Here is a 188,553-nt window from a genome sequence, read left to right as displayed (position 1 = left end):
ATGTGGCCGGTCACCCTCTCAGGTCGGCTACTGATCGTCGCCTTGGTGAGCCTCTACCTCACCAACTAGCTAATCAGACGCGGGTCCATCTCATACCACCTCAGTTTTTACCTCTGCACCATGCGGTGCTGTGGTCTTATGCGGTATTAGCAGTCATTTCTAACTGTTATCCCCCTGTATGAGGCAGGTTACCCACGCGTTACTCACCCGTCCGCCGCTCAGTCACTTCACTTTCCTTCCGAAGAATTCCACCAAAGCGCTTCGCTCGACTTGCATGTGTTAGGCACGCCGCCAGCGTTCATCCTGAGCCAGGATCAAACTCTCGTATAAAAAGGTTGGACTTGGTTCTTTCAAGTCTTACCGTTTATACGCTCCGCACGTTCTTAACGAGGTTTCCCTCGAGTTTAGAACTGTTGGAGCTTCTTTGTTCGTCCGGACCAGAATTAACTACTAGCTAATTCTTATCCTTTTACTGTTCTTGGTTCGTTTTCCAAACCGTTCTTTGAATTTTCTCTTAAGAATTTTCAAGGATCGTTGTCTATTGTTCAGTTATCAAGGTGCTTTGTTTCGCTCTTGAGCGACAACTTCTTTATCTTACCAAACTCATTGCCTGTTGTCAAGAACTTTTTTATTTTTCTTTGCCGCTGCTCAGGTTTTTCTTTTTCTTCACCTTTGCGACTATGCGCCGCTTTCTTCTCGCTTTCTAGCGTTCTCTCGCGACAGCTTGTATAGACTATCACATCTCATCGTACCTGTCAACCCTATTTTTACTTTTTTTACTACTTTTTATGTAATGTTCTCCTTTTTATACTGTTTGACACATTGCTTCATAATTCTCTAACAAGCATCGCCGCCCCTACAATCCCTGGTTCTTCCAAAAGTGCTTCTTTAAATACAACTTTCTGCATCCCTTCATGTATCATACTTCGGTAATATCTCTCCATTTTTTCAAAAAATACATCCTTCCCTTTCATCACACCTCCGCCGACTACAAACACGTGCGGATCGATCACGTGCCCTACCGCGCAGAACATCATTGCCAAATCATAGGCCATCTCATCCACAAGCTTTATCGCTCTCTCATTGCCTGCACGAGCTAATTCAAATACATCTCCGGCATCAAAAATCGTATCTGAAAAAAGTTCACGCCCTTTCCGGGTCAACGCGGTGCCGCTTGCCTCATTCTCCACCGCTCCCACATTTAAGATATTATACTTTTTACGGTTTCGGTCAATGCATATATTGCCGATTTCTCCCGCATGTCCGTTCTGACCGCTTACCACTTTCCTGTCGATCACAAGCGCTCCGCCGATCCCTGTAGAAATCGTCACATAATATACAATAGGGTATCCCTTCCCCGATCCTAAAACCGCCTCTCCTAACGCCGCTGCTTTCACGTCATTATCTATGCGAACAGGTTTGCGGAAATAGTCCTTCATATAGTCTACAATTGGAAACCCAATCAGTTTCGGCAGATTCGTAGACACGATGATTTTTCCATGAACTGTATCAATAGGACCGGGAATCCCCATTCCAATCCCCTTGCAATTTTCATATCCATCCAGACCTTTAATTAAAGAAATCATTGTTTTCATCACCGCCTCGGCGCCCTTTTCAGGATGACTTTCATCCTTGTTCATACACAAGATCGTACCATCTTCCTTTACGACAGCCGCCCTTACATTTGTTCCGCCCAAATCCACACCAATGAATGTTTTCATGATCATACCTCATTTCTTTTACATTTTTTCTTGATTTCTTTTTCCACTTTTTTATGGACAGTTTTTTCAATAACCGATTTCTCCATTGCTTTTCATCTCTGCTTGTATTATGTTGGATATATAATACGAGATACTTTTGTCCCATGCTTTAGTACATCATAAGGCAATAAGAGGATACAAAATACATATAGCAAGGAGGAAACAAAATGAAACAGCCTAATATTCTTTTCATTATGACCGATCAGCTTAGAGGCGACTGCCTGGGATATGCCGGACATCCTGATGTAAAGACCCCCTACCTCGATACCCTCGCTGCAAAAGGCATTGTCTTTGATCACGCATACAGTGCATGCCCAAGCTGCATTGCCGCTAGAGCCGCGCTTCATACTGGAATGGAACAAAGTCATCACGGACGTGTCGGTTACGAAGACAATATAACGTGGCAATATACACACTCTCTTGCCGGAGAACTCTCTACAGCTGGATATTACACCCAATGTGTTGGCAAAATGCATGTCCATCCTCTCCGCAACTATCTTGGTTTCCACAATGTAGAGCTGCATGATGGATATCTCCATTCTGCACGTTATGCAAACGTCTCCTACCAGGAATCACAATTTATAGCAGATGACTATTTCTACTGGCTGAAACAAAATCTTGGCGTATCCGCAGATGTTACAGAAACCGGTCTGGATTGTAACAGTTACCTTTCCCGTCCGTGGCTGCGTGAGGAAATATATCATCCTACCAACTGGGTCACTGATCGCAGTATTGATTTTCTGAGAAGGCGTGACCCCAACAAACCATTCTTCCTGATGGCTTCTTATCTGCGTCCTCACCCGCCGTTTGATGCACCCGCCCACTACTTTCATCTATATGAAAACAAATCGCTTCGCCCTCCATTTATCGGTACATGGGAAAGTACAGAAGAATTAGAGAAAACTGGCAGAATATTCGATTCAAAAACCGGACCGCTAGATCCAGAATTGATACGGCAGGCGCAAATCGGATATTATGCATGCATCACCCATTTAGATCACCAGATAGGGCGTTTGATCCTTGCTCTCATCGAGCATGAACTCTATGATGACACGCTTATTCTTTTTACCTCCGATCATGGCGAAGAGTTATGTGATCACCATATGTTCCGTAAATCTCGTCCCTATGAAGGAAGCTGCCATATCCCCCTATTTCTTTCTGCCGGGAAAAATGTGGATCTGGGCATTAAGCAGTCTTGTGTATGCCGCAGCATACTCGAACTGCGGGATGTCATGCCTACTCTCCTAGAAATCGCAAAAACAGACATTCCAGACAGCGTAGATGGAAAAAGTTTCCTTGCACTTGCCCAATCCCCAAAAGAAGCACCCCCTTTGCGCACATGGCTCCACGGAGAACATTCCTATGGGGAACATTCCAACCAATGGATTGTAACCGAAACCGATAAATACATCTGGTATACGCAGTCCGGTACAGAGCAATATTTCCATCTTAAAGAAGATCCCCATGAACTATGCAATGAAATCCACAACCCCGTATACCAGGACAGGATCCAATACTTAAGAACCCTTTTGATCAACTGCCTAAAAGAACGCCCAGAAGGATTCGTCGAAAACGGACGTCTGATTCCAGGAAAAGAATATCTGCCGACTTTAGCTTCCGCACTGTCCCCGGCATAAACATATCAGAATATCAGCCTTTTACGCCTCCGCCTGTAACGCCAGATATAATCTTCTCTGATAATAGGATGTATAAAATAAAAGTAGGCAAAAATACGATCACCACTGCAGCAAACAGGCCTCCATAATTTCCCGTATACTTCATAGAATTTACAATCTGCAGAAGCCCTACTCCAACAGATTTCATCTTGTCTGTACTTGCGAAGATCAAAGCAATAAAGAACTCGTTCCATACAGACAGGAAATTAAAAATCGTCACCGTGATGATCGCCGGCTGGACCAACGGGAGCATAATTACCCAGAAGGTTTTCACCGGAGCGCATCCGTCAATCGCCGCCGCTTCCTCATATGTTTTTGACAGCGTGGCAAAGAAATTCAATAGATAGGTCGTCGTAAACGGCACGTTCAAGAAAATATACAGCAACATCAGCAAGAGCCGCCCTTTTATCTGCCACTGTGTAGCCAAAGCAAAAAGCGGCATAATGATCATAATAACCGGTATACTCATTGCTATGATCAACCCTGATTTAATCATTTTGTTTCCCACAAATTCGTATCTGGACAATACATATGCCGCCGGAGCCGATATCAATATAACGAACACACAGGCAACTGCAGCGTACAGTAACGAGTTCAAAAAAAATACTGATACGTTCTGCGTTTCCCATGCGCTTTTATAGTTCTCCCAGTGAAATCCTGTCTCGAACTTAAAAATGGAACCGGTAAATATTTCCGCAGAAGTCGATAAACTTGCTCCCAATATCCAAATCAAAAATGCCGCTGTAAATACGATCCACACAGTTACGATCAGGTATCCCGGCAAAAGAGACAATTCTCTTTTCCAGTTTATTTTCTGTTTATATTTATTCTTTTTACTCATAATTCCCTCCATCGGTATAAAAACAATTTTCCCTGATTGTATGCTGTCCCTTAAAATTCCAAGTCATCCTCTTTTATCAATTTGTTCATAATAAAATAAATGATAAGAACTAAAACAGCAAGAACTACACCGACCGCCGCACCTGCTCCTGCGTCTCTTACCGCAGTATTCTTACCGCCGAACGCTGTATCATACAGATAAACAACAGGAACAATTGTCGTCGCTTCCGTATCGATCGGAGAAAACATTTTCGACCAAACGAAAAATGTGATCGTATGCACCGTCCAAAATGTGATATTCGTCTTGATAATACCACGCAGAAGAGGTATTGTAATTTTACTGAACTGCTGTATTTTATTTGCGCCGTCTATTGTCGCCGCCTCAAAAAGATCCTGCGGAATCCGTTCAATACCGCTTATAAAAATCAACATATAATAACCGATAGCGCCAAATATAAACGCAAACAAAAGCGCCCAGAACTTCATGTTCGTACCGAGCCATTTCACACCGTCAAAACCCAAAGAATTTAAAAGCCTGTTCAGCATACCATAATCCTGATTATAAATGTATTGGATCCACATGGTTGCCATTGCGACTGCACTAATAACGTTCGGAAGATAAATCGCAGCCCGAAAAAATTTCTTGTATCGAATTCCGCTTGTGAGAATCACTGCAAATAAAAGGGCGATCGACAGCGTCAGGATTCCGCCGAACAGCCATATCCTCCCCATATTCAACATAGATACACGCCAGGTTGAACTTCCGAAAATCTTCAGATAGTTCTCGATTCCGTAAAAACTCCATGTAGACACCTCGTCCGCTATATCTTCTATTTTAAAAAAACTCATTACAAGCGTTCTAATCGTAGGATATAGAAACATAGCCAGGACGCTTACCACACATGGCAGCATAAAACCAAATATCATCCGCCTGTTTTTCTTCAACTTTCCAAACCCTCCTTAAAAAAGAGGCGACCTACACAACGATATGCCGCCTCTTTTGTTATCTGACCTATATTTTAATAGAGAGCATCCATAGCCTCTGCAAACTCCTGACCTGTAGCAAATTTCCCTTCATACAGTTTAATGATCGTATCTTTAAAATTTGCTTTTAAATCAGAGTTATCATTCATTCCCATATTCCAGTCTAACGGAGCAGTTGTCTCTTTTAGAGTCTCAATAGAACCGCTTAATGTATCCGGCTCTGTATTAGACGGATCTGCTGGAATCTGTGAAGCTGTGTCAGCCATCTTCTGGTCCCATTTCCCAGATGTCAATAACATAATAAAGTCAAATGCTGCCTGTTCGTTTTCGCTGTAAGAAGAAATCGCGATAGAATTCGCCCCGGCAAATGCGTTTACCGGATCCACTCCACCTTCTACTTCTGGATAGTTAAACATTCCCCATTTTAATTCGGCGCCTGTATTTGTCGCCACCTCTGAAGTAACATAATTCGCGCACACTACCATTGCAATATCCTGTTCTGTTCCCATCTTGTTCTGACTTGCCGGATATTCGTCAGGTGCTCCTTTTGCCAGATATCCCTTCTTTACAAAGTCAATAATATCATCCGCTGCCTGTGCAACACCTTCTTGCTTACTCCATCCGCCGTTAATCGCCATATCTTTAATCACATCTTGTCCGATGATACGATCCAAATGGTAACCATAGGTAAAATCTGCATATGCACTATCTAATGCCAATGGCTGATACCCGTTATCAACTAATATCTGGCACACCTCCAGAAATTCATCCCATGTTGCCGGAGTCTCGCTTATTCCGCAGTCTTCAAAGATATCTTTGTTATACCATACACCACCAACCTGCGGCTGTTCTGTAATAGCGCACAGGAACCCTGCCCATTCAATCACCTTATCATTGAAACACGCAAAACTCTGTTCCGCATATCCTGCCTCCTTAGCCATATCGGTCAGATCATAGGAATAATCCGCATAATTCTTTGCAATATTCATGTAGCTGTCTTCAAAAATGTCGATCTCCTCTTCGGAAGACAGCGCCGTGGAAAGTAATGTATTGATATCTCTTCCCTTCCACTCAATATTGATCGTTGCTCCCGTCTCTTCTGCAAAAGCGTCTGCCGCCTCCTGAATCACCTTTCCCTGCGGCTCCGAAGAATTCCACATAGACCAATAATTCAAAGTAACTCCGCTATATTTCCCATCGCTGTCGTTTCCGCCGCCTTCTTTTGATGCACATCCTAGGACTGACGCAGCCAGCAGCGTCGTTATAAGAGACAAACTTACTATTTTCTTTTTCATAACAATTTTCCTCCTTTTACTTAGATTTGTTATTTTGGGTTTTGTTATATTAATCTTACCTTCTTCACTGTAATCTTTCTATTCGAATATTTCCTCTATTTTTATAAATATTGACTTTTTACAGTCTAATCCGTCTTATAACGCTCAAAAAACCTTTAATTATAGTGTAATTCCTTGTATTTTCGCTCTTTTATTTTTAGATTTCTTGATTTTTTTTCCTTGTTAAGGCTATAATAAAGCCATCTTCAGAGGTTTTTCATATAAATAGTCAGGAGGCCTGGTTATGAGTTATCAATATCACTCCATAAAGAATACAACTATACAAATACCACAAATCTGTCTCCGCTCTGTTTCTTTCTCTAAGGACGACTCTGATTGGGGCAGTATACTTCATACGCATGGCTTTACAGAGCTTTTTTTAGTCGTAAACGGAAAAGGAAATTTCTTATTTAAGGACAGTATCTATCCCATCAAGTCCGGTGATCTGATTATTATTCCGCCTTATGTGGGACACAGCGAACAGTCGCTCAAGGATACTCCCCTGGAGTATTATGTTCTGGGGATCGACGGTATTATTTTCACTAAGAAGGGCGAGCAGACGGCAGAACAGATTTTTTTTCATCTTAAAAACAAAGCCGTATTCACTGATCTCTTTTCTCAAATACTGCGTGAAGCACGCCGAAATGAATACGGGGCAGACGCTATCTGCCAGCATTTATTGAAAATACTCATTGTCAAGATCACCCGTCTGCAAAATTTAGTTCCTCTTCCGGTCCAAAATACACATATCGCAAAAGAATGCGCCTACATAAAACAGTACCTAGACTCCCACTATTCTGATCGCATTACATTAAATACGCTGGCGAGACTTACGCATATGAATAAATACTATATAGCGCGTTCTTTCACAAAATATGTAGGAATCCCTCCCATACAGTATCTAAATTTAAGACGTTTAGACGCCGCCTGCATGCTGTTAAAAGATACAGACCATTCTCTTTCTAATATTGCTTCTATCGCCGGTTTTTCTTCACAGACATATTTTTCACAGGCATTTCGCAATCAGTACGGAATCGCGCCTCTTAGATACAGGTATCTACACTCTTGGACTGCTCCTACTTCTGACAGATAATATATGAAAAACGTATTGCAAAGAGTTCTTACTCCTGAGCAATACGTTTTTTCTGCCGCCTATTTTTTTCTGGTTCAGATTTCATACCAGTAAATTCCCGTCGCCTCTAGATCCAATTTAAAACTACTTCCATCTCCTTTATATACGATAGTACTCTGTGGCTCATATGCATTGTTGACAACACAGTATTTTCCATTTTTCACATAGGCATGCACTTCTACATTATAATTAGAACTGAACCATTTGTGCAATTCCTTTTCTCCATGCGCAGACCATAGAACCGCTCGGTACAAAAGGCGGCTGTTCTCAGAACTATAGGGCAGTCCGCTGATATAGACACAGCGCCCGCTTCCAAATTCATTGACAGCAAGCTGCACTTCCTTTTCTCTCTGTACGAGGATCTTCGTACCATCCAACGCATATATATTCTTCTTACCCTCTCCAAAATCTATCTCGCCTTTATAGTCTTCTATAATAAAATGAGGATATTCTTTCCAATTATATTTATCTACATTAAGGGTAAAACCTGTCTCTTTTTCCACTCCCATCATCGTAGCAAGCTGAAAAAAGTGTCCTTCATACTGATGAGCCGCCGGCTCTCCCACTCCGATAAAACCTCCGCCATTGTAGACGAATCGCTTCACCGCAGATAGGATCTTCTCATCTGTCCAATTTTCTCCGCCCGTATACGCCGTGTCCGCGTCTCCCACATTGAGGAGCACATCCATCTCATCCAGAATGCCCGGCTTTTTTCTGATATCATCAAAACTTATAAAACTTATATCGAAAGGCGCTCCGCTGAGTGCCTCGATAATTCCCGCATAAGAATAATTCTGCTTGTGGTAAATAGCATGATGTACCATGTGGTTACCCCAGGCGCGCATTTTCCCCCAACAATTCAAAACTGCTACTTTCTTGACACAATACGGCTCCGCTCCTTTAATATTTTCATAAAGAGTGCGAAACTCCCGGCACACACTCTCTACATAACTGATAAACTCTGGAAATTTCACCGCCAGCTTTAAATATCCCCCATAGCCTATCCGGTCAATTGGTTTTCTCAAAATCGCACGTCTGGCCGTCACCCAATTCGTCTTCGCCTCCTTGACTGGATCTGCGCCTTCATAGAAGGTATCCGGAAAGAAATAAGGGAGAAGTCGGCCTTCCACATAGTTTACCCCTTCTATGTCACTGATAAGACGTAGCGTAGAGCCGTTCCCCACACTCCCTACGACAGCATCCAGACCAATCTGTTTAAATTCCTCCATAAAAGGCTCTGTTCCAATCCAGTGATCGCCTAAAAACATCATGGCTTCTTTGCCATATTCATGGGTGATATCTACCATCTCTTTTACCAGTTTCGCCACTTCTCTTCTCTGGAAACCCTGGAAATCCAAGAATTCCTTCGAGGGGATCCTGTACGGATTATTCATATATCCCTGATCAATAATAAATTCCGGACGAAACTTATATCCAGCCTCCCGCTCAAACTGTTCTAAAATATACGGGCTTACAGAAGCCGAATATCCGTACCAGTCCACATACTTCTCCCGCGCCAGTTCATCAAAAATCAATGTGAACTGATGGAAAAACGTTGTAAAACGAATGACATCCACATGAGCATTATCTTTCAAATATCTGCGCAATCGTTTCATAGAATAGGCATGCGTCTTCGGCTGACGTACATCAAAGGTAATCTGCTTTTCAAAGTTGCTCCAGCCATTTGTCACTGCATTGTACATATGTACCGGATCCCACATAATGTATGCCAAAAAACTTACTGTATACTCATGAAATTCTTTTGTATTATGGATGGTTACATCTCCGCTTTCTGCATCATAACTCCATTGAGACGCTGGAACTGTCACTCCTTCTGTACGATCGATTATCTCCCACCATCTCGTTATATCGTCTCTGTCATTTACCTTTAGCATATCCGGATACAGATGGTCCATTAGATGAACGGACAGCTTACTTCCCACAGCAGTATAGAACGGAGTCATTATATACATCTGCTGTATCTCGTCTAGATTCTTCTTTGCCCACTCATTATCCTTGCGTGTCGTGTAGTAAGTCGAATATACTTTGGCCTCCACATGTTTTAAGGCCTCCGGGTAATCTGTTCCATCGCAGTCCCTGATCGCATCCGCTCCCCATTTTTCAATTAATTCCAGTGTCTCTTCCACCACGTCCACATCTGTCGGAATAGTTACTCTTCCTTTTGTATATTCTTCCACGTTTTCCCCTTTCTTTATTTTTACATATTTTTTGTTTTCCACATAGTCGATATATATCCTATCTATTTTTATATTTATAATACGTAAAAATCAAGGTGTGAATCAAGACACTCGTTGCCTATATTTTTATAATTCTTGCGCATTTTGCAGCCATTTCGTACCTTTCAAACGATATTCGCTTGTAAAAATTTTCAATAGCTGATCTAATTTCAATATTCTGCATAACATATTCGTAAATTTTCTCTTTCGCACATTTGAAAAGGACACCTCATTGGGTATCCTTTAACACGAATTAATTACTTGTTTTCTTGCTATACATTTTTATTTCTTTTACGCTTTTTAGCAAATAGAACAGCTAATGCACCACTTGATCCAACAAACATAAAAGCAAATAAACTTATATTGGACATATCACCTGTTTTTGGATTTTTAGTCTGTTTATTAGGCTTTGTTGGTTTGTTTGGTTTCTGTGGCTGTTGTGGTTTGTTAGTAGTTTTTTCTTTTACTGTAACAGTAATTGTCTTTTCAGCAGAAGCTCCGTTTTTGTCAGTCACCTTATATGTCACATGATAAATACCTGCTTTAGAAGTATCTACATCATTCGCAATGATATTATCCTTTGTCAGCGTAATACCGCCATCTTCTTTGTCCGTTGCACTAACGCCTGATAATGGGTCAAAAGTATCTCCTACATTCAATGTAACATCATTTGCTGAAATCGTAGGCACATTATTGATAACACTCATATTTGGGGAAAACTTCCATTCACCAACTACCAACATATTGTCATTAACTACTATTTCTGTTCCGTCTTTCCAGCCTGTGAATACCCACTTTCCATCTTCTACCTTGATTTCAGAATCAGCAAAAATAGGTAAAGTTACTTTATCGCCTTTTTTAATGCCACTTATTGGGTCTGGAAGTAAATCCAATATATCACTTGGCAAATCTCTGTCTGCAGTTGTACTTTTAAATTCAAAAAGAATTTGATACTTTTCAGTTGGATCGACCTTATTCCCGTTGATATAGTTAATATCATAGTTTGTCAAAAGGGAATCCACAGGAAAAATATTTTTACCTGTCACAGATGTTTTTGAAAATTTAAGATTCGTAAACTCATCTGCATTTTCAGGCGGAGTGTAAAGTCCATATGAAGCGGAGTTGTTTTCGAAGCTCACATCACCTGCAAGTTTAACAGTCTGATATTTGGTTGTATCCGCCGGATTGCCATAATCAGAATTTCCGGTATAAATTGCACCGCCCTGTATTGCAAAATTATCGGCAAATGTACTGTTACTTACATTTATTCCAGCATTCTTGTGTAGGTATATTCCTCCACCATATTTAGCTTGATTTCCTGTAAATGTGGCATTTTCTATCTTAGTTTCTGCCGTACTTTCCTGAATGAAAACACCGCCGCCATGCGCTCCGTTATTTCCCTCAATCGTTCCCCCTGTTATAGAAAGTCTGCCGGTATCAGATACAGCGATACCGCCTCCGCTGGCAGTCGTCTTATTATTAGAAATTGTACCACCAGTCATGTTCATTGTGCCATGTAACATAATCGCGCCACCATTACTGTGACGGGTACTCCCCCCAACTGTAACTTCAGTGCCAATCGCTTCACAACCTTCAATAACACCACCTTCTACGTTAAGCTGTGTACCTACATCTATATAGGCCGCTCCGCCATCATAGCCTTCTGAGCTTTTGCAGTTTTCGATTCTGGCGCCTTCCTTAATCGTCGTTACGACGCCTTTGCCGTTGCCTAAGGTAACGACTGCTCCGCCTGACCACGGCGTATACGGATCACTTCCTCTCCCAAGACAGTTTCTTATAACGGTTCCCTTATCCAAGATAATCGTGGTAGCCCTTGTATGCACTCCAACACCTCCATCCGAATAAATACCTCCCATGGCATTGTTCCCATCCAGGATGATATTCTTCAGAATCAGAGACGCATCACCGCCAAGACTGAAATGCTTTGATGACCACGCCCTACCCGGGTCTGCGCGCGTAATCACAAATTGATTCCCCGGAGATGAGGTAACAGTGACCGTCGCATTCATAGGAATGACCGGAGCCCTGTCATCTTCTGTATAATCACGGGTTACCATAACGGTATATGCATTCCACTTATCTTTATTATCACCGTTAATAGCTCCCAGTGTCTCCTGAAGCGTGTCATATCGACCAATTTCAGAGCCGTCCGTGTCTTTGGTAACGATAAATGTTTTTTCCGGTGTTTCTGCTGGCGGAACTTCCAATATTATATTTTCTATTTTAAAGGATTTTGAATACATCGCAAATGATACGGTTGTATCATCTGTTTTGGTATAGTAAGAATCTGTAACATTATCATCCGTCACGACAGATACATTCATATCATTCACTTTAACAGCAGGGACATTATCGGGAAATGCTTTTCCATCTGTTACCTTAAGATTCTGGATGTCAAATCTTAAGCGATATTCTTTTCCAGCCTCGAACTGTACTGTTTCCGATGTGGGTTTTGCGTAATCCCACGTTCCGTCAGCCTGTTTTACCCTCCAGCTTAGAAATACTTCACTATCATCTGTAAGGCTGTTCCCATCATTTGGCTGAACATTAAAACTATCTGGTACTGTATCTCCAAGAACCGGCTTTTTTACCTCGTCCGTATCAAACGATAAACTTAAAACTTCCTGTAGAGCTTCTTCGGCATGTACAGACATTGTGCCTGAGAACATTGTTCCAAAAGTTAACATCAGCGCTAAAAGCATTGAGAATTTCTTTTTTAACTTTCTTTGTATCATAACTTCTTTTTACTCCTTTCTTGTGTTTGATTATCTTTTATCTAACCATTTAATTCAGATTTTTCATCTATAAGAATCACTCCCCCTGCAATCAAAACAGGTCTGATTTTCTATACCACAATATTTGTATCCCTGAATTGCTGTGGTGTCACACCTGTATATTTTTTAAAAGTGCGGTAATAATGAGACAGATCATAGAAACTCAAACACCTTGCAATTTCTCCTATCGGAACCCCTGACCGAATCATCATCTTTGATTCCTCAATCTTTCTCTGGTTGACATACTCATTGATGGATACGCCTATTTCTTCTTTAAATCTGCTACGAAGTGCACTTTCTGATAAATAGAACTGTTTTGCAAGTTCTGCAACTTTGATACTGTCATAAATTTTCAAATTAATATATTGTAAGACACATCGAATCAGGGGTGTTCTGGCCTGATTCGATTCCCCGTGAAGCTCTTTTGTAAAATGGATGATCGCACTGTCTCGCGTTGCTAAAACCCCTATAAACTCTGTTTGTTCCTCTAGCTTTCTAATATAATAACTTCTCAGTTTGATTACTGATAGAATATCCTTCCCGACCTGAATTGCCAGTGATGCCAGTTTTTCCAGAATAATAATCGTATAATTCTTTTCTGTTTTCAAAGAACTGCTAGTCAAAATTGGCAAAACACTTGTTCCCAATTCTACAAGACCACTTTTTAATAATTCAATATCGCCCTGACTTACAAGATTCATGATTTTATTTTCATAATCAAATGTGTATTGCTCCACACGGAAGGAATCATACACTGTGTCTCCAGATGGTTTCCTTACCAACTCCAACTGGTTTTGCGCCACTTGCTCATACAGTTCTTTCGAATAAACATCCTCCAAATCCATATCAAACAAAAATCCCAGAAGAATCAAACAATCTCTGATATCTCCCAGAGGATATACGGGAAGCGATACATAATATTCCCAACACTCGTTTTCTTTTAAAACTTTTTTGCTTTCTTTTGTTAGATTATTATAAACATGAGAAAAATCCGCCCTTGTAACATTGTTAACCCTAAAAGCTCCAATCACAATTTTTACATCCTTATACCACAGACATAAAAAAAGTTCATTTAACATCCCGCTATAAAATTGTACAACTTCTTCTGAGATAGTCCTTTCTTTAAATTCATAAGAAATAGGATGCTTATAAACTGATTTATAGCTTTCTAAAACTTTATTTGTTTCTTTTTCCAATATCCATACCGGCATTTTCAACATGACATGTAAGGATTTGACTTTTTTCAAATCCTGCTCATTTAAATTCATATAAAAAGTCCTCTCTCTTTGATATGTAAACACTCGCTTTCTGCCTTCCATTCTTTGCCCTTCTCATAGTGCTTAGTAGTGTCAAAGATCACCTGTTTTTACCCGAAAAAATGATTTTAATCATTTTCTACTATACAATAACTACGAAAAAAAGTTAATTGTATAAATTATGAAAAACGTGTAAATTTCATTTTATTTTAGTGATTTTCATTAAAAGAAGGATAGAAAGAATAAGTAAGTATAAAAGAACTCTCAAATTGGATATTATGAAACATCCAATTCTTTTTACCCAGACAATACGTACGAATCGTACGTTCGCCTGCTGATTTATGAATCGGAACATTGCCATTTTCGAGAAATATTCTTAAAATGGATGAAAGTTGCATTGGAAGAACCCATTAGCAAGGAATCCAGCCGGCATTCTCTAAAAACAAACTTCGACCTTACCATAACGACTACTGTTGCCTCTCAAGCAAAACAAATGCTGAATTCGTAACATGCATGGAAGATATATCTTACATCAGTTTGAAGGTTTACACAAAGTTCGGAACCTGTTAACAAACTCTCTTTTTCAGTGTTTATTTCTATATATTTTTTGAATGCCATTGCCGATAAGAAGCATTCTTCTATTGCTTTTTGAAGACCTCTTTTCTGAATTATTATCTTCTACTTAACCAAATAATTAATGATTATTTTTTTACTTCCAATGAGGTGTCTTTTAACCGACAGTAATTACCGCCTTCTTTCTGATAGGTTTCAAACACACCTTGCACCACCACATTCGTGTTGTCCTGTGGGTATTCATCCGGATATACATGACTTCCGTCATCCCAGACAAATTCTAAGCCCTGGGCACAACATGCCATAGCATCTTGAATAATACAGTAATGACAATGCCGGTCTGTCCGTTTATCATATCCGGCATAATAAAGTCCATCCATACGAATTGTTTTTCCTATATAGGCATCCGGCTCTATCATCATCTGATAAACAGTAGCATATACCATATCGCTATTCATAGTAGTAAGATCATAGTCCACGCCATCCGCACTCTGCGGAGCTACTTCTTCCAATGGTTCTGTTTGGCTGCCCATACTTGGATTTTCTTCTGTATCAATACTTCCCGTGTCTGATGTCTCTGTATCTGCGCTCTCGCTTGCATCATCAGCATCGTTGATTTGCTCTTTGATTACCTTATCAACAGAATTGCTATTATTTACAGGATTACGACTTCTGTCATTGTTGCTGCATCCCATTATCAAAAGGAACATCAGAAACAGAACAGGCAATTTTTTCACTTTATTCATATCTCTACCTCCCTACCCCCTGCCAATCACATAAGTAATTCCAAATGCCATTATATCAATCACTACAATTGTAGAACCTACCGGTGTTCCCGCAAGAATAGAAATCAAGATGCCTGCCAAAGCGCATATCACAGACAATATGGACGAACAAATCGTAACGCTCAAAAAACTCTTAAATATCCGCATGGCAGACAACGCAGGAAAGATTACCAGCGCAGAAATCAACAGGGAACCAACTAAGTTCATAGCCAGCACAATGATTAACGCAACAATAACGGCAATCAACAGATTGAATAAATCTGCCCTTGTTCCCGTTGCTTTTGCAAAATTTTCATCAAAGGTCACAGCAAAAATCTTATTGTAAAATAGCAGGAACAAGATCACCACGATAATCGACAGTACTGCGCACAACCAGACCTCGCTTTCTGTCAATGTCAAAATAGAGGTGGATCCAAACAAGGTGCTGCATACATCTCCCGAAAGATTTGGTCCAGTGGAAAAAATATTCATCAGCAGATAACCAACCGCCAACGCACCCACCGAGATCATGGCAATCGCAGCGTCTCCTTTGATTTTTGTATTTTGCCCGGTACGGAGCAGCAAAATGGCGCAAATTACAGTAACGGGCAGGATAAAAATCATATCATTTGTAAAGTTCAAGATTGTCGCCACCGCCATAGCGCCAAAGGCAACATGGGAAAGCCCGTCTCCAATAAAGGAAAATCGTTTCAATACCAGTGTTACGCCAAGCAGGGATGAACAAAGAGCAATCAAAATCCCGACAACCAGTGCATACCACACAAAGGGATATTGAAAATAAAATGCCAACTTCTCAATCATTCTACTTACCTCCTGCTGTTCCGGCAAAGCTCTTTCCAATACCGCTTTGCAGGTATTCCTGTTTCGATCCAATAAAGACACTCTGACCAATGTGTAAAATGTGACTGGCATAATGAACCGCCGCCGCAATATCATGGGAAATCATGATAATAGTCATTCCGTCTCTTTTGTTTAATTCTTCAATGAAACGATACATTTCTACCGTCACTTTTGGGTCAAGTCCTGACACTGACTCATCTAAGAGCAGCACCTTGCGGGCGGCACACAAAGCCCTTGCTAAAAGGACGCGCTGCTGCTGTCCGCCGGATAACTCCCGATAACAGTTTCTGGCAAGATGACTGATCTGCATTTTTTCCATAGCTGCAGCGGCAAGCATTTTCTCTTCTCTGCTGTAAAATGGGCGAAAACTGCAACGATTCTGGCATCCAGAGAGAACGATTTCTCTCACGGATGCCGGAAAATCCCGCTGTACCAATGTCTGCTGTGGAAGATAACCGATTTCATTCGGTTTCAGCCCGTCACCTATCAAAATACTACCGCTAACAGGAGGCTACAAAAGAAGCAATGTTTTCATCAAGGTGGATTTACCAGAACCATTCTCTCCCACAATGCAAAAGTAATCCCCAGAGTGAATAGAAAAGTTCAAATTTTGTAGGATAGCCTTACCGTCATATCCCAGCGATAAATTTTGACAAATGATTTGAGCCATGATACCCCTCCTTATTTCAACGCTTCCTTTAAAATCTCAAGATTATTTTCCATAATAGAAAGATAAGTGGCACCGTTAGAAACATTCTCGGAAGTGGTAGACTGCATAGAATCCATCGTCAAAATTTTCTGATTTTTCTCCTTCGTATTTTGGATGATTGTCTGTGCAATTTTCTGATCGGATTTTTCAATTGTCAAAGCGTTGTGCAAACCAAGTTCATCTACTTTCCCTGCAAGAAATGTAATCGTTTCAAAACTGGCCTCCGTTTCTGCGGAACAGCCTGCAAAAGCGGCATAGTAGCTTAATCCATAGTCATCCACCAGATAGCGGAACGGAAAACGATCACCGAACAAAAGTGTATTCCGTTCAGAAGTATCTACTGTCTGCTGATATTCCATATCCAAATTGGATAGTTTTTCTACATATACGTCAAGATTTTTCTTATATAATTCCGCATTATCAGGATTAAGTTCAGACAGCTCATCGGCGATTGCAGTGCAAAGGACCTTCGCATTTTTCAAGGATAGCCAAACATGTTTTGGTACGACAAACTTTTCCTTATCCTGCCTAAACAGATTTTTCAATGTCTTAATCATACGATACCTCCTTGCTCTTTTGAGATTTCTTTCTCTGTCTGCTCTTTTGCTTTCTGCGGATACGGATACCCAGAGCTTCTTTTTCGTGGATGTAAATCGTTTCTTTTAAGGCTTCATAATAGAGATTATCTGGGGAAAACAACAGCTTTTTTGGCATGATAAACTCTGATTTTATCCGTGCCCAGACGAACTGCTCCGCTGTCATCCCGTTGTACTTGATAAAACCCAAAGCTGCAAAAGGCGAAGCTCCTAAAATACACATCCAGCTTAATGTTTCCGTGCCAAAGTACGGACGGAGCACAAAATACAAAGCCATCGCCACGCCACAGGCAAAGACAGAAAAAATGAACTGCTGCATCGACAGTCCAAAAAACATACTTTCCGTATAATTACGGATCTCCTTATTTATCTTGACCTCCATATTAGCACCATCCCTTCCTAACCTCTCCTGTCGCTATAAAAAGGATGCTGCGTTTTGGGACATAAAGCAATCCAGAAACAGCATCTCCTATTTCAAATATTTTGTTGTCGTCTGCCTTTTGGAATTTTCCCACCAGTCCTTTTTCAACAGGCAGGTCGTATTCTTCTGACGCTTCAATCACTTCTCCATTCAGTAAATGAATACGATAAATCTGGTAATATTTTTCTTTTTTCTTCATTTCTATCATCCTTTCTTGTTGATACTTTCAGGCACAAAAAAATCGCCACCCAACTATAAGTGACGATTTCTGAAAGTTGTTTTGTTGTTATCGAATGAGCCAACTGTAATCCTGCCTACAATCTACCACATAATCGGCGTAGACTATATCGTCTACTATCTGGAATATGATCATATAGCGTTTCTCAAACAGGATAAAACGATAAGCATTTCTTGGGATATATTCCCCTGTGAGCCACGGACATCTCTGCGGCATCAGTTCTAATGAATTTGCAGCCTTTTCAAATTCAGCTGTCAGCCGTTCCGCCGCTTCTGGACTGACCTGTGCCAGAAAAGCAGCGTGGGAAACAAGCATCTGCGTTGCCCGTTCCGATACAATCACATGGTATTTATTCTGCTGTTCCATGACCTGCCGCCTCCTTGATTGCACTACGCATCATCGCAGCGACTTCATCAACAGAGTAGCCTTTGCTTCCACGCATCCTATCTTCCTCTACGGCAAGCAGTTCCTCACGCAGCTTCAGCATTTTTTCCCTGCGGTTATAAGTTTCAATATCCATAACGACTAAATCTCCCTCGCCGTTCTTGGTAAGGAAAATCGGCTCTGCGGTCTTTCTGCACATATCGGCAATCTCGTTGTAATTCTGGCGGATTGCTGCGGATGGACGAATATTCATAACAAAACCTCCTTCTCGTATATTAGATAGTATTATTCTACCCATATTATACTCATTTCATACAACCAAGTCAATACGCACAGAAAAATTTTGCATTACAATCCCATCATCTCACGCACTACTCGGTCTGCCATTTTGACCGCACCAACTAAGATGAGTATATTAAAGATCAGCTCGCCTACATAACTCTACACCATTGTAACTGCCGCCGCATCAGAATTGACAACAGGCGGTGCTGCGGCAAAGAGCGAAAAGATAATACAGGCAAGCACAATGATCGCTCCTCAAAGCAGACCGCCATCTACATACAGGGCGGTCAAGAGGGCAAACCACACGATGGAAAGAATACCGCAGAAAGCAAGGAATGACAATATTTTTATCATAAGCGTCCAATGCCAGATGGTAGCGTTCTTCTCTCATCGTCAGCACCTCCGTTCTTAACTTCATTATATAGAAGAACTGTCATGGTACTCAAATGTGCAATAGGGGTAAAAAATAGGCATAAGGTTTTAATTCCTATATAATTAAGTCACCACAACAAAAAATATAGAAAGGATGAAAACCTATGCCTGAATCTTATTTTATCTCAAAAATCTTCGAATTGGAAGACATTATCTTAAATGATGTAAAAACAACAAACACCGAAATGCATGTTTTCTTCTCGTTAAAACGAAAAACACATGCTTGTCCTAATTGTGGTACTCTCACGAATCGCATCCATGATTACAGAACCTCTATCATTAAAGATATTCCTTTTATGGGAAAACTTTCTTTTCTTCATTGCCACAAAAGGAGATATCATTGTCCTCATTGCCAAAAACATTTTTATGAGAAGTTTGCTTTACTGCACAAATATTGTCGTATTACTACTAGACTTGCTTTTTATGCTATTCAACTTCTCAGCAACAGACAAAGCGTTCGTTCTGTTGCTGCTTTAACCGGCGTTTCGGATTCTTTTATCTTCCGACGTATGCAGGATGTTCCATATCCGAAACCTTCTCATCTTCCTGAAGTGCTATCTATCGATGAATTTCGAGGCAATGCTGGTGGACAAAAGTTTCAGGCTATCCTTACCGATGCCAAAAATCATAAACTTTTTGATATTCTTCCGACTCATTCTCAAACAGAATTGATGCTATATTTTCAAATGTTTCCTAATAAAAAACAAGTGAAATATTTTGTTACAGACATGAATACCGTCTACAAAGATTTGGCTAGACAATACTTTCCAAATGCCACCATAGTAATTGACAGGTTCCACGTCGTTCGATATGTTACCTGGGCATTGGAAAACGTACGTAAACGCATCCAAAAAGAACTTCACCCATCGAAGAGAAAGTATTTTAAAAGAAGTCGAAAGTTATTACTTACACACCAAAACAAACTAAGCAAAGAAAGCATGGATGCATTAGAGATCATGCTTCTACAATCCTCTGATCTAGCAACCGCTTACTACTTAAAGGAATTGTTCTATGAATTTATGGCTTCCTCCACTCGAACAGAAGCCACAAGAAAACTCAAATTTTTTATACTAGCTGCTCAAACAAGTGCACTAAAAGAATTCAAAGCATGCCTCACAATGCTCGGAAACTGGTCAAAATATATCCTTAATTCCTTTGAATGCCAATATACAAATGGATATACAGAAGGAACAAACAACGCAATCAAGGTAATCAAGCGAAATGCCTTTGGCTATCGCAACTTTAATAATTTTAGAAATCGAATTTTCTTATCCTTAACGTAAACAGAGACAGGAAATCATCTCCTGTCTCTGTAATAAATCTTTTACCCCAACTCTTGACAAAGAGCCTTTTTAATTAAGGTCTATGAGAACCCGTACAATGGTATGTCTCCATTGATCTTTCCTTATATACTGTCCGTTAGCCTTTCGATAGGCTGCTGCCTGCTCGAAACTAAGCGGTAATTCAAAGGAAAGAGAACTCCTACCTTTGTGCGATAGCTGCCTGTGCTGCTGCCAGTCTTGCGATCGGCACACGGAATGGTGAGCAGGATACATAATCCAGACCCAGCTTATTGCAGAATTCTACAGAACTTGGATCTCCGCCGTGCTCTCCGCAGATACCTACGTGCAAGTTCGGATTTACCGGTTTTCCTAATGTAATAGCCATATCCATCAGCTTGCCGACACCATTCTGGTCAAGTTTAGCAAATGGGTCATTCTCGAAGATCTTAGCATCATAGTAGGCCTCTAAGAACTTACCTGCATCATCACGAGAGAAACCAAATGCCATCTGTGTCAGGTCATTTGTACCAAAGCAGAAGAAATCAGCTTCTTTTGCGATCTCGTCAGCCGTAAGAGCTGCTCTTGGGATCTCGATCATTGTACCAACTTCATATTTCAGATTGCTGTTTGCTGCCGCAATCTCAGCATCTGCTGTCTCAACAACGAATTTCTTCACATATTTCAGTTCTTTGATATCTCCTACAAGCGGGATCATGATCTCCGGTTTTACTGTCCAGTCCGGATGCGCTTTCTGTACGTTGATCGCTGCACGGATGACAGCTCTTGTCTGCATCTTAGCAATTTCCGGATACGTAACTGCAAGACGGCATCCACGGTGTCCCATCATTGGGTTAAACTCATGCAGACTGTCGATGATTGTCTTAATCTGCTCAACTGTCTTACCCTGTGCGTCAGCCAGTTTCTTGATATCTTCTTCCTCTGTCGGAACAAATTCATGAAGCGGTGGATCAAGGAAACGAATCGTAACTGGGTTGCCTTCCAGAGCCTCATACAGAGCCTCGAAGTCTCCCTGCTGCTCCGGAAGAATCTTCTCAAGCGCAGCTTCTCTTTCCTCTACTGTCTCAGAACATATCATCTCGCGGAATGCATCGATTCTGTCGCCTTCAAAGAACATATGCTCTGTACGGCAAAGTCCGATACCTTCTGCTCCCAGTTCACGTGCTTTCTTAGCGTCTGCCGGTGTATCCGCGTTTGTACGAACTTTCATAGTTCTATATTTATCAGCCCAGCCCATGATCCGTCCGAACTCACCAGCGATCGTAGCATCTACTGTCGGGATGATTCCGTCATAAATAGCACCTGTAGATCCATCAAGTGAGATGCTGTCTCCCTCGTGGAACTCTTTTCCTGCTAATGTAAATTTCTTATTTGCTTCGTCCATAGCGATTTCGCCACATCCAGATACACAGCATGTACCCATACCACGAGCAACTACAGCTGCGTGAGATGTCATACCACCACGAACTGTCAGGATACCCTGAGCAGATTTCATACCTGTGATATCTTCTGGTGATGTTTCCAGACGAACAAGGATAACTTTCTCTCCTCTTGCAGCCCATTCAACAGCATCGTCAGCTGTGAATACAACTTTACCACAAGCAGCTCCTGGAGATGCCCCAAGCGCTTTCGCCATTGGTGTTGCAGCTTTCAATGCAGCAGCATCAAACTGTGGGTGAAGCAGTGTATCCAAGTTACGTGGATCGATCATTGCAACTGCTTCTTCTTCTGTTCTCATTCCCTCATCAACAAGGTCACAAGCAATCTTCAGAGCAGCCTGCGCTGTTCTCTTACCATTACGTGTCTGCAGCATGTACAGTTTGCCATGTTCTACTGTAAACTCCATATCCTGCATATCTCTGTAGTGAGTTTCCAGAGTTTTGCAAACTTCTTTGAACTGAGCAAATGCTTCTGGGAATTTCTGTTCCATTTCTGAAATATGCATTGGTGTACGAACACCGGCAACTACGTCTTCTCCCTGCGCGTTTGTCAAGAATTCTCCAAACAGACCATTCTCTCCTGTAGCTGGGTCACGTGTAAATGCAACACCTGTTCCACAGTCATCTCCCATGTTACCAAATGCCATCATTTGTACGTTGACAGCTGTTCCCCAAGAATATGGAATATCATTGTCACGGCGATATACATTGGCACGCGGGTTGTCCCATGAACGAAATACTGCCTTAACAGCTCCCATCAGCTGCTCTTTTGCATCAGCTGGGAAGTCTTCACCGATTTTTTCTTTATATTCAGCCTTGAACTGTCCAGCCAGAGTCTTTAAATCTTCTGCTGTCAGTTCTACATCCTGTTTTACACCTTTTTCTTCTTTCATCTTGTCGATAAGTTCTTCAAAATATTTCTTACCAACTTCCATTACTACATCAGAATACATCTGGATAAATCTTCTGTAGCAGTCCCATGCCCAACGAGCATTCCCGGATGCTTCTGCCAATGTCTCAACAACTTCCTCATTCAGACCCAGATTCAGGATTGTATCCATCATACCAGGCATGGAAGCTCTTGCTCCGGAACGAACAGAAACAAGAAGTGGATTTGTCTTATCGCCAAATTTCTTTCCTGTAATCTTTTCCAATTTTTCGATAGCTTCCATGATCTGTGCCATGATCTCATCATTGATCTTTCTGCCATCTTCATAGTACTGTGTACAAGCCTCTGTAGTTACAGTAAACCCCTGTGGTACCGGGAGTCCCAGATTTGTCATCTCTGCGAGGTTTGCACCTTTTCCGCCAAGAAGGTTTCTCATTGTAGCGTCACCTTCTGTGAACATATAAACCCATTTTGCCATGTTCTAATGACCTCCTAAATAAAATTTTACAAATAAATTTGCATTAAGTCGCATATAATATTCTAATTGTTTTACCCCTTTCAGTCAAGCGTTTTATTGGTAAATATACACAATATTTATTCCCTGTTTTGTATATGTCAATATTACAAAATAGGAAATTCTGCATAAATATACCTTGTCGGGCGAAGCCGGCCTGTAAGGTCTGTATGACGGGATACACAGATAGGTATGCTTTTATATCTTCTTTCTGCTACTTCATTTGCAAAAATGCTCGATATCCTTTCACTGCCTCGTATACATCTGCCTTGCTCGTCACTTCATAAGGCGCATGCATATTCAAAACTGCCACGCCGCTGTCTATGACTTCCATACCATAATTTGCCATGATATAAGCGATCGTTCCGCCTCCGCCTAAGTCTACCTTTCCCAATTCAGCAAACTGATACGCCACCTTTGCTTCATCCATCACCTGTCTTAATCTTCCAAGATATTCCGCATTTGCGTCGTTGGAACCTGACTTTCCTCTGCTGCCGGTAAATTTATTGAACGTAAGCCCATTTGCAAAAAACGCGGAACTGCGCTTCTCGAATGCCTCTGCAAACATCGGATCATACGCCGCGCTTACATCTGAGGAAAGCATTTTAGACCTGGAAAGCGCTCGGCGGACTTTCAATTCAGATTCTCCTTCTGTAAGCGCCACCAATTCTGCCACTGTATTTTCAAAAAATTTAGAATGCATCCCTGTTGCGCCTACACTTCCGATTTCTTCTTTATCTACAAGCAGACAGCATCCTGTCCTCACCGGCTGTTTTACGTCCAGCATGGCAAATAAAGAGGTAAACGCACATACCCTGTCATCCTGTCCGTAAGACAGTATCATACTTCTGTCAAAGCCACAATCTCTCGCTTTTCCCGCAGGCACGATCTCCAACTCTGCGGAATAAAAGTCTTCTTCTTCCATTCCGTATTTTTCTTTGAGTATGCGCATCACATTCTTTTTTACAGCATCTTTCTCTGCTTGATCGAGATTTTCTGTCTGCTCGATCGGGCGGTTTCCGATCAGAAGATCCAGCTTTTCTCCTTCGATCACTTTAGACGCCTTCTTCTCCAACTGTTCCTGCGCCAGATGGACTAAAAGATCTGTGATCACAAATACCGGATCTGCTTCCTCCTCCCCTACATTCACCTTGACGACAGTCCCATCCTTTTTCACAATAACGCCGTGCAGCGCAAGCGGCTGCGCCACCCACTGGTATTTCTTGATCCCGCCGTAGTAATGCGTATCCAGATACGCCAGCCCCTCGTTTTCATAGAGAGGATTCTGCTTTACGTCAATACGCGGAGAGTCGATATGCGCCCCCAGGATGTTCATTCCTTCTGAAATCGGCTTTTCCCCAATGCAAAAAAGTGCCGCCATTTTAGACATACATACAGCATATACTTTATCCCCGGCACTTAGCTTCTTTCCTTGCGCAAGTATCTTTTCTATGTTCTGATATCCTGCCTGCTCTGCCATATCTACTGTCAGCGCGACACATTCACGTTCTGTCTTTCCTTGATCCAGGCAGGATTTATAACGCTCATTCAATTCATTCAATTCCTGCATCTGCTTTTCATTATACGTTGTCCATATATTTCTTGCTTCCATTTTCTCTGCCATCCTTTCCTTATCTCAGTATTCTTCTTCACTTCTTTTCCCCACAGACAGCCTGCGCTTCTGCTTAAAAAGAGAGGAGATACCCTTATATTAAGAATATCCCCCATCGCATTACTTCATTCTACCACTCGAACTTTTTCTCAAAGTATTCTTTCAAGTCTTCTATTTTTACTCTTTCCTGTTTCATCGTGTCACGGTCACGTACGGTAACTGCTCCATCCTGTTCGGAATCAAAATCATATGTCACACAAAACGGGGTGCCAATCTCATCCTGGCGACGATAGCGCTTTCCGATATTTCCCCTGTCATCAAATTCACAGTTATATGTCTTAGAAAGAATCTCATACACTTTCAGCGCACCTTCATTGAGTTTCTTAGAAAGAGGAAGCACACCCACCTTCACAGGGGCAAGCGCAGGATGGAAATGCAGGACTGTACGTACATCTCCTCCTTCTAATTCTTCCTCGTCATATGCGCTGCAAAGGAATGCCAGTACCATACGGTCTGCTCCCAATGACGGCTCAATAACATATGGAACATATTTTTCCTTTTTCTCATCATCAAAATAGGTAAGATCTTGTTTGGAAACTTCCATATGACGGGACAGATCGTAATCCGTACGGTCTGCGATCCCCCATAATTCGCCCCAGCCAAACGGGAACAAAAACTCTACATCTGTCGTTGCTTTACTATAGAAAGACAACTCTTCTTTCTCATGGTCACGATACCGTACTTCTTCACTTTTGAGTCCCAATGCGCTCAGCCAGTTCAAACAGAAGTTCTTCCAATAGTCAAACCATTCCAGATCTGTATCCGGTTCACAGAAAAATTCCAGTTCCATCTGTTCAAATTCTCTGGTACGGAATGTGAAGTTTCCGGGTGTTATCTCATTACGGAAAGATTTTCCTATCTGCGCGATACCAAAAGGTATTTTTTTTCTGGATGTTCTCTGGACATTTTTAAAATTCACAAAAATTCCCTGTGCTGTCTCCGGCCGCAGATATACGATATTCTTCGCATCCTCTGTAACCCCCTGGAAAGTTTTGAACATCAGGTTAAATTCCCGGATATCCGTAAAATTATGTTTTCCACAAGAAGGGCACTTAATATCATGTTCTTCTATATAGGCTGTCATCTTCTCTTTGGACCACGCATCTACACTTCCGTCAAGTTCCACTCCGTTTTCTGCCGCATAGTCTTCGATCAGCTTATCCGCGCGGAATCTTTCTTTACATTCTTTGCAGTCCATCAGTGGATCGCTGAAACCGCCAAGATGACCGGAAGCCACCCATGTCTGAGGATTCATCAGGATCGCACAGTCTACGCCCACATTATAGGGACTTTCCTGTACGAACTTTTTCCACCATGCTTTCTTTACATTATTTTTCAGCTCCACGCCCAGATTGCCGTAATCCCATGTATTAGCAAGTCCTCCATAGATCTCGGAACCCGGATATACAAAACCTCTTGATTTTGCCAGCGCTACGATCTTATCCATTGTCTTTTCTACCATTGTACTGTTCCTCACATTCTCCTTTTTCGACTGATATTTATTATAACGGGTCACTTTCCTTTTGTAAAGCATAAGCAGCTCTTTACAGCAGCGTCTCCAGTATTTCCAGAGACTTAAATTGTTTGTCTATGTATACGTCACAGTAGCGTTCCATGATCTTGCGCAACTGATCCAAGACTTTTTCCGACACTGTAAATGTATACAATGCCTCAATTCTACTGCCTTCTATATATTGCATGCTATATAATGTAGACTTGTCCAGAAGTATGTCATCAATGACGTCGCCTGCGCAGCTGTCACACACCAGACCGCCCTTTTTCACGCTGAACCGATATCCGGGCGTCTCACATCCACATACCACACATTGGAAGACCTGCGGTCCTTCCCCATTGATACAGACTGCTTTCAGTTCGAATATAACACGCACTAGTGGATTCGGGATATGCGGATTCAACAACGCTTTTAATGTCTGATACAGAAGCTTCAGCATTTCTCTCTCATCATTTTGTTCTCTTGTATAATAATTTGCAAATTCCAAAAAATAAAAGCCATAATAAGCTCCCGTAATATCTGCTCTTAATTCAGCAAAATAGTTGCGTATATGGGCAGACTGTATCGTATAAGAAGTTCTGCCTTCGTATACGACAAACTCACCGAAACTAAACGGATTGACTGCACCGATAAGAGGGCTGTTGGGTCGCCGTGCCCCCTTAGCAAATGCGGAGATTTTTCCGCGTTCTTTCGTCAGTATCACGATTCTTTTGTCATATTCCCCTATCGGTGCTGCGGACAGCACCATCCCTGTCAATACAATTTGATTCACATTCTATGCCCCATTTATCACTGCTTTTCTCTTGGGATCTTTTGCTCTTTTCCCATCTGTACTGCAGATAGTCTTCCACGCTTCCTGTCAGCATAAACTGACTCCAGTATATTTCTTCCATCAGCTCACCTCTTCATATGTGTTATGATTAGGTTCCCCGATCCAAAAGTACTCTATACCACGTAAAAACTACCAGCTTTTTTTACACGAAACACCTTGACAAAAATATTTCTACATTTCATCTTGTCTGTAGCCGAAATTCTTCATTAGGAAATCGCTATCGCGCCAATTTTTCTGCACTTTTACCCAGAGCTGCAAATGTACTTTGCAGTCTAACATCTTTTCGATCTCATAGCGTGCCGTACTTCCGATCTTTTTTAGCATACTTCCCTGTTTTCCTATGATGATCCCCTTATGCGAATCCCGCTCGCAGATGATCGTTGCGTCAATGTGCATGATCTTCTTCTGCATTTTCATCCGGTCGATCGCCACAGCAATCCCATGCGGTATTTCCTCCTGCAGACAATGCAGCGCCTTCTCTCGGATAAGCTCTGCCACAATCTGTCTCTCCGGCTGATCTGTCACTGTATCCTCATCATAAAACTGTGGTCCATAGGGAAGATATTTCATGATCACCTTTACCAACTCGTCTGTATTATCCCCATTTCTGGCAGAAACGGGAACGATCTCTGCAAACGCAAACGCCTGTCGATATGTATCAATAGCCTTCAGTATCTCTTCCGGCTTCACCATATCCGTCTTATTGATGACAAGGATCACCGGCGTTGTTCCCCTCTTAAGCTGTTCTATGATATGCTGTTCGCCTGCTCCAATAAAAGTAGACGGCTCTACTAGCCAAAGCACGACATCTACTTCTTTTAGTGTATGCTCTGCTACGTTCACCATATATTCTCCCAGTTTATTTTTCGCTTTATGTATACCGGGAGTATCTACAAAGACGATCTGTCCTTCCTCTGTAGTCAGTACGGTCTGTATTCTGTTCCTGGTCGTCTGCGGCTTATTGGATGTGATCGCGATTTTCTGTCCGATCAGATGATTCATCAAGGTAGACTTGCCTACATTTGGCCTGCCAATCAGCGTCACAAAGCCGGATTTGAAATTTTCCTTCATTTTTTCTCCTTTTCCTTCTGCATACAGATTCCGTCTGCCGGATTTTTCCCCAACAGACGGAATCCCGATCCCTCTCATTAAAATAATGTTTTTACTTCCATAAACATATCTTTCGCCGCTTCTATCTTATCTTCTCCGCCTATCACACAGAGCATATCCGCCCGCAGAAGCGCTTCCACTACAGAGGCAAGAGCACGTATGTCTGCCTGAGATGCCGTAAGAATCTCCATACGTTCTTTTTGTATCATTTCCGCAGATACATGGTTCATATAAAGATTCATAGAACGGTCTCCTTTTGCCGCCGGCGTCATTGGACGGTCGATATTGCTGATCGTTCCGATGATATACTTATTCATATCTCTTTCACTGACAGTAAAATTCTTCAGATACTCCACTACACCTTCATAAATCTGCATTGTCTCTTTCAGATTCGGATCACGGTAAGAAACAAGATACCCTTCCCCGATCCGGTTAAAATTACTCATACATCCGTATGCGCCGCCCTTTACTCGGATATTCTGCCACAGATAATCGTAACTTAAAATCACTTTCAGGATCTGCAATGTTCCGCTGTACTTTGCGCCCTCATCGATGAAATTGCCGACTCTTGCCACGTACTGTACTTTTGAAGAAGTTTTAAAACCTTCGTTTCTCTTTTTCACATGCAGGACGCATCTATTTTCCTTTTTCTGTTCTGCCTGATACAATGTATGCTCTATCTTCCGGAATGCTTCTATCGCGGGCAATACTCCGTCTTTTCCAGAAGTGTAACTGATCATCAGATTATCTGCCCGGAAAACAGACGCTGCAATACTTTGCAGTTTCTCTATCAGTTCTTCTTTTCTTTCCTCAAAATGCTCTTCTATATCTCTGACTACTTCATAGAAACCAATGCCATCCGTATCGTCCTTAAATTTTGCCATGGGAGAACCGTAAGACAATGCGCGCAGCGCCGCCGTCGTATGTCCGGACGACTGGAAAGACATCGTCAGTCTGGATTTCAGCATAGCAAGGATTTCTTTGAGCCGCTTTTCATCATGTAGTTTTGATTCCATCAGGATTTCTCTCATCATGGAAAACAAAATATCCATCTGTGCGAAAAGCGCTTTTCCTTTCATCTCAAAGGTCGCCTTAAATGCTTTTTCTTTTACATGTACCGCATCCGCATATAACTCCAAGGACGTTCCGATCCCACCCGTGTGCACATTGATCTCATTAAACAATTCTCCGTATTCATACTGGTTTGTATCAATGATCCCCAGTACACTCTGCAGTATGCCTACATAAGGCAAAAGTTCTTCCTCTATTTCTGAAAGGTCAAACATAAGCGTCACATAGCCGATCCCGTTTGTTTCTACCTCATGATATACCATAGGAACATTCCCGGCTTTTCTTTCTTCATTATAGATCGGTGCGATCTCTCTGGATATATCTTCTCTTTTGAGCACCGGAATCTTAGCCAGATCTTCCGGTCTGGATTCTTCTTCCTGGTATTTGACAAGACCAGCCGTATCTGCTGCCAGTTTTTCTATTTCTTCTGCTGTAAGTCCTTCTTTATACTTTTGCAGCTTTTCTTCTAATTCCTTATCCATCCTTGCGGTACGCCCTCTTTCCGGCTTAACCGTTACGATAGAACCATGTGTGTTTTTCAGCAGATATGTCTCGATCAGCTGTTCAAAATACCCTGTTCCTACTTGTTCTTTCAGGTACATGAACGTAGGGATTGCCTGCATATGGATAAACGGTTTTGTCTCATCATACAGCCAGCTGTCAAATAACTGAAGTCCGTACATCAGACCCTTTGGATAGTTTCCAAAGTCTGCCTCCCGGAAACGGAATTCGTGATAGTTGAGCCCTGCTTCCAAAGCCTTCCTGTCCATCCCCTTTTTCACAATCTCTTTCAAGGTATCCTCAATAACTTGGATGAAGGCATCCTTCTGTTCCAAATTAGCGTTTTTCGCAATAATGGAAAAAATCGGCTGATAGATCCCATTATCGTAAGAGCCCATGATATCCTTGCCGATTCCGGCATCTAACAGAGCCTTCTTCAAAGGAGCGCCAGGCGCTGATAAGAGTGCATAATCTAATATCTGAAAAGCGAGATACAGCTTTGCATCCAGTGAGGTCCCGATCACCTTGTTGTAGGAAAGATAGGTATTATCCACCAGTGGTTCCTCGCTGGAAACGGAATATTCCATCTCTACTTCTTTGATCTTCTCAAAAGGCTCCTGATAACGGATCCTAGAATCCACCTCATGTACAGTAAAAGCAGACAGGTACTTTTCATCCAGCCATCTAAGTTTTTCTTCCATATCCATATTTCCATAAAGATATATATAACTATTAGAAGGATGATAATACTTTCTATGGAAATTTAAAAATTGCTCATACGTCAATTCCGGAATCACATCCGGATCTCCGCCTGATTCATTTGCATAGGAAGTATCCGGGAAAAGTGAATTTAAGATCATACGATCCAGCACTCCCTCCGGAGAAGAAAATGCACCCTTCATCTCATTATACACAACGCCGTTATAAGATACCTTTCCATCCGCTTCATCCAGCTTATAACTCCATCCCTCCTGACGGAAGATTTCTTCATGCTCATAAATGTTTGGATAAAAAACGGCGTCCATATACACATGCATCAGATTCTGAAAGTCTTTTTCATTACAGCTGGCTATCGGATATACCGTCTTATCCGGATATGTCATGGCATTGAGAAATGTATTCAGAGAACCTTTCACCAATTCTACAAAAGGATCCTTCACAGGAAACTCTCTTGAACCGCACAATACCGAATGTTCCATGATATGCGGCACTCCCGTGCTGTCTGAAGGAGGCGTACGGAAACCTATGGCAAACACTTTATTTTCGTCTGCATTTTCCATCAGAAGTATCCTTGCTCCGCTCTTTTTGTGTCTTAGAAGCACACCCTTGGATTGTATATCTGCTAAGTCTTCTTCCTGCATTACTTCGTATGCTGTCAACTCATATATACTCATCTGTTTTTTTCTCTCCTTGTCATGTTTTCTATTAACAGAATATCCAGAAACCTGTCCTTTGAAACAGTCTGGCTTTTAAAACTACTCCGCTTTTTAAAGCTAACTGCTATTATAGCATTTTGTCACTAACATGAAAAGATACTGCGGAAATATCTTTTGCTGCTATCATATCCACTCCGGTACCGGCAATATTTTTCACTACGACATCCCCTATTTTCACGGGAGCTGCAGCCTCTGTTTTTTTCAGTGCAGCCATGCATTCCATGATCTTCTCCTTGGGAATCTCCTGTTTTGTTCTGACCGGCACCCGTTTATCCGCTCCGCCTTTCACTCGTATGGTTGTCGTCAGGCTTCTCATCGGATGCAGCATCTCATGGGCAGCATATTCCTTCCCTCTCTTACACCGATTGCCTTGGATTTCCATGTCTTCACCATCGCTTAAGACCGTAAGTCTGCACCCTACCGGACAGCAAATACAGATCAGTTCTCTTTTTTTTCTCTGCTCTGTCCTGCTTTCTTCTGCCATCCTTTACTCCTCCTTTATCCGGATCTGTAAAACTGCTATATCCGGGTATTTTATCAGTTCCTCTCTTTTTATTACTGCTTCTCCCATTTCGCCCGGTGTCAGTATCCGTACCTTTTTTCGCTTTATAAGCGCACCGTCTGCCAGCACTTCCACATATCTGTTTTCCAACACCTCTGCTACACGGAAGCGTATGGCGATCTTTTCTTCCATCTTCTGTACATCTAAAAAGGAGGGCACTGTATAGCGTATCTTCTCGCCTGCGCCTATCAACGTACAGTTCTCCCAGGATTTTCTTTCTGTCTTTTGCTTTTCCCGCCTTTCGTTTACATATTCCGCAGCATGTTTTCCTGCCAGAGAGGCTTCCTCCGAGACAAAATCTACTAAGTCATGCACGTGCAGTACATTCCCGCAGGCAAAGATTCCTTCTGTACTTGTCTGAAAACTTTCATCTGTGATCGGTCCGCCTGTCACAGGATTTAATTTTACTCTCGCCTGTCTGGACAGTTCATTTTCCGGAATCAGGCCCACAGAAAGGAGTAGTGTGTCACAGACATATTCTTCCTCCGTTCCCGCAATGGGGTTTCCTCTCTCATCTACCTGCGATAACACCACTGCCTCCACCCGTTCTTTCCCTTTTATCTGCGTCACCGTATGACGCAGTTTCAATGGAATCCCATAATCATCCAAACATTGTACGATATTTCTCTTGAGTCCTCCGCTATAAGGCATTAACTCTGCAACGACCTGGACATGGGCTCCCTCCAGTGTCATCCTTCTCGCCATGATCAATCCGATATCCCCGGAACCCAGAATAACCACCTCTTTGCCGGGCATGCAGCCTTCTATATTGACCAGCCTTTGTGCCGTTCCTGCCGTATAGATCCCCGCCGGTCTAAAACCCGGTATGTTCAGCGCCCCTCTGGGACGCTCTCTGCATCCCATGGCGAGAATCACCGCTTTTGCTTTCAGGACTGTCACACCTCGCTTAGCGCTGACTGCCGTCACTTCCTTTTCTGGGGAGATATCCGTCACCATGGTATTTAACCAGTACTCGATCTGTAATCTTTCTACTTTCTGTATATAGCGTGCCGCATATTCCGGTCCGGTCAGTTCCTCCTGAAACGTGTGAAGTCCAAAGCCATTGTGGATGCACTGATTTAAGATCCCACCCAGTTCATGCTCTCTCTCCAGGATCAGGATCTTCTCCATACCTTCTGCTTTTGCCGCCGCTGCTGCCGCAAGCCCTGCCGGGCCGCCTCCTACAATAATCACATCATAGCTTTCCATCATTCTCTCCCAACACCATTCTAGAATTGCCGCCTTTTTTCGTTACTTCCTCGAAGGAACAGGATAACTCCCGCATCAGGATCTCCATCACCTTCGGCGTACAAAATCCTGCCTGACATCTTCCCATCCCTGCGCGTGTCCGTCTTTTTATCCCGTCTAAAGACTTTGCGCCTAAAGGCCGGTGTATCGCATCCAATATTTCGCCTTCTGCTATTCCTTCACAGCGGCAGATGATATTGCCATACGCCGGGTTTTCCCGGATCAGCGCATTTCTTTCTTCCAAAGACATGTTATCCATTAATCGCACACCTTTTCTTGTCTTTTGAAACTTTATATTTTCTTTTAAACCTAATTTATTTCTCAATATTTCTGCAATCATCTCCCCGATCGCCGGCGCACTTGTCAGCCCGGGAGACTCGATTCCTGCACAGTCAATAAACCCCGGTGCGTCTTTCACCTCGCCAATGAGAAACTCATGCCCGTCCTCATGGGCCCTCAAGCCTGCAAAACTGGTGATCACCTTTTTTGCGGGAAGCTCTTTTACAGTGAGCTTTGCCTTCTCCTGTACGGTCAAAAGTCCCTCTCTTGTCGTATCCGTCCCTGCTCTGTCTGAAATATCCACGGCCGTAGGTCCGCTTAAAAGATTGCCATGAACCGTAGGCGTTACCAAGATTCCTTTCCCATATGCTCCCGGCAGGGCAAAGATCGTATGTGTGACGTGTCCTCCCACTTCTTTGTCATAAAGAATATACTCTCCCTTTCTGGGCGTTATATGGATTTTATCCCGGCTCACCATATTATGAAAACGATCCGCATAGACCCCAGCGGCATTGACAATATACTTTGTCTTGTATTCCTCTCCTGTACGTGTCCGCAGCTTCCACACTTCTCCACTCTTCTCAATTGTTTCTACTTCCTGCCGGAAATAAAATTCCACACCGTTTACACAGGCATTTTCCGCAAGGGCGATCGTAAGTCCGAATGGACAGACAATCCCCGCATCCGGGGCATAGAGCGCACATACCGCATCATCTGAAATATTGGGCTCCATCTGTACCAGTTCTTCTCTTTCTACAATCCGCAGATTCTCTACTTTATTTTTCACGCCCCGCAAATACAATTCTGACAGTCTGCCTCTGTCCGCCTCGTTTGTGCACACGACGAGAGAACCTATTTTTTTAAATGGAAAATCTAACTCCTGCGAGAGTTCCTCCATCATTTGATTTCCCTGTACGTTTAATTTTGCCATCAAAGTGCCCGGCACAGCATCAAAACCGGCATGCACAATCCCGCTGTTTGCCTTGGACGTACCACAGCATACATCTTCTTCCTTCTCCAGTACACACACCTTTGCCTGATATCTGGACAGCTCTCTTGCCGCTGCCGAACCGGTCACGCCTGCCCCGATGATCACCACATCATACATTCGCATCCTTCTCCTTTGCCCATCCATATGTGTATCTGACTGCCTTCTTCCAGCCTGCCAGCATCTTCTTTCGTTTCTCCTGTTCAATTCCCGGCTCAAAAGTCCGGTCTATGGCCCAATTTTCTTTTACCTCGTCTTTACTCTTCCAGTAACCGACAGCCAGCCCCGCCAGATATGCCGCGCCCATCGCCGTTGTCTCTACACACTGCGGGCGTTTCACCGGAGCGTTCGACAGATCGGCCTGTGTCTGCATAAGAAAATTATTCGCACTGGCTCCGCCGTCTACCTTCAAAGAGGAAAGATGGATCCCCCCGTCTGTCTCCATTGCTTCCAGGACATCATTTACCTGATATGCGAGTGATTCCAACGTGGCACGTATGATATGGTATTTATTTACCCCTCTTGTGATCCCTACGATCGTTCCCCGCGCATACTGATCCCAATACGGAGCGCCCAGTCCGGTAAATGCGGGTACTACATAGCATCCGTTCGTATCTTTCACTTTCTGCGCCATATATTCTGAATCCTGGGAGGAATCTAATAGTTTCATCTCGTCCCGCAGCCATTGTATGGCTGCTCCCGCCACGAAAATAGACCCTTCCAGCGCATACGTCACCTTTCCATCCAGTCCCCATGCGATGGTCGTCACTAGTCCGTTTTTTGAATACACCGGTGTATCTCCTGTATTCATGAGAAGAAAACATCCGGTTCCATACGTATTTTTGGCTTCTCCTTTTTCAAAACAGGTCTGTCCAAACAAGGCTGCCTGCTGATCTCCCGCCGCTCCGGCGATCGGGACAGGTGCGCCGAAATACCCGGCGTCCGTCTCTCCATAGATATAACTGGAAGGCTTCACTTCCGGAAGCATACATTTGGGTATGTCTAGCTCTCTTAAGATTTCTTCGTCCCACGTAAGTGTATGGATATTAAAAAGCATCGTACGAGAGGCATTGGAATAGTCTGTGACATGTACAGTTCCCTTTGTCAGCTTCCAGATCAACCATGTTTCCACCGTACCAAAAAGAAGTTCGCCCCTCTGAGCTCTCTCTCTGGCGCCTTCTACATGATCCAATATCCATTTTATCTTCGTTCCTGAAAAATAGGCGTCTATCACAAGTCCTGTCTTTTCCCGAAATTTCTCTGTCAAACCTTTTTCTTTGAGTCTATCGCAATACCCGGATGTCCTTCTGCACTGCCAGACGATCGCATTATATACAGGTTTACCAGATACTTTATCCCATACGATCGTCGTCTCTCTCTGATTTGTGATCCCAATCGCCGCAATATCCGCCACGGTTGCACGAATATTCGCCATCGCCGCCTCAGCCACCTCAAGCTGCGTCGACCATATCTCCTCCGGGTCATGTTCTACCCAGCCCGGCTTTGGAAAATACTGTGTAAATTCTTTTTGTGCCACGCTGCATATTTCGCCTTTTTCATTAAATAGTATACAACGATTACTCGTTGTTCCGGAATCTAATGCCATCACATATTTTCTCATACTTTTCCTCCTGTTGCCCGGCGTTTTTTGCACGGTATCGCTTCTTTCCATCTTCTTTTATTATAGGAAAAAGCAGGGACTTTTACAACACTTATCCCTGCCCTGCTCTCTAAAACCGGAGACAGTCTGCTTTACAGCAAAGCAGACCGTCTCTATTCTACTATTTAAATAACGCCTTTTTGCAGCATGATGTTCGCATACAGAGCAGATTCTGATGTAGCAATGATGGCATATGCTTTTTTTGCTTCTTCATAAAAAGCAAAGCGCTCTATATTTCCAACAGCTTCTGCGCCCCGGTCATCATACTTATGAATGATTTCTTTATATACATCCCAGATTGGGGTCTCCACCGTATCACCGGGCATCACTTCCATCAGACTGACCGGTTTCTCCACATAGGTATCCAGCGGGAACACCTGCAGGATCGCTTCTAGGATCTCCGGTACGTTATGTCCGTCACATCTTATGACAATCGCATCCTTTCCCATAGACTCTGCGGGAAAGTTCCCATCTGCAATGACCAGCCTGTCGCTGTGTCCCATCTCACAAAGTACTTTCAAAAGCTCCGGTGATAAAATTTTCGGTATTCCTTTTAACATTTTTCTTTCCTCCTATCTACATGCTTTCTTTCTATCAGAAAAAATGCTGGCTTTACCGCCTGTTTTTGGTAATGAATAAGGGTGCGGATCCCCACACCCTTATACATCATTTTTCTGATTTAAGTTCTTTTACAAATGATTCCTATTCGTACAGGCATGCAGCGATTTCTTCATCATCGATGTTTTCTGCTGTATACCAGAGCGCTCCTGTATCTACGTCAGATACTTCTTCTCCCTTAGCAGCTTTTACTGCAAGGTCTACTGCCTGGTAACCGATCTGTACCGGATTCTGTGTGATAGATCCTGCAAAGATACCATTTCTTACTGCGTCTAACTGGATCTTACCAGCGTCAAATCCTACGCCGACGATCTTATCAACACCTAATTTATCAAGACTTTCATTTGCTGTTACGATATTCTTTGCAGAGAACTCATTGGATCCGTAGATTGCAATCAGATCTGCTTTATTGAGCAGTGTGTTTGCTACTGTTACACAAGCTGCATCTTCTACTGTTGCAGGAATACCTACTTCAATAATAACCTTTGCTCCGTCTACTTTCTTATTGTATTTGTCATGTCCTTCTACAGAAGCTTTATCTTCACCGATCAGGCTTACCATTTTATCAATGAAACCTGCTGTTCTGTCGATGATAGAACCAGAAGTTGCGTCCTGTGATACAACACCGATTCTTACTGTGTCAGCCGGATCTGTTACTTTATCTTTGATCAGTTCATACATATTTTCTGCTGCCATTTCGCCTGCTGCATAGTTGTCTGTAGCTGCGTTTGCAACGATCGTATCATTTCCAGGAACACCTGAGTCAAATCCGATCACTGGAATATTCTGAGAAGCCGCTGTATCAAGAGCGCCTTTTACAGACTCTGGATCCAGAGAAGCAAGAACGATTGCACTTGGTTTCTTGTTGATGGCATTGTTCAGCTGCTCTACCTGCTCTGCAACCGCAGACTCATCCTTTGGTCCTACAAAGTTCATCTTTACGCCGTTTTCTTCTGCTGCTTTTTCAGCTCCGGAATTTACAGCTTTCCAGAAATCGTGCTGGAATCCTTTTGCCACAACTTCAACAGTCATATCTCCGCTAGCAGATGAACCGCTGTCAGAAGAACCCTCTGCCTTCTTATCTTTTGATCCGCAGCCGATTGCCAGAGATGCTACCATTGCTGTGCATAATAATACACTCAGAACCTTTTTCTTCATTAGAAAATCCTCCCTTTTCTTTTTTTTCATTTTCTTGTTGCTATCTGAATATCTGCTGTACAGATATTGATGCCTCTTATACAGATGCCGCTTTCTTTCTGTTCAATACGTCTGCAAATACTGCAAAGATCAGAACGAAACCTGTGATAAATAACTGATAGTGTGGCTGCAGTCCTACGAACGGAAGTCCTGTCTTTAAAACTGCCATGATAAATACACCGATCAAAGTACCGGAGATAGAACCATTTCCTCCTGAAAGAGAAGTTCCTCCGATAACTACACCCGCGATCGCATCCAGCTCAAAACCATTTCCTGTGCCCGGCATCAAAGTAGAATATACTGCCGCGTAAGAGATACCTGCAAGAGCTGCGAAGAAACCGCTGAATGTATAAGCCAGTGTTTCCCATTTCACTACATTTACACCAGAAAGTCTGGTTGCTTCTTTGTTGCTTCCAAGAGCCAGGATATAACGTCCGGGTCTTGTCTTATTTAAGATCACTGCCATGATGATCGCCATCACGATCAAAAGGATAAACCCTGTAGGGATCCCTGCCGGAAGGCTCTCTGTCTTAAATTTGAAGATATTGTGGAACCACGCGCCTGCCACATCTCCCTGTGGGAAAGTAACAGTAGCCGTTCCTGTCACGATAGAACCAAAACCTCTTGTGATCATCATCGTACCCAGTGTAGCGATAAACGCCGGCAGTCCCATCACGGAAACCATCAGTCCGTTAACTACACCGATCAAAGTACCGATTGCCAGGATAATGATCAATACAGCTGCCATCGGAACACCCTTTTCAAACAATGTACCGCCGATCAAAGAACAGCAGATACAAACTGTACCTATGGAAAGATCGATCCCGCCTGTGATAATAACGAAAGTAACACCGATCGCCATGAAACCAATATAATATGATGAATCAAAAATACTTACCAATGTACTATACTGAAAAAAGTTATCTCCAAAGATACTAAAGAAGATATACAGTAATATCAGAGCAAGTACTGCGACCATCTTCTGTGTTTTTAATGTTTTTTTCATTTTCTTAACTCCTCCCTATTCTCTCATTGTTGCCGCATGCATAATATTTTCCTGGGTTGCTTCTGAAATATCCAGCTCTCCTGTCTTGCGGCCTTCACACATAACTATGATCCTGTCGCTCATACGAAGGATCTCTGTCAGCTCTGAAGAGATCATGATAATGGATTTCCCTTGTTTTACCAGTTCATTCATTAATGAATAGATCTCACTCTTGGCGCCTACATCAATTCCTCGGGTAGGTTCATCGAAAATAAGGATATCACTGTTTCTCGTCAGCCATTTCGCAATGACAACTTTCTGCTGGTTTCCACCGGAGAGATTCTTTACAAACTGGCGGACAGAAGGAGTCTTTGTCTTTAATGCATCTACATACTTCTGTGCCTCTGCTTCCTCTTTCTTTTTGTCAATAAAGAAACCAGACATGAAATTTTCCAAAGACGCCATTGTTGTATTCTCTGTCAATGTTTTATCTACGATCACACCATAGCGTTTTCTGTCTTCAGAAAGATAACCGATTCCGCAGTTTACTGCATCTTGTGGATTTTTGATGGTCACTTTCTTTCCATGTACATAAATATCACCGCTGTCGATCTTGTCTGCGCCAAAGATCGCTCTTGCCGTCTCTGTTCTTCCTGCTCCCATAAGTCCGGAAAAGCCAAGGATCTCTCCTTTATGTAATTCAAAACTTACGTCTTTGACCATCTTGCCGGCATGCAGGTGTTCTACTTTCAATACAACTTCCGCATCTTCCGGAACATTGCTGACTTCTTTAGGATCTTCGTAAACCACACGCCCTACCATCATATTGATGATATCGTCTTTTGTACAATCCTTTGAGATCAAAGTGCCGACATACTCTCCGTCACGCATAACCGTAACTCTGTCCGTGATCCGCTTGATCTCATCCATACGATGGGATATGTAGATGATGCCAAGGTCTTTCTTCCTAAGGTCATCGATGATCTTAAACAACTCATTGATCTCTGTCTCTGTCAGTGCGGCCGTAGGCTCATCAAAAACGATAATCTTGGCATCTGTAGAGATTGCCTTTGCGATCTCACACATCTGCTGTTTTCCAACTGTCAGATGTCCCATAGTCTCTCTTGGATCAATGTCGATATTAAGCATATCGAAAAGACGCTTTGCTTCCTCCACCATCTTTCCGTCATTGATCAGTTTACCATTCATGGTCTCCCGGCCAATAAATATATTCTGGGCTACGGTCAGGTGGTTCATCATATTCAATTCCTGATGCACGATCACCACGCCTGCATTTTGTGCTTCTTTTGGATTTTTGTACTCTACTTCTTTTCCGTCATACACGATCGTCCCACTGTCTTTGCTGTAAATACCTGTCAGTATTTTCATCAGTGTAGATTTTCCCGCACCGTTTTCCCCCATAAGGGCATGTACTTCCCCTCTCTTCAGTTCCAACTGTGCATTTTTCAGTGCATGTACTCCAACGAAAGATTTATCAATATCTTTCATTGTCAAAATAACTTCTCCCACTTTCTCACCTTCCAATCTTCCCTGTTGCTTTCTTTTGTTATACTTATTATAGTTTTCTTTATATCTGTCTTGAATAGAATATTTTATAAAAAAAGGTAAATATCTTCTTTAAATGAAAAGATATTTACCTTTTTATAGTACAATATTCACTTTGCTTTTATTCTTTCCCTGTATTGACCGGGAACAGCAGTTTTTGGTTTTCCTTTGTATAGATGTTTTCCCTCGTGACTAATTTGCATCCGGAATCTATCTTTCTTTCTTCTAGTTTCCCGTATGCCGCCTCCATTCCCATCTTTACGCCCAGATACCCCATATCGAATGCACGCTGTATTACAAGCCCTTCTATGGCCCCGGATTCCAGCATCTGAATCTCTTCTTTAGAATTATCAAATCCTACGATCTTGATCTTCCCCTTCAGCCCCATATCTTTTACCAGCCTTGCCGCCCCCACCGTGGCATACTCATTTGTTCCTGCGATCACAGTAATATCCGGGTGGGCTTCCAGCATTTTCTTTGTTTCATCATAAGCAATACTATAATTAGATTGTCCGTAAACTGTCTGCACAACCTTTCTTTCATTTTCTTTCAGTACTGCCTGAATACCTCTTTCTCTGTCTTTTGCCGTAGAACTTCCTTCCACATGACTCACGATACCGATTTTTTCATCTGTACTGCTGATAGACGCGACAAATTCTCCCAGTTTACGTCCCGCCTCATAATTATCTGTAGACACCATGCAGTCTGCTACATCTTCTGCGAGACCAGAATCGATCAGAACCAGCTTGATCCCTGCCTCTTTGATCTTTTTTGCCGCCGGCAGTATGGCAGCCGTATCCGCAGGTGCCAATGCGATCACATCCGGTTCTTTCTCGATTGCTTCTTCGATCAGCACTTTCTGTCTCTCCACATCTTTTTCCTGCACAGGCGCCACCCATTCATAGTCGGCTTCCTGCTCGTCAGCTGCCATTTGTGCCCCTTCCACAAGAGAATTCCAAAAATCAATATCATCCTGTGTCTTGGATACAAAGATCACCTTCAGCGGTCTTTCCGGACGGGAACTTATATACAGTCCGCCTCCGATAAACAGAAGGAGAAGCAAAAGTTCCAGGATCTTCTTTGTCTGCCTGCGTTTACATATCCTCATTCACTCGTCCCTCCCCCGTCGGAATACGGACATAGACTGTTGTCCCACTTCCCTTTTCGCTCACATAATGCAGACCATACTCCGCTCCGTAATACAGCTGCAGACGATTCTGCACGTTGCGCACGCCGACTCCGCCGCTGCCCGGTGTATAAGTCTTCTTATCAAAGATGTGTTCCAGTTCCTCTTTTGTCATCCCGGCGCCGTTATCCCTAATCTCGATCACCACGTCTTCCTGCTCATAATATCCTCTTATCTCTATTTTCCCCGGCCCTTCTATATACTTGATCCCATGATAGATTGCATTTTCCACCAAAGGCTGTAAAGTCAGCTTCACGATCTTTTCATTTTCGATTTCTTCTTCCAGTTTGATATCAAAAGCCAGTTTATCCCGATACCGCATTTCCTGGATCGTAAGATAGGTCTCGATATAGCCTAATTCCTGTCTGATCAAAACGAGTTCCTCGGCATTTCCTATACTCTGCCGAAATAAACGGGAAAGCGCAGAGGTCATGCGCACCACTTCTTTGTTATGTTTTCCACTCTCTGCCATCCAGATGATCGAATCTAATGTATTATAAAGAAAATGCGGATTGATCTGCGCCTGCAGCGCCTGCATCTCTGCCTTTCTCTTTTTCTTCTGCTCTTTTACATTTTCTTCCATCAGGCTTTGTATTTCCTGTACCATGATATGAAAAGACTCTCCCAATCCACGTATCTCTGCCTGTCCGCCATTCTCTGCCATCAGCGCACTTTCAAAATGTCCTTTCTCCACTTCCTTCATGGCTGCTTCCAAAGACACGATAGGTCTGGTGATCGTACGCGACAAAAGCCGTGCAAAAAAGACGCCGACCGCAAGGAAAAATAGAGCAAGCAGGATATACAGACGGGTCAGTTCTTTTCCTTCCTTCATCAGTTCCGACATATCCGCGACTCCTACCACTGTCCAACCTGTATCTTCCGAAGTAGAAACCGTATACAACTTTCGCCCGTTTCCTGTATCTGATACAAAACTGCCATTAACACCTTTCTTTTCCAATACTTCTTCGATCAACTCTGTTTTAAGACCACTGTAGATCAACTGCTGCTGGGGATGATAAATGATTTCCCCGTTTTTGTCCAGGACATATATATACCCTTTCTTTCCCTGACTTACCGAGCTGCACAGGCTGTCTATGGTGGCATAATTCATATCGATCAAAAAGACGCCTTCCACCTCTTTTGTCTCCTGATTTTCGATCCCTCTGCTAAGTGTGATCACCCAATCGTACTGATTATAGATCATGTTCTGTACATGAGAGGAGGTAATATGTATCTCCTCACTTTCTTTTTTAACCGCTTTATACCACTCCTGCTCCGATACCGAAATATACGGATTCAAAGTAGAGGCGCCCCTGTTGATCACACTTTTTCCATTATCCGCGATCACCGCTACATTGCGGACATCCTTCCTGGTATTCATGATAGTCCGAAACTGATCGAGAATACGTCCATAGTTCTCCTCCTGCACTTCTTCCGGAAGATCTTCCTGGAACAAATATCTCTGGATATCTCTGCTGTTATATATCATAGAAGAAATATCCTTCATGTAATTGATATAGGAATCCAGATCGTCATTGACTTTCTCTATCAGCTGCTGTGTATATTCCTCTGAATTATTTACAACACTGCGCTCTGTAAAAACGATCACCAATATAAAGAACATGATAGAAGAAAACAAGATCAGCACCGTAAAGGTTCCCATGATCGCTGTATAGATTTTCAGACTCTGAAATTTTTCTTTTATCTGACGGATCTTATTTTTCATCTCTTATTCCTTTTTGCATATTCTTTCGGTGTCATACCTTCATTTTTTTTAAAAATACTGCCAAAATAATGGGCGTCACTGTACCCTACTTTTTCTGCGATCTCATAAGATTTCAACTGGGTCGTGCACAACAGTTCTTTTGCTTTTTCCATTCTTATCTTTGTCAATGCCTCTATGAATGTCTCCCCTGTCTGGGTTTTAAACAAAGCGCTGAAATAACTTGTACTGATCGCCAATGCTTTGCTGACAGAATTTAAAGAAAGTGAAGAGTCCTGATAATTTTGATCTATATACTCCAACGCCTTTTCTGCCATGCATTTTCCCAAGTCCTCCCGTTCTTTGGAAGCGGCTTCCATAATAGACAGGCAAAACCGCAAGAGCAATTCTTCCATCTGTTCTGCCCGCCCTTGGTTTACAATTTCTTCAAAAAGTGGTTTTTCCCACTGCAGCACTGTTTTCTCATCTATCCCTGTCTCATCTGCAAACAGGCTTAAACGTGTCATCAGATTCTGCACATACATGCCTGTGCGTGCTTTTTGGATATACAATCTGCGCATCTCATGAAAAAAACGTTCTACTTCCTTGTGTACGCCTGCTCTGTCATTTCGCTTCATCTGGCTGACCATCTGCCTTGCGAAAACGCTCGTATCAATGACTGCCTGTGTATCCCGATTGACAAATTCCTTTCCAAATACCAGTTCATTGCCCTCGAATAAAAACTCATATTCCGCCGCACGTTTAGCATTCTCGTAAGACTGCCTCAGATCTGCTCTGTCCCAGACACATACGCCTGCAATCATCATCACAGATTCATGAAAAAATTTTTCCACATGCGATCGGATAACATCCGCAATCCTCTGGATTTCTTCCTCTACCTGATACGCACTTTCCCCGCAGAATATCAAGGTCGTAATATTGCCAATATCCTGGAATACCTCACAGCAGGTTTCTTCCCTGACCAATTCTTCTACCACATTATAAAGAGCAAACAATAAAATATCCGACGGATCTTCCTGATGGATATACCGGATCTGTACGACAGAAAAACATTCCCCCTCCAGATAGATACCGTAAAACCGCATTCTGCCCTCAATGTCCTGATGTACACTTTTCTCCCGGATCAACTGACTTAAAAACCGCTCTTTAAAATATTCTTTATTCTGCTCAAATGCTTCCCTGATCTTTTTCTGTTTTTCTCTCTCTTCATGTTCTTTCTCAAGTTCCGCATGTAGTTTTAGGAGCACGTCTGTCAGCTCTCTCGCTGTCACGGGCTTTAGTATATAAGCTCCTACCTGATATTGAATCGCCTTTTTCGCATACTCAAAATTATCATACCCGCTGATGATCGCGACCTTACACTGCGGACAATTCTCCTGTACGTATTTCGCCACATCCAGCCCGTCCGCATACGGCATACAGATATCTGTCAGTACAAGATCCGGCTGCTTTTCCTGGATCGCCTCTATTGCCTCACGTCCATTTTCACAGACTGCACACAAGGAAAAACCCGCGCCTTCCCAGTCCATATTTTCACTGATTGCCTCACGGATCAGCACTTCATCATCTGCCAGTAAAACTCTATACAATTTTTTCCCTCTTTTCTTTGTCTGTTTTTCAGCCGGAACTGTCCTTGCGTCCGCACAGCAAAAGTCCGCTTTTGTTCCTGCATATCTGCTTCTTTTCTTATTATGCCATATACTTGCGCAAATGAAAAGAAAACTTCTGCGCAGGCTGAAATTCTTTCTCTGCACAGAAGTTCTCTATGTTCTTCTTATTTATACCAGTATCTTTTTAAATCTCTCATAGGCTTCATCCCAGTCTTTACTTTGCTGTGGTTCATATCTCTTAATATCCTGGGACTGACGGATGATCTTTCTTGCCTCCTGCAAAGAAGCGATTTCACCGGAAGCCATAAATTGCAGAGCCACATTTCCAAGGACTGTCGCTTCCACAGGACCTGCACTGACTGCACAGCCACACGCATTTGCCGTACACTGACACAGCAGGGCGCTCTGGGTACCTCCGCCTACCATATATACGGTTCGGTAATCCTTGCCCGTACATTTTTTGATTTCTTCCATAGCATGGCGGTATTTCATTGCCAGGCTCTCATTGATACAGCGTACAATCTCACCCTTTGTTTTCGGCACATACTGCCCTGTTCTCTCACAGAACTTCTGAATCCGTTTCGGCACATTGCCTGCCGGTGTAAATTCCGGTGCGTCAGGGTCGATAAAACACTGTAAGGAAGGAGCTGCCTGCGCCATTTTCTCCAATTCTCCAAAGCCGAATTCTTGACCTTCTCTTATCCACTGTCTGCGGCTCTCCTGCACACACCAAAGTCCGATGATATTTTTTAAGAAAGAAATCTTTTCTTCACACCCACCCTCGTTTGTCACATTGTAATGGGCTGACTTCTCATTGATGATCGGCTCGGCCAGTTCTGTTCCCAAAAGAGACCATGTTCCGCAGCTTAAGAAAATAAAGTCTTCTTCCTGCGCCGGCACGGCAACAAGAGCACATTGCGTATCATGTCCCGCAACAGCGACCACATCCATTTTGTCCAGAGAAAGTTCTTCACAGATTTCTTCTGTCAATTCCCCTATCTTCGTACCTGTAGGAACGATCTGTGGGAAAATATGAGCCGGAAGTTCCAGGGCTTTGATCACTTCTTCTGACCAGTTTCTTGCTTTTGCATCCAATAATTGCGTAGTGGACGCGATGGAATACTCTGCTTTTTTCTCTCCTGTCAGGAAATAGTTAAACAAATCCGGCATCAGGAGCATTTTATCTGCTCTTTTTAACAATTCTTGTCTGTTCTTTGCAAGAGAAAGCAGCTGGAACGCCGTATTGATCTCCATAAACTGATTGCCTGTGATCTGATAAAAGGTATCCTTATCTATCTTGGCAAAACTTTCCGCCAACATACCGTTGGTTCTATTATCCCGGTAATGTACTGGATTTTCCAACAGCCTTCCTTCTTCATCGAGCAAACCGAAATCCACACCCCAGGTGTCGATTCCGATACTCTCGATCTTTCCGCATTTTTTTGCCTTGATCAATCCCTGCTTGATCTCAAAGAAAAGCCGAAGTACATCCCAGTACATGGTTCCATTTACGATCACCGGATCGTTTGAAAAGCGGTGCAGTTCCTCGATCTCGATCTTTTCTCCGTCAAAAGTTCCGCACATTGCTCTTCCGCCGGAAGCTCCAAAATCAAACGCTAAAACTTTCTTTTCCATATCTTATCCTCTTATTTATACAGCGGCCCGTATGCAGCGCATGCTCTGTAATCCTGGCCTTCTTTATCCATACCAAACGCATTCCATGCAGACGGACGGAAGATTTTCTCTTCTGGTACATTGTGCATTGCCACCGGTATTCTAAGCATAGAGCACATGGTGATCAAATCTGCTCCGATATGTCCATAGGAGATCGCTCCATGATTTGCTCCCCAGTTGTTCATCACGTCGTATGCCGTCTTAAAAGCGCCTTCTTTGCCATTGCATCTTGGCGCGAACCATGTACAAGGCCATGTATAATCTGTACGTTTCCACAGTTTATCAGAAACTTCCTCTGGAAGATGTACTGTCCATCCCTCTGCGATCTGCAGCATTGGTCCAAGGCCTTTGACAAGGTTCAGACGGATCATCGTCACCGGCATTTCCGCACGGGTCGCAAAACGGCTGGAGTATCCGCCTCCACGGAAGTATCCGTTATCAGCTGCATTCCATGTGGTTGCATCCATGATCGCTTTCTGGTCAGCTTCTGTCACATTCCACCATTCTTTCATAACACCATTGCCATTCTCATCTTTTGCCTCTCCACAAGCATCCAGACAAGCAGCGCCGGAGTTGATCAAGTGGATAAATCCGCCCGCTTCCTTCGCAACGCCTTCTAATTCGTAATCTGCCGCTTCTTTTACTGCTTCCGGGCTCCAGTATGTACGTACATCCGCAAAGATCTGTGCACGGTTCGTCAAAAGCTTCATAAACAGCATACCAAGACCATTGAGCACATCATTTTCTGTAGCAAGAACGTATGGTTCTCTCGCTCCATTCCAGTCAAAAGAAGTATTGAGCATTGCCTCTGCAAAGTCTCCGTTCGGATAGAAATCTGTCCACTGTCTCTGTCCCTGGAAACCTGCTGCGATGGCATTGTGTCCGATTGCTTCCTCTGAGAATTTTTCCGGCAGATTTTTATTTCCGTTCATCAGGTCTTTGATGATCACTGCCATCTTTACTACGAATTCAAACTGTTCTTCTTTTTTCTCCGGTGAAGCTTGTAATTCTTCTGGATTTTTATCGAATCCGATCTTGCATGTCGCTTTTGCCCATTTCAATGCCTTTGCAAATTCTTCTTCGTCATAAATACCTTCTGTCATACGGCGGATAATCTCTACCTCATCTACTGACTCTACCCGCATGCCAAGATAAGACTCGATAAAGTCTGAATCAATGATGGAGCCGCCGATTCCCATACAGATAGAACCGATCTGCAGATAAGATTTGCCGCGCATAGAAGCTGCTGCAACTGCAGCACGGCCAAACCGCAATAATTTTTCCTGTACGTCTTCCGGGATCTCTGTCGCATCTGCGTTTTGTACATCATGTCCGTAGATACCAAATGCCGGCAGGCCTTTCTGTGCATGTGTTGCCAGGACAGAAGCCAGATATACTGCGCCCGGTCTTTCTGTACCGTTAAATCCCCATACCGCCTTGATCGTCTGCGGATCCATATCCATCGTCTCTGAACCATAGCACCAGCAAGGTGTCACTGTCACTGTGATGTCTACACCTTCTTTTTTGAATTTATCCGCACATGCAGCACTCTCGCCTACACGTCCGATCGTAGAATCTGCGATCACCACTTTTACCGGTTCTCCGTTAGAATATCTTAAATTTTCTCTGAAAAGTTTTGCTGCTGACTGCGCCATGTTCATTGTCTGTTCTTCCAAAGAACCTCTTACATCCAATGCGCCGCGCCGTCCGTCTATTGTAGGTCTGATACCGATCACTGGGTAACTTCCGATCAATCTGCTCTCTGCCATTTTTACTTCCTCCTTCTTTCTCGCCTTTCGCCTTTTTCATCTGCGAAAGAAATCAAATTGTTTTATTTTCCTTTATTATAAGCCTGACATTTCACTAATTCTTGTGGTATAATAGAAAAAAATATAATAATATTCACTTTTAAATCTTCTGCTTTTAAATGAAAGGAGGATACAGATGAAGTATATTAAGTACCGTGAAGAAAAAAAACACGGAACTTTTGATTTTCCGATCGAGTTTTATCATGTCACCGCAAGTCATCCCCGCTACGAGATGTCTTATCACTGGCATATCGAATATGAGATCATCCGCATTATCAAGGGGCAATTAACGATGACCTTTGGGGATTCTGAATTTACAGCCGGAAGCGGCGATATCATCTTCGTACCAAGCGGCGCACTCCACGGCGGTATTCCCGATCATTGTGTCTATGAATGTATCGTCTTTAACCTCAGCACTCTTTTATCGTCCAATCATGCAGGCGAAAAATTTTTCAAAAAGATCGAGAACAACGCGATCCAGATCTATCATCATATTACCGACTGTGATGAGGAGCTGCATGAGATCATAAAATTCCTATTTGAAGCTATGCGTGGGAAATCGGACGGGTATGAGCTGACGGTCATTGGTTCCTTGTATCAATTTTTTGGTTATATCTTCAGTCATCACCTGTACATCCCCGCAGATAGAGTATCTCAGAAGAATGACCGGCGTGTCGAACAATTAAAAAAGGTGTTGGAGATCATTGAAACCTCTTATGACCAGTGTCTGACCTTGGATATATTGGCAAAAGAAGCCGGTATGAACGCGAAGTACTTCTGTCGTTTCTTCCATGAGATGACACACCGCACCCCCATCGACTATCTAAACTATTATCGGATCGAACAAGCCTGTTTTAAACTGGTCACTTCCAATGATTCCATCACGGAAGTTGCCTTAAGCTGTGGCTTTAATGACATCAGCTATTTCATCAAGACCTTCAAAAAATACAAAGGCATCACGCCAAAAAAATACCTGAGCGCTTCTTTCTAAGCGCCCAGGTATTTTATGGTTATGCAAATGTCAATACGATCTTACGGATCGACGGATCTTTTGTATCTATGAAATCAAAGGCTTCCTGTGCTTTTTCAAAGGGGTATGTATGCGAGATCGTCCCGCTCAAATCCAGCTTCCCTTCCTTGATCAGGTCGATCGCCGTCTGGAACTTCTTGTTCTGCAGTCTGGAACCTCTCACATCCAGCTCTTTTGATGTGATGGCAAACTGGTTCACCTCTGTAGGTGCAATAGAAAATCCCATTGTCATCACACGTCCTGCATTCCCCGTCGCCTGCAAAAGCGTCAGCAGGGAATCCTTTGTGCAGGCTGCGTCTATGGAAACTGTAGGGCCATAGCCATCTGTCAGTTCTTTCGCTTTCTCCACCACATCTTCTTTCCCTATATGGATCGCATAGTCTGCGCCGTTTTTTAGCGCCTCTTGCAGCTTTTCTTCTACAATATCTGCCACAATGATCTTCGCCTTGCTCAGTTTCGCGATCTTTAGGATCGAGCTTCCAAGAGCTCCGCAGCCTAAGAGAAGCAGTGTATCCTCCTCACACAGTTCTGCTCTGGAACAGCTCTGTATAGCGATCGTCGTAGGTTCGATCATGACCGCTTCTGTATCTGACAATCCCTCCGGCAGCACATAGCAATCCTGCTCCGGCACTGCCATGTATTCCCTGTATCCTCCGTCAATGTGCACGCCGCGTACTTTTAAGTTTCCGCATACGTTTCCTCTTCCCTTACGGCACGCATAGCAGTGTCCGCAGTTTACGACCTGGTCTATGATCACTCTGTCCCCCGGTTTTAAATGTGTGGCATTTGTACCCACTTCTTCTACCACACCTACCATCTCGTGCCCGATCACACGAGGATAGGTAGCGGCCGCATTCGTTCCATGATAGATTCCAACGTCAGAACCACATATACCTGCCGCCTTCATTTTCACCAGGATATTGTTCTTTTCTGTGATCACCGGCTTCTCCATTTCAATCACTTTTAGTTCGCCCGGTTTTATGATCTGAATTCCTTTCATGTATCTTCCTCCTAACTTTTCTTTGCGTCATTGGAAACAGAAGCAACCAATATCAATACAAGTACCGCTCCCTGGATCAGTCTCTGCATGCCGACCGACAGACTCGCGGCATTTAAAAATGTCGTGAGCAGATACATCATCAAAGCGCCCAGACATACACCTGCTACGTTCGATTTTCCTCCGGAAGCAGCGGTACCTCCTACAAATGCCGCTGCAATGGATGGCAGGAAATACGTCGTTCCCATATCCTGGAAAGCGCCTCCATTAAACGCGCCGCACAGTGTACCGGAAAGGCCGCACAGCGCGCCGCCCAATACAAAGGCTGTGATAACGACCCTGTTTACATTGATCCCTGCATATTTTGCAGCAATTCTTTTCTGTCCTACTGCATGAAGTTGTTTTCCATATTTTGTCTTATATAGGAGCAATGCCAGAAGTACTGCCACTGCGAGACAGATTACCGTCAGCATAGAAAAACCACCTGCATGCAGATTGATAAAATCTACAAATCCTTTATCCGGCAGCGTCTTCATGCCCGGCGCTAATACAAGTACAATGGTAAAAATAATGTATCCTGTGGCAAGTGTCGTCACCATTGCCGGAACCTTCAGATAGATATTGATCAATCCATTTACCAGTCCACACAGTGCTCCTACAGCAACTGCCGCCACGATCCCGACAAGAACATTGTACTGCATCAGATCGCAAGATATGTATGCTGCCAATGTCAGTATATACTGCTGTGACAGATCGATCGCGCCTTCACCGCTTGTTACGACAATCATCTGTCCCAATGCCAAAAGAAGGGCAAATGAGCAAAGTTTTGCACTGGAAAATATCTGTCCGACACTGAATTTTCCAGATACGACTGAAATTGCGATCCATAAAAGGACGGAGCCGAGAAGCGGCCATATAAATGCATACTTCGTCATTATTTTTTTCATTTTATTTTCCCTCCTTTTTATGGGTGATCAGTTTAATCGCCAATACAACGATCAGGATCAGGCCTGTCACTGCTGTCTGGTAATTCGAGTCTACCCTAAATGATGTCAAAATCGTTGTGATAAATGACATAGCGATCCCGCCGCACACAACACCGATCGGAGCTACAATACCGCCTGCCATCTCACAGCCGCCGAGAATAACCGTCGCAATAGACATCATACAGTATGTTGCCGATGAATTTGCGTCCGCGCCCATGCAGACTGCTGTGTATGCCATACCTGCTAAAACGACCATAAAACCGGCCAGTGCATAGTTTGTCATTTTTGCCTGCAGATAGGACCATCCGGAACGTTCCACTGCCAATGGATTATTTCCGATTCCTCTTAAAATCATGCCGTATTTGGAACGGAACAATACGTACCAGCAGAATACGCCTGCAAGTACACAAAGTACGATCGGCATTGGAATGACAGGAAATTCAAATTTATAAATTGCAAGTAACCATTCTGGGCAAGTCCCGCCAGGAGACGGTGCGATGACAAGCGCAATGCCCCACCATACAAACTGCGCGCCTAAAGTAACCACGATTGCAGGAATATTGCGCACATGGATCAGTGCACCCATCAAAGCATATGACGCAATAAAAATAAGCAGACTGATAACTCCAAACAACGGGTTTCCTGTCAATATGATACCGACCAGTACATTGACCAGCGCGATCGAGTATCCATTTCCCATATCCACATCGCCTGCTGTGACGATGAACATCTGTCCCAGAGCAGCAAACACAAGCGGTACTGCCGAGGAAACCAACATACGCATTCCCATGTAAGAAAGAATCCTTGGATTCATAGAAGCATTCAAAAGAATCATAATGATCATAGCAGCTACCGGAAGCAATACCCGAGAAGTCAGAATCCTGTGTACCATACCTTCTTTCTTTTCTTCTGTCACTTTCTTATGTTTTACATCTTTAAAAGAAGCTTTTACGATATTGGCAACGGTGATCTCTTCTTTCTTTAATTCTTCTGTAATCTCTCCCTCATGCATAATGTACGCACGGTCACAGATCTCGATCTCCGCATCTTCCGTAGAATAGAGGATCACTGCCTTACCTGCTTTTTTCGCCTCTTCAAGAAGACCATATATCTCCTGCTTTGTCTCAATATCGACGCCCGCCGTCGGGTCATTTAAAATGATCAGCTCAGCGCCAGAAGCAATTCCTCTGGCGATCAACGCCTTTTGCTGATTTCCTCCGCTTAAAGACATAATCGGACTGTGGATTCCTTCTGCCTTAAATTTCAGCTTGTCATACCAAGTCTGCGCCAGGCCTTCTGACTTCTTCTTATCCAGAAATACGCCTGTTTTTACCTGATCCAAATTCCCGATGATCGTATTGTCAAAAATATCCCACAGATGGAAAACGCCTTCTTTCGCTCTGTCTCCACTTACATAAGAAACAGAGGTATTCAAAACGACGCCTTTTTTCTCTTTTCCTTTATATTTTTTAGAATCATACAAAAGATTTAAAAGAGCTGTCTGTCCAGAGCCTACCAATCCGGAGATCCCCACGATCTCGCCTCTGTTCACGTGCATATTGATATTATACAGGCCTTTCCCTGTATAATCCTTTATCTGTGCCGCTACTTGCGATGTCTGGTCACTTTCTTCTGACAGAACTTTTTCCGCCGCCTTTTTCGTTCCTGCGCCGCCTAACATTTCTACAAGCTGTTCTGTTGTGATCTCATCCGGGTCGCATTCGCCGGAATTCATCCCATTTCTCATCATCACGATCCGGTCAGACACTTTCCGTATTTCATCCAGCTTATGTGAAATATAGATAACTGCAGTTCCTTTTTCGCTCAATTCTTCCACTACTTTATGAAGCTGCTCTGCTTTATCTGTTGATAAGGCAGATGTAGGCTCATCGAGAACGAGTACTTTTAAGTTGTCTGTCATCAGTGTCTTACAAATCTCTACAATCTGTCTCTCCGCAAGTGTGAGGCGTTCCACAGATTTCATCACATCGATGTGATTGCCTGGGAAATATTTTTCCAGCAGATCTTTTGCCTCTTTTTTGGCTTTTTTCCTCCAGCCCGGTTTTGTCACAAGGCCATGATCTACATTCAGCATGGCAAAATTTTCATAAACACTCAAGTTTGTACATAACGACAGATCCTGATATGCGCAGGAAATTCCAATCTCCTTCGCTTCTTTTGTCGTATATTTTGTCATTTCTTTTTCTTCTACTATGATTTTTCCCGCAGTCGGCGGAAGTACTCCCGTCAGTACTTTCATCATCGTAGATTTTCCCGCCCCATTAGGTCCGACCAATCCGATTACTTCTCCTGCGAATATCTGAAGATCAATCTTCTGCAATGCCTTTGTAATGCCGAAAAATTTATCGATCCCCGATAACTCTATGTAAGGAGTCTGTGTTTCTGTTCTTTTCACTCTTTTAAGCTCCTTTCTGATTTCTATGTCAATGCGATCACTCTTATCGGAGAGGCTGATCCGTCTTTGATCTTATTCGCCAGTCCTATCACATACGAAAATACCGGAAGTTTCCGCAAATTTGTCAGATTCTCTATAATCGGCACTCCGCTGCCGAGCAGAATATAATGACAGGGATATGTTTCACTGCCAAAAGGATCTAAGGCAAGAGCATCTGTACCTACAGAGGCTACTTTTTTATCCAGTAAATACTGTGCTGCATCCCCTCCCAGACCTGGCCAATCTTTTAAAAATTCTTCTGCATCTTTTCCTGTACCGTATTTTTCTTCCCAGCCGAAATGCAGAAGGATAACGTCTCCCTGTTTGATTTCTCCGTTTTCTTCTTCAAACTTCTTAAGCATATCCAATGTATATACCCCGCAAGGCTCCAGAAAAGAGGCGTCTATCTTCACACCTCTGCCAATGACAGTTCTGACATCTACTTCTTCGATAGATGCTCCGCCTTTTATAAAATGTTTAGGCGCATCCAGGTGAGTTCCCGTATGTTCTCCGAAATTTATTTGTCTATGCAGAGAAACAGCTCCTTCATCATATGTCTCATAAATAATCGCTCCAAATCTTGCATGAGTAGGCCAGACCGGCATCCCCGGCTCCATCGTATAGCTTAAGTCGATCACATCGGCGCTGTCCATCACCTGCTGCATCAAAGGTATAATCTGTTCGTTCATGTGTATCTCCCTCTTTTCTGAATATAAGAACAGCCAGACCTTGTACTGCCTTTTGCGGCCTGGCTGTTTCCCTACTATTTATATAAGTTCTCTCTTACCCAGTCACGGTCGTATGTAGGAGTTCCAATCTCCTCATCTCCCATGTCTTTGTAATCCTGTACCTGATCTTTTGTCACAACCGCAAACGGATGAATCATTTCATTTGGAATATCATATTCGCCGCTCAAGATATCACAGGCTACATATACGCCTGTCGCTCCATCCCATGGATTGGAAGAAACAGAAAGTGTATCGTATCCTTCCGGCGCTTCATTTGCCCACCATTTCAGGAAATACCCTCTGTTGTCTCCGCCAATGACCGGAAGGTCCATGCCAGCTGCTTCAAATGCCTGTACAGCTGCGTAAGAATCTCCACCCTGTGTCACGACTCCGTCTACCTGATCCAGTGTCGGAAGGACAGAAGCCAACTCTGACTGCGCTTTAGAACCTGTCCAGTCTGTATAGACCTCTGCGACAACCTCGATGTCCGGGTAATTCTCTAATGTCTTCATAACACCTTCATGCGCAATATTATCAAACTCTGCTCCAGCAGTTCCTCTCAGTTCGATGATCTTACCTTTACCGCCGATTGCCTCGCACACATATTCTGTCAGAGTTCCCATCTGGTCAACTGTGTCAAAATTGATCTGATAGCAAAGTTCTGCGTCAGATTCTACCGGTCCGTCATTGATGATGATACACGGAATTCCTGCATCAGATGCTTCCTGGATGGCTCCTGTCAGAGCTGTAGCAGAAATCGGATCGATGATGATCGCATCCATACCTTCCAAGATAAAGTTTTCAATCTGCTGTACCTGCTTAGAAGCATCATTGTTTGCCTCCACGATCGTAAATTCAGAAATCTCACCAGATTCTTTCAGCTCATCTGCCGCTTCCTGTGCATATGCTTCCATCTGCTGACGGTAAGAGTTTCCATTAAAACTGTTTGTCAGACCGATCTTATAGCCACCTTTGCTTCCGCCATCAGACTCCTTCTTGTCATCTGAACCTGCGCTTCCACATGCCGCCAGGCTCATGATCATGGTTCCTGCCAGAAGGGCTGCCAATACTCTGCTTCTTTTTTTCATAATTGAATCCTCCTCTTTAAACTATTGTGGAATACGCTCCACACTTGTATACTAGTATCTTACCCTTCCCCTATATATTTGTCAACTAATTCTTCTATACTTTTGTGATTCATATTTTATTTCTCTATATTGCACAATTTTTATCTTTTTAAATGTAAAAACTGCTTTCTATTTTCTGTCATATTATACAAAAAAATTCTATCGGATTTTCTCTGCTTACTTTCAAAATCCGATAGAATTTTTCTACATTTTTTCTCTTTTTATTCCTTCTCAAAATATTGCCGGTATTTCTCCTCTACGATCCCTTCGTCAATCTTGTGTCTTGTCAGATGACGTTCCATAACAGACACTCCTCTTTCTACATCCTTTTTACGGATCGCATCCAAAATTTCCATATGATCGTCTATCACATACTGTTGATCTACTGTCTTCGTACGCAAGGCGCGCAAACGGTCAAAATGCAGCATCATATTACTCATCAGTTTATAAATATGTGGTTTATTTGTCATTATAAACAATTCTTTATGAAATTGGTTATCCAATTCCAGGAGTTCTCCCGGCTCATTATCATCAAGATAAAACTGCTGTAATTTTACATTTTTTTCCAATACCGACAATTTTTTTTCTTCTATTCCCTGGCATGCCAGAACAATAACTGCTTTCTCCATGGTGATACGCATAAACTGTGCTTCTTCCACCATGGCCCAATCGATCAGTGAAACATAACTTCCTTTCTGGGGATAGATCTTGACGATCTTACTTTTACTTAATTCGATCAATGCTTCCCTTACTGGAGTCCGTGAAATACCAAGTTCTGCTGCCAGATCATTTTCACTGATCCTGCTGCCTGGTTCCAATTCCAACAGGACAATATTTTCCTTAAGTATACGCAGTACATATTCTCTTCCTGTTTCCCGTCCATATCTTTTCTTTACGATCATACCTTTACCAAACCTTTATTTTCCTATTATTCCAGCAAGACATAAAAAGAATCTCACTTTTATCCGCATTTCCTTATTGTATACCACTAGTTTTCACAAACTAGTATACTAGGCGTATATATCTAGTATAACGACTTGCGTTAGAGCTTGTCAACATAAAAATTCCCCAACTGCACTGAACAGTTGGGGAATTCCTATGTTGCCGCTGACTATATCTGTCTTGATACCGTCTAGCTTTTGTAATTATTCTTCTCCGTACAGAGTTACCAGTTTCTTCAGATAAGCATATCTTTCCATTGCTTCTTTCTCATTCTGTGAGAAGAGTTTTGCTGCTTTTTCCGGATTTGCTCTCTTCAGCGCATTGTAACGAACTTCTCCGTCAAGGAATGCCTGGTATTCTTCCTGTTTTGGTTCTTTACTGTCAAGGAAGAACTTATTGCCTTCAGCAGCTGGATTGAACCGGAAGTTATTCCAGTATCCACATTCTACTGCAAGCTGTTCTTCTGTCTGCGCTTTGCTCATGCCCTTCTTGATACCATGGTTGATACATGGAGCATATGCAATGATCAGAGATGGTCCTGGATAAGCTTCCGCCTCTGCGATCGCCTTCACTGTCTGATTGAAGTCAGCGCCCATAGCGATCTGCGCTACGTATACATAGCCATAGCTCATTGCGATACCCGCAAGGTCTTTTTTCTTTGTCTCTTTTCCGCCTGCTGCGAACTGTGCAGTAGCGCCTGTCTTTGTAGCCTTAGAAGACTGTCCGCCTGTGTTGGAATAAACTTCTGTATCAAATACCATGATATTGATGTCTTTGCCGCTTGCAAGTACATGGTCAACACCACCGAATCCAATATCATAAGCCCATCCGTCTCCACCGAAGATCCACTGAGATTTCTTGGAAAGGAAATCTTTATTCTTCAGCAATTCTGCCTTTTCTTCTCTGTCGCATCCGCAGTTTTCCAGTGCAGCTACCAATTTATCTGTTGCTGTGCCGTTTGTTGCTCCGCATGCAAATGTATCTAGGTATTCCTGTGCGGCTGCTTTTACATCCTCGTTTTCTGCTGTTTCAGCCAGTTTTTCAACTTTGCCTTTCAGTCTTGCACGGATTGTATTCTGCGCAAGCAGCATACCATATCCAAACTCAGCATTGTCTTCAAACAGGGAATTACACCAAGCCGGTCCTTTTCCTTCCGGAGTTACCGTATATGGTGTGGACGGTGAAGAGTTACCCCAAATAGAAGAACATCCTGTCGCATTTGCGATGTACATTCTGTCACCAAACAGCTGTGTGATCAGTTTTGCATAAGGTGTCTCACCACAGCCTGCACATGCTCCTGAGAATTCGAGCAGCGGCTGTTTGAACTGACTTCCCTTTACAGTTGTCTCTTTAAACTTCGTAACAACTTCTGGTTTTACCGGAATCTCGCGTCCATAGTTGAAGAAATCCTGTTTGCCGGCATTTGCTTCCAAATTGCCCATAACAAGCGCTTTTTCGCCCTTCTTGCCCGGACATACATTCGCACAGGAACCACATCCTGTACAATCATAGGCAGATACCGTGATGGAGAATTTCATACCCGGCATACCGATCATATCGATTGCTTCCATTCCTTCTGGAGCATTTGCAAGTTCTTCTTCCGTCAGCGCAACCGGACGGATAACTGCGTGCGGACATACATACGCACAGCGGTTACACTGGATACAGTTCTCTGGTTTCCAAACTGGGATATCTACAGCGATACCACGCTTCTCATACGCAGAAGAACCGGAAGGTGTAGAACCATCTACATAATCGTTGAATGCAGATACAGGCAGTGTATTTCCTTCCTGAGAGTTTACTTTTGCCTGGATATTCTTAACGAAATCTACAACGTCTTTTCTTCCACTCTCATCTACATGAGGTGTTGCAAGGCCTTCGTCTGCCGCATCTTTCCAGCTTTTCGGAACGGATACTTCTACGACTTGTTTTGCGCCTGCGTCGATCGCGTCATAGTTCATCTGTACAATCTTATCGCCTTTTCTTCCGTAAGTAGCTTTTGCAGCCTTCTTCATCAGATCGATTGCTTCTTCTTCCGGAATGATCGCTGCAAGCTTGAAGAATGCAGACTGCAGGACTGTATTGATACGTCCGCCAAGTCCGATCTCTTTACCGATCTTGATACCGTCGATCGTATAGAATTTGATATTATGTTTTGCAATATATGCCTTTACCTGTCCCGGCAGATGTTTCTCCAGACCTTCCATATCCCATGGGCAGTTCAAAAGGAATGTACCGCCGTCAACCAGTTCCTGTACCATGTTGTACTTGTCCACATAAGATGGATTGTGACATGCTACAAAGTTTGCCTGGTGGATCAAATATGTGGATTTGATCGGCAGCTTACCGAAACGCAGGTGAGACATTGTAACACCGCCAGACTTCTTAGAGTCATAATCAAAATATGCCTGTGCGTACATGTCTGTATTGTCACCGATGATCTTGATGGAGTTCTTGTTCGCTCCGACAGTTCCGTCTGCTCCCAATCCCCAGAACTTACAGTTGATCGTTCCTTCCGGTGTTGTAACGAGAGGCTCGTCTGCTTTCAGAGACAGGTTTGTCACATCATCTACAATACCGATCGTGAATTTCTGTTTCTCATCATTATGATATACAGCTACGATCTGTGCCGGTGTCGTATCTTTGGAACCCAGTCCGTAACGTCCTGTATATACAGGCACTCCGTCGAATTTTGTGCCTTTGAGCGCTGCGACAACATCCAGATATAATGGTTCGCCAAGTGCTCCCGGTTCTTTTGTTCTGTCAAGAACAGAAATCTTCTTCACGGAATCCGGAATTGCGGCAATCAGAGCTTCTGCGCTGAATGGTCTGTACAGACGTACCTTCACAACGCCGACTTTCTCGCCTGCTGCTGTCAGGTAATCGATCGTCTCTTCGATCGTATCACATACAGAACCCATTGCGATGATCACATGCTCTGCATCTGCTGCTCCGTAGTAGTTAAACAGTTTATAATCTGTTCCGATCTTCTCATTTACTTTGTCCATGTATTTCTGCACGATTGCCGGCATTGCATCATAATATGGGTTGCACGCCTCTCTTGCCTGGAAGAAAATATCCGGGTTCTGTGCAGAACCTCTCTGACATGGATGATTTGGATTCAACGCATGCGCGCGGAACTCATCGATTGCATCCATATTTACAATGTCTTTTAAGTCTTCATAATCCCATGTCTCGATCTTCTGGATCTCATGTGATGTTCTGAAACCATCAAAGAAGTTGATGAACGGCAGCTTTCCTTCCAATGCTGCACAATGTGCAACCGGTGTTAAATCCATAACCTCCTGTACGCTGGATTCACACAGCATTGCAGCGCCTGTCTGACGGCAGGCATACACATCGGAGTGATCTCCGAAAATAGACAGCGCATGACTTGCGAGCGCACGTGCGGATACGTTGAATACGCCCGGAAGCTGTTCTCCTGCTACTTTATATAAGTTTGGGATCATCAGAAGTAATCCCTGTGAAGCTGTAAATGTTGTTGTCAGAGCTCCTGCTGATAAAGAACCGTGCACAGCACCTGCAGCACCTGCCTCGGACTGCATTTCCGTTACTTCTACAGTCTGTCCGAAGATATTTTCTCTGCCTTCAGTAGCCCATTCGTCAATGTGTTCTGGCATTACAGATGATGGTGTGATCGGGTAGATCGCTGCAACTTCTGTGTACGCATAGGAAACGTGAGCGGCAGCCTGATTACCATCCATGGTCTTCATTTTTCTTGCCATTTTGTTGTTCCTCCTTATAATTTACATTGTAAAGTTAATATTTTCACATGTATTGTAATTATATCCCGAAAAGTGACAAAAGTCTATAGAACACACTCTATTTTTTGTTTATTTTCGTGTACATTTCTGTCTTCCTCCGAGCGCTTCTTCTTTTATTTTCCTACCGATACAGAAACATTTCAGTAATACAGCAGTCGTCATATTTATTTCCGTCTCTTACCCCGGTGATCGTCACTTTACACTCACTGATCTTCACCTCTTTGCCAAAATCAATGTATATCATCCCATCGAAAGCATTCCCAGTGATAAAAGCGCTCCCCTTATCTGTATAAGAATAATCCATAGCCTCATCACCATATTCTATATGCAGCGCTTCCGGCGCTCCGTTTTTCCAGTATAATTCCTCACTGGTATATATACCCGGAAGAAAGGCAAGTCCTCTGACTGTCTGTTTCTGGGCACTCGTAAATAAAATACTTTCATTTACACCATTTCCAGCTGCTCCATCTGCCCAGCAAGTCGCCCAATCCACATCCGTCAGATTTTGCGTCCCATAGTTATAACCTGTTTCTTCTAGAACAGAAGATGCAGAAACTGTAAAATCTACCATATAAATCTCGCTTCCTGCATGAGTCAGCCCTGTCGGTGTGCCGGCAGGCTCTGCTTCAGGAAGTTCTTTTTCCTGTGTTTTTTCAGATTCGGACTGATTGTTTTGTTCCTCCTGTTCTTCTTTCTTTTGGATATCTTCCTCCTTTTTGTTGTCTTCCGCTCTTTTGGTATCTTTCCTTCTCTTTGACGTTTCTTTTTGCTCTTCCTGCTTTTTAAGCTCCGCCTGCTTTTCTCCTTCGCTCTTTTTCACAAAAAAAATTGTAGCCGCTGCCGCTAATATGAGGATGATACATATCAGCGCTGTCCAGACCGCAATGATTTTACCTTTCCCTTTTCTCTTTACCGCAGGTGCTTTTTCTATCGCTTTTTCTATCACTTTTTCTGTCGCTTCCTCTGTCTCTACCCGCTGCCCGCAATTTGGACAAAACTGTTCTCCCTCTTCTACCTTGTGTCCGCAATTTTCACAAAACATCTTTTTACTCCTTTCTCGGTTTTTTAAAAATCTTCTTTTCCATTATTTCCGTTTAAATTTGAAAATCCGTTCTTTTGCCTTCGGAGGTTTTTTCCCTTCTATCTTATCCGGCATAGGCTCGTATTTTCTCCCGATTTTTAACAGAGGTATTTTCTTATGATTCTTTCGCAGATAAAGCAATGCTGCGCCTGTTCCAACCACGATCACGCCTGCAAGAAGCTGGGATACGGCGATACCGACTCCCGGAAGCAAGAGTTGGTCCGTCCTTAATCCTTCTATCCACACTCTGCCCAAACCATAACCGAACAGATATAACAAAAACAGCTCGCCTTCATACTTTTTATGTCTGCGGTAAACGAACAGAAGGATCAAGACGATCATACACCAGAAAGATTCATAGAGAAAGGTTGGGTGCACCTGAATATAGCTGACACCATCTATCCTCTGTATATGCTGGCGCATCTGCTCAGTCACATCAGAAGATCGTACTGCATCCAGCGGCAGCCGCATGGCAAACAGGCTGTCCGTATATCCGCCAAATGCTTCCCGATTGAAAAAATTCCCCCATCTTCCAAGCATCTGTCCGTTTAATAGTGCCATTGCAACCGTATCAAAAATCTGCGGCGCAGACAAATGTTTGATCCTTGCCAACACAAGAACACTGATCACAGCTGCAATGATGCCTCCATAAATAGCGAGTCCGCCTTCCCGCAGATTAAAAATATCCAGAAGATTATCCTTGTACATATCCCAAGAAAAGATCACATAATAAATCCTTGCGCCTGCTATCCCGGCTATCACGCCAATGATTCCCATATCTAGGTAATCTTCCGGATCCTGTCTCGTTCTCTTCGCCTCGGAAGTAGCAATCAAAAATCCTAATAAAATAGCACTTCCTATTATGATGCCATAGTACGCGATTTCAAAACCGAAAATACGTATGCTCTTTCCCACATGCTCCAAATAGATACCCAGATGTGGAAAACTGATGTCATAATGCATATCTTTGCTCCCTTCCGCATTGTCCCTGTGTTCCTTTAGCCGTACCCTTCGTAAATTACTTATTATCTCTTACACAGCTGTTTCACGACTATCCCGACGCTTCAAAACATAGCAGGATCCATGCTATACATTAAATCTAAACAACATGATATCTCCATCCTGCACTACATACTCTTTGCCTTCCAGCCTGACAAGCCCTTTTTCACGGGCGGCGGCATAAGTCCCGCATGCCATCAGATCATCATAACTTAACACTTCTGCCCGGATAAAGCCTCTTTCAAAATCCGTATGGATCTTTCCTGCTGCCTGCGGAGCTTTCATGCCTTTTGTTATCGTCCACGCGCGTACTTCCGGCTCTCCTGCTGTCAGATAGCTGATAAGCCCCAGAAGATGGTAACTTGCTTTGATCAGTTTTTCCAATCCGGATTCTTCTAACCCCAGATCTTCCAGGAACATTTTCTTTTCTTCCTCATCCAGTTCCGCGATCTCCTGCTCGATCTGCGCACATACAACGAACACTTCACATTGTTCCTGTTTTGCGTACTCACGGACTGCCTGGACTCCTGTATTGCCCGCTCCGTCATCTGCCAGATCTTCTTCAGTTACATTTGCCGCAAAAATAACCGGTTTAGCAGTCAGCAGATTATAACCTGCCATCCAGTTTTGTTCGTCTTCATCTTCTGTCACAAAACTTTTCGCCAGCTGATTTTCTTCCAAATGTGCTTTCAAGCGATTCAGCAATTCCAATTCTTTTGCCGCTGTCTTATCATTTCTGGACAGCTTCACTGTCTTTGCAATTCTTCTTTCCAAAATTTCCAGATCCGAAAAAATCAGTTCTAAATTAATCGTTTCTATATCACGCAGAGGGTCGATACTTCCGTCTACATGCACGATATTGCTGTCCTCAAAACATCTTACCACATGCACGATCGCATCTACTTCCCGAATGTTTGCCAGGAACTGATTTCCCAACCCTTCTCCCTTGGAAGCGCCCTTTACTAATCCTGCAATATCGACAAATTCTATCGCGGCAGGGATGATCTTCTTTGTGTGATACATTTCTCCTAATACATCCAGACGCTTATCCGGTACGGTTACGACACCTACATTGGGATCGATCGTACAAAATGGATAGTTCGCAGATTCTGCTCCTGCCTTTGTCAGCGAATTAAACAATGTGCTTTTTCCTACATTTGGAAGTCCGACAATTCCTAATTTCATTTTTATCTTCACCTGTCTGAAAACCCTGTAATTTTGCGGGTTTTCGCCTTTCTTTATGTTTTTACTACACAATTTACTATACAATTTTTAATGTTTTTCTATCTTTTCCATTTCTTTCATTTTTTCGTCTTCTGTGACATGCACCTATAAGTTCCTGGTGATACCAACGTTTGAATACCCTAAAATGACTTGTAATGTTTTCTGCCTTATTCCTCCCTCTATCGCTCTAGCAGCGAATGTATGTCTCAATACACGCATAGATTTTCTTCTTTATTCCAATCCAAAGAAGCCCTAATACAGTATCTTGTATTATACCATACCGTTTTATCTTTGTGAATATTCAATTTCTATCCCATCTCCCATCTCCCGCCTCTTATATCACTATACGCAGCCGCCTCTTCAATTGTAAGAGCCGCTTTTCATAAAAAGGATATTTCTTCTTATATGAAAATAAGGGAGCTAATGCTCCCTTTGGGTTTAAAATCTTTCACTTATTTTCTATTACTTTTAGCCCAAGTGCAATGTTTTTCAGCTCACCATGGATAACTTTCAATTTCATTTTTCATCTGCAGACAAGCCGGGCATAATCCATATTGCGGATCCGGATCGTTCGTCGGCTGTCCGCAGTAAGAACAATATACCTGGCTTTCATTTTGTTCCCATTGCTGCAGACAAGCATCGCACATTCCGGATTCCCACATAGACATATCTCCTCTGTATCCGCACTGTGAGCAGCCGACGATCTGTTCTATATAACATTCACAGCATGCGAAACCATAAGAGCTGTCCCAATGGTCTCCATAGTTTTCATTCCACTCTCCTCCGCAATAATCGCAGTGATAGCACTCAGGATGTCGATTTCCTATATATCCGCCTCCATACAGGCAGCCGCCGCAAGTATCGCAATGAGGCAAAGTAGGTTCATAATATTTTGTAAAACATTCACCGCAATACCCATCTCGTGAGATAGACACTTCCTCCTTTTTCCTGCCACACCCCAAACAATAGGGCGGTTCCTGCTGATTTTTCCAATCTTCCGGCGCATTTGCTGGATCTGTGATCGGCGTCCACGGTTCTTCTTTGGTTTCCGTTGCTGATACCGCAGGCTTCTTCTTGTTCTCCTTCTTATTCTTCTCGTTCTTCACAGATTTTTCTTTTGTTTCAGACTGGACAGTTTTCTCTTTTTTATCAGCTTCCGCTTCTTTTTGCCCACTGCATCCGCTAATCAAAATAAGCATCGATACTAAAAGAAGATAAACATATTTACGCATCCTGTTTCCCCCTTTCTATCTCAAATGATCCGGTCAGTCTTTTGTCTCCATCAAGATCAACGTCCCATAGACAAAGGAAATCTCTACTTCGTCCGCCTCAAACTCATTGCTCACACAGAGGCTGTCATAGGGCAAAAGGGTATGGTCTGCAAGGGGATATTTTGCGCCCACGATATTGACGCCCTCTATGGTTCCGCCCAGAGAAAACACAGAAAAATAGGGCCCGAACGCTTCTTCTTTTTTTAGACAGACCTTATCTTTTAAAAGCCGTATCTGATTATGGCTGTCCAGGATCCTGGCGTCTGCTCCTGCGTCCAAAGCAATCTTTAGGCTCTGGACATTAGCCCATATATGATCAATCCTTGTGCCGGTTCCGCCTAGTATGATAATCTCTTTCCTGTGCAGATCCAGACAAAGCCGCAGCGCGATCTCTGTATCAGACGCATCCTTCACCGGATTAAATTCCCGGATCGGAACATTGGTCTGTTCTTTGTAATATTTCACAACACCGGAAGGCGCACTGTCAAAATCTCCCACTATATAATCCGGACAGATCTTATGTGCATATAAAAAGTCAAGACCTTTATCCACCCCAATGATGAACTCTGTCTCTTCATTCTGCAGAACGGATAAAGCGAACTCTTCCTCTATCATCCCCCCGCTTACGATGACTGTATGCTTACTCATATTTCTTTAATATCTCCATAAACTTCTCTGTATTTTCCGTAATATTTCCCTTGAATACACCGGAACCTGACACGATCACATTGGCACCTGCTTTCAAAACCTCTCCTACGTTCTGATGGTAGATCCCACCATCCACCTCAATATCCGCAGACAAATCTCTTTCATCCAATAAAGACCTTAATTCCTTTATCTTATGCAGAGACTCCGGAATAAAAGCCTGTCCGCCAAAACCGGGTTCTACAGACATGATCAAGAACATCTCTGCTTCTTTCAAAAATGGTTCCAGCATACGTACCGGTGTATTTGGCTTGATGGAAATACCGGCTTTCAGACCGCACTCATGAATCTCATATAATGTCTTATGCAGATCTTCACACGCTTCATAATGCACTGTCAAAAAATCTGCGCCAGCTTCCTTAAATGCCTTTACATATCGAATCGGCTCTGTCACCATCAAATGCACATCCATCACTTGTGAAGTGACTCCTTGAATAGAGGACAGCACAGGCATCCCAAAAGAAATGCTCGGCACAAAGTCTCCATCCATCACATCAAAATGGATATACTCCGCCCCACCGGCGGCAGTTGCCTGCAACTGTTCGCCCAATACTTTAAAATCTGCTGACAATATGGATGGCGCCAATATTCTTTTCATTTTTAATACCTCTCTTTCTCTTTCAGTTCCTGATACATATCTGTATAATCCTTATATCGTATTTTGTGTATCTTCCTTTCTTCGACCGCCTGCTTGACCGCACAGCCCGGCTCATGGATATGTGAACAGCCGTGGAACTTACACGTTCCTTCATACTGCGCAAATTCCCGGAAACAGTACTTCAACTCTTCTTTGTCTATTTCGCTGATATATAAAGAACTAAAGCCCGGCGTATCCATAATATAAGATCCTTCTTCTATCACGAGCAGCTCTGAATGTCTCGTCGTATGCTTTCCTCTTGCAATTTTCCGGCTGATACTGCCCGTCTCCATTTCCACTGCAGACTGTACCAAGTTGATTAAAGAAGATTTTCCCACACCGGAAGGGCCTGCTACTGCTGTTGTCTTTCCCTTTAAAAGCCGCTTTAGCTGTCCTATATTTTCTTTTTCTTTGGCGCTTGTAAATAAAACAGGATACCCGCATGCCTCATATACTTCTTTTAGTTCTGCAGTCTCTCTGTCCTGCGCAATATCCCTTTTATTAAAACAAAGTATCACGGGGATGTCTTTTAGATCCATCGTAACTAAAAAACGATCCAGCAGATTGAAATGCGGACTTGGATCTGTCACGGCAAATACGACCAATGCCTGATCTATATTGGATACTGCCGGACGTATCAGCTCATTCCTGCGCGGCAGGATTTCGACAATATTGCCTTCTTTTTTTATAGCATCCAGCACTTCGATCTTAACTTCATCCCCTACAAGAGGCTTCTTTTTTTCTTTTCTGAAAATTCCTTTTGCTTTACACTCATAAACACCGGATCCTACTACATCAACGTAGTAGAATCCGGCTATCCCTTTGATTATCTTTCCCTGTATCATCTATTTTTTCCCGCTGTCATTCCAAAAGGCCTTCTTCCTGATCCTCGCCGTCTGTTCCTTGATCGATCTGTCCGGAACCATTGCTCACTACAAAGTCTACATAAGTTCCTTCGTCTACACTGCCGCTGATAGACTGACGGATAACAAGTCCCTGGGCGAAATCTTTACTGTCCTCATAGGTAATCTGACCTACGTTCAATCCCGCATTTATCAACATCTGCTCTGCCTGTGCCTGGGAATATCCGGAAAGAGAAGGCACCGATACCTTCTTCGTCTGCGGTCCTTTGCTAATGACATAATCTACAGAAGAACCTTTATCCACTTTTTTATCCGCCTTTGTTTTCTGAGAGATGACGATGCCTGCTTCATACTTATCACTGTATTCTTCCGTTACATTTCCGGGATTTAAACCGGCATTATACAAGGCATTCGCCGCGTCTTCCGACCACATTCCCACGATGTTTGGCACAACCGCCGGTTCTGCTCCAAGACTTACATACATTTTTACCGTGGAGCCTTCTTTTACTTCTGTTCCTGCTGCCGGGTCTGTGGAAATGACCTTTCCTTCTTCTATGCTGTCATCATACTGTCCTTCTGAAATCACTACAAGATTGGCCTTTTCCAAAGCTTTCTGTGCTTTGTCTTCGTCCTGTCCGGCTACATCGGGCACAGCTACTGTTTCTGCCTTCTTCCCTGTACTGACAACGACTTTTATTTCCGTATTCTTTGCCACTTTTTTCCCTTTGCCCGGATCCTGACTGATGATCTCACCTTTATCATATTTATCTGACTCTTTTCTCTCAGAGACAACCATTCCCAGTTTCTTTTTATTCAGCGCTTCCTGTGCCTCTTTTTCCGTCATTCCTGTCACGTCTGGTACCGTCACTTTTGAGGAAGCCGTCTGCGTCGTACCGGCGCCTCCTTTAAACAGCCCCGCCGCATTTGCCACCATAAAAATGACCGCCAGCGCGATCACCGCAGCAGCTACGATCATCAAGATCTTCATGATCTTCTTTGTATGCGGATCCACTGCATTTTTTTTGCGGTTTTTTGTATATCTATCGTCCTCGTACTCGTCTTCCTCATCCTCATCATACTCGCCGTCATAATCGTCTTCTTCATCATACCGCTCTTTCTGCAAGCGATCCAACTCCTCCGTAGACATGACAACCGTCCGATCTCCTGTATTCCCGTAGACGCCGGAAACAACAAAATCTCCCTCCGGATCTACTAACGAACGTTTTAGATCTAAAATCAGGTCTTCACAGCTTAAGTATCTGGCGCTTGGATTCTTCTGGGTACATTTCAATATGATACATTCCAGACTATAGGGAAGATCCGGTACTTCTTCTGCCGGAGAAGGCACTTCCTCCTGCAAATGCTTGATCGCAACAGACACGGTAGAATCCCCGTCGAAAGGCACATGTCCTGTGACCATCTCATACATAGTGATACCTGCGGAGTAAATATCGCTTTTCTCATCTACGATGCCGCCCCGCGCCTGTTCAGGAGATGTATAGTGTACAGAGCCCATCACACTGGCACTGATCGTATTCGTAGAAGTCGTCGCTCTGGCGATACCGAAATCTGTTACTTTTACTTTTCCATCCTTGGAAATAATGATATTCTGGGGTTTAATGTCTCTGTGAACGATATGCTGGTTATGAGCTGCCTGGATACCTGTCACCATCTGGATGGAAATACTGATGGCTTCCTTTGCTGACAGTTTTCCTTTCTTTTCTATATACTCTTTCAGCGTGATCCCCTCTACCAATTCCATGACCATATAGTAGAGGCCTCTATCCTGCCCTACGTCATACACATTGACTACGTTTGGGTGCATCAGCCCCGCCGCAGCCTGCGCTTCACTTAAAAATTTCTGGATAAACACCTCGTCTGTCCGGAAATCACTTTTCAGCACTTTGATCGCCACATAACGATTCAGCTTATGGTCTTTCCCCTTATATACATCTGCCATTCCGCCGGAACCAATGCGGCCCAGTATTTCATACCGTTTTCCTAAAAATACTCCTTCTTTGATCATATACTCACCTCATCTGCGAACGGTTCCACCAATACGACTCCAATATTGTCAGTACCGCCGTTTTCTTTTGCAGCTTCTACCAAGGATTGTGCCGCTTCTACGATATCTCTTCCCCCCTGTACGATATGGAAGATTTCCTCATCTTCTACCATATTGTTCAGCCCGTCTGTACACATCAAAATGATGTCTCCCTTTTTCAAACGGTGCTCATAAAAATCCACTTCTACATCTGCCTTTGCGCCGATGGCTCTTGTGATAATATTCTTATCCGGATGATGTTTTGCCTCCTCCGGTTTGATCCCTCCGAGACGCACCATCTCCTCCACCAGTGAGTGGTCTTTCGTCAGCTGCTGTATTCCCTGGTTGATCAGATATAGACGGCTGTCACCGACATTGGCAAAATACATCATCTGTCCTTCTATCGTCGCCGCCACAACTGTTGTTCCCATTCCTTTAAGATGTGTATCCGACGAGGCTTTTTTTATAATCTCTTTGTTCGCCTTCTTGATTGCCTGCACAAGAGCTTTTTCTACATCTTCCTCTTCGCTTTGCTTTAATTCCCTCTGCAAAACTTCTACCGTATACTTGGAGGCGTAGTCCCCTGCCTGGTGTCCGCCCATTCCGTCTGCCACTACAAATAAATTTTCCAGGGTTCCAAGCGGTTTGTCTGCCGTATAGACATAATCTTGATTTACCTGTCTTACCATTCCTACGTCAGTAATGGAAAATGTCTTCATACACTCTTCTCCTTTAATCATTCTGCCTGCGCCTGCGGAGCTGTCCGCACGCTCCATCAATATCTGCGCCCATTTCCCTTCTTATAGTAACATTTATCCCATTTTTTTCAAGTTTATTTTTGAAATTCAAGGTATTTTTACTGTCCGGTCGTTTAAATTTTCGTTCGCGGATCGGATTTACAGGGATCAGATTCAAATGACAGTTTCTGTGCTGTAAGATCTCGATCAATTCTTCTGCATCTTCTTTTGTATCATTGACCTCATGTACCAGGCTGTATTCAAATGTCATTCTTCTGCCGGTTTTCTCAAAATACAGATCACAGGCATGCAGTACTTCTTCCAGATCATATTTATTTGCCACAGGCATAAGCTTCTTTCGCTTCTCCTGTGTAGAACCATGCAGAGACAGTGCCAGTGTGATCTGCAGTTCTTCCTGCGCCAGACGCAGGATCTGCGGTACCAGTCCACAGGTAGATACCGTCACATTTCTCTGGCTGATATGCAGGCCGTGCTCGTCTGTCAGAAGGCGGATAAAGCGCAGAAGACTGTCATAATTATCAAGTGGTTCTCCGGTTCCCATCACAACTACATTGGATACTCGTTCCTTTGTGATCTTCTGGATCTGATAGATCTGTCCCAGCATCTCAGAAGGGGAAAGATTCCGCACGAGTCCACCGATCGTGGATGCGCAAAAACGGCATCCCATCCGGCATCCGACCTGAGAAGAAATACAGACCGAATTGCCATGTTTATACCGCATCAGCACACTCTCCACCATATTGCCATCATACAGTTCAAATAGAAATTTATTTGTTCCGTCCAGCTTTGATACTTGTCTTTCTACTTCCCGAACAGGCAGTATGATATAGTGATCGTCCAATTTCTTCCGCAGTTCTTTCGATACATTGGTCATTTCTTCAAAAGAAGAAGCCAATTTCACATGGATCCATTCATAGACCTGCTTTGCGCGAAATGTTTTTTCTCCAAGCATTTCTATTTCTTTTTGCAATTGTTCATATGTATATGCGCCAATATCTTTTTTCATATCTTGTCACTTTCCTGTCTGCGCCTTAATCTGGCGATAAAAAAACCGTCGCTGTCGTGGATCCCCGGAAGAAGCTGCAGCCATCCTTCTTCATTTACGCTGCTTTGCAGTTCCAAGCACAGGTCTTTTCGTATATCTTCTAAAACAAACGCCGGATGTTCTTTTAAAAACCAGTGGACATTTTCTTCATTTTCTTCCTTATGTATCGTACACGTGCTGTATAAAAGAGTGCCCCCTGGCTTCACGTAATTTTGTACTGTATGCAATATCCTTCGCTGTAAAAGGACCAGTTCTTTCATCCCTGCGGGAGACACTTTATATTTCAAATCCGTCTTTTTCCCCAGCACTCCCAGACCGGAGCAAGGCAGATCGGCAAGTACAATATCCGCGCTGCCTATTGTTTCTTCATCCAATACCGCAGCGTCTTTGCAGACGGCTTTTATATTTTGAAATCCCGTACGCGCAATGTTCTCCTCGATCAACCCTGTCTTATACATAGTCAGGTCTCTCGCCTCTACCATGCCTGTCCCTTTTAGCTTTTCCGCCAGGTAAAGCGCCTTGCCGCCGGGAGCCGCGCAGACATCCAGCACCTGGTCGTTTTCCTTTACCTGCGCTGCTTCTACAGCCAGCATCGAACTGATATCCTGTACGACAAACCAACCTTTACGAAAGCACAACAGATTCTTCAGATAGTCATACCCGGATATGCGGAATGCAGAGGGCAGATAAGGATGTTCTTCGACCGTGACCCCCTCCGCTTCCAACGCTGCTTTCAATTGTTCCGGCGACGTCTTCTCCTGATTGCAGCGGATCGTAACCGGGATCTCCTGCTGAAAAGAAGCGGCTATTTTTTCTATGACAGAGAAGGGCATATCCCGCTCCCACATTTCTAAGATCCATTCCGGCATAGAATATTTCACCGACAAAGCTTTTCTTTCTTCTTCTGGATATTCGACCTGCTCCAGGTTTCTAGCCACATTTCTAAGCACGCCGTTTACAAAACCTTTTAGATTTGCAAAGCCCTTCTTCACCGCCAGCTTGACCGCCTCGTTGCAGACTGCCGGGTCTGGTATACTATCCATATATTTCAGCTGATAGACTGCGCTTCTTAAAATACCACGGATGACAGGCTTCATTTTCTTTACTTTTACTTTTGAAAAATAATCCAGTATATAATCAATCTCGATCAGATGTTCCAGTGTGCCTTCCGTGACACGGGTAATAAAAGCACGTTCTTTTTTCTCCAGGTACTGGTATTTTTCCAATGTTCTCGAAAGAACGATATGGCTGTACTGCCCTTTCTCCAAAACTTCTAAGAGAATCGCCAGTACCAGTTCCCTCTCACTTACCGGCTTAGTCATTGTCTCTTCTTCCTCCTGTCAGGATCAGCAGCCGCAAAAGCTGCAGGATCATTGCCGCTGCGCTCGCCACATAGGTAAGGGCAGCCGCTCTTAACACTTTCTTCGTCGCTTCTGCCTCCTGCGGATACAACATACCGGAAGTTTCCAATACTCTCACTGCTCTGCCGGAAGCATTGAACTCGACCGGCAGCGTCACAAGCTGAAACAACACAGCCGCCGAGAAAAGATAAATCCCCAGATTGATCAAAACGGACGACATACTTCCATTCATAAAAAGTCCGATCAAGATCAAAGGCCATGCGGCCATAGAGCCGATATTTGCGACAGGCACAAGAGACCCTCTGATCTTAAGCGGCGCATATCCGACCGCATGCTGTAGCGCATGCCCGCACTCATGTGCCGCCACACCGATAGCTGCCACAGAAGAGGAGTGGTAAGTTGCGTCAGAAAGTCCCAGCGTCTTATTGCGCGGATCATAATGATCTGTCAGATTCCCCGGTATATGGCGTACCGTTACATCATATATGCCATTCATGCGCAAGATCCGTTCTGCCGCCTCTTTCCCTGTCATTCCTGTATGGCTTTGCATACGAGAATACTTTGCATATACCCGATTCACCCTCGAAGAAGCGACCATACAGATGAGCGCTCCGATTACCACTAATATATACGTAGGATCCAGATAATATCCATAAAACATAGCATAACCTCCTTAAGATCGCAGGATACAGAAGGCTCCTCAAAAGCCCGCACTGGTAAATACTGTTCCTGTCTCTACTTTATATCCCCTCAAAAAAGCTGCTGTCTCCATTCTCTTTTTTCCCGGAATCTGCAGTTCATAAATAGAAAGAACGCCATCCCCCGTCTGTACACAGATACTGTCTTTTTTTACCGCTGTCACGGTTCCGGGCGCTGTCTTGCTTTCCCCGGATGCTTCTGCGGGATCTGCTTTTGCCTTCCAGATCTTGATCACCTTTTGGTCCCAATGGGTATAGGCGCTGGGCCAGGAATTTAGTCCCCGTATCAATCGTTCAATGACAACGGCTGACTGGCTCCAATCAATATTTCCCATTTTCTTATCCAGCATCTTGGCATAGGCTGTCGGGCTGTCGCCCTGCTTTTGAAATACAGCGGTCCCTTCTTCTATTTTCTTGAGCGTCTCTACACAAAGCCGCGCTCCCGCAGAGGCAAGTTTATCATGCAGGCTTTCTCCTGTCTCTTCTTCTTCGATAGGCACCTGCGTTTTTAAGATCATATCTCCGGTATCCAATCCTTCATCCATCTGCATCGTCGTCACGCCCGTCACTTGTTCTCCGTTTATGATGGCCCACTGGATTGGCGCAGCCCCTCTGTATTTGGGCAGCAAAGAAGCATGGACATTGATACATCCATATGGAGTAAGTGTTAAGATTTCTTTGGGCAGTATCTGTCCAAAGGCGATCACGACCATCACATCCGCATTGTACTTTCTTAGTTCCTCCACACATTCCTTATCCCGTATCTTTTTCGGCTGAAAAACAGGGATCTGATACTTCAGCGCTGTTTCTTTTACCGGGGAAAACTGCATCTGCTTTCCTCTTCCTTTAGGTTTGTCCGGCTGTGTCACGACAAGACACACCTCATGTCCGGCATGGAGCAGCGCTTCCAATGTCCCTACCGAAAAATCCGGCGTTCCCATAAAAATCACTCGCATCTACTCTGTTTCCTCCTCATCTTCCGACTCATTGTAGGTAACATCATGCAGTCCATCCTCCGTCTTATCCACATACAGCTCACCTTGCAGATGGTCTATTTCATGACAGAACGCCCTCGCTAAGAGCCCTTCTCCTTCCATCTCAAAAGGCTCCATATTTTCATTCAGAGCACGCACCTTTACATGTTCCGGCCGTGTCACGGTTCCCCATTTTCCAGGAACACTTAAACACCCTTCCTCTCCAGTCTGCTCCCCGCTCGTTTCTATGATCTGTGGATTCACCAGTACAATAGGTCCTTCTCCCACATCGATCACAACGATCTTCTTCAGAATGCCGACCTGAGGCGCCGCAAGTCCGACTCCCATCTTCTCATACATCGTATCCAGCATATCACCTATCAATATCTTTGTGCGAAACGTCATTTTTGCAACATCCTTGCACTGTTTCGTCAAGATTTCATCTCCTATTTCCCGTATTTCTCTGATTGCCATAGCTACCTCCTGTTTTTCTCATTTTATTTAAAATACATGCATCGGATTGAAATCGAACTGGATCCGCATTTTATCGAACCCTCGGTTCACTTCAATATATTGCTCCAATCTGTTTTTTATCCCTACCAGTGTATCATATCTCGCTGCTTTTATATAGAGTACTCTTCGATATATATCATTGACCTTTCCAATCCCCGGACTGGCAGGTCCGATGAGTTGTACGTCTCCTTCATGGATAAAGCGCCCGGCATATTCTTTTAAATATCTACATCCTGTCTCCAACAGGTTTTCCTCCTTCCCGCTCACCAGTACGGCAAGGAGATTTTCTGCCGGCGGGTATCCCATCATTTCCCTGTATCGTATCTCTTCTTCATAGAAAGCTTCATAATCCTGCGCCGCAGCTGTCTCGATCGCATAATGGCCGGGGCTGTACGTCTGGATCACTGCTTCTCCCTCCCGTTCTCCCCTTCCGGCACGGCCCGCTGCCTGCGTCAGAAGCTGGAAAGTTCGTTCTCCGGCGCGGTAATCATCTGCGTACAAAGACATATCTGCCGCCAGGATCCCTACCAATGTCACATCCGGAAAATCATGTCCTTTTATGATCATCTGTGTCCCGATCAGAATATCTGCTTCTCTGTCTGCAAAAGCAGACAAGATCTTTTCATGTCCATCTTTTCCTCTCGTCGTATCCAGATCCATCCTGAGTATACGCGCCGTGGGAAACTCCCGTCTTACGACTTCTTCTATCTGCTGTGTACCTGCCTTAAATTCTCCCACATGACGGGAACCGCAGATAGGACATGCACTTTTCTTTTTCTCTTCATACCCACAGTAATGGCACACAAGCCTGCCGTTTCTATGCAGAGATAAGGATACGTCACAGTGAGGACACTTGATCACATGACCGCACGCCCGACAGGAAAGAAAACCTGCATATCCTCTGCGATTTAAGAACAGCATGATCTGTTCCTTTCTCTCCAGCTTTTCTTTCATCCGTTCTTTCAGTTTCCGACTTAAGATCGAGCGGTTTCCACTCTTTAATTCTTCCCGCAGATCTATCACCGTGACGCCGGCCATCTTCTGCATCCTGCTTCTATTCTTCATCTGCAGTAATGTATACGCCCCCTTCCTGGCACGATACATGGCTTCCATAGAAGGAGTCGCACTTCCTAAGACGACGCTGGCGCCTTCTATCTCTGCTCTTTTGATCGCTGTTTCTCTGGCATGATACCGTGGCACCTGTTCACTTTTATAGCTTGTCTCATGCTCCTCATCAATGACGATCAATCCCAGATCCGGCAAAGGCGTAAACAACGCCGAGCGAGGCCCGATCATCACATCGATCTCTCCTGCTTTTGCCCGCATCATCTGATCATAACGCTCACCCGCTGACAGACGAGAATGCATGATCGATACCCGCTCTCCAAACCGTCCATAAAAACGCATCACTGTCTGATATGTCAAGGCGATCTCCGGTATCAGCACGATTGCCTGCCTGCCTGCCCCTACCACAGACTGTATCATTTCCATATATACTTCTGTCTTACCGCTTCCTGTCACACCGTACAGCAGATAGGTTTTATGGTCCTGTTTTTCATAGTCTTGCCTGAAAAGAGTGATGGCATGCTTCTGTTCCTCTGTAAGGAGGATTTCTTTTTTCTCTCGGCGTTTTCCCTTTACAGGGTTTCGGTATACCTGCTCTGTCTCCAAGGCAAGCACTTGCTGTTCCTCCAACGCGCGAACGACTGACAAGGTGATGTTTAATTTTTTATTTACCAGGTCATAGTCAAGAACCGGGGTATCCAGAAGTGCGGCCAAAAGCCTCGCTCTCGCCTTCTGATTTTTGTCCAGATAAAAAGCGAGCTGTCTCTTTCCCGTTTCTTCATCCAGAAGGAGACGCACATGCTTTTTTACTCTTGCATTTTCCTTTTGTTTGATAGGAAGCACCGTTTTCAATGCCTGGATCATCGTGCCGCCGTACTGCTCTTTCATCCACGCCGCAAGGGCGATCAACTTGGTCTCGATAACAATACCTTCTCTGGATATTTCCGCGATCTCTTTGACCTTTGACAGATCATATGCGCAGTGTTCACAAAATCCCGTCACATATCCCTTTGTCATTCTGTTTCCCCTCCCAAAGGGAACCAGCACTTCCATACCAATAGAAAGTTCCCCTTCCATCTGGGAGGGGACTTTATATTGAAAGATCTTATCTAGTTTTTCATGCGTAATATCTACTATGATATTGGCGAACATATATCTGCCTCACCTACTTTTTCTCTGCCTTTAACTCTTCCAACACTTCCCGGATCAAGACACGTTCATCCATGGGATATTTCACGCCCTTGATCTCCTGATACTCTTCGTGTCCTTTTCCTGCTAGGACGATGACATCCCCTTTCTGTCCATGCTCGATGACATAACGTATCGCTTCTTTCCGATCGCAGATTTCTACATATTGTCCATCTGTCCTGCCAATGCCCGTCTTGATATCGTCTATGATCGCCTGCGGCTCCTCAAACCGCGGATTATCCGACGTGATCACAGTCAGATCCGCGAGTTTTCCAGATACTTCCCCCATCTCAAACCTGCGGTCTTTTGAGCGATTTCCTCCGCAGCCAAACACGCATACCAGACGCTTAGGATGGTATTCCTTAAGTGTCTCCAAAAGACTTTTAAGGCTCATTGCATTATGAGCATAATCGATCATCATTGTAAACGCATCGGATACTTTTACCATCTCGATCCGCCCCTTTACCTTCGCCTTTTTCAGCGCCTTTTGTATCGTCTCTTTCGAAACGCCGAAATGACGGCACACCGCGATCGCTGTCAGGGAATTATATACACTGAATGTTCCTGGGATATCAATCTCTACCTCCATATCAAGCAGTCCTGTCACATGATATTCTACTCCCAAGTATCCTGGACTGGACAGCAGACGTACATCCTCCGCCCGCAGGTCTGCTTCTTTGGCAAAACCAAAAGTCTCGATCTGGCAGGAAGCATTTGCGAAGACATCCTTGAAATATGGATCGTCTATATTGGCGATTCCAATTTTACACTGTTGGAACAATAAGCCTTTGCATCTTTTATAATCTGCAAAATCTTTGTGTTCATTAGGACCGATATGGTCCTTTCCCAAATTTGTGAAAATCCCGATCTCAAACGGGATGCCTGCCGTTCTGTGCAGCATCAGTCCCTGAGAGGATACTTCCATGACGACACTGTCGCAGCCTGCTTTGACCATCTGGGCAAAATACTGCTGAATGGTATACGATTCCGGCGTCGTATTTGCCGCAGGTATCCGCTTTTCCCCGATGATTGCCTCGATCGTTCCGATGAGACCCACCTTATGCCCCACACCTTCTAAAATAGACTTGATCATGTAGGTCGTCGTTGTTTTACCTTTTGTCCCTGTAATACCGATAATCTTCAGCTTTTCTGCCGGATACCCAAAATAAGCGGCTGACATAAGCGCAAGGGCATACCGTGTATCCTTGACACGGATTACTGTCAGTCCTTCCGGCGTCTCTGCGTCTTTCTCTATAATGACGGCAGAAGCGCCTTTCTCTGCCACTTCTTTTATATAAGCGTGCCCATCGGACACAGCGCCGCTTATACAGACGAACACAGACCCTTTCTCTACTTTTCGCGAATCGTTGGCAAGCGTCGTCACCTCTGTTTTGTCGCTTCCCCTGACAACTTCATATTCTAAACGTTCTAACAATTTATTTATTTTCATTATCCGTTCCTCCTGCTTCAATGTACTTTATTATAACAACTTTCTTTTCCTTTTTCCAGTACAGTATGACAAATGAAAAACAGAGATTCCCCTGCGCGCTGTATAGACTATAAGCCGATCCTCAGCCCTTTGGAAAAATCTCTGTTCTGCTTTTTCTATGATATTTCTGTATGTATTCTTTATCTCATCTATATTTTATGTCAGGAGGTCCGCTTTTCGAAAAACATACTTGCTTATATAGAACTCCCTATCATCTGCGGTTATCTCTTTCTTCCTGCTCTCTGGCAAGTTTCTGTCCACACGGCGTAGTACATAAACCTCCATTACACGTACATCTGAGCTCGCTCGGAAGCTGTCGCCCTACCCGGAACAACGTCTCCGCGGTTTGATCAAGCGGAATCAGCGGATCAAATCCGCCCATGATCATATTTGCCGATACAACCGCATTTGCGATTGCGATCGCATTTCTATTAATACAAGGCACCTGTACCAGACCTGCCAGCGGGTCACAAATTGTCCCAAGAATATTCTGCACCGCGCAGGATGCCGCCATACAGGACTGAAGCGCAGAACCGCCCATAAGATATACCAGCCCGCCTGCTGCCATCCCTGAAGCCGCCCCCGGTTCAACCTGGCATCCGTAAAGTTCCGCGGAATAGTTGCAGTCTTTGCTCATGACGATTCCGATAATGGAGGTTACGAACATAGCGCGAATCTTTTCTTCTTTTGTCAATCCGAGATGATTTGCCACTCCCAGTATTGCCCCCGGGAATACTCCGGCGGAACCGCCCGTAGGCGCGCACAAAACTACTCCCATCGCGCTGGAGTATTCCATCGTCGCGGTTCCCCATGGAACAGCCGTGTTCAGTACTCCCATGTCCAGCGCTTTTGGATCTGTCTTGATATATTGCTCTACTTTCCCAGATGTAGGTTCAATAATTCCTGCCATATCTATGTCGCCTTTTAATGCTTCTTTGGAGCTGTGTTCCATTGTCTCAACCACATATTCCATATACTCCCAGACCTGATCATATGTCCAGCCGGCACGCGACATTTCGTAATCGATCGCAAGTTCCCAGAGTTCTTTTCCTTCTGTCTGTGCCGCTTTCAGCATTTCCTCGGCGCTCACAAAAGGCAGTTCTGCCGTGCGGTTTGAGGGTACAACCAATACCGGCTCTACTTCCATAACTTCTGTCACATGCTCTATCGAACGGATTGTTTCAAGAACCGTCTCTTCATATTTACATTTTTGCTTTATGTTGATCATGCCTTGCCCATTGACTGTAGAAACAGAAACCCCTTCGTTTGAAGGGAACATAGCGCAAACCTTGTTTTTGATCTCCTCGTTCTCCTTTTCCGCACTGTCTGTACGAATAATCAATTCATAGCAGTCGCCTACAATCGCCACTTCAAAACCGTCTATTTCCAGTAATTTTACCGTACCGCCCCCTGTAGAATCTGAAAATACCACGACTTTTCTCCCCTCTGTATTTTCTAAGGTAAGATGAGAAATATTCGGGACCACAGGCGCAAAATCTTCAATCACAAACTGTATCTCTACCCCTGCTTCTTCTGCTTCTTTAAATGCTCTTCGCAGACGCGGATCCTCCGGCCGTCTGCCAAGGAGTCCGTTCACGTACCCCATATCCGAACGCTGTCCTTTGTACATCTGTGTATAAGCGCCATCCTTTGCAAAAGCTATTGTCGCTTTCTTTAATTTTCCCGGAAGAAGCTGCTGCGCGAGATAACCGATACGGGAGGGGCCGCAGGTATGGGAACTGGAAGGTCCTACCATAGTAGGTCCTACAATGTCATTGAAGATACTGGGATTTTGCCTTTTCATAATTACTACCTCCGTTTTTTTAATTTATATGAAATTTGTTGAAATAATTATATAATTATGAAATATTAAAATCAACCCCTATTTATAAAAAAATGTTTTTTTGTAGAATTTTTCTGGTTTTTATTATAAAATAAAAAATAAATTAAATTTATATTGGAGGAAAACAAAATGATAAATAACGTAGGCGCACGCCTGCGCCATATTCGAAAAAGCAAAGGACTTACCTTATCTGAGGTAGCACAAAGAACAAACATGTCCATCGGATTTTTAAGCAATCTGGAAAGAGATATCAGCAGCCCTACTTTGGACAGCCTTTGGCATATATGCGAAGCGCTGGATATATCCCTGATCAAGCTGCTGGAAACCTCTGATGGCGACGGCAGACTCATCCGCGCGGATGAACGCGAGATCATCCTGAAACACAATAATTCCGCTAAATACGAAACTATCAATTTCGGCGACGATAAAATGGAGGGGATTCTGATTACGTTAGAGCCAAAATGCGAATACGCTCGTCCATGGAAACATTCTTATGAAGAACTGGGCCTTGTGCTTGAAGGGGAACTTACCATTCTGTTTGAGGAAGAAGAATACCTTCTGCACGAAGGAGACGCTTTTTATGTAGAAGCAAAAAAAATGCACAGTCTCAGCAACCATGCGGATATTCCCTGCGTAAGTTATTGGGTAAAAAGAAACCCCGGCAATTCTGAAGATACCTCTCTGTGAAAACATAAAACCGATTACTATACCAAGCCGCACTAAAATAAGTGTGGTTTTTTATTTTATATGAAAAACCACATTCAGATAACTATTTTTGTAAAATTTCTTGACATTTTATTTTTATAATTATATATTTAAAATATACTTTACATGATTATGAAATTTTTTTCATAAAATTCATGTATCTATAAGCCGGCTGTTAATGAAACGATAGTTATCACCATTTAGGAGGAGATTATGAAAAAACAAAAAAGCAGTTCTTCATTGAACTTGGTCGCATTTGTTCCGGCTATGATTATTCTTGCTATTTTTTTAATCGTAGGATTTCTCTCGCAAGACAAGTTAGCGACCTTTTTAGACACTCTGTTTGTAGGCCTTACCGACAATCTTGGCTGGTATATCAATCTTTTGGCGTTATTCTGCCTCATTTTAATTCTTGTATTTGTCATCTATAAATATGGCGATATACGAATCGGAGGCAAAGACGCAAAACCTGAATTTAAAACTTTTAACTGGTGCGCGATGACTATATGCAGCGGTATCGGAACCGGTCTTTTATTCTGGGGTATGGGAGAACCGATTTACCACTTCATGCAGCCGCCTGTAGCCGCCAATGTAGAGCCGGGTTCACGTTCGGCAGCTATTTTTGCTGTCTCACAGGCAATGTGGGGCTGGTCTTTTGTTCAATATGCCATTTATACTCTTATTGCGGTTGCATTTGCCGTCGTTACATATAACCTGAAGAAAAAACTTTCTTTTGGTTCATTGATAGAAGGCATTTTCAAACGCAAGATTCCATGGCTTGAATCTCTTATACATGGAATTCTTATTCTTTGTATGTGTCTTGCCATGGCAAATTCCATGGGCGTCGGACTTTTACAGATCGCGGCCGGATTAGAAGCAGCGTTTCATATTCCCCAGTCCGCAATTATTTTTGCAGTCATCGCCGTTATCATGGCGGTTGTCTTCATTCTCTCTTGTGTTTCCGGATTAGGCACAGGTTTGAAAAAAATTTCTTCCATTACTATTTATCTTTTTATTGCTTTGATGGTTTATGTATTAATCTTCGGAGATACACAATTCATCGGAAAAATCACAGCAGAAGCTTTTGGAGATTTATTGAATAATATGCCTTCAAAAACAACCATTTTGAATACTATGGCTCCTTCTGATACATGGTCCGCCGACTGGATCTTACAATACTGGTGCCAGTTCTTTGTATTCGGTACTCTTATCGGTATGTTTCTGAGCCGTATGGCAAAAGGACGGACCGTACGTGAATTTGTGCTCGTCAACGTGCTGGTTCCATCTTTATTCTGCTGTATATGGATCGGTATTTTCGGGGGCATGACGATTTCTCTGCAGATTAACGGAATCGTTGATGTATGGGAGGCTGTAAACACACTCGGAATGCAGACTACTATTTTCCAGATCATAGGCTCTCTGCCATTTGGCTCTATTATAACTCTCATCTTTCTTGTTACGATTTGTTTTTCTTTTTGTACATTGGCAGATCCCATGGCCTCCGCGGTATCTACTATTTCCATCCGCAATGCTTCTGTCAATGATGAACCGCCGCGTAAGATCAAAATTCTCGTCGGCGTTATTATGACCGCCGCTGCTTTTATTCAGGTAGAAAGCGGAGGAACCAGCAATGTACGGGGTATGTATATAGTCATTGGAATCATCACTTCCTTTATCGTCATACTCTGTGTCACAGCAGCCTTTAAATTCTGCCATCAATGCGTAGATAAAGCAAATTGGGGCGTAACAGACCGTTTGGAAGGCGACGTGCTCAAGAAATCCTCTTCTGACGACATCTCTTAAAAGATACGTAAGCAAGGCTGCCGCAAAAGTTCGGATACTTTTGTCGGCAGCCTTTTGTATAGTTTTATGTTATCTTTCTTCCCCATGCGCATTTTCGCAATAGAAAAATACAGACATACGAGACCGCCGCGATTCCACAGATCAGAAGCGGGACTGCTGCCCATGCTGTAAGATCGGCGGGTTCTATATATTTCTTATATGTATCTAAAAACAGAATATGCACCAGATAGATGCCAAAAGAACAGGAACAGATCTTCTCTATCCTTTTCTTACTCTTTTCTGCTGGTTCAAAATGACATCTTCGAAAGCGAATCATCCAGAGAAAAAATGCGGCAGATCCTGCTACCAAAAACGGACATCCATATTCCAGGATCCGCTCATAGTGTTCTCCGGCATTTACCGTCACCCACACGGTGATTCCGTATACCGCTGCCATATTTCCCACAAACAGAAGCAACGCCGCTTTCTGGCTGATCTGGATATGTTTTCTATATCTGTATATATAATATCCGATAAAAACATAAAACATATACACCTTATCTCCGACCAAAGGCAGATCGTAATAGGCTTCTTCATGGAGCAGAGAAGAAATATAGTTGAACACCGTCGTTATACTGATAAGAACCAAAAAAGCATATTCCAGCTTCATTCCCATAAATCTGCACATAATCTGGAGAAATGGCAGCACCATATAGATCGGTATCATTGCATATAAATACCATAGATGCGGCTCTGTAGGCACATACAGGATATCACGCAGGCGATACGGAGTTTTCATGTAAACTGTATTCCATATATAATAGAGTATGCTCCACACCACCAGCACGATCACAAACCGCATAAGCCGCTTCACATGTTTTTCAAGTGTTTCTTCCCTTCCAAGTAAAAGAGCTCCTGTGATCATAAAAAAGCACGGAACACTGACTCGTGCCACTGTATTAAGCGCCAGAGAAAAGCCATATTCTCCTGCTGAAATTTCATCATATGCGCGACAGAAATAATTCGTCACATGAATCGCGATCACGGAAAAAAATGAGAATATCCGTACTATTTCCAGATTATAATCCCTTTTCTTTATTCTTTGCTTTCCCTGCATTTTTTTCTTCTTTCTGTTGATTTTTCTTTTTCAAAAACGTCCCTTTTATCACAGCACCTTTTCCAAACCGTGCGTTTAATTCCTCCACAGCCGCATTAAGTTTCTTATGTTTTTCATCTAAAGGCTTGGGAATCTCCATATCGAAGATGGTGATCTGCTCTGGTTCCGTCTCGTCTACCAATTTTGCTGTGCGGATTCCTAAGAGCCGTACAGGATCTCCGTTCCATGTCTCCTGAAACAAACGACAAGCGGTCTCGTATAGGACAGACGGCTCATTTGTGGGTCTATCCACCTGCATCTGGTGAGAAATGGTCTGAAAATTATAATATTTGATTTCCATGCTGACCATGTACGCCTTCTGCCCTGCCTTTTTCAGTCGTCTTCCCACACTGTCTGCCAGGCTTTTAAACACTTCTTTTACTTCCTCAAAGGTTCTTGCGTCTGTCGACAGAGTTGTAGAGTTCCCGATTCCCTTTGCCTCAGTCTGTTCCGCCTGCACCTTGGAATGATCGATCCCGTTTGCGAACTCCCAGAGCATCCGCCCATGGCTTTTCAAATGCGCAGTGATCAGGCGTACATCTGCCTGTGCCAGATCCCCGATCGTCTGTATTTCCAGTTTTTTTAAAGTCTCCACACTGGAATGCCCTGCCATATACAAATCCCCGATCGGCAGAGGCCACATTTTCACCGGGATTTCCTCTGGGAATAATGTGTGCACTTTATCCGGCTTTTCAAAATCCGATGCCATTTTTGCCAAAAGTTTGTTGGCAGAGATTCCTATATTCACAGTAAATCCAAACTTGTCACGGATCCCATTTTTTATCTCAAAAGCCGCGTCCACGGAAGAATGATAGTATTTTGCGATAGAAGTAAAATCCATATAACACTCGTCTATGCTGACCTGCTCGATTTCTTTCGTAAATGTCCGAAGATACTCGATCAGTTCCCTGCTTTTCTCTCTGTACACAGTATGCTCCGGCGGCTTCATGACAAGATTCGGACACTTACGAAAGGCATTCGCAACAGGTTCCCCTGTGCGGATGCCATATCTTTTCGCAGGCAGCGACTTTGCCAGTACCACGCCCCGGCGTGCCTTCTGGTCGCCGCCGATGATAGCCGGTATCAAACGCAAGTCCTGCTCTGCGCCTTTTTTCAGTTGTTCCACTGCTGTCCAGCTTAAATAAGCCGAGTTGACATCAATATGGAAGATGGTAGGTTTCATGAAACGACCTGTCCTTTCACACTTGCCGCTAATTTACCATCTGCAACATCGATCACGATAGTATCTTCTCTACCTACATTTCCGGCAAGGATCATTCTCGCTGCCAATGTCTCTACATTTTTCTGCAGATATCTCTTAAGCGGTCTCGCCCCATACATCGGATCATATCCGCCTTCCACGACAAAATTCTTTGCCGCATCTGTCAAGGCGATCTTCAGTTCTTTTTCTTCCAGACGCCTATTCACGTCTGCCACTAACAAATCAATAATCGCATGAATATTTGTTTTCGTCAATGGCTTAAACATGATTATTTCATCCAAACGGTTTAAAAACTCTGGTCTGAAATGTGCCCTTAGATCCTGCATGACCATTTCCTGACTTTTTTCCTCTATCGTCCCATCCTCTCGTATTCCTTCCAGAAGATATCCGGCTCCAATGTTAGATGTCATGATCAGGATCGTATTTTTAAAATCTACCGTACGTCCCTGTGAATCCGTAATACGCCCGTCATCTAATACTTGAAGCAGTACATTAAATACATCCGGATGAGCCTTTTCGATCTCATCAAACAAAACGACAGAATATGGCTTTCTTCTGACAGCTTCTGTAAGCTGTCCGCCTTCATCATATCCGACATATCCCGGAGGCGCTCCGATCAAACGAGACACGGAATATTTTTCCATATATTCACTCATGTCTATACGTACCATATTGTTCTCGTCATCAAAGAGATCTTCCGCAAGCGCCTTAGCAAGTTCCGTCTTTCCTACTCCGGTAGGACCCAGGAACAAGAAAGAACCAATTGGCTTGGAAGGATCTTTGATTCCTGCTTTGGAACGGATGATCGCTTCTGTTACAAGTTCTACACCTTCCTCCTGTCCGATCACACGTTTATGCAGTTCGTCTGCCAGATGCAGTGTTTTATTCCGCTCGCTTTCATTTAACTTTGCTACTGGAATCCCCGTCCATCTGGATATGATCCTGGCGATCTCTTCCTCTGTGACAGCTTCATGTACCAGACTTAAATCCTTTGCCTTTACCTTTTCTTCTTCCTCTTCCAGCTGTTTTTGCAGCTGCGGAAGCCGTCCGTACTGTAATTCTGCCGCTTTATTCAGATCGTATTCTCTCTGCGCTTTCTGAATTTCTTTGTTTACCTGCTCTATCTCCTCACGGATCTTTTGCACATGCTCTACTGACGTTTTTTCATTTTCCCACTGTACTTTCTTCCCTGCATATTCTTCTTTCAGTTCGGAAAGTTCTTCCTGTAAATGCTCCAGCCGTTCTCTGCTTAAACGGTCGTCCTCTTTTTTCAAAGCTTCCTCTTCAATTTCCAGCTGCATGACACGTCGTCTGAGCTCATCTAATTCCGTCGGCATGGAATCCAATTCTGTCTTGATCAGAGCGCATGCCTCGTCTACCAGATCGATTGCTTTGTCCGGAAGAAAACGATCGGATATATACCGATTGGACAAAGTCGCAGCTGCTACAAGCGCACTGTCAGTAATCTTCACACCATGAAAGACTTCATAACGTTCCTTTAGTCCCCGCAGAATAGAGATTGCGTCCTCCACTGTCGGTTCTTCCACCATGACAGGTTGGAACCGGCGTTCCAACGCCGCGTCTTTCTCAATATACTGCCGGTATTCATCTAAGGTTGTCGCTCCGATACAATGCAGTTCTCCTCTTGCAAGCATTGGCTTTAACATATTGCCTGCATCCATGGCGCCGTCTGTCTTCCCCGCGCCCACGATCGTATGCAGTTCATCAATAAACAGGATGATCTTCCCATCGCTATTCTTGACTTCTTCCAGAACTGCCTTTAAACGTTCTTCAAATTCTCCTCGATATTTTGCGCCGGCAACCAAAGCGCCCATATCCAGTGAAAAGATGGTTTTTTCTTTTAACCCCTCCGGCACATCTCCGCTCACGATCCTCTGCGCAAGTCCTTCTACTACTGCCGTTTTCCCTACGCCGGGTTCTCCTATCAAGACCGGGTTGTTCTTCGTCTTACGGGATAAGATGCGGACAACATTACGTATCTCTTCGTCTCGTCCGATAACCGGATCCAATTTCTGCTCCCGTGCTCTTTCCACTAAATCCTGTCCGTATTTATTCAGTGTATCATAGGTCGCCTCCGGATTGTCGCTTGTCACTTTCTGATTGCCTCGTACAGTGGACAATGCCTGTAAAAACCCTTCCCGGCTGATACCAAATTCTCTGAAAAGTGGTTTTACCTCCCTACCGGCATATTTCAAAAGAGACAAAAACAAATGCTCCACAGAGACATATTCATCCCCCATCTGCTTTGCCTCATCCTCCGCATGGATCAGAACATTATTTAACTCCTGTCCTACAAATACCTGCCCGCCCTGCACTTTCGGACGTTTGCGCAGCAACTCCTCTGTGCGGTTTACAAACAGCGTTCCCTGGATGCTCATTTTTTCTAGTAATTTTAAGATCAGGCTGTCATCTTGTGTCACAAGGGCATACAAAAGATGCTCCTGGGCAAGTTCCTGATTTCCATAATCATATGCTAATTTTTCACAGGACTGTACTGCCTGCATAGATTTTTGTGTAAATTTATTTATATTCATAGCAACTCCTCCTTTACTGATGGTTTCATTGTTCTATTAGTAATATAGCAGTCATTATTAGCACTGTCAATAGGTGAGTGCTAGTATTTTCGTATAAATTTTGTGAAGCCCTTTAAAATCATAATTAGGAAATCGCTACGGCATTAACTAAAAAAATCAAACTCGTCCACTGCAAATCCAATCCGGCACGGAACACACTGCGGAGAATCATATTTGACTGTGCGTCTTTCAAGCCACAGATTGCCGCCATGACAGCCATGTGTAACTGTGCCGGTGTTCCGGAACTTTATTCTGTGTGCTGACTTTCAAACGACGGTCTTTCGCATTGAAATAAGCACGGTAATTCTTGACCTGCTTCCGCATGGCCGGATTCGATGCAAGCCCCATCTCATCCATCCAGATGGAAATCAGGTCTGCCCGGAACTCCTCACTGTAAAGCTCCACATCCAGAAGCCAGTTATCATCCGGGCGGTTATAGACACACGGACTGTAAACCAGATAATTTGTGGTCAAATCATCTACTGAAAAGTGTTTTTTTACAGAAAACGCATTATTTCCAATCAGAACAATCACCTTTGCATTTTCCAAAACCACTTCGTCCAGCTTATCTTCAAATTCCTTATCTTCATCGTACCAGAAGATGATACGACGCTGATAAAACTCCGGGAGAGGTGCAGCAAATCTACGGTTCAAGTCTTGTATTATTTTGTCTGTATCCATGCTGCTCCTCCTACCTTATAATTGTCCAATTTGCTTTTCGTTTTGTTCCGCTCTGTACCAATATGCCTTTTTCCTGTAAAGAAGCAAACATTCGAGAAACCGTTCTTTTCGACATGCCTATCTCTTCTGCATAATATGCCTGTGTTGCAGACGGATTTTTCTCTATAATCTGCAACAATTTTTCTATCTGTGCTTGTTCTTTATTAAGTGGCACTTCAACGCCATTAATGCCATTTCCAGCATCATTAACGCCACAATCAACGCCATTAACGCCATTTTTAGTGTCATTGGCGTTAATCATGGCGTTATTTGTATCAACCTGACCTCGATAAATATTGATACGCAAATCAACCTCGCCACCAATAAACTCTGGTTCCCGCAGTCCGGCAGCTTTTACTTTATCAATAATTCTCGGAATACCGCTTCCCCAGTGCTCGATCAGATTCATATAAGCAAACGCATGAGCAAGAGCTTCATTTCTAATTTTAGAATAGCCTTCTTTCATACGCTCCATCGTTTGTCCCATTGGCAGCTTTCCTGGAGAAGTGATTTCCAATCGGTTATCATATACCGCAACCTGTATCGTACCATGATCCAAATAACTACGATGTACCATGGCATTGATAATTAGCTCACGAATGGCATCCGGCGGAATCTCATAAACATCCTGGCGGTAAATTCCCACAATAGTAGCACCCAAATGAATATTTCTAAGAACAAACTGAAATGCTTCGTCTATCTGCTTCCAAAGCGGACCTGTATATTCTCTACGATCAACAAAAACTGCTTTTGTTGTCCCTTTGAACACACCACATTGCGTTGCAACATGAAGTCCTCCGTTACCATTCAAAATAGCGAAAGCATTAGACGGATAATCTTTTCCATCACACTCAATTAAAATGCCCCAGGAACGCAACTGCTGTCTTCCCACATCTTTAATCGATACTTTCTGTTCCTCTGTACGGGCATTTTTGACTGCCTGTTCCTTCATAGCTTTGCAAAGGGCATCAATATCTTCATCTGTAACATTTAACCCAGTACATAAAGCCTGATCGTAGTAACGATTGCTACCCTCAAACAACAATTCTTTTATCATATACTCGTCAGCAAGGCGGGTAGTTCCGGCAACACGGACATATACACCGCCATCTCTGCCAAGAGCTTTGACATAATATGGCCGCTGTCTGCCCTCAGAAACCTCTACCACAATAACAGTTTTACCATCAACCGTCTGTAACGTAATATCCGGGATAATTGCCGGTTCACAGCTGTCTGATACGGCATTGGCAATGGCATCCATTTTCTTGAACACATCTTCCTTGTCAAAGCCAACAACCTCTCTGGTTTTATCGGCAATTCCGAAAATGATTTTCCCTCCGGTTCCATTTGCAAAGGCAACCACAGACTTCATATATTTGCTGCTTTTCTCCGGCAGATTTTCCTTGAACTCCACATTCTTCGATTCTCCTGTAAGAATTTCTTCTATAGTCATTGTTAACACCTCGCTTTCAATTCGCTACGCAGTGCATAGCCTTTTTATTATTTCATCTGATATTCCAGTCTTAGTTCCTCTGCAAGATACAGCTCGCTCATGCAGTGCATATCAAAAACACCGTCACGCATTACGCATTAGATGATAGACTTCGGAATGATAAATTTTCTGAAGCAAAATCGGGTTAGCTGTCATAGCCGGATTTTTGATTTTTTCGTCTATCATCATGTATCATCCTTTTCTTTATTTTACCAGAACTATTTTTCCTTTTCACATTGACCTTTTTCTCTTCAACACATATAATAATAGTAACTCATCTAACACGTTTAGAAGGAGAATCCGGTTTTCGCATTGCGATTACCGGTTTTTATTTTGTTTCTTTTTCTATCTCTTTTATGTAATTCTGATAATCTTTTTCACAATCTTTCTTGGCACTTACAAAAAATACTGGATAAGCTGTTATCAACTGCATCCTTTTTTCACTTTTCTTTTCAAGCACAGTCAGATAATCTAATTCTTCTTCCTGATAATGTATATACAAACGCTTTTTCTTCTTTGAATTTACTTTTTCCCAATAGTTTACCCACACATCATTTTCGTTATACAATTCAATAATTTCTATGATCCAACCTACACGTAATGCACGGTAAAGACATTTTGTGCGAACACCTCCATTATTCATTGTAATTTTAAGTAACTAATTGCCATTTTTCACCTCAATCTTATTTGCTTGAAATATCTGTTCACATTGTATTTACCATTATATCACAAAAAGCATATCTCAAGATTTTAGATAAACACTTTTATGAATTTCCAACAACCGGCTCATCACCTGCTCTATTGTTTCTTTATTTTCTTCATAGAATTTTTTCTCGGTATCATTTAGCGCATTTTCTTTTATTTGGATCTTATCTGTTTTTCCTATCGTACCCTTTATATTCCGATAATGATTTAACTGAACCTCAAATTCACTTCCATCATAAATAGTGATACTGATTTCTGTATCACCCATCCTGAAATCCGCATAGCTATTCTTGACATAAAAATCCTTTTTCAAAAAAGGCAATTTTTGATTTGGCAGTTGATAGCATACGTCGTCTCTCTCTAATTCGTAGATTTGTTTTTCCTTCACAAATCCTAATTGTTCCACTTTTGTCTTAAACGTCTGGTTCATGTTTCCTTCTGTTATTTTCCAATTGATAAAGATTACCGCAAAAATAAGAAAACATGCTGCCAGACACATTCCTAATATTTTAATTCCCTTTTTATATTTACTGTAAAAATCTATTTTTTCAACAAACTCTTTATCTTCATTCAACAGCTTATCCAAGGAAACATGATACGTATTACAAATATCGATCAACATCTGAAGATCCGGCAGACTTCTTTCATTTTCCCAGCTGGAAACTGTTTGTCGTGTCACACCAAACTTTAAACCATATTCCTCCTGTGTCATGTTCGATTCTGCCCGGGTTTGTTTTATCATTTCAGCAACTGTCATTTCCGTCTCCTTTTTCTGACTTTCATGCAAACTTCTAACTCAAGTATGCCACAATCCACATTTTCAGACAAGACAATCCCTCCTTACATCGATGTAAAGCAATCTTATCGTTCAGAAATGTCTTGTAAAGTTCTAAAAGCTTTCCTATCCGGAAATGATTCGGTATGCTTTCCGTAATAAAAGTGATCGCTCTAAAAAAAGAAAGGATGAATTTTATGCATACGATTGTTAGAACAAGAAATCTTTGTAAGCAATACAAAGAAACCACTGCCTTACACAATGTCTCCATCCATATTCCACAAGGGTCTATTTATGGCCTGATCGGAAATAATGGAGCCGGCAAGACAACTCTGCTGCGTATTTTAGCCAAACTGCAAACACAAACAGCAGGAACCATTATAAAATCTGAAGGATCTAAAATGGGTGCTCTAATAGAAGTTCCTGCTCTATATCCTACACTAAGCGCCCGCGGCAATTTAGAGTATCAGTTAAGAATCAGCGGTTATTCCAAAAAAGAATGTAAGAAAAAGATAAGAGAACTTCTTTCGCTTGTCCATCTAAAAGATTCAAGAAAATTAGTCATGCACTATTCACTGGGGATGAGACAACGGCTAGCCTTAGCCATGGCTCTTGTTAGTGAACCGGATTTTCTGATCCTGGACGAGCCTCTCAATGGATTGGATCCGGAAGGTATCAAAGATATACGCTCCATTCTCTTGGAATTGAATCAAAAATTCAATGTGACCATCCTGATTTCGAGCCATATCCTTGGAGAATTACAAAAAGTGGCGACTGATTATGGCTTTTTAAAAAATGGTATTCTCATTCGTGAATTTTCTTCATCTGAAATAGAAGATGAAGATCTTGAAGTATTTTACTTTAAAAATATTTTGTCCTAAAAGGAGGATTTGCAATGAAAAAATTATTATCCATGGAACTCAAACGGGCATTTCTTTCGCCTATATTATGGCTTGGAATTGCTGCGGTCATCGCTGTCGATATCTATACGATCCTTCTGACCGGTTACGGATACACTCGCTATGTAACCAGCACAGTATTTGATAATTCCGGTTTAATCTGCCTTATTATGTCTATTTTTATTTCATTACATATTGGTCACGACTTTGCAGCCCGTACGATCAACAATAAGATAACTGCCGGCTATTCCAGAAAACAGATTTATCTTACAGAAACAGGGATCAGCGCCGTCTGTTCTTCTGTTTTATTCATAGTTGATATTATTTTTATCTTTATATGTTCCAGCATGGAACATTTAGAATTCGGTGATCACGTAACGTATATTTCTTTTATACTCAATGCCGTCATCAGCCTGCTGTGTCTTATCACAATTTCCACCTTATTCACAATGATCGTCATGATCACACATAAACAGCTCATAAGCCTGGGTCTTGTCCTATTGCTTTCCCTGGCAATGTTGTCTTTTGGTGAAAATACAATTTCCCGTTTACGGCAAGATTCCGTTTGGACGGATCCGGTCACGAAAGAAACGGTTGATAATCCATTGTATATCAAAGGAATGAAAAGAACTGCCGCGACCTTCCATCTTATACTCTCACCGTTTGCCCAAGTACAATATGAACCTTCTATGCTGACAGAACCGGAAAATAAAGCGGCTAACTCTCTGCTCCTAAAAAATGCTCCCTACCATTTTGAATTCTGTATTTTTAATTTATTGGAACTAATGCTATTTTGTAAAATTGGGATAATTTTTTTTAAGAAACAAGATTTAAAATAACGATTCTTTCTATGTATGTATAATATATAATCCCCTTCGGGCACACCGCAACTCATGCCTTACAGGCTGGCGTGCTGCGCACGTCAAGGTATACCCATCCGGGCACACCGCAACTTATGCCTTACAGGCTGGCGTGCTGCGCACGTCAAGGTATACCCCTTCGGGCACACCGCAACTTATGCCTTACAGGCTGGCGTGCTGCGCACGTCAAGGTATAAAATTCTTATAAACTTTCTTGTTTTCCTTGACATCTGACAACCTTAGCTATAACATTAGGTTGTCAGTATTTTTAAATCAAGGAGCAAATGTATATGAGAATTTCAAAAAACACACCGGTTTACAGCCGCGTCGCGTATGATATTGCTTCTCAAATCGCAAACGGTAAACTTGCAGAAGGGCAGCGATTTTCAGGTCGTTCTTTAATGGCTTCACAGTATGCGGCATCATCCGAGACGATCCGCCGCGCCATGAACTTGCTTTCTAATATGCATATTATTGAGATCCAGCAAAATGTCGGGGCTACTGTTCTGTCCAGACAGCATGCCATTGCCTACGTAGAGCAGTATCAAGTCGATAATGATCTAAGAGCTTTGAAAGCTCGTCTTAAAGAACTCATTACCCAAAGAGATCAGTTGAATCAAGATATCAACGATACGTTTCTAAAAATCATGGAACTAGAGGAACGTTTCAAAGACAGCGACCAATTTCATACTTATGAATTTACCGTCCATGCCGAAAGCAAGGCAGCGGGCAAAACGCTCGAAGAGTTAAAATTCAGACAAAGTACAGGCGGCACTGTCGTTGCGGTCAGAAAGGACGGTAAAATACAGCTTTCTCCAGATTCCAAAACGGTCCTCAATAGTGGAGATATCCTTGTTGTCGCATGTAATGTAACCAGTATCAGCTATATAGCGGAGCTTGTTGGCTGATCTCACCTTTTACTATATTGTACAGGAGGTCCCTTATGAAAAAGATTTTATCACTCGCAGTCACCTCATTTCTGCTGACAGGTACCTTTTTTTCTTCTGTTCCTGCTATTGCCGCAAACGCCGCGGATACAAAAGAAAAACAGAAGATCGTATTTGCCGATGTAGGATGGGATTCTGTAAAATTAAATAATGCTATCGCCGGACTGATCGCCGAGGAAGTCTTTGGCTATACATGGGAGGAAATGCCAGGTTCTACTCCTATCACGCACGAAGCATTGATGAAAAACGAGATCGACGTCAATATGGAAGAATGGACGAATAACATTCCTACTTATCAAACAGATTTGGATAATGGTACTTTTACAGAGCTTAGCGTCAACTTTGACGATAATTATCAGGGATTATATATCCCCAAATATGTAGCAGAGGCATATCCTAATTTAAAAACAGTCCAAGATCTTGCTAATTACCCCGAACTTTTTCCAGATCCGGAAGACCCTTCCAAAGGAATCATTTATGGAGGAATACCCGGATGGGAAGCAACAGAGATCATGCAGAAAAAAATAGACGCCTATGGTCTGGATGCCTATTACAATTATCTGATTCCAGGCAGCAATGCCGCTTTAGACTCTACCATCACTTCCGCCTGGGATAATAAAGAACCTTTCGTCGCGTATTACTGGGAGCCGACCTGGCTGATGGGAAAATATGATCTTATCCTTCTCGATGACAGCCCCTATGATCCGGCTACCTATCACGATGGCATCGGTTCTTCCCCGGCAGTTACCGTCACCGTAGCCGCCAGCAATGCGTTCGCCCAATCTAATCCGGAATTTTGCACATTCCTATCGAATTATCACACCGGTTCTGCATTGATCAGCGAAGGGCTCGCCTATATGCAGAATCATGACCCCGACGATCATAAAGCAGCAGCTAAATGGCTGCTAAAACAGCATCCGGAATTGATCGAAGAATGGCTCACTCCAAAACAGGCAGAACTTCTAAATGCCAGTTTGCAAAAGGAAGCCGGCAGCAAAACTGGTGCGGACTGGCTGTTTCATTTTCCGTTTGTATATAAACCAGATACAACTTCCATCGATCATGGTGTCCGCTCTTTTGCCGTAGCAGCTGAATCTGTATTGAACGCCATTCAAAATGTGCTAAGCGGACTGGTCAATCTATTCAAATGGTTATTGTCGCACATTCCATGGTTTCTCCTTTTGTTTCTTGTATTTCTGTTGGGATGGAAAGTGCGCCGCAGGATACAAAACGGCATTTTATATGCGGTCATATTGAGTCTGGTGGGAATCGTAGGATATTGGGATGAAATGATTCTGACGCTTTCTATTGTGCTGGCAAGTGTTGTGATCGCACTTCTTTTAGGACTTCCAATAGGTATTTTAATCTCTGGCTCTCCCAAAGCCAACCGGATTATTCGTCCGATATTAGATACAATGCAGACAATGCCCGTATTTGTTTACCTGATCCCAGCACTTCTCTTATTTGGCATGGGGAATGCTTCTGCAGTGATAGCAACAGTCATTTATGCCATTGTACCTGTTATCCGTCTTACCAGCCTTGGTATACGTCAGGTCGATAAAGAAGTAGTGGAAGCGGCTCGTTCTTTCGGATCCACACGATGGCAGACTCTGTTCAAAGTCCAGATACCACAGGCAATCCCCACAATCATGACCGGAGTCAATCAAACACTGATGATGGCAATGGCAATGGTCGTCACCTGCTCTATGATCGGCGCTCGCGGTCTTGGGATGGAAGTATTAAACGCAGTCAACCGCATTGAGATCGGCCGCGGACTCATTGCTGGAAGCTGTGTCGTCATACTCGCCGTCGTACTTGACCGTCTGACGCAGGGATGGTTTAACAAAGGTACCGACAGTACCGGCAATGGAAACGAAGAATAAGAACAGGAGGGAAAAATGGGAATGATAGAACAAAAAGAAGCGATCATTGAAGTACAGCATGTAAGTAAATTATATGGTCTGAACAAACCAGAGGCTGCCCGTCTGATGGAGGCAGGCAGTGAAAAAAAAGAAGTACAGAAAAAAACCGGCGTATCGGTAGGATTATGGGATATTAATCTCCAGATCCCCCGTGGACAGATCTTTGTCATCATCGGCTTGTCAGGTTCTGGTAAATCCACACTGGTCCGCTGTTTTAACCGCTTAAATAAACCCACCTCCGGCTCGATCCTATTTGATGGGAAAGATCTGGCGAAACTGTCAAAAAAAGAACTGTTGGAATTCCGACGTAATAATATTTCCATGGTCTTTCAGTCTTTTGGTCTGATGAGCCACCGTGACGTACTGGGAAATGTCGCTTATGGACTTGAAGTCAAGGGAATATCCAGATCCGAGCGTGAAGAAAAAGCAATGGAGGTCATCTCTATGGTCGGGCTTTCAGGCTGGGAGCACCAATCCTGCAAAAACCTTTCCGGAGGAATGCGACAGCGTGTCGGCATCGCCCGTGCGCTTGCCAATGATCCCGACGTTTTACTGATGGATGAGCCCTTTTCTGCGCTTGACCCACTCGTACGTCAAGATATGCAGTTTGAGCTCCTCCAGATACAGCGGAAACTGAAAAAAACCGTTGTATTCATTACCCACGACATTGACGAGGCGTTTAAACTGGGGGATACAGTCGCGATCATGAAAGACGGCAAACTCGTACAGGTCGATACCCCGGAACAGATGAGCGAACATCCTGCGGACAAATATGTAGCGGCATTTATTGATAATGCAGATAAGTCTCGTGTACTGTCCGTTCACAATATCATGATCACACCAAAAGCACTCATCCAGACTGACGATGGTCCGGAACATGCTATCCGCGTCATGAACAAAAACGAACTTTCTACTGTATATGTCGTCGACAAAGATTTCCGGCTTGCAGGGGTCCTTACGATCAATGATGCCCTGCGTGCCAGAAAGGAGCATTTACCTATTACAGAAATTATGGAAAAAGAGATACCGATTGTGGATACAGATGCCCTGGTCGCCGATATTATGACACTTGCCGCCGAGGCGCGTTATCCAATCGCTGCTGTGGGCAAAGACGGACAGCTAAAAGGGATTGTAACAAAAGCAAAAGTTTTATCCTCACTGGCATAAAGCCAAAAATACCCTGACAAAGGGCACATTTCTTATCTTTGTGTCCCTGTCAGGGTATTATGTATTTTTCCCTTTTCTATATCCAATCTTCTTTGTGCTTCTGTCCTATAAACTAGGAAAACAACGCTGTATGATCCTCTTGCTCACAGGAAGAAACCTCTGTACAAGCGGTCCTGTTACAAGGGCTGCTGTAAGCGTCCCGATACCAAATATCCCGCCCATGAAAAGACCTGTCACAGTAAAGATCAGATCGCAGGTGATCCGCACCCATTTAAACTGGACTTTATGCCGTTTGTTTATCGTATCCGTCAGGATGATAGCCACCAGATCATTCGGTCCAGTTCCGGAATTGCTCTGGATCACAATGGACATGCCGAAACTTAAGACGACACACCCTAAGAACATGACAACAAAACGTACGCCCATAGATGAGGATGCCAAAACATCTTCCCCGAACAAAAATAAAAAGAAATCGATGATCCACCCTCCGCAGAATGCGCAGATCACTGTCCCCGGCTTTACATAGCCTTTGGTAAAAATAAGCATCAGCACCATCAGCAAGATCAATATGATCACATGGCAGGTTCCTATGGAAATCCCACATGTTTTCGCCAGTCCCTGGATAAAGATCGTAAACGTATCGGAACCTAATTCCGCGATTAAAAACAAGGTCACACCCAAATGGGCAATTACAAGGCCTATAAATAAAGTAAGCAGTCCTTCTGCCCACTGTATAGCTGTTCTTTTTGAAGTATCCTGCAGCATATAGTTTTACAGTCTCTCACTGCTTGCGTTCATGAACTTATATTCCGCTACAGAACGGTCAAAACCTTTAATATGTCTATACAGCCACTCGATCACATTTTTGTTTACCTGCTCCACAAAAGCATCTGACGGTCCTTCTTCTTCCTCCAGCATGCTATAGAGATCTTTTACGACATTTCTGAGTTTGTCGTGTTCCTTCTTATGCTCAGCAATAGCAGGATATTTTATAGACTCCTGAAGTTTTTCTTCTTCCCCAAAATGAAACTCCGTATAATCTGCAAGATAATCCAATGTCTTTACTGCCACCAGCTTATCCTTGCTTGTCTCACAGCTATCCAGAAGTTTATTGATCTTATCGATCAGTTCCTTGTGCTGTGCGTCGATCATCTCATTTCCTGTTACCAAACTTTCATCAAATTCCGCTCTCATACATCTTACCTCCTACACTTCTCCATTTTTAAATTTCATGATCATTTCATTTGTCAGACTGTCCCTGGAACTTTTTACCGGAATATCCTCCCGCTCAAACCATTCTGCCAGAGCCAGTTCCTCTTTGTCAAGAGTAATCTGGTTTTCTCCGTCCAGATCACAATAAAAACCCATCAGCAGCGTGTCTGTAAAAGACCAGGGCTGACTTTTATAATACCGGATATTCTTGACTTTAAGCCCTACTTCCTCCATGACTTCACGCTTCACTGTTTCTTCCACAGTCTCTCCTATTTCGGTATATCCTGCTAAAAGTGCATACTTTTTAAATGCTCTGTCTGCATACTTTGATAAAAGGAGTTTATTTCCATCCGTCACGCCGATGATCACCGCAGGACAGATCTTCGGGAACTCCATATTATGACATTCTTCGCAGAACAACATTCTTTCTTTTCCATCCATTTTCATGGTATGCCCACATCTCCCACAATACTTATGAGACTGATACCAGTTAAAAAGCTGATATCCAGTAATTCCGGCAAAGGCACGAAACTGCGGCTCTGCCATTCTAAAAACTTCTGTATTTTCAAGCGTAAATTCTGACAGACGTTCCCTGTTTATCTCATTTACAAGATAGTACCGTTCTTCATCGATCGTAAACAAATATATGTAATCCTGATATATTTCTTCATTCAAACGCTCCAGATCCCGAAATCTCGGAAATATAATACCCTCCTGCGTTTTTTTGAGCAATATCCCATGCCCCTCATAGTAAAGCGCAATACTATCTTTCTCCGGAGGCTGCGGCCTGTATTGGTTATCGTATATATGCGGTGAAATATCCTGTATCATGTATCCCTCTCCTATTCTCTTTCTGTTTTATTATACCGCATGGGCTCTAAAATACAAGTACCAGAAAACAATACTGTAAGAATGCTGCCCGCAAAGATAAATAGGTCTGCAAAATTACATGTTATTTTTCGAATTTTTGTATGTTTGCTTTCTACAGCCACATAATCTACCACATGTCCCCGCACACACCTGTCCAGCGTGTTGCTCCACGCCCCTCCAGTCAGAAGAACCAGTCCGGCTTTTTCCAAGAAATTCCTTTCCCTGCCAGAAATCCATATCTGGCGCAAAGACAGGATAATAGAAAGGAACAAAGAAAGTACGCGTACAAGTCCCGGATATTTATCCAAAAGATTCATACAGGCCCCTTCATTGTATACCTTCCTTATGATCACTTTACTGCCCAGCTTTTTTTCTTCCTTACCTTTTATCTTTTTTTCTGTATAGAATTTTGCTGTCTGATCTGCCAGCAGCAGCAAGCCTGCCGCGCCTATACTTTTTATTCTTCCCGTCATCTACAGCCTCCTGTCTGAGCGGCCAATTTCCTCTCGCTTTTATTCTTCTGCCTTTTTTTCCGTTTTCCCGGCAATATCAGCTGCTTTATCCGCCACCTTTTCTACCATGTCCGCAACTTTCTCTGCCGCCTTGTGTGTCATATCTGCGGTCTTCTCTGCTGCTTTATCCGCCATATCTGCTGTTTTGTGCACTGCTTTATCTGCTATATCCGCTGTTTTGTGCACTGCTTTATCTGCTGCGTCCGCTGTCTTACGCACCACTTTTTCTACCGTATCCGTAGTCTTCTGCGAAGCCTGATCTATCGCATCTGCTGTTTTGTTCGCCGCTTTTTCTACTGCGTCCGCCGCTTTATGCCCTGTCTGTTTTTCCATATCTTGTGCCTCCTCTGTCTTTTCTGCTTTTGCTCCACAATATGGACAAAAGGCTATTTCCTTCTCTACCATTTTGCCGCATGTATGACATTTCATAGTTCCACGGACTTTTGCCATTTTATGATGATATTCCCTTATACTTCCTTCCCGGCTTTTGATTGCTTCACAATAACCGGCAGCCGCCTCATCAGTTGCCGTGTTTTCCTGATAAAGTCTATATATTCTTTTTCCAATCTCTGCGAAATCTTTTTCATTTTCCCGTTCCAGTGAACGAATCTGATTTTTCAGGCGCTGTATCTCTACCGCTTCCCCCGCTTTATTTGTCACTGCTTCTGCCGTTTCGCCTATCCGTTTAGTTAAATCTTCAAAAAATTCTTTCATTCTGCCTTCTCCCTTCATTTGAACTTTTCAAGACTCGCCTCAAGTGAGCCTGCGCATAGGATACTGTCCTGCCTGCCGCCATCTAAGACGGAAGACCCTCACCTGATATACATTATACCCCACTATACGCTGACTTCAACCATATCATTTCTGAATTTACACTTTTATAATATTTTTCCCTTTTCTGCATATATTATCACAAAGTTATTTACAAAGGAGTTTCCATGGCAAATGAAACGAAATGCAAAGAGTGGATTCTTTCTGAAGAATACCGAGATTTCATTATAAATGATAACCGCACTGCCTTTTTAGAAAATATTGCGCAAGATCCGACCTGCGAACAATCTGCAGGTTTTAACTATCGTTGTGTTTATCTTCCCAAACTACAGGCCGGCTCTCTAAACAGCAAACAATTTTCTTATAATTCCATTCCCAAATGCTATGCCCCGCTTAGTATGGATACATTAAATCAGGCCGGTATCCTTTCCATACAGAATTATCCCACTTTGCAGTTGAAAGGAAAGGGGATCTTAATTGGTTTTATAGACAGTGGCATCGATTATACTAATACCGTATTTAGAAACCTGGATGGTTCTACTCGTATCGCAGCAATCTGGGATCAGACGATACAGACCGGCATCCCTCCGAACGGTTTTTTATATGGCTCTGAATACACAAAAGATTCTATTAATAAAGCGCTCGCTTCAAATGCTTCCGCCTCACTCGTTCCTACAAAAGATGAAACCGGACACGGTACATTTATCGCCAGCCTTGCTGCCGGCTCCGCAGTTCCTTCCAGACAGTTTTTGGGCGCTGCTCCTGAATCTACAATCGCTGTGGTAAAGTTAAAGCCCGCCAAGAAATACCTAAAAGAATATTATTATATCCCGGAAGACACTGTTTGTTACCAAGAAACAGACATTCTGCTTGCTCTGCGCTACTTAAATGATCTGGCTGCTTCTCTGGATATGCCGCTCGTTCTGTGTATTGCACTTGGTACCAGCATGGGCGGACATATTGGCTCGCTTCCGTTTTCTTCCCTGCTCGAACATTACAGCAGTTCGTCCAATTGGATCCCCGTCATAGGCGTAGGAAATGAAGCAGATAAAAGACATCACTATTCTAATGAAATCCTCGACAATGCAGATACAAAAACAGTAGAAATACGAGTCGGAGAGAACGTATCCGGCTTCACCATGGAGCTTTGGACCGAGATTCCCAATCTCCTGTCCATCTCCCTTATCTCTCCCTCAGGCGAAACTACCTCTACGGTCCCTGCCAGAATAAATGATATAACAGAATTTCATTTTCTCTTTGAAAACACTGCCGTAACGATCGATTATCGTATTCTCGTGGAACAAACAAACTCTGAACTTGTAGCTTTTCGGTTTACAGCACCGGCCCCCGGTATCTGGAAACTGATCGTCAAACCGCTGCGCATAATAGACGGACGCTTTCACATATGGCTGCCTCTTACGGAATTTCTGTCCGGCGAAGTATATTTTCTGGAACCGGATCCCTACTATACATTGACAAATCCGGCCAATACGGTAAAACCTGTGATTGTTTCCTATTATAATGGCAGCACCAATGGCATTGCCTTATCTTCCGGCAGAGGATATACCCGCTCTGATCTTGTCAGTCCTAGTATCACCGCCCCCGGCATTGAAGTGGAAGGCGCCCTGCCCGGCGGTAATTTTACAGTACGCTCCGGTTCCAGCATTGCTACAGCTATCACTGCCGGTTCCGCCGCCCTTCTCTTAGAATGGATCCTGTTCCATCTTGGGAATCCTAGCATAGATTCCTATCAAATAAAAAATCTTATGATACTCGGCGCTGTCCGCCCTTCGAGCATGGAGTATCCAAACCGCGAGTGGGGATATGGACAGTTAAACCTGTTTAATTCTCTGGATGAAATGCGCCGTCTATAAGAACATGTACCGACAGGCGTACCACAATAAAAGGGGAGACACCACATTCTCCCCTTCTGCCTGTTTCCTTATTTTTTTGAAAATAAATGCTTCACAAATACATACATCACGATCACAAACGCAATCAAATACCCAAAAGCTCCGATCGCAGGGATCCCCCATATCTTAGGAGACATATCCGTCGTACAGATGATACTGGAACTGATCAGCAAGGCCATCACCCACAGTCCCATAACGATATTTCTTACTAAACGCCGCAAAAGTTCTGACAGTTCAGAGGATACATGGAGATCCAAATTGATCCTTGTCTGCCCTTTTAAATATCCACGCAGTATATCCGCCAATAAAGAAGGAATGTCTACCGCCTTTTGCAATGATCTATACAGGCTTCTCCCCCCACTTTTCAGTTCTTTTTTCAGATCCAGATTTTTGAAAAAACTGCCTGCTATTCTAGCAGATGCGATATCCACCATATTGATTTCCGGAGCTATATCTGCCAAAACTCCTTCCATGTGTGTCATACTTCTCGCAAGCATCGTCAAACCATGCGGCATCTTAATCTTATTTTCTTTCATGACCTCCATCAGATCCGTCATTACAGCCGCAATATCAATATTTCCCATGTCCATGCTGCCATATTTCAAAAGCAGTCCGTCTATATCTTCATGTAATTTGCTCTGATCCGGTTTTTCTTTAAATTCTCCCAGAGCCAGAACCGCTTCTTGGATCAATTCTACTTCATGCAGCGCTACGCCTCGCACTGCCTTGCCTATCATTTCTCTGTCATGTTCGGTAAGCCTGCCCATCATCCCCATATCGATCCAAATGATTTTTCCCTCTCTGATCTTTACATTTCCGGAATGAGGGTCTGCATGAAAGAAGCCATCCTCCATGACCTGCTTGATAAAATTATCGACAAGCTTTGTGCCGATCTCCTTTAGATCATATCCTTCTTCCAGAAGCTTCTCCTTGTCATCTATACCACATCCATCTATATATTCCATGACAAGCACATAAGAAGTTGTATATTCCTGATACAGTCTTGGGCTTCCCACAAAAGCGATGTCTTTATTTTTCTTTGCAAACTCTTCCATATTGGAAGCTTCTTTGAGAAAATTCATCTCTTCACGCGTCACTGCCCATAATTCATCCAAGACCATATCCAGATCGGCAAGTCCCTTCACACTGACTGGAGGTATCAATTTTACCGCCTTGTGCAAAAGAGCAATGTCTCTCGCCATCTTCTCATAAATCCCCTGCCTTTGTATCTTCACTACAACATCTTTGCCTGATTTTAAAACCGCCTTATGCACCTGCGCGATCGATGCCGAACCAAGCGGTTTTTCTTCAATGTGCAAAAATACTTTCTGCCAGGGGATCCCATAGGATTTTTCCAGTATCTCTGTGACCTCATCAAAAGACATAGGTGTCACTTCTGCGCGAAGCCTTGTCAGTTCCTCACAATATTCTTTGGGCAGAATGTCAGAATGCATGGACATGATCTGTCCTATCTTTATAAAGGTAGGACCCAGGTCTTCTAAAATAAGACGCAGCTTCACAGGCGTTATGCCGCCTGTGATCCCGTGCTTTCTAAGTACAGCGGTAATTTCTTTAAGTCTGGAGGAATACATACCTGTTCCTTGTTTATTCATTCACTTTTTTCCTGTTCTTCTACACTTTTAGCAGTTTGCTCCCCACTTTCTCTTTGCCGGAGTCTTTCCTTTAATGCAGTAAGCTGTTCCGGTGTCATGCTGTCAAGAAGTTCCTCTATTTCTTCTGAAGAAGACGTTCTTGCAGGTGCATTTTTCTTTTCCTGCATCGTTTTCTTCATATTATGTTTCAATTCTTCATTGAGTACTTTTCCCTGCTCTACTGTCAATTCTCCCTTTTTCACCATTTCATCCAGCAGATCTTTTGATTTTTCAGCTGTCACTGCAACTGCCCCTATTCCTGCCAAAAAAATCTTTTTTACATTTTCACCTAATTTTTCCATGTCTTTCTCCTTTCTTAATTTACTTTGATCTTCTAAATATACATTTCCTTATATTTTCAAAAAGACTGCTAATTTCGGAATAAAAATAATTCCTCCGATCAGCGCTGCCATGATCGCCGCAATCAGCACACCGCCTGCCGCCGCATCCTTAGCAATCTTTGCCAGAGGTTTTCTTTCTTCTGTCACAAGGTCTACCACTGCCTCCACCGCTGTATTCACCAATTCCAGAGCCAAGATCAGACCAAACAGCAACAGACATATACACCATTCCGTCACAGAAATCTGAAAAAGTGTTCCTGCAAGTGTGACTAAAATTGCTGCGACACAGTGTATTTTCATATTGCGCTCTTTTGCAATACAGAAAAAGAGCCCTTCAAACGCATAGCCAAAACTCTGATATAAAGGTGGTTTTTTCCTTTTTCTCATACGATTCACCTTCTCACATATTCTTATACGTATTTTAGCAAACATCCCTTAGAAAGTAAACAAGGGAGAGAAAGGACACCATATCTTTATCCCTTCTCTCCCTTGTTTCTATCTATCTCTTTTCATATTCCTCTCCACGGATCTCCGCAGCATTTTCATAGTAACTTGTAACACGTTCACTATCCGGCACTACTTGTTCCGGTACCGATGCCGTACCTGGCCCAAATACAATCTTCAAAAGAATCGGCGTAACAATCGTTGTAATCACCACTACAATGATCACAGGTCCCAAAAACTCTGGACTCATAAGTCCCATAGAATCTCCCTTGCTTGCTACGATCAAGGCAACCTCGCCACGTGATATCATACCAACACCAATTCTCTTCACTTGATAATTTTTATACCCACATAATTTTGCTCCGATCCCGCAGCCAATTACTTTTGTCAATACCGCTACGATCGTAAGCGCAACTGCAAACCCGATGATCGCGCCTGACATTTTAGGCAGCACGACTTTCAGACCTATACTCGCAAAAAATACCGGTGATAAAAGGAGATAAGAAAGAATATCAAATTTCCTCTCCAAATAGTTGGCGCGGCGCACATTTGATATGATCAGCCCTGCAATAAACGCGCCTGTAATATCAGCAACTCCAAAAACTTCTTCTGCTATATATGCCATAAGCAGACAAAATACAAATGCTACGATCGTATGTCTGTGCAACTCCTTCTTTGCATCATCCACCCATTTCCTATATAACTTATAGAATAAAAACCCTACAATGCCGGAGAAAGCAAAGAATCCCACAATTTTCAGAAGCACAACTGTCAGGCTTACACTTGCGTCAGCCATGCTCGTTACGATCGTCAGTGCAATGATGCCAAGAATATCGTCTATGATAGCAGCTCCCAATATGGCGTTTCCTGAACGGGTCTTAAGTTTGCCAAGTTCTTTTAATGTTTCTACCGTAATACTAACAGAGGTTGCCGTCAAAATAACACCAATAAATATATTTTGGAGAAAAATACTTCCCTTCGCCGTAGACTCGATCATATCCGGTCTGTTGAAAAACCATGCTACTCCAAAGCCTCCCAATAGAGGAACAATAACCCCGCAAAGCGCTATCACAAAGGATGCTTTCCCACTTGCCTTAAGTTCCTTAATATCTGTCTCCATCCCAGCGCTGAACATTAAAATGATCACGCCAATCTCAGCCACTGACTTAATAAACGAAGTTTCCGTAAGGACACCAAAACCTGCCGGACCCAGAACGAGCCCTGCAAGAAGCGCGCCTACTACCTGTGGCATCTGCACACGCCGCGTCAAAATCCCCAGGAATTTCGTACATAGCAAAATGATTGCCAAATCCAACAAATAACTATAACTGCTCATTTTTATTCCTCACTCTTTCTGTCTAATTTATTTCAAACAGTAATAAGAATACTCCATAAATATAACTTTTTCAAGTTTTATTGAGTAAACTTAACATATTTTAAACAGAGGAATATAAATTTAACTGACGAACTGCCTTATAGAGAAAGAGTAAAATTTATTATAGAAGGTACGCAAAGAAACACTATGTCAGAACACAGGACAGGACCCGCTTTACCTCATCCGTTCGAGTGATTCTAAGCACAGAACATCGACGTGTCCATTGGAACACGCAGATGTACTGCGCTAAGAACCAGGCGAACTGTATTCGGAACGCTCCTGTCAATGCCCTGCTTATCTGACATAGTGGTTCTTCGCTGTCTCTTCCAATCAGAAGTTTCACTCCACTATCAGAAGGTAGATTCCTCAATTAAATTTCAGAAAAAAAGACGACTTCACGTTGTTGTACATCTCCAATCGGAAGAGAATAGATACTTCTGCTTGGAAGTTTGTAGCAGCGTGAAGTCGATTTTTTAAAACAGGAACATGAACTTAAGCGGCGAAAGTGTATGCATGAAATGTGCACTCATTCGAGCATACCGCAACACATGCCTTTCAGGCAGGCGTGCTATGCACGATAAAGTATGTTTTGCGTGAGCGAGGAATTTCGGTGCAACCCTGACGAGCGATGTAAAATACACATTTCATGCGCCCTTTTGTCGTTTGACTTCATATTTCTTTTGGATACTTCCGCAGTGTTAGCTCAATTCCGCCTCCGCTTCATTTCGCTATCGGCAGTCGCCGAATAAAAAGAAACAGCTCACACCCTGTTTACATGCAAGCATGATACAGGGTGTGAGCTGTTCTTTTCGCACTGCTTGTTGCTTCGTTAAATTTATATTTCTAAGCTTCTTACTTTATCCCTTACCGGCAGTACAAAGGTCGGGGATACGGAAAGTTCATCTACTCCCATCTTCAGGAATGTTTCTGTCAATTCCATGTCTGCGCCTAATTCGCCGCAAATTCCTACCCAAGCTCCGCCTTTATGTCCATTTTCAATTGTTTTTTGGATCATGCGCAGAACCGCCGGATGATGCGGATCATAAAAAGTATCCAGTTTTGGATTCTGCCTGTCTATTGCCAGTGTATACTGTGTCAGATCATTTGTACCGATGCTGAAGAAATCTACTTCTTCCGCCAATTCTTCACTGATCATGACAGAAGCCGGCGTCTCTATCATAACGCCGATCTCAATATCCTTATATGCCATCCCATGCATTTTTAATTCTGCTTTTACTTCCTCTAAGATCGCCTTTGCACGTTTCACTTCTTCCACAGAAATGATCATCGGGAACATAACAGATATATTTCCAAATGCACTTGCTCTTAAGATAGCTCTAAGCTGCGTTTTAAAAATTTCTTCTCTTGTCAGACAGATACGGATCGCCCTATATCCAAGCGCAGGATTTTCTTCTTTTTCTAAATTAAAATAGCCTACTTGTTTATCTGCTCCGATATCCAAAGTACGAATGATCACTTTCTTTCCTGCCATATTTTCTGCAACTGTCTTATAGGCAAGAAACTGTTCATTCTCTGTCGGGAAATCTTCTGACTCCAGATACAGGAATTCACTGCGGAATAATCCAATCCCCTCTGCATCATTCATAAGTGCCGCCGCTGTATCTGAGACACTGCCTATATTTGCATAAAGATGGATTTTCTTTCCGCCTTTCGTGACCGTCTCTTTTCCTTTCATTTCCTTGAGAAGTTCCTGTTTTTTCAGTTCTTCCTGCTGGATCGCCTTTGCTTTATTTAAGTATTCCTCATCTGGATCTATCGTCACGGTTCCTTCATATCCATCAATCACGGCCATTTTCCCGTTCCAGTCTTTCTGGATATCCACTTCAATCAAAGCGGGGATATTCATTGTCCTCGCAAGGATCGCTGTATGAGAATTTGCAGAACCGTATCGTGTCACAAAACCAAGCAGCTTTGATTTATCCATCTGCACTGTCTCGCTTGGCGCCAGATCGTCTGCAACAAGAATCACCGGTTCCTCCATTTCTGTCACATCCTGTCCATTTCCGCTCAACACATTGACAATGCGCTCAGAAATATCTTTCACATCCGCTGCTCTTGCCTTCATATATTCATCATCCATAGCCGCAAACATTGCCGCAAAGTTATCTCCGGTCACAGCTGTAGCATATTCTGCACATGTCTCCTGCGTCCGGATGATATTATAAACAGAATCCAGATAATCGCCATCATCCATCATCATCATATGCACTTCAAAAATTGCCGCTTCTGTCTCCCCGACCTCACGCTGTGCTTTCTCGAACAAACGCTGCAACTGCTCTTTTGCAGTCTCACGCGCACTGTCAAAACGTTTAACCTCTGCTTCTACGTCTTCTACCTTTTCCCTTTTCACAGCAGTCTGATTCTTTTCGTAATAAAAAATCTTGCCGATAGCCATTTTTTTAAATATTGATTTGCCTGTATACTGTTCCATACTTTTTTCCTCCCTTCAGGCCGCCAAATTTTACTGTGTGTCCTCTTATGCCAGATACTGAACAGCTCTTTTTACTGTATGCCGCTCTGCTGCTATAATAAGCTGCTTTCCTCCTTTCTCTTTCCCTGCATAACGATTTTTCAGTCTGCTTTTTATTTTTCTTTTATACAATTTGGATATTTCCAACTTTTATCTCTTTACCATATATACACGCTTCATATGAATCGAAGCAATTCATCTGCTCTTTTTGAAAAGGAGCGGAATATTTACTGTAACAGGCTGCATACATCCCGGCTTTTTCTGCGCCCGCTATATCTTTGTCAGGGTTATCCCCTATAAACAAACATTCTTCTGGCTTTACCTTTGCTTTTTCCAAACAAAGTTTGAAAATCTCCTGTCCTGGCTTGTCCTGGCCGGCTTCCTCACTTGTGATAAAACAGTCAAAATACGGCGCAAGCCCCAGCCTTTCCACTTTTTTATTCTGGATATAAGAAGTCATATCTGAACCAATGCCCGTATAGATTCCCTTTTCTTTCAGCAATCCTAAAAACTTTTCCACCCCAGGTTCTGCACAGGCATGTTCCAAAACATCGTTCCAATATATCGTATACATCTCCGTTGCATATGGATAGATCGGTTTTTTCAAAATCTCCAATGCATTTTGAAAACGTATCTGCCTATTATGAAAAGATGGGTGTGAAAATCCTAATCTGCCGCCTATTTGCTTCTGAGCCATACAAATCGCTTCTTGTAAATCTTCCCGAACAACCTCCAGTTTCTCCACTGCATATCTTTCTACCTTTTCCATTGCATGCCTGCTGCATTGTGTAAAGGCAAATAAGGTATCATCCACATCAAAAAACACTGCTTTTATCATATACTTCTTTCCCTCTATTCATACGTCCTGACAGTACCCAAAGAACTATTTCTATTCTAGCATATTTTCTTTCAGCTTGGTACATAAATTTACGTTCTGCATATACTCATCCGAACCCGCCGCAATACATCCCTTTCAAACAGGTAGATTTTTCCTATAGCAATGCATATAAAAACACCAATACCGCCTCTTTGACGGCATTGATGTTCCTCTTTTTAAATCCCCTTTAAAATTCCTCCCGGTGCTAAAAGTGTAAATGGAAATACCGGCAGATTACGTACTATACCATAAACAACTACTATGATAAGCACGGCAACTAACAGCTTGACAGATATTCGGGAGTCTATATGGTTTTCTCCTGTAAGCATCCAATCCACAAACCTGGCTGCAATATACAAGGCCAGAAATGGAAGCAAGACCAGCAGAAGGGGATTATACGCAAACGCCTCATAGATCCGTCCATGGAGCAACGCATAACAAGCTCTTCCGGCTCCACATCCAGGGCAGTACAAACCTGTCAGCATATGTATCACACAAGGAATCGGATACACGATCGGATTATGATAGAATAAATATATACACCCCGCAAGCACTGCTACAGCTATCGCCATAACTGCCGATATGCGTGCTGTCCTTGACTTTCTGAACAATTCCTTCATTTTAATAGTAATATGCCGCACTCACACCGATCACTACAAAATATATAACCATTAAAATCCACAATACAACGCCCACAATTGCTGATACGATGATCCATATTTTAGATTTCTTCGCTGCATCTTTTGCTTCTGCCATATTACCTGCTGTTACAGCGCTGTTTATCTTTGCGGCAAATACGATTGCCACGATACCAAACGGTGTACAGCACAAAATCGTACTAAGAATAGACAACACTAAATACGGCACCCAATTTACTGGCGGTTCCTGCATATATTCCTGCTGTACCGGCGGAACATTATACACCGGCGGCGGAGTTTGCTGCGCCTGATATGCTGTCTCCCGCGGCTGTTCCATCCCCTGATAGGCAGCTGCTTGTGGCTGCTCATTGTGCATTGCTGTTTCCGGTGCCGGATTCCCCGCAGCCGGTTCTGCCTGCACTTCCGGCGCTGAAGTTTCCGCAGACGATTCTGCCTGCACTTCCGGTGCCGGAGTTTCCGCAGACGATTCTGCCTGTGCCGGTTTTATCTGCTGTGCGCCGCAATATGGACAAAACTTTGTATCATCTGGTATCTCCTTATAACAATTAATACAATTCATAATTTCTACCTCACTCTCTTGTTTTTTCATTATATGTATTTATCAATAATACCATTCTACCAAGAAAATAGTTACAAGAAAACCTTATTTTTATGAAATTTTTTTGTTTTTTGTAAATTCTGTATTCTTTTTTATTTCCAACACTGTGTATTCTCTATTCCAATTTCTTCTGCTTTAAAAACGGGATCTTTTCCTTCTTTTTTCTGTCTTTCATAATCTTTTAATACAAGGAGAGCTTTCTTTCCAAGCAGCAAAATCGCTATGATATTTACCGCAGCCATGCATCCCATTGTTATATCCGCAAAATTCCATACTACAGAAAAATCTGCCTGCGCTCCAAGAAAAACAGCAAGAAGGCATGTGCATCTAAAGACAAAAAGAACTTTTTTATTGTTTTTGATAAATAATAGATTTGCCTCCGTGTAGTAATAATTTCCAACAAGACTGCTGAATGCGAACGCAAAAATAGAAAGCGTGATAAAATGGATCCCCCAGTTTCCTACATTTGCGGAAATAGCTTTCTGCACAAATGGAATCCCATCCAACGTCCCCGGGATACCTTCTATGCCGGAGAGTAAAAGCATCACTGCAGTAGCTGAACAAATCAAAAGCGTATCAATAAAAACGGATAATACCTGTACCATCCCTTGTTTTGCCGGATGGCTGACAAATGCGGCAGCAGCGGCATTTGGCGCGCTTCCCATACCTGCTTCATTAGAAAAAAGTCCTCTTTTTATCCCGATCACCACTGCGCTTCCCGCCATGCCTCCCATAATCGCCTTCACATCAAATGCCTGCGAGAGAATAGATGCGACCACTCCCGGAAGAGCCGGAAGGTTCAGACAGATGGTAACTACTCCTATCAAAAGATAAATGCCGGCCATGATCGGAACCATAACAGATGTAATAAATCCAATCCGATGTACACCTCCAAAGATCACAAAAGCCGTTGCCAATGCTAAAAGCAGGCCTACGATTGCCGGATAGGCAGACTTGCCATAACCGGGAATATAATATTCCAACGCAGACGACATATTAAACGACTGCAAGCCATTGAAACCATAAGCAAAACATATGATCATAAGAATAGAAAAGATAATCCCAAGCCAACGCTTTCCCAGCCCCTGCTCCATATAATACGCCGGTCCGCCTCTAAAATCCGCCCCATCTTTCACCTTATAAACCTGGGCCAGTGTACTCTCGATAAAAGCAGAGGCGCCTCCTATCACGGCCATCAGCCACATCCAAAAAACTGCTCCAGCTCCCCCTGCCGCAATGGCAGTTGCAATTCCCGCGATATTTCCGGTACCTACACGGGATGCTGTTGAAATCATTAACGCCTGGAAAGAAGAAACTTGTTTCTTTCCATCCTCCTCTTTTTCTTTCTCCTTCAATACATGAAACGCTTCTTTTATCATCCTTACCTGTACGAATCGTGTACGTATTGTAAAATACACTCCTGTCCCTATAAGCAGGAATAAAAGCAGATATGTATACATAAAATCATTGATTGTTCCTAAAATATTATTTAACATCCTCTTCCTCATTTCCTCTCAATCTTATTTTCTCCATAGCTTCTGCCGCGTCTTTCTGTAAATACTGGAAAAGATAATTTCTATGGACTGTATCTTTTCTCAAGTATTCCTCCCGCAGTTCTTTTTCCGCCAGTTTGATCTCTTCCTTCAATCCTGCTGCCGACATCCTGCGTGCCCCCTGTCCTAGTATAATGACTTGTTCCAGGGCATCAGATGTAGCAACAGTAACATCATATTGACGTCCTATACGCCGTACTGTTTTCTCAATATATTGATCTGCCGTCTCCGCCTCTTTTGTATAGACAACATAGATATTATGATATTTCATTACCTCGCCTAAATTTCCTTCTACTTTATAAGCGTCAAAGACAAGGATTACCGTACATTTTTTATATCCTTGATAATTGCACAAGATATCCATTAGTTTACTGCGGGCGCCTTCTATGTTTTTTTCGGAAAGTTCCTTTAGCTCCTCCCATGCAAAAATGATATTATATCCATCCACCAACAGGTATTCTTCTTTTTTCTTTTCTTTTCCCCGGGACTCCCTTTTCCCCGTACCCTCTGCTTTTTTCACTGCATGCACTGTAACAGGACCTGTCTGATACCCTCTTTTTGCCGGATCCGGCGTCTTTACATAGATGGCATCCAGTTCTTCCTGTGTCAATTCGATCCTGGATACAGGCGGAGGATTAAAAGAAGGCGTCTGTTTTTTTGCTTCTTCTTTGACAGCATAACAGCTTTCCATGTGTGCATACTCTTCTACTTGATACCAGGGAACTACAAAGCCGGCTCCATGTGAACAGAATACTGAACCTGTAGGGTTTTCTGTATCTGCCTCTGCATCATAGCCTATACGAGAGACGATCTCCTCCTGCTCCTGGCAAGGCTCGTATCCTTTCAGTTCACAAAACAGACGTCCCTTGCCTCTTGTATAAGAAATAAACTCCTTTTGGTATCCCCTCATCTGGGATACAGGCGCACTGCCGCTTAATGTGACGATTTCTCCCGTCATCTTTGGGGGCGCAAAGCTGCCCTGCATCTTCTGGATGTCTGCCATTGCCCTTCCAACCATATCCTGTGAGAGTTCCATTTTAAATGCATAGTACGGTTCTAACAAAACAGACTCTGCCTTTTTCAGTCCCTGCCGCACTGCCCGATACGTCGCCTGTCTGAAATCTCCGCCTTCCGTATGCTTCTGATGTGCCCGTCCTGCAAGCAGAGTGATCTTCATATCAGTGAGCGTTGCTCCGGTAAGCACTCCTTTATGTTCTTTCTCCCCTAAATGCGTCAAAATCAACCTCTGCCAGTTGCGATCCAGTATATCTTCACTACAGTCAGACGCAAACTGAAGGCCACTTCCCTTCTCTCCCGGTTCTAACAACAGATGTACTTCCGCATAATGCCGGAGCGGTTCAAAATGTCCAACTCCTTCCACAGGAAATTTAATTGTTTCTTTGTACACAATATTTCCTTCTGTAAATTCCACCCATACACCAAATCGTTCCTTGATCATACGGATCAGCACCTCTGTCTGCACCTCTCCCATCAGCTGGGCATGTATTTCTCCTATCTGTTCTTCCCATACTATATGAAGTTCTGGTTCTTCCTCTTCCAACATTTTTAGATCTGCCAACATTTTATGTACATCGCACTCATCCGGCAGAACAATCCGATATGTCAGCACCGGTTCCAAAACAGGGAGTGCCGATTCCGGTTCTACCCCCAGTCCTTCCCCCGGATAGGTATGCGAAAGTCCTGTTACTGCACACACATTTCCTGCTGTCACACAGGAACTATTTGTGTATTTCGCGCCGGAATATACACGTATTTCATTTATTTTTTCTCCAGAGTCATCCACACTGTCTCTGACCTTAAGTTCTCCGCCTGTTACTTTCAAGTAAGTCAGACGGTTTCCTCGTTCATCTCTGCCGATCTTATATACTTTCGCACCAAAATCTTTTGAATATTCTGACTGCTCTGTAAATCGTAAAATCCCGTTTAAAAGTTCTTCCACACCTTCCATATAAAGCGCAGAACCAAAATAGCAGGGGAATACATTTCTGGTGCGGATGGCTTTTCTGATGAGTTCATCACCGATCTTACCAGATTCCAGGTATGACTCCATCATTTTTTCATCACAGAGGGCGAGATTTTCTAAGGCTGTATCATCCAGATGACTAAAATCCATGCAGCCTTCTCCAAACTGACGCTCTAATTCTGCCAGGATTTCTTCTTTGTCTGTGCCATCTTGATCCATCTTATTGACAAAAATAAATGTCGGGATCTCATATCGTTTCAAAAGCCTCCAGAGCGTCATCGTATGTCCCTGCACGCCGTCCGGACCGCTGATCACGAGTATTGAATAATCCAGTACCTGCAAAGTACGCTCCATCTCCGCAGAAAAATCCACATGCCCCGGCGTATCCAGAAGTGTCACATCCATTCCTTTCCAATCAAACACCGCTTGCTTTGAGAATATCGTGATCCCCCGTTCCCGTTCCATCTCATATGTATCTAAAAACGCATCCTTGTGATCCACACGCCCTGCCTTACGGAGCTTGCCGCTTAAAAATAAAAAGCTCTCAGACAAAGTTGTTTTTCCTGCGTCTACATGGGCTAAAGCGCCCAGACAGATCTGTTTTCCTTGTCTATCTGTAAAGGTATCTTTCATCAAATATATTCCTTTCCATTTTCCAGCCATGTTACTTCTTCCTGGTCCAGCACGATCTGCAATGCCTCTGCATTATCTTTCACATGGCTTTCCTTTGTCGGACTAACGATCGGGAAGACCTGCATATCCTGCGCAAGCAGCCAGGCCAAACAGATCTGAGACACTGTATGCCCTTTTCTGTCCGCAAGCTGTTCTGCCCGCTGCAGACGTTTTCTATTCTTTGGACAGTCATATTCTGCGATCGTCCCCCATCCAAGACATTCTTCGATCGTCTTTTGCCCGTCTGTTCGGTATTTGCCGGAAAGAAAGCCTCGTGCCAACGCAGAGTAAGGAAACACACAGACCGCCTCCTTCTCTGCCCATTTGCGCAGATCTTCATTCTCCCTGCGAGCCATCGAAATGCTCCCTCCCCAAGGATCCGTTGCAAGTTCGGCAAGACTAAAGCATGGACTGATCACCTCAAAACCCGTAAGTCCATGCTTCCCGGCATATTCGTTTGCTTGAAGGATACGAGGAAGCCGCCAATTAGAGCCGCCGAATTTCCCGATGATCCCCTTGTCCTTATATTCATTCAAAACTTCTACGATCTCATCCACCGGTTTCGTCTCATCATCCCGGTGGAGTATATAGAACTCTACCTTTTCTGTCTTTAATCTTCGCAAAGATTCTGCAATATGACTTCGTATCGTATCCGCAGAAAATATATCTTCACTCCCATTTTGTCCCGGATTGCAGCCTTTGTCCAGAAGCACGATTTCTTCGCGCACCCCGCGTTTATCCATCCACGCGCCTAGATTTTCCTCTGCTCTTTTATAGCTGTGAGCCGTATCAAACACTCGAAAACCAGCCTCCCACGCCATATCCAGACATGCAAATGCCGCTTGTTGATCATCTCCTTCTAAAATGGCCGTACCCGTACCGTATACAAGTCTGGACAATGGAGAATCCATTCCTTCTATTTGTATCTGTTCCATATATTTTCCTTTCTGTTCCAAAATCTTGCTTTATTTTTCCATGTAGCCTTTGCAGCCCATTATTCATATTATACGCAATTTTATTTTCTTTGACTAGTGTAGTTTATCTACATCTGCTTCATAATAACAATGCACATCCAAATAAAATCTGTTATAATCTAAGATGAAATGTTTTAAAATTTGTAAAGAAATGAGGAGATACTATATGGATTATAAGATCAAAGGATATAAGCCTGCACAATTATTTCACTTTTTTGAAGAAATCAGTGCAATACCAAGAGGTTCCGGCAATGAAAAGCAGATCAGCGATTATCTTGTAAGCTTTGCACAAAAAAGAAACTTATGGGTATATCAAGATTCCGATCATAATGTCATTATCAAAAAGGAGGGAAGCAAAAATGCTGCCGCTCTCCCTCCGGTCATGCTCCAGGGTCATATTGACATGGTATGTGAAAAAAATAAAACTGTACAGCATGATTTTACAAAAGAGGGGCTGAACTTAGAAGTAAAAGACGGCATACTCTATGCTGACGGCACTACGCTGGGGGCAGACAACGGAGTCGCAGTGGCACTTATGCTCATGGTCCTGGATGATGAGGACATCACACATCCACCTCTGGAATGTGTATTTACCACAGCGGAAGAAGTAGGGCTTTTAGGCGCAAAAGCGCTGGACAAGTCTTTGCTCTCCGCCCGCACGATGATCAATATGGATTCAGAAGAAGAAGGGATCGCTACGGTAAGCTGTGCCGGAGGTGTCCGGATAGAACTCAGCAAAACTGCCGAAAAACAGGTTCTGGACGGCACTGTTTTACACCTTTCAATTAAAGGACTCTTAGGAGGTCATTCCGGAAGCGATATCCACAAGGAACGCCATAACGCAAACCTTCTGATGGCGAGGATATGCTGCCGCCTGTTGGAGGGATCTGCCTATCACTTGGTGGAACTAAACGGAGGAAACAAGGATAACGCAATCCCCCGCGACTGCGATGCCACCCTTCTTTTTACCGATCAGAGCGCTGCTGTAAAAGCGGAAGAGCTTGCCCGCCATCTCTTCGGTCAGTTCCAAGATGAAATACTGCCGGATGAGCCCGCCTTTTCCTGGGAGGTCACAATGGAAAAAGATTCCTACGCAAAAGCTTTCACTGCAGAAGATTCCAGAGCATTTCTGCTTGCCATGTATCTTGCTCCGAACGGTGTACAGAAACGCAATCTGAAAATGGATGGATTTGTAGTCGCTTCTTCTAATCTAGGCGTCGTGAGAACAGAAGAGAACAAACAGACGATCATCTTCTCGCCTCGTTCCTCTGTATCCTCCCTATTGGAAGAATTAAAGGCACATTTTAGGATCCTGGCAAAGACATTCGGATTTACCGCCGCATTTATCGGCGAATACCCAGGCTGGAGTTATAATGAAACTTCCGCCATACGAAAGGTTTTCCAGGAAAGCTATCAAGAACTTTTCGGGCAGCCTTTAAGAATCGAGGCGATACATGCCGGTCTGGAATGTGGTCTGTTCTGCGATGCGATCCCCGGATTAGATGCTATTGCTGTAGGCCCTACGATCTTGGACTGCCATACTCCGCAGGAGCACCTGCCCTTAGATTCCTTTGCACGCTTTTATCAATTCTTAAAAGATGTATTACAGCGGCTTGCAAATGGAAATATACCGTCTTAAATATGCACAGATCACCGTCTGATATGGTATTTGACAACCATACCTTCTTTTTCTTCGGTGATCATCCGCTGCTTGATCATATAGGGAAGGATAGAAGATAAAAATGCTTTTTTATCTGTTACTTTTATCCTCTCTCTACTGAAGGGCTGGCTCGCCGTCAGTCCTTCCACGATCTCTTCCAACTCTTCTGCCGACATAGGCCCCTTTCTTCTCAACGCTTTTTTTATTTTGGCAACTCCTTTGGCAGAAAGCAGATTGGACAGATCCTGCTGCTGGCGCATAGAACGCCAGAGTCCCCATGCATAGATTACGGCTGCAGCTGCGGCAAACAATAAAATATATGGAATATAATGCATCATGCTTTCTTTTTTTCCCCTTTCCAGAAGATTAAATGGCGATCTTTCAGTATTTCCATAAATTTGATCAATCTTGAAAGTGTCTTTTCCATTTTGGGAAATTTTTTTTCCAATTCCAGCGAAATTTCATGCACATCTTTTTCGCCATCTATCAAGTTCCACACAAAACTGCCGTAATCATCCATATCAATTTCGCTGACCCGCGGACGATGAAAAAACTTCTGTGCAATTTTTGCATAAAACCCTTTCCACTCGATCAACAGAGTTACTTTCCCCTTTTCATCCATATGATATTCGATCTCTGCGTTCTTGACCGGCACAAAATCCAGATAATTTTGATCTTTTCCCTTTTTCAATCTCAATACCTCCTGACAATGCAAGAAACAGCCTGCGAAAACAGGCTGTATCTTACACAGATCTTCTTAAAAAGATCCTTTTATTTTTCCTTTTTTACACACAACATATAAAGTCCCGCCAGAAGTACAAAGAAGATAATAAAGCTTCCAACCTGCGGCAGTGCAAAAGGCAGTATGATCTTAGAATCCACTTTCAGAACCGCCAATGCAGCAAGTATGATTCCTACGATGCCTTCTCCTGCGATCATACCAGATGTAAACAGCAGACCTTTGTCCACACGTTTCTTCTTTTCTTCTTCACTTCCCTTGCGGCGCTCAACGAGATAACGCACAGCTCCGCCGGCCATGATACCAGCGCTTAAACTAAACGGCAAATACATACCAACCGCAAACGGAAGAACTGGGATTTTCACGATCTCGACTACGATGGCGATACATACACCCACCAGGATCAGTCCCCAAGGCAGTTCTGCATTCATAATCCCTTCTACCAGCATTTTCATCATCGTTGCCTGCGGCGCAGGTATCTGGTCAGATCCATATTTCCATGCAGCATTTAATAAATACAGGACAAAACCGATCGTAACAGAGGAGGCCAGTACACCTACCATCTCGCCAATCTGTTGTTTCTTTGGCGTAGCTCCGACAATGAAGCCTGTCTTTAAGTCCTGTGAACAATCGCCGGCAATTGCAGCAATGACACAGATGATGCCGCCGATCGCAATAGCTCCTACCATACCTGTTGTACCGTCTGTTCCTGTTGCTTTTAAAAGCAGTGTCGCAATGATCAGTGTCGCGATCGCCATCCCGGAAACCGGATTATTGGAAGAACCGATCAGTCCCACCATACGGGAAGACACAGTCGCAAAGAAAAAGCCAAACACTACAACTACAAGCGCTCCGATCGGGCTTACCGGAAATGCCGGAAGCAGCCAGATTGCAATTGCGATGACAAGAATCATCACCAGCAGGATCGGCATCGGAATATCCTGCTGTGTACGAGGAAGATCCGATTTATTTTTATTATTGGACATGCTCGCCATGGCCTGTTTAAATGTACGAATGATAAGCGGAAAACTTTTTACAAGGCTGATGATACCACCTGCCGCCACTGCTCCTGCTCCAATATATTTAATATAACTTCCCCACAAATCTGATGGAAGCAGTTCGCTGATAGACTTTGTCGCCGGGAAGATTGTCGCTCCTGCTCCAAACAACGCGATCATCGGCATCAGCACAAACCAGCTCAATGTTCCTCCCGCAAGCATATAACTGGAAATCTTCGGACCACATATATAGCCTACACCAGCCAGAGCAGGCAGTACCTGTATTCCTATATGAGAACCTGCATATCCCTTAAAATCATATCCAATCTCACTTGGAAAAAGCTTAAAACCATCTGCGATAAACTTATATGCCGCCGCGATTCCAAGTCCGGCAAATACAGTCCCCGCCTTGCTTCCCCCTTCTTCTCCAGCGAGAAGAACTTCCGCACAGGCTGTTCCTTCCGGAAATGGAAGTGTTCCATGTTCTTCTACGATCAATGCCTGACGCAGAGGTACCATAAAACATACTCCAAGGATACCGCCTACAAAGGCTACCAAAAAGATCGTCAATATACTAGGTGTATCTATTTTCCCTTCTTCTGCCCACAAAAACAGAGCAGGCAGTGTAAAAATAGCTCCCGCCGCTACAGATTCTCCTGCAGACCCTATCGTCTGTACCATATTGTTTTCCAGGATCGAATCTCTGCGCAGTATCACACGCACGATTCCCATGGAAATAACAGCCGCAGGAATAGACGCTGATACTGTCATACCAACGCGAAGTCCCAGATAAGCATTTGCCGCCCCGAATACGATAGCCAGAAGAATACCGATCAGGATAGATGTTACGGTAAATTCGGGAACAACTTTTTCCGCCGGAATATATGGTTTAAATTCCGTCTTATTCTTTTGCATAAATTGTTTCCATTCCTTTCTTTTCTACTTTTTTTGATATTTTTTAATCAGTCTTGATAGATTATATCATTTTATGCACAGAAAAGAAAGAGAAAAATAACTTTTGTAAAATTCTGTAATCTTCTCTATCTCTACAGACAAAAAAAGGGGCTGTGAAAAAATGAGAAATCATTTTTTCACAGTCCTCTTTTTATACATAAGCACATTTTTTTCTAAAAATGCGTATAACTCCCCCTTACCCCCCATAAGTCTAATGATTGAATGGCTTATGCGGCGGCTGCAGACCTTATCTTTTTGTTGTGAAATTTATAGAGATTCTGTCCAATAGAAACCAGAAATACTTCCAGCCGAACCGATTCTATTCCTCTTCGTACGATTCGCTTATACCATCGATCATTCTTCATAATACCGAATGTTCCTTCCGCCTGTATCGAACGGTTCATCCTGAGCAGTGCTCCCTGGATGCTTTCCAGATTTTCTATCACTTCACGGTGCATGGCTGTGAGTTCTCGATTGACCCGCACCGTACGGTTCTTATCTGTCTTTTTACACTTCTCTGCATACGGACATCCGCTACAGTCTTCGCATTGATACACTTCTTCCTGTCTGCCGTATGCATTCCCTTTTACATTTTGGCGATACTGCAAGTGAAAGGCTTTTCCATTCGGGCACCGCATCATTCCATCTTCGCCAATCGGAAAGTTGGCTGCTCTGAATGGGCCTTCCTGATATTTCTTATCCGTTGTTTCCTTCTTGAACATTGGAAACTTCATATACTTTTCCATTTCATTCTGCTCACAAAAAATGTAATTGTTGTAGGAACCGTAGCCGGCATCTGCAACAGGATATTTCGGATAGAATCCATAAATATCTTTGAACTTGTCCATCAGCGGCACAAAGCAGTCCATGTCGCTGCGGTATTGATTCACCTCTACTACTGCTATATATTCATCTGCAACACCGATCTGGACATTATAGGCAGGAAGCAGCTGATCATTTCCCATATAATCTGTCTTGATACGCATAAATGTTGCGGAATGGTCCGTCTTGGAATAGCTGTTCCGCCCTTCTCCGCATATATGGATTTTCTCCACATATTCTTCCAATTTTTCCGCATATTCCATCAGCTTCTCATAGTGACGCTGCTGCATCGATTTATGATGGCCACGGCCATGTACAAATGTGGTTTCGTCTATCTGCCACATCTGAGCATATTTGCCGACGGCCTCCTTTAGGTATTCCGGTGCATACTCCGTATTGATACAGAGCCTTGTCCCAGTATAAGCAATCTCTTCATTGATCTCCTGCAGAAGTTTCGTAATCCTATCAAACAAGCGGTATCTGGACTTCTCGGTTGCCTTTTTCCATACCCAGGAATATTTGTTTGCATTTGCTTCAAATTTGGAACCGTCGATATACAGATGCTGCAGATCCACATGTTCTGTTTCAAAGATCTTCCGGTTGATATCGTTAAATATCTCTTCGATAGAATCTCCGAGCACTTCGTTGATAAAGTAGCCGAATGTCCTATAAGACGGGGTTTCATGATCCATAAGGTACATGAAGCGAAGATTCACCTTACAACTGTCTTCCAGTTCCCGTAGTGAGATATACCCGTTTGCCATAAATCCGAATAAGACTGTTTTCAGCATGCTGACCGGGTTGTATCTGAGTCTTCCCGTATAGTGTTTCGGGATCCTTTTCAGATATTTCTCCAAATCCATTTCCTCCATAAAACGGTCAAATGTCAGCACTGGATCACAGATATCCAGATAATCCGAAATAAGTATTGGCAAAACTGCCTGTTTTGCGTTAGAATTAGACTTGTTAATAATTATCATCACAAGTTAATTTTAACACAAAAGAAGGACCTTGGGCTTATTTTTGACCCATGGTCCTTCTTTGTTTTTAGGCTATGCTTTTTTCACAGCCCCTTTTCAAATCGGAGTGACGTGATTCGAACACGCGACCTCTACGTCCCGAACGTAGCGCTCTACCAAGCTGAGCCACACTCCGAAGCTTTATTTTCTTTCTACTCATAAAGTGAAATTAAGAATCTGCATATAGCAGATTCTTAACTACGGATAGAGGACTCGAACCTCTACTAACAGAGTCAGAGTCTGCTGTGCTGCCATTACACCAATCCGCAACACTGTTGTTTTCTGTCCTTGTCGGACGCAACAACGTTATTATAGCAGACTCTCTAAAAAAATCAAGTACTTTTTAAAATTTCTTTAAATGACTTTTAAAATGTATATTTTTCTGAATATTCTATCCCTATTCATTCCATTCTCCATCAAACACTACCTCTGCCGGACCGGTCATATAGACGATATTTTTCTCTCTGTCCCACCGGATCAACAGATCTCCTCCGAGAAGCTTTACGCACACCATATCCTCTGTCCTGCCATTTAATATACACGCCACCGCAACTGCACAGGCACCTGTCCCGCAGGCAAGCGTTTCCCCTGAGCCCCTCTCCCAAACACGCATTTTAACCGTCTTTCTGTCCAATACCTCTACAAATTCTGTGTTCACTCTATTAGGAAATCGCTCGTGTGTTTCAAAAGAAGGACCGATCTTTTCTATTTCCATATCATCCACCCCATCCCAGAAAACTACAGCGTGCGGATTTCCCATAGATATACAGGTCATTTTATACTCTGCTCCATTCACGATAATAGGTGCATCGATTACGCTCTCCCCTTCTGCTTTAACCGGTATCTTAGCAGGCTCTAGAATCGGATTTCCCATATCGACTTTTACAAGGACCACCTTTTTCTCTTCCACCGTCAAATCCAGATATTTGATCCCTGCCAACGTTTCTATCGAAATATGTGTTTTATCCGTCAGTCCATAATCATAAACATATTTTGCGACACAACGGATCCCGTTTCCACACATCTCACCCCGGGAACCGTCCGCATTGTACATTTTCATCTCAAAATCCGCTTTCTTAGAAGGACAGATCAAAATCAGCCCATCCGCCCCCACTCCAAAATGTCGGTCACTGATCTTTTTTGCCAATCCGGACGGATCTTTCACTTCCTCTGAAAAGCAATTGACATATACATAATCATTTCCCAATCCCTGCATTTTTGTAAATTTCATTTTGACTTCTCCCTCAAACTTTTTCGTTACTGTGTCATTTTACACCAATCTTTCACAAAAAAAAAGTACCCGCACATAAAAAAGAACTATTGCGGAAAAATCTATCCTCTGTTGGATATAACTTCTCCGCATAGTCCTTTCACTGTTTCTTTCTATATTTATATTTATTTTTTCAGCTTATCCTCAAATATCTCCACGATTGTTTTTTCTGTGCCGACCATTCCCGGAGAAGCGATCAGCCCCATGTTACGCATCGTTTCTTCCGGTGTCTTTCCATTAATGCCATGTACGTCTGAAATGTAGATTCCCTTCATAGCAAACTCTACAGACTTATATGCCGCATCCACAGCAGCGATTCCTTTCATCGTACATCCCTGATTTCCGCCGTCGCATATCATACCTGTTATACTACTTGCCATATTATTGAGCGTATGGGTCATCATCTCTACTGTACCACCACGCAGATATACCAATGCGCACGCCATTCCTGAACCTGCTGCAATGGCACAACCACAAAATGCCGACAGCCGTCCGGAATATTCCTTGATATACATACAGACAAGGTAACTTAAGGCCGTGGCTCTAAGAAGTTGTTCTTCCGTATATCCATTTACTTTATAAGCGGCATATAAAGGCATCGTCGCAATAATGCCATGAGCGCCGGATCCGGTGATACTCATAGCTGGCTTATCCAGACCGATCACTCTAGCTTCAATTGCCGCATTGCACATCAGGGAAGCAGTAGCCTGCTCGTTGTCAGACACTTCTTTTCCACTATTTAGTTCTAATAAATGTCTCGCAAATGTAGTTCTCGGATTAGAAAGGCCTTCATGGAACAAATCCAGATTCACTTTATATGCTTCTTCTATAAAACGTATTTCTTCAATGTCTACTGTCGTTGCATAATCACACAATTGCTGCAGCGTATATTTATGTATAGAATGGATTTCTTCGCCTTCTTCCTCCTCTGTTTTCTTTTCGTCCTCCGTCTCCAGTTCGATTTGTCCGTTTACTGTGATCTTTGTAATATTTGTATGAGAATCGCGTATCGTCACGACCGCACAGGCTTCCTCTGTCTCTACTGACGCTTCAATAAAAATTCTGCTGGTAATTCCACTCAGTTCTACCGTTACGATTCCTTTATCTATCATTTCCTGCGCTTTTACATTATCCGCTTCTGTCACATCTGCCAAAGATTCCAGTCCTTTATCTGCATTTCCCGCAACTGCGCCCAGTGCTGCCGCAAAGACATTGCCGACTTCATTACTATTTGGTATGCCGCAGGTAAATGCATTTTTATACATTCCGCTGTTCATCGCCACGTTGACCCTTTTTATCTTGCCATTTGTATAGCTTCTGGCCTTTGCCACCGCAAACGCAATAGCGCCCGGTTCTGTCACACCAAGTGCCGGCTTCATATCATCCTTGATCATTTGTGATAATTCATTCATAATCTACTTCCTCCTTTTATTTTTCTTCTTTTCGCTCTTTCGCCAATACATATTCTCCATTCTTACCTTCAAATGAACGTCCCCATCCTATAATGCAGACAATGAACATAACGATCCAAATTGCCCAACTATAGAATGTAGTAAACATCATATCAGACGCCCCTAGTTCCGGAAGGAATGGATATGTATCCATCATAGATGAAACGCCGCCTAACAAAAGAAGCACACAGCCTCCAAATGGAAGGAAGAATGGGAAAGAACAGATTGTCGTCGCCAGTATCTCTGTTCTCCGGTATGGATGCAGCCCGTTTTTCTTGCCGACTGCGTTAACAAACGGTGCAACACAGATATTTGCAATGGTATTGATTGCTGCGATCAAAATTCCAAAGATAGTAGCAAGAAGCCATATCGCCACTTCAGCGCCTCTCGGTGTTTTGATCACTTTTTCATTCATCCAGTCTACGATTGTATCCATACATCCGCTCTTTACCAGCATATTTCCCATCGCCACAACAAGTATCAGGACAATACTTACTGTTGTCATGCCTGCTACGCCTTCTGGGATCGCACCTACTGCTTTTCCATCTTTCAAAGAAAACAGCGCAGAAAGTGGGAATAATCCTGCCGCGATACCTATCGCAGCGGCAGCAACAATACCTGTTCCAAGAGCCGCAAAAATATTGACTCCCTTTACCGCAAGTATAATAACTAAAATAGTCGGAATCAAGAGCAAAAGTCCCTTTGGATTCTGATATTCTTTCAGAAGTGCCGCTGCCTCTGCCGCATCAGTTGCCTCGCCGGCTCCGCCGAATACAAAGAACAGAACAGCTGCGATAACTCCCGCGATCAGTACGAATTTTGCTCTTGTACGTACAGTACTTCCAATATCCGCCACTCCATCTTTATGCATATACTCCTGACTGGAAGATGCGATGATCGCAGTGTCAGATACCGGCGCTAAGTTATCTCCAACTGCCGCTCCTGAAAGAATCGCGCCTGCCAAAACCGCCGGATTAGAACCTAACAAAATACCTGCCGGATACAAAATAAAGCTCATCGTGGAAATAGTGCCAAACCCAGAGCCTGTAGCCATAGCAAATACTGCCGCAAAGATAAATGCCGCTACCGTAAAGGCTGCGCCGCTTACATTGATCTTCACGCTTAGCCATACTAGACCTTCCACAATCTGTCCTCGGTTCAGGATATTTCCATAGATACCTACGACCAGCCATAACATAACTGCTGTCATAGCAACTTTAGAGCCAAGCCCTTCCAATACAACGTCCCAATATTCGCCTAAATTTTTAGCAAAAAACATGCCAACCAGCAAACCTATTACGCCCGCGCCTATCATCATATTTTGATCAGCCGCATTAAAAAATGACAAAGCAATTGTAATGATAATAAAAATGGCAAATGGAATCAAGGCCATAAAACTTCCGCCTCGAAATTCTAATTTCTTATTTTCTTCCATATAAGCACTTCTCCTCTCTTCAGCGTCAGATATCTGGAGACTTTATCTCCCATACAATGTAAAAAAATTTCCTCCGCTCTCCTTATTGCATATTTTCGTTGTACCACAAATATTATTTTGCTACCGCTTCAATCTCTACTTTTGCTCCTTTCGGTAATTTTGCAACCTGAAACGCCGCACGAGCCGGATAAGGTTCTGTAAAAAATTCTTGATACACCTCATTCATCTCTGTAAAATCTTCCATATCCTGCAGATATACAGTAGTTTTCAGTATCCGATCCATTCCATATCCCGCTTCCTGTAATATCATTCTTATATTTTCTAGTGACCTCCTTGTCTGGGCAGCAACTTCCTCTGATGGAAAAATTCCTGTTTCACGGTCGATCGGTAGCTGACCGGAAACAAATATAACTCCTCCGTCCATCACTGCCTGCGAATAGGGTCCGATTGCAGCAGGCGCTTTTTTTGACTCAATTTTTTCTTTCATTTCATTCACCTCCTCATCTCCTTTACTATCTGTTCTTACTTTACACCTCGCCTTTCGTTTTAGCAATAAATTTTTATTAAAAAAATAATTTTTTACTAATACGTCAATTTCATTGACTTATTTTTGTGAAAAATGTATAATAAAAATAAATAAGTAAAAGGAAGGATTACGCAAAATGACTGACCAAGAGGTTTTATCTCTCTTTATTCCATTTGTATATTTTCTTGGAGAAGTATTAGGAGAGAATACAGAAGTCGTATTACACGATGTATCTTGTCCTGAACACTCTATCGTGGCTATCGAACATGGTTTTCATTCCGGTAGAACGATTGGCAGTTCTTTGACAGATTTCGCTTTTCAGGTAAAGAATAATAGAGAGTATGAAACAAAAGATTATCTTGTCAACTATAAGGCGAAAGCCAAAGGCAAAGAATTTATCGCCTCTACTTTTTATATAAAGAATCACGGGAAATTGATAGGTATGCTCTGTCTGAACACAAATACCTCTGCTATACACAGCTTCATAAAATCAACGTAGCAGTTTATTGAGACACTGCATATAGGAGGCGCCGTATTCACAATGGAGGATGCCTCAAGTATAACGCCGTCCGTAGAAGAAAATCTGGATGTTCCCATTGTTTCCTTTGCGGAATCCATCATTGCCAAAACAATTGCAGATTCTCATATTCCGCCGGATAGAATGACACGCAAAGAAAAAATGGAGATTGTATGGCTTCTCGCAGACCAGGGGATTCCGCGCATGAAAGGCGCCATTTCTGAAATAGCACGCCAGTTAAAGTTATCCGAATCCACTGTCTATCGTTACATCAGTCAGAAATCTTAACTTGTATTTCTGATTTTTCCCAAACAAAACGGGCAGACTTTTAACAGCCTGCCCTTAAATAATAACTTTCCAATCTGCACTTTTATTGATTCAAAGAATCTACATATTTTTACAATGCCATTTTACTTTCTACGGCGGAAACTCTTCTGTCTAACTCTCTTACATTTCTCATAAGCAGATTCACTGTATCACTTTCCAAACGGTTAATTCTGTACACAGCTTTCAGCTCTTCTACATCTGCCGCGATCCTGTCGATCTTCCTTTCCAGATATGTCTGCGTCCGTCCGATCTCATCAAGAAGGAAATCTTCTGTTTTAGCAAGCCTTTCATCAATCATCCTTGGCACCTGCTCCTGAATGATCTGCGGCACCTGCTCCTGGATGATCTGCGGCACTTGTTCCCGGATCACATCTGCCATTAATTCTCTTAACAATTTTACATCTTCTTTTTCTATCATACTACACCTCTGCTGTATGCAAAACAATCTCATTTATCCCCTGCATATATTCTAACATATTGCAGACTCTATGGCTATTAGGAAATTTGACAATATTCCAACTACACTTCTCCGCTGTATATGTCCTGACGCCGTGCTTTTAAAAGAGGCAGTTCCTTACGGATCTTTTCTACATAGTCCAGATTAATTTCATTGCTGATGTATCCTTCTTTTTCCTCCATCTCTTCTATAATATCTCCCCATGGGGAAACCAAAAGACTGTGCCCCCAAGCCACATATCCTGCCTCTCTATCTCTGGCGCTCGATGTGCCAGCTACAAAACATTGATTATCCAATGCCCTGCTGCGAAACAGAATCTCCCAATGTGCAGGACCTGTCGTCATATTAAAAGCTGCCGGGACAAGGATCATCTTGGCTCCCTGTTCTACCATCATTCTGCTCAGTTCAGGAAAACGAAGATCAAAACAGATACACACGCCCATTTTTCCAAATTCTGTCTCAAAGACCGTGCTGGAATCTCCGGCTGTCAATGTCTCTGACTCTTTAAAATATTGTCCATTTTCTATATCTATATCAAAAAGATGCGCTTTGCGGTGTTTTGCGATCTGTTCCCCTTTTCTGTCAAACACATACGCCGTATTATATATTTTGCCGTTCTCATCCACCTCCGGCATCGAACCAGCACAGAGATACACCCCATACATACGCGCCAGTTCACTGCATATTTTCCAGCTCTTTTCGCCTTCTCTTTCTGCATACAGCGGAAATTTTTCCGTCTGATAGGGACACGTGAACATTTCTCCCACAGTCACTATGTCCGCCTGCTCATGTGCTGTCCTCTTCAAATATTCTCCCAGCTGAGCAAGATTCTTTTCTTTTTCTTCATAGACATGCATCTGCAGCTGTACAATCTTCATAAGACTCTTATTACTCCTGCATCTTCCAGTATACTTTCTCTGCCGTAATAGGCAGCTCTCGTTCGATCACACCGACGGCATTTTGGATCGCGTTGGAGATTGCAGGCGACGGCGTATTGATCACGATCTCACCGATAGACTTTGCTCCAAATGGCCCTGTCGGCTCATAACTACTCTCAAACTCTACACGGATATCACCCACGTCCAGCCGACTTGGAATCTTATACTGCATAAAGGAATTGCTATAATTTTTTCCTTTTTTATTATAAACGATATCCTCGTACAACGCCATTCCGATCCCTTGCGCGATTCCACCCTCTACCTGGACACGCGCCAGATTCGGATTGATCACAGTTCCGCAGTCTACCACTGCCACATAGTCGATTGGCTCCACTTTCCCGGTCTCCTTATCAATCTCGACTTCTGCCATCCCCACCATAAAAGGCGGCGGAGAGATAGGAGAGGAAAATGCCTCACTCGCCGACAATGCTTCTCCATTGTTACACATGACTTGATTACCTATCTCCGCGCGCGCGATCGTTTCCCCTGTTTTCAGATTTCTTACGCACTGGCCGTCAAATTCTGTATCCTCTATATTACAGCTCAGATATTGCGCCCCACGAGCACATATCTTTTCAATCAGCGCCTCGCAAGTCTTTACCACAGCCATCCCTGTCACATACGTCGTACTAGACGCATACGAACCGCAGTCATAAGGAGAAGAATCCGTATCTACGCCATGCACCACGATATCCTTCATTTCACACCCCAGACATTCTGCTGCCATCTGCGCCAGGATCGTATCACACCCGGTTCCCATATCCGTCGCTCCGATCAGAAGGCTGTAAAAACCATCATCATTCACCTTGATCGCCACAGACGCCGTATCCACAGCGGAGATTCCGGAACCCTGCATGGCCATAGCCACACCAACACCCCGTACTTTCCCGTTGCCCATATCTCGGCACGGATATTTTTCGTCCCAGCCGATCATTTTCTTCGCACGCTCCATGCACCTGTCCAGTGCGCAGCTATTTGCCGGCTCTCCATAATACGCCGGCATTGTCTGTCCTTCGCGCACCATATTCTTTTCTCTGAGCACTGTCGGATCCATTCCCAGTATATCTGCCATCTCATTGACCGCCGATTCTACCGCGAAAATCCCCTGTGTGGCACCATAACCTCGATATGCTCCGGCAGACATGACGTTCGTATAGACTACATCATAAGTAAAACGAAACGCTTCCGTTTTTCCATATAAAGGGATTGATTTATGTCCCGACAGACCAACTGTTGTCGGTCCATGTTCTCCAAAAGCTCCGGTATTAGACAACGTATACAGATCGATTCCCCTTATCGTTCCATCCTTATCCGCTCCCAGGCGGACATGCATTTCCATTTCGTGACGCGGAGAGGAAGCGGTCAGTGACTCTTCTCTCGTATAGACGATCTTCGCCGGCTTTCCTGTCTTCCATGTCACAAGAGCCGGATATACTTCTGATACCGATGTCTGCTTTGCGCCAAAACCACCGCCGATACGAGGTTTTATCACACGAACTTTAGATTTCGGTATATCCAGTGCATTGGCCAAAATCCTGCGGATATGGAAAGGCACCTGTGTGGAGGAAACAATATTCAATCTCCCATAGGTATCCATATACGTATATGTCCGAAATGTCTCCATCATCGCCTGCTGGTTCGCCTTTGTGTGATAGACCCTGTCTACCACATGATCACAAGATTGCAGAACTGCTTCGATGTCTCCATCTTCACTGACTTCATGCGCGCAAAGATTCCTTTGATTATCCGCTCCGACCGGACACAGACTTTTCCAGTTGTCTTCTGGATGTACCAGGATCGGATTGTCTTTTGCCTTTCTGAAATCCAGCACCGGTTCCAGCACCTCATATTTGACTTTTATCAGCTTCATCGCTTTTAGGACTGCTTCTTCACTGTTGCCTGCCACGATCGCTACCGCATCTCCTACGAACCGTACCCGCTCATCTAAGATCAATCTGTCATACGGACTTGGCTCCGGATAGGTCTGTCCTGCCATTGTAAATCGCTTATCCGGGCAATCTTTATATGTTAAGACACACTCAATCCCCGGCACTATCAATGCGCGCGCTGTATCGATTTCTTTGATAAGCGCATGTGCGTGCGGACTTCTGACAATTTTTACTATCAGACAATCTGCGGGAGCCAAATCGTTTGTGTAGACTGCCTTGCCTGTCACGAGCGCTTTATGATCCACTTTTGGTATCGGCTGATTTACCGCTCTCATGCACTCACCTCCTCTGCCTTTCTCTTATGTTCCATATATTTCTGGATTGCCCGCAGCTGTCCCATATAACCGGTGCACCTGCACAGATTACCAGAAAGATATTCCTTAATCTCTTCTATAGAAGGATTGTTCAATTCCCGAAACATCGCAAGTACATTCATGATAAAGCCCGGTGAACAAAAGCCGCATTGTTCTGCCCCTTCATTTGCCAGAAATGTCCCAAACTCTTCCGCTTCTTTTTCTACACCTTCTAATGTCGTGATCTCATGTCCATCTGCTGCCGCTGCCAGAATAGAACAGGAAAGCCTGGACTTTCCGTCCACCCATACAGTACACAGGCCGCAATTCGTTGTCTCGCATCCGCATTTTACACTCCGGCATCCCAGATTTCTTAATACATCCAAAAGGATCGTATCCCCATCTGCCTCCACAGACACTTGTTTTCCATTTAATATAAATTGTACTTCCATCCTCTACTCCTCCGCTAAAATCGCCCGCATCGCGCGACATATCAACACTTCCGCGAGATGTTCGCGATAAGCAGCGCTTCCACGCATATTAGAACCATATACAAAACATGTGGCAGCTTCTCTGGCAAAGTGTGCAAGAGTTTCTTTATCCGCATCCTTCGGTACTTCCCACTGCTTCTCGATCAGAGCTGCTTTCATCGGCCTTGCTCCCACCGAAAAATACCAGGATTCCTGTCCATTTACGATTCCTGTTACCACCGCGCATGCCAATACAGGAAAATCTGTTTTTGTCTGCCTGACCGACTCATAATGAAATTTCCTCTTACTTTTCCGAATGATAACGGAAATAAGAATATCCTTATCTTTTTTCCTGTTTACAAATTCGGAAAGGCGGATCGTCCCACCGTCATATAGTTCTACAAAAGTATCTAACGCAAGCAGTGCGGTCAACACGTCCGAAAAACCGTATCTGCCATAAATACTGCCTCCCACCGTGGCCTGATTTCTAAACTGCACGCCAACGATATGACGGACAGATTCGGCGATTCCGTCCCCGTACATTTCCTTTAATCCTTCACATTCTTCTAACTGACGCAGCGTACACATGGCTCCGATCCTAAAAACATGATCCGTTTCCTCTATTTTGTCCAGTCCAAGTCCGGATAAGTCTATGATCGTCTTAACCTTCGCGTTTCCCAGACGCATCCACATCATCCCGCCCATTACACGGCTGTTTCTCGCCTGATTCAGCTCATATGCCTCCTCCAGGGTCTTTGGCTTCACATAATTACTGATTGTAAGCAAAACAAAGCTCCTTTCTGTATCTCTATACTTTCTTACCCATTTATCCTTTTCACCGCAGAAAAAAAGGTGTAAATGCATTCTCAGTCATTCACACCTTGTAAGCGTTTTTATTCTAGCACACTCTGTAAAAAATGTCAAAAATCATTCTTTATGTTTCACATGTCTGTGTATCACCATTGCCAGCTTAAATATGATCGCCTCATCAAACACCCGTATGTCAAGTCCCGTCAATTTTCTTATTTTTTCCAATCTGTACATCAGTGTATTTCTATGTATAAACAACTGCCTTGCCGTCTCCGAGACATTCAGATCATTTTCAAAAAAACAATTTACAGTATCCAGCGTCTCTTCATCCAAAGAGTCAAACCCACCTTTTATGAAGACTTCATTTAAATATCGTTCGCATAATGGCAAAGGGAGCTGATAGATCAAACGATTGATCCCCAGATGATTATACTGCAGAACTGTTGTTTCATCCTGAAACAAATATAAAAGCGCCAAAACATACAGAGATTCTTTATAGGATTCTTTTAGTTTTCGGATATCCGACACGATATTCCCGATTCCCACCACCGGTGTGGACGCAAACAGAGCTTCTGCTTTTTCCTGGAAATATTTCCCCATTTTCTCCAGTTCTTCTCTAGAAGTATTCGCCCGCACTTCCACGATCAAGATCACATCCGTTTCTGTCATGGCAAAAGCCTCGTATTTCCCTTGTTCTTCCATATCCTGAAAAAGGCTGTTCCATTCCCATTGCGGGTCTATATGACAGAATCGGAGAAGATATACCACCCGTGGCCTCAAAAGCGGAATCTTAAGCATATTAGCCCGGACATTTACATCTTCGGAAAGGATATTTTCCAGAAACAAATTTTTATAAAATAACTGTTGATTATATTTTTCTTCAAAATAAGACTTCATCCCGGTAAAACAAACGGACAAAATCGTTGCGTAATCCTCTGCTTTCTGATCTATCCCTTCAACAAAAACAGCAAACCTTATAACACGGTTTTCATAAAAGATCCGATACGTATTTTTCCCTTCAACAAAACATTTCTTTTCTTCATTTGACCTGTTCATCAAACTGAACGTGTTTTTTTGTCCGATCAATTCTTGATTGCTGCATGAAATAATCTCCCTGTTGTCGATCACCCCAAAGGTTCTTGAGATACTGTTCTGCAACTGATACACATATCCCTGAAAGAATCTGTCCGCCATTTTTCACACCGCCTTTAATATTCTAACTGCCGTATCTGCATACCCGATTTACCGTTACCCCTCAGTATATGAAAACGTATCAGATATTATACCATTTTCGCTGTACAAAGCCAACAGAAAATAAGCTCGTTCCCCTCTCATTTTCTTCCCTGTTAAAATACCTATTCTGCGCTTTGCAAACAGGCAGAAAGTATACCTTGTCGTACAAAGCCAGCCTCTAAGGCATGTGCTCAGGATGTCCGAATAGGTATATACCTTCTGCCTGTCCTTTATCGTCTATTCAATATAGCCTCTTTCCTGAAGATATTCTTCACTTGCTCCGGCTGCCATCCACCATTTTCTCTTATTTCTTCTAAAGGAGAAGTAGATCAAGAGATATGCCGCAACAACCAGCGCGATTCCTATAATACGCATAGCTCCTTCTGCGGAAAAAGCTTTATACACAAGGTACAATACCGGATTGGTCCCTACCGTCCATGACGCGATCCCAAGTCCTTGTGAAAATGCATTTGCCACAGAGTCCATCTGAGAAGCAACCCCTGCTGATTCAGCTGCTTTGGTAAATGCCGCGCATACGTCAGAATTTAAAACATTGGCAATATTAAACCAGATTGTTCCAGATATAACGGTCATTAAAATATCCCCTCTAAATACACAGATCAGACCTGCCGTCATAAATGCCATAGCCGGGATATCTGCCAGCATCAGGATCTCATTTCCCGGCATGATCAAAGATGTAAAAAATACGATTGGGATCAAGATCAACGCTGCTGCCATGTTGTCCCCATTTCCAAAGAAAACTGCCGGATCCATTGCTACGTGGAAGAATTTCCGATTAGATTTTCCTGACTGTGCTCTAGCCTGCATAGACTGACTTAAAGGAATGAGCCCTTTTACAAACAAACCGGATACCGATGGATAGATCACCATAACACCGGCGATAGTGATAGCAGTTGTCAGGATACCAGACCAAGTCGTTATGTCTGTAAGCCCTGTCAAAGAACCTAAAACTGTGATCAGGACTCCTACGATCAGGCCGATGATCAAAGGTTCGCCCCAGAATCCAAATTTATCCTGCAGACTTTCTGCACTTACTGGTTTTGTTTTGATCTTTAATTTCATTACAATCCATCTTACGATCATAGCAAAGGGGGCGCCTCCCTGTGGAACACTTGTCAAAGTCAAGTTGTCATATCCGTTGAATTCTTGGAGGGACGGTGCGATGATATCTGCGATCAAAAGAACAACCAAGTTACACATAACCGCAGCTGCAACACCCAATGCAAAACTTCCTGTTGTAAACTGCACGATCACTGCCCAAAATACAAACTGATAATAATTCCATATATCTGTTGGCTGGAAAGTATCTACGATCTTCAGACCGAATAAAAGCAGATTTAATCCCAGACCAAGTACAAGATAAATATATCCTAATGTGTTCGAATATACAACGACAGATGCGCCCTGCCATCCGATATCAATATAAGGCAGAGAAATACCAACCGTATCGGCCATTGCTGTTACATAAGGTGTGATTGCAGTCATGAGCACTCCTAAAACTGCATTAAACAACGTCAGGCCGACCGCCATATAGATCGCACCTTGGAAGGATTTTTTCACGCCCACCCGCATACACATACTGATGATAAAAATAATGATCGGCACGATGATCGTACTGCCAAAAATCCCCATCACATTATTGAGGGTATTTCCCAAATCTATTAATATTTGCATATGTTGTTACCTCCTTCTCATTTCTCTCAACTATTTTTTCTGATCGTATCTTTACTCTGCCATGATTCTTCTGATCTCTGCCAACAGCTCTTCCGTAAACTGATCTGCTCCTACGCCTGTAAATAATGGAAGTCCTAACATAACCGGAGCGCCTGCCTTGTTCTGCGCATTTGTCTTACCTGTAACAACGATCAGATCATATCCTTCCAAATTTGGTACTTCTGTAATCTTATGCGGCGTAATAGAAAATGCAATTTTCTCTTTTTTCAAAATTTCTTTGATCTTGTCTGTCACGACTGTTGTTGTAAAAATCCCGCCTCCGCATGCTACAGCCATTTTGATTTTTGTTTTCATGTATCGTTTCCTCCTATTTTTTATTTTCTTTTATTCTGTCACCAGGTACGTATCCAGCAATTCTTTCATCTGGTGCATCAATTCTTCAGGGTCTGTCATATCTTTTAGCCTTTGGAGTACTTCTTCATCTTGGAAGATCGTACTGAACTTTTTCAGCACAGCTGTCTGGTAACTTGGATCTGTGATGCCAAATAAAAATACAAGCGGTGCATCCACTGTCTCATCCGGATCTCCCATACACTTAAAAGATACAGGTTCTTTCAAAACAGCCATAGAAAAGAAAGATTTCAAGCATCCGTCATGAATGTGCGGAATCGCAATAGGAACAGCGGTAGGAAGCCCCGTTGGATATTCTTTTTCTCTTGCCAGGACTGCCGTGATAAATTCCGGTTCGATCAATCCTTGTTCCAGTGCCTTACCGGCAAGCAGACGAATGATTTCTTCTTCGTTTTTCGCCTCTGCTCCGGTCAGCAGCAATGTCTGATTCGTATATAGACCTATCGTTTCCATCGCTTCCTCCTTTACTCTTCTCCAAATTTTGTTTTGATCAAAGCTACCAGGTCTTCCACTGCCGCCTGTTCATCTTCTCCCTCTGCGCTGATCTCTACTGTCGTCCCTTTGCACAAGCCCTGCGCGATCAGCATAACAATAGACTTTGCGTTTGCTTTACAGCTGTCTTCTTCATCCATATTCTGGATCGTGATCTTACTTGCATAATTCTTTGCCAGATTTACGAAATCTGAAGCCGGGCGGGCATGCAGCCCTGTCTCGTTTTCAATCTTTACTTGTTTTGCATACATGGTCTTTGCTCCTTTTCATGCCTTACTCTAAAAACTCACTGTTCAGATAATTTTCCACCTGCACAGCTGTAGATAATTCCAATACTGTCCGCGACATCCTCTGCGCTTTACAGATATTCAATTGCGAAATCATCTTCTTGACTGAAGCTATGGAAGACGCGTTCATACTAAATTTCCGAATACCTAATCCTGCAAGAAGGGCTACAGCCTGTGGATTTCCTCCCATCTCTCCGCACACACTTACCGGTTTTCCTTGTCTGGTAAATGCTTCTACGATCTGTTTGATCAATCTGAACATGGCCGGATGGAAGCTTTGATAATATTTTGCCACACTGGGATTCAAGCGATCCACCGCCATTAGATACTGACATAGGTCATTTGTCCCGATACTCGCGAAATCCACTTCAGAAGCCGCAATATCTGCCATTAACGCAATCGATGGAATCTCCACCATGATCCCTACCTTTACATGCCTCCCGTAAGGAATCTTCTCCTCTTCCAATTCAGCACGCACTTCCTGTACAATCTCCTTGGCAAAACGGATATCGCCTATACTGCCTACCATCGGGAACATGATCCATATATTTCCATAATATCCTGCCCGCAAGATTGCCCGAAGCTGTGTCTTAAAGATTGGTTTCATCTCAAAGCAAAGACGCAGTGCGCGCAAACCTAAGAACGGATTGTCTTCCTGCGGCAGTTCCAGATAGTCTAGCTTTTTATCTCCGCCAATATCCAATGTACGGATAACTACCGGTCTTTCCCCAAATATTTCTGCCACTTTTTTATACACCGCAAATTGTTCTTCTTCTGTCGGCAGCTTCTTCTTACTCATATACAAAAATTCCGTGCGGAATAGTCCTACACCGTCTGTATACTTTTCTAATTCCAGTTCATTTTTGTCTGCGGATCCTATATTTAAACATACTTCTATCTTTGTTCCGTCTGCAGTCACCGGTTCAACGCCTATATACTGCTTCATATCATTTTTCTTTTTTAAATATTCATCCCGCATTACTTGGTACTGCTTCTCCTGAGCCTGTGTCAGATTTGTCAGCACTTTCCCTGCATGTGCGTCCACAGCGATCTTCTCTCCATTTTCTGTATGTATGAGAATATCCGGCACGCCTAATACTGCCGGTATCCCATAATTTCTCGCAAGGATCGCCATATGAGAGGTATAGCCCCCTATTTCTGTTACAATGGCAAGTACATGCTCTTTTTGCATCGCCGCCGTATCGGAAGGAAGCAAGTCATGAGCGATCAAGATCACATCTCCCGGAAGAGAGGCCAATCCATTTTCTTCTTTTCCTGACAACAACCGGATCATACGCAGACTTACATCTTTTAGATCCGCCGCACGTTCCCGGATCAGCGCATCTTTTGCTTTAGAAATAACTGCGATGTATCTGGCATAGACTGTCTGGACCGCATATTCCGGTGAAAAAAGATTTTCTCTTATTTCTTCTTCAATCTCCTCTCCCATCGCCTCATCCTGCACGATGTCTATGTGGGCCTGAAAGATCTTTCTTTGTTCTTCTTCTAATTCCTTATCTTCTGCCAGTATCTGCAGCTCTGCCTCTGCTTTCTTTAATACTTCACGATAGGCCTGGATGCTTTCTTCGACCTTTCCCGCTTCTATGAACGATTCTTCCACGCTCCGTCCGCAAGGTCTGTATTGGAACACATTCCCGATCGCTGCTCCGTCAGAAACGGCTGTTCCTTCGTAAACCATTTCACCACCTCATTTTTTATCAGCGTTCATTTTTCCTCGCTGTTCATTTACATAAATGTTTCAATGGCAAATGCCACTCCGCTTTCCTTGTTTGACAACGTGATCTTATCCGCGCAATTTTTCACACTTTCCATAGCATTTCCCATAGCAACGCCCAAACCTGCATATTGCAGCATATACTTGTCATTTTCTCCGTCTCCGATTGCTATGATCTCATCTGGGGATATTTCATAATACTTAGCAATCCATCTCAACGCACTGCCTTTATCACTGCCTCCGATCTCAAGAGAAAAATCATAGGCTAGCTGGGCGCTCACTCTGCCTTGAAAATGTGTATCGATCCACATTTTTATAGAACGGATCCGCTCCGGTTCATCCAATACTAAAATCTTCCCTAAAGGTTCTCCGCTGTAACAAACTTCTATATCCTCTGTATAGATGACTTTTTGATCCATGCATTTTTCAAATATCTGCAAATACTTACTCTTAAGCTTCGAATAAACATCACCTTTTTGATAAAGCAGCGGTTCAAAGCCGTGTATTTTACAGTATGCTAAAATTTCTCTGCAGTCTGTTTCGCTGATCAGTTCTTCTCTCAATCGTTTTTGTCCTGTACAGTCTAAGATCACACTGCCATTCTGTGTGGCCACCACATCTTTTAGTGCGAGTTTTGCCAATATTTCTTTCAGCGCTTCGTATCCTCTTCCGGAAAACAAGATCACTTTTACGCCGTCATCCTGTATTTTTCTGATCGCCTCTATATTCTTTTCAGATATTCTATGTTCCTCATCCAGCAATGTTCCATCCACATCTACAGCTAACAATTTATAGTGGGGTCTGCCTTGTTGCATGCCTTCTTTTTCCCCATGGGCTTTTTCTATCCTCTGCTGCAGACGTCGAAACATCTCCCTATCCGCTGCCTTGATCATGCCCATCTTATGACCTGGTTTCTTTTGTTCGTCATGATAATCAGAACCCGCGGTCTGGAATAACCTGTATTTTACTGCAATCTGTCTAAAATATTCTTCCTGTTCTTCAGAATGATACGGCGTATATACTTCCATTCCCTGCAGTCCGCACTCTGTCATTGCCTGCAGCTTGCATTCATCTTTTTTTGTAAACCATTCTCCCGGATGGGCAAGTACCGGAATACCTCCCGCTTCCCGGATTGCTCGTATCCCTGTGTAAATATCCACGATATATTCTGGAACATAACATTTTCTTCCTGCAACCAGATAGTCTTTGATAAAACGGATATAAGGTTTGTCTGCTTTACTCCCGCCCGGTCTGTATACGGATAATCTTGGATCCCCGTCGTTACGCGGATCCTGCAATATGGCATTTGCAAAATTAGTGATCACCGGTGGATGCGGATATGCCAATTTTTCAACCTGTGTCATGTCTACATAAAACCCTTCCTCCTCCAGATTTCGTTTGATCTTTGGAAGGATATCGATTCGGGACTTTTGTATCTTCTCGATCAGCCGGGAAAGGCTATGCTCTTTTTCTGTCTCAATCCCATATCCTAAAATATGTACCATCCTATTTTCATCAATACAGGAGAGTTCCAGCGCCGGGATCGTCAAGATCCCGGTACGCCTTGCCTGCTCTTTTGCTTCATGAACCGCCTCCCAGGTATCATGATCCGCAATCACGATTGCTTCCATCCCATGTTCTTGTGCCTGTTCAAAAAGCTTCTCCACACTAAAGGTTCCATCACTGGAATATTCGCTGTGTATATGTAAATCCACCGTTTTTCTTTTCATACTATCCTACTTCTTTAAATCAAATAAATCCTGATGTACGCCGATTCCCCAAAGATCAAGCGCCACTTTCAGTGACTCGCAGTCTTTTGCAGCCTCCTCAAGTGGGATTCCCTCTGCTGTCGCATCTGCCGCTTTGATCAAACTTTCTACTCCCGCTGCCGCGCCCATTGGATGTGCATGCATAGCAGCGCCTGCAGAAATAGAAAAGTCCATACCAAGATCATTTGCCACATTCGGAATCAGACCTTGATATACGCCTGCTGCCGGTCCCGGGAAGGTACGTTTCATACCACGGAAGTCTGTCAGCAGAGACTGTGCGATACGTATATATCTTTCTCTCTGGATATTGACTTTGCCGTATGCGCATGGATAGATCACGATATCCGCGCCGCTCATACGCATAAATTTACCAAGTACAAGATGGCTGGAGATTCCTGAATAGTGAGATTCATACATAGCTCCCGCAAAGGCCGGATGTGCCAAGATCGGCAATCCCACTTCATCATTTTCTGCGATCATCTGCATTGCAGGCCATCCCACCGTCAGTGTATTGATCATCAGCGCCGGTATTCCAAGTTCTTTGCACATTTTTGCCTTATCCAGCATTCTGTCCGGTCTGTCTGTAATATTTGGAGAATACAGTACACGTTTTCCAGTCTTTTCATATACATCTTTCAAAATATCTACGGCAATCTTTGCTCTTGCCTCTACCGTGCAGTAATCCGTATCACTGAACAGCTCATCATCTTTGATCCAGTCGATTCCTGCCATAGCCAGTTCACGGATCAGTTTCCCTGCGTTTTCTGGCGTTGCACCTGTACACGGTTTGATCATGCTGACGATAAATGGCCGTTTCGGTACCCCTGTGATCTCTCTCAACCCATCTACCCCAAATCTTGGGCCTTTGAAACCGTCGGTAAATACCTTCGGGAAATCAATATCGATCAGTTTTAGCTTTCCGGACATTGAGATATTGCCGATCACCGATGTAAGTACCTGCGGAAGGTTTGCCCCCATATTTTCAAATGGGAATGCAATCTGGAATACTGCCATACGTTCCTTCCCCTCTGCTTCCGGCATACCAAATTCGTAACAGGGGATTTCATGTACCGCAATAACTTTTCCTCCGTGGCGTCTTCTTACTTCCGGTGTCTCAAGAGGCACCGGTGCCCATGTTCCTGTCGTCTGCTCGATAGCCATAGAACCTACCAGATTCAACAGATCGGATGTATATCCCTGACAGAAGTATGTGCAGATGATGTACTTTTCTTTATCGATCGACTCTGGTAATTTAAAAATGTTCTCATCATATTTCATTTTGTTGTCCTCCTTATTTTATGAAATATTTTTGCTGTCCCGTTACATATATGCGTTCTTACGTTCTCAACTCTATTGGCTGATATACTCTAGAAGCGTCAAAACCTTTTCCTTTTCCGCACAGTTTAGGCCTGCCGCCTCACATGCACACGGCGTCACGATCACATCATGCGCAGGTTCGCTTAAATCCATCATCCTGCGTCCTGCGATCACCGGAAGATTTTCTGGTTCTGCAAGTCCCAGCCCTCCGGCAAGAGAAGAGTCTGTCACATCATAGCCGCTTCTCTTTGGTAAGATCACCTCTGCGTTTGGAAACAGAATCTGATACTCCACCTTTCTTGTAGGATACAGTCTTTGTATGATCCCGCTTTCATGAAGGACCACTTTATCTGTACCGGGTGCCTGGATTCCGTTTTCTGCCAAAAATGTATCTATAAATTTTATTTTATCTGCCAGTTCCGGGAATTGAATCAGAAGTGCATCCAATACAAAACTGTCATCTGTTACGATACAGGTATATTTTGTCAATTTTTCTTTTATGCTTTCTGCATAGTTATTGGCCTCCTCTGTCTGTGCCAATGTCAATAGAAGATATCCACAATCTTTATATTCATTGGTGCAATATGCACACTTCCCTATCTTTTCACAAACTGCGGCAAACTGTGCGGCTGTCTGCTCTGCATGGAAAGAAGCCGGACTGATCAGGAAAAGCACCTCCGCTTCTTCTGCTCCTGCTCTGTATTCTTTATACTGTGCGTATACACACTCCCCCTGCAAAACTTTATCCACAAATGCCTTATATTTCTCTGGAACCTTATCTCCCGCAATGATCTCACTGCGGACATAACGCATCACTTCTGCCACTGGCGTATCGTCAATACTCCTTGTATCGGATTCATAGCTGTCTGTCGCCATAAATGCTTCTTTCGCCACATACTGCATGTCAAAACGGGTACCCATGGCTGTGAATACTGCCCCCATACCGGTGGAAGTATCTACACCCAGCACACGGCTGACCGGGGCAAAATCCGCAATAATATCACTTGTCAGACAGTTGGATGTTCTGTAATACAATTTCGAAAATTCTTGTGTTGCCATTGCCTTTCCCCCATTTCTTTATATTTTTGCAGCCGCGTTTTTACCAGCCAGATAAGCCGATGCGGCAGCGATTCCGGCTCCGCTTCTCTCACTTGCGAAATTTTGTCCTCCAAGAACATCTCCGCATGCAAAAACGCGTCCATTATATTTTGTATCACATACAGACATATCCTCTTTTACCTGTACGCCCATTCGCATGAACTCCTGTCCGGCAGGATGTACGGCATCTCTGTCCAGCTGCTCTGTCGTTACTTTTCCCAAATGCTGCTCCAGAAGTTCTACCCACACCTCTGTATGTCTCGCTTTGATCCCGCCGCCCACGAAACCGCCGGTTGCCAGGACTACAGCAGGAACTTCTGCTATCTCTGTATGACCGGGATGATACTGATCTGTCAATCCACTTACATACTCTACTTTTACTTTGTCATCTGCCGCCTCTATTTTCTTTACAGAGGAACCACGCAGCAGTTTTGCACCTTTTTGTTCCAATCCTCTATACAAGGCACGTGTAAAGCGATAACCGACAACAGAATTTCCAAGAGCAGCTACCTCTGCGATTTTGCAGCCACACGCTGCCTTTAAATCTGCCAAAATCTCATTATAATGGAGATATCCCAATACAGGTGGGAACAAGATAGTATCAAAAGCGTATCTATTGTTCATACAGAAGGTTTTGATCAAAGAAACCAACTCTTCCTTTCCTGCTTCTGTATCCAGATAATCCGCCAGTTCCCCATCACTTATTTTTCTTCTGTCTCCCCAGCCTTTGATCTGGATCTCTGTGGAAAAATAGGTTGCTTTTCCGCCTAATTTCTTCTGATACTGCTGGTAAGACATTGCCGCTGCCTGCGCGTTAAACGCTACATTTCCTTTCACGCCTACGACCAGGATCCTATCCTGTTTTCCGGGAACAACTGCCCCATCATACGCCATAGAAGGAACATACGCATTGACGGAAAATGTTCCCATCATATTTGGTATCCAGGCATTTTTTCCATCGAACCCTTTCAATGTATAGCCGCCTGCCTGCGCAAGAGAAAGCAGTGCTTCTGTCCCTGCGTCTAATTCCTCTTTACATTTGGCATATACATGATCCGGATATTTTTCAAGAAGCTTTTTGATCCCTTCTTTATATGACGGGCAGATGGAAGGAGTCTCTCCTGGTATTACGCCCATAATATCTATAGCTCCGGCAGAAATCTCACTGCTTCCTCCGTTTGGGAAAACCATCGTCACATGTTTTCCGGCCTGTAAAGCTGCATCTGCAGCAACGCAGGCTGCAGTTCCCCCGCCGATCACAAGCACATCAGTCTTATTCGTATTCATGATTTGCCCTCCTTATTCTAAACTTAATACGTCATAACTGCCTAAGCCTACATACATTTCCTGCATCAGTTCTGACAGTGGAAGCTGGTCTCCATACTGTGCCGCAAAATAGATTCCTTTCCATCTTTCCTGTACATAACCAAGCACACATTCTTCTGCCTGAGCCGGTGTCATATCGAGTGCCTGCTGCGCAATACCGCCTGCTTTATAAATAGAGAATGTTCCTTGTTCCTGCCCCATTCCAATCCGAGTCCGGCGGCGCAGATCTTTGAAATTCTCCACGTCTTCTTCTTGGAAGGAATAACATACTTCAGAGCCGATCATCTGTACTGCATCGTCGATCACATATGCCTGTTCCGGATATTTCTCTAAAATAGCTTTTGCAAATTCACCATAACGTGCGGTAAATTTATGTGCCGCATACCGGGAGATATGATATTTCTCATGGATCTCCTGGGCTTCTTTTTCTGCTTCTTCTTTCGTTGTAGCGCCATAGATCAATTCTTTATCCGACGTACATGGCAGTACTTTGCCTACCAGTTTTTCACAGGCCATATCGACCGCAACTTCTGCCATCAGACGGGCTGTCGCATATTTTCCTCCGGTAATGGTGATCATACCGGATATCCCTTCCATTTCTTCATGGTCCAGAAGGAACATTCCACGGCTGATATTTCTTCCTGTCTCCTCGCCTGTTGTGTAGAGCGGACGTACACCGGTACAGAGTCTGAGCATTCTTGCTTCCCTCAGTTCTGGAATGATCTCTGCTACGGAATCTTCCATAATCTTGATTTCGTCCATTCCTGGATCTGCATCATCCGGATCCTCTACGTCTACAGAAGAAGTTCCAAGAAGCGCCGTATTCTGGAAGCCCTGACTCACCAAGCCGTCGCCATCCGCCGGAGTACGTAAGATTCCGATCAATGTCTTAGTCGGACGCATACTATAGATTCCGGTAGAACCTTTATTTGGTTTCATCGGTATAGCAAAACCTGCCATCTCTGTGATCTGTGAACACCATGGTCCCGCCGCATTAATAACTAATTTTGCATACACTTCATAAATCCTGTTTTCTGTTTTATCTAATACTCGTAACCCTACGACCCGATTTTCTTCCATCAGCGCCCCGATCACTTCATGATGTGTACGGATCTGCGCGCCTTTTTTCTTTGCGTCATATGCCTGCGCGATACACAATCTAAATGGATCAAATCCTGTGTCGATCGTACGGAGCGCGAACCGGATATCCTTTGTCAAAAGGGGTTCCTCACTGATTGCCTCTTCTACAGAAATAACTTCATAGGGAAGTCCGATATCATCTGCATTTTTCATCCATTTTTGTGCAAATTCCATCTGCTCATCTGTTTTTGCCACCCAGATGGCATCTGTCGGATCCACTACCTGGGGCACGATCTTGCGGTATACTTGATTTTCCTGCAGACATTCTCTTGCCGTCTGAATATCAGACACCACGTAACGGGAACCTCCATGCAGCGCAGAATGACATCCGCCTGAAGTTCCGGCAGCCAGGTCATCCCTCTCCAGAAGCAGGGAGTTTGTAAAACCACGCAGTACCAGGTCACGTATAACGCCTGTTCCTGTGGTTCCGCCGCCGATAACTACCACATCAAAATTTTCTCGCATAACTTACGCCTCTCTTCCTAATTTTTTTTCGAACCGGCTGAAATTGTCTACATCATATCATTGTTTTTTTGCACAATCAAATCATCTAATTCTTGTATTTTTTCGTTTTTTTGACGATACTATATACAGACTGCCTCAAATATTATCATTATTTTAGGGCAATCCGTACAGTTTCTTTCTATATTCCCCAAAAAATCTCTAAAACATTTTACATAGTGCTCTATTCTGGCCTCTTTTTTTCTACCTATAAATTTTCCAACTTTTTCTATTTTCGTATCCTTGTTTTTGTTGCAAATAAAGAAAGCAGCAATTTGTTTCAATTGCTGCTTTCTAACATTCTATCTATAAAAATATACCTATACAAAAACTATCTTTTCGCACTTTCCCGCTCCACGCTATCTGTAAAGAGCATCCTCCTGCGGCAAGGCTATCTTATTCTCCCATAACCTTCACACAGATTTTTTTCTTGCGTGTTCCGTAAAAATCTGCATAAAAAATCTGTTCCCAATTTCCCAGGTCCATCTGCCCCTCCGTCACTGAGATTATTTCACTGCGTCCCATAAAGTTTCGCTTTAAATGTGCAGGGGCATCTTTTTCACTTTGGTTATGACGATAACATGGAACTTTGCAGTCTGGAATCAAGGAATCTAAAAATTCCAGCGTATCCTCTATCAGGCCTTCTTCATCATCATTAATAAAAATAGACGCCGTCGTATGCTGCACAGATATAATGATGACGCCCTCTTGTATACCACTCTCCTCCAGGATCATTTCCACATGGTTTGTAATATTTTTGACCGTCTCTTTCTCATTAAATTTAAATTCCAGATATTTACGATATGAAATCAAACTATATGCCTCCTACTTCTGCCCATAATAAGCATTCGGTCCATGTTTTCTGTAATAATGCTTATCCTGCAGTTCCTGCGGCGCCGGCTTTACATCTGGATTTATCCTCTCTGTCTGTGCCGCCATCTTTGCCACTTCTTCCAAAACGACCGCGTTATGTACTGCCTCGTGCGCGTCTTTTCCCCACGTAAACACGCCGTGATTCTTACACAGAACTGCCGGCATCGCCATATATTCCCTTTCTTTAAAATGCTCTACGATCAGAACGCCTGTATTCTTTTCATATGCCTCGTCAATCTCTTCCTTTGTCAGATTTCTGACACAGGGAATTTCTCCATACATATAATCCGCATGTGTAGTTCCATAACAAGGGATGCCCCGTCCTGCCTGTGCCCAGCTTGTTCCCCAGGGCGAATGTGTATGCACGATCCCTGTGACTTCCGGCATGCCTTTATAAATTTCCAAATGCGTCGGGGTGTCAGAAGACGGATTATATTCCCCTTCGATCTTATTTCCTTCCAGATCCATCACAACCATATCTTCCGGTTTCAATTTCTCGTACTCTACGCCGCTTGGTTTGATCACAAAATATCCTGTCTTTCTGTCGATCTCACTGACATTTCCCCATGTAAAAGTCACAAGCTGATATTTAGGCAGAAGCATATTCGCCTCATATACTCTTTGTTTTAATTCTTCCAGCATGATTTTTCTCTCCTTTTCTCTCTTCTATAGCTTTCTGTATCCTGTTTTTGGTAAAAAATTCTATTGCTTCCTATCCAAAATGGCACGCATCTTCTGATTCGACTGCGCCAAATCCTGTTTCCAGTTTTCTCCGCCCAGATACCAAAATTCCGTCACATACTTGCGGATCCCCATTTTCCATGCCTTGTCAATGATTTCTTCAAACGGCACATGTCCCTGTCCATACAGAAGATCCCGGAAAATACCTGGTTTTGTCTCTTTTAAATGCATGGCTGCCATATGTGCTCTTCCTGTTTCTATATCGTCCAATACATTTTTCCCATAAGAAACAGCTGCATTCATAATGTTTCCACAGTCTGGATAGACATTCAGGTACGGCGATTCATTTGCCTTGACATACGCCATAGCCTTTTCCACTGTATTCATAAATTCTGTTTCCATCGTCTCAAAACCCATCACGATCCCAAGACTGGAGGCCATCTGCACCGCTTTTGTGAGATTCTTTGCAAAACGTTCTCTCGTCGCTTCGCTGCCTTCTTCATAGTAGACATCATATCCGGCAAGCTGAATGATACGGATCCCCAGATCATCTGCAAGTACAAGCGCCTTTTCCATAATCTCCATGCCACGTCTGACTGTCTGTTCATCATTGCTCCCAAGGGGATATTTCCTATGCCCGCTTAAGCACATCGTACGAACAGGCACGCCTACTTCATACATGATCCTTACTAATTCCAAACATTCTTCTTTCGTCCAGTTCAGACGCTCCAGCTTTTCCTCTGTCTCGTCAATGCTGATCTCCACAAAATCATACCCGGCCTCTTTTGCCGCCTTCAGCTTCTCTTTCCATGTCAGAGTGGACGGCATTGCCTTTTCATAAAGCCCTATTGTATATTTTTTCATAAATCGACACTCCATTCTCTCTTAGTTACACTATCTTTTTAGTCTAACAGCGTCCAATATAAATATATACTTTTCTTCAAAGTTCTTCAATTAATTCTTAAAATACTTCCAAGCAGAACACAGTCCATCGATCACTGCCCTGTACCGCTGATACTTGTCCTCATATACTTTAGCGTACTCCTTACGCGGGTAAATGGTCTTGCTGATCTTGACCGTCCGTTCAATCGCCGCCGTATAATCTGGATACACACCTGCAGCAATTCCTGCTGCCATTGCTGCCCCCTGGGCTCCCAATTCCTTATCTTCTATGACATCTACTGGAATCTGCAGGACGTCCGCAAATATCTGGACCCATACGTCGGAATTTGCCGCCCCTCCTGACAGACGGATAGATTTTGGCTTCTCTCTGTTGACCAGGAGCTTCTGCACATGCGTATAATGGGAAAATACGATTCCCTCATAGACAGCCCTCAGCATATACTTTTTATTATGATAAGCAGTCAGACCTACAAACGTCCCCTTTGCTAACGGATCTTCGTTGGAACCATTTAAAAACGGAAGAAAAATAATATCGCAGTCCTGTGGTTCGATCTCTGCTACCCATTGATTAGTCATATCATAGACAGACTTTCCTGTCTTCTTTGCTTCTTCTTTTTCATAGGACAGCAGATTGCGGATAAACCACTCCATATTTCCTGCGGAAGTAGGGCTGCTCTCCTCTACCAGATAATATCCTGGTATACAAAACATAGAGTTTAAGGCGACCGTCCCATTTGTCACAGGGCTTCTCCGGATAAATTCATTGATACTCCATGTTCCTGCCACCATACACATCTGTTCCTCGTCCGACAGTCCAGAAGCGATACCGCAGGCATTGACATCAAACATCCCCGCCGCTACCGGGATTCCCGCAGGCAGTTTTGTAAGCTCCGCTGCTTCCTTCGTCACATAGCCGCATATATCCGACGAATGCCTGAGAGGAGGAAGTTTCTCATAGATCTCTTCCAGTCCAAAGTAACCCAGCAGTTCCTGATCATACGCATGGGTCGTCAGATTCACCAGGTTTGCCCCAGAAAAATCTGTATACTCAGCATAGGCTTCTTTCGTCAGCATATAACGGATATAGTCTTTGACCGCAAAAATATAGCGGGTATTTTCCAGCACCTGGGGCGCGTGATCTTTGAGCCAGGCAAGGATACTGACAGGCTGACAGGCAAGGATATCCTGAAAAGTTTTCTGATACACTTTCTCCTTTGTCCCGTCTTTCTCCCATTTCTCCACATACTCCCAGGCACGGGCATCTGTGGATATGACCCCGTTGTATGCCGGACGTCCGCCTTTCCCCACCAGATACAGTCCTTTTCCATGACCAGACAAAGATACACCTGCTATGGACTTTGGATCGATCCCGCTCCTTTCCACCGCGCTGCGCACTGCCTTTGCATTGACATGCCAAAGTTCTGTCATATCTCGCTCTGTATAGCCAGATTTCGGAGTAATTGTTACCGTAGGTACACTTGCCACAGAAATCTGCCTGCCATCCTCGTCAAATACTGCTGCTTTTGAAAACGTACCCCCATTGTCAATTCCGACTAAATATTTCATATCTGCCTCCTTGTTTTTTCCCAGACAATCCACCCGTTTCTGGAATTATTATAGCATGATTTCTATCCGGATACATCAAAAACTCTCTTTTCTAAACTTGGGAAACCATTTCCTATGAAAAAAACAGACATCCTGTATACACCACATCGTCTTTGTGTTTACAGATATCTGTTTTCTCTCTGTTATTTTTTACTTCTCATGTTTTTTCCAAAGTATGGGCGCTTTTAAGATCCCCGTCTTTTTCAGCTGATACTCATAGGACCAGCCATCCTGTGTAGTCCGCCATGCGTTTGGATCAAAATAGATCTCCTGTTCATCGCAGTCATGTACTGCTCCAAATGTATTGACTCGGTTTCCAAAGCTTATGATCTCTATCTCATGCTTTCTTGTATGTTCGATCTCAAAAGCAACTCTATATGGAGATTTGAAGATCTCTCCCACCTCTTTTCCATCTACCTTTACTTTCAAAAGAGGGGCACGGAATTTAGAGACTTCCAACATATACTTTCCTGTCTCCAGCACAAGGTCTGTCTTGTAGATCACATTGCCGCCATAAAACGGCATGCCCTGCTCTGTCAGACTGCCCCAAAAGAAGGTCTTTCTTTCCTGCTCAAGTATAGCCGAACTGCCTTCCACACACACAGAAAATGTGCCTAACAGATACACAACTTCCAGATTTACCTTTCTTGTAAAATCGACCTCCAGCATAAGTTCATGTACACCTTCCTGCAGTGTCGGCAGAGCCACTGTACGGATACACGGATCTACAAAATATCCTGTTTCTCTTTTCGGGATTTCCATACCATCCAGCAAAATCTTCGCACTGTCCGCTATTTCCAGCCCCAGAGAAGCGTCTTCTATCACATTCCTGCATACAATCTTATATTGGAGCAGAATCTTATGTGTTTTTTCTTCTTTCTTCTGTGTCCACGGCTGCGCCAAAGCAGCTCTTCTAAGCGGCAGATGAAGCCGTGTACGAATCTTATTATCTGCCCGAAGTATCTCTTCTGGCCCTTCCAATGTCTCCCCGTCGAAACAGTACTTTGGCATATCCAGCATGAGTACATTCGGTTCTTTGCGCTCGATTTCTACCTGACTTTCAAATAAATCCTTCGCCCGCCACCCTTGCTGCTCCGCTAAAGCATACGTCTCTTTTTCTGCAAATACCTCCTGCGGCAGGATTTCTTCTCTCGTCTTCCCTTCCTTCTTCTCCGGCTCCAAGTATAAGAGCAGACTGTCATGACTGTAGAACCGATGATAAAGAATCGTCTTGTTTCCTTGTATTTCTGCTTTTTTGCCGCCGATCTTTCCGGTCATGGTATCCAGCTCTGTCACCTTCCACTGACCGGCAAGTTCTATCTTCACGTCATCCGGAAGAATCAAGTCAGGATGATCCTGGGCACGTCCGTTTGCGATAAACAGCCAGCGTCCCTCTCCCTCCCGGCGCATCTGGTAGATGTATTTCTCTGTCCGTTCACCATTCCAGTTCTTCTTATGGTTCGGTTTTTTCAGATGTTTTTCCCCATAAAAACGCATTTCCAACAGTCTGTACGGCTCCAGTTCTTCCAGAAGGTCCTGCTTAGAATACTCGATCCGTGTGCATGTATCGGCAAACTGTTCTCCCGCAGTACTTAAAGACGCATCGATATACCGAGGCGGTTTTCCCATGAAGATGATCTTCGTTCCCGCCTTTTTCATCTCTTCTAGTATCGTGAGCGTCGTCTGCCTCAAGGTCAGACATCCGGGAACGATCACCGCTTTATATTCCATCTCTCCAACTGTATGCCCATTCCATTCTTCCGGAAGCAGACTTTCTGAAATATAGTCAAAATCCTGATTGTTGAATAACAGCCATTCTGTCACATCTGCAAACCTTTGGTCTAATTCCTGCCGTTTCTGCCCAGTCTGCTGGTTTGGTCCAAATAAAAGCCAGCACGATTCTACCGGATGGATCACACCGATCTTTACCACCGGTTTTCCTCTTCTAAGCGCCGTATTGACCCGGGCAAAATGGGTTTCGATCAGCCCGTATTCTTTATACCAAGGAGATTGGAAGCCAATGGCCGCTGGATAGTCTCTTTTTGCTTCTCCTCCCATACTCATCCAGTTTAAATGATGGACACGATGGGTGATTCCAAGCGCTGCCTGCCAGTCTCCCTGCAGTTTATGTCTGCGGAAATCAAAATCCCAGTTGGTGACGCCATACAGTTCGCTGACGACACCATCCTTTCCATACTGATGGCAGATACTCTCCGCCTGTTTTGCCGTCGTATATTCCCGAGCGTCACAGAGCATGTCAATCCCCGGAAGAGAAAAGCCCCGCAGACTGCGCATGACTTCTCCTAGAGCCTGAGTCTGAGACTGTAAAGTAGGTTCCTCCATCATATGCCCTGCAAGACGGATGCCATTTTCCTGACACCAGCTGCCTACCTGCTCAGAATAAGCTTTGGCAAACCGCTCCGTCACATGATCATGATACCAATATCGATACCTGGACACACCTTCTTCCGGCAGCTCCCATAATACTTCCGGTATATGGTCCAGCAGATCTTCTCCATATGCCGCTTTATAGCTTTCCGCAAAATCTTCTGTATAAGGAAGCATTACTTCTTCCTTGGAATCTGCCGTTCCCAGACATCTCTTTCTTCCAAACTGTGGTTCATCCGTAAAGATAGAAGGAATCGTTTTTCCAAATTCTTCGCCCACCGCCTTTTTATATTCTTCGTGGGTCACATCCAGAAAATAACGGATTGCCTCAGGGTTTAAAGAGTCTACATAAGACTGATCGTTAAACCAAGGACTGTCATGTGCGATCTCCAGATAAACATACCAGATCTGATACCCTGGTTTCTCCGCCGCGTTCTCTTCACACCGCATATAAGAAGCAAGTGTTCCGTCCGCATGCAGCCTGACATAATACGCCGCCAGAAAACGACCGTTTCCTTGAGGAGAAGCAGAAGCCATAGAATCCGTACTCCTATGAGTATAGGTCTTCGTCCCCTTTTTATATGGGGTGATCAGCAAATTTCTGCTCCTGTATTCCTGCCTGCTTGTCACCTTTCCGCCGCCATATCCGGAAGGCCAGCGGTCCTCATCATACAGACAGCTGTATAAATCTTTTTCTTTCGCGATCTCCACAGCCTTTTTCACACAGTCCATATATTCTTTTCCCATATACTCTGTATCCAGCCCAACACGGGTGTGCATATAAAAGCCGCCCATCCCCATCTCTTTAAACTGCGCGATCTGCTCTTCCAGACAATCTGAGCATAGTTTTGTGTTCCACGACCAAAAAGGAGTTCCGCGGAACTCCTTTCCTGGATTTTTAAATGTCTCTTCAAATTTCAAACTTCTGTTTGTCTTTTCCATTTTCCCTTATCCTTTCACAGCGCCTGCGGTAATAGAACGCACGAATGTCTTCTGTGCAAACAGATAGATGATGACAAATACCATGGCGCTCACAGTCAGAGCCGCAAATACCGGAGTATAGCCGATCGTCGCAATCTTATCCCGGATGACGGCAATCCCCACGGAAAGCGTATATTTGGACGTATCACTGATAGATACCAGCGCCCACATATATTCATTCCAGGCATTCATACCGCCTAAAATCGCCAGTGTTACCAGCATAGGCTTTACAAGCGGCACCATGATTTTCCCAAGGATACGAAATGTACCGCAGCCGTCGATCTTGGCAGATTCAATGATCTCATCGGGTATGTTGTCCATATACCCCTTGATCAGGATCAGACCAAGCGGAGCAAAGCCCTGATAATACGGAAAGACGATCGCAGCCAGGGTATTTTGGATTCCCAGATCTACTACCTGCAGATACATAGGCAGAAGAATGATCGGCGTAGGGATCAGCATATTGATCAGGATCATATAATAGAAAAACTTTTTAAATTTCATCTTCAGCTTGGAAAATGCATATCCAAGACAGGTCACAAGCACAAGATCCACCACGAGAGTCGCTACGGTATTGACTACCGTATTTTTCAGATATACTGCAAGGTTTGCCTCCTGAAAAGCAGTGACAAAATTGTCAAAGTTCAGAGAAGTCGGCAGAGACCATATACTCTGCAAAAACTGTCCCTCTGTCTTAAAGGACTGTATGATCACCCAGAGCAGCGGATACACGGAGATCAATGCTATAAACAGCATGATGATAAAGGTGATGACAGAAGTACCTCCTTGCTCGTCCGCTCCTTTTTTTGTTTTCCATTTTTTGCTCATACTCTTACTCACGATTCTTTCCACCTGCCTTTTTTACCAACTGTAAGATAATTGTAATGCTGATCATAACTACCATCATGATGATCGACGCCGCTGTTGCGGGACCGAATTTCTGAGACTGGAACGCATTAGAATATACATATGAAGTCAGGACATCCGACGCGCCGCCGGGTCCTCCCTGGGTCATGACCCAGACCATATCAAACGCGCGCAGATCATTGGTCACTGTCAAGATCCCCAGTGTAAGGAATGTCGGTATCATATGAGGGATGATGATATAGCGCAGTCTTTGCAGCTGAGTGGCGCCGTCCATTTCTGCCGCTTCCAGCTGGTCCTTCGGAAGCGTCATGATATTTGCATAACAGATCAGCATATTAAAAGGAATGGTCCTCCATATCCAAGTCACGATAATCGCAGGCAGCGCCGTTCCTACTTGGGACAGCCAGGGCTGGGCAAGACTTCCCAAACCGATCATCTCCAGGATCTGATTTAACGGTCCGATCGTAGGATCATATATGATCCTCCAAATACATCCGATCACGACCATAGAGATCAAATAGGGAATAAACAGTGCTGTGTTGAAAAATCGTTTCAGACGGATACCTTTAAATAAAATATACGCCAGAATAAAACCAATCGTAATGGAGATCAGCAGATCACAAGCAATCAGCTTAAATGTATTGCCAAACGCGCGGTAGAACTGTTCGTCCTGCAGCACTTTGATATAGTTATCCAATCCTACATAGTTTCTAAGTTCTCCGTAGCCTTTGTATTTATAAAGACTGATACGGAATGCATTCGCAAACGGAATAAACAAAAAAATGATCAATATGGCTATAGTCGGAAGAATTAATATATAAGCCGGTATGCTTTCTTTTAACTCCTGCAAAAGCCCTGCCTTCTTTTTCGTATTCACCTTGCTCCCTCCTTCTTTTGGCGCTGTGCCTGTTTTTTCTGCTTTTTACTTTCTGGCAGGAAAAAGGCGGCTAACTGCTCTTTAAGCCGCCCTTATCCCGCTTCTTTTATTCTTTATCTTCCAGATATGTATCGTATGTCTCCTGCAGTTCTGCCGTCATATCCTCCAGGCTGATCTGTCCAAGCAGATAGTTCGGGATCAGATCTTCTTTGAAAGCTGTGCTGATCTCTGTCGTGATCGTCGTCGGTACAAATGTTTCCGGACAGAAGCCGTTTTCTGCCGCCGCATTGTAGCCTGCCAGAATCTCATCCAATGCAGGATCACGTTCTACATTCACTAAACCAGAACTGGAGTACTTAAGCCCTTCATCTGTTGTAAAGTTTGTCTTAGATGTCAGATACTGTATTAATTTTACTGCCGCATCCGGATTCTCTGTGTCCGCGCTTACGGCAAAGATATTGCTGGCGCCGCCCAGTGTTCTGGATGGCAGTCCTGCAATCCCCGGCAATACATATGTACCAAGTTCCATTGTATCCGGCGCATTGTCCATGATGTATTCCAATTTATCAGGAGCGATCAGGACTTGTGCCAGTTTGCCCTGCAGGAATAGCTGTGCTGTCGTATCCAGATCAGATGTCATAAAGTTTTCCGGAAGATATCCTTTATCCCAGATCTCTTTATATGTTTCCAAACCTTTTTGTACAGATTCTGTCTGGAATGTCATTTCACCGGTTTCAAAAGATTTGTTTTCTTCTTCAATCTCTTCACGGCAGAACTGATCCCAGAATAATCTTGGCAGCCAGTCGATACATGTATTGGACTGTACTGACAAAGGTGTATATCCTGCGCCTTTGATTGCTTCACAGTTTGCCATGAAATCTTCCCAAGTCTCCGGTACAGATAAGCCCAGTTTCTCATACATTGCTTTATCGTACATCACAGCAACTGTCGTCATCGTAAATGGTACTCCGTAATCGTAGGAATCCATTTCTCCACAGCCCTTTTCTACGATCGACTGTAAGTTTTCCAAAAGAGCGGGTACATACGTGTCTCTCCATACAGCGTCTCCTTCGTAGTTATCCCCGTCCAGATATTTTGAAATATCAAGAAGAAGTCCCTCATTGATCTGATCACAGTAATATCCAGCCTGTGTCCAGAACACATCCGGCACTTCATTTGAAGAAGCCAAAGCCGCAAATTTTGCTGAATAGTTTCCGGAATCTACATAATCAAATTCTACGTCAATATCCGGATTTTCTTTTTCAAATGCCTCGATCATATCCTCATCTACGAGTTCCATCGCAGATAAGAAACGGATCTTTGTCTTTCCGTCTTCTGTCTTAGCATCATTTTTGTTTCCTGAACCACAGCCGGCAAGAAGTCCGCCGATCATTGTTGCTGCAAGCAGCACAGAAATCACTTTCTTTTTCATGTTTTTCCTCTCCTTTTGTCTTGTTTCTTTTTGATGGTTTTATTGTAGCACATGTCAAGTGGACTTTTCTTGGCTTGTGTGGTATACTTTTCTTAGATTTTTGCAAGGAGGTGTCCCCATGAAATTACGCTACAAACTATTTCTTCTCCTTTTCTTCATGGCACTGCTTCCCACCATCTGCATCACCGCGATTTCCTACTATCGCTACTCAAAAACTTCCCAGCAGCAAATGCAGGAGTACTCCGTCAATCTCTTTTCCAAGGCCGTACAGCAGACGGATGCATCTCTTGCCGAACTGGAAAACGCGACCAACCTGTTCGCTTCCTATTCTTCCGGCGATTATTCCCTGACCCAGAACTTACGCCCTTTTTCTGTCCCAGGAGTCAGACCGGACGACTTAACAACCTATCAGACACAGCAGAATATCCGGTATCTATGTCAAAATATTATCAATACTTATGACTTTATTTATGGAATCTACATCTTTACCCCCTCCGGGATCCAGTTCACTTATGAAAACACGCAAAACGACCGGCTCAATTATGGATATACGCCAGAAGACGCCCCCTGGTATACACGTACATTAGAAAATACCGGCCAGCTCTATATCAGCGACATCAGTCCTCATGCGGATATGTTTTATGGCAAAACAGACAGCTTCTTTATTTCCAAAAGCCTCTATGATATTTATGCTTCCAAAAATCTGGGCGTCCTTTTGATCAACTGCGATCCGGTTATTTTCGATCTAAGTTCCTTAAATACGATTCCGGATGTAACTTCTATCACCATCGCGGATACACAGTATGAACAGGTCATTTATTCGACGCCGCCTCTAAAAGAAGAAAATATGCCTTCTTTTCAGGAGATCAAAAAAAACGCCGCTTATTCTACCGAGTTGGATCTTTCGTCTTTACGACTTTATACATCCATAGATTACAGTAAGCTCTACCAGGAATTCAGCACGACCGGGATCATTCTAGTCTCTATCTGCGTTATCTGCATTTTGATCGGTATCACTCTTGCCCTATACTTTTCTAAGACAGTCACGAAACCGATCGAACATTTAAGTCGGAAAATGTCCCAACAAAGCGGCACCCATTTATCCGGCAGTTCCTTGTATCTAGACCGTCCTGATGAGATCGGCGTCCTCTATAATGAATATAATGCCATGGTGGAGCAGCTGGATACGGCGATCAAGACAAACTATCAAAGCAAACTGATCTCCCTGGACGCACAAATGAAATCTCTGGAAGCACGGATCAACTCCCACTTCCTTTTCAACACACTAGAAGCAATCAACAGTATTGCCAGCATAGAAGGGAGCGAGCAGATTATGACCATGGCAATGTCCCTTGGCAATATGTTCCGCTATGCCATTAAAACACAGAGCGAACTAGTCACTTTACAGGATGAGATCGATCATGTCATGGATTATATTTCTATTCAGTCTATCCGGTTCAGCCATCGGTTCCATTTTACTTTGCACATCCCGGACAATATGCGGCATCTGAAAGTACTGAAACTGATCCTCCAGCCCATCGTGGAAAATTCTTTCTCCCATGGACTGCAAAACTGCCAATTCGGACATCGCATTTCCGTATATGGTTTTTTACGGGATACTTATTTTCTGCTCTGTATCGTAGACGACGGAAAAGGCATGACGCCAGAGCAACTTTTGGAATTGACACGATCACTTCAGGAAGAACCCGCCTTCACAGAACTCGGACACCGGACAAACCAGAGTATCGGGTTAAAAAATATCAACACCAGGATTGAATTATATTATGGAAAAGGATATGGACTGACCGTGCAGAGCAAACCGGATCATGGAACACTGATGCAGATCAAGCTTCCACTCGTAGAAAAGGATGAGCTGCCGGGACAAAACTGACGCCCGATATAGAAAAAACTTTTACCAAAACGCACAAAGGAGAACCCCGATGTATCGATATATTATTGTAGATGACGAACCCCTGATCCGACAGGGGACAATGAAAAAACTAGAGCCTCTGTCTGACAGGATCTCTTGCGCAGGTGAGGCGGACAATGGTGCCCAGGCAATAGAACTTGTTAAAACCCTCTCACCGGATTTCGTCATTTTAGATATGGAAATGCCGGTCATGGACGGAACCGCGCTGCTTTCCTATCTTTCAAAAAACCATCCCAACTTGCAGCTGATCGTCATCAGCGGTTATAAAAGCTTTGACTACATCAAGCATGCCATATCCGCCAATGTCATTGACTATATCCTCAAGCCATTTACCGCAGAACAGATACAGCAGACCGTATGTCAGGCTATTTCCCGCCTGGAGACTTCTGCGTCTATCGACGCACGCATACGTCTTACGGAGGAGGAAAAAGAAGTCGCCTGTTATGAGCATGACACCCAACTTCTGCAAAATTTAATTCTGGGATACGCAGTTTCCGACACAGATATCAGCTCACAGAAATTGTCCTTTCTGACACGTTCAGATCGTCTGTGCCTCGCTGTCGTATACGCCGGAAAGTCCTTGACAGATTTCCGCCTGCAGCAGCAGATAAACGATTTTGGTTTTTCTGAAATGGCAGTCTATCTGCCCCATCCATCCAACTTCCGGCTCGGCTTTTTTATACTCGCGCTTCCCAATGATGCCTCTTTTTCTCCGAAAGACTTCTATATCAAGTTTGTACAGGATTTTATCGCTTATCTGCACACCTATGATACAGTGTCTTACTGGGGACTCAGCGATACGATCGCCGGGCTTTGCCATCTGCATGCCGCCCATGAACAAGCCTGTACATCACTAAATTCCATGCCTGTCACACAAAGTTCTTCTCAAGTATATATATGGCAACCGAATATGGGGACAGATCTGCGTGAGATCTCATGGGAGCAAAAGGAAGAATTCCTTTTCCGCGTGGAAGCCGGCATGACAAAAGAAGTCGGAAGCCTGCTCTTATCACTGCATACATATTATCAGGAAACAAAAAGCCTCTCCCTGGCAGATGTAAAATATCACTATCACCAGCTTACACAGGACTGTCTTTTAATCTTGAAACGATATCTGCATCAAAGCACTCCTTCCCAAAGCATGCAGAATATCGTAAAAGAAATGTTTACGATTGAAGAGCTCTATCAGTACTACCGGCAGTTTTTCAGCAACCTTTCCGAAATGCTCAAGCCACAGAGTGTATATGCTGTAGAAGATACGATAGAAAAGATAAAGATCTACATACAGCGTAATTATCATAAAAACCTGACGGTAGAATTTCTTGCTTCTCTGTTTTATATGAACAGCAGCTATCTAAGCCACCTGTTCCGTAAGACAACAGGAGAAAAATTTGCACAATATGTCAATGCCGTACGCATTGAAAAAGCCAAGGACCTGCTCGCTTCTACTGACCGCAAGCTCTACCAGATCGCCAAGGCAGTCGGATACGACAACAGCAAATACTTTTTCCGCGTATTCAAAAAGTACGAAGGCATGACGCCGGAACAATATCGTCAGGCAGCCCAGTAGAAAAATCTCCGGATATGCATTATTGCGCGATAGCACGCACGCCTGCAAGACATGGCGGAAGCGGTAACATTTTTCATCCAGACATTGACATCGTACTCTGCAAGTGTTATTATTTTTTATATATGGAAACGTAGATAGAGGTTGCATTTTTCATCAGTAGGATGCCGGATGTTTCAGGGACAGAAGAAGACATTCCAAAGGGAAAGATGCCGAAAGGAGAAAGTGCCTGACATTTTTTCCTTGGGCATGGCGTGAAAAACGACATGACTGTCATCGCAAGATGGAGAGCTATCTGATTTATACAACTTATGTATATGTTGGAACGGCGCATCTTGCCGTTTCTTTTTGTGTTCACCATATGTATAGGAGGAAGAAAGAATGGCAATTTTTAAAGGCGCAGGCGTGGCGATCGTCACACCAATGAAAGAAAACTTAGAGATCAACTATGAGAAGTTAGATGAGATTTTAGAGGAACAGATCGCAGAAGGAACAGATTCTATCATTATCTGCGGTACTACCGGAGAATCCGCTACTATGTCAGAAGAAGAGCATGTCAAGACTATACGTTTTGCAGTAGAACGTGTCAAGCACAGGATCCCGGTCATTGCAGGCACTGGTTCTAATTCTACCAAAACAGCCGTAGCATTATCAAAAGAAGCACAAAAAGACGGCGCAGACGGTATCCTCATTGTAACACCATACTATAATAAAGCGACACAAAATGGTCTGATCGCACATTATACAACTATTGCGGAATCTGTAGATATCCCGCTTATCATGTATAATGTACCAAGCCGCACCGGATGTTCGCTTCAGCCACAGACTATCGCTCATCTCGTGAAAAATGTAGAGAATATCGTGGGTGTGAAGGAAGCCTCTGGAGACATCGGCAATGTGGCAAAGATCATGAACTTATGTGACGGAAACATTGAATTGTACTCCGGAAATGACGATCAGGTCGTTCCGCTTCTCTCTTTAGGCGGAATCGGAGTTATCTCTGTTTTGTCCAACGTAGCTCCTAAATACGTGCATGATATGGTATACAAATACTTAGAAGGAGACGTAGCAGGAAGCTGTAAAATGCAATTAGATGCGATTCCTCTGTGCGACGCCTTATTCTGTGAGGTCAATCCGATCCCTGTCAAGGCTGCTATGAACCTGCAGGGTAAAAATGTGGGCGGCTTACGTGCTCCGCTTACAGAGATCGAACCTGCGCACAAAGAACTTCTCGAAAAAGTCATGAAAGAGTTTGGCTGTTTATAAAAAGAGCGGCGCTTATGTGAGGACTGCCATGAAAACAAAAAGATGTTTTCATGGCAGCCCCTTTTTATTCTTCTGTTATTTTCACCGGTACAAATGTCTCTTTTCCTTCCAAACCTGCTCCGCACGCATAAGTATCTCCGTCTTTAGTCAGAATATAGGTATGATCTGCCGTGTAGACATCCGGCTCTTCTGCCAGATACCCCTGATATTCATAGGGGGACGAAAAGGCAAGCCGGTCTATCCACACCATTCTTACTTCTTCTCTTACAAGCGTCGGTTCCTCAAGTATCGACGCAACCTGCGCATTCACTCCACACTGCTCCGGGCATTATCTCCCCACATCCAGAGCGAACCATCTGTCCGGATCACCGCCATGACATATCTTCCTGCTGTCACAAAAGAAGCATGTTCCATCACCTCTTCAAAACCATCATAAGAGCAAATGCTGTTTCCCGACTCATCGTACAGCGTACCGGCGCACCACACACTCCCATCCTCCTTCAAAGCGATCAGTCCGGCATTGCTGCATTTTGCATACTGTACATCTTCTAACAACAGCACAGGTATATAAGAACTGCCTGCAGCCGGAAGATTTCCTGTGCCAAACAATTCCCCTTTGTCATTGATATAGACCATAAAGTCTTCTCCCAACGCTACATGCTTTACATTCTGCGCCACTTCCATTTCCCGGTAAAATCCTTTGGCCGTCATATATTCCTGTGTATCCCCAAGTCCCAATTCTCCATTATGGTTTGCCGACGCGCCATACAGAATATTGTCCGCTCCGATGTAGAACCTGCTTTCCTCATTTGTCTCATTAGAAGAATAGCAGTCATTGATGTATATATCTGTCATCGTCAGATTCAGCGCATACATATCCGGCGTCTGCACATAAACCGGCTGTTTATCCCCCATTTCTCCTGCCTGCCCTTTCTCTGCTCCAAAGTTCTTCCGGTCATCCTGATAGCCGGCAGATTCTCCCATCTGTGTCTGCACGCTGCCTGCAAAATATGTATAGCCTGTCAAAACAGCTCCTACAACGCACGCATACACTAAAAGCAGCAAAAATGTCTTTCTTTCTTCTCGTATTCCGTCTATATCTATAAACACATATTTGCGCCCCGCATATCTTTGCAAAACAGCGCGCAGCTGTCCTACGTCCTCTTCAGAGATCGCATATTTCCCGATATACACATTGCCCAGTACAAAAAAATCTTTTCCTTCATAAATCTGACGGATCTGTTTCCAAGTCTTACGAAACTGCAGACCTTTTCTCTGCAGATACACCCCTTCCTTTCCAATCTCCAGGCGCAGCTTTTCTCCTTCCATTCTTCGTCTCTCTGCTTTTTTCCAGCTTATTTTTGCCGCCGCCATCTGTACAACACGTATACATATGCCAAATCCAACTAAGAAGAGGCAGCCTGCCTTTCCTATTTTAGAAACGTGTTCACTTCCCAAAGCAGCCATGGAAATGAGATAAAACAAAGCGCCCCCTGCGCCCCATATTTTTGCCTCTGAAAAATACGTCTGCCGCCTATAGGCCGCATACTGAAAATATGTTCTTCCGGCTGCATTACTTTTCTCTGCGCACATAACTGGATCCGGCAGAATCTCTAGCCGCAGACCTTCCGTATCTTCCTCAAAGTATTGTTCATAACACTCTTTACAATACCGCATAAACTGATGGCGTATGGAACGTACGGCGTCTCTTTTTAAATACATCTTCGGAATATCCAGTTCTCCTGTCTGGTCCAGCACACAAAATGCTTCCCCCGTCTCTTTAACACCGCTTATGTCATTGTAATAATACCACTGCTTCTCGCCTGCCTTTGTCTCGATCAACAAAAACTCCGGATAAAAAGTCCCGGAAAACCAGCCTTTCTTCTCCGCTTCTATTCTTTTTCCATATTCTCTTTCTATCCGCCTTCCCTGCCATTTTGCCGCTGTCCACAGAATTCCTGTTCCGGCAATGAGCAGTATAAGATCTGCCGCCGCCTGCTGCCAAAAAGCCTCTCCCGTCTGTATGATCTGCGGCAGGCGCAGCAGTAAAATCCCAATTAGCATCACGCTCTCTGCAAATATAATCGCAGCCGCCTTATATTTTCCTTTTCGTTGTTCATACCGTATCCGTACATTATAAGGTACTGGATCACAGATAAAATCTGGCTCTTTTTTATATTCCATTTTGTTTCCTTTCCCTGTCCATATGCTGTATGTAATCAGATTCCTTCTCCAACTTTACTTTCTCTGCCAGCTTACTGCGCCGGTACAAAGAAATGATATTTTTCCTCTTCTTCCGTATCCCGTTCCTGCCTCATGGCCGGAGCGTCTAACCCTGCGGCCGCGTCGGTTCCATAACCGACCGGACAGAGCAGGTATACCCCCTCTCCTTTCATGACACGAAAAGTCGTCTCCATATCTGCCTGAGACTTTTCTCCTGCAGAACCGGTATACATCTCCCGGCTCTTTACCTGTACTACACAATCGTAGCTGTCCCCTGCGATCAGTTCCATATACAAAATCTGACAATCCACATCTCCACCGTTGGCTGAGAAGATTTTTAACCGTTCCTCCATGGCGCACCGCACGATCCAAAATATGTCTGTCTCTTCAGTCTCTATCTTAATCCCGCCATAAGCCGTAGATTCATACTCTGCCAGTGTAGGATCCACTTTTAAGGTCTCTTTCATTTCTTTTGCCAGTGCCTTACCAAGCTCTTGCGCGTCCTCAGCCGCCAGCTTCTTCCCCCACTCTCTATCGGGAAGTTCTCCTCTTGTAAAATGTATAGGCGCAGACTTCTCCATGGTAACTTTGCAAAGAGCGACTGTTCCAGCCTCGATGTAGTCTGTATCTGAGATCTGGCAGTCCTCTTCGAGCGCCAACGTCCACTGCGGCAGGCCTCCTTTGCAAAGTGCGATTGCAAGCGTTCCAAACTGCACACATTCGTCAAAGGCATACGTTTCTTCTCCCTCCGACGGCGAAACCACGGTAATTCCCTCCGGACCAGTCTTTAATTCCCATCCGGCTGTATTTTTTCCTTCTGCACTCCAGCCTCCCTGTACAACGTTATAGACGTAATAGGTAGTGATTCCGTCCCCTCTGTCCCCATAGGTCAATACATATTGATGAACCTGCCGGTCATCCGGAGACTTGTAGGTCACTGCGCAGACATCCTCTGCAAGCCACTGCATTTTTATATCTTCTTCTGCTGTGTAAGGAAATTGATCTGACCTTCGGGCAAACCACAGTTTCTGATTCTGATAGGTCAGTACCCTGCCTGTTTCTTTCTCATATTTTAATACTGCCATATGTCTATGATCCGGCGAAACACTCGCAATCGTTCTCAGTGCATAAGGCTTCACCGACGCATATATTCCCAGTACAAGAAACAGAAGCAGAACACCTGCGCCAATTCCTGCACAAACAAGCCTTGCCAATCGTTTCTGCAGACTGATACAAAGCGCTCCTGCCACAGAGAGCGCCGCCACCGAAAAGAACAGCCAGGGAAGCCATTCTGTAATATATTCTATCTGATAAGTTCTTCGCACATATAGAAAAAAGATCTGCATACACAGCACGGCTATCGCAGGCAGAAGCGCCAACGCGCTCAGAAAAAACCTTCTTCTGCCGGATTTCTTCGCTGCCCTTTTGGCCATCCCGACTGTACCTGCTGCTTCTTTTTGTACATCCTGTTCTTTGCCTTTTCTGTCTCTTGATCTTCTTTGTAAAAATACCGTCTTTTCACTCCCTGCATTATCTATATACTCTCCCTCTAACAGCTCATCTACGCTGACCTCCAGTATCTGACTCAATTCCTTAAGTACACTGACATCCGGCATCCCGCCTCCCGTTTCCCATCTCGAGACGGCCTTGTTCGTCACGTCAAGCTGTTCAGCCAGTTCTTTCTGTGTAAGTCCGATCGCCTTTCTCCGCCTGGCTATAAATTGCCCCGTTTTATTTTCCATTTTCTGCCTCCCGCCATTTCTGCCCATTCTTTTCATGTACTGTAATCTGTACCTGCATTTATTGTAGCAAAACATCTGGATTTTACAATACACGGTTTGTTGTAACCGTATCTACGCAGCGTAGACTGCCTTGAAAACAGGCGTTATTCCAGAGATAGGGAGCAGATAGAAAGATGGAAAACACTTCACAAAGAACAAGGGTACTCCATATCTAACAGATCTTGAATAGTCACCTCTTTTAACATATTATCCAGCGTTTCCTGCACACCGGTATAATCCCCTCCTATCTGACGGAGTATAGACGCATACTGCCTGCCGGATGTCTTTTCCATGCTGTACCGGGGAATTTTCATCTTCCGTTCCATAAGTTCGATAATTTCCAACAAGGTAATCCTATTCGGTTGCTTCTTCAATTCGGTACCGCCTTTTGCCTCTGCATAGACTGTAACGATCTTTTCTTCCTGTAATGTCTCTATGATCTTGCATACATAATTCTGAGAAATGTGCAGCTGTTCGGCTATTTCTTTAGACGGCACAGGACACTTTTGCTCTGCAAGATATAAGAGTATCCGAACCGCATAATCTACTAATATCTTTAGTTGCATGCCTTTTTCCTCCTTTTTATAATCTGTTCTTTACATACGTCTAAAATACCGAACAGTCTATAATAAATCCATAAAAATCATTTAATCTCACTATTTCAGACTATTCTTTACATAGAATTTCTGCATATATACATGATGTGTTTTTCCATTTATCGCTTTTTATTTAAATTGTATAGATTACGCTTTTCTTGTACAATACAACAATATTCCTCATACTTTTTGCCAAACAATGTATTTTTCGCCTGTAAAATGATATATTGGTAGAACAATACATAAAAAATATAAATTATACAAAGGCGGTATCTATAATATGAATCTCACCGAAAAGGAACAGAAAAAACTCAAATCACTCCATGTTGTTTTAAAAATGTCAGTCTATATATCGGATTTACATTTTAAACGATTGCACTCCTATTATTCCAATACATCACACGGATTTCCTTATGACTTTTCCAGAAAAGAACTCCCTACTCGTTATATGTGGTTTGATTATGGTGTTTTTAAAGAAGTGTTTATCTCCTTTAAATATTCCGATGTGATTATTACGATCGGTCCTTTCGTTACAAATCCAATCACGCATTCTCGTTTTCTTTCTTTGATGCAGCGTCCTTCGTTTGCTCATTTATCTGCTGCAGACAAAGAAAAATACTGGCAATATTACAATACTCGTTTGATTTATTCATTGGGAGATATTCGAGATTTTATTACTCTTCTCGGAGATTTATTCAACTTAGACCTGGAACAACTTTATTCTGATGATCTGCATAAACAGGTTCATATGAATGAATTAGAAATCATGAATGAACTTTTAGATAATACAGACCTTAATTTCTTGCAGGCAGAAAGATATGCATTTTATTATGAAAATCAGATTTTAAAGCTTGTTATATCCGGGGATCTCTCCCGCCTAAAACAGGGGATCGCGGACATTGGACACAGTGTTGTCCCCAAATCGTCTGGCAATCCGGTCCGTGCAGAGAAAAACTATACCATTGTTATCCTTGAAAAATTATCTGCTCTGGCAATACACCTTGGAAAAGATATATTGGACATGATCAAACTGCGGGATTTCTATATCAGAAAAGTAGAAAGTAAGACAAAACTTGCAGATATTCTTGTCGTAAGAGACAGCGCGATCATACATTTCACAAAGGAACTATATGGTTTTGCAGACAACAAGTGTTCTCCTATGATATTATCTGTTCTTCAATATATCAATTTGAATATATATGACTCCTTCAAAATATCCGATCTCGCACAGCGTTTCTTTATCTCTGAGAGCGCACTGCGGCGTAACTTTAAAAACGAACTGGGAATCAATATCACAGAATATATTAATAAACGAAAAATTGCATTGGCTAAAATATTTTTGGGCGCGGATATCCCTATCTCCGATATTGCCCACCGCTTAGGTTTTTTTGATGCCTCTCATTTTCATCGGGTATTCAAAAAGTTTGTAGGCGCAACGCCAAAACAATATCAGGAATCGGAAGCCGCGCGCATGAAATGCTATGGACTGTACATACGGAATTAACTTTTTAGAATTGTAGTTTTTATAAAAACAGGAAGTAAAGATAGAATTTCTTAATAATTTTTCATTCCATCTTTACTTATTTAACACATATTCTTCACACTTTCGCGTTATATTACATATAAACAAAGCGCAATGCTTTTTTACATATATTTCCTCTTATTCTGCCGGGTCATACATCCCGGCTTTTTTATATAATCGCAAAGACTTCGCTCGATCAAGATTTGATGATTTTAAGAAAAACACTTGACAAGCAAAGCCAATCAAAGTATAATAATCGAGTGGCTGACAAAGCAGCCCAAAAAAGTAGGGGATTGGTCAAATGGTATGATAGGGGTCTCCAAAACCTTTGGTGGGAGTTCGATTCTCTCATCCCCTGTTTTGACATGTGCCAGAAACGTTGATTTTACGGCGTTTCTGGCTGTTTTTCTTTTTAGGAAAAACAAAAGGTAATCATCAATAATAAACTGCTGATTTTACTTGCTCCAGTCTTTTTGCTCTCCGTGCTACGCCTATATGGACTTTCAATACAAAACACAGGCATGCCCATCATACCTGAAAAAGTCTCCTCCTTGAGAGTTTCTTTTACGTGTGTGATATCAGGATGTTTTCTTTGGTACAAATTCAATCTTCAGCATCATTCCCATGTCTTCTGCAAGACGCTGCAAAGGCTTAATGGAGGGGATTCTGGTTCCGTTCTCCAGTTTGCTGATGTCAGCCTGATCGATACCTGATCTTTCTGCTAACTCCTTTTGGGTCAAGTTTTGTGAGATTCTTGCATCTACAATAGCTCAAATCACATCCATCTCAACCTTGATACCGCTATCTCATATCGTATTTTGCCTATTTCATCACATATCTTGCTCTTATCTGTCTGCACTATTTACATTTTTCTATGAAGCCTTTATTATGTCTACGCCAGAATAATCTTGAGAATCATGCTCACTTATTCACTATAGTATCAAAAATAGCATTTATAATTAATCAAGAAGGGAGCTAAAAATGGAACAATTCATCAAAATGCTCACCACATTCGGAATCCTTGCGGGAGTTCTGGACATGGTATTAAAAAACCAATGGAAATTAGGCGACAAATTCCAGCAGGGCTTCAACATGATGGGATCTATGATGATGTCTATGGTCGGTATCCTCATGATTGCGCCTGCTACAGCAGCATTTTTAAAAAATATCGGAACTCCTTTTTTCCACGCACTCAATATGGATCCCTCTGTCTTAAGCATCCTCTTCAGCTGCGATATGGGAGGATTTGCATTGTCTCAATCTCTCGCAGAGGATCCCGCTGTCGGCCTTATGCTTGGAATGATAACTGCCGGGATGTTCGGCGGCGCTCTCACATTCACGATTCCCTTAGGATTCGGCATACTGGGGCGAGAAGTCATCCCCAACTTTTCCCGTGGTGCGCTGTTCGGTCTCGGATGTATACCTATAGGAAATCTTATAGGCGGACTGATTCTTGGAATTCCTTTCATCACCATTGTCTGGAACAGTCTTCCGGTAATTATACTTTCTCTCCTTATCATCATAGGTATGATCAAACTGCCTGACAAAATGGTAAAACTCATGGAAGGGCTTGCATTTCTCATCAAGCTGCTAGGATTAGCAGGTATAGTACTAGGCTGTCTGGATTATCTACTTAATATCACCATCTTTCCTGACATGGAGCCACTAATGGACGCTATGCTTCTCGTATGTCAAATGACCATCACTATGATCGGTATGCTGCCGGTTATGGAACTTGTCTCCCGACTACTGAAAACTCCTCTCACATGGATCGGAAATTGCATAGGTCTTGATGTCATCAGTATATCCGGTCTCCTGTTCACACTTGTCTCTTGCGCTCCCGTATTTCCCATGATGAAGCGCATGAATACAAAAGGACAAATTATAAACGGCACATGGGCAATTCTTGTAGCTGCTGTATTTGGAAGTCAACTCGGTCTTGCCATGAGTGCATGTCCCGAAGTGCTCCCTGCCCTCTTTGCCGGAAAGTTTGCCGCCGGTATCACAGGCATTATTGCAGTTCTGCTTTTTCTAAAAGGGAACCGGGAATGTGAATTATAAGAAAACCGACAGAAATATCTACTATTTCGGATATTTCTGTCGGGCACTCTGCATTTTTTCTTATGCTAGTTCATTTCAGCCTAGTCCACTTCTACGATATTCGCTTTCTTTCTTCTTTCTACCACAATACGCACTGTTTTTACAATAATAGTAATGAACATAACTACTCCAACGACACCGCTCAATGGTTGGAGGATATTGACAAACTGTGAGAAAGGAAGCACACTCCCCAAGCAAATACCAAACACAGTCAACAGTACGATGAATATCTTGCTTCCTGTAGATTTTTCTTTCTTTTCAAAGAAAATATGATTGATAGACCATAAAAATCCTGTATATGTTGTAAAAATTCCAATGAAAATAATAAATGCATATGTCCAACTTCCTGTCGGCCACAGCGCATCCACTGCCGCAACTGCCGGGAAAGGCTTCATTTCATTTGTCGCCGGATTAATCACAGAATCAAAATTCATCATTACCAACAAAAGTACCAAAACGACACAAGCAAAAAAAACAATCGAACTAAATATTGCAGATCCTACTGCTTCTCCGTTCTTTTTTGAACGCTGTCCCAATGTCAGATAAAACGGAAACCCCGTCGTAATACAAAGTGTCCCATACAATACACCTTCCAGAACCGGTGAATTCCATTCAGAGAGCTGTGGAATCAGGCTGAATGGGAAAAGATCGAACATATTCGCCTGATAAACCTGTCCTGCCTTGACCATATCTGCAACTCCTGCTGCCTGCTCCATACTGGATGAAGGATTGAACATAGAAATCACCCCGAAAATGAGTACATACACGAGTATTACTATTCCCGCATATCCCAGCACATTCTGCACTCTTGCCAGTCCTCCCAGAACCACAATCACAGCGGTTGCTCCAAGCAACACAGCCCCTACCCACTGTGGAAGACCAAACATCTGCCAAAGAAGGGAGCCTGCGCCTGAAAAAAACATCATCGCAGTCGCTGCCGTAAGAACCACAACAAATATCTGAAAAAACCGTCCTAAAATTTTTCCGCCAAAAAAGTTATACGTCTCGATCGAACTACCGAAATTCACACTTTGGCCTACATAGAAAAGGCAGACACAATAAATAACTGTTGTAACAAAGCCGGCAAGCACTGCCGCCACGGTTCCTCCCCCCCAAGATCCAAAGAACTGAAGAAGTTCGTTGCCGGACGCGAAGCCTGCACCAACATTAAACGAAACAAAGGCTCCTGCTGTAAGGAGTATTGTTTTGATATTAATTTTATCTTTCATGCTCATTCCTCCATTTACATTTTGCACATATTTTTATAGTTATAGGCGCCTTTTGTTATCTATATAATACATATATATTTTGCGTACAACAATGCATATTATTGCTTTTTACCTTACATATACTGTCCATATTATATTTATCGTTCATTTTTCTAAATCGCAAAAAAATCACCGCCGAATTCACAGTATTTCTGTTCCTTCGGCGGTAATAAAATTAAACTTATTTATCAAAAAACTGCGGATACTGTACCGGTTGTATTGCTCTTGCCACCATATGGGCAAGACCGATAAAGTCGAATACAGGGCGTCCTGTTCTTCTTGCAACTTCTCTTGCAAACGGCGGAATGTCGCTGCACTCAAATACAAAACAGCCAATATCAGGATACTGGGCGATCAGATTTTCAGCTGCCTGTACAACTTCTGCCTGCATCTTTTCTGGATCAATAGTCTTTTTCTTACATGTCACATGTACATTATAGAACTCTTCCGTCTTCTGCAGACCGCCAACTGCATAATTCACTGTCTCATCAATACCAACTTTCTTAAGGAAATCTCCTTTTAAGTGATCGCCTCCGGCTGTGAGGATACCTACACGATTACCTGCACCCATCATTCTGGAAAGCATCGGTACCATCAGAAGAGGGGACAGAAATACCGGAATATTAACTACGGCTGCAACTCTTTCCTGGTAGATAGCGAAAAAGCCACACCCTGATGTAATTGCTTTGCAGCCTTCTGCCTCAAGTTCTTTCGCCGCTTCTATAAATACCTGACATCTGGACTCATCCGGTCCGATCTCATCCTGCCACCAGTCAGCCGGCAACCCCTTAAGCACCTTATACCTCACCGGAAAATTATATGACATTGCGTTCCCTACATTTCCCGGGATCAACGGTGCTGCCATATCCAGCATCAATACCCCTACAAGATCTCCATAATACGGTCTTCCTCCTACATATTCCATAATTTTTTCTCCTTTCTCTCTCTGCTTCCTGAAATACGGATACATCCGAATTCCAGTACACTTCATTTTTAATACGTTTTATATATGTTCTGTGGCATCTTCTGTGCTCTCACATTCTATCCCTTCAGCCTCTACTTCCTTCACCGCAGATTTTTTCTTAACACGCGCAAGGGCAGCAAACACAAGAACGATAAGTAAGATTCCTACAACCCCTCTGACCGGAAGAAGTACATTAATCATATTCGAGAACGGCAGTACGCCTCCCAACAGAATACCGATTACGATCATCCCGATCTGGAAGATCTTACTGTTTCTCGAAGTAATGTTTTCTTTAAACACCATCTCATCCACAGCAAATAAATAGCCTGATATCGTAGTAAACACTCCTAGGAAACATAAGATTGCATATGTCCATGCCAATATAGGTATTAGTTTTGTCACTGCCGCCAATGTAGGGAATGGATTCATTTCATATGTAACAGGATTCATGATAGAATCAAAATTAAACATCAATACGACAAGAGATACACATACACAGAACATATAACCCAGATCACCTGCAAGCCCACAAACTACTGCTTCTTTCTTACTCTTACATCTCTTCGCAAGCATGATCAAAAATGGGAAAGAGCAAAAATTCGCCTCTGCTCCGTAAACCACGCCATTGATAAATGCGTTATTATGTTCTGCCAATCCGGGAATCCAACTAAACGGCGGCAGTGAGAACAGGTTTACCTGCATGATCTCTCCCGCCTCAACAGCAGCTTTAGCCCCATAAATGTTATCAAAATTGGGTTCTGTTGTAAAAAGCGTCACAACACCAAACACAAGCAAATAAACCAAAATAATAATTCCTATGGAACCCAATACTTTTTCCAGTGATTTTAATCCACCTAACAGTGAAATAAATGTTACCACCCCTGCTAAAGTCGAACCCACCCAATTCGGCAGTCCATACTGCTGATTTAACAAACTACCAGCTCCTGCAAACATGGTCAGAAAATTAAGCAGCAGCATAATGCCTGTAAAAATCTGGACAAACTTTCCAAAACCTTTTCCGCCTACCGCGCGGTACCCGTCATCACTTCCGTCAAACTGAAGCTCATAACTCAACAGATACACACCTACTGCGCCTAAGAGAAGTACTAATACGGCACCGAGTACTGCCCAGCCCACATCTTCTCCCCATGAGCCAAAGATCTGGATACATTCATTTCCCGATGCAAATCCAGCTCCTATACGGTAGGATATTACCGCACCGGTAATTGTTACAACCGTCATAAAACTGACGGCATTCTTCTTTTTCTCCATTCCTACTCTCTCCTTTTCTCTGAAAATCTACCTTTGTCCTTTCAATATTTTCAGTAAATCTTTCATTACTATTTGTAGGATATATCCATCTTTTTCATCGCGATTCTTTATTTTCTATATATTATCACTATTAAAATATGTATCCTATTAACATAATTGCTCTAATCATTACATTTTTGCACAATTCAATATAATATACTATTTTATCTGTTTTTAGTACCCCCCTCCCAGGTATTTTTGTCAGTATATTTAAAATGTTACCACACAAAAACTGCCACCAGGCGAATGCACCCCATTAAGGTACCATTCGTCTGGTGGCATAATTTTTTCTTTCTTTTATGCTCCTTTTCGTACTCTATCAAACAAGGCATATCTCTGCCCTTCGATATGCAGCATAGCTGCCTGCTCTGCAAGCTGGGAATCTCTTTTTTGCAGGGCTTCTATGATTCTCCCATGTTCGATAGTCTGACGCTTTGCGTCTGCTCCAGCACTGCACGCTCTGGTCCTGTATCCATACGCAGATTTTTCCAGCCCGTAAAGCATCCGCAGTAACACAGGATTGCCCGCAATGCGAAATATTTCCTCGTGGAACCGTTCGTCTGCGTGCGCACCTTTTGAAATATTTCCAACACACAGGGCATTTCCAAACTCTGCATTGATTTCTTTAAGCCTCAGTATATCACTTTCCTCTACACTTCTACATGCAGTGACAACAGCCAGCCTTTCCAATGATTTGCGTATTCCGGTGATTTCGGCCATCTCCCGCCCCAGAAAATCCTGTACGATTGTTCTCCCATTTCGCCTCATGACCAATCCTTCGTTCTCAAGGCGAATAATCGCTGCACGTACCGGAGTTCTGCTCACCCTAAGTGTTTTTGACAGCATGTATTCTGTCAAATGCTCTCCTGGAAGTACCCTGCCGCTTATGATCGCATATCGCAGAATATGATAGACCATCTGATGCAATGGCTGCGCAGAGTTATTATCATTCATACCCGGATTAAACTCCAGAAGATCTGTCAATCTATTTTCGGCGCACAACTCCATGTGATCACCGCCATATCTGTCCCAATGTTCGTCAGCTCATGAGGCTCGCCTTCATATACGAGAATCGTATCTCCTTCATGCAGCTCATAATATTCATCCGTGTCCGTATTATGCATCAAAACCTCACCACGGCTCACATAAAAAATCTCATGTCCTTCCGGATGTCCCGGATCAATGCCACCTGTCTGTCCTGGGTAAAGTGTAGAGGAACCAAACACGATCTTAGGCGTAATGACATATTCTCTGCATACTTCTGGTCCGTCTAAATATACTCTTGCTTCTTCTTTTTTGATCACTTTCATCTACATATTCTCCTTTAATATTCTTTTTCATGGTAAATCAATGGAACTACTTCTTTTTTCTCGCCGCTCTTCACGTTACCTATAAATAATACATGGTCGCCTTCGTCAATCTCCCGTGTCAATGTACACCACAGATGTCCTGCCGTACCGTTTACTACAGGCACGCCGTCCTCTATGCAGTAGTCCATATCTTTTGACTTATCCATATTTTTTCCTGACGTATATCCACACTTCTTCGCCAACTCTTCCTGTCCTGCTCTCAACACATTAATCGAAAATTTCCCTGCTTTTCGTATCATCTCAGCTGTATAATGCTTTTTCCCAACTGCCAGTAGGATTTTCTTGGGATTCCCTGATACCTGGGTAATCCATGCAGCTGTCATAAAGTTTACTTTCTCTGCGTTTTTTACACCGATCAGATATACTCCTTGAGTCAGTGCATCCATATAATTTTCCATATCATCCACCATCCTCTTCATTTGATCTAATGAATCGATCTCAATGTGTCTTTCCGTATCCTGCTTGATTGCCCGATAAAGTCTATATAAAGTCATACCGTCCTGTCAAAACACTCCGTCAGATCTTGGAACAGCTTGCAGTACATCTCATAGTTTTTATCATAGATGGCTTTGAGTTCGGACTGTGCCTGATACTGGTCTTTCACTTTGATCATATTCTCCACTGCATCTTCTACACTCTCAAACACACCTGTCGCCGTACCTGCCAATATTGCTGCTCCAAGGCAAGCCGCTTCTTTAGACTGCACAGTCACGAGTGTGATGTCATTTGCATCCGCTTTAATCTGATTCCATACACGGCTCTTAGAGCCTCCTCCCAAAGAGCGTACCTCTTTCACACTGATTCCCATATCTTTTAATGCTTCCAGATTTCTTCTCAGGATAAATGCAAGAGATTCCATAATAGCTCTTGCAAAATGTGGTTTTGTATGATTTAAGCTAAAGCCAAACCATACTCCCTTTGCCTTTGCATTCACGTCCGGTGCCAGAGAACCGGACAGATGCGGCAGCATCACAAGTCCATCACATCCCGGTGCGATCTTCTCTACTTCTTTACTGATCAGATCGTAAGCATCTCCCCCGCCACTATTCTCCACAGCCATTTCGTCTGCACAAAACTTGTCACGGAACCAGCGCAGCGTCATTCCGCCTGTGGTAAAGGTATGGATCATATACGTATCCGGCAGTGCAAAATAATGAAGCGGCATCTTCTGGTTTGGATCAAATACCGGTCTGGAAACCGGCGCACAGATTGCAAGCGCCGCACCAATCGTCTCTGAGAACATCCCCTCGCGGATATTTCCCGCACCGATCGCACCTGCCACCTGATCCAGAGCTCCGGTAGAAACCGTTACTTTACAAGGAAATCCTAATTCTTCTCTCACTTCATCAAGTATCTCATCAACTACTGTGGCAGATTCCACAACCTCCGCAAGCTGATACTCACTGATCCCGATAAACTCCAGCATTTCTTTCCAGTAACATTTATTCAGAATATCCCAGTATACAGAAGAACACACAAGCGATCCTTCGGTATTGAAACTTCCAGTCATCCGGTAGATCAGATAATCTTCCAGGAGCAGGAATCTATCCGTATGTTCAAATACTTCCGGCTCATGATTTTTGATCCACAGAATCTTAGGTGCCGGCCAACAAGGCTCAAAGCTTACCTGACCAGTCACTTTATAACATACTGCATTTCCAAAATGTTGTTCCATGGCTTTCGCCTCATCCACTGCGCGATTATCCATCCACACGATTGCTTTTCGTAATGCCCTGCCGGTTTTGTCAATGCAGATGAGTGTTTCTCCCTGTGCGGAAATTGCAAGCGCTATCTCATCCTCCGGCCGTATCTCGTAGTTCTGCCTGATCTCCGCCAGACCACTCTTAAACGCCTGCCAGTAGACCTCCGCATCTACCTCTACATAATTTATCTGGGGCGTTTCCAATGCGTATTCCTGCGTTGATACTCCTAAAAGCTGACCTTTCGCATCAAAAAGCGCTACCTTTAATGCAGTCGTTCCTGCATCCAGTCCGAGTAATAACTGCATAGTATCCTCCTATCTGATAAATGTCATCTTGACTTTTTTCTCCGGTAACGGCTGGGCAACCCCTGCCGCTTTTCCTGCTTCTATACATTTCAGCATCCATGCCATATTCTTTCCGAGAAGACGCATCGTCTGCACACCTTCTTCGTCTTTTAACAATTCTTCTGGCGTACGTCCAAATATCATATTGTAGTAATTTGACGAAACAACCGGCATACCCACAAGATTGAAATATCTATGGATCACATCAATAGACGACGTCATACCCGCTCTTCTTGCGGTAGCTACAGCTGCTGCCGGCTTCAGAGCAAACCGATTGCCCGCCATGAAGATTCGATCCAGAACAGAGACAAGAGATCCTGTCGGTGAAGCAAAATAAACAGGAGTCCCCACGATCAGCGCATCTGAATCTTCCATTTTATCTAAGATTTCATTTACAATACCACCGTCAAATACGCATCTGTGACTCTCGGAACAAGCGCCACATCCGATGCAGCCTTTTACACAATTTCTTCCCACCTGAACGATCTCCGAATTGACATTCTCTGCGGCAAGCGCCTCTGCTACCACCTCCAGAGCCGTGTATGTACATCCCTTCTCATTCGGGCTTCCATTGATCATTAATACTTTCATACTCTGTTTCCTTCTTTCTTCTATTATTACATGAAAAATAGCCACAGTGAAAAATCCGCTGCGGCCACCTTTCTTTCTGATACGCTTGCAGCGTACATATATGAGGGCTGGTCACGACCGACTGTGTCTTAGACACATGGCAGATCTTAATATAGCAGGCAGCCGCAACCCTAAAAAATAGAAAATTATCAATTTAATTTCAATATGTCAAATCCCATGTAATCACAGAATGCTTCCATCTCTTTTGTATAGTCTCCTTCCTTGATCACAAAATGATGATCCATACCGCCCTTGATGAGCTGATCGATCACAGAACGCGCCGGCACATCATACTGAAGGTTTACCAGCAGCTTTGATCCGCCTTCTACCCACTCTTCATGGGTTACGCCCAAAGTTCTTCCTTTTGCGACAAATACTTTATATTTTCCACCATTTCCTACGATTGCGCAAGTCGTTACTGTATCGAATGCCTTGTGAGGAACTCCGACAAATGTACCTAACTCTCCACTCGGATTGATCTGTGCCCTGCTTAGGTCATCGGCCAGAGACATCGGTGTACTTCCTTCGTGAGCGACTGGAATAAGATTTCTCTTTTCATCAATGCTCCCTGCTTCTCCGAGGGCGACAACTCCGCCTCCGGCAAACTGATTCAGAGTATTGATGATAAAGGTATGCCCCAAATCTCCTTCTGTATCCAGATAGAAGCCTTCATCTCCCAGCCAGGAAGCGATCAGATTCATCAATCCTCCGTAATTTGGATAACACTCTGCTGCAAGGGAAGTCAATTGGTATTTTGCAATAATCTCTTTTGTCGCCATATAGACTTTTGCATTATAGAGGAGAGCCGCATCAGAAGCAACCGACTTCCCACTTCTCTTTTTCAGCCCTTCCAAAGTCACAGCAGCATCGGCATCCGAAATCTGATCTGCAATCTCTGTAATTTCTTCCATCTCAATATGAACAAAAGATACACCCGTCTTGATCGTGAAATCCCATTCTTCTTTACTCATGTCCTGTGGACCTGCCACTCTCCATGTCTGTCTCGGACCTGCAAGTCCGATGATCATGTTCTTTGTATTTTCTACTGCAGCTCCAACTTTTGCATACGTGCGGATTCCCTCGATCACTTCCGCCTCTTCCGGAAGTCCATATACATAACCATATGTAAATCCCATCGCCTTCAGGATGGAGCCGTAATGCTGAATACAGCCGATAGAAAATGTCTCTGTATATGGAACTGCCCAGTATACAGTCGGCACCTGAAGTTGTGTTGTGAAGATATATTTCATAGAATCAACAACCCATGTGATGTCCATAACAACAAGAGAATTGATTTTCTCCTCTTTCAGTTTTGCGCATGCATCGATTGCCGCAGCAGCGTCCCAGATCAGTTCAGGATATGTCACTACTTCCATGCCGGCATCCGTGATCGCCTTTTTTGCTCTTGCGAGAAGATGGTCTCCTCTCTCCCCTCCGGACTCTACCGGACTTGCTACTGCAACCAGACCAATCTTGATTTTTTTCATATTACCTACCCCTTTCCTGGGAACGCCTCGGGAGGGTGGCATTCCCAATCAGTTTTTCTTTCTCTATTTTAAACCTGCAATCTTCAATGCTTCTTCTATTTCTGCCTCCTGCTCTGCCGTTGCCGGGATCATTGGAAGTCTTGGATCTCCTGCTGCATGACCCATCATCTCTGTCGCTTTCTTAAGAAGTGATGGGAAGTTTGCCTCATCTCCGATGACGCGAGTCAGCGGGGCAAGATTCCAATAGATCTTCTGTGCCTCCTCGATCTTTCCTTCATTCACAAGATCCATAATATCGATCACCTGCTTTGGCGCTACATTTGCTGTAGCAAGGATGATTGCCTTTAATCCGATCGCACAGGATGGGAGTGTTAAGTCATCGCAACCCGTGAATAAAGTAATCTCATCTGTACTGTATCTTCTCAGAATCTCTGCCAGGAATGGAAGGCTTCCGCTTGTCTCTTTCATACCTACTACATTCGGAATCTGGATGAGACGATCAAACATATCTATGTCAATCGTAATGCCTGTAGCTGCCGGATGATTGTAAAGAAGAAGTGGAATACCGACTGTTCCCAGTGTCTCATAATGTTTCACCATGCCATCTGCTGTTGTATTGCCGATCGGGGAAAGTACAAGAGCAGCATCAGCTCCCGCATTTTTCACATCTTTTACAAGTTCCAAAGTTTCTGCAGTCGTCAGCGCACCTGCCCCAGCTATCACATAACCATTTCCGATCACCTCACGGCACGCTTTAATTCCTTCGATTCTCTCTTCTCTTGAAAGAAATGCGTGCTCGCCGCTGGACCCGCTGAAGCATACGCCTGCGCAGCCTACGCTCATGTAATACTTCACACTTTCTTTTAATCCTTCAAGATCAATGCTGCCATCAGCCTTGAAAGGTGTGATCAGTGCCGGAAATACTCCTTTGAATACAATTGATTTCTTCATTTTTTGTCCTCCTATGTTCTGATAAATAAACTAAAAGATTAAAAATATTTCTTTATAATGATCCTCCCGGAAGCGAAAGGAAACATTTCTTTTATTTGAGCAGTCCTAACACATACTCCAGATTCTCACGGAAAGTTCCGTCCTTTACAAAGTTCTTATTAAATAGTGCGCTTCCCATCGTAAATGTCCATGGGTTCATCTTCAGCACCTCTGCCACTCTCTCATCGCTGCCGACACTGCCTGCGAGGATCACCGGCTTTTTAGCCTTTGCAACATACTCTGCCGAAAGCGCTGTCGGATCACCGTCCACATATCTGTAGCCAAGCAAATCTGTTCCATCGCACCCTTTTTCTGCAAACATCGCTTCCTGATCCAGCATCTCTTGAGCTGTCCCTTGAAGAATGCTCGGGTTCTGCGAAACTTTTCCGGCAAATGGGCAGTATTTTAAGTCTGTCGTTTTTATGTACTCATATACACTATCGTAGAAAAGTGTTCCGATCAGATAATCAAACCCACATTCAACAGCTAGTTTTGCTCCTCTCATACACTCTTCCTCCGTGTAGCTCACAACTTCAAGGAATGTTATCTTTCCATTTTCTTTCATATACTGTGCAAGTTCTTTCATCTTCGTCGGTTCCATACCGTGATCTTTATATCCCCAGTATTTCACCGGCATATCTTTGCACTCCTCAAAAGTTTCCCTTGCATTTGGTACTGTTACATCGTTGTTTGTCAACATGACGATCAATTCTGACATTTCAACACATCTCCTTTTCTTTTTTTGTTTCTCCGTCTCTTTTCTTACTCCTCAATTATTGCTTTTGCTTAGCACACTCTTATATTATCCTCTGTCTACATTCCTTGTCGATTAAGTATATTGCCCGTGGTATTACTTATTTTGCTTTCGTCTGTTTCTTCCTAATAATATATCTTTTTATGTTCTGCATTATCTTGCCATATGCATTACATATCTTGCTATTTTAGTATCTTTTAATTGTGAATCTATTTCCGTTGTGCTATGATTTCCTATAACAATTATTGCTTTTACTGTTTACAAAAAGGAGGTTGTTTCCATATGGATAAAGCATTGTTTCTATCGCAGGCAGATGTTTATAATGGTCATTATTGTATTACAAAACGGGATGCATCCCATGAATTCACAAAAGAACTTCACTATCATGATTTCTATGAAGTCCAATTCTATCTGTGTGAAACTGCAAATGGCATCATCGGAGATATCATGATCAATGGGCAGAAACGTACCCTGATGCAGGGTTGTCTCGTATTGATCAATATGTTTGATCCACATCAGATCCACATTACCTGCAAAGAGCCTTACACGAGATACTGTATCTCTTTTGATTCCAGCCTCCTCCTTTTTGCCTGTTCAGAGAATACGAATCTATTTAACATCTTTTCAGGATGTGCAGACGTCAAATATTCCAGACCACTCACCCCTGAACAAATTAAAGCTTTCGTAACGATTTATAACAAACATGAGTCTCTCAATGTCCAAAATGGGAGGGATATTCTGGAAAAAGCTATGATTCTCGAAGTATTCGCCCATATTTACGACATTTTTTACACCGGTCAGGAAATCAGTTCCACCGATTCCAGAAGCATGGAAGTTGTCACAAAACTGATCGGTTATATCGATGCCCATATTGCCGAGGATCTTTCCCTAGAGACGCTCTCTGAATATGTCAGCTTCAGCACATTTCATCTAAGTCGGATGTTTAAGCGTTACACCGGCACAACATTAAACAAATACATCATCAACAAGCGTATCGACAAGGCCAAACTTCTTTTAAAAGGACCAATGTCGATCACCGCTGTCAGTAAGGAAGTCGGCTTTAACAATTACAACCATTTTTATCGAACATTCAAAAATGTTACCGGAACAAGTCCTGCCGACTACAAAGAATCAAAAGAAAAGGAGATATCCCTATGAAAGAATTTACACAAAAATATTTTGTCGGCGATGCCGCCGCACATTCACGTTCCGTATACAAGGGAAGTGGATATGACCCTCAAGACCTTAACCGACCACATATCGGTATTGGAAACACTTTCAGTGAAAACTCAGCCGGACATGCTCATCTTCGTGAACTGGCAGATGCGGTCAAATCTGCTATCTGGCAAGCAGGCGGAATTCCTTTTGAATTTGGTCTTCCCTCTACCTGCGCAGAGGTCGCTATCGGATCAGATACTATGTGTATGGATCTCGCCATGAGGGACATTGTAGCTGCCGGAATTGAGGTAGTCGCAAGTGTACAACATTTCGATGGTCTTGTACTGCTTTCCGGATGTGACAATATCGTTCCGGGCACTTTGCTTGCTGCAGCACGCCTGGATATTCCCACAATCTGCTGCACAGGCGGTCCAATGCTCTCAGGTCGCCTAAACGGAAAGCAGTTCCTTCAATGTGACGTAACAGAATTTTCCTATGGACAGATTTCAAAGGGAAACGCAGACAAAGAAGCAATCCTTCAGGCAGAATGCCAGGCTTGTCCGTCCATGGGGGCCTGCTCTAATATGGGGACCGCCAACACCATGCAGATCTTAACTGAGGCGCTCGGCATGACTCTGCCCGGTTCTTCAACAATTCCAGCAGTCTATACCGATAAAATCGTAAGCTGCAAACATATCGGACGCAGGATCGTTGAAATGGTCTTTGAAGATCTAACTCCTTCAAAGATCATCACAAGAGAAGCACTGGAAAATGCAATCCGCATGGATCTTGCCATCGGTGGATCTACCAATGCAGTCATGCACATCCCGGCACTTGCAAATGAACTGGGTATTGATATGACAGCTGATGAATTTGAAAAATTCAACCGCACAACTCCCTGTATCGCCAATGTGCGACCCAGTGGTATTTATGCCGTAGATGACCTGCACTTTGCAGGAGGTGTTCCCCAACTCTTCAAACAACTGGAACCTCTGATCCATAAGGAATGTCTGAACGTAAACGGACAGACTCTTGGTGAAATTCTCGAACATGTAAATAGTTGTCCAAGCGACGTTATCCGTTCTATGAAAAATCCAATCTCGGAAAACGGCGGACTCTGTATTTTAAAAGGGAATCTTGCGCCCAATGGTTCTGTGGTACGCTCGTCTACAGTTAAGAAAAGCATGCTCCACTTCAGGGGAACAGCCAAAGTATACCAGAGCGATTCTGAAGCTCATCAGGCAATCATCTCTGAAAAAGTACAGCCCGGCGATGTCGTCGTTGTCCGAAATGTAGGACCTGTTGGTGCTCCGGGCATGGTAGAAGTCATGGAAGCAACAGAGGCGATTGTTAACCTCGGTCTGGATGAAAGTGTTTCCTTAATCACGGACGGACGTTTCTCAGGATTCTGCCACGGTCCTATTATCGGGCACGTGTCTCCTGAGGCGGCAATCGGCGGAGCAATCGCTCTGATTAAAGACGATGATATGATTGAGATTGATATACCAAACCGTTCTTTGAAACTGGACGTATCTGAAGAAGAACTCGAAAAGAGAAGAAAAAATCTTGTTCTTCCCGAACCAAAAAGGAAAAAGGGATTCATGAGAACATATGCCAAAAATTGTCTTCCCCCGGAAAAAGGAGCTGCTATGCAGAGCTGGGATTAAAAAGAAGAGGATGGTGTGCCAAAACGGCGCTCCATCCTCTTCTTTTTTACCTATTAGAAATAGAATTATTTAAAATCGTTATAAACAAAACGGCAATCCCTTTCTATTACTTGGATTGCCGCCTTTATTACATTCTTTGTTCATTGTTAAGAAATTCTGCCACACCATCATGATCACAATCTGGAAGAACTCCTGTCACCATTTGTTTAATCTCCTCCAGAGCGTTTTCCGGAGCATAACTCCTGTCCGCGATTTCTATCATGGGAACATCGTTATAATTATCGCCAAATACGACAAGTTCTTCGCATCCCACCATTTCTTTCAGTCGCAGCAACGCATTTTTCTTGCTTGCTTTTTCGCTGAATATTTCCATACAATACATTCCATTGTATATATTCAGATAAAACGCGATGCTTACTCCCGATATTTTTTCTATTTCTTCTTTTACCGGAGTCAGTTCTTCCTGGTTTCCCGTCAATGCAAAGTAAAATACGCCGCCCTTGTCCATTTCAGCCCTGTAATCTTTTGTATAAGCGACTTCCTCGCATTCTTCCAACGCACGGTTACTGTAATACTGTGTCTGTTCCTTTAGTTTTTCGCTTCCATAATATAATCTTATCCTATTTCCTGTCAGAATATACATAAAACATTCTAAACCGCATCTTTGAAAGGCTTCTGTAACTTTTTCTGCCGCCTGTCTCGGAATCATCTCCGCGTGTAAAAATTCCCTGTTTCGAAAGTCATAGATAAACACACCGTTTGTCAATATTCCCGGTGTACTCATTTTAAGTGCATCCAGCCGATAATCACATCCATACGGCATTCTAGCTGTCGCCACAGAAAATAACATTCCTCTTTCTATACATCCATTCAACAGTTCAACACTTCTCGCACTTATTTCTTTTTTACTATTAAACAATGTACCATCCAGATCTGAGACATATAACGTTTTCATATTTTCCCTCTTTTCTTTCACAAACTGTATTCTTTTTCAAGACTATCCAGATAATCCGTCTTCTCGTCCTCTCTTATCTCTCGAATTACTCGACACGGCGCTCCCGCTGCCACTACGTTTGCCGGAATATCCCTGGTAATTACGCTGCCGGCTCCAATAATCGTATTATCTCCTATAGTAATCCCATGATCCATGTGGACACCACCACCCACCCATACATTATTTCCTATCTTTACTGGTTTCGCAAAGCAGGCTCCTGCTGCTCTCTCCCGCGCATCATAAGCATGACGAGATGTATAGATAGAAACACGAGGACCAAACAGCACATGATCTCCTATGATAATCTCACCTGGATCCAAAAGTATACAGCCAAAATTAGCATAAAAGTTTTTCCCCAATGTAATGTTGAAACCAAATTCACAATGAAAATCTGGTTCGAAAAAAGCTCCCTCCCCTGCATGTCTGACCAATCTGCGCAGGATTGCTTCCCTTACTTCCGAAGCTTTTCCGTAACTTGCATTGTATTCCTCTGTCACTTCCACCGCTCTTCGTCTTGCCTCAACCAGTTCCGGCGTCAGATCATTGTACATTCTGCCAGATAAAATTCTTGCTTTCTGTTCTTCAAACGTCATAACCGCACCTCTCTTCTACTCCATAAACACTTAAGAAAAGTATAGTCTATTTTCTCCTATCTGACTATGATTTAAATCGCCATCTACATAACATTTTTTGCTTTGATTTACCTCATTCACAGACCTAATTTTATGTAAACACAAGATTTCTACTCTGCTTTTAATGCATTTTCTGAAATCATCGCCGCATCTAATCGCCTCATATCTTCCTCAGCGATCTCATACCCCTTACCGTCTGTTTTGATCACATGCAGGGTCACATTCTCCACTTCTCCGTATTTTAATCCTTCGTCACAAGCCTTCTGCAAAACTTCATAATAAATCTGATACACTTCCTTTTGCATTTGCTCGTCTGTCGGTATCTCGCCCCCTGCCATGACTTCATTTGAAACCTGTTCTGCATATTCTTTTGCCTTCTCCTGGAAAGTGTCATATGTATCATCAAATAAGGTAATTGGTTTTACCATGACATTAACCGTATAGTTTCCTTCCTTATCTTTCACTCCTTCTTCCACTGTATAATTTACTTTCTTAGCAATATTTTCAAAGAGTACCCTATATTTTCCTGCCAGATCTTCCGGAAGTTCTAAAGACTCGAATTCTTCCATTGTTACATCCAGATTTTTTTCAAAAATCTGTTTCGCCTCTTTTTCCGATGCATCTGTCAGCTCTATATATTCTTTTATCTGTTCTTTATACGATACGTCCAAGACTGCTTTTACATAGGCCTGTGCATTAAAACGGTTTATGTAGACATAATAACCGGCTGCGGCTGCAGCTGCTATAATACATACCAGCGCTATAAGCCAATACTGTTTCTTTTTCTTCATTTCTTTGTCCTCCTTTTCCCTTATGGGCTTGCCACAGTGTACCATATTTCATAAGAGAAAAAAGGAGAATTGTGTCAGAAAGGTTTAATATTTATCATTTTTTATTTATCAAAAAAACACCCAGAAGTAAAAACTTCCAGGTACCTTTTCTCTCATTCTTCAAGGGTTATATACCTTCAAAACTACATACAAAAGATCTTTTTCATCCATTCTCCTATCACCTTGCTTGGTTATGCCCTCGACCTATTAGTAACGGTCAGCTCCATGTGTTACCACACTTCCACCTCCGCCCTATCTACCTCGTCGTCTTCAAGGGGTCTTACTAACTTGACGTTATGGGATATCTCATCTTGAGGGGGGCTTCACGCTTAGATGCCTTCAGCGTTTATCCCGTCCCGGCTTGGCTACTCTGCTATGCTCTTGGCTGAACAACAGATACACCAGCGGCCAGTCCATCCCGGTCCTCTCGTACTAAGGACAGCTCCTCTCAAATATCCTACGCCCACGCCGGATAGGGACCGAACTGTCTCACGACGTTCTGAACCCAGCTCGCGTACCGCTTTAATGGGCGAACAGCCCAACCCTTGGGACCTACTTCAGCCCCAGGATGCGATGAGCCGACATCGAGGTGCCAAACCACTCCGTCGATGTGAACTCTTGGGAGTGATAAGCCTGTTATCCCCAGGGTAGCTTTTATCCGTTGAGCGATGGCAATCCCACTTTATACCACCGGATCACTAAGTCCTACTTTCGTACCTGCTCCACCCGTCGGTGTCGCAGTCAAGCTCCCTTCTGCCTTTGCGCTCTTCGAATGGTTTCCGACCATTCTGAGGGAACCTTTGAGCGCCTCCGATACCCTTTCGGAGGCGACCGCCCCAGTCAAACTCCCCACCTGACATTGTCCCCCAGCCGGTTCACGGCTGCTGGTTAGAAACCCAATACTGCAAGGGTGGTATCCCAACAGCGGCTCCATGGCAACTGGCGTTGCCACTTCCTAGCCTCCCACCTATCCTGTACATGCAATACCGAATCCCAGTATCAAGCTGGAGTAAAGCTCCATGGGGTCTTTCCGTCCTGGCGCAGGTAACCAGCATCTTCACTGGTATTTCAATTTCACCGGGTGCATTGTTGAGACAGTGCCCAAATCATTACGCCTTTCGTGCGGGTCGGAACTTACCCGACAAGGAATTTCGCTACCTTAGGACCGTTATAGTTACGGCCGCCGTTTACTGGGGCTTAAGTTCAAAGCTTCGCTTGCGCTAACCTCTCCCCTTAACCTTCCAGCACCGGGCAGGCGTCAGCCCATATACCTCACCTTTCGGTTTTGCATAGACCTGTGTTTTTGCTAAACAGTTGCTTGGGCCAATTCTCTGCGGCCTGGTCTCCCAGGCACTCCTTCTCCCGAAGTTACGGAGTCATTTTGCCGAGTTCCTTAACAATGCTTCTCCCGTCGGCCTTAGGATTCTCTCCTCATCCACCTGTGTCGGTTTACGGTACGGGTATTTTATGAACAATAGCGGCTTTTCTTGGCAGTTAGCTCACGCTCTTCCCTACTCTTACTTCGGTCCGCTTCACGCCTTCCCCTTGCACACCGGTTTTGCCTGATGTACGGGTACTTCGCTTGCACCGGGCTTTCCATTCCCGGCTCGCGCTCTCTCCCTGCGTCCCCACAGTTCTGTCATAAAATAGTACAGGAATCTCAACCTGTTATCCATCGACTACGTCTTTCGACCTCGCCTTAGGCCCCGACTTACCCAGAGCAGATCAGCTTTACTCTGGAAACCTTAGATATTCGGCCGGAAGGATTCTCACCTTCCTCTCGCTACTCATTCCGGCATTCTCTCTTCTTAATGATCCACTGCTCCTTCCGGTACAGCTTCTTCTCTTTAAGAATGCTCCTCTACCAACTGACATTCGTCAGTTCCTAAGCTTCGGTAGTGTGTTTTAGCCCCGGACATTTTCGGCGCAGGACCTCTCGACTAGTGAGCTATTACGCACTCTTTTAATGTATGGCTGCTTCTAAGCCAACATCCTAGTTGTCTTTGAAATCCCACATCCTTTTCCACTTAACACACATTTTGGGACCTTAGCTGTAGGTCTGGGCTCTTTCCCTTTCGACTACCCAACTTATCTCGGATAGTCTGACTCCCATACATCATCTACACGGCATTCGGAGTTTGATATCCCTTGGTAAGCTTTGACGCCCCCTTAGGAATTCAGTGCTCTACCTCCGCAAGACTCGTATGAGGCTAGCCCTAAAGCTATTTCGAGGAGAACCAGCTATCTCCGGGTTCGATTGGAATTTCTCCCCTATCCACACCTCATCCCCACCCTTTTCAACGGATGTGGGTTCGGTCCTCCATTGCCTTTTACGGCAACTTCAACCTGGACATGGATAGATCACCCGGTTTCGGGTCTACTCCGGCTGACTGTTTCGCCCTCTTCAGACTTGGTTTCCCTTCGGCTCCACACCTCTAAGTGCTTAACCTCGCCAGCCGACGTAACTCGCCGGACCGTTCTACAAAAAGTACGCAGTTCCGCATTTAAAGCGGTTCCACAGCTTGTAAACATATGGTTTCAGGTTCTCTTTCACTCCCCTCCCGGGGTCCTTTTCACCTTTCCTTCACAGTACTATGCGCTATCGGTCACTAAGGAGTATTTAGCCTTACGGGGTGGTCCCCGCTCTTTCAGTCAAGGTTTCTCGTGTCTCGACCTACTCTGGATACCGCCTTGTCAACTCGTCTTTCGCTTACGGGGCTTTCACCCTCTCTGGCTGGCTTTCCCAAAACCATTCTGCTAAACTCATTGAATCAATTCCGCGGTCCGAACCCCGGAGTGCACGCACTCCGGTTTGGGCTCTTTCCATTTCGCTCGCCGCTACTTTGGAAATCACATGTTGTTTTCTCTTCCTCCGGCTACTTAGATGTTTCAGTTCACCGGGTTCCCTTCCT

Annotated in this window: 155 protein-coding genes, 3 tRNA genes, 2 rRNA genes, 3 pseudogenes and 1 riboswitch; of the genes and pseudogenes, 23 read left to right on the top strand and 140 right to left on the bottom strand. The window is 43.4% G+C overall.

Annotated elements, in window-relative coordinates; genetic code table 11:
• The 3 genes from BN3282_RS00835 to BN3282_RS00825 all read right to left on the bottom strand — a co-directional run.
• Positions 1-330: ribosomal RNA gene (locus BN3282_RS00835) — 16S ribosomal RNA — on the bottom strand; the annotation flags it as partial.
• Positions 331-545: 215 nt separating this feature from the next.
• Positions 546-740, bottom strand: coding sequence for a hypothetical protein (locus tag BN3282_RS15160; protein WP_059066252.1), 195 nt, complete (start codon positions 738-740; stop codon positions 546-548).
• Between the two features lie 87 nt (positions 741-827).
• On the bottom strand, positions 828-1,721 hold the full coding sequence (locus tag BN3282_RS00825; protein ID WP_059066251.1) for an ROK family protein: 894 nt from the start codon (positions 1,719-1,721) through the stop codon (positions 828-830).
• A 206-nt stretch (positions 1,722-1,927) separates the two neighbouring features.
• Here BN3282_RS00825 and BN3282_RS00820 point away from each other — a divergent pair, with 206 nt between their 5' ends.
• Entirely contained in the window at positions 1,928-3,397 is a 1,470-nt protein-coding gene (locus tag BN3282_RS00820; RefSeq protein ID WP_059066250.1) for an arylsulfatase, read from the top strand.
• Positions 3,398-3,410: 13 nt separating this feature from the next.
• Here the strand turns inward: BN3282_RS00820 and BN3282_RS00815 are convergent, their stop codons facing one another.
• The 3 genes from BN3282_RS00815 to BN3282_RS00805 all read right to left on the bottom strand — a co-directional run bounded on the left by BN3282_RS00815 (position 3,411) and on the right by BN3282_RS00805 (position 6,555).
• On the bottom strand, positions 3,411-4,277 hold the full coding sequence (locus tag BN3282_RS00815) for a carbohydrate ABC transporter permease (protein WP_242866569.1): 867 nt from the start codon (positions 4,275-4,277) through the stop codon (positions 3,411-3,413).
• Positions 4,278-4,327: 50 nt separating this feature from the next.
• On the bottom strand, positions 4,328-5,221 hold the full coding sequence (locus tag BN3282_RS00810) for a carbohydrate ABC transporter permease (RefSeq protein WP_059066248.1): 894 nt from the start codon (positions 5,219-5,221) through the stop codon (positions 4,328-4,330).
• Positions 5,222-5,295: 74 nt separating this feature from the next.
• Entirely contained in the window at positions 5,296-6,555 is a 1,260-nt protein-coding gene (locus BN3282_RS00805; protein ID WP_059066247.1) for an ABC transporter substrate-binding protein, read from the bottom strand.
• Between the two features lie 283 nt (positions 6,556-6,838).
• Here BN3282_RS00805 and BN3282_RS00800 point away from each other — a divergent pair, with 283 nt between their 5' ends.
• The gene (locus BN3282_RS00800; protein ID WP_059066246.1) at positions 6,839-7,687 is read left to right on the top strand and encodes a helix-turn-helix transcriptional regulator; all 849 of its coding nucleotides are present in this window, start codon (positions 6,839-6,841) and stop codon (positions 7,685-7,687) included.
• A 74-nt stretch (positions 7,688-7,761) separates the two neighbouring features.
• Here BN3282_RS00800 and gnpA read toward each other — a convergent pair whose 3' ends face one another.
• The 12 genes and pseudogenes from gnpA to BN3282_RS14505 all read right to left on the bottom strand — a co-directional run.
• On the bottom strand, positions 7,762-9,924 hold the full coding sequence (gene gnpA, locus BN3282_RS00795; protein ID WP_059066269.1) for a 1,3-beta-galactosyl-N-acetylhexosamine phosphorylase: 2,163 nt from the start codon (positions 9,922-9,924) through the stop codon (positions 7,762-7,764).
• Between the two features lie 311 nt (positions 9,925-10,235).
• A complete protein-coding gene (locus BN3282_RS00790; protein ID WP_059066245.1) occupies positions 10,236-12,719 on the bottom strand; it encodes an SHIRT domain-containing protein in 2,484 nt (827 codons plus the stop codon).
• 110 nt (positions 12,720-12,829) lie between these two features.
• On the bottom strand, positions 12,830-14,026 hold the full coding sequence (locus tag BN3282_RS00785; RefSeq protein ID WP_059066268.1) for a YSIRK-targeted surface antigen transcriptional regulator: 1,197 nt from the start codon (positions 14,024-14,026) through the stop codon (positions 12,830-12,832).
• Positions 14,027-14,715: 689 nt separating this feature from the next.
• Entirely contained in the window at positions 14,716-15,333 is a 618-nt protein-coding gene (locus BN3282_RS00780; RefSeq protein ID WP_059066244.1) for a hypothetical protein, read from the bottom strand.
• A 12-nt stretch (positions 15,334-15,345) separates the two neighbouring features.
• Entirely contained in the window at positions 15,346-16,173 is an 828-nt protein-coding gene (locus BN3282_RS00775) for a metal ABC transporter permease (RefSeq protein WP_059066243.1), read from the bottom strand.
• 1 nt (position 16,174) lies between these two features.
• Positions 16,175-16,882, bottom strand: a pseudogene (locus tag BN3282_RS00770) (metal ABC transporter ATP-binding protein).
• Positions 16,883-16,893: 11 nt separating this feature from the next.
• On the bottom strand, positions 16,894-17,478 hold the full coding sequence (locus tag BN3282_RS00765; protein ID WP_082667414.1) for a metal ABC transporter substrate-binding protein: 585 nt from the start codon (positions 17,476-17,478) through the stop codon (positions 16,894-16,896).
• Positions 17,471-17,899 carry a PrgI family protein gene (locus BN3282_RS00760; RefSeq protein WP_059066242.1) on the bottom strand — a complete coding sequence of 143 codons (429 nt, stop codon included), beginning with the start codon at positions 17,897-17,899 and terminating at the stop codon, positions 17,471-17,473. Before BN3282_RS00760 ends, BN3282_RS00765 begins: the two co-directional genes overlap by 8 nt.
• A 1-nt stretch (position 17,900) precedes the next feature.
• A complete protein-coding gene (locus tag BN3282_RS00755; RefSeq protein WP_059066241.1) occupies positions 17,901-18,137 on the bottom strand; it encodes a hypothetical protein in 237 nt (78 codons plus the stop codon).
• Between the two features lie 87 nt (positions 18,138-18,224).
• The gene (locus BN3282_RS00750) at positions 18,225-18,542 is read right to left on the bottom strand and encodes a type II toxin-antitoxin system RelE/ParE family toxin (RefSeq protein WP_059066240.1); all 318 of its coding nucleotides are present in this window, start codon (positions 18,540-18,542) and stop codon (positions 18,225-18,227) included.
• The gene (locus BN3282_RS00745; protein ID WP_059066239.1) at positions 18,526-18,813 is read right to left on the bottom strand and encodes a type II toxin-antitoxin system Phd/YefM family antitoxin; all 288 of its coding nucleotides are present in this window, start codon (positions 18,811-18,813) and stop codon (positions 18,526-18,528) included. The genes BN3282_RS00750 and BN3282_RS00745 overlap by 17 nt, the downstream gene beginning before the upstream one ends.
• Positions 18,814-18,908: 95 nt before the next feature.
• Positions 18,909-19,097 (bottom strand): annotated as a pseudogene (locus tag BN3282_RS14505) (hypothetical protein); the annotation flags it as partial.
• 281 nt (positions 19,098-19,378) lie between these two features.
• Here BN3282_RS14505 and BN3282_RS00740 point away from each other — a divergent pair.
• On the top strand, positions 19,379-20,557 hold the full coding sequence (locus tag BN3282_RS00740) for an ISL3 family transposase (RefSeq protein WP_059066238.1): 1,179 nt from the start codon (positions 19,379-19,381) through the stop codon (positions 20,555-20,557).
• A gap of 199 nt (positions 20,558-20,756) precedes the next feature.
• Here BN3282_RS00740 and ppdK read toward each other — a convergent pair whose 3' ends face one another.
• From ppdK to BN3282_RS00645, 20 genes are all read right to left on the bottom strand, one after another.
• Positions 20,757-23,381, bottom strand: a complete 2,625-nt coding sequence (gene ppdK / locus BN3282_RS00735; RefSeq protein WP_059066237.1) for a pyruvate, phosphate dikinase — start codon at positions 23,379-23,381, stop codon at positions 20,757-20,759.
• Between the two features lie 250 nt (positions 23,382-23,631).
• Positions 23,632-25,029 (bottom strand): aminopeptidase, encoded by a 1,398-nt coding sequence (locus BN3282_RS00730; RefSeq protein WP_059066267.1) that lies wholly within the window; start codon positions 25,027-25,029, stop codon positions 23,632-23,634.
• A gap of 130 nt (positions 25,030-25,159) precedes the next feature.
• Positions 25,160-26,551 carry a glycine--tRNA ligase gene (locus tag BN3282_RS00725; protein WP_059066266.1) on the bottom strand — a complete coding sequence of 464 codons (1,392 nt, stop codon included), beginning with the start codon at positions 26,549-26,551 and terminating at the stop codon, positions 25,160-25,162.
• Positions 26,552-26,633: 82 nt separating this feature from the next.
• The gene (recO, locus tag BN3282_RS00720) at positions 26,634-27,374 is read right to left on the bottom strand and encodes a DNA repair protein RecO (RefSeq protein ID WP_059066236.1); all 741 of its coding nucleotides are present in this window, start codon (positions 27,372-27,374) and stop codon (positions 26,634-26,636) included.
• Positions 27,316-27,495 carry a hypothetical protein gene (locus BN3282_RS14500; RefSeq protein ID WP_082667412.1) on the bottom strand — a complete coding sequence of 60 codons (180 nt, stop codon included), beginning with the start codon at positions 27,493-27,495 and terminating at the stop codon, positions 27,316-27,318. The genes recO and BN3282_RS14500 overlap by 59 nt, the downstream gene beginning before the upstream one ends.
• A gap of 110 nt (positions 27,496-27,605) precedes the next feature.
• Positions 27,606-28,505 carry a GTPase Era gene (gene era / locus BN3282_RS00715; protein ID WP_059066265.1) on the bottom strand — a complete coding sequence of 300 codons (900 nt, stop codon included), beginning with the start codon at positions 28,503-28,505 and terminating at the stop codon, positions 27,606-27,608.
• A gap of 77 nt (positions 28,506-28,582) precedes the next feature.
• Complete coding sequence (locus BN3282_RS00710) at positions 28,583-31,510, bottom strand: insulinase family protein (RefSeq protein WP_059066235.1); 2,928 nt, start codon at positions 31,508-31,510, stop codon at positions 28,583-28,585.
• A 109-nt stretch (positions 31,511-31,619) separates the two neighbouring features.
• On the bottom strand, positions 31,620-32,036 hold the full coding sequence (locus BN3282_RS00705; RefSeq protein ID WP_059066234.1) for a DUF1667 domain-containing protein: 417 nt from the start codon (positions 32,034-32,036) through the stop codon (positions 31,620-31,622).
• Positions 32,037-32,039: 3 nt separating this feature from the next.
• Entirely contained in the window at positions 32,040-33,323 is a 1,284-nt protein-coding gene (locus BN3282_RS00700) for an NAD(P)/FAD-dependent oxidoreductase (RefSeq protein ID WP_059066233.1), read from the bottom strand.
• Complete coding sequence (locus tag BN3282_RS00695) at positions 33,310-34,749, bottom strand: NAD(P)/FAD-dependent oxidoreductase (protein ID WP_059066232.1); 1,440 nt, start codon at positions 34,747-34,749, stop codon at positions 33,310-33,312. The genes BN3282_RS00700 and BN3282_RS00695 overlap by 14 nt, the downstream gene beginning before the upstream one ends.
• On the bottom strand, positions 34,742-36,250 hold the full coding sequence (gene glpK, locus BN3282_RS00690; protein WP_059066231.1) for a glycerol kinase GlpK: 1,509 nt from the start codon (positions 36,248-36,250) through the stop codon (positions 34,742-34,744). The genes BN3282_RS00695 and glpK overlap by 8 nt, the downstream gene beginning before the upstream one ends.
• A 164-nt stretch (positions 36,251-36,414) precedes the next feature.
• The gene (locus tag BN3282_RS00685) at positions 36,415-36,849 is read right to left on the bottom strand and encodes an RbsD/FucU family protein (RefSeq protein ID WP_059066230.1); all 435 of its coding nucleotides are present in this window, start codon (positions 36,847-36,849) and stop codon (positions 36,415-36,417) included.
• 142 nt (positions 36,850-36,991) lie between these two features.
• Positions 36,992-38,065 carry an ABC transporter substrate-binding protein gene (locus BN3282_RS00680; RefSeq protein ID WP_059066229.1) on the bottom strand — a complete coding sequence of 358 codons (1,074 nt, stop codon included), beginning with the start codon at positions 38,063-38,065 and terminating at the stop codon, positions 36,992-36,994.
• 76 nt (positions 38,066-38,141) lie between these two features.
• The gene (locus BN3282_RS00675) at positions 38,142-39,110 is read right to left on the bottom strand and encodes an ABC transporter permease (RefSeq protein ID WP_059066228.1); all 969 of its coding nucleotides are present in this window, start codon (positions 39,108-39,110) and stop codon (positions 38,142-38,144) included.
• Between the two features lie 15 nt (positions 39,111-39,125).
• Positions 39,126-40,619, bottom strand: a complete 1,494-nt coding sequence (locus BN3282_RS00670) for a sugar ABC transporter ATP-binding protein (RefSeq protein ID WP_059066264.1) — start codon at positions 40,617-40,619, stop codon at positions 39,126-39,128.
• 157 nt (positions 40,620-40,776) lie between these two features.
• Complete coding sequence (locus BN3282_RS00665) at positions 40,777-41,763, bottom strand: substrate-binding domain-containing protein (RefSeq protein WP_059066227.1); 987 nt, start codon at positions 41,761-41,763, stop codon at positions 40,777-40,779.
• Positions 41,750-43,567 carry a cache domain-containing sensor histidine kinase gene (locus BN3282_RS00660; protein WP_082667411.1) on the bottom strand — a complete coding sequence of 606 codons (1,818 nt, stop codon included), beginning with the start codon at positions 43,565-43,567 and terminating at the stop codon, positions 41,750-41,752. The genes BN3282_RS00665 and BN3282_RS00660 overlap by 14 nt, the downstream gene beginning before the upstream one ends.
• Positions 43,564-45,318 carry a response regulator gene (locus BN3282_RS00655; RefSeq protein ID WP_059066226.1) on the bottom strand — a complete coding sequence of 585 codons (1,755 nt, stop codon included), beginning with the start codon at positions 45,316-45,318 and terminating at the stop codon, positions 43,564-43,566. The genes BN3282_RS00660 and BN3282_RS00655 overlap by 4 nt, the downstream gene beginning before the upstream one ends.
• Positions 45,319-45,342: 24 nt before the next feature.
• A complete protein-coding gene (locus BN3282_RS00650; RefSeq protein WP_059066225.1) occupies positions 45,343-46,809 on the bottom strand; it encodes a rhamnulokinase in 1,467 nt (488 codons plus the stop codon).
• An 11-nt stretch (positions 46,810-46,820) separates the two neighbouring features.
• Positions 46,821-48,617 (bottom strand): L-fucose isomerase, encoded by a 1,797-nt coding sequence (locus BN3282_RS00645; protein WP_059066224.1) that lies wholly within the window; start codon positions 48,615-48,617, stop codon positions 46,821-46,823.
• Positions 48,618-48,792: 175 nt separating this feature from the next.
• Here BN3282_RS00645 and BN3282_RS00640 point away from each other — a divergent pair, with 175 nt between their 5' ends.
• A complete protein-coding gene (locus tag BN3282_RS00640; RefSeq protein ID WP_059066223.1) occupies positions 48,793-49,647 on the top strand; it encodes an AraC family transcriptional regulator in 855 nt (284 codons plus the stop codon).
• 19 nt (positions 49,648-49,666) lie between these two features.
• Here the strand turns inward: BN3282_RS00640 and BN3282_RS00635 are convergent, their stop codons facing one another.
• From BN3282_RS00635 to BN3282_RS00520, 24 genes are all read right to left on the bottom strand, one after another.
• Positions 49,667-50,686 (bottom strand): alcohol dehydrogenase catalytic domain-containing protein, encoded by a 1,020-nt coding sequence (locus tag BN3282_RS00635; RefSeq protein ID WP_059066222.1) that lies wholly within the window; start codon positions 50,684-50,686, stop codon positions 49,667-49,669.
• An 11-nt stretch (positions 50,687-50,697) separates the two neighbouring features.
• Positions 50,698-51,630 carry an ABC transporter permease gene (locus BN3282_RS00630; RefSeq protein ID WP_059066221.1) on the bottom strand — a complete coding sequence of 311 codons (933 nt, stop codon included), beginning with the start codon at positions 51,628-51,630 and terminating at the stop codon, positions 50,698-50,700.
• A 1-nt stretch (position 51,631) separates the two neighbouring features.
• Positions 51,632-54,085, bottom strand: a complete 2,454-nt coding sequence (locus BN3282_RS00625) for an ATP-binding cassette domain-containing protein (protein WP_059066220.1) — start codon at positions 54,083-54,085, stop codon at positions 51,632-51,634.
• 23 nt (positions 54,086-54,108) lie between these two features.
• Positions 54,109-54,813: a cyclase family protein gene (locus BN3282_RS00620; RefSeq protein ID WP_059066219.1), complete on the bottom strand. Its 705-nt coding sequence runs from the start codon at positions 54,811-54,813 to the stop codon at positions 54,109-54,111.
• Between the two features lie 74 nt (positions 54,814-54,887).
• Positions 54,888-55,940 carry an ABC transporter substrate-binding protein gene (locus tag BN3282_RS00615; protein WP_059066218.1) on the bottom strand — a complete coding sequence of 351 codons (1,053 nt, stop codon included), beginning with the start codon at positions 55,938-55,940 and terminating at the stop codon, positions 54,888-54,890.
• A 260-nt stretch (positions 55,941-56,200) separates the two neighbouring features.
• Positions 56,201-56,881 carry a GntR family transcriptional regulator gene (locus tag BN3282_RS00610; protein WP_059066217.1) on the bottom strand — a complete coding sequence of 227 codons (681 nt, stop codon included), beginning with the start codon at positions 56,879-56,881 and terminating at the stop codon, positions 56,201-56,203.
• A 243-nt stretch (positions 56,882-57,124) separates the two neighbouring features.
• Positions 57,125-60,667, bottom strand: a complete 3,543-nt coding sequence (gene nifJ, locus BN3282_RS00605) for a pyruvate:ferredoxin (flavodoxin) oxidoreductase (protein WP_059066216.1) — start codon at positions 60,665-60,667, stop codon at positions 57,125-57,127.
• A gap of 160 nt (positions 60,668-60,827) precedes the next feature.
• Complete coding sequence (locus BN3282_RS00600; RefSeq protein WP_059066215.1) at positions 60,828-61,748, bottom strand: NADase-type glycan-binding domain-containing protein; 921 nt, start codon at positions 61,746-61,748, stop codon at positions 60,828-60,830.
• A 42-nt stretch (positions 61,749-61,790) separates the two neighbouring features.
• Entirely contained in the window at positions 61,791-62,750 is a 960-nt protein-coding gene (lgt, locus tag BN3282_RS00595) for a prolipoprotein diacylglyceryl transferase (RefSeq protein ID WP_059066214.1), read from the bottom strand.
• Positions 62,751-62,873: 123 nt separating this feature from the next.
• A complete protein-coding gene (gene ychF, locus BN3282_RS00590; protein WP_059066213.1) occupies positions 62,874-63,971 on the bottom strand; it encodes a redox-regulated ATPase YchF in 1,098 nt (365 codons plus the stop codon).
• A gap of 533 nt (positions 63,972-64,504) precedes the next feature.
• Positions 64,505-65,242, bottom strand: a complete 738-nt coding sequence (locus BN3282_RS00585; protein WP_059066212.1) for a hypothetical protein — start codon at positions 65,240-65,242, stop codon at positions 64,505-64,507.
• A gap of 33 nt (positions 65,243-65,275) precedes the next feature.
• The gene (locus BN3282_RS00580) at positions 65,276-65,929 is read right to left on the bottom strand and encodes a thiamine diphosphokinase (RefSeq protein ID WP_059066211.1); all 654 of its coding nucleotides are present in this window, start codon (positions 65,927-65,929) and stop codon (positions 65,276-65,278) included.
• Positions 65,922-66,584 carry a ribulose-phosphate 3-epimerase gene (gene rpe / locus BN3282_RS00575; RefSeq protein ID WP_059066210.1) on the bottom strand — a complete coding sequence of 221 codons (663 nt, stop codon included), beginning with the start codon at positions 66,582-66,584 and terminating at the stop codon, positions 65,922-65,924. The genes BN3282_RS00580 and rpe overlap by 8 nt, the downstream gene beginning before the upstream one ends.
• Positions 66,585-66,586: 2 nt before the next feature.
• Positions 66,587-67,465 (bottom strand): ribosome small subunit-dependent GTPase A, encoded by an 879-nt coding sequence (gene rsgA, locus BN3282_RS00570; RefSeq protein WP_059066262.1) that lies wholly within the window; start codon positions 67,463-67,465, stop codon positions 66,587-66,589.
• A gap of 19 nt (positions 67,466-67,484) precedes the next feature.
• Complete coding sequence (gene pknB / locus BN3282_RS00565; RefSeq protein WP_059066209.1) at positions 67,485-69,512, bottom strand: Stk1 family PASTA domain-containing Ser/Thr kinase; 2,028 nt, start codon at positions 69,510-69,512, stop codon at positions 67,485-67,487.
• Complete coding sequence (locus BN3282_RS00560) at positions 69,509-70,249, bottom strand: Stp1/IreP family PP2C-type Ser/Thr phosphatase (protein ID WP_059066208.1); 741 nt, start codon at positions 70,247-70,249, stop codon at positions 69,509-69,511. The genes pknB and BN3282_RS00560 overlap by 4 nt, the downstream gene beginning before the upstream one ends.
• A gap of 13 nt (positions 70,250-70,262) precedes the next feature.
• On the bottom strand, positions 70,263-71,294 hold the full coding sequence (rlmN, locus tag BN3282_RS00555) for a dual-specificity RNA methyltransferase RlmN (RefSeq protein ID WP_059066207.1): 1,032 nt from the start codon (positions 71,292-71,294) through the stop codon (positions 70,263-70,265).
• Complete coding sequence (rsmB, locus tag BN3282_RS00550; protein ID WP_059066206.1) at positions 71,291-72,655, bottom strand: 16S rRNA (cytosine(967)-C(5))-methyltransferase RsmB; 1,365 nt, start codon at positions 72,653-72,655, stop codon at positions 71,291-71,293. Before rsmB ends, rlmN begins: the two co-directional genes overlap by 4 nt.
• Complete coding sequence (locus tag BN3282_RS00545; protein ID WP_059066205.1) at positions 72,648-73,355, bottom strand: zinc metallopeptidase; 708 nt, start codon at positions 73,353-73,355, stop codon at positions 72,648-72,650. The genes rsmB and BN3282_RS00545 overlap by 8 nt, the downstream gene beginning before the upstream one ends.
• Positions 73,356-73,394: 39 nt before the next feature.
• Positions 73,395-74,348: a methionyl-tRNA formyltransferase gene (gene fmt / locus BN3282_RS00540; RefSeq protein WP_059066204.1), complete on the bottom strand. Its 954-nt coding sequence runs from the start codon at positions 74,346-74,348 to the stop codon at positions 73,395-73,397.
• Complete coding sequence (gene def, locus BN3282_RS00535) at positions 74,349-74,840, bottom strand: peptide deformylase (RefSeq protein ID WP_059066203.1); 492 nt, start codon at positions 74,838-74,840, stop codon at positions 74,349-74,351.
• 27 nt (positions 74,841-74,867) lie between these two features.
• A complete protein-coding gene (gene priA / locus BN3282_RS00530) occupies positions 74,868-77,096 on the bottom strand; it encodes a replication restart helicase PriA (protein ID WP_059066202.1) in 2,229 nt (742 codons plus the stop codon).
• A 13-nt stretch (positions 77,097-77,109) separates the two neighbouring features.
• Positions 77,110-78,582 carry a UDP-N-acetylmuramoyl-L-alanyl-D-glutamate--2,6-diaminopimelate ligase gene (locus BN3282_RS00525; protein WP_059066201.1) on the bottom strand — a complete coding sequence of 491 codons (1,473 nt, stop codon included), beginning with the start codon at positions 78,580-78,582 and terminating at the stop codon, positions 77,110-77,112.
• Positions 78,583-78,832: 250 nt separating this feature from the next.
• A complete protein-coding gene (locus BN3282_RS00520; protein WP_059066200.1) occupies positions 78,833-80,425 on the bottom strand; it encodes an L-serine ammonia-lyase, iron-sulfur-dependent, subunit alpha in 1,593 nt (530 codons plus the stop codon).
• 168 nt (positions 80,426-80,593) lie between these two features.
• Here BN3282_RS00520 and BN3282_RS00515 point away from each other — a divergent pair, with 168 nt between their 5' ends.
• Both BN3282_RS00515 and BN3282_RS00510 read left to right on the top strand, forming a co-directional pair.
• The gene (locus tag BN3282_RS00515) at positions 80,594-81,151 is read left to right on the top strand and encodes a helix-turn-helix domain-containing protein (RefSeq protein WP_059066199.1); all 558 of its coding nucleotides are present in this window, start codon (positions 80,594-80,596) and stop codon (positions 81,149-81,151) included.
• A gap of 231 nt (positions 81,152-81,382) precedes the next feature.
• A complete protein-coding gene (locus BN3282_RS00510; protein WP_082667410.1) occupies positions 81,383-82,972 on the top strand; it encodes a BCCT family transporter in 1,590 nt (529 codons plus the stop codon).
• A gap of 64 nt (positions 82,973-83,036) precedes the next feature.
• Here BN3282_RS00510 and BN3282_RS00505 read toward each other — a convergent pair whose 3' ends face one another.
• The 7 genes from BN3282_RS00505 to BN3282_RS00470 all read right to left on the bottom strand — a co-directional run bounded on the left by BN3282_RS00505 (position 83,037) and on the right by BN3282_RS00470 (position 91,597).
• Positions 83,037-84,068, bottom strand: a complete 1,032-nt coding sequence (locus BN3282_RS00505; protein ID WP_082667409.1) for an acyltransferase — start codon at positions 84,066-84,068, stop codon at positions 83,037-83,039.
• Positions 84,031-85,290: a Y-family DNA polymerase gene (locus BN3282_RS00500; RefSeq protein ID WP_059066198.1), complete on the bottom strand. Its 1,260-nt coding sequence runs from the start codon at positions 85,288-85,290 to the stop codon at positions 84,031-84,033. The genes BN3282_RS00505 and BN3282_RS00500 overlap by 38 nt, the downstream gene beginning before the upstream one ends.
• Positions 85,287-87,884, bottom strand: coding sequence for an ATP-dependent chaperone ClpB (clpB, locus tag BN3282_RS00495; protein WP_059066197.1), 2,598 nt, complete (start codon positions 87,882-87,884; stop codon positions 85,287-85,289). The genes BN3282_RS00500 and clpB overlap by 4 nt, the downstream gene beginning before the upstream one ends.
• 228 nt (positions 87,885-88,112) lie before the next feature.
• The gene (locus BN3282_RS00490) at positions 88,113-88,604 is read right to left on the bottom strand and encodes a hypothetical protein (RefSeq protein WP_059066196.1); all 492 of its coding nucleotides are present in this window, start codon (positions 88,602-88,604) and stop codon (positions 88,113-88,115) included.
• A gap of 10 nt (positions 88,605-88,614) precedes the next feature.
• Complete coding sequence (locus BN3282_RS00485; RefSeq protein WP_059066195.1) at positions 88,615-90,096, bottom strand: RNA-binding domain-containing protein; 1,482 nt, start codon at positions 90,094-90,096, stop codon at positions 88,615-88,617.
• 367 nt (positions 90,097-90,463) lie between these two features.
• Complete coding sequence (locus BN3282_RS00475; protein ID WP_242866568.1) at positions 90,464-90,778, bottom strand: hypothetical protein; 315 nt, start codon at positions 90,776-90,778, stop codon at positions 90,464-90,466.
• A gap of 99 nt (positions 90,779-90,877) precedes the next feature.
• A complete protein-coding gene (locus BN3282_RS00470) occupies positions 90,878-91,597 on the bottom strand; it encodes a helix-turn-helix transcriptional regulator (protein WP_059066194.1) in 720 nt (239 codons plus the stop codon).
• 215 nt (positions 91,598-91,812) lie between these two features.
• On the opposite strand from BN3282_RS00470, the gene BN3282_RS00465 reads away from it, so the two are divergent.
• The 5 genes from BN3282_RS00465 (at position 91,813) to BN3282_RS00445 (ending at position 97,410) form a co-directional block, all read left to right on the top strand.
• Entirely contained in the window at positions 91,813-92,496 is a 684-nt protein-coding gene (locus tag BN3282_RS00465) for an ABC transporter ATP-binding protein (RefSeq protein WP_242866567.1), read from the top strand.
• 14 nt (positions 92,497-92,510) lie between these two features.
• Positions 92,511-93,353, top strand: a complete 843-nt coding sequence (locus BN3282_RS00460; protein ID WP_059066193.1) for an ABC transporter permease — start codon at positions 92,511-92,513, stop codon at positions 93,351-93,353.
• A gap of 305 nt (positions 93,354-93,658) precedes the next feature.
• Positions 93,659-94,282 (top strand): GntR family transcriptional regulator, encoded by a 624-nt coding sequence (locus BN3282_RS00455; protein ID WP_082667408.1) that lies wholly within the window; start codon positions 93,659-93,661, stop codon positions 94,280-94,282.
• A gap of 35 nt (positions 94,283-94,317) precedes the next feature.
• Positions 94,318-96,204 (top strand): glycine betaine ABC transporter substrate-binding protein, encoded by a 1,887-nt coding sequence (locus BN3282_RS14495; RefSeq protein ID WP_082667407.1) that lies wholly within the window; start codon positions 94,318-94,320, stop codon positions 96,202-96,204.
• A 15-nt stretch (positions 96,205-96,219) separates the two neighbouring features.
• Complete coding sequence (locus BN3282_RS00445; protein WP_059066191.1) at positions 96,220-97,410, top strand: quaternary amine ABC transporter ATP-binding protein; 1,191 nt, start codon at positions 96,220-96,222, stop codon at positions 97,408-97,410.
• A gap of 105 nt (positions 97,411-97,515) precedes the next feature.
• Here the strand turns inward: BN3282_RS00445 and BN3282_RS00440 are convergent, their stop codons facing one another.
• The 5 genes from BN3282_RS00440 to BN3282_RS00420 are packed head-to-tail and all read right to left on the bottom strand — an operon-like array spanning position 97,516 to position 100,718.
• Complete coding sequence (locus BN3282_RS00440) at positions 97,516-98,175, bottom strand: YczE/YyaS/YitT family protein (RefSeq protein ID WP_059066190.1); 660 nt, start codon at positions 98,173-98,175, stop codon at positions 97,516-97,518.
• A gap of 6 nt (positions 98,176-98,181) precedes the next feature.
• Positions 98,182-98,604, bottom strand: coding sequence for a bacteriohemerythrin (locus BN3282_RS00435; protein WP_059066189.1), 423 nt, complete (start codon positions 98,602-98,604; stop codon positions 98,182-98,184).
• A 12-nt stretch (positions 98,605-98,616) separates the two neighbouring features.
• Positions 98,617-99,453, bottom strand: coding sequence for an NAD(+) diphosphatase (nudC, locus tag BN3282_RS00430; protein WP_059066188.1), 837 nt, complete (start codon positions 99,451-99,453; stop codon positions 98,617-98,619).
• An 11-nt stretch (positions 99,454-99,464) separates the two neighbouring features.
• Entirely contained in the window at positions 99,465-99,965 is a 501-nt protein-coding gene (locus BN3282_RS00425) for a signal peptidase II (protein ID WP_059066187.1), read from the bottom strand.
• Between the two features lie 39 nt (positions 99,966-100,004).
• Positions 100,005-100,718, bottom strand: coding sequence for a zinc ribbon domain-containing protein (locus BN3282_RS00420; protein ID WP_059066186.1), 714 nt, complete (start codon positions 100,716-100,718; stop codon positions 100,005-100,007).
• Positions 100,719-100,942: 224 nt separating this feature from the next.
• Between BN3282_RS00420 and BN3282_RS00415 the strand changes: the two genes are divergently transcribed.
• Positions 100,943-102,649 (top strand): S8 family peptidase, encoded by a 1,707-nt coding sequence (locus BN3282_RS00415; protein ID WP_059066185.1) that lies wholly within the window; start codon positions 100,943-100,945, stop codon positions 102,647-102,649.
• Between the two features lie 68 nt (positions 102,650-102,717).
• On the opposite strand, the gene BN3282_RS00410 is transcribed toward BN3282_RS00415, so the two are convergent.
• From BN3282_RS00410 to BN3282_RS00360, 12 genes are all read right to left on the bottom strand, one after another.
• Positions 102,718-104,301, bottom strand: a complete 1,584-nt coding sequence (locus BN3282_RS00410) for an ABC1 kinase family protein (protein ID WP_059066184.1) — start codon at positions 104,299-104,301, stop codon at positions 102,718-102,720.
• Entirely contained in the window at positions 104,298-104,642 is a 345-nt protein-coding gene (locus tag BN3282_RS00405) for a phasin family protein (protein WP_059066183.1), read from the bottom strand. The genes BN3282_RS00410 and BN3282_RS00405 overlap by 4 nt, the downstream gene beginning before the upstream one ends.
• A gap of 48 nt (positions 104,643-104,690) precedes the next feature.
• Entirely contained in the window at positions 104,691-105,068 is a 378-nt protein-coding gene (locus BN3282_RS00400) for a diacylglycerol kinase family protein (protein ID WP_059066182.1), read from the bottom strand.
• A 112-nt stretch (positions 105,069-105,180) separates the two neighbouring features.
• The gene (locus BN3282_RS00395) at positions 105,181-106,461 is read right to left on the bottom strand and encodes a cation:proton antiporter (protein WP_059066181.1); all 1,281 of its coding nucleotides are present in this window, start codon (positions 106,459-106,461) and stop codon (positions 105,181-105,183) included.
• Positions 106,462-107,335: 874 nt separating this feature from the next.
• Positions 107,336-108,952, bottom strand: a complete 1,617-nt coding sequence (ptsP, locus tag BN3282_RS00390; RefSeq protein WP_059066180.1) for a phosphoenolpyruvate--protein phosphotransferase — start codon at positions 108,950-108,952, stop codon at positions 107,336-107,338.
• 45 nt (positions 108,953-108,997) lie between these two features.
• Positions 108,998-109,123 (bottom strand): hypothetical protein, encoded by a 126-nt coding sequence (locus tag BN3282_RS15370; RefSeq protein ID WP_278308702.1) that lies wholly within the window; start codon positions 109,121-109,123, stop codon positions 108,998-109,000.
• Entirely contained in the window at positions 109,116-109,829 is a 714-nt protein-coding gene (locus BN3282_RS00385) for an HAD family hydrolase (RefSeq protein WP_059066179.1), read from the bottom strand. The genes BN3282_RS15370 and BN3282_RS00385 overlap by 8 nt, the downstream gene beginning before the upstream one ends.
• A gap of 215 nt (positions 109,830-110,044) precedes the next feature.
• Positions 110,045-110,488 (bottom strand): DUF2752 domain-containing protein, encoded by a 444-nt coding sequence (locus tag BN3282_RS00380; RefSeq protein WP_059066178.1) that lies wholly within the window; start codon positions 110,486-110,488, stop codon positions 110,045-110,047.
• A 1-nt stretch (position 110,489) separates the two neighbouring features.
• Positions 110,490-111,086 (bottom strand): CD225/dispanin family protein, encoded by a 597-nt coding sequence (locus BN3282_RS14490; RefSeq protein WP_082667406.1) that lies wholly within the window; start codon positions 111,084-111,086, stop codon positions 110,490-110,492.
• A 131-nt stretch (positions 111,087-111,217) separates the two neighbouring features.
• Positions 111,218-112,621, bottom strand: coding sequence for an alanine/glycine:cation symporter family protein (locus BN3282_RS00370; RefSeq protein ID WP_059066177.1), 1,404 nt, complete (start codon positions 112,619-112,621; stop codon positions 111,218-111,220).
• Positions 112,611-115,325 carry a translation factor GTPase family protein gene (locus BN3282_RS00365; RefSeq protein ID WP_242866566.1) on the bottom strand — a complete coding sequence of 905 codons (2,715 nt, stop codon included), beginning with the start codon at positions 115,323-115,325 and terminating at the stop codon, positions 112,611-112,613. Before BN3282_RS00365 ends, BN3282_RS00370 begins: the two co-directional genes overlap by 11 nt.
• Complete coding sequence (locus BN3282_RS00360) at positions 115,295-116,269, bottom strand: aldo/keto reductase (protein ID WP_154821473.1); 975 nt, start codon at positions 116,267-116,269, stop codon at positions 115,295-115,297. Before BN3282_RS00360 ends, BN3282_RS00365 begins: the two co-directional genes overlap by 31 nt.
• A gap of 205 nt (positions 116,270-116,474) precedes the next feature.
• Between BN3282_RS00360 and BN3282_RS00355 the strand changes: the two genes are divergently transcribed.
• Positions 116,475-117,947 (top strand): aminoacyl-histidine dipeptidase, encoded by a 1,473-nt coding sequence (locus BN3282_RS00355; protein WP_059066175.1) that lies wholly within the window; start codon positions 116,475-116,477, stop codon positions 117,945-117,947.
• Positions 117,948-117,958: 11 nt separating this feature from the next.
• Here BN3282_RS00355 and BN3282_RS00350 read toward each other — a convergent pair whose 3' ends face one another.
• The 10 genes from BN3282_RS00350 to BN3282_RS00305 all read right to left on the bottom strand — a co-directional run bounded on the left by BN3282_RS00350 (position 117,959) and on the right by BN3282_RS00305 (position 127,143).
• Complete coding sequence (locus tag BN3282_RS00350) at positions 117,959-118,306, bottom strand: hypothetical protein (protein ID WP_059066174.1); 348 nt, start codon at positions 118,304-118,306, stop codon at positions 117,959-117,961.
• Complete coding sequence (locus tag BN3282_RS00345; protein WP_242866565.1) at positions 118,303-118,659, bottom strand: PqqD family protein; 357 nt, start codon at positions 118,657-118,659, stop codon at positions 118,303-118,305. The genes BN3282_RS00350 and BN3282_RS00345 overlap by 4 nt, the downstream gene beginning before the upstream one ends.
• An 80-nt stretch (positions 118,660-118,739) precedes the next feature.
• A complete protein-coding gene (locus tag BN3282_RS00340) occupies positions 118,740-120,620 on the bottom strand; it encodes an OPT family oligopeptide transporter (RefSeq protein ID WP_059066172.1) in 1,881 nt (626 codons plus the stop codon).
• Between the two features lie 266 nt (positions 120,621-120,886).
• On the bottom strand, positions 120,887-122,461 hold the full coding sequence (locus BN3282_RS00335; RefSeq protein ID WP_059066171.1) for an IS1182 family transposase: 1,575 nt from the start codon (positions 122,459-122,461) through the stop codon (positions 120,887-120,889).
• Positions 122,462-122,562: 101 nt separating this feature from the next.
• Positions 122,563-122,636 (bottom strand) — tRNA-Pro (locus tag BN3282_RS00330).
• A gap of 62 nt (positions 122,637-122,698) precedes the next feature.
• Positions 122,699-122,769: transfer RNA gene (locus BN3282_RS00325), tRNA-Gln, on the bottom strand.
• A gap of 128 nt (positions 122,770-122,897) precedes the next feature.
• Complete coding sequence (dapF, locus tag BN3282_RS00320) at positions 122,898-123,731, bottom strand: diaminopimelate epimerase (protein ID WP_059066170.1); 834 nt, start codon at positions 123,729-123,731, stop codon at positions 122,898-122,900.
• 164 nt (positions 123,732-123,895) lie between these two features.
• The gene (locus BN3282_RS00315; protein WP_059066169.1) at positions 123,896-125,182 is read right to left on the bottom strand and encodes an L-cysteine desulfidase family protein; all 1,287 of its coding nucleotides are present in this window, start codon (positions 125,180-125,182) and stop codon (positions 123,896-123,898) included.
• A gap of 16 nt (positions 125,183-125,198) precedes the next feature.
• The gene (locus BN3282_RS00310; protein ID WP_267304242.1) at positions 125,199-126,689 is read right to left on the bottom strand and encodes a Na+/H+ antiporter NhaC family protein; all 1,491 of its coding nucleotides are present in this window, start codon (positions 126,687-126,689) and stop codon (positions 125,199-125,201) included.
• Positions 126,690-126,768: 79 nt separating this feature from the next.
• Entirely contained in the window at positions 126,769-127,143 is a 375-nt protein-coding gene (locus tag BN3282_RS00305; protein WP_059066167.1) for a RidA family protein, read from the bottom strand.
• A 175-nt stretch (positions 127,144-127,318) separates the two neighbouring features.
• Between BN3282_RS00305 and BN3282_RS00300 the strand changes: the two genes are divergently transcribed.
• On the top strand, positions 127,319-127,681 hold the full coding sequence (locus tag BN3282_RS00300; RefSeq protein WP_059066166.1) for a PAS domain-containing protein: 363 nt from the start codon (positions 127,319-127,321) through the stop codon (positions 127,679-127,681).
• 42 nt (positions 127,682-127,723) lie between these two features.
• Positions 127,724-127,987 (top strand): helix-turn-helix domain-containing protein, encoded by a 264-nt coding sequence (locus tag BN3282_RS00295; RefSeq protein ID WP_059066165.1) that lies wholly within the window; start codon positions 127,724-127,726, stop codon positions 127,985-127,987.
• Positions 127,988-128,096: 109 nt separating this feature from the next.
• Here the strand turns inward: BN3282_RS00295 and BN3282_RS00290 are convergent, their stop codons facing one another.
• The 24 genes from BN3282_RS00290 to BN3282_RS00170 all read right to left on the bottom strand — a co-directional run bounded on the left by BN3282_RS00290 (position 128,097) and on the right by BN3282_RS00170 (position 156,554).
• Entirely contained in the window at positions 128,097-128,444 is a 348-nt protein-coding gene (locus BN3282_RS00290; RefSeq protein WP_059066164.1) for a hypothetical protein, read from the bottom strand.
• 101 nt (positions 128,445-128,545) lie between these two features.
• On the bottom strand, positions 128,546-129,361 hold the full coding sequence (locus tag BN3282_RS00285) for a carbon-nitrogen hydrolase family protein (RefSeq protein ID WP_059066163.1): 816 nt from the start codon (positions 129,359-129,361) through the stop codon (positions 128,546-128,548).
• 10 nt (positions 129,362-129,371) lie between these two features.
• The gene (locus tag BN3282_RS00280) at positions 129,372-131,645 is read right to left on the bottom strand and encodes a xanthine dehydrogenase family protein molybdopterin-binding subunit (protein WP_059066162.1); all 2,274 of its coding nucleotides are present in this window, start codon (positions 131,643-131,645) and stop codon (positions 129,372-129,374) included.
• The gene (locus tag BN3282_RS00275; RefSeq protein ID WP_059066161.1) at positions 131,642-132,115 is read right to left on the bottom strand and encodes a (2Fe-2S)-binding protein; all 474 of its coding nucleotides are present in this window, start codon (positions 132,113-132,115) and stop codon (positions 131,642-131,644) included. Before BN3282_RS00275 ends, BN3282_RS00280 begins: the two co-directional genes overlap by 4 nt.
• Positions 132,116-132,118: 3 nt before the next feature.
• Positions 132,119-132,919 (bottom strand): FAD binding domain-containing protein, encoded by an 801-nt coding sequence (locus BN3282_RS00270; RefSeq protein WP_059066256.1) that lies wholly within the window; start codon positions 132,917-132,919, stop codon positions 132,119-132,121.
• Between the two features lie 141 nt (positions 132,920-133,060).
• Complete coding sequence (locus BN3282_RS00265) at positions 133,061-134,137, bottom strand: PucR family transcriptional regulator (protein WP_059066160.1); 1,077 nt, start codon at positions 134,135-134,137, stop codon at positions 133,061-133,063.
• A gap of 276 nt (positions 134,138-134,413) precedes the next feature.
• The gene (locus BN3282_RS00260) at positions 134,414-135,871 is read right to left on the bottom strand and encodes a PTS transporter subunit IIC (protein WP_059066159.1); all 1,458 of its coding nucleotides are present in this window, start codon (positions 135,869-135,871) and stop codon (positions 134,414-134,416) included.
• A 51-nt stretch (positions 135,872-135,922) separates the two neighbouring features.
• Positions 135,923-136,225, bottom strand: a complete 303-nt coding sequence (locus BN3282_RS00255; protein ID WP_059066158.1) for a PTS sugar transporter subunit IIB — start codon at positions 136,223-136,225, stop codon at positions 135,923-135,925.
• A 30-nt stretch (positions 136,226-136,255) separates the two neighbouring features.
• Entirely contained in the window at positions 136,256-136,735 is a 480-nt protein-coding gene (locus BN3282_RS00250; protein WP_059066157.1) for a PTS sugar transporter subunit IIA, read from the bottom strand.
• A gap of 11 nt (positions 136,736-136,746) precedes the next feature.
• On the bottom strand, positions 136,747-137,025 hold the full coding sequence (locus tag BN3282_RS00245; protein WP_059066156.1) for an HPr family phosphocarrier protein: 279 nt from the start codon (positions 137,023-137,025) through the stop codon (positions 136,747-136,749).
• A 22-nt stretch (positions 137,026-137,047) separates the two neighbouring features.
• Positions 137,048-138,760: a phosphoenolpyruvate--protein phosphotransferase gene (gene ptsP / locus BN3282_RS00240; protein ID WP_059066155.1), complete on the bottom strand. Its 1,713-nt coding sequence runs from the start codon at positions 138,758-138,760 to the stop codon at positions 137,048-137,050.
• Positions 138,761-138,807: 47 nt separating this feature from the next.
• The gene (locus BN3282_RS14485; RefSeq protein ID WP_082667405.1) at positions 138,808-140,526 is read right to left on the bottom strand and encodes a Cof-type HAD-IIB family hydrolase; all 1,719 of its coding nucleotides are present in this window, start codon (positions 140,524-140,526) and stop codon (positions 138,808-138,810) included.
• Positions 140,527-140,532: 6 nt separating this feature from the next.
• On the bottom strand, positions 140,533-141,843 hold the full coding sequence (locus BN3282_RS00230; RefSeq protein WP_059066154.1) for a RuBisCO large subunit C-terminal-like domain-containing protein: 1,311 nt from the start codon (positions 141,841-141,843) through the stop codon (positions 140,533-140,535).
• A 72-nt stretch (positions 141,844-141,915) separates the two neighbouring features.
• Positions 141,916-142,941 (bottom strand): hypothetical protein, encoded by a 1,026-nt coding sequence (locus BN3282_RS00225; protein WP_059066153.1) that lies wholly within the window; start codon positions 142,939-142,941, stop codon positions 141,916-141,918.
• 18 nt (positions 142,942-142,959) lie between these two features.
• Positions 142,960-144,267, bottom strand: a complete 1,308-nt coding sequence (locus BN3282_RS00220) for an FAD-binding protein (protein ID WP_059066152.1) — start codon at positions 144,265-144,267, stop codon at positions 142,960-142,962.
• A 12-nt stretch (positions 144,268-144,279) separates the two neighbouring features.
• On the bottom strand, positions 144,280-145,911 hold the full coding sequence (locus BN3282_RS00215; RefSeq protein WP_059066151.1) for an FAD-dependent oxidoreductase: 1,632 nt from the start codon (positions 145,909-145,911) through the stop codon (positions 144,280-144,282).
• Positions 145,912-146,343: 432 nt separating this feature from the next.
• Complete coding sequence (locus BN3282_RS00205; protein ID WP_059066149.1) at positions 146,344-146,760, bottom strand: secondary thiamine-phosphate synthase enzyme YjbQ; 417 nt, start codon at positions 146,758-146,760, stop codon at positions 146,344-146,346.
• A 12-nt stretch (positions 146,761-146,772) separates the two neighbouring features.
• On the bottom strand, positions 146,773-147,462 hold the full coding sequence (locus BN3282_RS00200; protein ID WP_059066148.1) for an L-ribulose-5-phosphate 4-epimerase: 690 nt from the start codon (positions 147,460-147,462) through the stop codon (positions 146,773-146,775).
• 60 nt (positions 147,463-147,522) lie between these two features.
• Complete coding sequence (locus BN3282_RS00195) at positions 147,523-148,365, bottom strand: L-ribulose-5-phosphate 3-epimerase (protein ID WP_082667404.1); 843 nt, start codon at positions 148,363-148,365, stop codon at positions 147,523-147,525.
• Positions 148,366-148,455: 90 nt separating this feature from the next.
• Positions 148,456-149,970 carry an FGGY-family carbohydrate kinase gene (locus BN3282_RS00190; RefSeq protein WP_059066146.1) on the bottom strand — a complete coding sequence of 505 codons (1,515 nt, stop codon included), beginning with the start codon at positions 149,968-149,970 and terminating at the stop codon, positions 148,456-148,458.
• A gap of 189 nt (positions 149,971-150,159) precedes the next feature.
• Positions 150,160-153,339 (bottom strand): glycosyl hydrolase, encoded by a 3,180-nt coding sequence (locus BN3282_RS00185; RefSeq protein ID WP_059066145.1) that lies wholly within the window; start codon positions 153,337-153,339, stop codon positions 150,160-150,162.
• 6 nt (positions 153,340-153,345) lie between these two features.
• A complete protein-coding gene (locus BN3282_RS00180) occupies positions 153,346-154,218 on the bottom strand; it encodes a carbohydrate ABC transporter permease (protein WP_117975304.1) in 873 nt (290 codons plus the stop codon).
• Positions 154,211-155,122, bottom strand: coding sequence for a carbohydrate ABC transporter permease (locus BN3282_RS00175; protein ID WP_059066144.1), 912 nt, complete (start codon positions 155,120-155,122; stop codon positions 154,211-154,213). The genes BN3282_RS00180 and BN3282_RS00175 overlap by 8 nt, the downstream gene beginning before the upstream one ends.
• Before the next feature lie 106 nt (positions 155,123-155,228).
• Positions 155,229-156,554, bottom strand: coding sequence for an ABC transporter substrate-binding protein (locus BN3282_RS00170; RefSeq protein WP_059066143.1), 1,326 nt, complete (start codon positions 156,552-156,554; stop codon positions 155,229-155,231).
• Between the two features lie 118 nt (positions 156,555-156,672).
• On the opposite strand from BN3282_RS00170, the gene BN3282_RS00165 reads away from it, so the two are divergent.
• The 3 genes from BN3282_RS00165 (at position 156,673) to dapA (ending at position 161,317) form a co-directional block, all read left to right on the top strand.
• Positions 156,673-158,445, top strand: coding sequence for a sensor histidine kinase (locus BN3282_RS00165; RefSeq protein WP_059066142.1), 1,773 nt, complete (start codon positions 156,673-156,675; stop codon positions 158,443-158,445).
• 49 nt (positions 158,446-158,494) lie between these two features.
• On the top strand, positions 158,495-160,054 hold the full coding sequence (locus BN3282_RS00160; RefSeq protein ID WP_059066141.1) for a response regulator transcription factor: 1,560 nt from the start codon (positions 158,495-158,497) through the stop codon (positions 160,052-160,054).
• 127 nt (positions 160,055-160,181) lie between these two features.
• Positions 160,182-160,353: riboswitch (Lysine riboswitch) on the top strand.
• Between the two features lie 79 nt (positions 160,354-160,432).
• The gene (gene dapA / locus BN3282_RS00155) at positions 160,433-161,317 is read left to right on the top strand and encodes a 4-hydroxy-tetrahydrodipicolinate synthase (RefSeq protein WP_059066140.1); all 885 of its coding nucleotides are present in this window, start codon (positions 160,433-160,435) and stop codon (positions 161,315-161,317) included.
• 64 nt (positions 161,318-161,381) lie between these two features.
• Here the strand turns inward: dapA and BN3282_RS00150 are convergent, their stop codons facing one another.
• From BN3282_RS00150 to BN3282_RS00135, 4 genes are all read right to left on the bottom strand, one after another.
• Positions 161,382-161,627 carry a hypothetical protein gene (locus BN3282_RS00150; protein WP_059066139.1) on the bottom strand — a complete coding sequence of 82 codons (246 nt, stop codon included), beginning with the start codon at positions 161,625-161,627 and terminating at the stop codon, positions 161,382-161,384.
• Positions 161,624-163,501, bottom strand: a complete 1,878-nt coding sequence (locus tag BN3282_RS00145; protein ID WP_059066138.1) for an RCC1 domain-containing protein — start codon at positions 163,499-163,501, stop codon at positions 161,624-161,626. The genes BN3282_RS00150 and BN3282_RS00145 overlap by 4 nt, the downstream gene beginning before the upstream one ends.
• Positions 163,502-163,572: 71 nt before the next feature.
• The gene (locus BN3282_RS00140) at positions 163,573-165,282 is read right to left on the bottom strand and encodes a helix-turn-helix domain-containing protein (RefSeq protein WP_082667402.1); all 1,710 of its coding nucleotides are present in this window, start codon (positions 165,280-165,282) and stop codon (positions 163,573-163,575) included.
• A gap of 185 nt (positions 165,283-165,467) precedes the next feature.
• Positions 165,468-165,887, bottom strand: a complete 420-nt coding sequence (locus BN3282_RS00135) for an RrF2 family transcriptional regulator (protein WP_059066137.1) — start codon at positions 165,885-165,887, stop codon at positions 165,468-165,470.
• 310 nt (positions 165,888-166,197) lie between these two features.
• Here BN3282_RS00135 and BN3282_RS00130 point away from each other — a divergent pair, with 310 nt between their 5' ends.
• Together BN3282_RS00130 and BN3282_RS00125 are read left to right on the top strand one after the other, a co-directional pair.
• Complete coding sequence (locus tag BN3282_RS00130; protein WP_059066136.1) at positions 166,198-167,421, top strand: YSIRK-targeted surface antigen transcriptional regulator; 1,224 nt, start codon at positions 166,198-166,200, stop codon at positions 167,419-167,421.
• A 305-nt stretch (positions 167,422-167,726) separates the two neighbouring features.
• Positions 167,727-167,797 (top strand) — tRNA-Trp (locus BN3282_RS00125).
• Between the two features lie 220 nt (positions 167,798-168,017).
• On the opposite strand, the pseudogene BN3282_RS00120 reads toward BN3282_RS00125, so the two are convergent.
• Positions 168,018-168,236, bottom strand: a pseudogene (locus BN3282_RS00120) (helix-turn-helix domain-containing protein).
• Between the two features lie 184 nt (positions 168,237-168,420).
• On the opposite strand from BN3282_RS00120, the gene eutH reads away from it, so the two are divergent.
• Positions 168,421-169,500: an ethanolamine utilization protein EutH gene (gene eutH, locus BN3282_RS00115; protein WP_059066135.1), complete on the top strand. Its 1,080-nt coding sequence runs from the start codon at positions 168,421-168,423 to the stop codon at positions 169,498-169,500.
• A gap of 80 nt (positions 169,501-169,580) precedes the next feature.
• Here eutH and BN3282_RS00110 read toward each other — a convergent pair whose 3' ends face one another.
• From BN3282_RS00110 to BN3282_RS00060, 11 genes are all read right to left on the bottom strand, one after another.
• Positions 169,581-170,768, bottom strand: coding sequence for a hypothetical protein (locus BN3282_RS00110; protein ID WP_059066134.1), 1,188 nt, complete (start codon positions 170,766-170,768; stop codon positions 169,581-169,583).
• Between the two features lie 220 nt (positions 170,769-170,988).
• Positions 170,989-171,732: an aspartate/glutamate racemase family protein gene (locus tag BN3282_RS00105; RefSeq protein ID WP_162858198.1), complete on the bottom strand. Its 744-nt coding sequence runs from the start codon at positions 171,730-171,732 to the stop codon at positions 170,989-170,991.
• Between the two features lie 78 nt (positions 171,733-171,810).
• A complete protein-coding gene (locus tag BN3282_RS00100) occupies positions 171,811-173,043 on the bottom strand; it encodes a hypothetical protein (RefSeq protein ID WP_059066132.1) in 1,233 nt (410 codons plus the stop codon).
• Positions 173,044-173,379: 336 nt separating this feature from the next.
• Positions 173,380-174,090, bottom strand: coding sequence for a GntR family transcriptional regulator (locus tag BN3282_RS00095; protein ID WP_059066131.1), 711 nt, complete (start codon positions 174,088-174,090; stop codon positions 173,380-173,382).
• Positions 174,063-174,392 (bottom strand): cupin domain-containing protein, encoded by a 330-nt coding sequence (locus BN3282_RS00090; protein WP_059066130.1) that lies wholly within the window; start codon positions 174,390-174,392, stop codon positions 174,063-174,065. The genes BN3282_RS00095 and BN3282_RS00090 overlap by 28 nt, the downstream gene beginning before the upstream one ends.
• A gap of 14 nt (positions 174,393-174,406) precedes the next feature.
• Entirely contained in the window at positions 174,407-174,946 is a 540-nt protein-coding gene (locus BN3282_RS00085) for a flavin reductase family protein (RefSeq protein ID WP_059066129.1), read from the bottom strand.
• A complete protein-coding gene (locus BN3282_RS00080) occupies positions 174,943-176,460 on the bottom strand; it encodes a xylulokinase (protein WP_059066128.1) in 1,518 nt (505 codons plus the stop codon). Before BN3282_RS00080 ends, BN3282_RS00085 begins: the two co-directional genes overlap by 4 nt.
• Positions 176,461-176,469: 9 nt before the next feature.
• Positions 176,470-177,090, bottom strand: a complete 621-nt coding sequence (locus tag BN3282_RS00075) for a flavodoxin family protein (protein ID WP_059066127.1) — start codon at positions 177,088-177,090, stop codon at positions 176,470-176,472.
• Positions 177,091-177,278: 188 nt separating this feature from the next.
• Positions 177,279-178,616 (bottom strand): hypothetical protein, encoded by a 1,338-nt coding sequence (locus tag BN3282_RS00070; protein ID WP_059066126.1) that lies wholly within the window; start codon positions 178,614-178,616, stop codon positions 177,279-177,281.
• A 63-nt stretch (positions 178,617-178,679) separates the two neighbouring features.
• A complete protein-coding gene (locus tag BN3282_RS00065; RefSeq protein ID WP_059066125.1) occupies positions 178,680-179,567 on the bottom strand; it encodes a dihydrodipicolinate synthase family protein in 888 nt (295 codons plus the stop codon).
• A 91-nt stretch (positions 179,568-179,658) separates the two neighbouring features.
• Positions 179,659-180,324, bottom strand: coding sequence for a beta/alpha barrel domain-containing protein (locus BN3282_RS00060; protein WP_059066124.1), 666 nt, complete (start codon positions 180,322-180,324; stop codon positions 179,659-179,661).
• A 318-nt stretch (positions 180,325-180,642) separates the two neighbouring features.
• On the opposite strand from BN3282_RS00060, the gene BN3282_RS00055 reads away from it, so the two are divergent.
• A complete protein-coding gene (locus BN3282_RS00055) occupies positions 180,643-181,518 on the top strand; it encodes an AraC family transcriptional regulator (protein ID WP_059066123.1) in 876 nt (291 codons plus the stop codon).
• Positions 181,515-183,185 (top strand): dihydroxy-acid dehydratase, encoded by a 1,671-nt coding sequence (ilvD, locus tag BN3282_RS00050; RefSeq protein ID WP_059066122.1) that lies wholly within the window; start codon positions 181,515-181,517, stop codon positions 183,183-183,185. The genes BN3282_RS00055 and ilvD overlap by 4 nt, the downstream gene beginning before the upstream one ends.
• Positions 183,186-183,312: 127 nt before the next feature.
• On the opposite strand, the gene BN3282_RS00045 is transcribed toward ilvD, so the two are convergent.
• The 4 genes from BN3282_RS00045 to BN3282_RS00030 all read right to left on the bottom strand — a co-directional run.
• On the bottom strand, positions 183,313-184,140 hold the full coding sequence (locus BN3282_RS00045) for an HAD-IIB family hydrolase (RefSeq protein WP_059066121.1): 828 nt from the start codon (positions 184,138-184,140) through the stop codon (positions 183,313-183,315).
• A 17-nt stretch (positions 184,141-184,157) separates the two neighbouring features.
• Positions 184,158-184,772, bottom strand: coding sequence for a sugar O-acetyltransferase (locus tag BN3282_RS00040; protein ID WP_082667400.1), 615 nt, complete (start codon positions 184,770-184,772; stop codon positions 184,158-184,160).
• Positions 184,773-184,921: 149 nt separating this feature from the next.
• Positions 184,922-185,602, bottom strand: coding sequence for a hypothetical protein (locus BN3282_RS00035; RefSeq protein WP_059066120.1), 681 nt, complete (start codon positions 185,600-185,602; stop codon positions 184,922-184,924).
• A 226-nt stretch (positions 185,603-185,828) separates the two neighbouring features.
• A 23S ribosomal RNA gene (locus BN3282_RS00030) occupies positions 185,829-188,553 on the bottom strand; the annotation flags it as partial.

Source organism: Mediterraneibacter massiliensis (genome assembly GCF_001487105.1).
In the GTDB taxonomy this organism is placed as follows: Bacteria; Bacillota; Clostridia; order Lachnospirales; family Lachnospiraceae; genus Mediterraneibacter; species Mediterraneibacter massiliensis.
This window is presented reverse-complemented; position numbering and strand designations above follow the sequence as displayed.

What these genes read in the sequence shown, in the direction of transcription:
- BN3282_RS00825 (WP_059066251.1), bottom strand. Translation starts at nt 1,721, where the DNA reads ATGAAAACATTCATTGGTGTGGATTTGGGCGGAACAAATGTAAGGGCG.
- BN3282_RS00820 (WP_059066250.1), top strand. Translation starts at nt 1,928, where the DNA reads ATGAAACAGCCTAATATTCTTTTCATTATGACCGATCAGCTTAGAGGC.
- BN3282_RS00815 (WP_242866569.1), bottom strand. Translation starts at nt 4,277, where the DNA reads ATGAGTAAAAAGAATAAATATAAACAGAAAATAAACTGGAAAAGAGAA.
- BN3282_RS00805 (WP_059066247.1), bottom strand. Translation starts at nt 6,555, where the DNA reads ATGAAAAAGAAAATAGTAAGTTTGTCTCTTATAACGACGCTGCTGGCT.
- BN3282_RS00800 (WP_059066246.1), top strand. Translation starts at nt 6,839, where the DNA reads ATGAGTTATCAATATCACTCCATAAAGAATACAACTATACAAATACCA.
- BN3282_RS00790 (WP_059066245.1), bottom strand. Translation starts at nt 12,719, where the DNA reads ATGATACAAAGAAAGTTAAAAAAGAAATTCTCAATGCTTTTAGCGCTG.
- BN3282_RS00785 (WP_059066268.1), bottom strand. Translation starts at nt 14,026, where the DNA reads ATGAATTTAAATGAGCAGGATTTGAAAAAAGTCAAATCCTTACATGTC.
- BN3282_RS00780 (WP_059066244.1), bottom strand. Translation starts at nt 15,333, where the DNA reads ATGAATAAAGTGAAAAAATTGCCTGTTCTGTTTCTGATGTTCCTTTTG.
- BN3282_RS00775 (WP_059066243.1), bottom strand. Translation starts at nt 16,173, where the DNA reads ATGATTGAGAAGTTGGCATTTTATTTTCAATATCCCTTTGTGTGGTAT.
- BN3282_RS00765 (WP_082667414.1), bottom strand. Translation starts at nt 17,478, where the DNA reads ATGATTAAGACATTGAAAAATCTGTTTAGGCAGGATAAGGAAAAGTTT.
- BN3282_RS00760 (WP_059066242.1), bottom strand. Translation starts at nt 17,899, where the DNA reads ATGGAGGTCAAGATAAATAAGGAGATCCGTAATTATACGGAAAGTATG.
- BN3282_RS00755 (WP_059066241.1), bottom strand. Translation starts at nt 18,137, where the DNA reads ATGAAGAAAAAAGAAAAATATTACCAGATTTATCGTATTCATTTACTG.
- BN3282_RS00750 (WP_059066240.1), bottom strand. Translation starts at nt 18,542, where the DNA reads ATGGAACAGCAGAATAAATACCATGTGATTGTATCGGAACGGGCAACG.
- BN3282_RS00745 (WP_059066239.1), bottom strand. Translation starts at nt 18,813, where the DNA reads ATGAATATTCGTCCATCCGCAGCAATCCGCCAGAATTACAACGAGATT.
- BN3282_RS00740 (WP_059066238.1), top strand. Translation starts at nt 19,379, where the DNA reads ATGCCTGAATCTTATTTTATCTCAAAAATCTTCGAATTGGAAGACATT.
- ppdK (WP_059066237.1), bottom strand. Translation starts at nt 23,381, where the DNA reads ATGGCAAAATGGGTTTATATGTTCACAGAAGGTGACGCTACAATGAGA.
- BN3282_RS00730 (WP_059066267.1), bottom strand. Translation starts at nt 25,029, where the DNA reads ATGGAAGCAAGAAATATATGGACAACGTATAATGAAAAGCAGATGCAG.
- BN3282_RS00725 (WP_059066266.1), bottom strand. Translation starts at nt 26,551, where the DNA reads ATGGTAGAAAAGACAATGGATAAGATCGTAGCGCTGGCAAAATCAAGA.
- BN3282_RS14500 (WP_082667412.1), bottom strand. Translation starts at nt 27,495, where the DNA reads ATGGAAGAAATATACTGGAGTCAGTTTATGCTGACAGGAAGCGTGGAA.
- era (WP_059066265.1), bottom strand. Translation starts at nt 28,505, where the DNA reads ATGAAGGAAAATTTCAAATCCGGCTTTGTGACGCTGATTGGCAGGCCA.
- BN3282_RS00710 (WP_059066235.1), bottom strand. Translation starts at nt 31,510, where the DNA reads ATGAGTATATATGAGTTGACAGCATACGAAGTAATGCAGGAAGAAGAC.
- BN3282_RS00705 (WP_059066234.1), bottom strand. Translation starts at nt 32,036, where the DNA reads ATGGCAGAAGAAAGCAGGACAGAGCAGAGAAAAAAAAGAGAACTGATC.
- BN3282_RS00700 (WP_059066233.1), bottom strand. Translation starts at nt 33,323, where the DNA reads ATGGAAAGCTATGATGTGATTATTGTAGGAGGCGGCCCGGCAGGGCTT.
- BN3282_RS00695 (WP_059066232.1), bottom strand. Translation starts at nt 34,749, where the DNA reads ATGTATGATGTGGTGATCATCGGGGCAGGCGTGACCGGTTCGGCAGCG.
- glpK (WP_059066231.1), bottom strand. Translation starts at nt 36,250, where the DNA reads ATGAGAAAATATGTGATGGCATTAGATTCCGGAACAACGAGTAATCGT.
- BN3282_RS00685 (WP_059066230.1), bottom strand. Translation starts at nt 36,849, where the DNA reads ATGTTAAAAGGAATACCGAAAATTTTATCACCGGAGCTTTTGAAAGTA.
- BN3282_RS00680 (WP_059066229.1), bottom strand. Translation starts at nt 38,065, where the DNA reads ATGAAGAAAAAGGTTCTGAGTGTATTATTATGCACAGCAATGGTAGCA.
- BN3282_RS00675 (WP_059066228.1), bottom strand. Translation starts at nt 39,110, where the DNA reads ATGAAAAAAACATTAAAAACACAGAAGATGGTCGCAGTACTTGCTCTG.
- BN3282_RS00665 (WP_059066227.1), bottom strand. Translation starts at nt 41,763, where the DNA reads ATGAGGATATGTAAACGCAGGCAGACAAAGAAGATCCTGGAACTTTTG.
- BN3282_RS00660 (WP_082667411.1), bottom strand. Translation starts at nt 43,567, where the DNA reads ATGAAAAATAAGATCCGTCAGATAAAAGAAAAATTTCAGAGTCTGAAA.
- BN3282_RS00650 (WP_059066225.1), bottom strand. Translation starts at nt 46,809, where the DNA reads ATGGAAAAGAAAGTTTTAGCGTTTGATTTTGGAGCTTCCGGCGGAAGA.
- BN3282_RS00645 (WP_059066224.1), bottom strand. Translation starts at nt 48,617, where the DNA reads ATGGCAGAGAGCAGATTGATCGGAAGTTACCCAGTGATCGGTATCAGA.
- BN3282_RS00640 (WP_059066223.1), top strand. Translation starts at nt 48,793, where the DNA reads ATGAAGTATATTAAGTACCGTGAAGAAAAAAAACACGGAACTTTTGAT.
- BN3282_RS00635 (WP_059066222.1), bottom strand. Translation starts at nt 50,686, where the DNA reads ATGAAAGGAATTCAGATCATAAAACCGGGCGAACTAAAAGTGATTGAA.
- BN3282_RS00630 (WP_059066221.1), bottom strand. Translation starts at nt 51,630, where the DNA reads ATGAAAAAAATAATGACGAAGTATGCATTTATATGGCCGCTTCTCGGC.
- BN3282_RS00620 (WP_059066219.1), bottom strand. Translation starts at nt 54,813, where the DNA reads ATGAACGAACAGATTATACCTTTGATGCAGCAGGTGATGGACAGCGCC.
- BN3282_RS00615 (WP_059066218.1), bottom strand. Translation starts at nt 55,940, where the DNA reads ATGAAAAAAAGAAGCAGAGTATTGGCAGCCCTTCTGGCAGGAACCATG.
- BN3282_RS00610 (WP_059066217.1), bottom strand. Translation starts at nt 56,881, where the DNA reads ATGATCGTAAAGAAAAGATATGGACGGGAAACAGGAAGAGAATATGTA.
- nifJ (WP_059066216.1), bottom strand. Translation starts at nt 60,667, where the DNA reads ATGGCAAGAAAAATGAAGACCATGGATGGTAATCAGGCTGCCGCTCAC.
- BN3282_RS00600 (WP_059066215.1), bottom strand. Translation starts at nt 61,748, where the DNA reads ATGTTTTGTGAAAATTGCGGACACAAGGTAGAAGAGGGAGAACAGTTT.
- lgt (WP_059066214.1), bottom strand. Translation starts at nt 62,750, where the DNA reads ATGCATTATGACATCAGTTTTCCACATCTGGGTATCTATTTGGAGCAT.
- ychF (WP_059066213.1), bottom strand. Translation starts at nt 63,971, where the DNA reads ATGAAATTAGGAATTGTCGGACTTCCAAATGTAGGAAAAAGCACATTG.
- BN3282_RS00585 (WP_059066212.1), bottom strand. Translation starts at nt 65,242, where the DNA reads ATGCGTAAATATGTTTATCTTCTTTTAGTATCGATGCTTATTTTGATT.
- BN3282_RS00580 (WP_059066211.1), bottom strand. Translation starts at nt 65,929, where the DNA reads ATGAGTAAGCATACAGTCATCGTAAGCGGGGGGATGATAGAGGAAGAG.
- rpe (WP_059066210.1), bottom strand. Translation starts at nt 66,584, where the DNA reads ATGAAAAGAATATTGGCGCCATCCATATTGTCAGCAGATTTTAAAGTA.
- pknB (WP_059066209.1), bottom strand. Translation starts at nt 69,512, where the DNA reads ATGATCAAAGAAGGAGTATTTTTAGGAAAACGGTATGAAATACTGGGC.
- BN3282_RS00560 (WP_059066208.1), bottom strand. Translation starts at nt 70,249, where the DNA reads ATGAAGACATTTTCCATTACTGACGTAGGAATGGTAAGACAGGTAAAT.
- rlmN (WP_059066207.1), bottom strand. Translation starts at nt 71,294, where the DNA reads ATGAAAAAAGATATTGGCGCATATACATATGAACAATTGCAAAAAGAA.
- rsmB (WP_059066206.1), bottom strand. Translation starts at nt 72,655, where the DNA reads ATGACTAAGCCGGTAAGTGAGAGGGAACTGGTACTGGCGATTCTCTTA.
- BN3282_RS00545 (WP_059066205.1), bottom strand. Translation starts at nt 73,355, where the DNA reads ATGTTTTATGGATATTATCTGGATCCTACGTATATATTAGTGGTAATC.
- fmt (WP_059066204.1), bottom strand. Translation starts at nt 74,348, where the DNA reads ATGCGAGTGATTTTTATGGGAACGCCGGATTTTTCGGTAGGGACATTG.
- def (WP_059066203.1), bottom strand. Translation starts at nt 74,840, where the DNA reads ATGGCAATCAGAGAAATACGGGAAATAGGAGATGAAATCTTGACGAAA.
- priA (WP_059066202.1), bottom strand. Translation starts at nt 77,096, where the DNA reads ATGTTCGCCAATATCATAGTAGATATTACGCATGAAAAACTAGATAAG.
- BN3282_RS00525 (WP_059066201.1), bottom strand. Translation starts at nt 78,582, where the DNA reads ATGAAAATAAATAAATTGTTAGAACGTTTAGAATATGAAGTTGTCAGG.
- BN3282_RS00520 (WP_059066200.1), bottom strand. Translation starts at nt 80,425, where the DNA reads ATGAAAAGGCAAAATCCCAGTATCTTCAATGACATTGTAGGACCTACT.
- BN3282_RS00515 (WP_059066199.1), top strand. Translation starts at nt 80,594, where the DNA reads ATGATAAATAACGTAGGCGCACGCCTGCGCCATATTCGAAAAAGCAAA.
- BN3282_RS00510 (WP_082667410.1), top strand. Translation starts at nt 81,383, where the DNA reads ATGAAAAAACAAAAAAGCAGTTCTTCATTGAACTTGGTCGCATTTGTT.
- BN3282_RS00505 (WP_082667409.1), bottom strand. Translation starts at nt 84,068, where the DNA reads ATGCAGGGAAAGCAAAGAATAAAGAAAAGGGATTATAATCTGGAAATA.
- BN3282_RS00500 (WP_059066198.1), bottom strand. Translation starts at nt 85,290, where the DNA reads ATGAAACCTACCATCTTCCATATTGATGTCAACTCGGCTTATTTAAGC.
- clpB (WP_059066197.1), bottom strand. Translation starts at nt 87,884, where the DNA reads ATGAATATAAATAAATTTACACAAAAATCTATGCAGGCAGTACAGTCC.
- BN3282_RS00490 (WP_059066196.1), bottom strand. Translation starts at nt 88,604, where the DNA reads ATGGATACAGACAAAATAATACAAGACTTGAACCGTAGATTTGCTGCA.
- BN3282_RS00485 (WP_059066195.1), bottom strand. Translation starts at nt 90,096, where the DNA reads ATGACTATAGAAGAAATTCTTACAGGAGAATCGAAGAATGTGGAGTTC.
- BN3282_RS00475 (WP_242866568.1), bottom strand. Translation starts at nt 90,778, where the DNA reads ATGAATAATGGAGGTGTTCGCACAAAATGTCTTTACCGTGCATTACGT.
- BN3282_RS00470 (WP_059066194.1), bottom strand. Translation starts at nt 91,597, where the DNA reads ATGACAGTTGCTGAAATGATAAAACAAACCCGGGCAGAATCGAACATG.
- BN3282_RS00465 (WP_242866567.1), top strand. Translation starts at nt 91,813, where the DNA reads ATGCATACGATTGTTAGAACAAGAAATCTTTGTAAGCAATACAAAGAA.
- BN3282_RS00460 (WP_059066193.1), top strand. Translation starts at nt 92,511, where the DNA reads ATGAAAAAATTATTATCCATGGAACTCAAACGGGCATTTCTTTCGCCT.
- BN3282_RS00455 (WP_082667408.1), top strand. Translation starts at nt 93,659, where the DNA reads ATGTATATGAGAATTTCAAAAAACACACCGGTTTACAGCCGCGTCGCG.
- BN3282_RS14495 (WP_082667407.1), top strand. Translation starts at nt 94,318, where the DNA reads ATGAAAAAGATTTTATCACTCGCAGTCACCTCATTTCTGCTGACAGGT.
- BN3282_RS00445 (WP_059066191.1), top strand. Translation starts at nt 96,220, where the DNA reads ATGGGAATGATAGAACAAAAAGAAGCGATCATTGAAGTACAGCATGTA.
- BN3282_RS00440 (WP_059066190.1), bottom strand. Translation starts at nt 98,175, where the DNA reads ATGCTGCAGGATACTTCAAAAAGAACAGCTATACAGTGGGCAGAAGGA.
- BN3282_RS00435 (WP_059066189.1), bottom strand. Translation starts at nt 98,604, where the DNA reads ATGAGAGCGGAATTTGATGAAAGTTTGGTAACAGGAAATGAGATGATC.
- nudC (WP_059066188.1), bottom strand. Translation starts at nt 99,453, where the DNA reads ATGATACAGGATATTTCACCGCATATATACGATAACCAATACAGGCCG.
- BN3282_RS00425 (WP_059066187.1), bottom strand. Translation starts at nt 99,965, where the DNA reads ATGACGGGAAGAATAAAAAGTATAGGCGCGGCAGGCTTGCTGCTGCTG.
- BN3282_RS00420 (WP_059066186.1), bottom strand. Translation starts at nt 100,718, where the DNA reads ATGAAAGAATTTTTTGAAGATTTAACTAAACGGATAGGCGAAACGGCA.
- BN3282_RS00415 (WP_059066185.1), top strand. Translation starts at nt 100,943, where the DNA reads ATGGCAAATGAAACGAAATGCAAAGAGTGGATTCTTTCTGAAGAATAC.
- BN3282_RS00410 (WP_059066184.1), bottom strand. Translation starts at nt 104,301, where the DNA reads ATGAATAAACAAGGAACAGGTATGTATTCCTCCAGACTTAAAGAAATT.
- BN3282_RS00405 (WP_059066183.1), bottom strand. Translation starts at nt 104,642, where the DNA reads ATGGAAAAATTAGGTGAAAATGTAAAAAAGATTTTTTTGGCAGGAATA.
- BN3282_RS00400 (WP_059066182.1), bottom strand. Translation starts at nt 105,068, where the DNA reads ATGAGAAAAAGGAAAAAACCACCTTTATATCAGAGTTTTGGCTATGCG.
- BN3282_RS00395 (WP_059066181.1), bottom strand. Translation starts at nt 106,461, where the DNA reads ATGAGCAGTTATAGTTATTTGTTGGATTTGGCAATCATTTTGCTATGT.
- ptsP (WP_059066180.1), bottom strand. Translation starts at nt 108,952, where the DNA reads ATGGAACAGTATACAGGCAAATCAATATTTAAAAAAATGGCTATCGGC.
- BN3282_RS00385 (WP_059066179.1), bottom strand. Translation starts at nt 109,829, where the DNA reads ATGATAAAAGCAGTGTTTTTTGATGTGGATGATACCTTATTTGCCTTT.
- BN3282_RS00380 (WP_059066178.1), bottom strand. Translation starts at nt 110,488, where the DNA reads ATGAAGGAATTGTTCAGAAAGTCAAGGACAGCACGCATATCGGCAGTT.
- BN3282_RS14490 (WP_082667406.1), bottom strand. Translation starts at nt 111,086, where the DNA reads ATGAATTGTATTAATTGTTATAAGGAGATACCAGATGATACAAAGTTT.
- BN3282_RS00370 (WP_059066177.1), bottom strand. Translation starts at nt 112,621, where the DNA reads ATGTTAAATAATATTTTAGGAACAATCAATGATTTTATGTATACATAT.
- BN3282_RS00365 (WP_242866566.1), bottom strand. Translation starts at nt 115,325, where the DNA reads ATGGCTGGAAAATGGAAAGGAATATATTTGATGAAAGATACCTTTACA.
- BN3282_RS00360 (WP_154821473.1), bottom strand. Translation starts at nt 116,269, where the DNA reads ATGGAACAGATACAAATAGAAGGAATGGATTCTCCATTGTCCAGACTT.
- BN3282_RS00355 (WP_059066175.1), top strand. Translation starts at nt 116,475, where the DNA reads ATGGATTATAAGATCAAAGGATATAAGCCTGCACAATTATTTCACTTT.
- BN3282_RS00350 (WP_059066174.1), bottom strand. Translation starts at nt 118,306, where the DNA reads ATGATGCATTATATTCCATATATTTTATTGTTTGCCGCAGCTGCAGCC.
- BN3282_RS00340 (WP_059066172.1), bottom strand. Translation starts at nt 120,620, where the DNA reads ATGCAAAAGAATAAGACGGAATTTAAACCATATATTCCGGCGGAAAAA.
- BN3282_RS00335 (WP_059066171.1), bottom strand. Translation starts at nt 122,461, where the DNA reads ATGATAATTATTAACAAGTCTAATTCTAACGCAAAACAGGCAGTTTTG.
- dapF (WP_059066170.1), bottom strand. Translation starts at nt 123,731, where the DNA reads ATGAAATTTACAAAAATGCAGGGATTGGGAAATGATTATGTATATGTC.
- BN3282_RS00315 (WP_059066169.1), bottom strand. Translation starts at nt 125,182, where the DNA reads ATGAATGAATTATCACAAATGATCAAGGATGATATGAAGCCGGCACTT.
- BN3282_RS00305 (WP_059066167.1), bottom strand. Translation starts at nt 127,143, where the DNA reads ATGAAAGAAAAAATTGAGTCAAAAAAAGCGCCTGCTGCAATCGGACCC.
- BN3282_RS00300 (WP_059066166.1), top strand. Translation starts at nt 127,319, where the DNA reads ATGACTGACCAAGAGGTTTTATCTCTCTTTATTCCATTTGTATATTTT.
- BN3282_RS00295 (WP_059066165.1), top strand. Translation starts at nt 127,724, where the DNA reads ATGGAGGATGCCTCAAGTATAACGCCGTCCGTAGAAGAAAATCTGGAT.
- BN3282_RS00290 (WP_059066164.1), bottom strand. Translation starts at nt 128,444, where the DNA reads ATGATAGAAAAAGAAGATGTAAAATTGTTAAGAGAATTAATGGCAGAT.
- BN3282_RS00285 (WP_059066163.1), bottom strand. Translation starts at nt 129,361, where the DNA reads ATGAAGATTGTACAGCTGCAGATGCATGTCTATGAAGAAAAAGAAAAG.
- BN3282_RS00280 (WP_059066162.1), bottom strand. Translation starts at nt 131,645, where the DNA reads ATGAGAGCGGTAAATCAGCCGATACCAAAAGTGGATCATAAAGCGCTC.
- BN3282_RS00275 (WP_059066161.1), bottom strand. Translation starts at nt 132,115, where the DNA reads ATGGAAGTACAATTTATATTAAATGGAAAACAAGTGTCTGTGGAGGCA.
- BN3282_RS00265 (WP_059066160.1), bottom strand. Translation starts at nt 134,137, where the DNA reads ATGGCGGACAGATTCTTTCAGGGATATGTGTATCAGTTGCAGAACAGT.
- BN3282_RS00260 (WP_059066159.1), bottom strand. Translation starts at nt 135,871, where the DNA reads ATGCAAATATTAATAGATTTGGGAAATACCCTCAATAATGTGATGGGG.
- BN3282_RS00255 (WP_059066158.1), bottom strand. Translation starts at nt 136,225, where the DNA reads ATGAAAACAAAAATCAAAATGGCTGTAGCATGCGGAGGCGGGATTTTT.
- BN3282_RS00250 (WP_059066157.1), bottom strand. Translation starts at nt 136,735, where the DNA reads ATGGAAACGATAGGTCTATATACGAATCAGACATTGCTGCTGACCGGA.
- BN3282_RS00245 (WP_059066156.1), bottom strand. Translation starts at nt 137,025, where the DNA reads ATGTATGCAAAACAAGTAAAGATTGAAAACGAGACAGGGCTGCATGCC.
- ptsP (WP_059066155.1), bottom strand. Translation starts at nt 138,760, where the DNA reads ATGGTTTACGAAGGAACAGCCGTTTCTGACGGAGCAGCGATCGGGAAT.
- BN3282_RS14485 (WP_082667405.1), bottom strand. Translation starts at nt 140,526, where the DNA reads ATGAAAAGAAAAACGGTGGATTTACATATACACAGCGAATATTCCAGT.
- BN3282_RS00230 (WP_059066154.1), bottom strand. Translation starts at nt 141,843, where the DNA reads ATGAAATATGATGAGAACATTTTTAAATTACCAGAGTCGATCGATAAA.
- BN3282_RS00225 (WP_059066153.1), bottom strand. Translation starts at nt 142,941, where the DNA reads ATGGCAACACAAGAATTTTCGAAATTGTATTACAGAACATCCAACTGT.
- BN3282_RS00220 (WP_059066152.1), bottom strand. Translation starts at nt 144,267, where the DNA reads ATGAATACGAATAAGACTGATGTGCTTGTGATCGGCGGGGGAACTGCA.
- BN3282_RS00215 (WP_059066151.1), bottom strand. Translation starts at nt 145,911, where the DNA reads ATGCGAGAAAATTTTGATGTGGTAGTTATCGGCGGCGGAACCACAGGA.
- BN3282_RS00200 (WP_059066148.1), bottom strand. Translation starts at nt 147,462, where the DNA reads ATGCTGGAAGAATTAAAACAAAGAGTATATGAGGCGAATATGCTTCTG.
- BN3282_RS00195 (WP_082667404.1), bottom strand. Translation starts at nt 148,365, where the DNA reads ATGAAAAAATATACAATAGGGCTTTATGAAAAGGCAATGCCGTCCACT.
- BN3282_RS00190 (WP_059066146.1), bottom strand. Translation starts at nt 149,970, where the DNA reads ATGAAATATTTAGTCGGAATTGACAATGGGGGTACGTTTTCAAAAGCA.
- BN3282_RS00185 (WP_059066145.1), bottom strand. Translation starts at nt 153,339, where the DNA reads ATGGAAAAGACAAACAGAAGTTTGAAATTTGAAGAGACATTTAAAAAT.
- BN3282_RS00170 (WP_059066143.1), bottom strand. Translation starts at nt 156,554, where the DNA reads ATGAAAAAGAAAGTGATTTCTGTGCTGCTTGCAGCAACAATGATCGGC.
- BN3282_RS00165 (WP_059066142.1), top strand. Translation starts at nt 156,673, where the DNA reads ATGAAATTACGCTACAAACTATTTCTTCTCCTTTTCTTCATGGCACTG.
- BN3282_RS00160 (WP_059066141.1), top strand. Translation starts at nt 158,495, where the DNA reads ATGTATCGATATATTATTGTAGATGACGAACCCCTGATCCGACAGGGG.
- dapA (WP_059066140.1), top strand. Translation starts at nt 160,433, where the DNA reads ATGGCAATTTTTAAAGGCGCAGGCGTGGCGATCGTCACACCAATGAAA.
- BN3282_RS00145 (WP_059066138.1), bottom strand. Translation starts at nt 163,501, where the DNA reads ATGGAATATAAAAAAGAGCCAGATTTTATCTGTGATCCAGTACCTTAT.
- BN3282_RS00140 (WP_082667402.1), bottom strand. Translation starts at nt 165,282, where the DNA reads ATGGAAAATAAAACGGGGCAATTTATAGCCAGGCGGAGAAAGGCGATC.
- BN3282_RS00135 (WP_059066137.1), bottom strand. Translation starts at nt 165,887, where the DNA reads ATGCAACTAAAGATATTAGTAGATTATGCGGTTCGGATACTCTTATAT.
- BN3282_RS00130 (WP_059066136.1), top strand. Translation starts at nt 166,198, where the DNA reads ATGAATCTCACCGAAAAGGAACAGAAAAAACTCAAATCACTCCATGTT.
- eutH (WP_059066135.1), top strand. Translation starts at nt 168,421, where the DNA reads ATGGAACAATTCATCAAAATGCTCACCACATTCGGAATCCTTGCGGGA.
- BN3282_RS00110 (WP_059066134.1), bottom strand. Translation starts at nt 170,768, where the DNA reads ATGAAAGATAAAATTAATATCAAAACAATACTCCTTACAGCAGGAGCC.
- BN3282_RS00105 (WP_162858198.1), bottom strand. Translation starts at nt 171,732, where the DNA reads ATGGAATATGTAGGAGGAAGACCGTATTATGGAGATCTTGTAGGGGTA.
- BN3282_RS00100 (WP_059066132.1), bottom strand. Translation starts at nt 173,043, where the DNA reads ATGGAGAAAAAGAAGAATGCCGTCAGTTTTATGACGGTTGTAACAATT.
- BN3282_RS00095 (WP_059066131.1), bottom strand. Translation starts at nt 174,090, where the DNA reads ATGGAGTTGTGCGCCGAAAATAGATTGACAGATCTTCTGGAGTTTAAT.
- BN3282_RS00090 (WP_059066130.1), bottom strand. Translation starts at nt 174,392, where the DNA reads ATGAAAGTGATCAAAAAAGAAGAAGCAAGAGTATATTTAGACGGACCA.
- BN3282_RS00085 (WP_059066129.1), bottom strand. Translation starts at nt 174,946, where the DNA reads ATGACTTTATATAGACTTTATCGGGCAATCAAGCAGGATACGGAAAGA.
- BN3282_RS00080 (WP_059066128.1), bottom strand. Translation starts at nt 176,460, where the DNA reads ATGCAGTTATTACTCGGACTGGATGCAGGAACGACTGCATTAAAGGTA.
- BN3282_RS00075 (WP_059066127.1), bottom strand. Translation starts at nt 177,090, where the DNA reads ATGAAAGTATTAATGATCAATGGAAGCCCGAATGAGAAGGGATGTACA.
- BN3282_RS00070 (WP_059066126.1), bottom strand. Translation starts at nt 178,616, where the DNA reads ATGAAAAAAATCAAGATTGGTCTGGTTGCAGTAGCAAGTCCGGTAGAG.
- BN3282_RS00065 (WP_059066125.1), bottom strand. Translation starts at nt 179,567, where the DNA reads ATGAAGAAATCAATTGTATTCAAAGGAGTATTTCCGGCACTGATCACA.
- BN3282_RS00060 (WP_059066124.1), bottom strand. Translation starts at nt 180,324, where the DNA reads ATGTCAGAATTGATCGTCATGTTGACAAACAACGATGTAACAGTACCA.
- BN3282_RS00055 (WP_059066123.1), top strand. Translation starts at nt 180,643, where the DNA reads ATGGATAAAGCATTGTTTCTATCGCAGGCAGATGTTTATAATGGTCAT.
- ilvD (WP_059066122.1), top strand. Translation starts at nt 181,515, where the DNA reads ATGAAAGAATTTACACAAAAATATTTTGTCGGCGATGCCGCCGCACAT.
- BN3282_RS00045 (WP_059066121.1), bottom strand. Translation starts at nt 184,140, where the DNA reads ATGAAAACGTTATATGTCTCAGATCTGGATGGTACATTGTTTAATAGT.
- BN3282_RS00040 (WP_082667400.1), bottom strand. Translation starts at nt 184,772, where the DNA reads ATGACGTTTGAAGAACAGAAAGCAAGAATTTTATCTGGCAGAATGTAC.
- BN3282_RS00035 (WP_059066120.1), bottom strand. Translation starts at nt 185,602, where the DNA reads ATGAAGAAAAAGAAACAGTATTGGCTTATAGCGCTGGTATGTATTATA.